At 65.6% G+C, this 221,898-nt stretch carries 213 protein-coding genes and 1 pseudogene (1 of these 214 only partly in view); 116 read left to right on the forward strand and 98 right to left on the reverse strand.

The window, feature by feature from the left end; all coding sequences use genetic code 11:
- Window positions 1-172, forward strand: a pseudogene (locus VCS63_RS12290) (methyl-accepting chemotaxis protein); the annotation flags it as partial.
- Between the two features lie 296 nt (window positions 173-468).
- The gene (locus VCS63_RS12295; protein WP_063640872.1) at window positions 469-2,064 is read left to right on the forward strand and encodes a PAS domain-containing methyl-accepting chemotaxis protein; all 1,596 of its coding nucleotides are present in this window, start codon (window positions 469-471) and stop codon (window positions 2,062-2,064) included.
- Window positions 2,065-2,136: 72 nt separating this feature from the next.
- Here the strand turns inward: VCS63_RS12295 and fliR are convergent, their stop codons facing one another.
- From fliR to fliF, 13 genes are all read right to left on the reverse strand, one after another.
- On the reverse strand, window positions 2,137-2,925 hold the full coding sequence (gene fliR / locus VCS63_RS12300; RefSeq protein WP_063959830.1) for a flagellar biosynthetic protein FliR: 789 nt from the start codon (window positions 2,923-2,925) through the stop codon (window positions 2,137-2,139).
- Window positions 2,926-2,959: 34 nt separating this feature from the next.
- Window positions 2,960-3,229, reverse strand: coding sequence for a flagellar biosynthesis protein FliQ (fliQ, locus tag VCS63_RS12305; protein ID WP_042793294.1), 270 nt, complete (start codon window positions 3,227-3,229; stop codon window positions 2,960-2,962).
- Between the two features lie 19 nt (window positions 3,230-3,248).
- Window positions 3,249-4,040 (reverse strand): flagellar type III secretion system pore protein FliP, encoded by a 792-nt coding sequence (gene fliP, locus VCS63_RS12310; protein ID WP_063640868.1) that lies wholly within the window; start codon window positions 4,038-4,040, stop codon window positions 3,249-3,251.
- A gap of 27 nt (window positions 4,041-4,067) precedes the next feature.
- Complete coding sequence (gene fliO, locus VCS63_RS12315; RefSeq protein WP_323879909.1) at window positions 4,068-4,391, reverse strand: flagellar biosynthetic protein FliO; 324 nt, start codon at window positions 4,389-4,391, stop codon at window positions 4,068-4,070.
- A gap of 10 nt (window positions 4,392-4,401) precedes the next feature.
- The gene (gene fliN / locus VCS63_RS12320) at window positions 4,402-4,947 is read right to left on the reverse strand and encodes a flagellar motor switch protein FliN (protein ID WP_323879911.1); all 546 of its coding nucleotides are present in this window, start codon (window positions 4,945-4,947) and stop codon (window positions 4,402-4,404) included.
- Window positions 4,940-5,947 carry a flagellar motor switch protein FliM gene (gene fliM, locus VCS63_RS12325; RefSeq protein WP_175198922.1) on the reverse strand — a complete coding sequence of 336 codons (1,008 nt, stop codon included), beginning with the start codon at window positions 5,945-5,947 and terminating at the stop codon, window positions 4,940-4,942. The genes fliN and fliM overlap by 8 nt, the downstream gene beginning before the upstream one ends.
- 2 nt (window positions 5,948-5,949) lie before the next feature.
- Complete coding sequence (gene fliL, locus VCS63_RS12330; protein ID WP_162726347.1) at window positions 5,950-6,582, reverse strand: flagellar basal body-associated protein FliL; 633 nt, start codon at window positions 6,580-6,582, stop codon at window positions 5,950-5,952.
- A 170-nt stretch (window positions 6,583-6,752) separates the two neighbouring features.
- Complete coding sequence (locus VCS63_RS12335; RefSeq protein ID WP_323879915.1) at window positions 6,753-8,126, reverse strand: flagellar hook-length control protein FliK; 1,374 nt, start codon at window positions 8,124-8,126, stop codon at window positions 6,753-6,755.
- Between the two features lie 24 nt (window positions 8,127-8,150).
- Window positions 8,151-8,600 (reverse strand): flagellar export protein FliJ, encoded by a 450-nt coding sequence (fliJ, locus tag VCS63_RS12340; RefSeq protein ID WP_063640930.1) that lies wholly within the window; start codon window positions 8,598-8,600, stop codon window positions 8,151-8,153.
- A complete protein-coding gene (fliI, locus tag VCS63_RS12345) occupies window positions 8,593-10,083 on the reverse strand; it encodes a flagellar protein export ATPase FliI (protein WP_323879917.1) in 1,491 nt (496 codons plus the stop codon). Before fliI ends, fliJ begins: the two co-directional genes overlap by 8 nt.
- Entirely contained in the window at window positions 10,080-10,823 is a 744-nt protein-coding gene (gene fliH, locus VCS63_RS12350; RefSeq protein WP_042793300.1) for a flagellar assembly protein FliH, read from the reverse strand. The genes fliI and fliH overlap by 4 nt, the downstream gene beginning before the upstream one ends.
- Window positions 10,816-11,826 (reverse strand): flagellar motor switch protein FliG, encoded by a 1,011-nt coding sequence (fliG, locus tag VCS63_RS12355; protein WP_042793301.1) that lies wholly within the window; start codon window positions 11,824-11,826, stop codon window positions 10,816-10,818. Before fliG ends, fliH begins: the two co-directional genes overlap by 8 nt.
- The gene (gene fliF, locus VCS63_RS12360) at window positions 11,816-13,477 is read right to left on the reverse strand and encodes a flagellar basal-body MS-ring/collar protein FliF (protein ID WP_063640855.1); all 1,662 of its coding nucleotides are present in this window, start codon (window positions 13,475-13,477) and stop codon (window positions 11,816-11,818) included. Before fliF ends, fliG begins: the two co-directional genes overlap by 11 nt.
- 330 nt (window positions 13,478-13,807) lie before the next feature.
- On the opposite strand from fliF, the gene fliE reads away from it, so the two are divergent.
- The gene (fliE, locus tag VCS63_RS12365) at window positions 13,808-14,140 is read left to right on the forward strand and encodes a flagellar hook-basal body complex protein FliE (RefSeq protein ID WP_063640853.1); all 333 of its coding nucleotides are present in this window, start codon (window positions 13,808-13,810) and stop codon (window positions 14,138-14,140) included.
- Window positions 14,141-14,232: 92 nt separating this feature from the next.
- Here fliE and VCS63_RS12370 read toward each other — a convergent pair whose 3' ends face one another.
- The 7 genes from VCS63_RS12370 to VCS63_RS12400 form a co-directional block, all read right to left on the reverse strand.
- A complete protein-coding gene (locus VCS63_RS12370) occupies window positions 14,233-15,036 on the reverse strand; it encodes a flagellar brake protein (RefSeq protein ID WP_063640851.1) in 804 nt (267 codons plus the stop codon).
- A gap of 27 nt (window positions 15,037-15,063) precedes the next feature.
- Entirely contained in the window at window positions 15,064-15,381 is a 318-nt protein-coding gene (locus VCS63_RS12375) for an EscU/YscU/HrcU family type III secretion system export apparatus switch protein (protein WP_063640849.1), read from the reverse strand.
- Entirely contained in the window at window positions 15,381-16,715 is a 1,335-nt protein-coding gene (locus VCS63_RS12380; RefSeq protein ID WP_063640848.1) for a flagellar hook-length control protein FliK, read from the reverse strand. Before VCS63_RS12380 ends, VCS63_RS12375 begins: the two co-directional genes overlap by 1 nt.
- Window positions 16,712-17,065 carry a flagellar protein FliT gene (locus tag VCS63_RS12385; RefSeq protein ID WP_063640847.1) on the reverse strand — a complete coding sequence of 118 codons (354 nt, stop codon included), beginning with the start codon at window positions 17,063-17,065 and terminating at the stop codon, window positions 16,712-16,714. The genes VCS63_RS12380 and VCS63_RS12385 overlap by 4 nt, the downstream gene beginning before the upstream one ends.
- A 46-nt stretch (window positions 17,066-17,111) precedes the next feature.
- The gene (fliS, locus tag VCS63_RS12390; RefSeq protein WP_063640846.1) at window positions 17,112-17,540 is read right to left on the reverse strand and encodes a flagellar export chaperone FliS; all 429 of its coding nucleotides are present in this window, start codon (window positions 17,538-17,540) and stop codon (window positions 17,112-17,114) included.
- Window positions 17,541-17,558: 18 nt separating this feature from the next.
- A complete protein-coding gene (fliD, locus tag VCS63_RS12395; protein WP_175201735.1) occupies window positions 17,559-18,944 on the reverse strand; it encodes a flagellar filament capping protein FliD in 1,386 nt (461 codons plus the stop codon).
- A gap of 142 nt (window positions 18,945-19,086) precedes the next feature.
- Complete coding sequence (locus VCS63_RS12400; RefSeq protein ID WP_308023991.1) at window positions 19,087-19,464, reverse strand: flagellar protein FlaG; 378 nt, start codon at window positions 19,462-19,464, stop codon at window positions 19,087-19,089.
- 142 nt (window positions 19,465-19,606) lie between these two features.
- On the opposite strand from VCS63_RS12400, the gene VCS63_RS12405 reads away from it, so the two are divergent.
- Window positions 19,607-20,344 (forward strand): IclR family transcriptional regulator, encoded by a 738-nt coding sequence (locus VCS63_RS12405; protein WP_063640929.1) that lies wholly within the window; start codon window positions 19,607-19,609, stop codon window positions 20,342-20,344.
- Window positions 20,345-20,381: 37 nt separating this feature from the next.
- Here VCS63_RS12405 and VCS63_RS12410 read toward each other — a convergent pair whose 3' ends face one another.
- From VCS63_RS12410 to VCS63_RS12425, 4 genes are all read right to left on the reverse strand, one after another.
- On the reverse strand, window positions 20,382-21,548 hold the full coding sequence (locus VCS63_RS12410; protein WP_042793311.1) for an acyl-CoA dehydrogenase family protein: 1,167 nt from the start codon (window positions 21,546-21,548) through the stop codon (window positions 20,382-20,384).
- Window positions 21,548-22,780, reverse strand: coding sequence for a CaiB/BaiF CoA transferase family protein (locus VCS63_RS12415; protein WP_175198925.1), 1,233 nt, complete (start codon window positions 22,778-22,780; stop codon window positions 21,548-21,550). The genes VCS63_RS12410 and VCS63_RS12415 overlap by 1 nt, the downstream gene beginning before the upstream one ends.
- On the reverse strand, window positions 22,777-23,748 hold the full coding sequence (locus VCS63_RS12420) for a tripartite tricarboxylate transporter substrate binding protein (RefSeq protein WP_308023989.1): 972 nt from the start codon (window positions 23,746-23,748) through the stop codon (window positions 22,777-22,779). The genes VCS63_RS12415 and VCS63_RS12420 overlap by 4 nt, the downstream gene beginning before the upstream one ends.
- Window positions 23,749-23,814: 66 nt before the next feature.
- Window positions 23,815-24,231 (reverse strand): cupin domain-containing protein, encoded by a 417-nt coding sequence (locus VCS63_RS12425; RefSeq protein ID WP_063640840.1) that lies wholly within the window; start codon window positions 24,229-24,231, stop codon window positions 23,815-23,817.
- Window positions 24,232-24,395: 164 nt separating this feature from the next.
- Between VCS63_RS12425 and folC the strand changes: the two genes are divergently transcribed.
- From folC to purF, 4 genes are all read left to right on the forward strand, one after another.
- Window positions 24,396-25,706, forward strand: coding sequence for a bifunctional tetrahydrofolate synthase/dihydrofolate synthase (gene folC, locus VCS63_RS12430; protein ID WP_253637257.1), 1,311 nt, complete (start codon window positions 24,396-24,398; stop codon window positions 25,704-25,706).
- Between the two features lie 63 nt (window positions 25,707-25,769).
- On the forward strand, window positions 25,770-26,588 hold the full coding sequence (locus VCS63_RS12435; RefSeq protein WP_063640838.1) for an SPOR domain-containing protein: 819 nt from the start codon (window positions 25,770-25,772) through the stop codon (window positions 26,586-26,588).
- Window positions 26,588-27,076 carry a CvpA family protein gene (locus VCS63_RS12440; protein ID WP_042793315.1) on the forward strand — a complete coding sequence of 163 codons (489 nt, stop codon included), beginning with the start codon at window positions 26,588-26,590 and terminating at the stop codon, window positions 27,074-27,076. The genes VCS63_RS12435 and VCS63_RS12440 overlap by 1 nt, the downstream gene beginning before the upstream one ends.
- A 30-nt stretch (window positions 27,077-27,106) precedes the next feature.
- Window positions 27,107-28,627: an amidophosphoribosyltransferase gene (gene purF / locus VCS63_RS12445; protein WP_042793316.1), complete on the forward strand. Its 1,521-nt coding sequence runs from the start codon at window positions 27,107-27,109 to the stop codon at window positions 28,625-28,627.
- Between the two features lie 76 nt (window positions 28,628-28,703).
- Here the strand turns inward: purF and VCS63_RS12450 are convergent, their stop codons facing one another.
- The 5 genes from VCS63_RS12450 to map form a co-directional block, all read right to left on the reverse strand.
- The gene (locus tag VCS63_RS12450; RefSeq protein ID WP_323879921.1) at window positions 28,704-29,225 is read right to left on the reverse strand and encodes a M48 family metallopeptidase; all 522 of its coding nucleotides are present in this window, start codon (window positions 29,223-29,225) and stop codon (window positions 28,704-28,706) included.
- Between the two features lie 121 nt (window positions 29,226-29,346).
- Complete coding sequence (locus VCS63_RS12455; RefSeq protein ID WP_063640836.1) at window positions 29,347-29,832, reverse strand: disulfide bond formation protein B; 486 nt, start codon at window positions 29,830-29,832, stop codon at window positions 29,347-29,349.
- Window positions 29,833-29,883: 51 nt separating this feature from the next.
- The gene (locus tag VCS63_RS12460; protein WP_059380355.1) at window positions 29,884-30,597 is read right to left on the reverse strand and encodes a MarC family protein; all 714 of its coding nucleotides are present in this window, start codon (window positions 30,595-30,597) and stop codon (window positions 29,884-29,886) included.
- A 75-nt stretch (window positions 30,598-30,672) separates the two neighbouring features.
- Window positions 30,673-33,279 (reverse strand): [protein-PII] uridylyltransferase, encoded by a 2,607-nt coding sequence (locus tag VCS63_RS12465; protein WP_323879923.1) that lies wholly within the window; start codon window positions 33,277-33,279, stop codon window positions 30,673-30,675.
- A gap of 18 nt (window positions 33,280-33,297) precedes the next feature.
- Entirely contained in the window at window positions 33,298-34,119 is an 822-nt protein-coding gene (gene map, locus VCS63_RS12470; protein WP_042793319.1) for a type I methionyl aminopeptidase, read from the reverse strand.
- 840 nt (window positions 34,120-34,959) lie between these two features.
- On the opposite strand from map, the gene rpsB reads away from it, so the two are divergent.
- The 17 genes from rpsB to VCS63_RS12555 all read left to right on the forward strand — a co-directional run bounded on the left by rpsB (window position 34,960) and on the right by VCS63_RS12555 (window position 51,147).
- Window positions 34,960-35,709, forward strand: a complete 750-nt coding sequence (gene rpsB, locus VCS63_RS12475; RefSeq protein ID WP_042793320.1) for a 30S ribosomal protein S2 — start codon at window positions 34,960-34,962, stop codon at window positions 35,707-35,709.
- A 179-nt stretch (window positions 35,710-35,888) separates the two neighbouring features.
- Entirely contained in the window at window positions 35,889-36,767 is an 879-nt protein-coding gene (gene tsf, locus VCS63_RS12480) for a translation elongation factor Ts (RefSeq protein WP_042793321.1), read from the forward strand.
- 98 nt (window positions 36,768-36,865) lie between these two features.
- Complete coding sequence (pyrH, locus tag VCS63_RS12485; protein ID WP_008167708.1) at window positions 36,866-37,582, forward strand: UMP kinase; 717 nt, start codon at window positions 36,866-36,868, stop codon at window positions 37,580-37,582.
- A 15-nt stretch (window positions 37,583-37,597) separates the two neighbouring features.
- Window positions 37,598-38,158: a ribosome recycling factor gene (frr, locus tag VCS63_RS12490; protein ID WP_063640834.1), complete on the forward strand. Its 561-nt coding sequence runs from the start codon at window positions 37,598-37,600 to the stop codon at window positions 38,156-38,158.
- A gap of 178 nt (window positions 38,159-38,336) precedes the next feature.
- Window positions 38,337-39,101: a polyprenyl diphosphate synthase gene (uppS, locus tag VCS63_RS12495; protein WP_063960969.1), complete on the forward strand. Its 765-nt coding sequence runs from the start codon at window positions 38,337-38,339 to the stop codon at window positions 39,099-39,101.
- Window positions 39,102-39,153: 52 nt separating this feature from the next.
- Complete coding sequence (locus VCS63_RS12500) at window positions 39,154-40,011, forward strand: phosphatidate cytidylyltransferase (RefSeq protein ID WP_323879925.1); 858 nt, start codon at window positions 39,154-39,156, stop codon at window positions 40,009-40,011.
- Complete coding sequence (locus tag VCS63_RS12505; RefSeq protein ID WP_042793322.1) at window positions 40,008-41,207, forward strand: 1-deoxy-D-xylulose-5-phosphate reductoisomerase; 1,200 nt, start codon at window positions 40,008-40,010, stop codon at window positions 41,205-41,207. Before VCS63_RS12500 ends, VCS63_RS12505 begins: the two co-directional genes overlap by 4 nt.
- Before the next feature lie 58 nt (window positions 41,208-41,265).
- Window positions 41,266-42,597: an RIP metalloprotease RseP gene (rseP, locus tag VCS63_RS12510; protein WP_076813094.1), complete on the forward strand. Its 1,332-nt coding sequence runs from the start codon at window positions 41,266-41,268 to the stop codon at window positions 42,595-42,597.
- A gap of 53 nt (window positions 42,598-42,650) precedes the next feature.
- Window positions 42,651-44,984, forward strand: coding sequence for an outer membrane protein assembly factor BamA (bamA, locus tag VCS63_RS12515; RefSeq protein WP_042793324.1), 2,334 nt, complete (start codon window positions 42,651-42,653; stop codon window positions 44,982-44,984).
- Between the two features lie 109 nt (window positions 44,985-45,093).
- Window positions 45,094-45,654 carry an OmpH family outer membrane protein gene (locus VCS63_RS12520; RefSeq protein WP_042793325.1) on the forward strand — a complete coding sequence of 187 codons (561 nt, stop codon included), beginning with the start codon at window positions 45,094-45,096 and terminating at the stop codon, window positions 45,652-45,654.
- Between the two features lie 17 nt (window positions 45,655-45,671).
- Window positions 45,672-46,769, forward strand: coding sequence for a UDP-3-O-(3-hydroxymyristoyl)glucosamine N-acyltransferase (gene lpxD, locus VCS63_RS12525; protein WP_042793326.1), 1,098 nt, complete (start codon window positions 45,672-45,674; stop codon window positions 46,767-46,769).
- A gap of 67 nt (window positions 46,770-46,836) precedes the next feature.
- Entirely contained in the window at window positions 46,837-47,292 is a 456-nt protein-coding gene (gene fabZ, locus VCS63_RS12530) for a 3-hydroxyacyl-ACP dehydratase FabZ (protein WP_008167730.1), read from the forward strand.
- A complete protein-coding gene (gene lpxA / locus VCS63_RS12535; protein WP_063960976.1) occupies window positions 47,293-48,087 on the forward strand; it encodes an acyl-ACP--UDP-N-acetylglucosamine O-acyltransferase in 795 nt (264 codons plus the stop codon).
- A complete protein-coding gene (gene lpxB, locus VCS63_RS12540; RefSeq protein WP_323879930.1) occupies window positions 48,084-49,280 on the forward strand; it encodes a lipid-A-disaccharide synthase in 1,197 nt (398 codons plus the stop codon). Before lpxA ends, lpxB begins: the two co-directional genes overlap by 4 nt.
- Entirely contained in the window at window positions 49,267-49,875 is a 609-nt protein-coding gene (gene rnhB / locus VCS63_RS12545) for a ribonuclease HII (RefSeq protein ID WP_042793327.1), read from the forward strand. Before lpxB ends, rnhB begins: the two co-directional genes overlap by 14 nt.
- The gene (locus tag VCS63_RS12550) at window positions 49,872-50,660 is read left to right on the forward strand and encodes a TrmH family RNA methyltransferase (RefSeq protein WP_175198931.1); all 789 of its coding nucleotides are present in this window, start codon (window positions 49,872-49,874) and stop codon (window positions 50,658-50,660) included. Before rnhB ends, VCS63_RS12550 begins: the two co-directional genes overlap by 4 nt.
- 82 nt (window positions 50,661-50,742) lie before the next feature.
- Window positions 50,743-51,147 (forward strand): hypothetical protein, encoded by a 405-nt coding sequence (locus tag VCS63_RS12555; RefSeq protein ID WP_254594468.1) that lies wholly within the window; start codon window positions 50,743-50,745, stop codon window positions 51,145-51,147.
- Window positions 51,148-51,163: 16 nt separating this feature from the next.
- Here the strand turns inward: VCS63_RS12555 and VCS63_RS12560 are convergent, their stop codons facing one another.
- Entirely contained in the window at window positions 51,164-51,991 is an 828-nt protein-coding gene (locus VCS63_RS12560; protein ID WP_042793329.1) for a pyruvate, water dikinase regulatory protein, read from the reverse strand.
- A gap of 192 nt (window positions 51,992-52,183) precedes the next feature.
- Between VCS63_RS12560 and ppsA the strand changes: the two genes are divergently transcribed.
- A complete protein-coding gene (gene ppsA, locus VCS63_RS12565; protein WP_042793330.1) occupies window positions 52,184-54,550 on the forward strand; it encodes a phosphoenolpyruvate synthase in 2,367 nt (788 codons plus the stop codon).
- A gap of 72 nt (window positions 54,551-54,622) precedes the next feature.
- On the opposite strand, the gene VCS63_RS12570 is transcribed toward ppsA, so the two are convergent.
- Both VCS63_RS12570 and VCS63_RS12575 read right to left on the reverse strand, forming a co-directional pair.
- Window positions 54,623-55,465, reverse strand: a complete 843-nt coding sequence (locus VCS63_RS12570) for a bifunctional transcriptional activator/DNA repair enzyme AdaA (protein WP_149064695.1) — start codon at window positions 55,463-55,465, stop codon at window positions 54,623-54,625.
- A gap of 110 nt (window positions 55,466-55,575) precedes the next feature.
- Window positions 55,576-56,313, reverse strand: a complete 738-nt coding sequence (locus tag VCS63_RS12575) for a glutamine amidotransferase (RefSeq protein WP_042793331.1) — start codon at window positions 56,311-56,313, stop codon at window positions 55,576-55,578.
- A gap of 170 nt (window positions 56,314-56,483) precedes the next feature.
- Here VCS63_RS12575 and VCS63_RS12580 point away from each other — a divergent pair, with 170 nt between their 5' ends.
- The 3 genes from VCS63_RS12580 to VCS63_RS12590 all read left to right on the forward strand — a co-directional run bounded on the left by VCS63_RS12580 (window position 56,484) and on the right by VCS63_RS12590 (window position 59,154).
- Window positions 56,484-56,918 carry an NfeD family protein gene (locus tag VCS63_RS12580; RefSeq protein WP_042793332.1) on the forward strand — a complete coding sequence of 145 codons (435 nt, stop codon included), beginning with the start codon at window positions 56,484-56,486 and terminating at the stop codon, window positions 56,916-56,918.
- Window positions 56,919-57,014: 96 nt separating this feature from the next.
- Window positions 57,015-57,941, forward strand: a complete 927-nt coding sequence (locus tag VCS63_RS12585) for an SPFH domain-containing protein (RefSeq protein WP_042796984.1) — start codon at window positions 57,015-57,017, stop codon at window positions 57,939-57,941.
- Window positions 57,942-57,966: 25 nt separating this feature from the next.
- Window positions 57,967-59,154 carry a GGDEF domain-containing protein gene (locus VCS63_RS12590; protein ID WP_323879933.1) on the forward strand — a complete coding sequence of 396 codons (1,188 nt, stop codon included), beginning with the start codon at window positions 57,967-57,969 and terminating at the stop codon, window positions 59,152-59,154.
- A 1-nt stretch (window position 59,155) separates the two neighbouring features.
- Here the strand turns inward: VCS63_RS12590 and smpB are convergent, their stop codons facing one another.
- Entirely contained in the window at window positions 59,156-59,629 is a 474-nt protein-coding gene (smpB, locus tag VCS63_RS12595; protein ID WP_042793334.1) for an SsrA-binding protein SmpB, read from the reverse strand.
- 128 nt (window positions 59,630-59,757) lie between these two features.
- On the opposite strand from smpB, the gene VCS63_RS12600 reads away from it, so the two are divergent.
- The 7 genes from VCS63_RS12600 (at window position 59,758) to VCS63_RS12630 (ending at window position 65,239) form a co-directional block, all read left to right on the forward strand.
- Window positions 59,758-60,192: a type II toxin-antitoxin system RatA family toxin gene (locus VCS63_RS12600; RefSeq protein WP_164794560.1), complete on the forward strand. Its 435-nt coding sequence runs from the start codon at window positions 59,758-59,760 to the stop codon at window positions 60,190-60,192.
- Window positions 60,182-60,529, forward strand: coding sequence for an RnfH family protein (locus VCS63_RS12605; protein ID WP_323879935.1), 348 nt, complete (start codon window positions 60,182-60,184; stop codon window positions 60,527-60,529). Before VCS63_RS12600 ends, VCS63_RS12605 begins: the two co-directional genes overlap by 11 nt.
- 193 nt (window positions 60,530-60,722) lie before the next feature.
- Window positions 60,723-61,877: an acyl-CoA dehydrogenase family protein gene (locus tag VCS63_RS12610; RefSeq protein ID WP_063960985.1), complete on the forward strand. Its 1,155-nt coding sequence runs from the start codon at window positions 60,723-60,725 to the stop codon at window positions 61,875-61,877.
- Window positions 61,874-63,049 carry an enoyl-CoA hydratase/isomerase family protein gene (locus VCS63_RS12615; protein ID WP_063640823.1) on the forward strand — a complete coding sequence of 392 codons (1,176 nt, stop codon included), beginning with the start codon at window positions 61,874-61,876 and terminating at the stop codon, window positions 63,047-63,049. The genes VCS63_RS12610 and VCS63_RS12615 overlap by 4 nt, the downstream gene beginning before the upstream one ends.
- A gap of 95 nt (window positions 63,050-63,144) precedes the next feature.
- Window positions 63,145-64,035 carry a 3-hydroxyisobutyrate dehydrogenase gene (gene mmsB, locus VCS63_RS12620; protein ID WP_042793338.1) on the forward strand — a complete coding sequence of 297 codons (891 nt, stop codon included), beginning with the start codon at window positions 63,145-63,147 and terminating at the stop codon, window positions 64,033-64,035.
- Window position 64,036: 1 nt separating this feature from the next.
- Complete coding sequence (locus VCS63_RS12625; protein ID WP_042793339.1) at window positions 64,037-64,474, forward strand: PaaI family thioesterase; 438 nt, start codon at window positions 64,037-64,039, stop codon at window positions 64,472-64,474.
- 75 nt (window positions 64,475-64,549) lie between these two features.
- Window positions 64,550-65,239: a VIT1/CCC1 transporter family protein gene (locus VCS63_RS12630; protein ID WP_063640822.1), complete on the forward strand. Its 690-nt coding sequence runs from the start codon at window positions 64,550-64,552 to the stop codon at window positions 65,237-65,239.
- A 74-nt stretch (window positions 65,240-65,313) separates the two neighbouring features.
- Here VCS63_RS12630 and VCS63_RS12635 read toward each other — a convergent pair whose 3' ends face one another.
- A complete protein-coding gene (locus VCS63_RS12635; protein WP_104653430.1) occupies window positions 65,314-66,315 on the reverse strand; it encodes a YgfZ/GcvT domain-containing protein in 1,002 nt (333 codons plus the stop codon).
- 152 nt (window positions 66,316-66,467) lie between these two features.
- On the opposite strand from VCS63_RS12635, the gene mltG reads away from it, so the two are divergent.
- The 5 genes from mltG (at window position 66,468) to VCS63_RS12660 (ending at window position 71,115) form a co-directional block, all read left to right on the forward strand.
- Window positions 66,468-67,625, forward strand: coding sequence for an endolytic transglycosylase MltG (gene mltG, locus VCS63_RS12640; protein WP_104653431.1), 1,158 nt, complete (start codon window positions 66,468-66,470; stop codon window positions 67,623-67,625).
- Window positions 67,622-68,245, forward strand: coding sequence for a dTMP kinase (tmk, locus tag VCS63_RS12645; RefSeq protein ID WP_042793340.1), 624 nt, complete (start codon window positions 67,622-67,624; stop codon window positions 68,243-68,245). Before mltG ends, tmk begins: the two co-directional genes overlap by 4 nt.
- Window positions 68,242-69,333 carry a DNA polymerase III subunit delta' gene (gene holB, locus VCS63_RS12650; protein WP_104653432.1) on the forward strand — a complete coding sequence of 364 codons (1,092 nt, stop codon included), beginning with the start codon at window positions 68,242-68,244 and terminating at the stop codon, window positions 69,331-69,333. The genes tmk and holB overlap by 4 nt, the downstream gene beginning before the upstream one ends.
- A 67-nt stretch (window positions 69,334-69,400) precedes the next feature.
- Window positions 69,401-70,171, forward strand: a complete 771-nt coding sequence (locus tag VCS63_RS12655; protein ID WP_042793341.1) for a TatD family hydrolase — start codon at window positions 69,401-69,403, stop codon at window positions 70,169-70,171.
- 38 nt (window positions 70,172-70,209) lie between these two features.
- Window positions 70,210-71,115: an ankyrin repeat domain-containing protein gene (locus VCS63_RS12660; RefSeq protein WP_068979617.1), complete on the forward strand. Its 906-nt coding sequence runs from the start codon at window positions 70,210-70,212 to the stop codon at window positions 71,113-71,115.
- A 43-nt stretch (window positions 71,116-71,158) separates the two neighbouring features.
- Here VCS63_RS12660 and VCS63_RS12665 read toward each other — a convergent pair whose 3' ends face one another.
- Window positions 71,159-71,857, reverse strand: a complete 699-nt coding sequence (locus tag VCS63_RS12665) for a GntR family transcriptional regulator (RefSeq protein ID WP_063640817.1) — start codon at window positions 71,855-71,857, stop codon at window positions 71,159-71,161.
- Between the two features lie 166 nt (window positions 71,858-72,023).
- On the opposite strand from VCS63_RS12665, the gene gabT reads away from it, so the two are divergent.
- The 17 genes from gabT to VCS63_RS12750 all read left to right on the forward strand — a co-directional run bounded on the left by gabT (window position 72,024) and on the right by VCS63_RS12750 (window position 89,733).
- Window positions 72,024-73,382, forward strand: coding sequence for a 4-aminobutyrate--2-oxoglutarate transaminase (gene gabT / locus VCS63_RS12670; protein WP_323879938.1), 1,359 nt, complete (start codon window positions 72,024-72,026; stop codon window positions 73,380-73,382).
- Between the two features lie 10 nt (window positions 73,383-73,392).
- The gene (locus VCS63_RS12675; RefSeq protein ID WP_076813116.1) at window positions 73,393-74,373 is read left to right on the forward strand and encodes an aminopeptidase; all 981 of its coding nucleotides are present in this window, start codon (window positions 73,393-73,395) and stop codon (window positions 74,371-74,373) included.
- Window positions 74,370-75,143: an enoyl-CoA hydratase/isomerase family protein gene (locus tag VCS63_RS12680; RefSeq protein WP_063640815.1), complete on the forward strand. Its 774-nt coding sequence runs from the start codon at window positions 74,370-74,372 to the stop codon at window positions 75,141-75,143. The genes VCS63_RS12675 and VCS63_RS12680 overlap by 4 nt, the downstream gene beginning before the upstream one ends.
- Window positions 75,144-75,171: 28 nt before the next feature.
- The gene (locus VCS63_RS12685; protein WP_042793345.1) at window positions 75,172-76,371 is read left to right on the forward strand and encodes a CaiB/BaiF CoA transferase family protein; all 1,200 of its coding nucleotides are present in this window, start codon (window positions 75,172-75,174) and stop codon (window positions 76,369-76,371) included.
- A gap of 119 nt (window positions 76,372-76,490) precedes the next feature.
- Window positions 76,491-77,726, forward strand: a complete 1,236-nt coding sequence (locus VCS63_RS12690) for an ABC transporter substrate-binding protein (protein WP_223306462.1) — start codon at window positions 76,491-76,493, stop codon at window positions 77,724-77,726.
- 27 nt (window positions 77,727-77,753) lie between these two features.
- A complete protein-coding gene (locus VCS63_RS12695; protein WP_042793347.1) occupies window positions 77,754-78,629 on the forward strand; it encodes a branched-chain amino acid ABC transporter permease in 876 nt (291 codons plus the stop codon).
- Window positions 78,630-78,633: 4 nt separating this feature from the next.
- Complete coding sequence (locus VCS63_RS12700; protein ID WP_063640813.1) at window positions 78,634-79,530, forward strand: branched-chain amino acid ABC transporter permease; 897 nt, start codon at window positions 78,634-78,636, stop codon at window positions 79,528-79,530.
- 3 nt (window positions 79,531-79,533) lie between these two features.
- Window positions 79,534-80,295, forward strand: coding sequence for an ABC transporter ATP-binding protein (locus VCS63_RS12705; RefSeq protein WP_323879940.1), 762 nt, complete (start codon window positions 79,534-79,536; stop codon window positions 80,293-80,295).
- Complete coding sequence (locus tag VCS63_RS12710) at window positions 80,292-81,035, forward strand: ABC transporter ATP-binding protein (protein ID WP_042793349.1); 744 nt, start codon at window positions 80,292-80,294, stop codon at window positions 81,033-81,035. The genes VCS63_RS12705 and VCS63_RS12710 overlap by 4 nt, the downstream gene beginning before the upstream one ends.
- 46 nt (window positions 81,036-81,081) lie before the next feature.
- Entirely contained in the window at window positions 81,082-82,434 is a 1,353-nt protein-coding gene (locus tag VCS63_RS12715; RefSeq protein WP_082900660.1) for an amidase, read from the forward strand.
- A gap of 200 nt (window positions 82,435-82,634) precedes the next feature.
- Window positions 82,635-83,381 (forward strand): IclR family transcriptional regulator, encoded by a 747-nt coding sequence (locus tag VCS63_RS12720; RefSeq protein WP_042793351.1) that lies wholly within the window; start codon window positions 82,635-82,637, stop codon window positions 83,379-83,381.
- A gap of 74 nt (window positions 83,382-83,455) precedes the next feature.
- Window positions 83,456-84,199 carry a transporter substrate-binding domain-containing protein gene (locus VCS63_RS12725; protein WP_042793352.1) on the forward strand — a complete coding sequence of 248 codons (744 nt, stop codon included), beginning with the start codon at window positions 83,456-83,458 and terminating at the stop codon, window positions 84,197-84,199.
- Window positions 84,196-84,864: an amino acid ABC transporter permease gene (locus VCS63_RS12730; protein WP_063640812.1), complete on the forward strand. Its 669-nt coding sequence runs from the start codon at window positions 84,196-84,198 to the stop codon at window positions 84,862-84,864. Before VCS63_RS12725 ends, VCS63_RS12730 begins: the two co-directional genes overlap by 4 nt.
- A 47-nt stretch (window positions 84,865-84,911) precedes the next feature.
- Window positions 84,912-85,670: an amino acid ABC transporter ATP-binding protein gene (locus VCS63_RS12735; RefSeq protein ID WP_165609294.1), complete on the forward strand. Its 759-nt coding sequence runs from the start codon at window positions 84,912-84,914 to the stop codon at window positions 85,668-85,670.
- Window positions 85,667-86,614, forward strand: coding sequence for a formimidoylglutamase (hutG, locus tag VCS63_RS12740; RefSeq protein WP_042793353.1), 948 nt, complete (start codon window positions 85,667-85,669; stop codon window positions 86,612-86,614). Before VCS63_RS12735 ends, hutG begins: the two co-directional genes overlap by 4 nt.
- A 312-nt stretch (window positions 86,615-86,926) precedes the next feature.
- The gene (locus VCS63_RS12745) at window positions 86,927-88,216 is read left to right on the forward strand and encodes a Glu/Leu/Phe/Val family dehydrogenase (protein ID WP_042793354.1); all 1,290 of its coding nucleotides are present in this window, start codon (window positions 86,927-86,929) and stop codon (window positions 88,214-88,216) included.
- Between the two features lie 407 nt (window positions 88,217-88,623).
- The gene (locus VCS63_RS12750; RefSeq protein ID WP_063640809.1) at window positions 88,624-89,733 is read left to right on the forward strand and encodes a porin; all 1,110 of its coding nucleotides are present in this window, start codon (window positions 88,624-88,626) and stop codon (window positions 89,731-89,733) included.
- Window positions 89,734-89,930: 197 nt separating this feature from the next.
- Here the strand turns inward: VCS63_RS12750 and VCS63_RS12755 are convergent, their stop codons facing one another.
- The 6 genes from VCS63_RS12755 to VCS63_RS12780 all read right to left on the reverse strand — a co-directional run bounded on the left by VCS63_RS12755 (window position 89,931) and on the right by VCS63_RS12780 (window position 94,089).
- Entirely contained in the window at window positions 89,931-90,749 is an 819-nt protein-coding gene (locus VCS63_RS12755) for an RsiV family protein (protein ID WP_063961805.1), read from the reverse strand.
- A gap of 34 nt (window positions 90,750-90,783) precedes the next feature.
- Entirely contained in the window at window positions 90,784-91,560 is a 777-nt protein-coding gene (locus VCS63_RS12760; protein ID WP_042793357.1) for a lipoate--protein ligase family protein, read from the reverse strand.
- A complete protein-coding gene (locus VCS63_RS12765; RefSeq protein ID WP_063640807.1) occupies window positions 91,557-91,832 on the reverse strand; it encodes a lipoate protein ligase C-terminal domain-containing protein in 276 nt (91 codons plus the stop codon). The genes VCS63_RS12760 and VCS63_RS12765 overlap by 4 nt, the downstream gene beginning before the upstream one ends.
- 30 nt (window positions 91,833-91,862) lie before the next feature.
- A complete protein-coding gene (locus VCS63_RS12770) occupies window positions 91,863-92,327 on the reverse strand; it encodes a GNAT family N-acetyltransferase (protein WP_042793359.1) in 465 nt (154 codons plus the stop codon).
- 10 nt (window positions 92,328-92,337) lie between these two features.
- Window positions 92,338-93,039, reverse strand: coding sequence for a glutathione S-transferase N-terminal domain-containing protein (locus VCS63_RS12775; RefSeq protein WP_112965438.1), 702 nt, complete (start codon window positions 93,037-93,039; stop codon window positions 92,338-92,340).
- 144 nt (window positions 93,040-93,183) lie between these two features.
- On the reverse strand, window positions 93,184-94,089 hold the full coding sequence (locus tag VCS63_RS12780; RefSeq protein ID WP_042793361.1) for a DMT family transporter: 906 nt from the start codon (window positions 94,087-94,089) through the stop codon (window positions 93,184-93,186).
- Between the two features lie 122 nt (window positions 94,090-94,211).
- Here VCS63_RS12780 and VCS63_RS12785 point away from each other — a divergent pair, with 122 nt between their 5' ends.
- A complete protein-coding gene (locus tag VCS63_RS12785) occupies window positions 94,212-94,679 on the forward strand; it encodes an Lrp/AsnC family transcriptional regulator (protein WP_042793362.1) in 468 nt (155 codons plus the stop codon).
- 19 nt (window positions 94,680-94,698) lie between these two features.
- On the opposite strand, the gene VCS63_RS12790 is transcribed toward VCS63_RS12785, so the two are convergent.
- From VCS63_RS12790 to VCS63_RS12805, 4 genes are all read right to left on the reverse strand, one after another.
- A complete protein-coding gene (locus VCS63_RS12790) occupies window positions 94,699-95,190 on the reverse strand; it encodes a glutathione peroxidase (RefSeq protein WP_042793363.1) in 492 nt (163 codons plus the stop codon).
- Between the two features lie 31 nt (window positions 95,191-95,221).
- Window positions 95,222-96,424 (reverse strand): MFS transporter, encoded by a 1,203-nt coding sequence (locus tag VCS63_RS12795; protein ID WP_042793364.1) that lies wholly within the window; start codon window positions 96,422-96,424, stop codon window positions 95,222-95,224.
- A gap of 147 nt (window positions 96,425-96,571) precedes the next feature.
- Complete coding sequence (locus tag VCS63_RS12800) at window positions 96,572-97,768, reverse strand: DUF1501 domain-containing protein (RefSeq protein ID WP_175198942.1); 1,197 nt, start codon at window positions 97,766-97,768, stop codon at window positions 96,572-96,574.
- A 35-nt stretch (window positions 97,769-97,803) separates the two neighbouring features.
- Window positions 97,804-99,336 (reverse strand): DUF1800 domain-containing protein, encoded by a 1,533-nt coding sequence (locus VCS63_RS12805; RefSeq protein WP_323879945.1) that lies wholly within the window; start codon window positions 99,334-99,336, stop codon window positions 97,804-97,806.
- Window positions 99,337-99,547: 211 nt separating this feature from the next.
- Between VCS63_RS12805 and VCS63_RS12810 the strand changes: the two genes are divergently transcribed.
- Window positions 99,548-99,880 carry a hypothetical protein gene (locus VCS63_RS12810; protein ID WP_082884609.1) on the forward strand — a complete coding sequence of 111 codons (333 nt, stop codon included), beginning with the start codon at window positions 99,548-99,550 and terminating at the stop codon, window positions 99,878-99,880.
- Here the strand turns inward: VCS63_RS12810 and VCS63_RS12815 are convergent.
- Window positions 99,843-100,802 (reverse strand): PAS domain-containing methyl-accepting chemotaxis protein, encoded by a 960-nt coding sequence (locus VCS63_RS12815; RefSeq protein WP_323879946.1) that lies wholly within the window; start codon window positions 100,800-100,802, stop codon window positions 99,843-99,845. The genes VCS63_RS12810 and VCS63_RS12815 overlap by 38 nt on opposite strands.
- Window positions 100,803-100,933: 131 nt before the next feature.
- Complete coding sequence (phrB, locus tag VCS63_RS12820) at window positions 100,934-102,352, reverse strand: deoxyribodipyrimidine photo-lyase (RefSeq protein WP_323879948.1); 1,419 nt, start codon at window positions 102,350-102,352, stop codon at window positions 100,934-100,936.
- Window positions 102,353-102,656: 304 nt separating this feature from the next.
- Here phrB and VCS63_RS12825 point away from each other — a divergent pair, with 304 nt between their 5' ends.
- Window positions 102,657-104,105, forward strand: a complete 1,449-nt coding sequence (locus tag VCS63_RS12825) for a CoA transferase (protein WP_063961798.1) — start codon at window positions 102,657-102,659, stop codon at window positions 104,103-104,105.
- Window positions 104,106-104,134: 29 nt separating this feature from the next.
- Here VCS63_RS12825 and VCS63_RS12830 read toward each other — a convergent pair whose 3' ends face one another.
- The 6 genes from VCS63_RS12830 to VCS63_RS12855 form a co-directional block, all read right to left on the reverse strand.
- Window positions 104,135-104,671 carry a peroxiredoxin gene (locus tag VCS63_RS12830; RefSeq protein WP_042793367.1) on the reverse strand — a complete coding sequence of 179 codons (537 nt, stop codon included), beginning with the start codon at window positions 104,669-104,671 and terminating at the stop codon, window positions 104,135-104,137.
- 98 nt (window positions 104,672-104,769) lie between these two features.
- Complete coding sequence (locus VCS63_RS12835; RefSeq protein WP_323879950.1) at window positions 104,770-106,128, reverse strand: adenylate cyclase; 1,359 nt, start codon at window positions 106,126-106,128, stop codon at window positions 104,770-104,772.
- 31 nt (window positions 106,129-106,159) lie between these two features.
- Entirely contained in the window at window positions 106,160-106,324 is a 165-nt protein-coding gene (locus VCS63_RS12840; RefSeq protein WP_164794580.1) for a hypothetical protein, read from the reverse strand.
- Between the two features lie 231 nt (window positions 106,325-106,555).
- A complete protein-coding gene (locus tag VCS63_RS12845; protein WP_042793369.1) occupies window positions 106,556-106,963 on the reverse strand; it encodes a DoxX family protein in 408 nt (135 codons plus the stop codon).
- 166 nt (window positions 106,964-107,129) lie between these two features.
- Window positions 107,130-108,518 carry an ATP-dependent RNA helicase DbpA gene (gene dbpA, locus VCS63_RS12850; protein ID WP_063640799.1) on the reverse strand — a complete coding sequence of 463 codons (1,389 nt, stop codon included), beginning with the start codon at window positions 108,516-108,518 and terminating at the stop codon, window positions 107,130-107,132.
- A gap of 150 nt (window positions 108,519-108,668) precedes the next feature.
- Window positions 108,669-109,427 carry an IclR family transcriptional regulator gene (locus tag VCS63_RS12855; protein ID WP_042793370.1) on the reverse strand — a complete coding sequence of 253 codons (759 nt, stop codon included), beginning with the start codon at window positions 109,425-109,427 and terminating at the stop codon, window positions 108,669-108,671.
- A 160-nt stretch (window positions 109,428-109,587) separates the two neighbouring features.
- Here VCS63_RS12855 and xsc point away from each other — a divergent pair, with 160 nt between their 5' ends.
- The 11 genes from xsc to VCS63_RS12910 all read left to right on the forward strand — a co-directional run bounded on the left by xsc (window position 109,588) and on the right by VCS63_RS12910 (window position 122,617).
- A complete protein-coding gene (gene xsc, locus VCS63_RS12860) occupies window positions 109,588-111,399 on the forward strand; it encodes a sulfoacetaldehyde acetyltransferase (RefSeq protein ID WP_042793371.1) in 1,812 nt (603 codons plus the stop codon).
- On the forward strand, window positions 111,336-112,403 hold the full coding sequence (locus VCS63_RS12865; protein WP_313378285.1) for a bifunctional enoyl-CoA hydratase/phosphate acetyltransferase: 1,068 nt from the start codon (window positions 111,336-111,338) through the stop codon (window positions 112,401-112,403). Before xsc ends, VCS63_RS12865 begins: the two co-directional genes overlap by 64 nt.
- 115 nt (window positions 112,404-112,518) lie before the next feature.
- A complete protein-coding gene (locus tag VCS63_RS12870) occupies window positions 112,519-114,096 on the forward strand; it encodes an ABC transporter substrate-binding protein (RefSeq protein WP_042793373.1) in 1,578 nt (525 codons plus the stop codon).
- 12 nt (window positions 114,097-114,108) lie between these two features.
- The gene (locus tag VCS63_RS12875) at window positions 114,109-115,077 is read left to right on the forward strand and encodes an ABC transporter permease (RefSeq protein WP_063640797.1); all 969 of its coding nucleotides are present in this window, start codon (window positions 114,109-114,111) and stop codon (window positions 115,075-115,077) included.
- Window positions 115,074-115,976, forward strand: coding sequence for an ABC transporter permease (locus tag VCS63_RS12880; RefSeq protein WP_063640796.1), 903 nt, complete (start codon window positions 115,074-115,076; stop codon window positions 115,974-115,976). Before VCS63_RS12875 ends, VCS63_RS12880 begins: the two co-directional genes overlap by 4 nt.
- Entirely contained in the window at window positions 115,973-116,974 is a 1,002-nt protein-coding gene (locus tag VCS63_RS12885; RefSeq protein WP_042793375.1) for an ABC transporter ATP-binding protein, read from the forward strand. The genes VCS63_RS12880 and VCS63_RS12885 overlap by 4 nt, the downstream gene beginning before the upstream one ends.
- Window positions 116,971-117,993, forward strand: a complete 1,023-nt coding sequence (locus VCS63_RS12890) for an ABC transporter ATP-binding protein (protein ID WP_042793376.1) — start codon at window positions 116,971-116,973, stop codon at window positions 117,991-117,993. Before VCS63_RS12885 ends, VCS63_RS12890 begins: the two co-directional genes overlap by 4 nt.
- Before the next feature lie 28 nt (window positions 117,994-118,021).
- On the forward strand, window positions 118,022-119,677 hold the full coding sequence (locus VCS63_RS12895) for an amidohydrolase (protein ID WP_323879952.1): 1,656 nt from the start codon (window positions 118,022-118,024) through the stop codon (window positions 119,675-119,677).
- Between the two features lies 1 nt (window position 119,678).
- Window positions 119,679-120,650: a CobW family GTP-binding protein gene (locus VCS63_RS12900; RefSeq protein WP_175198951.1), complete on the forward strand. Its 972-nt coding sequence runs from the start codon at window positions 119,679-119,681 to the stop codon at window positions 120,648-120,650.
- 124 nt (window positions 120,651-120,774) lie between these two features.
- Complete coding sequence (locus tag VCS63_RS12905) at window positions 120,775-121,167, forward strand: nuclear transport factor 2 family protein (RefSeq protein ID WP_301875414.1); 393 nt, start codon at window positions 120,775-120,777, stop codon at window positions 121,165-121,167.
- A 34-nt stretch (window positions 121,168-121,201) separates the two neighbouring features.
- Window positions 121,202-122,617, forward strand: a complete 1,416-nt coding sequence (locus VCS63_RS12910) for an NAD(P)/FAD-dependent oxidoreductase (RefSeq protein WP_416379189.1) — start codon at window positions 121,202-121,204, stop codon at window positions 122,615-122,617.
- Here the strand turns inward: VCS63_RS12910 and VCS63_RS12915 are convergent.
- From VCS63_RS12915 to VCS63_RS12945, 7 genes are all read right to left on the reverse strand, one after another.
- On the reverse strand, window positions 122,597-124,177 hold the full coding sequence (locus VCS63_RS12915) for a PLP-dependent aminotransferase family protein (protein ID WP_063959673.1): 1,581 nt from the start codon (window positions 124,175-124,177) through the stop codon (window positions 122,597-122,599). The two genes, VCS63_RS12910 and VCS63_RS12915, sit on opposite strands and share 21 nt — an antisense overlap.
- A 107-nt stretch (window positions 124,178-124,284) precedes the next feature.
- Window positions 124,285-125,112 (reverse strand): ABC transporter permease subunit, encoded by an 828-nt coding sequence (locus VCS63_RS12920; protein WP_063640789.1) that lies wholly within the window; start codon window positions 125,110-125,112, stop codon window positions 124,285-124,287.
- Window positions 125,105-125,938 carry a taurine ABC transporter ATP-binding protein gene (locus VCS63_RS12925; RefSeq protein WP_063640788.1) on the reverse strand — a complete coding sequence of 278 codons (834 nt, stop codon included), beginning with the start codon at window positions 125,936-125,938 and terminating at the stop codon, window positions 125,105-125,107. The genes VCS63_RS12920 and VCS63_RS12925 overlap by 8 nt, the downstream gene beginning before the upstream one ends.
- 90 nt (window positions 125,939-126,028) lie before the next feature.
- Window positions 126,029-127,057, reverse strand: a complete 1,029-nt coding sequence (gene tauA / locus VCS63_RS12930) for a taurine ABC transporter substrate-binding protein (protein WP_042793380.1) — start codon at window positions 127,055-127,057, stop codon at window positions 126,029-126,031.
- 334 nt (window positions 127,058-127,391) lie between these two features.
- Window positions 127,392-127,937 (reverse strand): GTP cyclohydrolase I FolE, encoded by a 546-nt coding sequence (folE, locus tag VCS63_RS12935; protein WP_042793382.1) that lies wholly within the window; start codon window positions 127,935-127,937, stop codon window positions 127,392-127,394.
- 106 nt (window positions 127,938-128,043) lie between these two features.
- On the reverse strand, window positions 128,044-128,700 hold the full coding sequence (locus tag VCS63_RS12940; RefSeq protein WP_063640787.1) for a response regulator: 657 nt from the start codon (window positions 128,698-128,700) through the stop codon (window positions 128,044-128,046).
- A complete protein-coding gene (locus tag VCS63_RS12945; RefSeq protein WP_323879955.1) occupies window positions 128,697-130,115 on the reverse strand; it encodes a cache domain-containing protein in 1,419 nt (472 codons plus the stop codon). The genes VCS63_RS12940 and VCS63_RS12945 overlap by 4 nt, the downstream gene beginning before the upstream one ends.
- A gap of 315 nt (window positions 130,116-130,430) precedes the next feature.
- Between VCS63_RS12945 and VCS63_RS12950 the strand changes: the two genes are divergently transcribed.
- Together VCS63_RS12950 and VCS63_RS12955 are read left to right on the forward strand one after the other, a co-directional pair.
- Complete coding sequence (locus VCS63_RS12950) at window positions 130,431-132,512, forward strand: carbon starvation CstA family protein (protein WP_042793385.1); 2,082 nt, start codon at window positions 130,431-130,433, stop codon at window positions 132,510-132,512.
- Window positions 132,513-132,531: 19 nt separating this feature from the next.
- A complete protein-coding gene (locus VCS63_RS12955) occupies window positions 132,532-132,744 on the forward strand; it encodes a YbdD/YjiX family protein (RefSeq protein WP_088155544.1) in 213 nt (70 codons plus the stop codon).
- Window positions 132,745-132,801: 57 nt separating this feature from the next.
- On the opposite strand, the gene VCS63_RS12960 is transcribed toward VCS63_RS12955, so the two are convergent.
- Complete coding sequence (locus VCS63_RS12960) at window positions 132,802-133,977, reverse strand: MFS transporter (protein ID WP_164795001.1); 1,176 nt, start codon at window positions 133,975-133,977, stop codon at window positions 132,802-132,804.
- 191 nt (window positions 133,978-134,168) lie between these two features.
- Between VCS63_RS12960 and VCS63_RS12965 the strand changes: the two genes are divergently transcribed.
- A complete protein-coding gene (locus tag VCS63_RS12965; protein WP_042793386.1) occupies window positions 134,169-134,720 on the forward strand; it encodes a Dps family protein in 552 nt (183 codons plus the stop codon).
- A gap of 75 nt (window positions 134,721-134,795) precedes the next feature.
- Here the strand turns inward: VCS63_RS12965 and VCS63_RS12970 are convergent, their stop codons facing one another.
- From VCS63_RS12970 to VCS63_RS12995, 6 genes are all read right to left on the reverse strand, one after another.
- On the reverse strand, window positions 134,796-135,296 hold the full coding sequence (locus VCS63_RS12970) for a hypothetical protein (protein WP_042793387.1): 501 nt from the start codon (window positions 135,294-135,296) through the stop codon (window positions 134,796-134,798).
- Window positions 135,297-135,459: 163 nt separating this feature from the next.
- Window positions 135,460-136,164, reverse strand: coding sequence for a peptide-methionine (S)-S-oxide reductase MsrA (gene msrA, locus VCS63_RS12975; RefSeq protein ID WP_323879957.1), 705 nt, complete (start codon window positions 136,162-136,164; stop codon window positions 135,460-135,462).
- 30 nt (window positions 136,165-136,194) lie between these two features.
- On the reverse strand, window positions 136,195-136,695 hold the full coding sequence (gene msrB, locus VCS63_RS12980; RefSeq protein ID WP_063959670.1) for a peptide-methionine (R)-S-oxide reductase MsrB: 501 nt from the start codon (window positions 136,693-136,695) through the stop codon (window positions 136,195-136,197).
- Between the two features lie 33 nt (window positions 136,696-136,728).
- Window positions 136,729-137,073, reverse strand: coding sequence for a pentapeptide MXKDX repeat protein (locus tag VCS63_RS12985; RefSeq protein ID WP_323879959.1), 345 nt, complete (start codon window positions 137,071-137,073; stop codon window positions 136,729-136,731).
- A 40-nt stretch (window positions 137,074-137,113) separates the two neighbouring features.
- Complete coding sequence (locus VCS63_RS12990) at window positions 137,114-137,905, reverse strand: molybdopterin-binding protein (RefSeq protein WP_063640781.1); 792 nt, start codon at window positions 137,903-137,905, stop codon at window positions 137,114-137,116.
- 10 nt (window positions 137,906-137,915) lie between these two features.
- Complete coding sequence (locus VCS63_RS12995; protein WP_042793400.1) at window positions 137,916-138,548, reverse strand: cytochrome b/b6 domain-containing protein; 633 nt, start codon at window positions 138,546-138,548, stop codon at window positions 137,916-137,918.
- A gap of 149 nt (window positions 138,549-138,697) precedes the next feature.
- Between VCS63_RS12995 and VCS63_RS13000 the strand changes: the two genes are divergently transcribed.
- Both VCS63_RS13000 and VCS63_RS13005 read left to right on the forward strand, forming a co-directional pair.
- Window positions 138,698-139,426 (forward strand): response regulator transcription factor, encoded by a 729-nt coding sequence (locus VCS63_RS13000; protein ID WP_042793401.1) that lies wholly within the window; start codon window positions 138,698-138,700, stop codon window positions 139,424-139,426.
- The gene (locus VCS63_RS13005) at window positions 139,423-140,895 is read left to right on the forward strand and encodes a HAMP domain-containing sensor histidine kinase (protein ID WP_323879960.1); all 1,473 of its coding nucleotides are present in this window, start codon (window positions 139,423-139,425) and stop codon (window positions 140,893-140,895) included. Before VCS63_RS13000 ends, VCS63_RS13005 begins: the two co-directional genes overlap by 4 nt.
- On the opposite strand, the gene VCS63_RS13010 is transcribed toward VCS63_RS13005, so the two are convergent.
- The 8 genes from VCS63_RS13010 to VCS63_RS13045 all read right to left on the reverse strand — a co-directional run bounded on the left by VCS63_RS13010 (window position 140,892) and on the right by VCS63_RS13045 (window position 150,539).
- Window positions 140,892-143,450, reverse strand: coding sequence for a PEP/pyruvate-binding domain-containing protein (locus VCS63_RS13010; RefSeq protein WP_323879962.1), 2,559 nt, complete (start codon window positions 143,448-143,450; stop codon window positions 140,892-140,894). The two genes, VCS63_RS13005 and VCS63_RS13010, sit on opposite strands and share 4 nt — an antisense overlap.
- Window positions 143,447-144,097, reverse strand: a complete 651-nt coding sequence (locus VCS63_RS13015; RefSeq protein WP_063959690.1) for a TetR/AcrR family transcriptional regulator — start codon at window positions 144,095-144,097, stop codon at window positions 143,447-143,449. Before VCS63_RS13015 ends, VCS63_RS13010 begins: the two co-directional genes overlap by 4 nt.
- A 90-nt stretch (window positions 144,098-144,187) precedes the next feature.
- Window positions 144,188-145,345, reverse strand: a complete 1,158-nt coding sequence (locus VCS63_RS13020) for an NAD(P)H-dependent flavin oxidoreductase (RefSeq protein ID WP_042793403.1) — start codon at window positions 145,343-145,345, stop codon at window positions 144,188-144,190.
- Window positions 145,346-145,448: 103 nt separating this feature from the next.
- Window positions 145,449-146,261, reverse strand: coding sequence for an anaerobic ribonucleoside-triphosphate reductase activating protein (locus VCS63_RS13025; protein ID WP_323879965.1), 813 nt, complete (start codon window positions 146,259-146,261; stop codon window positions 145,449-145,451).
- On the reverse strand, window positions 146,227-146,409 hold the full coding sequence (gene nrdD / locus VCS63_RS13030) for an anaerobic ribonucleoside-triphosphate reductase (protein WP_042793405.1): 183 nt from the start codon (window positions 146,407-146,409) through the stop codon (window positions 146,227-146,229). Before nrdD ends, VCS63_RS13025 begins: the two co-directional genes overlap by 35 nt.
- 69 nt (window positions 146,410-146,478) lie before the next feature.
- Window positions 146,479-148,473, reverse strand: a complete 1,995-nt coding sequence (locus VCS63_RS13035; RefSeq protein ID WP_164795009.1) for a ribonucleoside triphosphate reductase — start codon at window positions 148,471-148,473, stop codon at window positions 146,479-146,481.
- Between the two features lie 111 nt (window positions 148,474-148,584).
- Window positions 148,585-148,935 carry a DUF3325 domain-containing protein gene (locus VCS63_RS13040; protein ID WP_042793406.1) on the reverse strand — a complete coding sequence of 117 codons (351 nt, stop codon included), beginning with the start codon at window positions 148,933-148,935 and terminating at the stop codon, window positions 148,585-148,587.
- Window positions 148,932-150,539: a PepSY-associated TM helix domain-containing protein gene (locus tag VCS63_RS13045; RefSeq protein WP_323879967.1), complete on the reverse strand. Its 1,608-nt coding sequence runs from the start codon at window positions 150,537-150,539 to the stop codon at window positions 148,932-148,934. The genes VCS63_RS13040 and VCS63_RS13045 overlap by 4 nt, the downstream gene beginning before the upstream one ends.
- A 288-nt stretch (window positions 150,540-150,827) precedes the next feature.
- Here VCS63_RS13045 and VCS63_RS13050 point away from each other — a divergent pair, with 288 nt between their 5' ends.
- The 3 genes from VCS63_RS13050 to VCS63_RS13060 all read left to right on the forward strand — a co-directional run bounded on the left by VCS63_RS13050 (window position 150,828) and on the right by VCS63_RS13060 (window position 154,552).
- Window positions 150,828-151,442, forward strand: a complete 615-nt coding sequence (locus VCS63_RS13050; RefSeq protein ID WP_063640775.1) for a ferritin-like domain-containing protein — start codon at window positions 150,828-150,830, stop codon at window positions 151,440-151,442.
- A 9-nt stretch (window positions 151,443-151,451) separates the two neighbouring features.
- The gene (locus VCS63_RS13055) at window positions 151,452-153,845 is read left to right on the forward strand and encodes a catalase (RefSeq protein WP_323879969.1); all 2,394 of its coding nucleotides are present in this window, start codon (window positions 151,452-151,454) and stop codon (window positions 153,843-153,845) included.
- Window positions 153,846-154,033: 188 nt separating this feature from the next.
- Window positions 154,034-154,552: a YSC84-related protein gene (locus VCS63_RS13060; protein WP_275300893.1), complete on the forward strand. Its 519-nt coding sequence runs from the start codon at window positions 154,034-154,036 to the stop codon at window positions 154,550-154,552.
- Between the two features lie 23 nt (window positions 154,553-154,575).
- Here VCS63_RS13060 and VCS63_RS13065 read toward each other — a convergent pair whose 3' ends face one another.
- Window positions 154,576-155,556, reverse strand: coding sequence for a Bug family tripartite tricarboxylate transporter substrate binding protein (locus VCS63_RS13065; RefSeq protein WP_063640772.1), 981 nt, complete (start codon window positions 155,554-155,556; stop codon window positions 154,576-154,578).
- Window positions 155,553-156,992, reverse strand: a complete 1,440-nt coding sequence (locus VCS63_RS13070) for a M20 family metallopeptidase (RefSeq protein ID WP_323879970.1) — start codon at window positions 156,990-156,992, stop codon at window positions 155,553-155,555. Before VCS63_RS13070 ends, VCS63_RS13065 begins: the two co-directional genes overlap by 4 nt.
- Before the next feature lie 113 nt (window positions 156,993-157,105).
- On the opposite strand from VCS63_RS13070, the gene VCS63_RS13075 reads away from it, so the two are divergent.
- On the forward strand, window positions 157,106-158,023 hold the full coding sequence (locus tag VCS63_RS13075; RefSeq protein WP_076813202.1) for a LysR family transcriptional regulator: 918 nt from the start codon (window positions 157,106-157,108) through the stop codon (window positions 158,021-158,023).
- A 32-nt stretch (window positions 158,024-158,055) separates the two neighbouring features.
- Here VCS63_RS13075 and VCS63_RS13080 read toward each other — a convergent pair whose 3' ends face one another.
- The 6 genes from VCS63_RS13080 to VCS63_RS13105 form a co-directional block, all read right to left on the reverse strand.
- Window positions 158,056-159,030 (reverse strand): tripartite tricarboxylate transporter substrate binding protein, encoded by a 975-nt coding sequence (locus tag VCS63_RS13080; RefSeq protein WP_323879972.1) that lies wholly within the window; start codon window positions 159,028-159,030, stop codon window positions 158,056-158,058.
- Between the two features lie 119 nt (window positions 159,031-159,149).
- A complete protein-coding gene (locus VCS63_RS13085) occupies window positions 159,150-160,298 on the reverse strand; it encodes an FAD-dependent monooxygenase (RefSeq protein WP_063640769.1) in 1,149 nt (382 codons plus the stop codon).
- Entirely contained in the window at window positions 160,295-160,771 is a 477-nt protein-coding gene (locus VCS63_RS13090; protein ID WP_042793413.1) for an acyl-CoA thioesterase, read from the reverse strand. The genes VCS63_RS13085 and VCS63_RS13090 overlap by 4 nt, the downstream gene beginning before the upstream one ends.
- Window positions 160,768-162,447 (reverse strand): AMP-binding protein, encoded by a 1,680-nt coding sequence (locus VCS63_RS13095; protein WP_164795013.1) that lies wholly within the window; start codon window positions 162,445-162,447, stop codon window positions 160,768-160,770. The genes VCS63_RS13090 and VCS63_RS13095 overlap by 4 nt, the downstream gene beginning before the upstream one ends.
- Before the next feature lie 24 nt (window positions 162,448-162,471).
- Entirely contained in the window at window positions 162,472-163,371 is a 900-nt protein-coding gene (locus tag VCS63_RS13100; RefSeq protein WP_063640767.1) for a VOC family protein, read from the reverse strand.
- Window positions 163,372-163,394: 23 nt separating this feature from the next.
- Complete coding sequence (locus VCS63_RS13105; protein ID WP_164795014.1) at window positions 163,395-164,654, reverse strand: alpha/beta hydrolase; 1,260 nt, start codon at window positions 164,652-164,654, stop codon at window positions 163,395-163,397.
- Window positions 164,655-164,874: 220 nt separating this feature from the next.
- On the opposite strand from VCS63_RS13105, the gene VCS63_RS13110 reads away from it, so the two are divergent.
- Window positions 164,875-165,585: a TetR/AcrR family transcriptional regulator gene (locus tag VCS63_RS13110; protein WP_063959657.1), complete on the forward strand. Its 711-nt coding sequence runs from the start codon at window positions 164,875-164,877 to the stop codon at window positions 165,583-165,585.
- A gap of 479 nt (window positions 165,586-166,064) precedes the next feature.
- Here the strand turns inward: VCS63_RS13110 and VCS63_RS13115 are convergent, their stop codons facing one another.
- Window positions 166,065-166,793 (reverse strand): IclR family transcriptional regulator, encoded by a 729-nt coding sequence (locus VCS63_RS13115; RefSeq protein ID WP_076817647.1) that lies wholly within the window; start codon window positions 166,791-166,793, stop codon window positions 166,065-166,067.
- Between the two features lie 201 nt (window positions 166,794-166,994).
- Between VCS63_RS13115 and VCS63_RS13120 the strand changes: the two genes are divergently transcribed.
- From VCS63_RS13120 to VCS63_RS13130, 3 genes are all read left to right on the forward strand, one after another.
- On the forward strand, window positions 166,995-167,933 hold the full coding sequence (locus tag VCS63_RS13120) for a hydroxymethylglutaryl-CoA lyase (RefSeq protein WP_063640763.1): 939 nt from the start codon (window positions 166,995-166,997) through the stop codon (window positions 167,931-167,933).
- A 119-nt stretch (window positions 167,934-168,052) separates the two neighbouring features.
- Window positions 168,053-169,240, forward strand: a complete 1,188-nt coding sequence (locus VCS63_RS13125; RefSeq protein ID WP_149064662.1) for a CaiB/BaiF CoA transferase family protein — start codon at window positions 168,053-168,055, stop codon at window positions 169,238-169,240.
- A gap of 2 nt (window positions 169,241-169,242) precedes the next feature.
- Window positions 169,243-170,229 (forward strand): Bug family tripartite tricarboxylate transporter substrate binding protein, encoded by a 987-nt coding sequence (locus tag VCS63_RS13130; RefSeq protein WP_076813212.1) that lies wholly within the window; start codon window positions 169,243-169,245, stop codon window positions 170,227-170,229.
- 9 nt (window positions 170,230-170,238) lie between these two features.
- Here the strand turns inward: VCS63_RS13130 and VCS63_RS13135 are convergent, their stop codons facing one another.
- The 5 genes from VCS63_RS13135 to VCS63_RS13155 form a co-directional block, all read right to left on the reverse strand.
- The gene (locus VCS63_RS13135; RefSeq protein ID WP_323879975.1) at window positions 170,239-173,334 is read right to left on the reverse strand and encodes an efflux RND transporter permease subunit; all 3,096 of its coding nucleotides are present in this window, start codon (window positions 173,332-173,334) and stop codon (window positions 170,239-170,241) included.
- Window positions 173,331-176,408 (reverse strand): multidrug efflux RND transporter permease subunit, encoded by a 3,078-nt coding sequence (locus VCS63_RS13140; protein ID WP_323879977.1) that lies wholly within the window; start codon window positions 176,406-176,408, stop codon window positions 173,331-173,333. Before VCS63_RS13140 ends, VCS63_RS13135 begins: the two co-directional genes overlap by 4 nt.
- The gene (locus VCS63_RS13145) at window positions 176,405-177,577 is read right to left on the reverse strand and encodes an efflux RND transporter periplasmic adaptor subunit (RefSeq protein WP_063959651.1); all 1,173 of its coding nucleotides are present in this window, start codon (window positions 177,575-177,577) and stop codon (window positions 176,405-176,407) included. The genes VCS63_RS13140 and VCS63_RS13145 overlap by 4 nt, the downstream gene beginning before the upstream one ends.
- A 104-nt stretch (window positions 177,578-177,681) precedes the next feature.
- Window positions 177,682-178,359, reverse strand: a complete 678-nt coding sequence (locus VCS63_RS13150; protein WP_323879979.1) for an N-acetylmuramoyl-L-alanine amidase — start codon at window positions 178,357-178,359, stop codon at window positions 177,682-177,684.
- 197 nt (window positions 178,360-178,556) lie between these two features.
- Entirely contained in the window at window positions 178,557-179,120 is a 564-nt protein-coding gene (locus VCS63_RS13155) for a hypothetical protein (protein ID WP_042793423.1), read from the reverse strand.
- Window positions 179,121-179,491: 371 nt separating this feature from the next.
- Here VCS63_RS13155 and VCS63_RS13160 point away from each other — a divergent pair, with 371 nt between their 5' ends.
- Window positions 179,492-180,340 (forward strand): DUF4189 domain-containing protein, encoded by an 849-nt coding sequence (locus tag VCS63_RS13160; protein ID WP_323879980.1) that lies wholly within the window; start codon window positions 179,492-179,494, stop codon window positions 180,338-180,340.
- Between the two features lie 43 nt (window positions 180,341-180,383).
- Here VCS63_RS13160 and VCS63_RS13165 read toward each other — a convergent pair whose 3' ends face one another.
- Entirely contained in the window at window positions 180,384-180,749 is a 366-nt protein-coding gene (locus VCS63_RS13165) for a hypothetical protein (protein ID WP_323879982.1), read from the reverse strand.
- On the opposite strand from VCS63_RS13165, the gene VCS63_RS13170 reads away from it, so the two are divergent.
- Window positions 180,748-181,215: a YMGG-like glycine zipper-containing protein gene (locus VCS63_RS13170; RefSeq protein ID WP_164793602.1), complete on the forward strand. Its 468-nt coding sequence runs from the start codon at window positions 180,748-180,750 to the stop codon at window positions 181,213-181,215. The genes VCS63_RS13165 and VCS63_RS13170 overlap by 2 nt on opposite strands.
- 236 nt (window positions 181,216-181,451) lie before the next feature.
- Here VCS63_RS13170 and VCS63_RS13175 read toward each other — a convergent pair whose 3' ends face one another.
- Complete coding sequence (locus VCS63_RS13175; protein ID WP_323879985.1) at window positions 181,452-182,372, reverse strand: LysR family transcriptional regulator; 921 nt, start codon at window positions 182,370-182,372, stop codon at window positions 181,452-181,454.
- A 138-nt stretch (window positions 182,373-182,510) separates the two neighbouring features.
- Between VCS63_RS13175 and VCS63_RS13180 the strand changes: the two genes are divergently transcribed.
- On the forward strand, window positions 182,511-183,830 hold the full coding sequence (locus VCS63_RS13180) for an FAD-dependent monooxygenase (protein WP_323879987.1): 1,320 nt from the start codon (window positions 182,511-182,513) through the stop codon (window positions 183,828-183,830).
- On the opposite strand, the gene VCS63_RS13185 is transcribed toward VCS63_RS13180, so the two are convergent.
- Window positions 183,711-184,796, reverse strand: a complete 1,086-nt coding sequence (locus VCS63_RS13185; protein ID WP_042793429.1) for a calcium:proton antiporter — start codon at window positions 184,794-184,796, stop codon at window positions 183,711-183,713. The genes VCS63_RS13180 and VCS63_RS13185 overlap by 120 nt on opposite strands.
- Window positions 184,797-184,912: 116 nt before the next feature.
- Between VCS63_RS13185 and VCS63_RS13190 the strand changes: the two genes are divergently transcribed.
- The 5 genes from VCS63_RS13190 to VCS63_RS13210 all read left to right on the forward strand — a co-directional run bounded on the left by VCS63_RS13190 (window position 184,913) and on the right by VCS63_RS13210 (window position 188,052).
- Entirely contained in the window at window positions 184,913-185,386 is a 474-nt protein-coding gene (locus VCS63_RS13190; protein ID WP_308024192.1) for a low affinity iron permease family protein, read from the forward strand.
- Window positions 185,383-186,465: a flavodoxin family protein gene (locus tag VCS63_RS13195; protein WP_323879988.1), complete on the forward strand. Its 1,083-nt coding sequence runs from the start codon at window positions 185,383-185,385 to the stop codon at window positions 186,463-186,465. Before VCS63_RS13190 ends, VCS63_RS13195 begins: the two co-directional genes overlap by 4 nt.
- A 39-nt stretch (window positions 186,466-186,504) precedes the next feature.
- Window positions 186,505-186,771, forward strand: coding sequence for a hypothetical protein (locus VCS63_RS13200; protein WP_323879990.1), 267 nt, complete (start codon window positions 186,505-186,507; stop codon window positions 186,769-186,771).
- An 80-nt stretch (window positions 186,772-186,851) separates the two neighbouring features.
- A complete protein-coding gene (locus tag VCS63_RS13205; RefSeq protein WP_126389629.1) occupies window positions 186,852-187,058 on the forward strand; it encodes a hypothetical protein in 207 nt (68 codons plus the stop codon).
- Window positions 187,059-187,221: 163 nt separating this feature from the next.
- Window positions 187,222-188,052 carry a hypothetical protein gene (locus VCS63_RS13210; RefSeq protein ID WP_323879992.1) on the forward strand — a complete coding sequence of 277 codons (831 nt, stop codon included), beginning with the start codon at window positions 187,222-187,224 and terminating at the stop codon, window positions 188,050-188,052.
- 3 nt (window positions 188,053-188,055) lie between these two features.
- On the opposite strand, the gene VCS63_RS13215 is transcribed toward VCS63_RS13210, so the two are convergent.
- Complete coding sequence (locus VCS63_RS13215; protein WP_323879994.1) at window positions 188,056-189,306, reverse strand: NnrS family protein; 1,251 nt, start codon at window positions 189,304-189,306, stop codon at window positions 188,056-188,058.
- A 234-nt stretch (window positions 189,307-189,540) separates the two neighbouring features.
- On the opposite strand from VCS63_RS13215, the gene VCS63_RS13220 reads away from it, so the two are divergent.
- The 16 genes from VCS63_RS13220 to VCS63_RS13295 all read left to right on the forward strand — a co-directional run bounded on the left by VCS63_RS13220 (window position 189,541) and on the right by VCS63_RS13295 (window position 207,915).
- Complete coding sequence (locus VCS63_RS13220; RefSeq protein ID WP_042793436.1) at window positions 189,541-190,818, forward strand: MFS transporter; 1,278 nt, start codon at window positions 189,541-189,543, stop codon at window positions 190,816-190,818.
- 9 nt (window positions 190,819-190,827) lie between these two features.
- Window positions 190,828-192,213, forward strand: a complete 1,386-nt coding sequence (locus tag VCS63_RS13225; protein WP_323879996.1) for a NarK family nitrate/nitrite MFS transporter — start codon at window positions 190,828-190,830, stop codon at window positions 192,211-192,213.
- 154 nt (window positions 192,214-192,367) lie between these two features.
- On the forward strand, window positions 192,368-196,111 hold the full coding sequence (locus tag VCS63_RS13230) for a nitrate reductase subunit alpha (protein WP_323879998.1): 3,744 nt from the start codon (window positions 192,368-192,370) through the stop codon (window positions 196,109-196,111).
- On the forward strand, window positions 196,108-197,673 hold the full coding sequence (gene narH / locus VCS63_RS13235) for a nitrate reductase subunit beta (RefSeq protein ID WP_076813248.1): 1,566 nt from the start codon (window positions 196,108-196,110) through the stop codon (window positions 197,671-197,673). Before VCS63_RS13230 ends, narH begins: the two co-directional genes overlap by 4 nt.
- Before the next feature lie 15 nt (window positions 197,674-197,688).
- Window positions 197,689-198,336 carry a nitrate reductase molybdenum cofactor assembly chaperone gene (narJ, locus tag VCS63_RS13240; protein WP_323880000.1) on the forward strand — a complete coding sequence of 216 codons (648 nt, stop codon included), beginning with the start codon at window positions 197,689-197,691 and terminating at the stop codon, window positions 198,334-198,336.
- A gap of 18 nt (window positions 198,337-198,354) precedes the next feature.
- Window positions 198,355-199,038, forward strand: coding sequence for a respiratory nitrate reductase subunit gamma (gene narI, locus VCS63_RS13245; protein WP_323880002.1), 684 nt, complete (start codon window positions 198,355-198,357; stop codon window positions 199,036-199,038).
- A 21-nt stretch (window positions 199,039-199,059) separates the two neighbouring features.
- Window positions 199,060-199,821 carry a peptidylprolyl isomerase gene (locus VCS63_RS13250; protein ID WP_323880004.1) on the forward strand — a complete coding sequence of 254 codons (762 nt, stop codon included), beginning with the start codon at window positions 199,060-199,062 and terminating at the stop codon, window positions 199,819-199,821.
- Window positions 199,818-200,816 (forward strand): GTP 3',8-cyclase MoaA, encoded by a 999-nt coding sequence (gene moaA / locus VCS63_RS13255; protein ID WP_323880006.1) that lies wholly within the window; start codon window positions 199,818-199,820, stop codon window positions 200,814-200,816. Before VCS63_RS13250 ends, moaA begins: the two co-directional genes overlap by 4 nt.
- Window position 200,817: 1 nt before the next feature.
- On the forward strand, window positions 200,818-201,477 hold the full coding sequence (locus VCS63_RS13260) for a carbonic anhydrase (RefSeq protein WP_323880008.1): 660 nt from the start codon (window positions 200,818-200,820) through the stop codon (window positions 201,475-201,477).
- A complete protein-coding gene (gene mobB, locus VCS63_RS13265) occupies window positions 201,474-201,971 on the forward strand; it encodes a molybdopterin-guanine dinucleotide biosynthesis protein B (protein ID WP_323880009.1) in 498 nt (165 codons plus the stop codon). The genes VCS63_RS13260 and mobB overlap by 4 nt, the downstream gene beginning before the upstream one ends.
- 78 nt (window positions 201,972-202,049) lie before the next feature.
- On the forward strand, window positions 202,050-203,987 hold the full coding sequence (locus tag VCS63_RS13270; RefSeq protein ID WP_063640744.1) for a type IV pili methyl-accepting chemotaxis transducer N-terminal domain-containing protein: 1,938 nt from the start codon (window positions 202,050-202,052) through the stop codon (window positions 203,985-203,987).
- Between the two features lie 11 nt (window positions 203,988-203,998).
- Complete coding sequence (locus VCS63_RS13275) at window positions 203,999-204,670, forward strand: response regulator (RefSeq protein ID WP_063640918.1); 672 nt, start codon at window positions 203,999-204,001, stop codon at window positions 204,668-204,670.
- Between the two features lie 78 nt (window positions 204,671-204,748).
- On the forward strand, window positions 204,749-205,765 hold the full coding sequence (gene ubiU / locus VCS63_RS13280) for a ubiquinone anaerobic biosynthesis protein UbiU (RefSeq protein WP_042793446.1): 1,017 nt from the start codon (window positions 204,749-204,751) through the stop codon (window positions 205,763-205,765).
- Window positions 205,762-206,655 carry a U32 family peptidase gene (locus tag VCS63_RS13285; RefSeq protein ID WP_042797006.1) on the forward strand — a complete coding sequence of 298 codons (894 nt, stop codon included), beginning with the start codon at window positions 205,762-205,764 and terminating at the stop codon, window positions 206,653-206,655. Before ubiU ends, VCS63_RS13285 begins: the two co-directional genes overlap by 4 nt.
- Window positions 206,652-207,074: a ubiquinone anaerobic biosynthesis accessory factor UbiT gene (gene ubiT, locus VCS63_RS13290; protein ID WP_278486219.1), complete on the forward strand. Its 423-nt coding sequence runs from the start codon at window positions 206,652-206,654 to the stop codon at window positions 207,072-207,074. Before VCS63_RS13285 ends, ubiT begins: the two co-directional genes overlap by 4 nt.
- Before the next feature lie 124 nt (window positions 207,075-207,198).
- Entirely contained in the window at window positions 207,199-207,915 is a 717-nt protein-coding gene (locus VCS63_RS13295) for an SDR family NAD(P)-dependent oxidoreductase (protein ID WP_063640742.1), read from the forward strand.
- 55 nt (window positions 207,916-207,970) lie between these two features.
- Here VCS63_RS13295 and VCS63_RS13300 read toward each other — a convergent pair whose 3' ends face one another.
- A complete protein-coding gene (locus tag VCS63_RS13300; protein ID WP_323880011.1) occupies window positions 207,971-210,046 on the reverse strand; it encodes an ABC transporter permease subunit in 2,076 nt (691 codons plus the stop codon).
- Window positions 210,047-210,204: 158 nt separating this feature from the next.
- A complete protein-coding gene (locus VCS63_RS13305; protein WP_082884603.1) occupies window positions 210,205-211,227 on the reverse strand; it encodes an amino acid ABC transporter substrate-binding protein in 1,023 nt (340 codons plus the stop codon).
- Window positions 211,228-211,397: 170 nt separating this feature from the next.
- Between VCS63_RS13305 and VCS63_RS13310 the strand changes: the two genes are divergently transcribed.
- From VCS63_RS13310 to VCS63_RS13325, 4 genes are all read left to right on the forward strand, one after another.
- Window positions 211,398-212,537, forward strand: coding sequence for an aminotransferase class V-fold PLP-dependent enzyme (locus tag VCS63_RS13310; RefSeq protein WP_323880013.1), 1,140 nt, complete (start codon window positions 211,398-211,400; stop codon window positions 212,535-212,537).
- Window positions 212,538-212,574: 37 nt separating this feature from the next.
- Window positions 212,575-213,870, forward strand: a complete 1,296-nt coding sequence (locus VCS63_RS13315; protein WP_042793451.1) for an O-acetylhomoserine aminocarboxypropyltransferase/cysteine synthase family protein — start codon at window positions 212,575-212,577, stop codon at window positions 213,868-213,870.
- 5 nt (window positions 213,871-213,875) lie between these two features.
- Window positions 213,876-214,703, forward strand: a complete 828-nt coding sequence (locus VCS63_RS13320; protein ID WP_232033729.1) for an alpha/beta fold hydrolase — start codon at window positions 213,876-213,878, stop codon at window positions 214,701-214,703.
- Window positions 214,704-214,826: 123 nt separating this feature from the next.
- The gene (locus tag VCS63_RS13325; protein WP_323880016.1) at window positions 214,827-215,936 is read left to right on the forward strand and encodes an acyl-CoA dehydrogenase family protein; all 1,110 of its coding nucleotides are present in this window, start codon (window positions 214,827-214,829) and stop codon (window positions 215,934-215,936) included.
- Window positions 215,937-215,964: 28 nt separating this feature from the next.
- Here the strand turns inward: VCS63_RS13325 and VCS63_RS13330 are convergent, their stop codons facing one another.
- The gene (locus VCS63_RS13330; RefSeq protein WP_042793452.1) at window positions 215,965-216,519 is read right to left on the reverse strand and encodes a surface-adhesin E family protein; all 555 of its coding nucleotides are present in this window, start codon (window positions 216,517-216,519) and stop codon (window positions 215,965-215,967) included.
- A gap of 119 nt (window positions 216,520-216,638) precedes the next feature.
- Window positions 216,639-217,328, reverse strand: coding sequence for a GntR family transcriptional regulator (locus VCS63_RS13335; RefSeq protein WP_063640739.1), 690 nt, complete (start codon window positions 217,326-217,328; stop codon window positions 216,639-216,641).
- Between the two features lie 128 nt (window positions 217,329-217,456).
- Here VCS63_RS13335 and araD point away from each other — a divergent pair, with 128 nt between their 5' ends.
- From araD to VCS63_RS13350, 3 genes are read left to right on the forward strand one after another with little or no spacing between them, the layout of a single operon-like run.
- Window positions 217,457-219,187 carry an L-arabinonate dehydratase gene (gene araD, locus VCS63_RS13340; RefSeq protein ID WP_323880018.1) on the forward strand — a complete coding sequence of 577 codons (1,731 nt, stop codon included), beginning with the start codon at window positions 217,457-217,459 and terminating at the stop codon, window positions 219,185-219,187.
- A gap of 46 nt (window positions 219,188-219,233) precedes the next feature.
- On the forward strand, window positions 219,234-219,944 hold the full coding sequence (locus VCS63_RS13345; protein ID WP_063640738.1) for a ribonuclease activity regulator RraA: 711 nt from the start codon (window positions 219,234-219,236) through the stop codon (window positions 219,942-219,944).
- 58 nt (window positions 219,945-220,002) lie between these two features.
- Window positions 220,003-220,992, forward strand: a complete 990-nt coding sequence (locus tag VCS63_RS13350) for a Bug family tripartite tricarboxylate transporter substrate binding protein (protein ID WP_042793456.1) — start codon at window positions 220,003-220,005, stop codon at window positions 220,990-220,992.
- A gap of 49 nt (window positions 220,993-221,041) precedes the next feature.
- Here VCS63_RS13350 and VCS63_RS13355 read toward each other — a convergent pair whose 3' ends face one another.
- Window positions 221,042-221,898, reverse strand: the 3' portion of a protein-coding gene (locus VCS63_RS13355) for a Bug family tripartite tricarboxylate transporter substrate binding protein (RefSeq protein WP_149064636.1). Its footprint extends 109 nt past the window's final position; only the last 857 of its 966 coding nucleotides appear in the window; its start codon lies off the right edge, out of view; it ends in the stop codon at window positions 221,042-221,044.

Consider the following 221,898-nt stretch of genomic DNA (forward strand, 5'->3'; position numbering starts at 1 on the left):
GCAGAACGCGGCGCTGGTGGAAGAGGCGGCCGCGGCTGCTGGTTCCCTGCAGGAGCAGGCGCAGCGACTGGCCGAGGCGGTGGCGGTGTTCAAGATCAACGCGGGCGAAGTCATCGAAGTCCCCGCGCATCAGTTGTCCGGTTACGCCGCGCCCACGCTGACGCAGGCATAACGCCGCAAGCAGAGACCTGCCATGGGACCGCGGCCGCGCCTATGCACGGCCGCGGCCCTGCGCTTTGCGGCGCCGCGCGTGCCACGATCGTGCGCACGTTAAGTTTTCGAAAATGTGGTCGTTAAAAACAATAACGTCTGAAAAAGGGCGGTGAACAGTGTTCGAAGGCGGAAGAGGCCACGCGGCCTTCGGCGTCCGATGAACCTGGCGGGGGAACACGTCTAAGCGGGGCGTCAGATCCGGTTTGCTCGTCGATATTCGTTCGCTGCTCGAAATGCTGTAGCCGGAGGCAAGCTGTGCGCGTCAACCTACCCGTCCATAATGTAGAAACCAAGCTGCGCGAGGATCAGTACCTGATTTCGCGTACCGATACCAAGGGCCGGATCGTCTATGCGAATCCGGCTTTCGTCGAGGTCAGCGGCTTTTCCCGTGAAGAACTCATCGGCAAGCCGCATAATATCGTGCGCCATCCCGACATGCCGCCCGAGGCCTACGAAGACCTCTGGGAGACACTGCAGGCCGGCGAATCGTGGCTGGGGTTGGTAAAAAACCGGCGCAAGGACGGCGGATTTTATTGGGTGCTGGCCAATGCGACCCCGATCGTCGAGAACGGCGAGGTCGTAGCCTACTCTTCGGTGCGGGTGCGTCCCTCGGAAGAGCAGATCGAAATGGCGGAGGAGCTGTACGCGCGCATACGCGAGGGTAAGGCCCGGGGCGTGCGTATCCAACGCGGCCGTCCCGTGCGCGCCGGCTGGCGCCGCTGCCTTGATGCGCTGGCGTTTCCTTTCCGGCGCACCGTCCGCAGCCGTATGTTGCGGCAAGCACTGCTATCGTCCGCGATCATGGCAGGCGCGGGCGTTTATGGCCTGAGGGCAAATTGGGCAGACCTGAGCACCGTGGGCGCGAGCGTCGGCTGCGCGGCGATCGCACTGGGCATTCTCGCCATCTTCGGCTCGGGTTGGCGCCTGTCCCGTTCGTTGCTGGATCCCATGGTGGATGCCGCCAACATGGCGCGCCAGGTCGCTGCCGGGAACCTGACCACTCAGATCGTGGCGGATTCGGACGATGAAATCGGGAGCCTGAAGTTCTCGCTGGAAGTCATGCGCAAGAGCCTGATCGGCATCGCGCAGGACGTGTATCGGGGCATCGAAGGCACGACTCATGCCGCAGCGCATATTGCGCGTGGCAATCAGGAACTGGCGGGCCGCACAGAAGGCCAGGCGGCATCGCTGCAACAGACTGCGGCCAGTATGGAGCAGTTGACCTCTACGGTGCGGCAGAACGCGGACAATGCGCGTCAGGCCAACCAGTTGGCCGCCAGCAGCATGGACGTGGCCCGCCGGGGCGGTGTCGCTGTGGGTCAGGTGGTAAACACCATGCACGGCATTTCCGACAGTTCGCGCAAAATTGCCGACATCGTAAGCATCATCGAAGGCATCGCTTTCCAGACCAATATTCTCGCCCTCAATGCCGCGGTCGAGGCCGCCCGGGCCGGGGAATCCGGCAAGGGCTTTGCGGTGGTGGCGGGCGAGGTGCGCAGCCTGGCGCAGAAGAGCGCCCAGGCGGCCAAGGAGATCAAGGGCTTGATCGAGGACTCCGTGGAGCGTGTCACCGAAGGGTCCCAACAGGCCGAGCAAGCCGGCGCCACGATGCAGGATATCGTCGCCGCGGTACACCGCGTGACCGACATCATCGGCGAGATCTCCCAGGCGTCGCAGGAGCAGTCCAGCGGTATCGAGCAGGTGGATACGGCGGTGTCGCAGATGGACGTAATGACGGTGCAGAACACCGCACTGGTCCAGGATCTTGGTGGTGCCGTGATGCAGCTGGGCAATCAATCCAGCGCCTTGCGCGAGACTATCCGCGTTTTCCGCCTTACCGGACAGCAGTAACAACGGATTGATGCGCGGCGATGTCAGGCACCCTCGGGGTGCCTGCATTGCTTTGGGGCCGGTGCCCTGGACTTACTTTCCCGCCAGAGCGTCCGCGACGCGGCTCATGGCGGTAAGGCCTGACTCGAACAGCGATTCCAGGAAGGGGCCGGAATGAGGCAGCACGACGGCCAGAATCGTGACGCCCACGATGAGTGTCACCGGAAAGCCGATAGAGAACACGGAAAGCTGCTGTGCCGCACGGTTAAGGATGCCCATGGCCAGGTTGATCGTGAGCAGGGCGCATATCAGCGGCAGCGCCAGCAGCAAACCCGATACGAAGACGGTCTTACCCCATTCCACCACCACGCCCCAACCGTTCTGATGCAGTTGGATCATTGCAACGGGCAGCGTGTCGAACGAGCGGACCAGCGCGGCAAGCACCAGCAGATGGCCGTCCAATGCCAGAAAAGTCAGCATTGCGATGATATTGAACAGACGGGACAGCACCGCGGTATTGGCGCCCGAGCTGGGGTCGAAGAACGAGGCGAACGACAGGCCCATCTGCAGGCCCACGAATTCGCCGGCGGTCTGGACGGCGGCGAAGACCAAACGCATTGTGAAGCCCATTGCGATGCCGATGAGCACCTGCTGCATTACCATCCACAAGCCCGTAAACGAGCCGGGCGCGATCGGGGGGACCGGGTCCAGCGCGGGGCTGATGGCTACCGCCAGGACAAAGGAAAGGCCGACCTTGACCTTGACTGGAATCAGCGATTCGGAGAAGAGCGGCGCCGTGGCCACCAGCGCCAGGATGCGCACGAACGGCCAGAGAAACTGGCCGATCCAGCCGTTGAGCTGTTCGAGCGTAAAGGCGATCATGGGGGAGGGCCCAGCGTCCGGCGGCGGCCGCAGCTCAGGACACCAGCATGGGGATCTGGCCGATCAGCTGCCGGATGTAGTCGACCATGATGCCGATGAGCCAGGGGCCGAGCAGCACCAGCACGCCGCACATGGCCAGCAACTTCGGAATGAACGACAGCGTCATTTCGTTGATCTGCGTGGCGGCCTGAAAAATACTGATGACCAAGCCTACCACCAACGTGATGAGCAACAGCGGCCCGGCCATCGCCAGGACGATCTTCATCGCCTGGTAGGTCATGGTCATGACGGTTTCGGCGGTCATGGCGATTCTCCTCCAGGAATTATTGGTAGAAGCTCTGGGCCAGCGAGCCCATGAGCAGATTCCAGCCATCGGCCAGCACGAAAAGCATGAGCTTGAAGGGCAGGGCTACCGTAACCGGCGGAACCATCATCATGCCCAACGCCATCAGCACGCTGGCGACCACCAGGTCGATGATGAGGAAGGGGATGAAAATGGTGAAGCCGATCTGGAAAGCGGTTTTGAGTTCGCTGGTGATGAAGGCCGGCACCAGGATGCGCAGCGGCACCTGGGAGGGGTCTTCCAGAGCCGGCTGTTTGGCCAGGTTGGCGAACAGTGACAGATCGTTCTCGCGCGTCTGGTGCAGCATGAAAGTGCGCAGAGGCCCCGCGGCGCGTTCCACCGCGGTTTCGAACTGGATGGTGCCTTCGGACAGCGGCTTGTAGGCGTCGGCGTAGATCTTGTCGAACACCGGCGACATCGTATAGAAGGTCAGGAACAGCGCCAGGCCGATCAGCACGTGATTGGGCGGCGACATGGCCGTTCCCATGGCGTTGCGCAGCAGACCGAGCACGATGATGATGCGGGTGAAGCCGGTCATCATCAGCAACGCGGCGGGCAGGAACGACAGCGACGTCATCAGCAGCAGGGTCTGCATGCTGAGCGAATAGGTTTCGGAGCCGTTCGGACCGGGTGTCGCGGTCAGGGCTGGCAAGGTGGCCTGGGCGACGACACCTGCGGGGAACAAGGCCAGCCCCAGCAGGGCGGCGGCGCCGAGCAGGCGCAGCGCGCCGGACCGGGCGCGGACGGGTGTCGTGCTTGTGGGCAAACTCATGGGTGTCGCTTGGAGGGCGCTGCGCCGCTAGCGGCGCTTGAGCGCCTGGCCCAGCTTGGCCGCGAAGGCGGCGGCGGGCAAGGTCGAAGCCTCCGGCAGTTGGCCGGCGGGCAGGGTATGCAGAGTGTTGAGCTGGTTCGGGCTGACGCCCACCACCAGCCAGGTGTTTTCGACTTCCACCACGACGATGCTCTGGCGCGGGCCGATAGGCAGGCTGGCCACCTGCCGCAGCAGATGACCGCCGCCGCGTTGCGTCAGCCCCGCGCGGCGAGCCAGCCAGGCCGCGGCCAGAATGGCAGCCAGGACCAGGACCAGGCCAATGATGACGCGCAGGAGGGCGGACTCGTTCATGGCGCTTGCATCAGCGGCGGTTGTTCAAGCGGTTGATCCGCTCGGAAGGCGTGATGATGTCCGTCAGACGGATGCCATACTTGTCTTCCACGACCACGACCTCGCCCTGCGCGATCAGGTAGCCGTTGACGAAAATGTCCATCGGCTCACCCGCCAGACCGTCGAGTTCGACCACGGAACCTTGGCCCAGCTGGAGCAGGTTCTTGATGGTCAGGCGGGTGCGGCCCAGTTCAACCGTCAACTGGACGGGCACGTCCATGATCAGGTCGATGTCGGCGCCGGCTCCGCCTGCCGTGCCAGCCAGGGGCTTGAACACGGACTGGGCCGCAGGTTGGGCGGCGGGGGCGGCGGATGGGGCAGGCGCTGGCGCGGGAGCGGCGGGCTCGGCGGCGGGGGAGGCCGCGGCTGTCTGCTCAGCCATGGCGGCGGCCCAGTCATCCTTGGGTTTCAGGCCATCGGCCTGGGTGGGCGGATTGGCGCGGGATTGTTCGGCGAGCGCGTCGGCCCAGTCGTCGGCCGGGGACGAGCCGGTACCAGGCTCGTTCTTGTCAGTCATGGTCAGAGGCCTCGTTGGATTCTGTATCGTGGGTAAACATGTTCTGTACGCGCAGGGCGTACTGGCCGTTGAAGACGCCGTAGCCGCACTCCATCAGCGGCACGCCGTCCACACTGGCAATTATGGTTTCGGGTACGGTCACGGGCAGGACGTCGCCCACCTTCAGGCGCATCAGCTCGCGGATGGAAGAAGGAATGCGGGCAAACTCCGCCACCACGTCGATGTCGGCGCTGCGGACCTGGCGGGAGAGCTGCTGCGCCCAACGCTGGTCCACCTCTTCAAGCGTGGTCTCTTGCAGCGGACGCGTCAGCAGGTCGCGCACCGGCTCGATCATGGAGTAGGGCAGGCAGATATTCAGGTCGCCGCCGGTCGCGCCGAACTCGATGTGGAAGGAGGTGACGACCACCACTTCATTGTTGCCGGTGATACTGGCGAACTTGGTGTGCATCTCCGAGCGCACGTACTCGAATTCGATCGGATAGACGGGATCCCAGGATTTGCCGTAGCTTTCCAGGGTCAGATTCAGCAGGCGCCGGATGATGCGCTGCTCGGTCGTGGTGAAGTCGCGGCCCTCGACGCGCGTATGGTAACGGCCATCGCCACCGAACAGGCTGTCGATGACCAGGAACACCAGGTTCGGGTCATAGGTAAAGAGGGCCGTACCGCGCAAGGGCTTCATCTGAATCATGTTCAGATTGCTCGGCACCGGCAGGTTGCGTTCGAAGTCCGCGTACTTCTGGATCTTGATCGAGCCCACCGTGATGTCGGCGCTGCGGCGCATGAAATTCAAGAGCACGTTGCGCATGTGGCGCGCGAAGCGCTCGTTGATCAGCTCCAGCGTCTGCATGCGGCGCCGCACGACTCGGTCCGGAGAACTCAGGTCGTAGGCGCGGGCGCCGGCGTTCTGGTCCGCGCCTGCTGCTTTGCTGTCGCTTTCGCCGGTGACGCCCGCCAGCAGCGCATCAACCTCGTCCTGCGAAAGAAATGCCTCGTAGGCCATGCTTATTGCACCACGAACGCCGTGTACAGTACGTCGGTGACATACTGGCCGTCCGGCAGGGGCGAGAACGGGCGATTGACGGCCTGCTTGATGGCGGCGGCCATTTCGGTCTTGCCCTGCTGCGTCTGCACGCCGGTAGGCGACTGCGAAGACAGAACCATCAGGATCCGGCTGCGCACTTCAGGCATGTACTTTTCAAGACGCGTGCGGGTTTGCTCATCGCTGACGCGCAGCGTCAGGCCCACGTGCATGATCCGCTCGGTATCCGGGTTCTGCAAAGTGACAGTGAAGGGCTCGATCGGTACGAAGATGGGGGCAGGCACGGCTACCGGGCCAGCAGGAGGCGCGACGAACGTGGTGGGAGTTGCTTGAGGGCCTTGTCCCGCCTGGTCGGGTTGTCCAGGCACCCCAGGCTGGCCCGCTTGGCCGGGCGGTACTTGGCCGACACCGAGTTGCACGGGCGCGCCGCCTTGCTGCGGCTGCATGCGTTGGGTAATGAACCAGGTTGCGCCGGCGCTGGCCGCGGCAACGATGAGCAGGACCAGGATCGCCAGCAAGGGACGAAGAATGCGGCCCATGCCGGAGCGGTTGGAGGCTGCGCGCGCAGGCATGGGTGAAGGTTTGGAAGTCGCCATCTCGGTGTCGATGCGTGTTTTGCCGCTGATGAAAACGGGTTCTTAGTGGATGAAAGCATTCTGCCCCAAATGCCGCCCCCGCTTGGAGGCGAAAAACAGGGCGAAAGCCGCGTATCTCAAGCTATTGCTGCACCGCCCGCAGCCGTGGCCGCGGACAATGCGCATGTTTGTCAGGCGAAGGTGTCCACCAGTGCATTGGCGTTGCGCGCAACCGCCACGGTGGCGGGTGCTTCGGCGACGTTGTCGGCGCCTGCCTGACCTCCGCCGGCATGGCGCTGCGATCCGCCGCCATGCTGTTGTGCGAATTCCTGCTGGGCGGCCTGCTCGCCGACACTGGTCTGGCCCAGGGAAATGCCGGCCTGGGCCAGCGCCTGTTGCAGCTGCGGGATCGCGGTTTCAATCGCCTGGCGTACCGAGGCGTGGGCGGACACAAAGGAGGCGCTGGCCACGCCGTCCGACAGATTCAGGCTGACTCGCAACGGGCCCAGGTCTGGCGGGTCCAGGCGCAGTTCGGCGGTTTGCATGCCTTGACGCGCGCCGTGGCTCATCATTACGACCTGCTGACCGAGTTCGGTACCCCAATGCGTTCCGCCAACAGGGGTGGCGACCTGCAGAACCACCGGGACGACAGGCGCGGCGATGGCAGCCTGGTTTGCCGCGGGAACGGAGACCGCGCGCTGGCCGGCAGCGGCCAGTGCCTGGGCCAGATTGTCCTGGACGGAGCCGCCATGTTGCTGCGCCTGGAATTGTTGTTCGGCGTTGGTCAGGGCGTGGGCGGTCGCCTCGTCGGCATGCTCAGGCAAGGCGGGCTGGCCCGATTCTGCCCGCGCATCGTGTGCGGGGCGGGGAAGTGCGGCTTCGGCGGTGAGGCGCGGCGTTGCGGTCTTGGCAGGGGCAGCGGGGGCCTGAGCCGGCGCTTGTGCGGGCGCGGTGTTGCCAGGCTTGGCGGCCGCGGTAATGACCGGCACGGCAATTTCCGCGTCGCGGGCAGCAAGCGCAGCGGCTGCTTCGGCCTGTGGCGCGGTCACGGCGCCGGCTCCTGCTGTCTGCGCACCGGAGGCTGCGGGAGCAAGGTCCGCAGCGTTCAGTGCGGTGGTCAGGACAGCGGCTCCGCTGCTCATCGCGGCTGCGGCAGCCGCGGCGTTGCCACGCGCGATCTGAACCTGTTCGGCGGCCTGGGCGGCAATTTCCAGGGCTTGCTGCGGCAAGGCGGCATTGGGCTGCGCGGCTGCGACAGCCAGGGCGCCGGCTTCTGCTTGTGCGGCGCTTTTCACTGCCTCGTCGATGCCATTAGCCGCGGCACCCTCGGCGCGGGCGGCGGGCTCGCCGGCATTCTTGCCGCCGGCAGGCGTCTTGGCGCCGTTCTTGGCCGGCCTCGAGTCGGCGGCCTGGCCGGGGCGCTGCTGCGCAGGACGTTGTTGGGCCAGCACGTCGGAGAAGGCGGGGCCTTTCTTGCTCGCGGATGAGGACTTGGCGCCGAGCGCATCGGTGATCGACGACGGCGCCGCGGGCACGATCGAAGGCAAGGGCAGGGGAGCGTTCATCTGGGGCTTCCTGTGAGGTATCGCTTAATGCATGCCGGTCTGGCGCTGGACCAGGCGGGCGGAATATTCGTCGTTGGCGCGCTGTTCGCGACGGGACTCCACAACGGCCTGGGCGCGCAGTTCGCGCTGCGCCAGAGCGTCGTAGGAGTTGAGTTTGCGCTTTTCCTGTTGCCAGTAGAGGCGGCCTTTCGCGAGGTTGTCGTCCGCCTGGCGCAACACGCCTTGTTGCTGGCTGATGGCGTCGTCCAGCGTGCTGATGAAGCGCTGGTAGTTATGGCAGTCGCTGGCCGACATGCCGGTGGTCATCGCCTGCTGCAGCCGTTCCAGGTAGTCCTGGCGGTAGTCGTGCAGCATGGACAACTGGCGCTCGGCATTGGTGCGTTCGGCGCTGAGCCTGCCAAGCAGGCGCGCTGCCTCGTCGGTGCTCTCCTTGGCCAGGTTGATCAGCATGTCCAACGGCAATTGGCTAGGCATATGCATCCCTCAATTCAAAACTGGCGCGCAGCTGGCTGACGGCGGCTTCATAGCCGACGTTCTCGCCGATGTCCTGTTGCAGGAAGGCTTCCAGGCGCGGATAGCGCGCGATGGCATCGTCCAGCTGCGGGTCATTGCCCGCTGCGTAGGCGCCCACGGCGATCAGGTCACGGTTGCGCTGGTATCGCGACAGGCTTTGCTTGAAGCGGCGTACCACGGCAAACTGTTCCGGCGTGATCAGCGAGGTCATTGCCCGCGAGATCGATGCCTCGATGTCGATGGCGGGGTAATGGCCCGCTTCGGCCAAGTGGCGCGACAGAACGACGTGGCCGTCCAGGATGGCGCGCGCCGAGTCGGCGATGGGATCCTGCTGGTCATCGCCTTCGGCCAGCACGGTGTAGAACGCGGTGATGGAGCCCGCCTTGCCGGAAGGCCCGGGCGCGCCCATGCCGGCGCGCTCGACCAGGGTGGGCAGCTTGGCGAAGACCGATGGCGGATAGCCTTTGGTCGCGGGCGGCTCGCCGATCGCCAACGCGATTTCACGTTGCGCCATGGCGTAGCGGGTAAGCGAGTCCATGATGAGCAGCACGTCCAGGCCCTGGTCGCGGAAGTGCTCGGCGAGTCGCGTCGCGTAGGCGGCGCCTTGCAGGCGCAGCAGCGCGGAGACGTCGGCGGGCGCGGCTACCACGACCGAGCGCGCCAGACCCTCGGGGCCGAGGTTGTGCTCTATGAATTCCTTGACTTCCCGGCCGCGTTCGCCGATGAGGCCGACGACGATGACGTCGGCCTTGGTATAGCGGGCCATCATGCCCAGCAGCACGCTCTTGCCCACGCCGGAACCGGCGAACAGGCCCATGCGCTGGCCGCGGCCGACGGTCAACAGGCCGTTGATGGCGCGCACACCCGTGTCCAGCACCGTATCGATGGGCGCGCGAGACAGGGGATTGATCGGCTGGGCGGACAGGGGAGCGAGTTCGGCGCCCGTGAGCGGGCCCAATCCGTCCAGTGGGCGTCCGGCGCCATCCAGCACCCGGCCCAACAAGGCATTGCCCACCGGCAGGTGGCGGCCCAGCTGCGGTTTGGCGTTGCCGTTCAATTCGGCTTTGCGCGGCAGCGGAATCTGGCGTTGGACGGGCGGTTCGCCAGGTACGACGCGAGCGCCGGGCGGCAGGCCTGAGATATCGGCCTGGGGCATCAGATAGAGCGTATGGCCGTCGAAGCCCACGACTTCGGCATCCGCCCAATGATCATGGCCGCGTGCGATCTCGATGCGGGCCGCAGCGCCCACGGGCAGGCGCAGGCCGGTGGCATGCAGCACGAGGCCGGTTGCGCGGGTAATCTTGCCGCTGACCAACCAGGGATCGGTGGACGCTGCGCGGATCGAACCGATCTGCAACTGCGTCTGCCAACGGTCGATGACCGGAACGGCGGCAGCGTTTGCGGTTGCCTGGCCGGGCAGGGAGGAAGCCGGATTGGCGCTCACACCGGCTCCTCCCAGGAGACGTTGCGTCCCAGCGAAGCCGCTACCCGGCGCCAGCGTGTCTGCAAGGTGGCGTCGATGTCACCGAAAGGTGTTTCGGCGCGGCAGCCGCCACGTGCGATGGACTCGTCTGCCAGGACGCGCCAATGGCCTTCCTTGAGTTCGTCCGCCAGATGCAGGCGGATGAGTTCGATGTCCGCGGGGTTTGCCCACAGGCGCATCTGGCCGCCAGCGGTCGGATTGATGTGCAGGACTTCGCGCACGGCGCTGACTACCGTGTCAGGCTGTTCGGCGAGGGTGGTGCGCACGACTTGCTGGGCGATGTCCAGAGCTAGCGTGAGTAGGCCCTGACCCATTTTTTCCTCGAGCGACGCGAGCGACGTGGCGCAAGCCTCGACCAGCGCATGGAGGTGCTGTGCTTCCGCCGCGCCCTGTTCCCGGGCCTGGGCCAAACCTTCCGCATAGCCTTGCTCGCGGCCCGCGGCGAGGCCGGCTTCGTAGCCCGCCTGCTGGCCGGCTTCCAGGCCGGCGGCATGGCCCAGCGCGTGACCTTCCTCGCGGCCTTCGGCAAGCGCCTGGGCACGCAGTTGGGCCAAGACCACCTCGGGGTCCGGACCCGGGTCGGGTTCGGGCTCGGGTTCCACTTCGACGGGCGCGGGCTCGTCGAACGACAGCATCTGCCAGCGCCGCCAGGCGGCGCTGCGCGAGATGAGCGTCGTGGCCCCGCTGTCCATCTCAGACATACGTGTCGTCCCCCTGGTTGCCCAGGACGATCTGGCCGCTTTCCGCCAGACGGCGAGCGATCTGCAGGATCTTCTTCTGCTCGGTTTCGACCTTCGACATGCGGATGGGACCTTGCGCATCCAGGTCTTCGCGCAGCATTTCGGCGGCACGGCTGGACATGTTGCGCAGGAACTTGGCGCGCAGCTCTTCCGGAGCGCCCTTGAGCGCGACCATGAGCGTGTCGTTGTCGATTTCCTTGAGGATGAGCTGAATGGCGCGATCCTCGACGTCCAGCAGGTTGTCGAACACGAACATCTCGTCGATGATCTTCTGCGCCAGATCGTTGTCGCGTTCGCGCAGGCTGGCGACGACGGTCTCTTCCTGGGCGGAGTTCATCATGTTCAGGATCTCCGCCGCCGTGCGCACGCCGCCCATCTTGCTGCGCTTGGCGCCCTGGCCGGCCAAGACCGAATTCAGCACCTCGGTGAGTTCGGACAGCGCCGCAGGCTGCACGCCGCCGAAGGTGGCGATGCGCAGCATTACGTCGTTGCGCAGGCGATCCGTCAGGAGCGCCAGCACGCCGGCAGCGCGGTCCCGCTCCAGATGAACCAGGATGGTGGCGATGATCTGCGGATGTTCGTCGCCGATCAGTTCGGCCACGGTGTTCGGATCCAGCCAGTTCAGCGCGTCGATGCCGCTGCCGCCTTCGCCGGCTTCCAGGATGTCTTCGATCAGGCCTGCTGCGCGGTCGCTGCCCAGGGCCTTGGTCAGCACCGTGCGGATGTAGTCGTCCGAGCCCAGCGTGACGGCCATGAACTGGTCGGCTTCCTGGCGGAATTCTTCCAGTACCACGGCCACGTCGCTGCGCGTGACCTGTTTCAGGCTGGCCATGGCGGCGCCTACCTGCTGGACTTCACGCGCGCTGAGGTACTTGAAGACCTCGGCCGCGGCGTCCTCGCCCAGCGACATCATCAAGACGGCGCTGCGCGTCATGCCGTCCAGCGGAGTGGAATCATTTTTCATCTTTGCTCATCCAAGTGCGCAGAACCATGGCGACGGCGCGCGGATCCTTGCTGGCCATCGTGCGGGCGCGTTCCAGGTTGTCCTGGTAGCGATCCACTTCCTTGGCGCGGGCCGCGTCCTGGGCCTCGCGTGCCGCTTCCAGGCGTTCTGCTTCAGCCTGTTCGGGGTCAACCGGCGGGTAGAGGTAGTCGCCAACCGTGCGGCGCAGCATGCGATACAGCCACAGCGCCAGCACGCCACCGACCAGCCAGGCCAGGATCGTCTTGAACAGCGAGATCATTTCCGGATCGCGCCACATCGGCACCGGCGGCGGACCATCGTTGAACTGACTGTTGACCAGGTTCAGCGAATCGCCGCGGGTTTCGGAGTAACCCATGGCTTCACGGACCAGATTGGTCAGTTTGTTCAGCTCTTCAGGCGGCAGGGGTTGCAGTTCGCCGTCCTTGTCGCGGATGTAGTTCACGACCACGGCCACCGACAGGCGCTTGAGGTTACCCACCGGTTGCTTGATGTGGCTGATCGTGCGGTCCACCTCGTAGTTGGTGGTGGCGTCGCGGCGTTCATTCAGATTGGCGGTGACAGCCTGCGTACCCGTCTGCTGTTGGGTGTTGGCCGGCTGTTGCGGCTGGCCGGGACGGGGCGGTTGCGGTTGCGGCGGATTGGCGATGGGCGCCTGGGGATTGGCGGGCGCCTGGTTGGACAGCGCGCCGGGCACGCCTTGGGCGGGATTGACGCCGCGCTGGGTCGAATCGCTGGTCTGCTGGCTGCGCACCGCGGCCTGGCCAGGTTCCTGGTTCGGGCGGTAGACCTCGGACGTTTCTTCGCGGCGGGCGAAGTCGACGTCGGCGCTGGCCTGGGCGTGCACGTTGCCCGGGCCCACCAGCGGGTTGAGGATCGTAAGAATGCGTTCAACGGTGCGCTGTTCCATTTCGCGCACGAACCGCATCTGGTCGGCATCCATGCCTCGACCTTCACCCAGCGGCGCCGACAGCAGGCGGCCGTTCTGGTCGACGATGGAGACGTTCTCGGCGGTGAGTTCAGGGACGCTTGAGGCCACCAGCCACGAAATGGCCGAGACCTGCGCATCGCTCAGGCTGCGGCCCGGGTGCATGTTGAGCAGCACCGACGCGGTGGGCGCCTGGCGTTCGCGCACGAACAGCGACTGGCGCGGCATGGCCAAGTGCACGCGGGCATGCTGCACGGTATGCATGGCTTCGATCGAACGCGCCAGTTCACCTTCCAGGCCGCGCTGGTAATTGATCTGTTCCGTGAACTGGCTGGCGCCGAAGCGTGCGTTGTCCATCAGCTCGAAGCCGACGGAGCCGCCGCGCGGCAATCCCTGGGACGCCAGCTGCAGGCGGGCGTCGTAGACGCGGTCGGCCGGAACCAGCAAGGCAGTGCCGTTCTCGTTGTAGCGGTAGGGGACGTTCATCGTTCCCAGAGCCGCCACGATGGCGCCGCCGTCGCGATCGTCCAGATTGGAGAACAACACCTTGTACTTGGGTTCGCTGCTCCACATCGCCACGGCGACGATGACTGCGACGAGCGCCGCCGCCGCGCCCAGCAGGACGGGCTTGGGCAGCGCGCGTACCTTCTCCAGCACGGGGAATTTCGTCAGCAGCGACGAACTCAGGGTAGCCTGCTGGTTCATTGGCGGCCCCCGCTGGCCACGCGGAGCTGGAAATGGGACTTCATGTCTGGGTAGGGCAGATTACACATGCAACGTGCTTCTGGTCTGGGGAGAGCGTGGATTATTGCCCCTGAGACGTCCATCCCAATCGTTGAAAACAGCCGGTTTTTGGCGTTACTTATCTCCTATGTCCCCAACAAGGAGCGCGTGGCGTCCGCCCCCGCGGAAAGATGGGCCGCGCATTCAAGGAAATGTCGGGTTTTTTGGCGGTTCTTGTCGGCTATGGGCCGGCTGCATTGGAGTTACGCTGTGTCCAACATTGGCGTAATCCCATCAGTAAGGAATCAGGTAATGGCTGTATCAGGCTTGTCCGGCATCGAAAGCATGCTTCAGCAAATGCGCGCGGTAGTAAGCAAGGCGGAGACGGGTAACCTCGCCGCGGGGGAAATGGTCGGTCAACCCGACGGTTTTGCCGCGGAGCTGCAGCGTTCCATTCGCCGCGTGACCGCTGCCCAGAACGCCGCCACCGCGCAGGCCAAAGCCTTCGAGCTCGGCGCACCGGATATTTCCCTCAACGATGTCATGATCGATATGCAGAAGGCCAGTATCGGCTTCCAGACCGCGGTGCAGGTGCGCAACAAGCTGGTTGCGGCCTACAAGGAAATCTCCTCGATGGCCGTCTGACGCAGGTTTCATGGCTTGCGCCTTTCCCCATGAGCGGAAGCGCAAGCCAGTTCAGGCCGTGCGCGTTCGGCGCGCGGCCGCTTGATATCCTGTCAATTGCGCTGGGCGCCTTTTTCGAGGCGCCAGACAACCTGCTGCAGCCAGTTCTCCTGGCGCGCGTCCAGGTTCAAAAAGACGGCCCCCAGGTGGCTGACGGGTGGTTCGCCGGTGAGCGAAACATGTTTGGGGGCTGGTTCGTCCGGGTTGGAAGATTGCACCATCGGCTGCCCCGAGACCGGATACACATTGCGCACTTCCAGCTTGGCGCTGAGCTTGCCTTGGTCGCCGAAATCCAGTTGCACGTTTTCCATCACCGTACCGCGTTCTGGCAGGGCAGGCACCGCCAGTCCCGCGCGCAGGCCGACGCCGTCAACCGAGATGTCGCGTATCGTGAACGAGTAGGGTTTGTCTCCGGGAGTGGCCTGCCAGCTTGCGCGGCATACGTTGGCTGCGGCGATCAGGGAGGCGCGGAACATCTTGCGGCGCTGGATACGGGCAAGGCGTTCCGGGAAAGGCGATACCAGCGCGGCGCTGCCGTCGTCGAAATGAATGATCTGAGGCCGCTGCACGCGAAAGCGGATCTGGACGCCGCCATAGGCGGTGGCATGGAAGTGGAAGGTGGTGCCGCTAAGCAAACCCATTGAGTCGGACTGCTCGAAGTCCGCGCCGGCGTAATCGCGAGGCCTCCAGAAGAATTCGCCGGCCTGCTTGTCCACGCCGAGTACCAGGACTGCCATCTCGCGATCCGCGGCGTCGCGCACCAGGATGTGGCTGTCAGGGTGGGTCAGCTCGAACAGGGCCGATCGCATGTCTTCGGGCCGGGTCAGCAGGAACTCCGGGTCGCTGGCATCCAACACGTTGGTCTTCCTCAGGTAATAGGGTCATCAGGCGGGCGTAGCGGGTTCAGGGAACTCGCGCGATTCCAGGCGGTAGAGCCAGGCCAGCAATTCTGCCACCGCTACATAGAGTTGGGGAGGAATATGTGCGTCCAGGTCCACCTGCATCAGCAGGCCGACCAGCTCGCGCGACTCGTGAACGTAGAGGCCGTTTTCCTGGGCGGCGCGGACGATGGTATCCGCAAGCTGGCCGTAGCCCTTGGCAACGACGCGGGGGGCTCCGTCCTTGTCTTCATAGGAAATGGCAACCGCCGCGTTGCGATTGGCATTCGGATCCGATGCGGGGGGCAAAGCAGGGCGGTTCATCAGATGTCGCCGAGGATTTCGGGGCGCGGTTCCACCACGCTGACCGTCAGGTTGCTGAGTGTCAGGCCCGCCGCAAGCAAACGCGAACGCAACGTGTCCGAGGAGTCATTGATCTCGGCTGCGGCGTGAGGAGCAATGAGCTGCAGGACGATCTGATCTCCAGCCAGATTCAGTCGGGCGTCCACCAGACCCAGGCGCGGCAGGTCCAGCTTCAGGCGCGTCGCCCAGGTGGAAGCCGTCGAACTCGGATCGCCGCCATAGGGGTCGCGCTCGACCTCCCATTCCATGGGCGTGCCGGGCCAGGCTTCGCCTTGCCAGGTCAGTGCCTGGTTGGCCAGCACGTCCAGCTGCTGGCGCACGAGCACCGTCAGGTCCTGATGTATGCCGCTGATAGGCGCAGCGGAAGCGGATCCGCCCGACGCGCCATGGCTGGGGCCGGCGTCGGCGCCCGAACGGCCGCCGGCGGCCGCGTCGGCGCGCGGGCGCGTAGTCGCGGCGTCCTGGGCGGGGGCATTCTTGCCGAGCGCCGCCTGGGGTTCCTTGCGCAGCTGTTCCGGCGTCGCGCGGCCGAAGACCATGTCCGTCAGATGGGACTCATAGAACAGGCCGCTGCCTTGCAAGGCCTGGCGCAAAGCCTGTCCCAGCGCGCGGGCGGAGGGGCCGCCGGCGGCCAGGGTCGTTTGCGCTGCGGCGTCTGTTCCCTTTGCTGCATTGGCGCTGTCGCCGTGCCCGGCTGGCCGGTCCGGCCTCGTACTTGTCGTGGGCGCGTCGCCGTCGAGCGCTGCCGCGACCGAAGCCGCCAGGGCGGAAGCCGTTTGAGCCGGCGCCTGCGCGGGCGTCTGTCCGGCGGACGGCATCGGTGTCTGGGCGGCGGCTTGCGAGGGCAATGCGCCGGGGCTGGCGGCAGCCTGCCCGGCGGACGGGTTGGCTGCCCAGAGCGGGGCGCGGCCTTGGATCGCGGGCGCGGCTTCCGGGAACTGGGCCAGCAGCGCGAGTATGGTGCGCGCAGTCGAGCCTAGTGTCGTCGGGGCAGAGGCGGTAGTGTCGCTGCTGGTGACCAAGCCGCGGGCGGCCAAGGCCAGTGCTGCAGCTGTTTTGGGGTCGACGACAGTATTCTGGCGGTCGCCGCGGGCGCCGCCAGTCTGTATGCCTTGCCGTGGGTCGCGGGTAGATCCGTCCGAGGGGCCGGGCTTTTCCAGATTGCCTGGCTGGCTGACCGCGTCAGGCCGTGCGCCCGAAACCTGATTGGCGCTGGCGGCGGACATTGTCGTGCCTAGCACGGCGTCCAGCCGCTGCACCAGGACATTGCCGAGTGCGGCGGGACCTACGCTCATTCTTCAGGCGCCTGGTAGCCGTAGGCGGACAGCAGGGTTTGCTGGCGCTTCATGCGTCCCAGCAAGTCCCCAAGGCGGGCCAGTTGGGGAAGTGCCAAATCCCGAGTCAGTGCGTCGTTGTCAAGAATGCGCACGAGCAGGTCGTACTTCATGGCGCGGCCAGCTTCGTCCAGCGGCACGGACTGCTCGGTCTGGCGCAGGCGTTCTACCAGCTCACAATATTGTTGTCCGTGGACCATCGCTCCATCCCAGTCGCCGGCCTGGGCGGCTGCTAGCATTTCTCCCGTGATGAGAGCGATCTCCTGGTAGTGTTCCAGGATGGGGGAGGTGTACTGGGTCGTGGACGTCATGGAAATCTCGGGCGTTCGATTGCTGGACGGTGCGTATGCAGTGCCGTCAAGGCTGCACGCCCCCGGCAGGGCGATCAATGGATGTCTGCCAGGCCTCGGCCAGATCCGCCAACAGGCGATCCGCCGTTTCGAGCGCTTCCGGATCTGCTTTCAGGTTTGCCATCAGCAGCGTGCGGACAATGTAGTCGTACAGGCGGGCGAGGTTGGCGGCGATTTCGCCGCCCGCCTCCATGTTCAGGCCGGTTTTCAAGCCTTCGTCGACAATCTTGATGGCCTTCGAGATGGCTGCGCCCCGTTCCGTGATCCTGCCTTCCTGCAGGTGGAGGCGAGCCTGCCCGATTGCCGCCCGGGCGCCCATGTACAGCAGCGAAATCAGCCTTTCCGGGCTGGCCCCCAGGATTTGTGTTTCCAGGCCGATCTCGGCGTAGGAACGCACGGAATAAGATCCGGTCGGGCGGCGGGCGGCATAAGTCATCGATACATCTTCTGTAGGTTACTTGGACTTGCTCAGGGCTGCGAATTGTTGAGTCAGATAGTTGGCAGTGGCCGTTTGCTGAGACACGAACTTCTCCAACGCAACGAACTGGGCGCGCATGGTTGCCATGGAGGCGTCGCTGCTGGCTTTGGCTCGGGTGAGCTGATCCTTGACATCTTTGATGGATTCGGTCAGGCCTTCCTGACGAATCTTGATTGAGCCGTTGTCGCCCAACATGCTTTTCGCGGCTGCCGTGAACTGCGCAGTAAGGCCATTCGTCGAGGTCATAATGCGCTTGACGTCGGCGGGGTTTTCGACCAGCGCCTTGTCCAGTTGCTTCTGATCGACCTTCAACGTGCCGGTCTTCGGGTCAAGCGTGACACCCAGGTCAGCCAACGACCGCAGAGTTCCTTCCGACGTCACGACTCGCAGTGCGTTGGACATGGTGGACTGGATACTACGGGTTGTGGCGTCACCGGTAAGGGCCTGATTGGTTTCTGCGACAACGTCGAATGCGGTGTGCTTGGCAATCGTGTTTTGCAGCGAGTTATATGCGGTGACGAATTCCTGAACCGCCTTGCTGGCGACACTGGTGTCGCTTTCCAGCTTCAGGGTGACTGTCTTACCAGCTTCGGTCGTGGCCGTCAGGTTCAAGGTTACGCCATCGATAGCGGTGGAAATGCTGTTGCTACCACTCTTGATGGGGATGCCGTTGACTTCGATCTCAGCGTCCACGGGGACTGTCTGTTGCGCCATCTTCGGGTTGAGATCGGCCGGGTCCGTGTTGTAGTTCAGGATGTCCTTGAGTTTTTGATCGCCGGTGACCGTGATCGACTTCACCGATGCCTGTTCGCCTGTGTCCTTGGCGCTCAGCATCAGGTAGCTGTTGCCGCTGCCGTCATTGATGATGCTGGCCCGTACTCCGACCTTGTCATCGCTATTGATCGCACTGGCGATGCCGTTCAGCGAAGTGTCGTTTTTCAGGTCGATGGTGCGGGTTTCGCCATTGGTCAGTTCAATCGTGAATGAGCCGGTCGCACCATTGAACGCCTTTCGGTCCGCAACCAATCCGGATTGGAGGGTGTGTGCGGTGGCCAGCTTGTTCACCTTGATGGAGTACTCCCCCATGGTGGCGCCATCGGTGCCCACAGTCGCGGTCAAGCCGTTGCCCGAGACGTTGGCTTTTACCGCGTCCAGGACGGAATTCTTGCCCAGTGCTTCAGCGGCTTTCTGCACGGCTTCCACCGCGCTTTGAATTTGGCCAAAGGCGCTTACGCGGGCCTCGTAGCTTGCCTGGCGGGTCGTGTACAGGCTCAGCTTTTTGTCCTCTGCAGCTTGAAGCTTGGTGAGGATCTCCTCCAGAGGAAGTCCGGTGGTCGAGCCGAGGTTGGTGATGGAGGCCATGTGAAATTCCTTCCTAGCGATGCGATTCTGTCAAAAATACGAAGCCGGCGATTGGCCGGGTAAGGGCATAAGGCGGGCCTAATTCGGCGCTTCCAAAGCGTCGACCGCTCAGCGGTAGATCAAATCAAAATTTGGGGCCGTATTACGCCGAAGTCTTAATACCGTTGCCTTGCATGTTCACGATCATCTTGGCGATTTTCAGCAACGTTTCGCTGGGGATCGTGCGGATGACATCACCAGATTCTGCGTCTACCACAGAAACCACGACCTGGTGCACATTGGGGTCGATCTCAAATTTCAACTGCGTGGACCAAGACTTCATTTGGTCGTTGATTTCGTCCAGAGCCTTGTCCAAGGGAAGCTTCTGCGAATCGGATTGGTCCGACGTTGCGCTGTCCGAAGCTCCGCTGTTCGTTGCGGCGGCCGCGGGCACGACGCTCACGGCGGGGTCCGGCGCGACCGGTGCGGCTGCGACCGGGGCGGGTGCAAACGAGGCGGGGGCTAGCGGGGTTACGGCCATGATCACTCCAACGGCGATGTGGGCGTCTCGGAGGAACGCGCTGTTTTCAGGGAATTCTCAGCTACCATTACGGCAGGCCCGCAAGGAACTTTAGCCGCCGGCGAGCCAAATGTTTCACGTGATAAACAGTTCGGATCGGGCAATGAGTGTCAAGACGGCGCTGCGAGTTATCGAAATAATCGAAACCTATGCCCGCGAAAAGCGCGCGCTCCCTCTATCTGAACTGGCCCGCTTGCTGGATGTACCGGTATCGAGTTGCCTGGCGCTGATCCGAACCCTGACGGGGTTGGGCTATCTCTATGAAACCGGGCGGCGCCAGGGCTATTACCCGACGGGCAGGCTGCTTGCCATGGCCCAGCGCATCGCTCGCGCAGATCCTGTGTTGGACCGGGTCTATCCCAGTCTTGCAGAATTAAGGGACGCAACGAGGGAAACAATTGTTTTCGCCAAGCTGAGCCAGGATGGGCGAGTGGTCTATCTGGATGTGCTGGATTCGCCCCATACCATCAGATACGCGCCTGTTGCGGGCGAATTCAAGGACGTTCACGCAAATTCGCTGGGAAAGGCCTTGCTATCCCTGCTGGACGAACCCGCCCGCGACGCCATGCTCGCAAGCATGCCCATGACGCGCCACAACGAGCGCACCTTGGTTACCCGCGAGGCCTTGCTGGCTGACCTGGATCTGTCCCGCCAGCGCGGTTGGTTCATGAATAGCGGGGAATCGATAGCCGACGTGGGAGCGATTGCCTGGCCCGTTACCTTGTCCGGCGAACATTATGCGATTTCAGTAGGCGGACCGATCTATCGGATCGAGCCGCAGCAGGAGGCGTATGCGCGGATACTGCGGTCGGCCTGCACGGCGCTGGAGCAGCAGGCCTGACAGGCAGGCCTTGCGCCCCGGCGGGGATTTGCGGCTCTCAGTAGGACTTGGGCAGCCCCAGCACTTTTTCCGCTATGAAGCACATGATCAGTTGCGGGCTGACCGGCGCGATGCGGGGAATGAAGCTCTCGCGCAGCAGGCGCTCTACGTGGTATTCCTTGGCGTAGCCCATGCCGCCCAGAGTCATGACGGCGGTCTGGCAGGCGTTGTAGCCGGCTTCGGCCGCAAGATACTTGGCCGAGTTGGCGTAGGGACCGCAAGGCTTGCCCGCGTCATAGAGGCTGGCAGCCTTGAAAACCATCAGATCCGCCGCTTCCAGCTGCATCCAGGCCTGAGCCAACGGATGCTGGATCCCCTGGTTCTGGCCTATCGGGCGGCCGAACACCGTACGCTCGCCCGCGTATTTCACGGCGCGTTCCAGTGCTGCGCGGCCGATGCCCACCGCTTCCGCCGCGATGAGGATGCGCTCGGGATTCAGGCCGTGCAGGATGTACTCAAACCCTCGCCCTTCCTCGCCGATGCGGTCGGCCACGGGAATGCGCAGGCCATCGATGAAGAGCATGTTCGAGTCCACCGCCTTGCGGCCCATTTTCTCGATTTCACGCACTTCAATCTTGTCGCGGTTCAGGTCCGTATAAAACAGCGACAGTCCCTGCGTCGGTTTTTCGACATCGGATAGCGGGGTGGTGCGCGCCAACAGCAGCATTTTGTGGGCGACCTGGGCGGTCGATATCCAGATCTTGCGGCCATGCACGACGTATTCGTCGCCTTGGCGTTCGGCGCGGGTACGCAGCTTGGTGGTGTCCAGCCCGGCGTCCGGTTCGGTCACCGCGAAGCAGGCTTTCTCGCGGCCGGCGATCAAGGGTTCCAGCCAGCGGCGGCGCTGCTCGTCGCTGCCAAAGACCACGACCGGGTTCAGGCCGAAGATGTTCATATGGACGGCCGAGGCGCCGGTAAAGCCTGCGCCGGAAGCCGCAATGGTTTGCATCATCAGCGCCGCTTCGGTCATGCCCAGGCCCGCGCCGCCATATTCTTGGGGCATGGCGATGCCCAGCCAGCCGTCGCGAGCCAGATCGGCATGCAGGGGCTCCGGGAAGCCGCCTTCGCGGTCGCGCTCCAGCCAGTATTCATCCGGATAGCGTTCGCAGATTCGGGAGACGGCATCTCGCAGCGCCAGCTGTTCTGGGGTGAATTCAAAGTCCATCAGTCGTTTCCATCGTGAGTGATGCCGCGGGCCGCCAAGGCGTCGATGCAGGCATGGTCGTAGCCGGCCTCGGCCAGCACTTCGCGGCTGTGTTGGCCCAGCCTGGGGGCGGGGCGGCGTATGGAGGTGGGAGTGCTTTCGTATTTGCCGAGAGGAGCGGTTGTGCGGATGGGGCCTTCGCTGGGGTGGTCCATGGTCCGGATAAAGCCGGTCGCGGCCAGATGTTCATCCTGCAGCAGATCGTCCACGGTATAGAGCGGCGAGGCGGGGATGTCCGCCCGCGCCAGTCCTTCTAGCCAGTCCTGGCTGGGCCGGGTGGCGATGACGTCGGCGACAAAGGCGTAGACCTCGCTGATGTGGGCGGCGCGCGCGCCGTGCGAACTGAAACGCGGGTCTTGCGACAGCTCGGGCCGGCCGATCAGATCGAAGAAGTTGCGCCAATGCTTGTCGTTGTAGATAAGCAGGCAGATGTAGCCGTCAGCGGTGGCGTAGGGGCGCCGGTGCGGCGCCAGCAGGCGGGCATAGCCGGTAGGGCCCATCGGCGGATCGAAGGTCGCGCCGCCCAGATGGTCGCCCAGCACAAGGTGAGCCATGCCTTCGAACATGGGAAGTTCGACCTGTTGGCCCCGCCCTGTGCCGCGTGCATGCAGCACCGCGGACAACAGCGCGATGCCGACGTGCAAGCCCACCGCGCGGTCGGCCAGGGTGAGCGGTGCGTAACGCGGCACATCTGCGCTCTGTTGGGCGGAGAGGGCGGCAATGCCGGTCTGTCCCTGGATCAGGTCATCGTAGGCGGGCCGTCCGGCATAGGGACCGGCCTCGCCATAGCCATAGGCGCCCAGGTAAATGATGCGGGGATTGCGCGCTGCCACGGCTTCGTAGGACAAACCGAGCCGGGCCATCGCCTGGGGGCGGATGTTGTAGAGCAGGGCGTCGCAGTCTTCGGCCAGCTTCAGGCAGGCCGTAAGGCCTTCTGGCGTCTTCAGGTCCAGCACGATGGACCGCTTGTTGCGGTTCAGGTGCAAATAGATATGTCCCATCCCCGGATTGCGCATGGGGCCGACCGCGCGCATGTTGTCGCCCGCGGGCGGTTCGACCTTGATGACGTCGGCGCCCAGGTCGGCCAGGACCTGAGTGGCGTAGGGGCCCATGACGACCGTGCTCAAGTCCAGGATGCGCAGGCCCGCCAGGGGGCCGGCCGCAGGCGCTTCGGATTGTGGCTTGTCGCTCATTGCTGCTCGATTCCTGCGTCACGGATCAGCTTGCCCCACAGGTCCAGCTGCGCACTCACGAACTGGGCGAAGGCTTGCGGTGTGCTGGAGAACGCGTCGAACCCCAGGCCGGCCAGGCGTTTTTGCACGTCCGGCTTGGCGACCACCTGGTTGATCGCCGCATTCAGCTTGGCCACGATTTCCGGCGGCATGCCGGCCGGGCCGAAATAGCCATTCCAGGAGTTCAGGTCGAAGTCCTGCACGCCGGATTCGGCCATGGACGGCAGGTCGGGCACGATGGCGCTGCGTTCCGCGGTCGACACCGCCAGGGCACGCAATTGGCCCGACTGCACGAACGGCAAACCGGAAGCGAGGTCGGTGAACATGAAGTCGACCTGCCCGCCCACCACGTCGGTCAGCCCCTGTGGCGTGCCCTTATAGGGCACATGCAGGATGTCGATCTTGGCGCGGTTGGCCAGGGTGGCGCCCGCGACGATGCCGGTGCTGTTCCCGCTGGCATAGGTAATGCGGCCGGGGCGCTGGCGGGCGTCGGCCACCAATTCACCCACCGTTTTCCATGGGCGCTTCGGGTTGACGACCAGAATGAAGGGCAGGTTGCCGCCGCGGGCGATGGGGGTGAAATCCTTGACCGGGTCGTACGGCACGTTTTTCATCAGCCATGGCGCGGCCGAATGAGAGGTATTGGTGGTGACGAACAGCGTGTAGCCGTCGGGCTTGGCGCGCGCCACGTAGTTGGCCGCGATGGTGGCATTGGCTCCAGGTTTGTTCTCCACCACGACCTGCTGGCCCAGGATGGTAGCGAGCTCGGCGCCGAAGATGCGGCCCACCGCGTCGGTGCCCGACCCGGCGGGGAAGGGAACGATCAGGGTGATGGGTTTGGCTGGGTAATCGGCGGCGTGCGCGGCGGGCGCGGTGAACAGGGCCGCGCCGCTCATCAGGGCGGCGCCCAGCAGGGGCAGGACTTTCATTGGGTTGTCTCCAGGTTTGGAATCCAGGCGCGGTTTCTGCGTCCGCGGCCTGAGGCTGTGGCCGCTTCAGGCGGCTGCGGGGGGCGCCGGAAAGCCGCGGATCACGCGGTCGGGGGATTCTTCATAAGGCGGGGTGTAGATCACCAGCAGACGGGCAGGCTCATCGCTCGTGACCGTGAATACGTGCGGAACGTCCGGCGGGAAATAGCAGCAGTCTCCGGGACCCATGTCAGCCCATTCGTCCTGGACTTGGGCCCGCGCCGTGCCGGAAAGCAAGTAGCAGACCTGCTCGATGCCGGGATGGGCGTGCGGCAAGGCCCCTTTGCCTTTGTCGATGACGCCCAGCAGCACTTCCACCCCGCGGGCGCCCACGGTGTCGGGGCCGATCAGGCGGCGGTTCAGGGTGCCGGTGTGGTTGGCAGGGTGATAGCCGGGCACGGAGGCCTCGCGCACGAGCCAGGCCGGGGTCTTGCGTTGTGTCATGTTCAGTCCGAATAAATTTTCATACGTGAAATTATTTTTATGTATGGAAAAAATATCGGCAAGCGGTTTTTAGCGGTGGATACCTTGTCGCTCCCTGGGGGATTAGGGAAAACACGGTGCGTGGACTGCTAAAATCGAAGGCTTATTTCACTCTCGGCCCAGTCATGTCTTCTGCCCGCACGCCCGACGCCTCCGCCACCTTGCCCGATTGGCTGCAGTACCTGGAATCGATCCACGCCACTGCCATCGACATGGGGCTGGACCGGGTGCGGGAAGTGGCCGGCCGGATGGGGCTGGCGTTGTCCGGGGTGAAGTTCGTCGTCGGCGGCACCAATGGCAAGGGGTCCACCTGTGCCATGCTGGAAGCGATCCTGCTCGCGGCCGGCTATAAGGTCGGGCTCTACACTTCGCCTCACCTGATCGACTTCAACGAACGTGCCCGCATCAATGGCCAGATCGCCACGGACGAGGCGTTGATCGCCCAGTTCCAGGCGGTTGAAGCCGCCCGCGGCGAGGTCTCGCTGACCTATTTCGAATTCACCACCTTGGCCATCCTGCGCCTCTTTTCGCAGTCCAGGCTGGACGCCGTGGTGCTGGAGGTCGGCCTGGGCGGTCGCCTGGACGCCGTGAACATTGTCGATGCCGATTGCTCCATCGTCACCAGTGTCGACCTGGACCACACCGACTGGCTGGGCGACACGCGTGAAAAGATCGGCTTCGAGAAAGCCCACATCTACCGCAGCGGGCGGCCGGCCATCTGCAGCGATCCCATGCCTCCGCAATCGCTGCTGGACCATGTCCAGGAAATCGGCGCCGACCTCTGGCTCTTCGGCCGTGATTTCAACTATTCGGGCGATCGCCAGCAGTGGGCTTACGGTGGACGCGAACAGCGCCGCAATTCCCTGGCCTATCCGGCGCTGCGCGGCGCCAATCAGTTGCTGAATGCTTCGGCGGCGCTTGCGGCGCTGGAGTCGGTGCGCGACCGCCTGCCGATACCGCAACAGGCGGTGCGCCTGGGGCTGTTGCAGGCCTCGCTGCCGGGGCGCTTTCAGATCCTGCCGGGCCAGCCCGCGGTCATCCTGGACGTGGCGCATAACCCGCATGCGGCGGCGGTGCTGGCGCAGAACCTCGATAACATGGGTTTCCATCCCTATACCCACGCGGTATTCGGCATGCTGAACGACAAGGACCTGGCCGGTGTGATCGCCAAGCTCGGCACGCGCGTCGACAACTGGTACTGCGCGGGTCTGCCGGGGCCGCGCGGCACGACTGGGGAAGCGCTTGCGCAACAGGTGGCCGCGGCGTTGCCGCCCACACCCGCGGGGGGCGAAAAGCCGGGCATCTCCTCGTATGCGGATCCCGCGCAGGCCTTTGCGGCGGCGCGCGAACGGGCGGGGGAGAATGATAGAATCGTGGTGTTCGGCTCGTTTCTCACCGTAGCCTCGGTTTTGCAGGCTCTGGGTCGCAAGGCATAGGCAGCAGCGGGTCAATCGCGTCCAGGCGGCCCGCCGCCATATCGCCGCAAGGAATTCTCCTCCATGGGTTTTTTCAAACGCAAAGATCCTGCCGATCAGGCGCAGTCCTCCAAGCGGGCGGCAGTGCCCAGCGAGGTGCAGGCTGCGGAGCTGCGCGGCCGCGCGCGGCGCAGGCTGGCAGGCGCTGTCGCACTGGTACTCGCCGCCGTCATCATCCTGCCCATGGTGCTGGATTCGCAGCCCACGCCGGTCGACGACAACATTCCCATCAGGGTGCCGGACCGCAACACGCCGTTCCAGCCGCAAGTGACCGAGCCCCAAGTCGCCGCGCCGCAAACGCCCGCGCCGGGCAGCGCCGCGCCGACGGACCCTTCGGCCATCCCCACGCCGCCTCCGCTGACTTCCGAGCAGCCGCCAGCGACGGCCACGCCGAGCACGCCTCCTGCGGCGCAGCCCGCGACTCCGCCTGCGACCGCGGCCACCACCCCGCCCAAGCCCGAACCCAAGCCGGCCACGCCGCCCAAGCCCGAGCCCAAGCCCGCGACGCCGGCCAAGCCCGACAACCGTTCGGACGACGGCGCGCGCGCGCTGGCGCTGCTGGAAGGACGCCCCGCGCCCGCCACGCCCGCGCCCAAGCCGGCCGCCAAAGGAAACTTCGTATTGCAGATTGCTGCCTACACCACGTCCGAGGACGCCCAGTCGCGGCGCAGCAAGCTGCACCAGGCCGGCGTGACCAACGCATTCGTCGAACAGGCCACCATCAACGGCAAACAGCAGTACCGTCTGCGGGTGGGGCCGTTCCCCTCGCGCGAGGCGGCGCAGGCGGCCCAGGCGCGGTTGCGCACCCTGGGCTATGACAATGGTTTCATTGCCGCCCAATAGTGACCGGCTTCGACTTCGTCGTGCTGGCCATCCTGGCGGTTTCGGGTGTGCTGGGCCTGGTGCGCGGCCTGCTCAAAGAGGTGCTGTCGCTGGTCGCCTATCTGCTGGCTTTCGTGGCCGCGATATGGTGGGGCCCCACAGTCTATGTCTGGCTGGAGCCCTATATTGAAACGACGCTGCTGCGCATGGGAGTTTCGTACGCTGCGGTGTTCATCATCGTGCTGCTTGGCGTGGGGTTGGTCAACATGACGCTTGCCGCCCTGATCCGCAGTACCGGACTGGGTCCCGCCGACCACGGCTTGGGCGGGATGTTCGGGCTGGCTCGTGGCCTGTTGATCGTGCTGGCGCTGGTCGCCGCCGCAGGTTACACGCCGCTGCCGGAAGAGCCGTGGTGGAAGGACGCCATGTTTTCGCATTCGGCCATCGAGGCCATCAAACATATCAAGACGTGGCTGCCGCCGTCCCTGGCGACGTGGCTGCCGTATTGATTAGCTTTACATCAACCAGGAAATCTCACCATGTGTGGAATCGTAGGGGTCATCGGGCGCGGGCCGGTCAACCAGCTGCTCTATGACAGCTTGCTGCTGTTGCAGCATCGCGGGCAGGACGCCGCGGGCATCGCGACATCGCAGGGCAACCAATTCAATATGTACAAGGCGCACGGCCTGGTGCGCGACGTCTTCCGCACGCGCAACATGCGCGCGCTGCCGGGTACGTCGGGTGTGGGCCAGGTCCGCTATCCCACCGCCGGTTCCAGCGCCAGTGAGGAAGAGGCCCAGCCGTTCTACGTCAATGCGCCGTTCGGCATCATGTTCGCCCATAACGGCAACCTGACCAACTGGCGTGAACTGCGCGAATCGCTCTACCGGGTCGACCGCCGCCACATCAATACCAACTCCGATTCCGAAGTCCTGCTGAACGTGCTGGCTCACGAGCTGCAGTCGTCGGCCAATGGTGTGTCCCTGGACGACGACGCCATATTCCGCGCAGTGTCCGCCTTGCACAAGCGCGTGCGCGGCGCGTATGCCGTGGTGGCGCAGATCTCCGGCTATGGCTTGCTGGCTTTCCGCGATCCCAACGGTATCCGTCCGCTGTGCATCGGCCGCCAGGAAACCGAAGAGGGCGTCGAGTGGATGGTTGCTTCGGAATCCGTGGCGCTGGAAGGCAGCGGTTTTGCCTTCGTGCGTGACGTCGAGCCCGGCGAAGCGGTGTTCGTTGATCTGGACGGACGCTTCGTCAGCCGCCAATGCGCCGACAATCCGCAACTGGTGCCCTGCATTTTCGAGTACGTGTACTTCGCGCGTCCGGATTCATTGATTGATGGCGTGTCGGTGTACGACGCCCGTTTGCGCATGGGTGAGTACCTGGCGGACAAGGTGGCGCGCAACATGCGTCTGGGCGACATCGACGTCGTCATGCCGATTCCGGACTCCTCGCGTCCCGCCGCCATGCAGCTGGCCGCGCGCCTGAACCTGGATTACCGCGAAGGCCTGATCAAGAACCGCTACGTCGGCCGTACCTTCATCATGCCGGGCCAGGCCGTGCGCCGTAAATCGGTGCGCCAGAAGCTCAATGCCATCGGCATGGAGTTCAAGGGCAAGAACGTGCTGCTGGTGGATGACTCCATCGTGCGCGGCACCACCAGCCGCGAGATCGTGGACATGGCCCGCGCCGCCGGCGCCAACAAGGTGTATTTCGCTTCGGCCGCGCCTCCGGTCCGTTTCCCGAACGTTTATGGCATCGACATGCCCACGCAGAGCGAACTGATCGCCACCGGCCGCAGCGATGAGGAAATCGCCCGCGCGATCGGCGCCGATTCGTTGGTCTACCAAGACCTGAATGACATGCAACAGGCCGTCCGCGACATCAATCCCAAGCTGTCCCGCTTCGAAGCCTCGTGCTTTGACGGCCAGTACGTCACGGGAGACATCACCCCCGAGTACCTGGCCCGCCTGGGCCAGTCCCGCGCCGAACCGGGCGAGGAAGGGGGCGCCAGCGGCTTGCAGTTCAACATGGGCTACGCCGCTAACGACGCCTGAGATGCCAGGCAGCAAGAAAAATGCCGTCCTTCGGGACGGCATTTTTTTTGGCCGGGCGTCTGTGCGTCTGGAGATTTCAGGTTGAGCTCTTCCATAACGCGACGCGCGTGGCGTCCAGATGCGTCAGGTACAAGCGCAGGTCGAACTCGTACTGATGATATTGCGGCTCCATGCGCAGGCACAGGTTATAGAAGGCCTTGTTGTGGTCCTTCTCCTTCAGATGGGCTAGTTCGTGCACCGTGATCATCTTCAGGAATTCGGCCGGCACCGTCTTGAACAGCGTCGCCACCCGGATCTCATGTTTGGCCTTGAGCTTGCCACCCTGCACGCGCGAGATATAGGTGTGTTGCCCGAGGGCGTGCTGGATCACATGGATCTTGCTGTCGAAGGTCACCTTGTTGATCTGGTCCCCATTGCGCATGTAGGCGTTCTTCAGGTCTGTCACGTACTGGTACAGCGCCCGGTCGGTACGGATGCCGTGGGGGCCGGCGGGGTAGCGTGCCAGGAGCGCCGCGCCTAGCTTGCCCTGGTCGAGCAGTTGCCGGGCCTGGGCGAGCAAGGATTCGGGATATCCGGTCAGGTACTTCAAAGTGGACATGGTCAAGAAAAGCGTGCCGGCACCACCGTCAGGCGTGGCCAGGTCATCAGCGCAGCATGCCCCAGGACCAGCTGGCGCAGGGCGGCGGCATTCCGATCCTCTGGCTGCGCCCGCACGGTGCTTACTGCGAACTGCCGCGCCGGAAGGCGACGGGCAAAGCCATGAAGAAAATGATGACGAAGAGGGCCAGGCTCCACAAGGCGTACTCGATACCCAGCACTGGCACCTTGGCGTCCATGCAGGTGGCATAGATGCCGAACAGCCATGGCACGGCGCTTTCCAGGCCGATGCCGGTCATGAAGCGGTCGGCGAAGGTCTGGTCGCAAGACAGCATGTTGGCCGCCACGCTGTATTGGTACCAGGCGGCGGCGATGCCGCTGAGGGACAGCAGCGCGGTCAGCGCACCGCACAAGCGGGTCAAGACGCGTCCGCCGCCAAATCCGCCCACTAGAGCGATGACGCCGATCACCAGGTATATCAGGCGCTGCATGACGCACCAGGCGCAGGGCGGCATGTCGAAGACGTGCTGCGAAACAAGGGCGACGCCGACGGCGCCAAAGCAAAAGAGGGCGATCAGGCGGAGCAGGCGTTCTGAGCGAGAGGGCATTGTTGTGCTGTAGAGGTTGAAAAAGGGGCCGGACGCTGCATCCGGCCAGGCTTAGGCCTTGGGAATCGGAATTGGTTGCATCACTTGCTGCAATACACCCAGCAGCAGTTCGCGCGAACCTTCCCAGAAGATCTGCACGCCCAGGCAAAGCATGATGAAGGCCGATAGCCGCATGAACACGGCCGTGCCATTGTCCCCCAGCCTATGCAGCATCTGCGCCGCAAAGCGCAGGCAGATGTACAGCGTCACGGAGACAACGATGATACCGGGGATGGAGCCGCCCAGCCGCAGCAGGCTCAGTACGTGGTTCTGGTCCCGCAGCGACACCCCGACGGTGATGGCTGCTGCGATGGAACCGGGGCCGCAGCTGATGGGGAATGTCAGGGGATAGAAGGCGCGGGCCTTGGCCATTTCAGGCGTGAAGGATTCGGCCATGCGCGCCACGCGCTCGGTGTCGGCATCGGGCGAATTCACCAGTCGCCAGGCACTGGCGATGACGAGCATGCCGCCGCCGACCCGCACGATGGACAGCGAGATGCCGAAGAAGCTGAGCAGCACGTTGCCCGCGACCATGGCGACGATCAGCATCAGGCAGACGTTGATCGCCACGCGCTTGGCCAGCACCATGCGGGTGGATGACGAGGCGCCCTCGGTCAGTGACAGGAAGATCGGCGCGATCGCGGGCGGATTCAGGAAAGGCAATAGGGTGGCCAGCGCGAAAAAGAAGCTGGTACCGAAAACGCGCAGATAATCGTTTAGCTCCATGGGGACGGTATCGCCAGGCCGAAAACCGGGATTGTATGCGGTCCCGGCGGCGCTGGCGATGCCAGGCGCCGGTGCTCAGGCGGCGCGCTGCTGGGCTTCCTCGCCCGCCAGGGCATCCAGGATGTCGCGCTCGAACTGCATCTGGCTGCGCGGGCGGGCCAGTGCCGAGCCGTCCACGATGAACACGTCTTCGACGCGGTCGCCCAGCGTCATGATCTTGGCCATGAGCAGGTTTATTTCGTGGCGCGCGAAGACTCGCGCCAGGGCGTGCAGCAGGCCGGGACGGTCGGTTGCGGTTACCGACAAGCGCCACGAGGTGCTGCGTTCGTCAGGCTGGAGTTCGGCCTGCGGCATGACCGGAAACACCCGCGACACTCGCGATTGGCGGCCACGGCCGTAGTACCCGCTGCGGGCCGGCTGCTGCTGGGCGGCCGCGTGCGGATCCCTCAGACGCTCCGCTAATTCATGCTCGACCAGGGTGGCCTGGGCGCGCAGGTCGCTCGCGCCTTCCGGCAGCAGCACGATAAAGCTATCCAGCGCCCAGCCGTGACGCGTGGTGTGGATGCGGGCGTCCTGGATGGAGAGCGACTTGGCGTCGAAATAGCCGCAAATAGCCACGAAGAGGTCGGGCGCATCCCGGGTGTACACCATGATCTGCAGGCCTTCCCCATGTTCGGTGGGGCGGGCCTTCACCACCGCCTGCGCAGGTTCGACCTGGTGGTACAGGTGGCGCGTGTGCCAGGCGATGTCCGAGGCGTCGTGGCGCAGGAAGTAGGCCACGTCGAGCTGGTTCCAGAAGGCCTCCCGGGCGTCGTCGCGCAAGCCAGCCAGGCGGGTGAGGCGGGCGGCCTCTTCCTTGCGTTCGGTCAGCACGGTGTGCGCGTCGGCGTGCGCGCCGCCCAGCGCGGCCAGGGTCAGCTTGTACAGGTCTTCCAGCAGCTTGCCCTTCCACGCGTTCCAGACCTTGGGGCTGGTGCCGCGAATATCGGCCACCGTCAGCAGGTACAGGGCCGTCAGATGGCGTTCGTCCTTCACGGTGGCGGCAAAATCCTGCACCACGGCCGGATCCGACAGGTCGCGCTTTTGCGCCACGGCCGACATCAGCAGGTGCTGGCGGACCAGGAACTCGACCAGCTTGGTGTCCTCGGGCTCCATTCCGTGGTCCTGGGCGAACTTGCGCACTTCGCGTGCGCCCAGCTCGGAGTGGTCGCCGCCACGCCCCTTGGCAATGTCATGGAACAGCGCCGCCACGTACAACAGCCAGTGCCGGTCCAGGCTGGCGATCAATTGGCTGGCCAACGGATACTCCTGCGCATGTTCCGGCATGGTAAAGCGGCGCAGGTTGCGCACGACCGCCAGCGTGTGCTGGTCCACCGTATAGGCGTGGAACAGGTCATGCTGCATCTGCCCCACGATGCGGCGGAACACCGGCAAGTAGCGCGGCAGGATGTTCAGCATGGTCATGCGCCGCAGTTCGTGCACGATGCCGCGCGGCTGCTGCAGGATCTGCAAGAACAGCTTGCGGTTGACCGGGTTGCGGCGGAACTGGGCATCGATGCGGTGGCGCGAATGCCAAATGGCCCGCAGCGTCCGCGCGGACATGCCGGTCAGCTCCGGATGCAGCTGCATTACCAGGAAGGCGCGCAGCAGCAGGGTGGGATTGCGCTCGAACCCATCGTCGCGAATGATGTCCAGGCGGTCGCGCAGATTGCGGAAATCGTCGTCGATATCGCGCGCGTCGCTGTCGGGACGCGGAAATAGCCGTTCTTCGATGTTCTGCACCAGGATGCCGTTCAACTGCGTCACCAGGCGCGCCGCCCAGTAGTAGCGCTGCATCAGCAGTTCGCTGCCGCGGCGGGTGGCGGTGGCGTGGATGCCGTAGACCTCGGCCAGCGCGGGTTGCAGGTCGAACAGCACGCGGTCTTCACGGCGGTTCGCCAGCAGGTGCAGCTCGATGCGCAGGCGTTTGAAGGCCTGTTCCGCGCGGCGCAGGTCGCGCGCCTCGGATGAGGTCAGCAGGCCGGCCTGGGCCACGGACCGCCAACTATTGCCAAAGCCCGCCGCCCTTGCCATCCACAGAATCACCTGCAGGTCGCGCAGCCCCCCGGGCGACTCCTTGCAATTGGGTTCCAGCGCGTAGGGCGTGTCGTGGTAGCGGGCGTGGCGCTGCTGCATTTCGACGCGCTTGGCGCGAAAGAAGGCGCGCGGGTCCAGGCGGGACCGTGTGGCAGCCTCGAACGCCTTCATCAACGTGCGGCTGCCGGCCAGCCAGCGGGATTCCAGCAAGGCGGTTTCCACGGTGATGTCGGCATCGGCCTCGCGCTCGCAATCTTCGATGGTGCGCACGCTATGCCCGGGCTCCAGGCCCAGGTCCCACAGCGAGGCCACCAGCTTCTCGATAGCCGCTTCTTCGTCCGGGGTGGGGGCGTGCGGCAGCAGGATGAGCAGGTCTACGTCGGAATGAGGGTAGAGTTCGCCCCGGCCATAACCGCCCACGGCGGCCAGGGTGGCTCCAGCGGGCAGCGGGCAGTGCTTGACCAGGTCCCGCAGTGCGGCGTCAACGATGCGGCGCAGCTCGGACAGCAGAGTGTCCGGCCGCAGGTGGGTGCGGAACTGCGCCACCGCGGTCCGCCGGGCTTCCTGGATGCGTTCGCGCAGGGCGCTGAGGGTTGCGGCGGTCATGGTGGCTATGCAGATGCTTCAGACGGCGGGGATGATGAGGGGTTCGGTGATGAAGGCGGGCGGTTGGGGCATGCCAGGCGACAGGGTCAGAACCTCGTAGCCGGTATCCGTGACGCAGACAGCATGCTCCCATTGCGCGGACAGGCTGTGGTCTCGGGTCACGACCGTCCAGCCGTCGGACAGCTGGCGGATTTCGCGGCGTCCGGCGTTGATCATGGGCTCGATGGTGAACAGCATGCCGGTCGTCAGCTTCACGCCCGTGCCGGGTTTGCCATAGTGCAGCACCTGCGGATCTTCATGGAAACGTTGGCCGATGCCGTGACCGCAGAACTCGCGCACCACTGAAAAACCGTTGGATTCCGCGTGCTTCTGGATGGCGTTGCCGATATCGCCGAGCGTGGCCCCATTTTTTACCTGCTGGATCCCCTTCCACATGCACTCGAAGGTGATCTCGGTCAGGCGGCGCGACAAGATGGACTGTTCACCCACGGCGTACATGCGGCTGGTGTCGCCGAACCAGCCATCCTTGATGATGGTGACGTCGATGTTCAGCGAATCCCCGTTTTTGAGCACCTTGTCGCCCGGGATGCCGTGGCACACTTGGTGGTTGACCGAGGTGCAGATGGCGCCGGGAAAGGGGGGGTAGCCCGGGGGCGCATAGCCCACGGTGGCGGACTTCACGCCCAGTTCGTCGGTCAGGTATTCCAGGCAGAGGCGGTCCAGTTCCCCGGTCGTGACCCCGGGCTTGACGTGCGGGGTGATGAAATCGAGGACTTTGGCGGCGTCCTGGCAGGCGGCGCGCATCTTGGCCAGGTCGGCTTGATTGGTAATAGTGCCCATGAAGTAGCTTGGCGATGTCTCGCTTGAATGTCTGCTTGAAAGAATAGTAGAATTATAGGCTTCCCTAAAATTTTGGGGAGCAATCGGGTTACGGCAAAGGCTGAACCCGGCGGGTGCTGGCCTTTGGCATTGATGCGTACCAGGCAAGCCCGGCAGGTAATTTGGCAGCGGATCGATTCTGATCGGCGGCAGGTTCTGAAGTCACCGCAAGCGAAGGTTGTGGAGCGAATTCGGGGCCGGCCGTGGGTTATGGAACGGGAACTTGCTGAAAAACTGGCCGTGCGGGCGTGGCGGCAACAATCCGACGGACTTGCGGAAGCTGGGGCGCGGCGTGCTTGTAAGCCCGGTCATGTTTTAGAGCGGCGATGCAGGCTCAGGGTCTGGACTCGGTGCGGATGTCGGATTAAGTTCTTGAAAATGTTCGCATTTTCTTAAGAAATGCCCCGACGGTCTGATGCGCGGTCGAACTGAAGCCGGGGTTCAATCCCCACGCTTGAACGCGAAGAGCTGGATTTTCCAGAGCTGGATTTCGCTGCCAACAAAACAGGTCCGGGTGCGCTTTCGGGAAACCGCCGGAAACTTCCAGGAAATTCCTGGTGGGTCTGGATAAGCGCCTGCAGGCATGCGGTGTGAGGCTCTTGGTCGTGGCGGCCGTCTGGGTTTATCGCGGCAGCGTAGTAGAAGGCGCCAGAGGCGCTGTAGTTATTGCGGCAGTGATCGGTCGGCCCGGTTAAAATTTTGTCATCCCGCGTAGGCGGGAAATCGCGTGCAACACCACCCAGGGTGTCAGCCAGAGGCTGATGCAGGTGTGGCACAAGAAATCAACCCTTGGAGAAAGTTATGTCTTTGATGCGCGAAATGCTGGAAGCGGGTGTCCACTTCGGTCACCAGACCCGCTACTGGAACCCCAAGATGGCCCCCTATATCTTCGGCCATCGCAACAAGATTCACATCATCAACCTCGAAAAGACGGTTGATAAGTACCAGGAAGCCACCAAGTTCGTGAAGCAGCTGGCTGCTCGCGGTGGCAACATCCTGTTCGTCGGCACCAAGCGCGCTGCTCGCGAGCTGGTCGCTGCCGAAGCCGCGCGTTGCGGCATGCCTTTCGTCGACGCCCGCTGGCTCGGCGGTATGCTGACCAACTTCAAGACGGTCAAGACCTCGGTCAAGCGCCTGAAGGATATGGAAGCCGTGGTCGCCGAAGGCGGCGCCGAGCGCATGATCAAGAAGGAAGGCCTGCTGTTCCAACGCGAACTGGAAAAGCTGAACAAGTCGATCGGCGGCATCAAGGACATGAACGGTCTGCCCGACGCCATTTTCGTGATCGACGTCGGCTATCACAAGATTGCCATCGCCGAAGCCAAGACCCTGGGCATCCCCGTGGTCGCCGTGGTTGACACCAACCACTCGCCCGAAGGCATCGACTACGTGATCCCCGGCAACGACGACTCGGCCAAGGCCATCGCGCTGTACGCCAAGGGCATCGCCGACGCCGTGCTGGAAGGCCGCGAGCAGAACCTGAACGGTCTGGTCGAAGAGCTGGGCGAAGGCCAGGAAGAGTTCGTCGAAGTCCAGGACAACCAGGCCTAAGCCTATTGTCATGTCCGGCGGTTAGTGTCTGGGAGCGGTTCCGAATGCGGGTCCGCTCCCGCCTCGCCGGCAGTGCGAAGGTGGGCTCCCATCTTCCTGATCCGCGAATCGCGGATGTCCCATCGAATCAAACCACTGTCCCGGTGTGCCGGGGCATGTTCTAGCAAATTGGAGCAAACATGGCTGAAATTACCGCTGCCCTGGTCAAGGAACTGCGCGAAAAGACCGACGCCCCCATGATGGAGTGCAAGAAGGCCTTGACGGAAGCCGAGGGCGACCTGGCCCGCGCCGAGGAAATCCTGCGCGTCAAGCTGGGCAACAAGGCCAGCAAGGCTGCCGCCCGCGTCACCGCTGAAGGCCTGATCGGTCTGTTCATCTCCGCCGACGCCAAGAAAGGCGCCGTCATCGAAGTCAACTGCGAAACCGACTTCGTCGCCAAGAACGACGATTTCGTGGCTTTCGTGAACAAGCTGGCCGAACTGGTCGCTACGCAGAACCCGGCCGACGTGGCCGCTCTGTCGGCGCTGCCCTACGGCGACGGCACGGTCGAATCGACCCGTACCGCCCTGATCGGCAAGATCGGCGAAAACATGGCAATCCGCCGCTTCGAACGCATCGAGACCCCGAACGCGCTGGCCAGCTACGTGCACGGCGGCCGCATCGGCGTGCTGGTTGAGTACTCGGGCGCCGAGGAAGTGGGCAAGGACCTGGCGATGCACATCGCCGCCACCAAGCCCAAGGCCCTGAACGCTGACGGCGTGAACCCCGCTGACATCGCTGCCGAGCGCTCGGTTGCCGAGCAGAAGGCCGCTGAATCGGGCAAGCCTGCCGAAATCGTCGCCAAGATGGTCGAAGGCTCGGTGCAGAAGTTCCTGAAGGAAGTCACCCTGCTGTCGCAGCCGTTCGTCAAGGACGACAAGGCCACGGTCGAGCAGATGCTCAAGGCCAAGGGCGCTTCGATCAGCAAGTTCGTGCTGTTCGTTGTCGGCGAAGGTATCGAGAAGAAGACCAGCGATTTCGCCGCTGAGGTCGCCGCCGCCGCCGCTGGCCGCGCCTGACCCCAGGGTAGTGCTTAAAGGCCGGCGCTAGATTAAATTCTAGTCCGGCCTATTTCTTGTCTTACACTTTCGTCGGATTGTTCTTCGGGATATCACCTATGAGCAGCAGAGCATACAAACGGGTTCTTCTCAAACTTTCCGGCGAGGCGCTGATGGGCGACGATGCATTCGGCATCAATCGCTCCACCATCGTCCGCATGACCGATGAGATCGCCGAAGTCGCCGCCACTGGCGTAGAACTGGCCATCGTCATCGGCGGGGGCAATATTTTCCGTGGCGTCGCCCCGGGCGCGCAGGGCATGGACCGCGCGACCGCCGACTACATGGGCATGATGGCCACCATCATGAACGCGCTTGCACTGCAGGACGCGCTCAAGCACAAGGGTATCGACACCCGCGTGCAGTCGGCCTTGAACATCGATCAGGTCGTCGAACCCTACATCCGCCCGAAGGCCCTGCGTTACCTCGAAGAGGGCAAGGTCGTCATCTTCGCGGCGGGCACGGGCAATCCCTTCTTCACCACGGACACCGCTGCCGCGCTGCGCGGCGCCGAGATCGGTGCGGAAATCGTGCTGAAGGCCACCAAGGTCGACGGCATCTACAGCGCGGATCCCAACAAGGATCCCACCGCCACGCGTTACTCGCGCATCAGCTTCGACGAAGCGATTGTCCGCCGTCTGGAAGTCATGGACGCCACGGCCTTCGCGCTGTGCCGCGACCAGAAACTGCCGATCAAAGTGTTTTCGATCAATAAGTCCGGCGCCCTCAAGCGGGTGGTCAGCGGCGAAGACGAAGGCACTTTGGTACACGTCTAAAGAAAAGGAAATTCCATGAGCGTCGCAGAAATCCGCAAATCCGCCGAAGCCAGGATGGCCAAGTCGCTTGACACGCTCAAGACCAACCTGGCCAAGATCCGCACGGGCCGCGCCCATACCGGCATCCTGGACCACGTGCAGGTCGAGTATTACGGCTCGCCCGTGCCGATCAGCCAGGTCGGCAACGTGAACCTCGTCGACGCTCGCACCATCAGCGTGCAGCCCTACGAGAAGCACATGGCCTCCGTGATCGAAAAAGCCATCCGCGAATCGGACCTGGGCCTGAACCCCATGTCGATGGGCGACACCATCCGCGTGCCGATGCCCGCGCTGACCGAGGAGCGCCGTCGCGACCTGACCAAAGTGGTCCGCAGTGAAGGCGAGGACGCCAAGGTCGCCGTGCGCAACCTGCGCCGCGAAGCCAACGAAGCGCTGAAGAAGCTGGTCAAGGACAAGGAAATCTCCGAGGACGACGAACGCCGTTCTCAGGACGACGTCCAGAAGCTGACCGATCGCAACGTGGCCGACATCGACAAGATGGTCGCGCAGAAAGAAGCGGAAATCATGACCGTATAATTCCTGCATGCCTCAGGATGGTCGGCTGGCCGTATCATCCCGAGGACCAGGATTTCCTGCCTGAGCGCCGTCCTGTCCATTGTTCCGCAGCAACACTGCGTAGCCGTGGGCCGACGGCGCAGGCTTTTCTCCCTGTATTTTCCGTTTTCGCCGTTTCACCGCGCGCAGCTCCAGACCAATGGCAACCAGTTCGACCCAGGCGGTTCCCGCTACTCGCGACATTCCCGAGCACGTGGCCATCATCATGGATGGCAATGGCCGGTGGGCGACGAGACGGCTGCTGCCGCGTACTGCGGGGCACGCCAAGGGCGTGCAAGCGGTGCGGCGTGTCGTTGAGGCCTGCGGCCGCGCCGGCGTGCGTTATCTGACCCTGTTCGCCTTCAGTTCCGAGAACTGGCGCAGGCCAGCCGAGGAAGTATCGCTTTTGATGCGCTTGTTCGTGCAGGCGCTGGAGCGTGAGATCGGCAAGCTCGAAGAGCAGGGCGTGCGCCTGCACGTCATTGGCGACCTGTCCGCCTTCGAGCCCCGGCTGCAAGAGTTGATCTTCGCGGCGCAGGAACGCACCGCCCACAACGACCGCCTGCACCTGACGGTCGCCGCGAACTATGGTGGCCGCTGGGACATCTTGCAGGCCACTCGCGCCATGCTGGCCGCCGAGCCCGCGTTGGCCTCTCAGCCCCATCTAGTGGACGAGGAGCGCCTTTCCCGCCACCTGTCCATGTCATGGGCACCCGAACCGGACCTGTTCATCCGCACCGGCGGCGAACAGCGTATTTCCAATTTCCTGATCTGGCAGATGGCCTACGCGGAGTTCTACTTCACGGACCGCTATTGGCCGGACTTTGGCGCTGCCGAGCTCGCAGCCGCCTTTGACTGGTATCGCACGCGCGAGCGCCGTTTTGGCCGCACCAGCGCGCAACTCAGCGAAGACGGCGCGCAATAAACGGACGGCGACTAGCGCGTCTTTCCAGGGCTGTACACGAGGAGACCGTCATATGTTGGGCCAGCGTATCGTTACCGCAGTCATTCTGTTGGCCGTTCTGGCTGCAGCGATGATCAGCGCGAACCCCTGGTGGTTTGTCGCGTTGTTGGCCCTGGCGGCCGCCTGCGCCAATTGGGAGTGGCTGCGCTTGACGCTGCCGCAACCGCCTTCCCCCTTGATTGCCGTCGGCGTTGCCGTCCTGCTGTTCGCGGGCATGCTGGCGCTGGCATCAGCCTGGTTGGCGGGCGAAAAGGCCGGAATCGCTGATCCCGCCTGGGTTTTGCGTTACGTCGTGCCGGCAGTGGCTGCCGTCTGGCTGTTTGGTGGCGTGGCAGCCGTGGTCCGCGGCCGTTCCGACGCTCCGCCCGCCAGTCTGGGTTGGTCGGTTTTTTCGGTGCCCGCGGCCTTTGCCGCCTGGGCCGTGTTGGCGCAGATGTTCGTTGCGCGTGGGGCCGGGTTTGTGGTGTCGCTCCTGGCTCTGGTCTGGGTTGCCGATATCGCGGCATATTTTGCCGGCCGGGCATTCGGCAAGCGTAAACTGGCGCCGCGGGTCAGCCCCGGCAAGACGATCGCGGGCGCGGTCGCCGGCGTCCTGGGCGCGGTGCTCTGGATAGCCCTTTCCAGCCTGTGGGAAGGTACTTTCGGCCACGCGCTGGTTGAACGCTGGACCTTCTGGCTGGCCTTGCCCATTGCCGCGTTATTGGGCGTGCTGTCGATTGTGGGAGACCTGTTCGAATCGCTGCTCAAGCGGCGTACCGGCCGCAAGGACTCCAGCACGCTGCTGCCAGGCCATGGCGGGGTCTATGACCGCATCGACGCGATTCTCCCGGTCGCGCCGTTTGCGCTACTTTTGTCTGGAGTGTTGTTTTGACGGCTTTTCAACGCGTCGTCGTGCTGGGATCGACCGGTTCGATCGGTGAAAGCACGCTGGATGTGATTGCCCGCCACCCCGAGCGGCTGGCGGTTTATGCCTTGTCGGCCTACAGCCAGATGGCCCGCCTGGCGGAGCAGGCGCGGGCCAGCCGGGCGGCGGTAGTGGTGGTGCCCGACGCGGCGGCCCGCGAGAAATTCATTGCGGCCTGGGCGGGCTCCCAGCCCTTGCCGGAAATCCGCGTGGGCGCACAGGCATTGGCGGATACGGCGGCCGATGCTCAATGCGACTCGGTCATGGCGGCCATCGTCGGGGCTGCGGGCCTGCCCGCTGCGCTCGCCGCCGCCCGCAGTGGCAAGCGCGTGCTGCTGGCCAACAAGGAAGCGCTGGTGGCGGCGGGCTCGCTCTTCATGCAGGCAATACGCGACAACGGCGCCGAATTGCTGCCTATCGACAGCGAACATAACGCTATTTTCCAATGTCTTCCCCATGGCGGCCGAGCTGGCGCGCCGCAGCGCCCGGCGCCCGGTGTGCGTCGCCTCTTGTTGACCGCCTCCGGCGGGCCATTTCGCGGACGTGATCTCGAAGACCTGCACGAGGTGACCCCGGCCCAAGCCTGCGCTCACCCCAACTGGAGCATGGGCCGCAAGATTTCGGTGGATTCCGCCACCATGCTCAACAAGGGTCTGGAAGTAATCGAGGCGCATTGGTTGTTCGCCATGCCCCCCGATCGCATCGAGGTGGTCGTGCATCCCCAGAGCGTGGTGCACTCCATGGTGGAGTACGACGATGGCTCCGTGCTGGCCCAGCTGGGTCAGCCCGACATGCGCACGCCCATTGCCTACGGGCTGGGGTTTCCCGAGCGCCTGGACAGCGGCGTCGGCCCGCTGGACCTCACGCGTCTGGGACGGCTGGACTTCGAAAAGCCCGATCTGGCTCGTTTTCCATGTCTGGCCCTGTCCTTTGCGGCGCTGCGGGCGGGGCAGGGCGCCTGTGTGACCTTGAATGCCGCCAATGAGGTTGCCGTGGAGGCTTTCCTGGGTGGCCGGCTGCCATACACCTGGATTTCCCGCGTCATCGAGGCTTCCCTGGAGTGGCAGGCTCGGCAAGCATCTGTTACGCTCAACAGTCTTGACGACGTGCTTGCGCTCGATGCCGAGGCGCGCACCTTTGCGGGCAACCTGGGCCTGGCCTGATGCAGGCATCTTCGCCGTCGCCCGCTGGCCTCTGATTTCCTAGATTTCGCCGATCCCGATGCTTTTCACCCTGCTGGCCTTTGCGGTTGCGCTTGGCACCCTGATCATCTTCCATGAACTGGGGCACTATTGGGTGGCCCGCCTGTGCGGTGTGAAGGTCCTGCGCTTCTCGGTTGGGTTTGGCAAGGTCATTCTGCGCCGTACGGACCGTCACGGCACCGAATGGGCGGTTTCGGCCCTGCCGCTGGGCGGCTACGTCAAGATGCAAGACGATCCTCCCGCGGGCGCGAGCGCCGCCGAGGCGGCTGGGGCGTTCAACAGCAAGCCCGTCGGCCAGCGCATCGCCATTGTCGCGGCCGGCCCCATATTCAACCTCATCCTCGCGGTTTTCCTGTACGCCGGCCTGAACATGGCCGGCACCGAGGAGCCCGTGGCGGTCATCGCCCAGCCTGCCGCCGGCACGCCGGCCGCGCAGGCCGGCCTGATCTCGGGGGACCGGATCCTGGCCATCGATGGCGAAGAGGTGGCTTCGTGGTCCGACGCGCGCTGGCGCCTGATGGATGTCATGGCTACCGGCGGCAAGGCCCTGATCGAGGTAAAGACCCCGGCAGGCGCCGTCCAGCAACGCGAGCTCGTGCTGCCGTCCAACAGCATGGATCCGGCCGGTGGCGATCCGCTGGCGGCAGCCGGGGTCCGGCTGGCGCAGCCCAAGCCTGCCGTGCGGGTAGTCAATGACGGCGGCGAAGGGCAGGCCGCCGGCCTGCGCGCGGGTGACCTGATCCTTGCCGTGAATGGCGTGCCCACGCCGGATACCGGCGGGCTGGTCCGGCAAATCCAGGAAAGCGCCGGCAAGACCCTGGCGCTCACGCTGGCGCGCGACGGCGCCAATGTTTCCGTGAACGTCACGCCGCGCGCCGAGACCGTCAACGGCCAGGTGATCGGCCGCCTGGGAGTCCAGCTGGGCGGCGACGTCCCGATGGTGACCGTGCGTTACGGTGTGTTCGAGAGCTTGTGGAAAGGCGCGGTACGCACCTGGGACACCGCATGGTTCTCGCTGCGCATGATGGGGCGCATGGTCACGGGCGACGTTTCCTGGCGCAATGTCAGTGGTCCGGTGACCATCGCGGATTACGCCGGCCAGACCGCCAGAATCGGAATTGTTGCGTATATCGCTTATATCGCCTTGATCAGCATCAGTCTCGGCGTACTAAATTTGCTGCCTATTCCCATGCTGGACGGTGGACATCTGCTGTACTATCTCGTCGAAATTGTGCGGGGTAGCCCGCCGCCAGCAAGGTGGATCGATATCGGACAGCGCGCCGGCATAGGTTTATTGGCAAGCCTGATGGGGCTTGCGCTGTTCAATGATTTCACGCGTTTGTTCACTTGAACGCGATTTAGCATAAAATCCCCCGCCATTTGCACGACCGAGGATACTCAAGGATGTCTTTTCGCCGGATGTTTCATCACAAAAAGGGTGTACTGCCGGGTTTGATCGCCGCATTGCTGGTACCGGCCATCGCCCACGCCTTCGACCCTTTTGTCGTGCGGGATATCCGCGTAGAGGGTATTCAACGAACTGACGCCGGCACCGTCTTCGGCTATCTCCCCGTCAAGGTGGGTGAAAAGTTCACGGAAGAAGAGGCGACCGAGGCCATCCGCCGCTTGTACGGCACCGGTTTTTTCACCGATGTACAGATCCAGACGGACAACAACGTCGTAGTGGTGGTGGTGCAGGAGCGCCCGACGATCGCCTCGGTGAACTTCAACGGCATGCGTGAGTTCGATTCCAAGGCCATTACCACCTCGCTGGCGCAAGTGGGTTTTGCCGAAGGCCGCATTTTCGACCGCTCCATGCTCGAGCGCGCCGAATACGAACTGAAGCAGCAATACCTGTCCAAGGGCAAGTACGGCATCGAGGTGACGTCCACCGTGACGCCCCTGCCGCGCAACCGCGTGGGCGTGAGCTTCGACGTGTTCGAAGGCTCCGTTGCACGTATCCAGGAAATCCGCTTCGTTGGCAACAAGGCTTTCTCGGAAAGCGATCTGCTTGACGAGTTCAAGCTGACCACGCCCGGCTGGCTCACCTGGTACACCGATACGGACAAGTACTCGCGCGAAAAGCTCGAAGGCGACCTGGAGCGCCTGCGCTCGTTCTACCTGGACCGCGGCTATCTCGAATTCTCGGTCGAGCCCCCCCAGGTCACGATTTCGCCCGACCGCAAGGACATCCGCATCACGATTACCGTTCACGAAGGCGAACCCTACAAGGTGCGCAGCGTGAAACTGGCCGGCAATCTGCTGGGCCTGGACAAGGAAATCAACGCCCTGGTGGAGATCAAGCCGGAAGAGACCTTCTCGGCCGCCAAGGCCAACGGTTCGGCCAAGGCCATCACCGACTACCTGGGCGAACTGGGCTACGCGTTTGCCAACGTCAACCCGAACCCGCAGCTGGACCGTGCCAAGCACGAGGCCGACCTGACGTTCTACGTCGATCCCAGCCGCCGCGTTTACGTGCGCCGCATCCAGATCGGCGGCAACACCCGCACGCGCGACGAAGTCGTGCGCCGCGAAATGCGCCAGCAGGAAGCTGCCTGGTACGACGCCAAAGACATCAAGACCTCGCGCGACCGCGTCGACCGCCTGGGCTATTTCAGCGACGTCAACGTCAAGACCGACCCGGTCCCGGGCTCGCCCGACCAGGTCGACGTCAACGTGGACGTCAAGGAAAAGCCCACCGGCATGATCAACCTGGGCGTGGGCTACGGCTCGTCGGAAAAAGCCATTCTGTCGGCCGGTATCAGTGAAGACAACGTCTTCGGCAGCGGTACCAACCTGACGCTGCAACTGAACACCAGCAAGACCAACCGGGCCGTGGTTCTGTCGCATACCGACCCGTACTGGACCAAGGACGGCATCAGCCGCACCACGTCCGCGTACTATCGCGTGACCGAGCCGTGGAACAACAACGACGGCGACTACCGCGTCAAGGCCATGGGCCTGGGCATGAACTTCGGCGTGCCGATCTCGGAATACGACCGGATCATGCTGGGCGCGAACTTCGAACGTAACCAGATCGATCTGTTCAGCAATTCGCCGGCTGCCTACGACAAGTTCGTCGAGGACTACGGCGATTCGACCAACTCGGTGATCTTCACCACCGGCTGGACCAAGGACACGCGCGACAGCGCGCTGGCGCCGACCAAGGGCGGCTACACCCGCCTGAAGGCCGATCTGTCGACCATCGATCTGCAGTACACGATGTTGACGGCCCAGCAACAGTACTTCGTGCCGCTGGGCGGCTCCTATACGCTGGCCTTGAACGGCATGGTGGATTGGGGCCAGAGCTACGGCAGCAAGGATTATCCGGTTATCAAGAACGTCTATGCCGGCGGTATCGGCACGGTGCGCGGTTACGAAGGCTCGTCGCTGGGTCCGCGCGATACGAAGACGGGCGACTACCTGGGCGGCACGCGGCGCATTATCGCCAACGCGCAGCTGTACCTGCCGTTCCCGGGCGCGTCCAAGGATCGCACCCTGCGTTGGTTCATTTTCTCGGATGCGGGCCAGGTTTCGGCCGGCAGCGGCTTGAGCTGCACCAACGGCAAGCCCGGCAGCGAGGTCGAGGATCCTTGCGGCTGGAGGTTCTCGGCCGGTATCGGCCTGTCGTGGCAGTCGCCGATGGGACCGCTGCAACTGTCCTATGCCCGACCGCTGAATTCGAAGCCGGGCGACGACAAGCAAAGTTTCCAGTTTCAGATCGGAACGGGTTTCTAAGCGCGCCGTTACGCTTGAAAACAAGGGAGAAAGGCCCACAGCCGGCTCCCTTGCTGTTTAGTGGCACAATACACACTTTGGCTTTGCCTTACTGGAAGGTGAGATTTTCATGATGTCTGATTCCGCACTTAAAACTTCGAATTCGCTGCGCGCCAAGCGCCGCGGCAAGCTGGGCGGCTCCATTGCCCTGGTAGGTGCGCTCATTCTCGGTTCGGCTGCCGCGATTCCCGCGCAGGCGCAAGGCACGAAGATCGGTTTCGTCAATACCGAGCGGATCCTGCGCGAGTCGGGTCCGGCCAAGGCAGCGCAAAGCAAGATCGAAGCCGAATTCAAGAAGCGCGATGACGAGCTCCAGCGCCTGAACAACAGCCTGCGTTCGCAAGCCGAGAAGTTCGACAAGGACGCTCCCGTGCTGTCGGAGTCCGACCGCGTCAAGCGCCAGCGCGAGCTCTCCAACCTGGACACCGACCTGCAGCGCAAGCGCCGCGAGTTCCAGGAGGACTTCAACCGTCGCCGCAACGAAGAATTCTCCGGCATCGTGACGAAGGCCAATGACGCCATCAAGCGCATCGCCGAGCAGGAAAACTACGACCTGATCATTCAGGATGCCGTGACGGTCAACCCGCGCATCGACATCACCGACAAGGTGATCCAGAGCCTGGGCAAGTAAGCAGCACCTGTCACGTCATGCCGGTTTTACTGGATCTTGCCCGCGCTCCAACGCTGGAAGCACTGTTGAGCGCCGCCAACACCCAGGGAATGGACTGGCGTATCAGCGCAGTTCCCGGTGCGGACTCCATGCGAGTCTGTGGCATCGGAACCTTGTCATCGGCGGGTCGGCAGGAAATCGCTTTCCTCGCCAATCCCCGCTACCAGAGCCAGCTGGGCGCCACGCAGGCAGGGGCGGTCATCGTCTCGCCCGACGTGGCCCAGGCTCTGGAAGCCGAGGGCAACGCCCGGCCGCCGTTTGCGTTGGTTGTCTGTCAGCATCCCTATCTGCTTTACGCCCGAGTGGCGCAATGGTTCGACGCCGCGAGGCGGCCCGCGTTGCCTGCATCCACCCATCCTTCCGCGGTGGTCGCTGCTGACGCCACGATCGAAGAGGGCGTGCGTATCGGCCCGCACTGCGTTGTCGAATCTGGCGCGCGCATCGGTCGCGATGCCGTTCTCGGACCCGGCTGCGTGATCGGCGCAGGTTCGTCCGTAGGACCGGGCAGCCGGCTGTATGCCCACGTTACGCTGTATGACGGGGTCACGGTTGGCGCACGCGCGATCATCCATAGCGGCGCCGTGCTGGGTGCGGATGGTTTCGGTTTTGCTCCGGATCCCACCCTGGGCAAGGGCGCCTGGGGCAAGATTCCGCAGCTCGGCGGTGTAACCGTCGGCGACGATGTCGAAATCGGCGCCAACACCACCGTTGACCGTGGCGCGCTGGAGGACACCATCCTGGCCGATGGCGTCAAGCTGGACAACCAGATCATGGTTGCCCACAACTGCCGGATCGGCGCGCACACCGCCATTGCGGCTTGCGTGGGCGTGGCTGGCTCGACCACCATAGGCGAGCGCTGCACCATCGGCGGAGCGGCCATGCTGTCGGGTCACCTGACCCTGGGCGACGATGTGCACATTTCGGGCGGCACCGCGGTGACGTCCAGCATTTCGAAGCCTGGACGCTATACGGGCGTCTTCCCGTATGCGGAACATGGCGAATGGCAGCGCAACGCCGCCGTGATACAACAGTTGGCGCAATTGCGCCGGCGCGTGCGGACACTGGAAAAAGACTGAGGCGCGCCGCCGCCTTTGGCGCGTCCGCGCCGCACGATTACTTTACTTCGCAGGAAAGCATAGAAAAATGGAACTCGACATCAAGGGGATCATGGAGAGGCTGCCGCATCGTTACCCGATGCTGCTGATTGACCGCGTCGTCGAAATGGTGCCCGGCAAGTCCATCGTGGCCATCAAGAACGTCTCGATCAATGAACCGTTTTTCAACGGCCATTTCCCGCACCACCCGGTCATGCCGGGCGTGCTCATTGTGGAAGCGATGGCTCAGGCCTCGGCCCTGTTCTCGTTCACCGACGAGAACGGTGGCTTGAAGTGCGAAGGATCCAAGACCGCGTATTACCTGGTCGGCATCGACGGCGCGCGTTTCCGCCGTCCCGTCGTGCCGGGCGACCAATTGCGCATCGAGGTGGAAGCCGAACGTCTGAGCCGCAGCATCTGTAAGTACCAAGCGCGCGCGACGGTGGACGGGCAGGAAGTCGCTTCCGCCAAGCTGATGTGCGCGATCCGCAGCCTGGAAGAGTAAATGGCAGGAAACATTCACCCCACCGCCGTCGTTGATCCGGCGGCAAAGCTCGACCCGACCGTGGTCGTGGGTCCGTTTGCGACCATCGGTCCCGATGTGACCATTGGCGCGGGGACCGAGATTGGCCCGTACTGCATGGTGGACGGGGTGACGACCATTGGGCGTGACAACCGCTTCTACCGCTATTGCTCGGTTGGCGGCATGCCGCAGGACAAGAAGTACAAGGGCGAGCCCACCCGCCTTGTCGTCGGCGATCGCAACACCTTCCGCGAATACGTGACGCTCAACACCGGCACCGTGCAGGATGGCGGCGTCACGACGCTGGGCGACGACAACTGGATCATGGCGTATGTGCACGTGGCGCACGATTGCCATATCGGCAGCAACACCATCCTGGCCAATTCGGTGCAACTGGGTGGTCACGTCCACGTCGGCGACTGGGCCATCGTGGGTGGCTTGACCGGCGTGCATCAGTTCTCGCGCATTGGCGCGCACAGCATGACGGGCGGCAACAGCTCTCTCATGCAGGACACGCCGCCGTTCGTGCTGGCGGCGGGCAATCCGTGCCGCCCCGTGGGCATCAACGTGGAAGGGCTGAAGCGCCGCGGTTTCACGCCCGCCGACATTTCTGCGTTGCGGGACGCCTACAAGATCATTTATCGCCGGGGGCTGTCCCTGGATGCGGCGCGGGCCGAATTGCGGGCCCGCCAGCAGGCGGAACCCGAGGTCGCCCCGCAGCTCCAGATCCTGCTCGATTTCCTGGACGTCGCAAGCCGCGGCATCATCCGCCCATGAGCGCACGGATCGGCATGGTGGCCGGCGAGCCCTCGGGCGATTTGCTGGCCGGTCGCATCATTGCCGGTCTGCAAGCGCGCGATGGCGACGTCCGCTGCGAAGGCATAGGCGGGCCTCAGATGCAGGCCCATGGATTCGACGCATGGCATCCCATGCACGCCTTGACGGTGTTCGGCTACGTGGACGCGCTCAAGCGCCTGCCCAGCCTGCTCGGTACCTATCGGGACGTCAAGCGGCGCTGGCTGGCGGAGCCGCCCAAAGTCTTCGTCGGGATCGACGCGCCGGATTTCAACCTGCGCCTGGAGCATCAACTGCGCCAGGCCGGCACACCGACCGTCCATTTCGTGGGGCCGTCGATCTGGGCCTGGCGCTACGAGCGCATCCACAAGATCCGCGAGTCGGTATCGCATATGCTGGTGCTGTTCCCGTTCGAGGAAGAGATTTACCGCAAGGAAGGCATTCCGGTCACTTACGTGGGGCATCCGCTGGCAGGGGCCATCCCCATGGAGCCCGACCGTGCCGCCGCGCGCGAACGCCTGGGTATCGATCAGGACGCGCGGGTGCTGGCGATTTTGCCGGGTAGCCGTTCTTCCGAGATTCGTCTGCTGGCCCCGCGCTTCCTGCAGGCCGCGCAGATCCTGCAAAAGAAGGATCCGGCGCTGCAATGCGTGGTTCCCATGGTCAATGACCAGCGCCGCGCGGAGTTCCAAGCCATTTTGGCGCAGTATCCCGTGCCGGGACTGCGGTGCATCACCGCGAACGATCTGCACGGCGAGGGGGGAGAGCGCCAGGCGCCCGTGGCCTGGTCCGTCATGGAGGCCGCCACCGCAGTGCTGGTGGCCAGTGGCACCGCCACGCTGGAAACGGCGCTGTATAAGCGCCCCATGGTGATTTCCTACGTTTTGTCGCCATGGATGCGCCGCATCATGGCCTGGAAGTCCGGCCAGCAGCGCCCCTATCTACCCTGGGTTGGCCTGCCGAACGTGTTGCTGCGTGATTTCGCCGTGCCGGAGTTGCTGCAGGACGACGCCACGCCCGAAAAGCTCGCGGAAGCGACCTGGACTGCCTTGACCGATGACGCCGGCAGGGCGCGTATCGAGGCCCGTTTTACGGCCATGCACCAGGAGCTGCTGCGCGATACGCCCGCGCTGGCCGCCCAGGCGATCCTTGAGGTGGCCGGTGGAGCAGCCTGACCTGTTCGTGGCGCCGGAGCAGCCTGCCATGGTCACGGCGGGTGTGGACGAAGCCGGGCGCGGCCCGCTGGCCGGCGCGGTGTACGCGGCGGCCGTCATTTTGAACCCGGCGCGCCCGATAGCGGGCCTGGCGGACTCCAAGGTGCTCAAGGCCGCCACGCGAGAGGCGCTGGCGCTGGAGATCCAGGAGTGCGCGCTGGCATGGTGCATCGCCAGCGCCAGCGTGGCCGAGATCGACAGCTTGAACATCCTGCGTGCCACTATGCTGGCAATGCAGCGGGCGGTCCAGGGACTGGCTACCCTGCCGCAGTTGGCGCTGGTGGACGGCAATCAGGCGCCCAAGCTGGGCTGCACGGTGCAGACGGTCATCAAGGGCGATGCGCTGGTGCCCGCGATTTCGGCGGCGTCCATTCTTGCCAAGACGGCGCGCGACGCGGATCTGCTGCGCCTGCATGCGCTGTATCCCCAGTATGCCTTTGACCAGCACAAGGGATATGGCACCCCGTTGCATCTGCAGATGCTGCGCGAGCACGGCCCTTGTGCCGAACACCGCCGCAGTTTCGCTCCTATCAAGGCCTTCGGCCTGACTTCATGAAGCACATCAGTTCACGCGACAACCCCGCGGTCAAGGCGCTGGCCAAGCTGGCCGGCACGGCGGGCAAACGCGGCGCGCCGGTGCTGCTGGATGGCGTGCACCTGTGTCAGGCCTGGCTGCAGCATCATGGCGCGCCCGACCAGGCGGTTTTCGATGTGGAGCGGCTGTCGCAGCCCGATATCGCCGCGCTGGCGGCGGCCGTGCCTGAGCGCGACTGCCTGGCCCTCGATGCGCGCTTGATGCAGTCCCTGGCGGCCGTCGAGAGCGGGCAGGGCGTCGCCTTCCTGGTGACCCCGCCGGCGCCGGAGCTGCCCGACACCGTGGATGAGAATTGCGTGTTGTTCGATCGCATCCAGGATCCCGGCAATGTCGGCACCCTGTTGCGTACCTGCGCCGCAGCGGGCGTGAAACGAGTCTTCCTGGCGACGGGCACGGCGGCCGCCTGGTCGCCCAAGGTGCTGCGCAGCGGACAGGGAGCCCATTTTGCGCTGGCCATCCACGAGCAGGTCGATCTGCCCGCCTTGCTGCCCCGATTCAAGGTGCCGCTGGTCGCGACCGCGCTGGACGGTGCGCGCAACCTGTACGAGGGCGACTTGCCTGAACGATGTGCATGGGTATTCGGCCACGAAGGCCAGGGCGTGGCGGCGGAGCTGCTCGCGGCAGCCCGCCTCAAAGTCTGCATTCCGCATGATATGGCCGCCGTGGAATCGCTCAATGTAGGCGCCGCCGCCGCCATCTGCCTGTTCGAGCAACGGCGCCAGGTATTGCGCGGCGCCCGGCGCTGACGCTATTTTTGCGGCTGTGAGGGCATTTCCCGCCCCTAGTCATCCCGAAGGGAAAATGATGGCGTCGCTGCTGGCTTATGGATTGGGTCGAAGGTGCGCGCTTGCAGGGCGCGTGCTGCTGCTGGCCGGCGCGTGCGCGCTGGCCCTGAGCGCCTGCGGTTCCAGCGGCCCCCAGACGGTTGGCATGGTCAGGGCCGACGTTTCAGAGTCGGCTTACGTGATCCAGTTGTCCCGGGCGGTGTCGGGAGCCTTGCCGGACAAGACTGCTGTCAACCTGCCGGCGTCGTCCAGGTGGGTGCGGATGGGGGCACTGCCACAGGGCGACGTTTACCGAGCGGCCGACGGCCCGTTTTCGCTTCCGGGCCGTCGAGGCGAGGCAGGCTTCGTGGCCTCGTCCGGCAAAGTGCTTGGCGTGTATCTGCCGGGAGAGCGCCTGTACCTGCCTCTGTCGCGGCCGGTGGCGCTGCCCGTGTCGATGCGTCAATAATGCCCTGGGCGGGCTCTCAGCCCCGGTCCAGGCCCACTTCCTGCAGCACCGTTGTGGCGATCTCCTCGATCGATTTGGTGGTGCTGGACAGCCACGAAATCCCTTCGCGGCGCATCATGCGCTCGGCCTCGGCCACTTCGTAGCGGCATTGCTCCAATTGCGCGTAACGGCTGTTGGGGCGGCGTTCGTTGCGGACTTCGGCCAGGCGTTCGGGCTGGATCGACAGACCGAACAGCTTGCCGCGGTGCGGGGCGATGGTCGAGGGCAGGGTGCCACGTTCGAAATCGTCCGGCGTCAGGGGGAAATTGGCCGCCTTGATGGCGTACTGCATGGCCAGGTAAAGGCTGGTGGGCGTCTTGCCGCAACGGGACACGCCGACCAGGATTACGTCCGCCTGGTCCAGCTGGTTGACGAATTGGCCATCGTCATGCGCCAGGCTGAAGTTGATGGCGTCGATGCGGTTGCGGTACTTTTCCGAATTGGCCTGCATGTGGGAGCGGCCGATCGAATGGCTGGATTTGAGGCCCAGCGCCTGCTCGATGTGGCTGACGAAGGTGCCGAACAGATCAAGGAATACCCCGTTCGCCTGTCGAACACGCGCCAGGATGTCCGGGTTGACCAAGGTGCTGAATACGATCGGGGGCACCCCCGCTTCCTGGGCGCTGCGGTCAATGCGCATGGCCACTTCGGCCGCCTTTTCCAGCGTGTCCACGAAAGGCAGGCGGACAGGCTTGAAATTGACCTCTTCAAACTGAGAAAGCACTGACTGGCTGAAGGTTTCTGCGGTGATGCCGGTACTGTCGGAAACGATGTATACCGTGCGTACGATCGGGGTAGATGTCATGTGTAAAAAATTCCAACCAGGCAGATGGCCGGACGCACTCCACCGAGTACAATCAGGCCCCTATAAGTCACCCCAAGGGCGGTCCAAGGCCAGTTTGGTCAGCGCGTAAATTGGGGCTGTGATCCAGCTGTGATCCAGCTTCCTGATGCATTGACCAAACTCGCTTTCATTCCATTGTAAAAGGTGACTTCAATGTCGTACGTTGTTTTGTTCGAGCAGCTCCGCATGACGGACGTGGACTCGGTAGGAGGCAAGAACGCATCACTAGGCGAAATGATCAGCCAGCTGTCTGGCGCGGGTGTCCGCGTGCCGGGCGGCTTCGCCACGACCGCTGACGCCTTCCGCGACTTCCTCAAGGCTTCCGGCCTGGACAAGCGCATCGCCGAACGCCTGACCACGCTGAACCCCGAAGACGTGCGCGAACTGGCCAACGCCGGCGCGCAGATCCGTCAATGGATCATCGACGCCCCGTTCTCGCCTGAGTTCGAATCGCAGATCCGCGAAGCCTTTGCCAAGCTGGACGCTGACGGCAAGGGCTCGTTCGCCGTGCGCTCTTCCGCCACCGCCGAAGACCTGCCCGACGCCTCGTTCGCCGGCCAGCAGGAAACCTTCCTGAACGTCGTCGGCATCGACGACGTGCTGGACAAGATCCGCCACGTGTTCGCGTCGCTGTACAACGACCGCGCCATTTCCTATCGCGTGCACAAGGGCTACGCCCATGCCGACGTCGCCTTGTCGGCCGGCATCCAGCGCATGGTGCGTTCCGACAAGGGCAGCGCCGGCGTCATGTTCACCATCGACACGGAATCGGGCTTCCAGGACGTGGTGTTCATCACCTCTTCCTACGGCCTGGGCGAAACGGTGGTGCAGGGCGCGGTCAACCCCGACGAATTCTACGTTTTCAAGCCGACGCTGGCCCAGGGCCATTACCCGATCGTGGGCCGCCGCATCGGCTCCAAGCTGATCAAGATGGAGTTCGATCCGGAGCGCCCCGAAGGCCGCGCCGTGCGCACGGTCGACGTGCCGGTGTCCGAACGCAACCGCTACTCGCTGACCGACGACGAGGTCAACGAACTGGCCCGCTACGCCGTCATCATTGAGAAGCACTATGGCCGCCCGATGGACATCGAGTGGGGCCGCGACGGCATCGACGGCAAGATCTACATCCTGCAGGCGCGTCCGGAAACCGTGAAGTCGCAGCAGGGCGCGAACGACGTGCAGCAGCGTTACCGCCTGAAGGCTACCGGCCAGGTCCTGATCACCGGCCGCGCGATCGGTCAGAAGATCGGCGCGGGCCCGGTGCGCGTGGTTGGCGATATTTCCGACATGGACAAGGTCCAGCCGGGCGACGTGCTGGTCACCGACATGACGGATCCCAACTGGGAGCCCGTGATGAAGCGTGCGTCCGCCATTGTCACCAACCGCGGCGGCCGTACTTGCCACGCGGCGATCATCGCGCGCGAACTGGGTATTCCTGCGGTCGTGGGCTGCGGCAACGCGACCGACGTCCTGAAGGAAGGCCAGGCAGTGACCGTGTCTTGCGCCGAGGGCGACGAAGGCCGCATCTACGACGGCCTGATCGAGACCGAAGTGGAAGAAGTGCGTCGCGGCGACATGCCCCCGATCGATCTGAAGATCATGATGAACGTGGGCAATCCGCAACTGGCCTTCGATTTTGCCCAGATCCCCAACGGCGGCGTGGGCTTGGCCCGCCTGGAATTCATCATCAACAACAACATCGGTATCCACCCCAAGGCGGTGCTGGACTATCCGAACGTCGACGGCGAACTGAAGAAGGCCGTGGAATCGGCTGCCCGCGGCCATGCCAGCCCGCGCGCGTTCTTTGTCGAGAAGATGGCCGAAGGCGTGGCCACCATCGCTGCCGCGTTCTACCCCAAGCCCGTCATCGTGCGCATGTCGGACTTCAAGTCCAACGAGTACCGCAAGCTGGTCGGCGGTTCGCGCTACGAGCCCGAGGAAGAGAACCCCATGCTGGGCTTCCGCGGCGCGTCGCGCTACATCGCCGAGGACTTCGCCGAGTGCTTCCGCATGGAATGCGAAGCGCTCAAGAAGGTGCGCGATGAAATGGGTCTGACCAACGTCGAAATCATGGTTCCCTTCGTGCGTACCCTGGGCCAGGCGGCCAAGGTGGTGGACCTGCTGGCCAAGCACGGTCTGGCGCGCGGCGAGAACGGCCTGAAGCTCATCATGATGTGCGAAGTGCCGTCCAACGCCATTCTGGCTGATGAGTTCCTGCAGTATTTCGATGGCTTCTCGATCGGCTCGAACGACATGACCCAGTTGACGCTGGGCCTGGACCGCGATTCGGGCATGGAACTGCTGGCCGCCGACTTCGACGAACGCGACGATGCGGTGAAGTTCATGCTGCGCCGCGCGATCAAGGCTTGCCTGGCCGCGAACAAGTACGTGGGCATTTGCGGCCAAGGCCCCAGCGACCACCCGGACTTCGCGCAATGGCTGAAGGAAGAGGGCATCCTGTCGATGTCGCTCAATCCGGACACCGTTGTCGATACCTGGCAGCGCCTGGCCAAGAACTGATCGTTCTGCTGATGTGAAAACCCCGCGACTGCAAGGGCGCGGGGTTTTTTATTGCCCGGATTACGGCGCGGATTACGCTGCCAGCGCTTCTCGCGCGATCAACTCGCGCTTGCGGTCGATGCCCCAGCGGTAGCCGGCGAGGGAGCCGTCGGTACGGACCACGCGGTGGCAGGGGATGGCCAACGCGATGTTGTTGGTGGCGCAGGCGCGGGCCACGGCGCGCACGGCTCGCGGCGATCCTATGCGTTCGGCGATGTCGGTGTAGGTGGCGGTCTCGCCCACGGGGATCTCGCGCAGGGCTTGCCACACCCGGCGCTGGAAGGCTGTGCCTCTTACGTCCAGCGGCAGGTCCAGGCCGCGCGCCGGGTCCTCCACGAAGCCGACCACCGCCGCCACCCAGTCTTCGAACTGTGCGTCGGCGCCGATCAGGCGGGCGGCCTTGAAGCGGTCCTGAAGATTGCGCACCAGTTGTTCCGGATCTTCGTGCAGGGCGATCTCGCAGATACCCGTGTCGCTGGCCGCTACCAGCAGGGCGCCCAGGGAGCATTGCGCGACCGCGAAACGGATGTCCACGCCCTCGCCGTTTTTGCGGAAAGCGGTGGGCGTCATGCCCAGGATGGCGGGAGCGGCTTCGTAGAAGCGGCCGCTGGAATTGAAGCCGGCGTCATACATGGCGTCCGTGACGCTGGCGCTCTGCTTGAGCTGCTGGCGGGCGCGGCTGGCACGCAGGGCGTCGGCATAGGCCTTGGGCGTGATGCCGGTGGCCGCCTTGAACACGCGGTGGAAGTGGAAGCGGCTCATGCCGGCCTGTTCGGCCAGGGTGGACAGATCGGGCGGCTGCTCGGCTTCCAGTGCGCGGCAGGCGCGTTCGACAGCGGCGGCGTGCTGTTTGCTCAGGGCGGCGGCTTGGTTCATGAAAAAGCTCCTGTTGCGCGCGGATTCACGCGCTTGGACCCATCGTCTCAAAGGCCGGCCGCCGCCGCACTCCGGATGTTGCGCGGGGGCGCCGCGCGACCCATGGGACGCTATGCCGGCGCGTAGGCGTCGAGGAAGCGCCGCAACAGGCCGCCCGCCACCGGCGTGGCGCGCACGTTGGCCGACAAACCGGGAACGTCCAGGTTTTCAGCAGCATAGCGGCGGCCGAAACGTTCCAGGTGGGCGCGGATGAAGTCAGGACCGAATTCGGGGTGGAACTGAGTCGAGAACACGTTGAGCCCGATGCGGATCATCTGGTGCTCATCCAGATCCGAGCGCGCCAGCACGGCGGCGCCTGGGGGCGGCTGCAGCACGGTCTGCGCATGCAGCATCTGGGCGGGGAAGGTGGAGGGCAATCCGGCCAGCAGCTTGTCGCCGGCCGCCGGGGGCAGCAGTTCCACCGTCTGTGTGCCGACCTCGCGTCCGGCGGGGTTGTAGCCGACCTTGCCGCCCAACGCGTAGGCCAGCAATTGATGGCCGTAGCACACGCCGAACATGGGCAGGCCCGCGGCAGCGGCTTCGCGCAGCCAGGCGGCGGTGTCTTCGCTCCAGGGTTCCTTGTCGGTCACCATGGCGGGCGAGCCCGTGATCAGCGCGGCGCGGTAGCGGGACGGGGCCTGCGGGCGCTTGCCTTCGTGCACCGGCACGATTTCCATGGCCTCGGCCGTCAGGCCGGCGGCTTGCGCGAGTTGTTCGGCATAGCCGCCGAACTGGCTTTTGAGCGTATCGTCCGGATCGCCGGTGTGCAGGATCAGGACGGGGAGAACGGAAGGTATTGCAGCGGTCATTGGGGGGCTTGTGCCTAAAGGATACGGGCGCCGGGTTCCAGAGGGATTTCCACCGCCAGCGCACATCATAATCCAGTGCTCCGGTCCCTGAGGAAAGCGCCTTTACCGTTCCGTCCCGGAAATACGTACAATTCCGCTCAGATACTCATCCTTTCGGGCGAAGGAAAACTATGTGGATTTGGCTGGGACTGGCCGCGCTGGCCCTGATCGGGGAATTGGCGACCGGCACTTTCTACCTCCTGCTGGTGGCTCTCGGGCTGGCGGCGGGAGGGGTGGCCGCATGGTTCGGCGCCGCCCTGGAATGGCAGCTCGTGGCCTGCGGCATCGTGCTGCTGCTGGGCTTGCTGGTCCTGCGCAAGACCCGCGTGTTGAAAAAGCGCGAGGTCGATTCCGCCCGCAACGCGGACGTCAACCTGGACATCGGCCAAACGGTATCGGTCGAGGCGTGGTCCGACCAGGGCACTGCGCGGGTCTGGTACCGCGGCGCGCATTGGCAGGCGGAACTGGCCCAGGGCCAGGCGCCGGTGGCCGGCGAACAGACCATCACTGAAATGCGCGGCTCGATCCTGGTATTGACCCCCAAGGGCACGCCCGGCTCGGCCTGACCGCGCCGGCCCGCCGCAAGCGGGGCCGGCAGCGGGCATCCGCGCCGTTCGGGCGGTTCCCGCAAATGTATTCACTAGGAGAGGCTCCGAATCATGATGATCGACACATCCACCATCGTCCTGCTCGTCATCGTCGCACTGGCGATCCTGATAGTCATCAAGGCGATCGCCATCGTGCCGCAGCAGCACGCCTGGGTGGTCGAGCGCCTGGGCAAGTTCGACCGCGTCCTGTCGCCCGGCGCGGGCTTCGTCATTCCGTTCATCGAGCGCGTGTCGTACAAACACTCGCTCAAGGAAATTCCGCTGGACGTGCCCAGCCAGGTCTGCATCACGCGTGACAACACGCAGTTGCAGGTCGATGGCGTGCTGTATTTCCAGGTGACCGATCCCATGCGCGCGTCGTATGGCTCGTCGAACTATATTTCGGCCATCACGCAACTGGCGCAGACCACGCTGCGCTCGGTCATCGGCAAGATGGAACTGGACCGTACCTTCGAAGAGCGGGACTCCATCAACAGCAACATCGTGTCTTCGCTGGACGAGGCGGCGCTGAACTGGGGGGTGAAGGTCCTGCGCTACGAGATCAAGGATCTGACGCCGCCCAACGAAATCCTGCGCGCGATGCAGGCGCAGATCACCGCCGAACGTGAGAAGCGCGCCCTGATCGCGGCCTCCGAAGGTCGTCGCCAGGAACAGATCAATATCGCTACCGGCGAACGCGAAGCGGCGATCGCCCGTTCGGAAGGCGAGAAGCAGGCGCAGATCAACCAGGCGCAGGGCGAGGCCGCGGCTGTGCTGGCCATCGCCGAGGCCACGGCCAAGGCTATCACCCAGGTGGCCGATGCCGTGCGTCAGCCGGGCGGCATGGAGGCCGTGAACCTGAAGGTGGCGGAGCGCTACGTCGAGGCTTTCGGCAACGTCGCCAAGGAAGGCAATACGCTGATCCTGCCGGCAAACCTGTCGGACGTGGGCGGCATGATCGCCTCCGCCATGACCATTGTGAAGTCCACCCGCAACAGTTGATAACCGCGCCCGGCGGCGCCAGACGATGATCGCTCCCGTTAACTTGCTTTTGATAGCAGCATTGGCGGGATTGCTTGCGCTGTGCGTGCTCGGGTCGCTTGCCCGCAGCGGCATGGCGGGCATCAAAGAGGCGATACGCGCCAATCTCCTGACGCTGACGGCCTTCGGGCTTTACGCGTTTCAGGTGACCGATGCGCCGTTATGGGTGTCGGTGATCGCGGCCAATGCGGCGGTCGCGCTGGCGCTGTGCGCGTATTACACGGGTTTGCGCCGCCTGGTGGGCCTGCCCGTGCCCAGGCGCCTGATGACGCTGGCCTCCGGAGCGGCGTTACTGGCGCTGGCATTCCATACCTATATCGAACCCCAGGTCGGGCCGCGCCTGGTGGTCATGTCGTGGCTGATGTTCGGCTTCATGGTGGCGATAGCCATCACGGTGAAGCGGGGCATGCCGCTGAACCGGTCGCGCTACAGCTACCATTTCGTGCGCGTGGTTGCCCTGGTGTCCGCCGCGGTGTGCGGGTTGCGCGCCGTCGTCTACATGTTCGACATCGCGACGCCGCAGGCTTTGCTGCTGCCCACGGCGTGGAACATCGCGTTCATGACGCTGGGCGTGCTGACGATGCCGTGCCTGACCCTGGGCACCATCATGATCATCCACGATCGGATGCTGGCCGACCGCGAACAAGAAGCCAGCACGGATTTCCTGACAGGCCTGATGTCGCGCAAGGCATGGTGGCTGCAGGCGGAGCGCTATTGCGCCCAGGCCTTGCGCACGCGGCGGCCGCTGACGCTGCTGTTGCTGGATATCGACCATTTCAAGCGCATCAACGATACCCACGGCCATGCGGCCGGCGATGCGGTGCTGCGCCACTTCGGTTTGCTGGCCACCGCGACGCTGCGCACGGGCGATCACGTCGGGCGGGTGGGAGGCGAGGAGTTCGCGGTGCTGTTCCCGGACATGCGCAGCGACGCGGTCCTCGATGTGGCCGGCAGGCTGCTTGATTCGGTGCGGCGCACGCCCTGCGCGCATGGCGGCAGCACCATTTCCTATACGTTCAGCGCCGGCGTGGCGGACTGGATGCCCGGGGAAAGCCTGCAGGCTTTTTTCGAGCGGGCCGACCGCAAGCTGTATGCCTCCAAGACGGCGGGGCGCAACCGCATCACGGGCCCAGGGCAGGAGGCGGAACGCCAGTCGCTGCCCGAGGCCGCCTGAATCAGTCGTCCTTGCCGCGGCGCGGGGCGCGGGTGTCGTGCTTCATGATGCGTTCTTTCTCGCGCTGCCAGTCTTTTTCACGCGCGGTGTCGCGCTTGTCGAAGAGCTTCTTGCCGCGGCCCAGGGCGAAGTCCAGCTTGATACGCCCGTTCTTGTAATGCAGGTTGAGCGGCACCAGCGTGTACCCGCGCTGCTCGACCTTGCCGATGAGCTTGCTGATTTCCTCGGCCTTGAGCAGCAGCTTGCGCGTGCGCATGGCATCGGGATGGATATGCGTGGAGGCCGTGGGCAGGGGGCTGACGTGCATGCCCAAAAGGTAGAGCTCGCCGTCGCGCACGATGACGTAGCTTTCCTTGAGCTGCACGCGGCCATCGCGGATCGCCTTGACTTCCCAGCCTTGCAGCACCAGGCCGGCCTCGTAGCGGTCTTCGATGAAATAGTCGTGCGTGGCCTTGCGATTGTCGATAATGCTCATAAAGCCTTTGTGCCTGAGTGCCTGCTTCGGGTGCCTGGCTGAGTGCCGTGGCCTTGGCATGGCCGTTTTTGGCCCCAGGTCGTGTTGTGCCGGTAAAATCGTGCCATTCTAGCCATTTGCGATAGTCGATGCACAAAGTACAACGATCCGTCCTGGTGCCATACAGCGCCGCCCAGATGTTCGATCTGGTCGCCGACGTGGAGAAGTACCCCGAGTTCATGCCGTGGTGCGGCGGCGCCGAGGTGCAGACTCGCGATGAGCACGGCATGCAGGCCTCCATCCTTATCAGCTTCGCGGGCATGAAGCAGCGCTTCACTACCCGCAATACCCATGCCTATCCCGAGCGGATCGATCTGGAACTGGTCGACGGGCCGTTTTCCAGCCTGGTCGGTCACTGGGAATTCCAGCCGCTGGCCGAGGATGCCTGCAAGGTCCTGTTCACCATGGAATACGCGTTTTCCAACCGGGCGCTGGAAATGGTGGTGGGGCCGGTGTTCAACCGTATCGCCACCAGCTTCATTGATTCCTTCACCAAGCGCGCGCAGGCCAAGTATGGTGAATGAGCCGCCCGCAGCGCCGCACATCGGCGTCAGCGTCTGTTATGCCTTGCCTGGCCACGTCTGGCTGCGCGAACTGCGCCTGCCGGACGGCGCCACCGTTGCCGACGCATTGGCAGCCAGCGGTTTCGCCGAGGCATTTCCCGTGGTGCAGCCCTGGAGCAGGGGTGTGGGTATTTTCGGCCGGGTTACCGAACCGCAGGCCAGATTGGCGGACGGGGATCGGGTAGAGATCTATCGCGGCCTGAGTTTCGATCCCAAGGAATCCCGGCGTCGACGCGCCGAGCACCGGCGAGCCAAGACGGCGAAGAACGGCCGCGTCCGTCCGGCCGGGTTGCTGTAGGAATCATTCCGCGGGCGGCGAGCCGCCCCGCACAATGTCGCGAACAAGACAAATTTTGCCGGCGCTTCCGGCGTAACATAAGCATCGTCACGCATTTACGTTTACGTCAACGTCATGTCAAAATCGACGGGCTGGCGTTCACGAGACGGCAGCAACGCCAACAGACAATACTCAGTACAACAGGAGACAGGCTGTGGACTTGGAACTGACCGACGAGCAACGCGCGTTTGCGCAGGCGGCGCGAGACTACGCTGAAGGTGAACTGGCGCCCAACGCCGCGCGCTGGGATGCCGAAGGCATTTTTCCGCGCGAGGCCTTCGCCCGGGCGGGCGAAATGGGCTTTTGCGCCATCTATGCCAGCGAGGACATCGGCGGCCTGGGCCTGCCGCGCCTGGACGCCACCCTGGTGTTCGAGGAGATGGCGGCGGTGGACCCATCGACCACTGCCTTCCTGACCATACACAACATGGCAACCTGGATGGTCGGTAACTGGGGACAGCCTGCGTTGCGCGAGGCTTGGGGACCGTTGCTGGCCAGCGGCCAGAAACTGGCGTCCTACTGCCTGACCGAGCCGGGCGCGGGTTCGGATGCCGCGTCGTTGTCGACCCGGGCGCAGCGCCAGGGCGACGATTACATCATCAACGGCGCCAAGGCGTTCATTTCGGGCGGTGGCGACACGGACCTGCTGGTGGTCATGGCACGCACGGGCGGCGAAGGCGCGGGCGGCATCAGCGCATTCGCGATTCCGGCTGACAGCGAGGGCATCGGCTACGGTCGCAAAGAAGAGAAGATGGGATGGAACAGCCAGTCCACACGCCCCATCACCTTCGAGAACGTACGCGTGCCGGCGGCCAATATGCTGGGCCAGGAAGGCGAGGGCTTCAAGATCGCCATGAAGGGCCTGGACGGCGGGCGCATCAATATCGGCACTTGCTCGGTTGGCGCGGCGCAGGGCGCGCTGGACGCCGCCCGGCGGTACATGGATGAACGCCGCCAGTTCAACCGCCGGTTGGCGGAATTCCAGGCCCTGCAATTCAAGCTGGCCGACATGGCCACGCACCTGGTGGCGGCCCGCCAGATGGTGCGCCTGGCGGCCTGCAAACTGGATGCCGGGGCACCCGATGCGGCGACCTACTGCGCCATGGCCAAGCGCTTCGCGACCGACATGGGTTTCCAGATCTGCCTGGACGCCCAGCAAATCCACGGCGGCTACGGATACCTGAGAGACTATCCCTTGGAGCGTCTGGTGCGCGATACTCGCGTTCATCAGATTCTGGAGGGAACCAACGAGATCATGCGCGTGATCATCGCCCGCCAATTGTTGGAAAAAGGAGCCGACATAAGATGAACGCACCGGTGCTGTTCGAAGAGAAGACCGCTGCCAATGGAGTACGGTTCGGGATTGCGACGCTGAATTCGCCGCAAACCCTGAACGGCCTGTCACTGGAAATGGTGGACCTGCTGGCCGAGCGGCTGGATGCCTGGGCACGCGACCCGGGCGTGGCCCTGGTGGTCATGCAAGGCGCGGGCGAAAAGGCTTTCTGCGCGGGCGGAGACCTGCACGGGCTGTACCGCAGCATGACGGAGAATGCCGGCAAGCCGGGCTGGAACAACGCCTATGCGCGCCGTTTCTTCGAGCACGAATACCGGCTGGACTACCGGATCCACACCTATCCCAAGCCGGTGCTGTGCTGGGGCCATGGCATTGTCATGGGCGGCGGCATCGGCCTGATGATGGGCGCCAGCCACCGCGTCGTCAGCGAAAGTTCCCGCCTGGCGATGCCGGAGATCACGATAGGCCTGTTTCCGGACGTGGGCGGCAGCTGGCTGCTGAACCGCATGCCTGGCAGGATCGGCTTATTCCTGGCGCTGACGGGCGCACAACTGGGGACGTCCGACGCTTTCTATGCTGGCCTGGCGGACTTCCGCCTGGATCATGCGGATTGGCCCAAGCTGCTGGCCTCGCTCGAGGAACAGCCCTGGGCCGGTCAGGCGGCGGGCGGCGCGGAAGACGCCATCGCGCCACGCTCGATCAACGACGGCCTGCTGCGACGCGCGTTGACCGCACTGGAGCCCCAGACGCCATTGGCGCCGGGCAACCTGCGCCAGCATGCGTTCCTGATCAACAATCTGTGCAATGGCAACCGCCTGGACGAGATCTACGAAGATCTGGCGAGGCTGAAAGATCACGAAGACCCGTGGCTGGCACGGGCCGCGACGACGATGTTGGCCGGCTCGCCGGGATCCGCGCGGCTATCGTTCGCGCTGCAGCAGCGCTTGCGCCTGCGTTCGCTGGACGATGTGTTCCGCGCCGAGTACATCGCAGCGCTGGCGTGCACCAGCCACGGCGATTTCGCCGAAGGCATCCGTGCCTTGCTGATCGACAAGGACAAGAAGCCGCGCTGGAATCCGGCCGTCATCGACATGGCGACCGACGCCTGGGTGCAGAAATTCTTTGATGAGCCCTGGCCGGAGGGCGAGCCCCATCCGCTGGAGGACCTGGGCAAGGAAGGACGCTAGGACCTTGGGGCGGCGCAGCCGCCTCGGCCGGCCGGCGCCGCAATGCAGGGCACGAGTTCCACACCTATAGCAATAGCAACAGGAGACAAGACATCATGAGCAGTATCGCGTTTATCGGTTTGGGCAATATGGGCGCGCCCATGGCATTGAACCTGGTCAAGGCCGGCCATAGTCTGACGGTCTTTGACCTGGTGCCGGCGGCGGTGAAGAGCCTGACGGACGCCGGCGCCAAGGCGGCCGCTTCCGCATCGGACGCCGTCAAGGGCGCGGAAGTGGTCATTTCGATGCTGCCGGCCAGCAAGCACGTCGAAGGGCTGTACCTGGGCGAGGACCTGCTGGGCAAGATTCCCTCGAGCGCGCTGGTCATCGAGTGCAGCACCATCGCGCCGGATTCGGCGCGCAAGGTGGCCCAGGCCGCCGAGGTGCGCGGCATTGCCATGATCGACGCCCCGGTTTCCGGCGGCACCGGCGGCGCGGCGGCGGGCACGCTGACCTTCATCGTCGGCGGCCAGGGCGCGGCGCTGGAGCGCGCCCGTCCCGTCCTGGAAAAGATGGGCAAGAACATCTTCCACGCCGGTCCGGCAGGCGCCGGCCAGGTGGCCAAGATCTGCAACAACATGCTGTTGGGCATCCTGATGGCGGGCACTTCCGAGGCCCTGGCGCTGGGCGTGGCCAACGGGCTGGACCCGAAAGTCCTGTCGGACATCATCGCCAAGAGTTCCGGCCGCAACTGGGCGACGGAACTCTACAACCCTTGGCCCGGCGTGATGGAGCACGCTCCTGCCTCCAAGGGTTACGCGGGCGGGTTTGGCGTGGACCTGATGCTGAAGGACCTGGGGCTGGCAGCCGAGGCCGCCTTGTCGGCGCGGGCATCCATTCCGCTGGGCGAGCTGGCGCGCAACCTGTATTCGCTGCATAGCGCCGGCGGGTCGGGCAAGCTGGACTTCTCCAGCATCGTCAACCTGGTCAAGCGCGAGCAGGACTGACATGGCGCAATCGCAAGCATCGCCGGACCCGGCCGCGCGGGTCCAGGCGAGTTTCGCCCAGCAAAGCATCATGACTTTGCTGGGCGCGGGGTTGGACGTCGTGGAGCCGGGAAGGGTGGACATCGTGCTGCCCTACCGCGCCGACCTCTGCCAGCAGAACGGTTTTCTGCACGCGGGCATTTCCACCACCATTGCCGACAGCGCCGGAGGCTATGCAGCCTATACCTTGTTCGCCCCGGGCGAGGACGTGCTGACTTCCGAGTTCAAAATGAACTTCCTGGCGCCCGCCAAGGGTAGCCGCTTTGTCGCCAGCGGCCGCGTGGTCAAGCCTGGCAAACGCCTGTCGGTCTGCCAGGTGGAGGTGCATGCCTACGATGGTGAGCAGGCCACGCTTTGCGTGATAGGCTTGCTTACCGCGGTGCGCGTGACGCCGCGTTGAATCCTGCGCGCGGCGGTGTCGGCCTGATGGGTGGATCCGCTGCGCGCTTATCGCGTGGTGCACGGGTATCTGGCAATGCCTTCAAAAGAACATCATCGGATTTTCCGCAGCAATTGGCTGCGAGCCGCCGTGCTGGGCGCAAACGATGGCATCGTGTCCACGGCCAGCCTGATTACCGGCGTGGCGGCGGCACAGGCCACGCATGGGGCCATCCTGACCTCCGGCATGGCCGGATTGGTGGCTGGGGCGCTTTCGATGGCGGCGGGCGAGTATGTGTCGGTGCGGTCGCAGGCCGACACCGAGGCCGCGGACCTGCGCATGGAGCAGCGCTCCCTCAAGCGCAATTCCGGCGAAGAACTGGCCGAACTTATCGATATCTACGTGGAGCGCGGCCTCACGCGCGACCTGGCGACGCAGGTGGCGCGCCAGTTGACCAGCCACAACGCATTGGATGCGCACGCGCGCGACGAACTGGGCATATCCATCCATAACCGCGCCCGTCCGGTGCAGGCAGCCGTGGCGTCCGCCGCTTCGTTCGCCGGCGGCGCGGCACTGCCGCTGGCCGTGGCGGCGGCGGCACCCTTGCCGCAATTGATCGTCTGGGTCATTGGAGCTTCGGTAGCCTGCCTGGCCGCCCTGGGCGCCCTGGCCGCGGGAGCGGGCGGCGCGCCCAAGGGACCGGCCGCGCTGCGCGTGACGATCCTCGGTGGCCTGGCGATGGCGGTCACGGCGGGCGTGGGCGCGCTGTTCGGCGTGGCGGTATAGCGCCACGCCCGCTTCGGACAGGGCTGGCTGCGCGGGCTTGGGAGCGGGCCCGCGCGCGATGGCGGGCCGCGGGTTTACGGCGTAATGGAATAGGGCAGCGGGGCCGCCGAAATGCGCGGGCCGTCCGCGGCGCCCAGGCGCAGGTCGCCTTCAGGCAGGGCCGCGAGCGTGGTTTCGAACAGGACCGATACCACGCCTTGTTCACCTGCGGCGTCCACCACGCGGCCGGTGGGCTCACCAGGCTGGGTGGCGTCGTAGACGTCCACCCCGGCCAGTGCCGGAGCCTGGATGGCGGCGTCGGTAATGGTGCCGAAGGCCATGCGCCGCTTGACGGTGCCCCGGTAGTGGCTGCGCGCCACGACTTCCTGGCCCGGATAACAGCCCTTGGTGAAGCTGACGCCCTGGATCAGGTCCAGGTTCACCGTTTGCGGGATGAATACGTCTTGCGTCGCCGCCGTGATCCACGGTATGCCCGCGGCCAGGTCTGCGGCATGCCATTGCGCGGCGGGCGCCAGTCCCAGCGCGCCGGCCAGCGCGGCCGCCTGGTCCAGCTGTTCGTCCGATGCGATCCACCACCAGCGCAGGCGGGCGTCGGCCGACGGCGCGGCGATCCAGGTGCCGGATGGCAGATCGGCGCGTTGCCAGGCGGCGCGTGGCAGGGGGCCGGCTGCGGCTTCCAACGTAGCGGCTTCGGAGGCCGACGCCGATACGCCGGCCACGTGCAGCGGCGTGGCGGCAAGCTTGGCCTTGGCGCGCAGCACGAACATCGACAGGCGCTTGAGCAGTGCCTGCGCCAGGTCCTGGCGCACCATGCCGTAGAGTTGGGGCGCGTCGTCCGAGCCGTTCGCGGCGCCGCGCCACATCACCAGGGTTGCCAGCAGGCGACCCTTGGCCGTGCAGTAGCCGGCCAGGCGGGCGGCGTCCTGGGGCAGGCCGGTGACGTCCTGCGTGAGCTGGCCGTGCAGAAAGGCGAGGGCGTCCGCGCCAGACGCGGCGAAAACCAGGAAATCGTCCAGCGGCGCAATTTGTGCGCAACCTTCTGCGCGGGCGGGAATCGAAGAATGGAAAGCGTGCATGGAGGCGGAGTTATCGCGTCATCAAAGTGCTGATGATAGCCGTGTTCCCCTCCGGGTTGGGCCATGCCCCCGCCGCGCGCATGGATGCGCAGCGCGCTCCGCCCCTCTTTTGACGCGACAGGTCCGCGCGATCAATTAAACTTCCGACACTTATGAAGAAGCGACTCTTTTTTTACGTCCTGTGGTTTTTCCTGCTGATTGCGCTGGCCGCCGCCGCTGCCGTGGGAGGCGCTTGGTATTGGATGCACAAGCCCATGCAGCTGAAGGCCGACAGGATCGATTTCGTGGTGGATCCGGGCAGCAGCCCGCGCACGGTCGCGCGGGTGCTGAATGAGGCCGGCGTGCCGGTTTGGGAGCCCGGTTTCGTCTGGATGGCGCGCCTGTCCGAACTCGACAAGCAGATGAAGGCGGGCGGCTACCAGGCGATCAACGGCGATACGCCGTGGCGTCTGCTCGAACGTCTGGCGCGCGGCGACATGACGCAGCGGCAGATCACTTTCCTGGAAGGCTGGACCTACCGCCAGATCCGCCAGGCGCTGCGCGCCAATCCGGACGTCAAGCAGACGCTGGGCGAGACCAGCGACGAAGAATTGATGGAACGCCTGGGGTCGGATATCAAGCAGCCGGAAGGCCTATTCTTCCCGGATACCTACATTTTCACGCCGGGCAGCACCGACTACGACCTGCTGCGCCGCGCCTATCAGGAAGGCCAGCGCATCCTGCAGGACACCTGGGCCAAGCGTCAGCCGGATCTGCCCGTGACCACGCCCTACGAAGCCCTGGTGCTGGCGTCCATCATCGAAAAGGAAACCGGCCACGGGCCGGACCGCCGCCGCGTCGCGGGCGTGTTTACCAACCGGCTCAAGATCGGCATGCTGCTGCAGACCGACCCGACGGTGATCTACGGCATGGGCGACGCCTACCAGGGGCGGATCCGCAAGCGCGACCTGCAAACGGATACGCCCTGGAATACCTACACGCGTCCGGGCCTGCCGCCCACGCCGATCGCCGCGCCCGGCCGCGCGGCGTTGCTGGCGGCGGTCCAGCCAGAACAACACAAGTTCCTCTTTTTTGTTTCCCGCGGCAACGGCACCAGCGAGTTCTCGGTCAACCTGTCCGAGCACAACCGCAACGTTTCCCGCTATATCCTGGGCCAGGGCCAAAATGCGGCGCCAAGCCCGGCGTCCAGCCGCGGCGCGGCCGCCAGCAGCCCGACCAATGGCGTTGCCGCGCCCACGCCGGCGCCTGCCGCCGGGGGGGACGCAGCGCCCGAGCCGGACCAGGCACAAGTACAAGGACAAGACCAATGACCACGCGCGGACGCTTTATCACGCTGGAGGGCGTGGACGGCGCGGGCAAGAGCACGCATACCGTCTGGATCGCCGACTTCCTGCGCGCGCAGGGCCTGGACGTAGTATCCACCCGTGAACCCGGCGGCACGCCGCTGGGCGAGAAGCTTCGCGCCTTGCTGCTGACCGACGCCATGGGGCTGGATACCGAGACCCTCTTGATGTTTGCGGCACGCTGCGAACATCTGCATCAGGTCATTGAGCCGGCATTGGCGCGGGGCGCCTGGGTGGTCTGCGACCGTTACACCGATGCCACCTATGCCTACCAGGGCGGTGGCCGCGGCCTGGGCGCGGCGCGCGTGGCCACGCTGGAAAGCTGGATGCAGGCGGGCCAGCCCGACCGCACCTGGCTTTTCGATGTGCCGCTGGAGGTGGCGCGCGCCCGGCTGGCCGACGCGCGCGAACCCGACCGCTTCGAGCGCGAGGGCGCGGCCTTCTTCGAGCGTACCCGCGAGGCCTACCATGCGCGTGCCGCGGCTGATCCGTCGCGCATCCGCATCGTCGATTCGACTCAGTCCATCGCCCAGGTCCGGGCTGGGCTCGAGGCAGGGTTACGCGAACTCCTGGGGCAGTCGGCATGAACGCGACCCGCGCTGCCAAAGACGAGGACGAGCAGCCCTCCCAAGCGCCCCAGTTCCTGCCCTGGCAGGCCGAGACGGCACGGAACTGGCTGGGCAACCGCGAGCGTTTCGCGCACGCCTGGCTGATCCACGGATTGGCTGGCATCGGCAAACTGGACTTTGCCGTCGCAGCAGCGGCCAGCCTGCTTTGCGAAACCCCCGCCAACGGGCTGGCCTGCGGCCATTGCGCCGCCTGTGCTTGGTTTGCCAGCGGCAACCATCCCGATCTGCGCCGCATCCGGCCCGAGGCCGTGGCCGTGGAGGAGGGCGCTGATGCCGCCGAGCCGGCGGAGGACGCCGAGCCCGCCACGGGAACGGCCAAGCGCGCGCCGTCCAAGGAAATACGCATCGACCAGATCCGCTCGCTGGAATCCTGGTTCAACACCGCCACGCATCGCGGCGGCTGGCGCGTGGCGCTGCTGTACCCGGCCCATGCGCTGAACGTGGTGTCGTCCAACGCCTTGCTCAAGGTGCTGGAAGAGCCGCCGCCGCACACGGTGTTCCTGCTGGTCGCGGATGCGCCGGACCGTCTTTTGCCCACTCTGGTGTCGCGCTGCCGCCGCTTGCCGCTGCCTGCGCCCGATCCGGACACCGCGCTGCAATGGCTGCGCGACCAGAATGTGGAGCCGGCCCGCGAATGGTTGGCCGCGGCGGGCGGCGCGCCCCTGGCGGCGCTGAGGCTGGCGCAATCGAGCGAGGCCGCTTGCCCCCCTTGGCTGACGCAATTGGTCGGGCCGCTGTCCAAGGGCCAGACGCCCGACGTGGGGACATTGGCCGAGGCCTTGGAAAAAGTGGCGGCCAGTGAGTGGATCGATACCTTGCAGCGTTTGTACACGGACCTGATGCTGGCCGGTGCGGGGGCGCCCGCACGTTATTTTCCGGCCCTGGCCAGCGCCGTCGCTCAGGTCGCCGCGCGCATGAACCCGGCCAAGGTGGCCGAGGCCGCGCGCTGGCTCACGCGGCAGCGCGCGCTTGCCACCCATCCCCTGAACGCCAAACTTTTCGCCCACGCGACCTTACAGCGCGTGGTGCTATCCTGCCTGGCGTAAGCCTTAGATCCTGCGGCGCTGACCCGGCCATGGGCGCGGCGCCGCGGCATTTGTATCCAGACTCATCATGTACGTCGATTCCCACTGCCATTTGAACTTTCCGGAGCTGGCTGCCGACCTGCCGGCCATTCTCGACCGGATGGCCGCCAACCAGGTGACCCACGCGCTGGTCGTCAGCGTCAACATGCCGGAATGGCCTGGCCTCATGTCGCTGGTCGAACCGCATGCCAACCTGTGGGCCTCCGTGGGCGTGCATCCCGATTATGAAGACACCCCGGACCCCAGCCCTGAAGAGCTGGCGAGGCTGTCGGAACATCCGAAGGTGGTGGCCATAGGCGAGACCGGCTTGGACTATTACCGCCTGTCCGAGCCGCTGGATTGGCAGCGCGAGCGCTTTCGCAGCCATATTCGCGCGGCGCGCGACACGGGCCTGCCCCTGATCGTGCACACGCGCTCGTCCGCCGAGGACACCGTGCGCATGCTGCGCGAAGAACGTGCCGCCGAGGTCGGCGGCGTCATGCACTGTTTCACCGAAACCTGGGAAGTCGCCCAGGCTGCGCTGGATCAGAATTTCTATATTTCCCTGTCCGGCATCGTGACCTTCAAGAACGCGCAGATCGTGCACGAAGTTGCCGCCAAAGTGCCGCTGGACCGGCTGCTGATCGAGACCGATTCCCCCTATTTGGCGCCTGTGCCGTACCGGGGCAAGCTGAACGATCCTTCCAAGGTGATCCACGTCGCCGAGAAGATCGCGGATCTCCGCGGCATACCCGTGGCAGATGTGGCACGAGCTTCTACGGAAAATTTCTTTAATCTTTTCAATAAGATAAAGAAGTAATTTAAGCTGATTTATTTAAAGTAATTTATAGGATCGCCATGGCTTCCCGCAACGCCTCCGCTCAGAAGTTCGTCTTGTCGTGCTGCCGTGGGGCGCTGCTGGCGCTGGCGGTAGGGCTCGCCAGCCCGGCCGTCGCGCAAGCCGCTAATCCCGCCGACTGGTGGGTCTATGTCGCCAATGATTACCCGGACGACATCAAGGCGCTGCTGGCGCGCGGCGAGGACCCGAACGTGCGCTACAAGAATGGCCAGCCGGCGTTGATGCGCGCGGTGGTGGACGGCGCCTGGAAGGTGTTCGATGTGATCGCCGCGGATAAACGCACCGATGTGAATGCCGAGAATCCCGCGGGCGAGACGCCTTTGATGTACTTGGCCATTGCCGGCCAGACCGAGCGGGCCAAGAAACTAATCGCGCGTGGCGCCCAGGTCAACCGCCTGGGCTGGACGCCGCTGCACTACGCGGCGTCGAAGGGGCAACTGGAGATGGCGCGTTTGCTGTTGGCGCACCAGGCCATGGCCAATGCGCCGGCTCCCAATGGTGAAACGCCCTTGATGATGGCGGCGCTGTCGGGCCGTAAACCCATGGTCGATCTGCTGCTGAAGGCGGGGGCGGACGTGGGCACCCGTGATACCAAGGGCCAGACCGCGGCCGATTGGGCCCGCACGGGCAAATCCACGGCGCTGGCCGGCGAATTGGACAAGCTGATCGCGCAGCAGGAAGAGTCCCGTCGCAGGCTGCGGGCCACGCGGCCCGCCGAGGAAGGCGCCGAGGCTGGAGCAGTGGTGGGGGCGGAAGCGGGCGGCGGGGCGGCCGCTGCGCCACAGAGCGCGTCGGCGCCAACGCCGGCTCCGGCCGGGGAGCAAAAGGCCCCGGCGGCGTCTTCCAGCGTCCAGGGCGTATCCGGCGTGAAGCTCAACAATTACGACGAACCTGCGGCGCCCTGAGGCGCGGGCGTGCCGGCGGCCGGCCCGCAAGGGGCCGGCCGGATCAGATTACATAGTTCTTGTAGCGCTCGATGTAGTCGCGGGCGCTGCCATTCAGTTCGCGCACGCAGCGTTCAGCCTCGTCGGCGTCGCCGCGGACCATTGCGTCCAGCAGGGCGCGGTATTGCTTGATTCCCATTTCTGAGCGGCCGGGCAGCAGGGCTACCCGGCGCATCGACACGCGGGTGCGGTCGTAGATGCGTTCGATCATGTCGCTCAAGACGGGATTGCGTGCCAGTTCCTTGATGTGGTTGCGGAACTGCTCGATCGTGGCGACGTGGGCTTCGATGTCGCCGCTCTTCAGGCTTTGCTCGAAAGGTTCGCCCAGCAGGGCCTGCATGGCTTCCCAATCGGCGGGCGTGGCATTGGCCATGGCCAGCCGCACCGCCAGACCGTCGAGCGCTTCGCGCACCTGATACAGGCGGTACGTCGTTTCCATGTCGACCAGGGCCACCACGGCACCCTTGTTGGGTACGCGTTCGACCAGTGCGCGGTCTTCCAGCGTTGCCAGCACTTCACGCGCCTTGGCGCGCGGGATGTCGTAGGCCTGGGCCAGGTCTTCTTCCGGCACGCGGGTGCCAGGCAGCAAGGCCTGCGATGCAATGCGTTCCCGCATATCCAGTATGACTTCGTGGGTGGAAGCCGCTTTGCGTGTTTCGCGGGCGGCGGCGTCAGCAGAGGCAGTCGCGCGTTTATTGGGCATGTAGGCACCTGGGTTGAGTGGCGGAAAGCATATCATTTTTTTGAACGCAAGATTGTGCACAATCTAGAATGCGAGTTTGTAAATTAGCATTGACACAATAAAACGCACAAGAATATAGTGACTTCACTTCGTCGCCGTACCCCACTCATCCAAGGAGCCCAGGGCAATGAAAGACGCCGAGCAGTCCCCTCAACTTCCCGGTCCGCAGTGCCAGGCATACCTCGCCCGGCGCAACGTCGCCGTCGCCCTGGGCGTGGCCAACGGGCCTCCGGTGTTCGCGGCCAATGCCCGCGGCGCCACGCTGACCGATCTGGACGGGCATGACTATGTCGATTTCGCCGGCGGCATCGGCACCCTGAACGTGGGCCATGCGCACCCCGAGGTGGTGGCGGCGGTTCAGGCGCAGGCGGCGCGCTACCTGCACACCTGCTTCAACATCGTCATGTATCCCGAATACATCGAATTGGCCGAGGCGCTGGTTGAGCTCGTGCCTGGGTCCTGGCCGAAGAAAGCCATGCTGCAGACCACGGGAGCCGAAGCCGTGGAAAACGCGATCAAGGTGGCGCGCCGCGCGACCGGCAGGCAGGCGGTGGTGGCGTTCGAAAACGCCTTTCACGGCCGCACTTACATGGCGCTGTCCCTGACGGCCAAGGCGCCCGCGTACAAGACCGGCTTCGGGCCTTTCGCGTCCGAGGTCTACCGCGCGCCGTTTCCCGTGCGTTACCGGTCGGGGCTCAGCGAAGCCGATTGCGTCGAAGCCGCCTTCAATGAATTCCGCCGCCTGGTTGAAACCGAGATCACCCCGGAACAGGTGGCCGCGGCGATCATCGAGCCGGTGCAGGGCGAGGGCGGTTTCCATGACGCGCCGCCCGCCTTCCTGCGGGCGCTGCGGGCCTACTGCACCCGCCACGGCATCGTGCTGATCGCCGACGAGATCCAGTCGGGCTTTTGCCGCACCGGGCAATGGTTCGCCACGCAGCACGCCGGTATCGAGGCGGACCTGTACACCCTGGCCAAGTCGCTGGGCGGCGGCCTGCCGATAGCAGCGCTGGTGGGGAGGGCCGATCTGATGGACGCGCCTGCCGTGGGTGGCCTGGGCGGAACCTATGGCGGCAATCCGCTGGCTTGTGCCGCCGCGCTTGCCACCATCGGGGTCATGCGGCGCGAGGACTACGCGGCGCGGGCCCGAGACGTGGGCGGACGGGTGCGCGCGCGCTTTGATGATTGGGCCGGCCGGTTCGGCATCGTCGGCGATGTGCGCGGCCTGGGCGCCATGGTGGCGTTCGAGGTGGTCCGCGGCAATGGCGACGCCAGTCCCGCGGGCGATCTGGCGGCGCATATCGTGCAGGTCGCCTATCAGGGCGGACTGGTACTGGTGAAGGCGGGCTTTTACGGCAATGTGATCCGTTTCCTGGCGCCGCTTTCCATTACGGACGGGGAGCTGGCACGTGGCCTGGACATCCTCGAACGCGCGGTGGCGGATGCCCAGCGCGTCGCCGACGCCCGCGCCACGCAAGCAGCCTGAGGAGCGCACCATGCACACGCTGTTGAAACTGAAGAATGCGCGCAAGGTGGTCAGCCAGTTGGGCGCGGCCCGGCCCGGGATGGAAGTGCTGGTGCTGTATGACCTGCATACCCACCACAACGTCGAGCCCCTGGCCATCGCGGTGGACGAGGCGGGCGCCGGCCTGCACCTGTTGCAGATTGCCGGGTCGGCGCGCCACGGCCGGCAACTGTCGCCCGTGGTGGCCCAAGCCATGCAGGCAGCCGATCTGGTCATCGCTCTGACGCGCGCCAACGCCGCGCATACCGATGCGCGGCAGCAGGCCACGCGTGCCGGGGTTGGCGTGATCGTGCTGCCGGAATCGCATTTGCCCGACTTCTTTCTGGCGGAAGGCTGGGAGGCCGACTTCGACGCGCTGCGTCCGCAGATCCAGGGCCTGGCCGACGCACTGACCCGCGCCGATACGGCCCGCGTCACCAGCGAGCTCGGCACGGACGTGACCATGAGCATCGCCGGCCGCCGGGGGCGGGCCCTGCACGGCTTCGCCAACACCACGGACATTTCGGCGGGCTACTGCCTGGAGTCCAGCCTGGCGCCAGTGGAGGGCACGGCGGAAGGCGTGATCGTGGTCAACGCCAGCATACCGGGCGTATCGTTGATCCGCGACGAGCCTGTGCGCATCCATATGGAGAAGGGCATGGCGGTGGCCATCGAGGGCGGAGCCGTGGCGCGCCAGTTCCGCGACCTGTTGGCCAGCTTCAACGACCCCCAGGTCTACAACCTGGGCGAACTGGGCGTGGGCATGAACCCGCGCTGCCAGCTGGACGGCACCATGCTGTCGGATGAATCCGTCTACGGATCCATCCAGCTGGCGCTGGGCACCAGCGCCTATATCGGCGGCACCGTCAAGGCAGCGGCGCATTACGACACCATCGTGACCGAGGCCACACTCGAACTGGACGGCAAGGTCGTGCTGCAAGGCACGGACTTGCGCCTGGAGGAGGCGGCATGAGCATAGACCTGAGCCGCGATGCGGACGGCGTGGCCACCGTGCTGATGAACCGCCCGGAAAAGCGCAATGCGTTCACGCTGGACATGTACCGGGAATTCGGGCGCGTCATGCGGGAGCTGGACGCCGACGACGCGGTGCGTTGCGTGGTGCTGCGCGGCGCCGGCGGCGCTTTCTGCGCCGGCAGCGACATCGGTGGCTTCGAGGAAGACCGGGACGGAGCGGCGCAGGCGGCCGAGTATGCGCTCTTCACCTTGTCCATGACCGACACGCTCAAGCATTTGCGCCATCCCACGGTTGCCTGCATCGAAGGCGTGTGCGTCGGGGGCGGGCTGGAGCTGGCCGCCCTGTGCGATATCCGCATCGGCGGACGCAACAGCCGCTACGGCATTCCGGTGAACCGGATCGGATTGACCGTGGACCACCAGGAACTGGCCGACCTGATCAGCGTGGTCGGCGCCGCGCGTGTGCTGGAGATCCTGCTGGAAGGGAATATCTTTGGCGCCGACGAGGCCATGTCCAAGGGGCTGTTGAGCCGCGTCGTGGACGATGAGCGCGTGGCCGAGCAAGCCTATGCCACCGCCCGCCGTATCGCCTCGTCGGCGCCGCTGGTGAACCGTTGGCACAAACGCTTCGTGAGCCAGCTGCGCGAAGGGCGCGCGCTGAGCCCGCAAGAGCGTGGCGAAGCCTACGCCTGCTTCGGCACCGAGGACTACCGGCGCGGCCGCGAGGCCTTCGCCGCCAAGCGCATCCCCGAATTCATCGGCCGCTGAAGCGGCCCCGACCCGAGACGGACTGCATATGACGCAAGCTGCACCCCCCCTTGCCGGCATCAAGATCCTGGACCTGTCGCAGATCATGGCCGGGCCATACTGCACCATGGTGCTGGCCGACCTGGGCGCCGAGGTCATCAAGGTCGAGAAGACCGGCGCTGGCGACGATTCCCGCGAAATGGGGCCGTACGTCAATGGCGAATCCACCTGTTTTGCGCAGATCAATCGCAACAAGCAGGGCGTTGCGCTGAACCTGAAGGACCCCGAAGCCCGCGAGGTGTTGTACGACCTGGCCCGCTGGGCGGACGTCGTAGTGGAGAACTACCGCGTCGGCGTGACCAAGTCGCTTGGCGTGGACTACGAAACGCTCTCGCGGATCAACCCGCGCCTGGTGTATTGCTCGATTTCGGGCTACGGCCACTCCGGTCCCTATGCGGGCAAGGGAGGCTTCGACCTGGTGGCGCAGGGCATGAGCGGCATCATGAGCATGACCGGCGAGCCCGGCGGCCGGCCGCTGAAGTCGGGCATTGCCATCTATGACGTGGGCGCGGGGTTGACGGCGGTCTACGCGATCCTGGCCGCCTGCATCCACCAGATGAAGACGGGCGAAGGCCAGCACATCGACATCGCCTTGGCCGAATGCGGGCTGCCCTGGTTCGTGTGGGAAGCGGCGGCGTACTTCGCCGACGGCACCGTGCCGCAGGGCACTGGCAGCCGCCATCGCGTATCGGCGCCATACCAGGCTTTCGGCACGCGCCAAGGCTACATCATGATAGGCGCGGCCAATCAGCGCACCTGGGAACGTTTGTGCGCAGACGTGCTGGAACGTCCCGAGCTGATCACCGATCCGCGCTTTATTACCAACTCGGATCGGCTGGCCAACATCGCCGAGCTGGAACCGTTGCTGGAGGCGGAGTTCGCGCGCGCCGACGCGGCCGAATGGATCGAACGCTGCGAACGGGCGTCGGTGCCCTGCGGCCCGATCAACGATTTCGGCCAGGCGATGCAGGATCCGCACTACCTGGCGCGCGGCATGGTGCAGGAACTGGAGCACCCGGCGCTGGGCAGGATGAAGACCATCGGCATCCCGACCAAGTTTTCACGGACGCCGGGATCCTTGCGCTCGGCGGCGCCGCTGATGGGCCAGCACACTGACGAGGTGTTGCGGCGTTTCGGCGTGCCGGAGGACAGAATTGCAGGCATGCGCGCCCGAGGAGTGATCGCGTAGCAGGCAAATCGCAGCAGGCAGTACCGAAGTCGTATCCAAGCTCCAAGGGGACGCCGGCGTCGCGCACGCCGGCGGCTATTCGAAGTTGAACAAAGATGTTCACGCCGCAAGGAACCTTCATGACACAGCCCATCCATCTCTCCCGCCGCGGCTTCATCGCGGCCAGCGCCGCGCTGGCCGCCTGCGGCGCCGTTCCCTCCCTGGTCCGGGCGCAGTCGGCCCAGCCGTTCCGCCTGGGAGCGCTCAACTCTATCACCGGCGTCGGCGGCCCATATGGGCCGGCCATGCTGGAAGCCATCAAGATCGCCATCGACGAGGTCAATGCCGCCGGCGGCGCGGCCGGCCGGAAGATCCAGCTATACGCCGAAGATGACCAGACCAAGCCCGACGCCGCCGTGCTAGCGGTCAAGAAGCTGATCGAAATCAATAAGGTCGAGGCGGTGGTCGGAATCTGGCCATCGTCAGTCGGCCTGGCCGCCATGCCCATCACCAACGCCGCGGGCCTCATCACCATGAACACCTGCGGCGCGCCGGAAATGCTGACCGAGAACAAGCTCGGCCTGGCCTGGATGTACCAGGCGTCCAATGCCGTGTTCGGCCGCGCCTTTGCCGAAGTGGCGCGCCAGCGCGGCTTCAAGCGGCCGGCGGTCATGGCCTTCAATAACTCGACCTTCGTCGGCCAGGCCAACTACTTCCGGGATGCCTGGCAGGAGAAGGGCGGGCAGGTCAGCGCGTTCACCATCTACGAACCCAACCAGACCACCTACCGCACCGAACTGACCAAGGTGCTGGCCTCCAAACCCGACGTGATCTCGCTGAGCGCATATCGGCCCGACGCCACCATCATCCTTAAAGAGTGGTTCCAGACAGGCCAGGACTGCAAGTTCATCATGCCCGGCTGGACTGCCAACGAGGACCTGGTGAAGGCGCTGGGCAAGGAGGCCACCGAGGGCATCATCTCGATTTCCAACGTCGCCGCGCACGAGCATCAGGCCTACAAGCATTTCGCGGCCGAATTCCGCAAGCGCATGAAGCGCGAACCGGACATCTTTGCTTCGCAGTCCTACGACATGGTGATCACGCTGGCGCTTGCCATCGAGGCGGCGGGGCCGACCGCGGACGTGGCCGCCATCAACGGCAAGATCCGCGCCGTGACCGCGCAGGGCGGCGGGGAAAAGGTCAGCGGCTTCGCGCAGGGCCAGGCGCTGCTGCGCGCCGGCAAGCCGGTGGACTATGACGGCGCGTCCTCGCGTCTGGACTTCGGCAAACACGGCGAGACCGTGCCGGATTTCGGCGTTTTTGACATCCGCGACGGCAAGCTGGTGCTGAAAGAAGTCATCGCCGGCCAGGTCTGACGATAAAAACACTAGGGGAACACAAGAATGGATGCAATCACCGTCATCAACGCCGCGATCAACGGCGTTGTGATCGGGATGCTGCTGGCCTTGCCGGCACTGGCGATCACGCTGGTGTTCGGCATCGCCCGCTTTCCCAATGCCGCCAGCGGCGACTACATGACGTTGGGCGCCTACGCGGCCGTCTTCACTCAGGCGCTGGCTGGCGGTTCGATGTTGGCGGGCGGCCTGGCCGCCGTCGCCGCGACCACCCTGGTCAGCCTGTTTTTCTATGCCTGGGTGTTCCGGCCGCTGGAGTCTCGCTCGAACGTGTCGCGCCTGATCGCGTCCATCGGCGTGGCGTTCGCCCTGCGCAGCACGATTACGTTCTTTGCCGGGCAGGACCAGTACACCTTCGATCTGCCGCTTACGCGCGCCTGGAATTTCGGCGGCGTGCGCATCCTGCCCACCGACCTGTACATCGTCGGCACGGCGGTGGCGGCGCTGGCGCTGGTATTCGGCCTGATGCATCTGACGCCGACCGGGCGGCGCATGCGGGCGGTGGCTGACAACCCCGAACTCGCCGCGGCCAGCGGCATACGCGGGCGGCGCGTGATGGTCACCCTCTGGACCATCGCCGGAGCCTACTGCGGCTTGGGGGGCGTGCTGCTGGGCATCAAGGCGGTGGTGATTCCCGAGCTGGGCTGGGAACTGCTCATGCCGATGTTCGCGGCGGTCATCCTGGGCGGCATCGGCAATCCGGTGGGCGCCATCGTCGGGATTATGGTGTTCAGCATTGCGCAGGAAGTGGCCAGCCTGGTGGTCGGGCCCGCCTACAAGATCGTGTTCGCCTTCGCGGTGCTGCTGTGCGTGCTGCTGCTGCGTCCTCAGGGTATCTTCGGCCGTCCGATGGCGGCGAGGTGAAATCATGGAAGCCTATCTGATTGCTATCGCCATCGGGATCCTGATCTACATGCTGCTGGCCTTCGGGCTGTCGCTGCACTACGGGTTCACCGGACTGATCAATTTCGGCCACGTCGGCTTTTTCGCCATCGGCGCCTATACCTCGGCGCTGTTGTCGCTCAAGGGGGTGCCCATCCCCTTGTCGATGGCAGCGGCGGCCGCGTTCGCGGCGCTGGCGGCATGGCCGCTGGGCATGATCGCCTTGCGGCTGGGCAGCGACTACCTGGCCATCGTGACCCTGGGCTTTTCCGAATCGGTCCGCATGATGCTGCAGACCGAGGAATGGCTGACGCGGGGGATGCACGGCCTGCCGGGAATCCCGCGGCTGTTCGCCGGCTGGGCCTCGCCGCAGACGGTGGACCTGTGGATCATGCTGTTGCTGCTGGCGGTCAATGCCGGCGCCTTGTTCCTCATCCATGTCGTCATACGCAGCCCGTTCGGGCGAGTGATCGAAGCGGTACGCGACAACGAGGTGGCGGTGCGGGCGCTGGGCAAGGATCCCGCCCGCTTCAAAACCCGCTCACTGATGCTGGGCGCGGGGCTGGCCGGCCTGGCGGGCGCTTTCCAGGCGCATTACCTGACCTTCATCAGTCCCGAACAGTTCGTGCCGCTGATCACGTTCTACATCTGGATCGCCATCATCCTGGGCGGGGTGGGGCGGCTGAGCGGCGTGGTGGCCGGCACGGTGCTGCTGGTCGGATTCCTGGAGGGGTCGCGCTTCGTGCGTGATTTCGTCGGGGGCATTTCCGAAGTGCAGATGGCCAGCGTGCGCATCGGCGTCATCGGCCTGGCGCTCATCTGCGTGGTGCTCTACCGGCCGCAGGGGATTTTCGGCAATGCAACCACCACCCGCAGGAGATAAGGCATGACGCTGCTTTCCATAAAAGGGCTCAGCGCCAGCTTTGGCGGCTTCAAGGCGCTGGACGACGTGTCGCTGGAGGTGCGCAAGGGCGAGCTGGTCGGCGTGATCGGCACCAACGGCGCGGGCAAAAGCACGCTGTTCTCGGTGGTGACGGGTTATATCCCGCCCACTGCCGGCTCGGTGCGATTCGCGGACGAAGACATCACGGGCATTGCCGTGCACCAGCGTGTGCGCCGGGGCCTGGCGCGCACTTTCCAGGTGCCGCGCGAGTTCAGCCAGCTGACGGTTTTTGACAACATGATGGCCGCGGCGCCGGATCAGCGTGGTGAAAAACTGGCGGCGCTGGTGTTCGGGCGCCGCGAAGTGGCGCGGGAGGAAGCCCGCAACGCCGAGCGCGTGCATGAGCTGTTGGCCTTCCTGAATCTGGCGCGGGTGGCGGACGAGCCGGCCGGCAAGCTGTCGGGCGGGCAGAAAAAGCTGCTGGAGCTGGGGCGGCTGCTGATGCTGGAGCCGCGCTGCATCCTGTTGGACGAACCGTTCGCGGGCGTCAACCCGGTGCTGATCGAAGAGCTGTCTGCGCGCATCGTGGAACTGAACCAGCGCGGCCTGACCGTCGCCATCATCGAGCACAACCTGGAAGAACTGGCGCGCATCGTGCCGCGCATGTACGTCATGGACCGCGGGCGCGTCATCGCCGAAGGGACGCCGGACGCAGTCCTGGCCAACGAACAGGTGCGCGAAGCGTACATGGGGGGAGTGATATGAGCCAGCTCGTCATGCAGGGCCTGTCCGGCGGCTATGCCGAGGTTGATATCGTGTCCGGCATCGACATGACCGTGGCGCCGCGCGAGATCGTCACCATCGCTGGCACCAATGGCGCCGGCAAGTCCACGCTGGTCAAGGCGGTGATGGGGCTGTTGCCGCGCATTGCCGGGACCATGACCTTTGACGGCCGGGACCTGCTTGCGCTGCCGGTAGAGGAGCGCGTGCGCATCGGCATTTCGTACGTGCCGCAGGTGCGCAATGTGTTCGGCGCGCTGACCGTGCTTGAGAACCTGCAGGTGGTCGAGCACGTGCAGGCGCGCGAAAAGCGTATCCGCGACATGTTCGACCTGTTTCCCGCGCTGGCCGGCCGGCGCAAGACGCATGCCGAGAACCTGTCCGGCGGCGAGCGCCAACAGCTGGCCTTTGCGCGCGCGCTGATGTCTTCGCCGCGCCTGATGGTGCTGGACGAGCCTTCGGCCGCCTTGTCGCCGGCATTGACCGAGCAGGTGTTCGCCGAAGTGAGGCGCCTGCCGCAGATTGGCGTGGGCGTGTTGATGGTGGAGCAGCGCGCGCGCCAGGCGCTGGCGTTCAGCGACCGCGGCTACATCCTCGATTCCGGCCGCATCGTGCTGACCGATACGGGGCAGGCGCTGCTGGCCAACCAGCACATGAGCGATCTGTACATCGGCCGGGCCGGTCATCCAGCGGCAGATCGTCCGCAAGGCGGCTCCGCCGCCTGAGAGTCCGGGGCCCCTCAATTCCTAACGTTCTTCCAGGAGCTGCAACTTGCGTACTTCCGACACAATAGCTTCCGCGGCATCCGCCGTAAGCCGCCCGGCACCCAGCGCCATCGCTGCCTTGACCGCCGTCCAGGGGCTGGCTGCCCTGGAGCAGGGCAAACTGACCTGCGAGGCCTGGGCACGCGCCTGCCTGGACCGCATCGAGGAGCGCAATGGCGGCGTCAAGGCCTGGGTTCGGGTGGACGCCGAGGGCGCGCTGGCCCGCGCCCGCGAGTGGGACCGCCATGGCCGGCAGCGTCCGCTGGATGGCGTGCCGTTGGGCATCAAGGACACCATCGACACGGCATCCATGCCTACAGAGCTGGGCGACCCGGAAATCTTTCCCGGCCGCCAGCCACAGGCCGACGCGCCCGTGGTGACTCAGGCGCACGACCTGGGCTTTAATCTGCTGGGCAAGAATACCGTGTCGCGCCACGCCATCATGCTGCCGGGACCGGCACGCAACCCGCACGACCTGACCCGCACGCCGGCCGCGTCTTCCGCGGGTTCTGCGGCCGCCGTGGCCGACTTCATGACGCCATTGTCCATCGGCACGCAGACCGCGGGCTCGATCCTGCGCCCCTCGGCGTTCTGCGGTGCGGTGGGGTTCAAGCCCACACTGGACGCCATTCCCTACGTGGCGATCCGGCGCTATTCGCGGGTGCTGGACGTGATCGGACCGATCGCGCGGTCGGTGGACGACGCGGCCTTGTTCATGCGCGCCTTTACCGGGGACCCGCGTTACGACCCCGCCTCGGCGCTGCGCAGCGATTTCCGCGTGGGCGTATGGCGTCCGAAGGATTGGGCGGACACGGAACCTTGCATGCGCGATAGCTTCGAGGCCAACCTGCGCGGGCTGTCGGCCGCCGGCGTGAAGGTCACGGAGCTGGAAATGCCAGCGGCGTTCGACACCATGGGAGAGGCGCAGGACGTGATCATGGCCTACGACCTCGCGCGCGAGTACGCCGCGATCAAGCGTGACCACGCGGCGCGCTGCGATCCCGGGCTGATCGAGTACCTGACCATGGGCGAGGGGCTGTCCGCCGCCGACTACGCGGCGGCGCTGGATGCCGCCGACGCCTGCCGCCGGGCCTTCTACGACGCGGCGCGCGACGTGGACACGGTAGCCATGCCTTCCACGCTGGGAGAGGCGCCGCCGGCCAGCACCACGGGGAGTTCGGCCTTCATACGCATTTGGTCGCTACTGCATAACCCGTCCATCACCCTGCCGGTTGCACGCGGACCCAATGGCTTGCCGCTGGGTTTCCAGATGGTCGGCTTCGTGAAAGAGGACGCCCGGCTGCTGTACTGGGCACGCTGCGCGGAGCGCATCCTGGGTTCTACGGCCCATCAGGTCTGACCGAGCCGCACCGGTCGCTACGATGAATCATGGAATGATCCGACGCGTTCCGCCGGGGCGCGGCGGATTCTTCGGCGCCTTCGGGCGCCTTTTTTGTGTCCGCCTTTCGGGGTTTTCCCCAGTAATTCTCAGTATTCGGGAATAAAAAGCGATCAGAAAGCCATAAATTGATAATCTGCGCTCCGTTAGTTTGGAGCCAAATGTTGAAAGCGGATCAATCGGTGGGGGCGGGCGCGGACCGCGTGCTGTATGTGCTGGCTACCCTGGCCAGGCATGACGGCCCCCTCAGCATCGCTGCCCTGGCTGAGCAGACTGGCTTGGCGCAGAGCACCCTGTACCGCCAGGTCGCGCTGCTCAAGCGCTGGGGGTTCGTCGCCGAGCACGATGGCGAGTACGGCCCCGGCCCGCTGTGCGTGCAACTGGCTTGGGGGTTTGACCAGTCGTCGTTCCTGATCCATGAAGCCCAGCCCGACCTGGCTGCGCTGGCCGCCGCTTCCGGCGAAACCATAGGGCTGCTGGTGGCGGTCAAGGACCAGGCGGTGTGCCTGGACATGATCGAAAGCCAGCATCCGCTGCGCTGTTCCTTCACCAAGGGACGGGGCCTGCCGCTGGCGCGCGGAGCGTCCGCCAAATCGCTCCTGGCCTTTATGCCGTTGGCGCGCCTGCAGGCGGCGCTGGCGTACCTGGCGGCCGAGGCTGGCGTCGATGCCACCCGTCTCGGACACGAGCTTGAAACCATCCGCGCCCAGGGCTACGCCGTGACCGACAGCGAGGTCGACGCCGGAGTCTGGGGCGTCAGCGTGCCCATTTTTCAACGCGCCAACCAGGCCGTGGCTTCGATCACGCTGATGGCGCCGTCCACCCGGGCCGCCCAGCGGCCCGAGGCCTTGACCGAAATGACCGTGGCTGCGGCCCGGCGCATCTCGGCGAAGCTGCAAGCCCATTAAGACTGCCTTCTTCTTTTCCACGCCGTACCCCTAGACACCCGACCGCCGTATCCCAATTCCATAGAGGACCTACCATGACCACTCGTCGCACACTGCTGACCGCCGCCCTGACGCTGGGCTTCGCCTGGAGCGCCGGTCCGGCGTTCGCCCAGGAAACCATACGCGCCGTCACCGACGCGACCTTCCCGCCGATGGAGTTCGTCAAGGACGGCAAGCGCACCGGGTTCGACATCGAACTGGTGGAAGCCCTGGCCGGCGCCATGGGCAAGAAAGTCGAATGGATCGACATCGATTTCAAGGGCCTGATTCCCGCCCTGCAGGCCGGCCGCGCCGACATCGCCGTGTCCGCGATCTACATCACGCCGGAACGGGCCAAGGTCGTGGACTTTACCGATCCGTACTACGCGGGCGGCCTGGTCGTCATGACCAAGAAGGACGGCCCGGTCAAGACGTTGAAGGATCTGGATGGCCGCAAGGTGTCGGTGCAGGTGGGCACGAAGTCGGTCAACTACCTGAAGGAACACTATCCGTCGGTGCAGCGCGTGGAAGTCGAGAAGAACCAGGAGATGTTCAATCTGGTGCAGATCGGACGCGCGGAAGCGGCCGTGACGGGTAAGCCCGCCGCCAAGCTGTTCGCCCAGAGCACGCCGGACCTGACCGTGCTGGCCGAGCAGATCACCACCGAGGATTACGGCATCGCCGTGCCCAAGAGCAAGCCTGAGCTGACTCGTGACCTGAACGCCGCGCTGCAAAAGCTGAAGGCCGACGGCAGCTACCAGGCCATCGTGAACAAGTGGTTCGAGGCGCCCGCGAAATGAACCTGGATTTTTCTCCCGTCTTTGCCGACTTCGGCGCGCTGATCAATGGCGCCGTGGTCACCGTCGAGGTGACCGCGGGCGCCTTGCTGCTGGCCTGCGTCATCGGCCTGCTGGTCGGCGTGGGGCGCCTGAACCCCAGGCGCTACGTCATCTACAACCTGTGCAGCGTCTACCTGCTGCTGTTCCGCGGCACGCCGTTGCTGGTGCAGCTGTTCATCTGGTTCTTCGGCCTGCCGCATTTCGGCATCACCCTGCCGGCGTTCGCCTGCGGCGTGCTGGGCCTGGGCATGTACTCGGGCGCCTACGTGTCCGAAATCGTGCGCGGCGCGATCCAGTCGGTGGACCGCGGCCAGACCGAAGCGGCGCGCTCGCTGGGCATGTCCTCGGGCCAGGCCATGCGCATCATCGTGCTGCCGCAGGCTGTCGTGCGCATGATCCCGCCGCTGGGCAACGAATTCATCGCGCTGATCAAGAACTCGGCCCTGGTGTCGCTCTTGACGATCCACGACCTGATGCATGAAGGCCAGAAGATCATCAGCGTGTCCTATCGCTCGCTGGAGACCTATCTGGTGGTGGCGCTGATTTATCTGATCCTGACCACGGCCACCATGCTGGTGCTGCGCAAGGTTGAACACCGCCTGCGCGCGGGGGGGATGGTGCAATGACTTCCGCAATGAATTCCGCTACGACCCAGGCCGCGGACCTGCAAGAAATGATCCGCATCCGCGGACTGTGCAAGTCCTACGGCGACCACGACGTGTTGCGCGGCATCGACTTCGACGTGCTGCCATCCCAGGTGGTGGTGGTGATCGGACCCAGCGGTTCGGGCAAGAGCACCTTGCTGCGCTGCTGCAACGGCCTGGAAGTCGCGCAGGCCGGCACCATCGACATCTGCGGCCAGACTCTGCTGGACCACGGCACGCTGTTGCCTGAAGCGGAGCTCAACCAACTGCGCATGCAGGTGGGCATGGTGTTCCAGGGCTTCAATCTGTTCCCGCACCTGTCGGTGCTGGACAACGTGACGGTTGGACCTCGCAAGCTGCGGGGCATGGGCCGCGAAGAGGCCAACGCGCTGGCGGCGGACTTGCTGGACAAGGTCGGCCTGGGCCAGAAGATGTCGGCGATGCCTGCCAGCCTGTCCGGCGGGCAAAAGCAGCGAGTGGCCATCGCTCGCGCCCTGGCCATGCAGCCCAAGGTCATGCTGTTCGACGAGCCGACCTCGGCGCTCGATCCGGAACTGGTGGGTGAAGTGCTGCAGGTCATGAAGCTGCTGGCCAAGGAAGGCATGACGATGATGGTGGTCACGCACGAAATGGGCTTTGCCCGGGATGTGGCGGACGTAGTGGCGGTGATGGACGGCGGCGTGATCCTGGAATCCGGTTCGCCCGACGTGATCTTTACCCAGCCCCGCGAGCCGCGCACGCGCGAGTTCCTGCAGGCGGTGCTCAGTGCCGGGCAGGGGGCTGCATGACGGCGCCGCAATTCGACAAAAGCCTGTGGAAGGCCCGCGACGATAGCGCTGAGCAGGGCGACACGCGTCGCTTGGCGCACATTGTCGAGGCGGCTGCAGGTCAGGCGCGCAAGGGCGAGGCGGTGCTGCTGGGCTTTGCTTGCGATGCGGGCGTGGCCCGCAACCAGGGTCGCATCGGCGCGGCTGAGGGCCCGCCGGCCATCCGCAAATTCCTTGCCGGTTTGCCCGCCCACGGCCTGACCCGCCTGCTGGACGCCGGCGACGTGGCCTGCGAGGGCGATCGGCTGGAAGACGCCCAGGAGCAGTTGGGCCTGCGTGTGGCGGAATTGATGGAGCAGGGGGCTCGTCCGGTGGTGCTGGGCGGCGGTCACGAAATCGCCTGGGGTAGCTTCCAGGGCCTGGCGCGCTGGCTGGACGCCCGCGGCGACACGGAGCCTGTGCTGGTGTTGAACCTGGATGCGCACTTTGACCTGCGCACCGGACGCCCCGGGAGTTCCGGCACGCCGTTCGACCAGATCTCGCGTTATTGCGAGGAGCGCGGCCGGGCGCTGCAATACGCCTGCCTGGGCGTATCGCGGCTGGCCAACACGCCGGCGTTGTATGCGCGCGCGGCCGAGGTCGGGGCCATCTGGGTCGAGGACCGTGACATGCAGGAACGCCATCTGGCGGCGCGCCTGGCCAATGTCGACGCGTTGCTTGCCCGGGCGCGGCACGTGTACCTGACCATCGATCTGGACGTGTTGCCTGCGGCGGTCATGCCAGGCGTATCGGCGCCGGCTCCTTACGGGGTGCCGTTGACGGTGGTCGAGGAAATCGTCTTGCGGGTCAAGGCCAGCGGCAAGCTGCGCCTGGCCGACATGGCGGAGTTCAATCCGCGCTTCGACCAGGATGGGCACGGCGCGCGCGCGGCGGCCCGCCTGGCTTGGCAATTGCTGACGGATTGAGCGCGCGGCCGGCCTCATCCATTGGATGAGGCGAGACGGCTCATGGCAGGACCGGCGGGGCGGTTTTCATAACAGGAAACCGCCCCGTTTTTCATCCCCCGCATGACTGGCTGCAAGGCCTCCCGCTTATGACTGGCAGGCTGGACGCTGCCAGTTTCGCGGCTTAGGATGAGAGCAGCATCAGGCTCGGGTTTGTGACCCGTTCGGTGGCCACAACAGTAATATGTCCCTATTTAAAATATTTTCACTTTAAATGGGGACGTTATTACTTTCGTGGATAAAATGGCGCAACTTAGTCAGGAGAGCATGCTCATGTCTCAAACTCCCACCCACGCCTTGCCGTCTTATCTGAACGCCGAAGACCTCGGCCCCTGGGGCAACTACCTGCAACAAGTCGATCGGGTCACCCCGTATCTCGGTTCCCTGGCGCGGTGGGTTGAAACCCTGAAGCGTCCGAAGCGCTCGCTGATCGTCGACGTGCCTATCGAGCTCGATAACGGCAGCATTGCCCACTTCGAGGGCTACCGTGTCCAGCACAACACCTCGCGCGGCCCCGGTAAGGGCGGCGTGCGCTTTCACCAGGACGTCACGCTTTCCGAAGTGATGGCGCTCGCGGCCTGGATGTCGATCAAGAATGCCGCCGTGAACCTGCCCTATGGCGGCGCCAAGGGCGGCGTGCGGGTCGACCCGCGCAAGCTGTCGGCTTCCGAACTCGAGCGCATGACGCGCCGCTACACCTCGGAAATCGGCGTGATCATCGGACCGTCCAAGGACATCCCGGCTCCCGACGTGAACACCAACGCCCAGACCATGGCCTGGATGATGGACACGTACTCCATGAACGAAGGCGCGACCGCCACCGGCGTGGTCACCGGCAAGCCGATCGCGCTGGGCGGCAGCCTGGGCCGCGTCGAGGCCACCGGCCGCGGCGTGTTTGTGGTCGGCTGCGAAGCCGCCCGGGACCTGAACATCGACGTGTCCAAGGCCCGCGTGGTCGTGCAGGGCTTCGGCAACGTGGGCGGCACCGCCGCCCGCCTGTTCCATGAAGCCGGCGCCAAGGTCATCGCGGCGCAGGACCACACCGGCACCGTCCACAACGCCGAAGGGTTGGACGTGCACAAGTTGCTGTCCTATGTGTCGCAGCATGGCGGCGTGGGCGGCTTCTCCGGCGGCCAGGCCATGGACAAGGACGAGTTCTGGACGCTGGAAACCGAATTCCTGATCCCCGCCGCCCTGGAAAGCCAGATCACAGCGGCCAATGCTCCCAAAGTGCGCGCGAAGATTGTGGTGGAAGGCGCCAACGGCCCGACCACGCCGGAAGCCGACGACATCCTGGCCGAACATGGCGTCTACGTCGTGCCGGACGTGCTGGCCAATGCCGGCGGCGTGACGGTCAGCTACTTCGAATGGGTGCAGGATTTCTCCAGCTTCTTCTGGAGCGAGGACGAGATCAACCAGCGCCTGGAGCGCATCATGCGCGAAGCGTACGCAGCGGTGTCGCAAGTGGCCAAGGAACACAAGGTCACGTTGCGCACGGCGGCGTTCATCGTTGCTTGCACGCGCATTCTGCAAGCGCGCCAGGTGCGCGGCCTGTATCCCTGATACCCGATACGGCGGGGCGTCCGCGGACGTCGCGCCGAGGAGGGCAGGGAGACAAGAACCGCCACATGCCGTTGCCATAAGCAGGCTCTGCTTGTGGCAACGGCACGTCGGCAAAAACGGAAATCGCCCCGCAAGGGGCGATTTTCATTGCTGTGTCAGCCAGTCGGCGCCTCGCGTATGAATAGCACACCGCCATTGCGTGGGTTGCGGCCGCTGCCGATATGCGCGGCGATGTCGGCCATGCGCGACACCGAGCGTCCGATTTAAATGCCTAGGGATTTTCCCGGCTTGCGTAACAAGAACTGACACATTGCGTCCCTAGAATCCGTTCCTGCCATGCGCCGAGCGCGCCGCTCGCATTGCGTGCAAGCCTGTGCGCATGTCTGTTCAATCAATGGGAATTTGCAATGAAAAAGACTTTGTTCGTCACCGCCATGCTGGCCGCGTTCGGCGCCACGGCGCAAGCGGAAACCTCGGTGACGCTCTACGGCCTGATCGACACGGGCATCGGCTACCAGCGCATCAAGGGCGATGGCTACCACGAGTCCAAAGTGGGCATGGTCAACGGCGTGTCCAGCGGCTCGCGCTGGGGCCTGCGCGGCGCCGAAGACCTGGGCGACGGCCTGAGCGCCGTGTTCACGCTGGAAAGCGGCTTCAACTCGGCCAACGGCACGTCGGGCCAGAGCGGCCGCCTGTTCGGTCGCCAGGCCACCATCGGCCTGAAGAGCACGTCTTGGGGCCTGCTGGAACTGGGCCGTCAGACCAACATCGCATCGAAATACTTTGCCGCGATCGATCCGTTTGGCGGCAGCTACGGGCAGGCCAACGTCGGCGTGGCGTTCAGCGCCGCGAACACCGTCCGCTACGACAACATGGTGCAGTACTCGACGCCGTCGTTCAGCGGCCTGCAGTTCGGCATCGGCTACTCGTTCAATGCTTCCGACACGACGGCCGCGCAAACCGGTTTCAAGACCGCCGACAATACGCGCGCCATCACGACCGGCCTGCGCTATGTCAACGGCCCGGTGAATGTGGCATTGACCTATGACCAACTGAACCCGGCCAACCAGTTGAACACGGACGCCACGCCCAAGTCTTGGATGGTGGGCGGTTCGTACGACTTCGAAGTGCTGAAGCTGGCGCTGGCCTATGGCCAGACGCGCGACGGCTGGTTCACCGGGCAGGGCGTCAATGCTTTCGGCAGCGGCAGCCCCGAGGCCAAAGGCTTCGGCACCAATGTGGCCGTGTCGGGCTTCAAAGCCAATTCCTACCTGGTGGGCCTGAGCGTGCCGATTGGCGGCGCCAGCAACATCCTGGCTTCGTGGCAGCGCGCCGATACCGACAGCGACAAGCTGACGGGCGACGACGCCACCATGAACGTCTACAGCCTGGGGTACACCTACAACCTGTCCAAGCGCACCAATCTGTACGCCTTGGGGTCGTATGCCACCAACTTCGCGTTCGTCGATGGCGTGAAGAGCACCGTGGCGATGGTGGGCGTGCGTCACCGCTTCTAGGACGCGCGGCGTGCAGGGACGGCGCGCCGGCGTCGTCCCGCCACCGCGGTTGCACTGAGCGGACTGGGCGTCTTACCCGGCCACAGACGCGAAAAAAGCGGCCACCTCCCTAGCTCCATCCTCAGTCCGCTCAACCGAACCCCGGCTTGGTGCCGTGCAAAACGCCCGCGATGGCCGCGGGCGTTCAGGCATCCCGCCTACGAAGCAGGCAGCAGCTCCGGCTTCAGGATCCCCCGCAGTTCCGAATAGGGAATGCTCAGTTCGGGTTCGCCATGCGAGTAAGGCGCGATGGAATAGGCGTCGTACTTCACCACGACGCCGTCCCGCGTCAACGCATAGTTGTCGCTTTCCTGGAACGGCCACATCTTGTTGTAGGCGGCCGGGTCCCGGCGCGCATCGGGATTGCCCGCCAGCCATTTGGCATGCGCCTGCCGCAACGCTGCGACATATTGCGGATGGCGGCCCGGTATCAAGGCTTCTTCCAGGCTCATCACACGGCCGCGGCTGCGTTCCCAGTTCAGGTACTGGGTGGCGGGAATGCCGTGCGCCGCACCTGTCAGAAACTGTTCGGTATGCAGTTCCACGGCCACGATGTCGCCCACCGTGTCTTTCACGCTTGCCTTGAAATAGGTGGCGTCGCGGGCGCGCGCCACTGACCAGAAGTACTGCGTGTACTCGGACAGTGTGTCGTAGGGGCCGCGGCGGTTGGCGTCGGTGCCGGTCATGTAGGCCAGGACGTGGTCCACCAGAGCGGTGAGTTTGGGAATGCCGGGGAACGCGACGCTATCGATTTCGATGCGGGGGCAGTCGCCCTCGCAGCCCGGCTTGCTGGATGCCCACTTGATGCGCTCGGTGGACAGGTCGCCGACCTTTTCCGGCGTGGACGCGGAGGGCGGCGCCGGCGTGGCCAGGGTGATGTCGGCGGGCGGCGTGCTGCCGCAGCCCGCCAGGGCCAGGACGGCCGCGCCCAGGATGAGACCGCTTATCGCGCCTTGCGGCGTGAATGTGCGACGCATTGAAACTACCTCCAGAAAATCGGGGCGGGGCGGCTCAGGGCACCACGCCGGTCCACTCGGGCGTGGAGAACTTTTCGGCCGCCTGCGCTTGCGCGCGCGCCAGCGTCTCGCTGCCCACCTGCCCCGGGGTGAGACGATGCAGGCCGGCAAAAGTTTCCACCATGCGGTCGATGATGACTTCCCGCGCCAATCCGGTCTGGGTGCGCAAGGGGTCGACGCGCTTTTTGGCGCTGGTGGTGCCTTTGTCGGACAGCTTTTCGCGGCCGATGCGCAGGACCTCGACCATTTTATCCGCGTCGATGTCGTAGGACATCGTCACGTGGTGCAGCACGGCGCCACCGCGGCGCGCTTGCGCCGCGCCGCCGATCTTGCCGATGTCCGAGGCAATGTCGTTGAGCGGCTGGTACCAGGCCTTGATGCCCAGCCCCTGCAGGGCGGTGAGCACCCAGGCGTCCAGGAAGGCGTAGGACTCCTGGAAACTCATGCCATGCACCAGCGCCTGCGGAGCGCTGAGCGAATAGGTGATGGAGTTGCCGGGCTCGATGAACATGGCGCCGCCGCCGCTCACACGGCGCACGACCTGGATGCCGTGGCGGCGCGCGCCTTCGGGATCGACCTCGTTCTTGAGCGATTGGAAGCGGCCGATCACGACGGCGGGCGAGGACCATTCCCAGATGCGCAGGGTAGGCGGGCGCTGGCCCGCGCCGACCTCGTCGGTGATGACGGCGTCCAGCGCCATGTGCAGCGCGGGCTCTTGCGGTCCTTCATGGATCAGTTGCCAGTCGTAGTCGTTCCAGTCGGTGCGCGTCATGCCAGCGCCCTCCGCAGTACGACGGCGATGGCCTCGGCCGAAAAGCCGAACATTTCGGCATCCGCGGGCAGGGCGGATTGCACGGCCAGCGCCAGTTCCAGTTCGCCGGCGTCGGCCGGCAGACCGTTCAGGCCGCGGTTGATGGCGTCCAGGGCCTCGGGCGGCTCCAGGAAAAAGTCGCCGCTGATGCGTACGTCGGCCAGCCGGCCATCGCGCACTTCCAGATCCGCGACGACCAATTTACCGCCGGGGACTTTATATTCGCCATGCATGGGCGCTCCTTGCTGAATCAGTACCAAAAACTACAGGCTGAGCTTCATGCCGTCGTGGCTGGCCTTAAAGCCCAGGCTTTCATAGAACCTGCGCGCGTCCGGACGGGCGCGGTCCGTGGTCAACTGCACCAGGCCGCAACCCTGGATACGGCATTGCTCGATCGCCCATTCGAACATCTTGCGTCCCAGGCCGGCGCCGCGCGACGACGAAGCGATGCGCACGCTCTCGATCTGCCCGCGCCATTGGCCCAAGCGGGACAGGCCGGGTATGAACGATAACTGCAAACAGCCGACCAGGTTCGAGTCCTGCTCGACCACGGCCAGGAACTGATTGGAGTCCTGGCCGATCGCGGCAAAGGCCGCAGCATAGCGCGGGTCCAGCGGCAAGGCGGGATTCTCGCGCGTGGCGCCGAGTTCATCGTCGGCCAGCAGGGCGACGATGGCCGGCAGGTCCCCCAGGCGCGCGCGGCGGAAAACCAGTTGCGGGTCGGGCATGGCGGCTCCTTCAGCGGGTGACGTTCTGGGCGGTCTGACCGAACAGGATGCGGCGCGATTCCTCGTCGCTGATGGAAGGCGCCGTATTGATGGTGTCGGCCAGGGCATAGGCGCGCTGGGTCGCGGGGCGCGCCGCGATGGCGTCGAACCAGCGCTTCAGGTGCGGAAATTCGTTCAAGTCCTGGCCCTGTTTGGCGTGCGGCACGATCCAGGGATAGGCGGCCATGTCCGCGATGGAATAGTCGCCAGCGACGAATTCGCGGTCCGCCAGCCGCTTGTTCAGCACACCGTACAGGCGGTTGGTTTCCTTGACGTAGCGCTCGATGGCATAAGGAATGCGTTCTTGCGCATATCCGGAGAAATGGTGATTCTGGCCAGCCATGGGACCCAGGCCTCCCATCTGCCAGAACAGCCATTGCGAGACCTCCGCGCGGCCGCGCAGGTCGGCGGGCAGGAAGCGGCCGGTCTTCTCGGCAAGATACAGGAGGATGGCGCCCGACTCGAAGAGCGAAATCGGCGCGCCGCCACCGGCCGGGGCCTGGTCGACGATGGCGGGAATGCGGTTGTTCGGGGCGATGGCGAGGAACTCGGGCTTGAACTGGTCGCCCTTGCTGATGTTCACCGGATGGATCTTGTAGGGCAGGCCGGTTTCTTCGAGGAACAGCGTGATCTTGTGGCCGTTGGGGGTGGTCCAGTAATAGAGGTCGATCATGGGATGTCCTGTTCATCGCGCCGGCGGCGGCCGGCGCAGGGAAAAGCCATGATAGCGGGGCTTGGTTTGCGCCGGCCCCAATAACCGGGGGGCGGGTACGGGTTTGCCCCCACCCGGGCTGGCCGCGGGTTCGCCGGCAGGCGTTCAGGCCGTGCCCGTTCGCGGCCGCCCCGGCAGGCGCCAGGTCCAGTTCAGGCTGACGCCTGCAGCCGCCACGAAGATCATGGCCACGCCAGCGATCTGCGTGGCGTCCATGCGATGGCCATAGACGACGAAGTCCAGCAGGATGGCCACGGCCGGATAGATGAAGCTCAGGGCGGCAGTGGACGTGGTCGGCAGCTTCTGGATGGCCGAGTACATCAGGATGTACATCAGGCAGGTGTGGATCAGTCCCAGCGCAACCAGATACCCCCACTGCAGCGGAGCGGCGGGCAGGGCGTTGAAATCCGCCATGGGCAGCAGCATGACGGCCCCCAGCGTCACTTGCACCAGCGCCAGCACCTGCGGGGGAATGTGCTTGAGCCGCTTGACGATGATCGCGGTGACGCCATAGAGCGCCGCCGCGCCCAGTCCCAGCATCAGCCCCGACAGGTAGGCGCGGCCGTCCGCGCCACCGGCGTCCGACAGGCGCAGCACCAGCATGAGGCCGCTGAACGCCAGCACCGACCAGGCCAACTTGCCCCGCGTGGGCCGTTCGCCCAAAAACAGCACGCCCAGGCCGATCAGGAAGAAGGGCTGCACGTTGTAGACCGCGGTGGCCAGGGATATGGAGGCCAGCCGATAGGCGGAAAACAGCAATACCCAGTTCAGCACCAGCGCGGCTCCGGCGGCCAGGGCTAGGGCCAGCGTCCGGGGGGTAAACAGGCCGGGCTTGAGCAGGCCGCGCGCCCAGCAGTACAGGAACAGGGACAGCGCGCCGAAGAGGCAACGGAAGAAAACCACGTTCCAGGCGCTCTGGCCCGACTCCAGCACAAACACGCCCAGGGTGCCGGACAAGGTCATCGCGGTGGCCATCTGGGCCAGGCCTACGCGTTCCGATGAGGGATTCATGAGGGTTCTCCAAGGGCCACTGGCCCTGATGTTCGATGGAGAAATTATCCCAGGCGGATCAAGGTGGTTATATGATCATGATGTGGTGAATCGATCGTGAAACCTTTGTTTAGGTGGAATTTATGCAAAACGACCTAAAAAGTGAAAACCCGGTCCTGGACGGCATCGATCGTCGCCTGGTAGAGACGCTGACAGCCAATGCGCGCACCACCACCGCTGACCTGGCGCGCCAGGTCGGGATGTCGGCGCCCAGCGTGGCGGACCGTTTGCGCAGGCTGGAAGAGTCTGGCGTGATCAGGGCCTATACCCTCGACGTGGATCCCGTGGCGCTGGGCTACACGTTGGAGGCCATCGTGCGCATCCGCCCCTTGCCGGGGCAGTTGCGTCACGTGGAGGGGCTGATCCAGGAGATTCCGGAGTTCGTGGAATGCGACAAGGTGACGGGCGACGATTGCTTCATCGCCCGCGTGGTGCTGCGGTCGATCTCGCACCTGGATGGCATCCTGGAGCGCGTGACCGAGTTCGCGGAAACCAACACCGCCATCGTCAAGTCGCACACGGTGCGCCGCCGGCTGCCGCCGCTGCGTTGAGGCGTACGTGGGCGGGAGCTCAGACGGGCGCGGACAGCGCCTTTTCGATGTCGTCCTTCAGGCCGGCAGGGGTGTCGGTGGGCGCGTAGCGCTTGATGACGCGGCCGTCGCGTCCGACCAGGAACTTGGTGAAATTCCACTTGATGCCTTCGGTGCCGAAGACACCGGGCTTTTCGCCTTTGAGCCAGCGATACAGCGGGTGCGCGTCATCGCCATTGACGTTGATCTTGGCGTAGAGCGGAAAAGTGATGTCGTATTGCGTGCTGCAGAAATTGCGTATCTCGGCTTCGTCGCCGGGTTCCTGGTGGCCGAACTGGTCGCAGGGAAAGCCCAGCACGGTGAAGCCATCGTCATGGAGCGAGCGGTATAGCTCTTCCAGGCCCGCGTACTGCGGCGTGAATCCGCATTTGGACGCCACGTTCACTATCAGCAGCACGCGGCCGCGGTACGTGTCCAGGGATTGCTCCGTGCCGTCGATGGCGCGGGCGGAGAAATCGTAGATCGTGCTCATGCGGGCTCCTTCCTATGTGAACAGGCCCTGGTCAGGTCTCGGAACGCGAGGGCGTCAGCGCGCCAGCTTGTCCCGCGAGTGTAGCCCCCTCGCCGCGGCCGTAGTAGCGCGTGCCCCACAGGGTCAACAGCAGGACGGTGGCGGTGATGCCTGCGGACATCCAGGGCAGGTCCGTCAGCGGCAGGCCATGGCCCAGCGCCACGCTGCCCAGCCATGCGCCGCCCGCGTTGCCGAGGTTGAACGCGCCCTGGTTCAGGGTGGACGCCAGGTTGGGCGCGTCGGCCGCCTGGTCCACGATCAGGGTCTGCAGGAGCGGCACCACTGCAAAACCCAGCACGCCCCAAATAAAGGTCGTGACCAGCATGGGCGCCAGTGCGTGCACGGCCTGGCTCAGGGCCAGGAACACCAGCAGCAGGCCGATGAAGATTCGGCGCAGCGATACCTCCAGGTTGCGGTCGCCCAGCTTGCCGCCCAGGGTGCTGCCTACGGTGAGCGCCACGCCGAAAAGCAGCAGCACGCCGGTGACGCCGCGCTCGGACACGCCGGTCACTTCGCGCAAGAGCGGCGCAATATAGGTCAGCACGCAGAATAAGGCGGCGGAGGCCAGCACGCTGGCGGCCAGGGGCCAGACCACGCGCGCGTCCCGCAGCACCTTGAATTCGCGCAGGATATTTCCGGGCTGCATGGGGATGCGCGAGGGCAGCCAGGCAGCGAGCGCGGCCACGGCCACGAGGCCGATTCCGCTGACCACCCAGAACGTCGAGCGCCATCCTGCGACCTGGCCCAGTGCGGTGCCCAGGGGCACGCCCAGCACATTTGCCAGCGTCAGCCCGGTGAACATCAGCGCGATGGCGCTGGCGCGCTGGTTGCGCGGCACCAGATCGGCGGCGACCACGGCGCCCAGACCGAAAAAGGCTCCGTGGCAGAACGCCGTGAATACGCGGGCGGCCATCAGCAGCCCATAGTTCGGCGCCAGCGCGCACAGCAGGTTGCCGATCACGAAAGTACTGGCCAGGCCGATGAGAGTGGCTTTGCGCGGCAACCGGGCGGTAATGATTGCCATGATGGGCGCGCCGATCACGACGCCCATGGCGTAACCGGTGATCAGCAGGCCCGCGACGTCGATGCTGACCCGCAGGTCGTCGGCGACGTTGGGCAACAGGCCCATGATGACGAACTCGCTGGTGCCGATGCCGAAAGCGGCGGCGGCCAGCGCGATGAGGTGCAGGGGCATGGGGGAGGTGGGCGGGGACGAAAAGAAAAGTCCCGGCAACAAAGAATGGGCAAGGGCGGAATTCTAGGGCAGCGCGCCCCCGCCGGGCGGGGAAATCCCTGTTTACATTAAGGGTATACCCTTGGTTTTAGTGGGGTGCGATGCGGGCTAGACCAGCTTCAGGTCCACCGGCGAGATGCCGGGAAACACCTGCGCCAGACGCGCCTTGTCCAGGCCATACAGCCGCGAGAAGAGGCCGGCGAACAAGGCGCGGTACTCGTTCAGCACGGGATAGTCGCGGTCCTGGAATAGCGTTTCGCGCTTGACCGCCACTTGCCTGCCGGCAATGCGGCCGCCGCGCACATTGCCGCCCATGACCCAATAAACCGTGCCATGGCCGTGGTCCGTGCCCTTGTTGCCATTTTCCCGGAAGGTGCGGCCAAACTCGCTGATGACCACCACGGTAGTCTGTTTCCAGGCCGGGCCCATGGCGTCCGCGTAGGCTGCCAAGGCGCGGCCAAGCTGGCCCAGGCGGTTCGCCAGCGGGCCGTTCGCGGCGCCCTGGCCGACGTGCGTGTCCCAGCCGCCGACGTCGACGAATCCCAGGTTGTAGCGGTCGGTCATGAAGCGCGCGATGCGCCGCACTTCCTGCTCCAGTTTGTCCGGGGACACGGCGCTGCCGCTGGCTGCCTGCATTTCGGCCTCGATCTCCTCGCGGGCGGCGCCCATGACGCGTTGCCCTTCCGAGACAGAAGCGTGCAAGTCCGTGTCCCGGTACATGGATTCAATGATGCGGTTGTCATCCGCGCTCAGGCGCGATTTGCGAGCGGCGCCCATCAGGTCGACGTTGGGCACGCGCTCGTCGCCTCGGAAGATTTGCGGCACTTCACTGGTGAATGCGGCGGGCTGGACCCGGCCGGCATTCAGCGCAGCCACCAGCCGGTTAAGAAAACCGGAGCGGTAATTGCCGCCCTTGCCGGCGCCTTGGCCGAGTTCGATGCCGTTCTGGGTTTCGAAATGGCTGCGGCTGGCGTCCTCGGTGCCGGCGAATGGCACGAATGCAAGCTCGCGCCGTTCGTAGAACGGCAACAGGCTTTCGCCCAGCGCGGGGTGCAGGCCCCAGCCGTCGCTCAGCGGCAGGGCTGAGCCCGGCCCGCCGCCAGGACGGCCAATGGCGATATTGGGCCTGGATTCATAGTAGAAGTCGCTCGTGACCGGCACGAGCAGATTGGTGGCGTCGTATGCCCCACGCATGAACACGACCAGCAGGCGGTTGCCGGAAGCGGCGGGAGCGGCGTACAGGCGGTGGCCTCCCAGCACCAACGGGGCGGCGGCCATCAATTGCAGCAGGCGGCGGCGGTCCATGAAGGTCTCCTTGATCTTGGCGGCGCCCGCTGATCTCAGCGGCGCATGAATTCCGGCGAGGACAGCAAATACAGATTGGCGTCCCTGGGCGATTTGGCTTGCGTGATGGCTTCGCGCGTGGCGGGTGACAGGTTTGCGAAAAGGCCATTGCCTTCGTTGGCTTTAAAAAGATTCGAGATGCGTGGCGGATCGGCCAGCGGCTCATCTTCTTCCTGATAGAGAGCCTTGGGCGCGCCAATCAACGAGCCGGCGACTTCGAAGCGCACGGACATCTGTCCGGACCCGGACCAATCCGATTTGCCCATTGGGTATCCATCCGGAGTGAGGCGCTGATTCAAGGGCTGGCCGAGCAGCTTCAACATGCCGAGACCCACCTTGGGATTCAGGATGGGCGGCAAGTCGCCATAGGCGAGCCGCATGGAAGAATAGACATAGTGCACCGGATCCTTGAATACGCCGGTTTTCAGCGAGGCGGCGAACTCGGGCGACGCGAACAGCGCTTGCAGCGTGGCCGCGATATCGCCGTCCGTGGCAAGAAAAACCTTGCTCATCTTATTGACCAGCGACGCCGGCGGATTGTCCCCCACGAAGTAGGTGGCCAGCTTGCCGCTGACGTGCTTGGCGGTGGCCGGGCTGCGGGCAAGCAGGTCGGCGGCTTCGTCCACTTCCCGCATGCCCGCGGCGGCGATGCGATGACCCAGGAAAGTCTTGTCCCCCTGATCGTGGCGCGCCGGATTGAAGAGGAATAAGCCTTCCTGAACGAGCTGCGCCTGCCATTCGGGCCGGACTTTGGGAGGTTCCCGCGTGGCGGCGATGCCCATGCCGGTGAGAATGCGGGCCAGTTCCTGCACATCGGTTTGCGAGTAACCACCGCCGATCCCGAGCGTGTGCAGCTCCATCAGTTCGCGCGCGTAGTTTTCGTTGATCTTGCCCGCAACGTTCTGCGTGTTGTCCAGATAGATCAGCATGGCCGGCGAACGCATCGTGGCTTTCAGCAAGTCCCGAAACTTGCCCAAGGCGTGCGGACGAATCGCGCGGTCCTCGTACTGCGAAAGAAAAATGCCCGCGTCGTTCTTTTGCAGGTCGATATTGAAATGATTCATCCAGAACCAGGTCATCTGGTCCTGCAACTGGTTGCGCGAGTACAGCGCCCGCCAGACGGCGCGGTCGTTGACTTCCGCCGCCCGCCGCAGCGAGTACCGGCGGGCAGCTTGCAGCGCCTTGAGCTGTTCGGGTTGAGGCAGCTTTCTTGCTTCTTGCCGCAGCTGGAGTTGCTTGATGCGGGCGGCATCGTCGGAGTAGCGCGAGATCGTCAGGGCATCGATGCGTTGCTGGACCTCTGGCGGGAGCTTGCCTTCCGCGGCGGGATGCAGTTGTGCTTGCAGATAGCGCTCGGCGCCCATTTCCTGGATACGGGCCAGTTCGGCCGGCGTGGCGCCCCAGGTGATGCGATTGACCAGCGCGGCGTCGCGAACCTTGGCGTCGAGGTCCGGCTGCGCCATCACGCCGGCTGCCATGGGCAGGAGCAGCAAGGGTACGACGCGGAGAAAGCGGGAGCGCAAGAGCATGATGAAGCGGCACCTTCCGGAGACGAACTCGAGGTATGACAGGATAGCCGCCCGCGAATTCCGCAGGCTTGCGCCTTGAAACCAAGCGAAACGGATGTCTTCCAATTCCCGTTTTTCTCCAGCGCGTCGCGGGGCCTTTGCGTGGCCGGTGACGATGCCGTCCTATCATGTGGGCATTGGCAAATTGTCATGCGCCTGAAGGAGGCCGCTGATGGAAGGAATGATCGAACGTCTGGAAGCAATGCTGGCCAAGGGCACGGACAACATGCTGCTGCGTTTTTCCTTGGGCAAGGCCTATGCGGAGCAAGATTGCTTTCGCGAGGCCGAGGCGCACCTGCGCGCGGCGCTGGCGTTCGATCCTGCCTATTCGGTGGCCTGGAAGTGGCTGGGCAAGGCCTGTCTTGGCCAGGGCGACAAGAACGGCGCGCGGGCGGCCTGGGAATCGGGCCTGCAGGCGGCGCAGGCTCGCGGCGACCAGCAAGTGGTGAAAGAATTGCAGGTGTTCATCAAGCGCCTGGATAAGGACGCGGCGCCCCGCGCCTGATCCGGAAGACCTCGATCGCATGGCGCAGATCGCTGGAACCGGAAGAGGGCGCGCTGTTATTCGCCGCTGTGTCCGCGATGCCGCTGTGTACGTCGCGCGCCAGGCCGACCAGGTTCCTGCGCGTGGCTTCCAACGAAAACCGTAGTGCTCCGATCTCGTCGACCGGATTGCCCGGCGCCAGCGGCGTGCCCAGGTTGCCGGCCGCGATCTGCCGCGTGAACTCGGTGGCCGTGGCCAACAACCTTGATAGCGAGCGCGCATACGCCCAGCCCGACGCGAAGATTACGAACACTCCCGCGGCCAGGGCGGCGACCGCGACGGCCAGTTCCCCGGCATTCATTTCCGCTGCCATGCCGCGCAGCGCGATGCCGCCTGCGGCCAGGAACAGCGCGGACGCCAGGCCAGCCCAGGCCAGCATGCGCGCGCGTATGCCCGCCGACCGCCAATCACGCAGGCGGGCCAACAGGCCTGCCGGCCGAATTCGCCCCGCGCTGAGCCGCAATCCATGGGTGATGCCGGTGCGCAGGCGCCGGTAGGCCCGATCCGCGTCTTCGATCTGGGCACGCGTCGGCTTGACCCGCACGCAGGCATAGCAGACGGTCACGCCGCGTTCCACGACCGGCGTGATGCTGGCCAGCGACCAATAGTGGCCGCCATGTTTGCGCCGGTTCTTGATGACGCCCGTCCAGGACTGTCCCTGCTGTATGGTGCGCCACAGATCGTCATAGGCGGCCAGCGGCATGTCGGGATGGCGCATCGTGTCATGGCCGTTGCCGAGCAGGTCCTCACGGGTGTAGCCGCTGACCTCCAGGAACGCCGGATTGGCATAGATGATGCGTCCGCGCGCGTCGGTGCGGGTGATTAGGCACTGTTCGTCGTGCAGCGTGTATTCCTGGTCCGGGACCTGGGGATGGTCGCGCATGGTGGGTCGTCCCTGCGATCGGCGTTTGGTGGGATTTGCAGACCGATCATCGGCGACGCTGGCGCAGGCAGCGTTGACTTACGTCAAAGGCGGGCGATACCGGTGCTGCCACGCGCACAGGGAAGGAACGCTCAGGCGGCCGGCAGCCCGGAGAACGCTTCCAGCGCGCGCAGCCGGCTTTGCGCCAGGTCGACGATGGGCTGCGGGTAGCCGGCGGCCGCGCGCTCCATGGGACTGGGATCGTGGATGGCGCGGTTGTCCAGGTGTGCCAGTTCCGGCAGCCATTCCCGCAGGAACGCGCCGTCTGGATCGAATTTGCGCGACTGCGACAGCGGGTTGAAGATGCGGAAGTAGGGCACCGCGTCCGCGCCCGTGGACGCGCTCCATTGCCAGCCGCCGTTGTTGGCGGCGAGGTCGCCGTCCACCAGATGGGCCATGAACCAGGCTTCGCCCAGGCGCCAGTCGAGCAGCAGATTCTTGGACAGGAACATGGCCGTCACCATGCGCAGGCGATTGTGCATCCAGCCCAGCGCCAGCAATTGGCGCATGGCCGCGTCCACGATCGGGATACCCGTACGGCCTTGTTGCCACGCGTGCAAGTCGTCAGGCGCCTTTCGCCAGGGTACGGCGGCGGTCTCTGGCTTCATGGGCTGGTGCATGGACAGCGCCGGGTGGGCGGCCAGCAGATGCTGGTAGAACTCGCGCCAGAGGAGCTCATTGATCCACGTGGCCGCACCGCGTTTGCCGCCTTCCACCTCGCCGTGGTTCGCGGCCAGCGCGGCGCGCAGCGCCTGTCCGGGGGACAACACGCCTGCAGCCAGATAGGGCGAGAGGCAGCTGGTGGCGGGCAGAGAGGGAAAGTCGCGTTCTTCCTGGTAGGCATCGATGACGCCATCGGCAAACGCTTCCAGCCGTTCGCTGGCCGCATCTTCGCCGGCGGGCCACAGCGCGCGGATCGGCTCGGCTGGGGTGTCGAAACCCTCAAACCCCGCAGGCAGCGGGTCCGCCGGCCAAGGCGGCGGGTTTTGCGGGCGCGGGGCAGGCACGGCCCGTAGCGGTGCGGTGCGCAGCCGCTCGCGGCAGGCCCGGGCGTACGGCGTATAGACGCGATAGCAATCGCCCTTGCCGGTAAGCACCGTGCCGGGCCGCAGGAGCGAGGCGCCATGGTGCAGCGTCCAGTTCACTCCCTCGGCCTGCAGGCGGTCGGCGACGGCGCCGTCGCGACGGCGTTCGTTGACGGCCCATTCGGCGTTGGCATGCACATGGCCGATGGCGTGGTTCCGGCAGAAATCCGCCAGTGCGTCCGGCGCCTGGCTCCAGTCGCGCACGGTCAGCAGCCGCAATGGTATGCCCAGCTTGCCCAGGTCCCGCGCAAGCTCGCGCAGGTTGCGCAGCCAGAAGTCCACCTTGGCCGGGGAGTCTCCATGCAGGCGCCATTGGCCGGGCGCGGCCAGGAACAGGGCGGTTACGGTGCCGCCCTCGGCGGCTGCGGCCAGAGCCGGATTGTCATGCGCGCGCAAGTCGGTGCGCAGCCAGAGCAGCGTATTCATGGGCGATCCAGGGCGGGATGGGGCACGCGCCAGGCGCGGGCCGGTGAGGCAGGCATTCTATATTGGGCCCGCTGCGAGCGGCACGCCGGCAGGCCGGGCTTGGAAGATGATGTAAAAACTACGAGTAGATGTGTCCTTGTCGACAAGGGCTCGCCTGGCAGGCTCCACAGGGGAATCCGCGCGGCGCGGCCAGATCGCGGCGCTTTGCGGTCAAACCATGAAACACGCTGGCGCGCCGCGCATATTGACGCGGCCTGGGCCCCGCCATGTAATTCAAATAAACGACTAGAGCAAGATGAACGCTATGGGAAATCTGATGGACCTACGCCCGTCTTTTCTGAGGGGCCGCACACCTGCAGGCAAGTCGTCCCGCGACGTTTTGCAAAAGCTCTGGCGCTCGGTCGATTTGCCGGATGAATCGCTGGACCATGTGGTGTTGACTGGCGCCGATCCGGTACTCCCATCTTCCTTCGCCGTCGGCACGGCGGCGCAGGCCAGCATGGCTGCGGCCGCGCTGGCCGCGGCCGAAATCTGGCATTTGCGGGGCGGCGCCCGCCAACAGGTCGGCGTCGACATGTTGCATGCGGCCCAGGAATGCCGCAGCCACTACACCATCAACGGCGTCACGCCCAATCCCTGGGATCCCATTACCGGCTTGTACCGCTGCGGCGATGGCGGTTGGGTCCGTATACACGCCAACTTCGCCCATCATCGCGATGGGGCGTTGGCGCTGCTGGGCTGTCCCACCGGCGAAGGCACCACGCGCGCGGTGGTCGAACGCGCCTTGAGCCGCTGGAAGGCCTTGGACTTCGAGCAGGTGGCTGCCGATGCGGGCTTGCCGGTGGCCGCCATGCGCAGCTTCGATGAGTGGGACCGTCACCCGCAGGCCATGGCTGTGGCCGCGCAACCCTTGCTGACCATCGAGCGTATTGGCGAGGCGGACTCCCGGCCCTTGCCCAAGTACGGGCATGGGGCCAAGCCGCTCAAGGATATTCGGGTACTGGATCTGACCCGCATCATTGCCGGGCCGGTCTGCGGCCGGGCGCTGGCGGCATACGGCGCCGACGTCATGCTGGTCAACTCCCCGCATCTGCCCAATATCGACAACATCATCGACACCAGCCGCGGCAAGCTGTCGGTACTGGCTGATCTGGACACGGCTGACGGCCGGATCGCGCTGGGCAACCTGCTGCGCAGCGCGCATGTGTTCGTGCAAGGCTACCGTCCGGGCGGCCTGGCCGCGCTGGGTTTTGGTCCGCAGGACGCCGCGCGCATTCGCCCTGGCATTGTGTATGTGTCATTGTCGGCTTATGGTGAGCAAGGCCCATGGGCGGGCCGCCGAGGCTTCGACTCTTTGGTGCAGACCGCCACGGGCTTCAACCATGCCGAGGCGCAGGCCGCGGGCCAGGACGACCCCAAGCCTATGCCCATGCAGATCCTGGATCACGCGTCCGGCTACCTGATGGCTTTTGGCGCCCAGGCCGCGCTGGCGCGGCAGGCAACGGAAGGTGGCAGCTGGCACGTGCGCGTGTCGCTGGCTCAGACCGCGCATTGGCTGCGCAATCTGGGCCGGGTCGAGGGCGGGCTGGCTTGTCCGATGCCTGGTTTCGCGGGTTTGCTGGAGACCGAACCTTCGGGCTTTGGCGAATTGGTGGCCTTGCGCCACGCCGCGCAGTTCTCCGAAACACCGGCCCGTTGGACTCGTCCGTCCAGTCCGCCGGGCACGCACCCCCCGGTTTGGCCGTTCAACTAGTGTGCGGGGCAACCCGCCACTAGCTCCTCTTACTGCCTGGCCTTCCAGTCGCGCAGCGCGCGCATCGTGTTGGCGACGTGGGAATCCGGATTCATGTCGGTGTATTCGTACAGGATCTTGCCTTGCGGCGAGATCACATACGAGATTCGCTGCGCGTATTCGGGACGCTTGTCGTGTACGGCGTCATAGGACTTCATGATCTTGCCGTCGCCGTCGGCGGCAACCGCAAATTTGCCGCGACACTCGCTGACCGAGAACTTGTTGAGGGTGTCGATGTTGTCGGTCGATACGCCGATCACGGTGGCGCCCAGGGACTTGTACTCGTCCGTGGCCTCGGCAAAGTTGTGCGCTTCTATCGTGCAGCCCTGGGTAAATGCGGCGGGAAAGAAATACAGGACGACCGGGCCTTGCTTGAGCGCTTCGCTCAACGAGAAGGTATATACCTTGCCACCCAGTGATGCCTGAGTGCTGAAGTCAGGCGCCGGGGCGCCCACATCCAGCGCGGCCTGGGCCGAGGGGCCGGCCAGCAGGCCGCAGAGCAACAACCAAGGGGCAATGCGCTTCATCGGAATCTCCAGAAATCTCGGGGGCGTCGCGGGAACAGGCCTACTGTAGCCCCGCGGGCGGCGAGGGTCCAGCAAGCCGCCCGCGGACGATGTCGGTCCTAGTCTCGGCCTGGCCCACCTCGACCGTTTCCGTCGCCACGTGACTGATCTCGTCCACGGCCGTCGCCGCCGCCCTGTTGACGTGCTTGCTGGGCCTGCTGGTCGCGTTGCTGTTGCTGGCGGGCTTGCTGCTGGGCCTGCTGGTCGCGTTGCTGTTGCTGGCGGGCTTGCTGCTGGGCCTGCTGGTCGCGCTGCTGTTGCTGGCGTGCCTGTTGCTGGGCCTGCTGGTCGCGCTGCTGTTGCTGGCGTGCCTGCTGTTGGGCCTGCTGGTCGCGCTGCTGTTGCTGGCGCGCCTGTTGCTGGGCCTGCTGGTCGCGCTGCTGTTGCTGGCGGGCTTGCTGCTGGGCCTGCTGGTCGCGTTGCTGTTGCTGGCGGGCTTGCTGCTGGGCCTGCGGGTCACGTTGTTGATCGCGTGCCTGCTGGCCCTGCGCTTGAGGTGGGCGGCCTTGCTGTCCGGGCGGCGTATCGCGACCGCGTTGCGCGTCACCACGCTCGAAATTGTTCTGTTCGCCGCCGCGGTTGTCGCGCCCGTTGCCGCGAGGCGAATCACGGCCGTCGCTGCCGTCGCGTCCATCGCCTGGACGCTGCCCCTCCGCTGGCCTGCCATGGTCGACGAATGCCTGCGGCGGACGCCCCTTGTTATGGTCGTAGAACTGCGCCCGGTTGTTGCCGGCATCGCGGACGTATCCGCGCTGGACATCCGTCTGCGGGGAATGGCGTTCCTTGCGCGCGGCGAGTTCGCGGGGGTCGGCATCGCGCCGGATACCCGACGGGCCGCCGTGGTAACTGACGCGGCGGTTGTCCACTTTGTTCACCACCACGGTGTGGTTATAGACGTTGGTTACGCGGGTGACGTTCACGTTCGTCACGGACCGGTTGTAGTAGAAGCGGTCGCGTTTCCAGTAGCCGCCCACGTAGCCCAGGCCGTTGTAGCCGAAACCGTAATTGATTCCGCCATAGAAGCCCACGTGGGGGCCCCAATAGCCAGGATTCCAGAGGTAGATGCCGTTGTTGAACCCCCAATAGCCCGGCGTCCAGAGCGCGCCAGGGTAGGGCGCGAGCACCCAAGCGCCGGGCACCCAGAAAAAGCCGTAGCGGTTCAGGCCCCAGTAGCCGGGCACCCACATGTAGCCGTCTGCGGGCGCGGGTGGCTGGACATACACGGGCAGCGGTGGCGGCGGTTGGGGACTGCGCTCCACCAGAGCCAGATTGGCGTTGGCCGGGTCGCCGTCGTCATAGACGGGGGCCGCGGGCGCGGGCGGCGGCGCGTAGGTCTGGGCGGCGGCGCCTGCACAGGCCGCCAGCATGACTGCGGCGACCCAAGGGCGTGGGCGGAGGATCCGGGAGTAGGTGTTCATGGTCTTTTCCTTGGCGCAACCGGCGCGCGGATCAATAGCCACGATAGTAGTAATGAGGGGCTGGGTATGCCGGGTAGTAATAATGCGGGGTGTAGTACACGGGCGCGGGGCGGTAATAGGCCGGCCTTGCGGGCACGACCACGCATCCGGTCAAGGCGCTGGCCATGGCCAGCATCAGCAACAGACTCTTTTTCATTTGCGACTCCTGCCGAGCGCCTGGCGTGGCTCACGCCTTTGTTGCGCTCGTCAGGATTAGGCCACATGCAGGTCTCCAGGGTTCTGGACTGTAATCGTTCCGAAACAGCTTTCGGGTGACGGATGTTTGCGTCTGCGTGACCGTCGATGTCGTTCGTATCAATGTCCGCGCAAAAGCAAAGGGGGCCGCCTCGGCGACCCCCTTGTTCCGCGTATCGCCGTGTTACGGCTGTCAGTTCCAGCGGCCGCCGTTGCCGGCGAGGCTGAAGCGGCCGGCGCCCATGAAGGCGATGGCCAGGCCAGTGAACAGGAACATGCCTTGCAGTTCCAGCGCCCAGCCGCCGTTGTTGGTCAGGCTGCTGATCTGGCCCGAGTGAGCCAGCAGGATGGCCACGACCATGTTGATGGCGATCAGCAGGCCGCCCAGGCGGGTGTAGATGCCGACGATGATCAGGACAGGGGCGAGGATTTCGCCGACATAGGCGCCATAGGCGAGGAAGCCCGGCAGGCCATGCGAGGACAGCATGCCGGAGATGCCGCCGACGCCGCCGCCGGTCAGCTTGAACAGGCCATGCAGCAGAATCAGAATACCGAGGGTCAGGCGCAGGATCAGCTTGCCGGTGTCGTCGGATTTGATCATGGTGAGTTTCTCTTCTATTGGTTGAAAGGGGACCGCGGCCGTTGGAACAGGTTGCGAGCCTTTGGTTCCGCGCCCCGATGATCGCGGGCAAGACGGCCGCCAGGGCAGGCCGCGCCATTATTGCAAAACCCGAGCAAAATCATCAAGTTCTTGTCGCGGGCCGGGTTCAGAATTCCTCCAGGTAGCGCATGCGGAAGCGCCGGCCCTTGATGTTGCTGTTGGACAAGCGCGAGAAGGCCTGCTTGGCAATCTGGCGGTCCAGCGCGACGTAAGACGTGAATTCGGTAATGTTGATCTTGCCGACCTGTTCGAATGTCAGGCCGCCGTCGCCGGTCAGGGCGCCCAGCAGATCGCCGGGACGCAGCTTGTCTTTCTTGCCGCCCTGGATGCAGAGGGTAATCATGGGCGCGCGCAGGGGGCGGTCCGCCTTGGGCCGCAGCGCCTTGATGTCGCCCCACACCAGCGGCGCTCCCTGGTATTGCTCGATCAGGTTCGCCCAGCGCATTTCCTCTGGCGAGCACAGGCTGAGCGCCAGGCCTTTCTGTTCGCCGCGACCGCTGCGGCCGATGCGATGCACGTGGACCTCGGTGTCCTTGGTCACGTCCACATTGATGACTGCGCCCAGGTTCTGGATATCCAGGCCACGCGCGGCCACGTCGGTGGCTACCAGGACGGCACAGCTGCGGTTGGCGAACTGGATCAGGATTTCATCGCGCTCGCGCTGTTCCAGGTCGCCGTTGAGCGCCTGGGCGCTGATGCCTTCGGCTTGCAGGCGTTCGACCAGGTCGTGGCTGCGGATCTTGGTATTGCAGAAGGCCAGGGTGGATTCCGGGCGGAAATGCGCCAGCAGGCGGGCGACCGCGTCCAGGCGCTCGCGCTCGTCGATCTCGTAGAAGATCTGCTCGATGCGGCTTGCATCGTGCAGGGCTTCGACCTTGACCTCGGCCGGGTTGCGCAGGAAGCGGGCGCTGAGCTTGCGGATGTTGTCGGGATAGGTTGCCGAGAACAGCAAGGTCTGACGCTTGGTGGGGCAATGCGAGGCGATCGCCACGATGTCGTCATAAAAGCCCATGTCGACCATGCGGTCGGCCTCGTCCAGCACCAGCGTATTCAGGCCGGACAGGTCCAGGCTGCCGCGCGCCAGGTGATCCTGGATGCGCCCAGGGGTGCCCACCACCAGATGCGCGCCGCGCGCCAGCGATTCGGCCTGCGGACGGGCGGCAGCGCCGCCGCAAAGGGTCAGGATCTTGACGTTGGCAATCTGGCGCGCCAGCCGGCGCAGCTCTTGCGCGACCTGGTCCGCCAGTTCACGCGTGGGGCACAGCAGCAGCGCCTGCGGAGTCAAGCGCGTGGGATCGAGCTTTTGCAGCACGCCCAGGCCGAAGGCCGCGGTCTTGCCGCTGCCGGTCTTGGCCTGCGCGATGAGGTCGCGGCCTTCCAGGATGAGCGGTAGGCTCTGAGCCTGGATGGGCGTCATCTGCTCGAAACCCAGGCTCTTCAGATTATCGAGCAGGGCGGGGAGCAGGGGCAGGGAGGTAAAGGAAGTGTCGGTCACGGTAAGAGAGAGTCGCTTTCTGCCCGGCGTCGGCCTGGCGGCAAAAGAAAGGGGCGGTTGGGGAAACCGCATACGCCCAAGAGTGTAATGCCTGCAGTCCGCGCGGCCTGCAAAAGAATGGCGATGCCCGAGGAAACGGAGCCGGCCGGCCTAGGCCTGGGGTTCGTAGGTACCGGCCAGCGCCCTTGCGGCTTCCTGCATGCGAGGCAACCAGGCGCGCGCGCCTTCGATGGACAGCCGGGCTATCGGCGCGTGCAGGGCGACGGCGGCGATGGCGCGGGTGCCGTGCAGGATGGGTACCGCCATGCAGACGATGCCCAGCAGGAATTCCTCCCGGTCGAAGCTGGCGCCTTCTTTCTTGATAGTGCGCAATTCCTGCTCCAGCGCGGAGACGTCGCACAGCGTGTTCGGCGTGTAGCGCGGGAGGGGCGCGGCCGCCAGGAGGCGCTGGCGCGCTTCGCGCCGCATGTGGGCCAGGAAGAGTTTGCCGCTGGCCGAGCAATGCAGGGGCACGCGCGAACCCGATTGCAGGTTCACCCTCAGCGGCCAGGCGGTCTCGACGCGGTCCAGGTAGATGACTTCGTCGCCGTCCAGCATGGTGCAGTTACAGGTTTCGCCGATTTCATCGACCAGGCTGTCCAGGATGCGGTGCCGCTCGCCGCGCAGCGGTGAGTTCAGCAGCGTGTCGCGCGCCAACGCGCTCAGGCGCGGGCCGCTGACGTAGCTCTTGCCGGCGGGTTCGCGCAGCAGCATGCCGGCGTCTACGAGGCGCGACAGGATGCGCAGCACGGAAGGTTTGGGCAGGCCGGTGGCGTCCGTCAACGCGGCCAGCGATACCGGCTGCCCGGAGCGGGCGACCTGTTCCAGCAGGGTCAGCGCGCGCAGCGCTGCGGAGGATTCGTCTTTCATCTTTCAATAATTGAAGATTCAGCGGCTTGCTGCGCATCCTCGCACGGATTTTGCAGAAAATGAAACGCTGTGGGCTGGGAAGCGCAAGGTTTCTGCTGCAGTATCGGATCATGCCGGCCCAGATGCAATCCGACACCGCCGGCCCGCCAGGAGAGAGACCATGAGCAGCAAGCAACACATGACCCCCAGCGAGGCGTTTGTCGAAACGCTGGTCGCCCAGGGCGTCAAGGACGTTTTCGGCATTGTCGGCTCGGCCTTCATGGACGCGCTGGACCTGTTTCCGGCGGCGGGCATCCGCTTCGTGCCCACGGTGCACGAACAAGGCGCCGCGCATATGGCCGACGGCTATTCACGCGTGACCGGCCGTCATGGCGTCTGCATCGCGCAGAATGGCCCGGGCATCACTAATTTCGTGACCGGCGTGGCCGCGGCGTACTGGGCGCACAGCCCGGTCGTGGCGATCACGCCCGAGACCGGTACCTCGGGGATGGGGCTGGGCGGATTCCAGGAGACCGAGCAGTTGCCGATCTTCTCGCGCATCACCAAGTACCAGGCTCACGTGAACCGGCCGGACCGCATGGCTGAATTCACCGCCAAGGCGTTCGACAATGCGCTGGCCGAACGCGGTCCCACGCAACTGAACATCCCGCGCGATTATTTCTATGGCGAGATCGACGTGGCCATTCCCGAGCCGCGCCGGATTCGTCGCGGTCCGGGTTCCGAGGAGGACCTCGAAGCGGCGGCGCAGATGCTGGCGCAGGCCAAGTTTCCCGTCATCGTGGCGGGCGGGGGCGTGCTGTTTTCGGACGGCCAGGCTGAGTGCGTGGCCTTGGCCGAACTGCTGGGCGCGCCGGTCGTCACCAGCTACTTGCACAACGACGCCTTCCCGGCCAGCCACCCTCTGTGGTGCGGTCCCCTGGGTTACCAGGGCGCCAAAGCCGGCATGAAACTGTTGGCGCAGGCCGACGTCGTGCTGGCGTTGGGCACGCGCCTGGGGCCGTTCGGCACGCTGCCGCAGCACGGGCTGGACTACTGGCCTCAAGGCGCGCGCATCATCCAGGTGGACGCCGATCACCGCATGCTCGGGCTGGTGCGCCCGGTGTCGGTAGGCATCTGCGGCGACGCCAAGCCCGCCGCGGCGGCGCTGACGGCCAAGCTCAAGGGACGCGAAGTGGCGTGCGCGGGCACCAAGGGCGGGCGCGGCGAGCAGATCGCGGCGCAAAAGGCCGAGTGGGAAAAAGAGCTGGACAGCTGGTCGCACGAACGCGACGACTGGAGCCTGGACATTATCGAACATGGAGGCGGCCGCATGCATCCGCGGCGCATGCTGCGCGAACTGGAGCGCGCCATGCCCAAGCACGTGATGGTGTCCACGGACATCGGCAATATCTGCTCAGTGTCCAACAGCTACCTGCGCTTTGACGAGCCGAATTCCATGCTGGCCGCCATGAGCTTCGGCAACTGCGGCTATGCCTTGCCGGCGCTGATCGGCGCCAAGCTCGGACGGCCCGACCGGCCAGCCGTGGCCTATGTCGGCGACGGCGCCTGGTGCATGAGCTTCCAGGAACTGCTGACCTGCGTGCGGGAGAAGATTCCGGTGACGGCCGTGGTGTTCCACAACGGCCAATGGGGCGCCGAAAAGAAGAACCAGGTGGACTTCTATGGCCGCCGCTTCGTCGGCAGCAACCTGAAGAATCCGAACTTCTCCGAACTGGCGCGCGCCATGGGCGCGGAAGGCATACGGGTGGAACACGCCGACCAGGTCGGCGCCGCCCTGCAGGCCGCATGCAAGGCACAGTCCGAAGGCAAGACCACCGTGCTGGAAATGATGGTCAGCCAGGAACTGGGCGATCCGTTCCGCCGCGACGCCCTCAAGCAGCCGGTGCGTTTCCTGGATAAGTACAAGCAATACGTGAACCAGCCGTTCCATCCGGGCGAGGTACCGCTGTCGATCGATCCCGCCAAGCGCTGATCTCGACGCGTCCGGCGCGGCGGCGGCCGCGCCGGACTTCTCCCGCCAGGCGCCGCGCCCCTGCGCGGCAGGAGCAGACTGAAATGGAAAGCGATCGATTGTTCGAGCCGCTGCGCAATGCTGCGCTGTCGGCGGGGCGCTTGCGCACCGCGGTGGCGTACCCCTTGTGTCCGACCAGCCTGGGCGCGGCCGTGCAGGCGCGCGACGCGGGTTACATCGAGCCCGTGCTGGTCGGCCCCGCGGACAGGCTGCGCGCCTTGATGTCGGACCTGGGACTGGGCCCGAGCGAATTGGAGGTGATCGATACGCCCGACGACGAGGTCCTGGCGGCGCGCGCCTCGGCCGCGCTGGCGCGTGATGGCGCCGTGCGCATGCTGATGAAGGGCAGCCTGCATACCGATCATTTCATGTCGGCCGTGGTGGCGCGCGATGCGGGCCTGCGTACCGACAGGCGCGTCAGCCATGCTTTCGTCATGGCGGTGGCGGCCTATCCGAAACTCTTCATCCTGACCGATGCGGCCGTCAACATCGCGCCGACCCTGCAAGAAAAGGCCGACATCGCGCAGAACGCCATCGATCTGGCGCGCGCGCTCGGTGTGGAACGGCCCAAGATCGCGGTGCTGTGCGCCACCGAATCCGTTAATCCATCCATGCCGGCCACGCTGGATGCCGCGGCCCTGTCGAAGATGGCGGACCGCCGCCAGATCCGTGGTGGCGATATCGACGGCCCCTTGGCCTTCGACAACGCCATCTCGCGCGAGGCGGCGGACCAGAAAGGCATTGTGTCGAAGGTTGCGGGCGAGGCCGACATCCTGCTGGTTCCCGATATCGAGGCCGGCAACATGCTCTACAAAGAACTGACCTGGCTGGCTGGCGCAGGCACGGCCGGGCTGGTGCTCGGCACGCGCGTGCCCGTGCTGTTGACCAGCCGCTCCGATTCCATGCAGGCCCGCGTCAATAGCTGCGCGGTGGCCTCGCTGTATGCGCGGGCGCTGGCGGGTTGAGGCGCTCGTGCAGGCGCTGGCTCCAATAAGTCTGGCGGTTTGGTACTAAGCCAGGACCCGCGGGCTCGCTACGCTACCCCCAAAGGCCATCCGATAGAACATCAAGGGGTAGAACATGCGCAGCGCAAAGAAATGCCTGACCACGATACTGACCGCGTTGGCCTTGGCGAATGGAGCCATGGCCGCGGACGCGCCCAAGCCCGGCGGCACGCTGGTGATAGGTTCGACGCAAGTGCCACGGCACCTGAACGGCGCGGTCCAGTCGGGCACGGCAACCGCCTTGCCCAGCGCGCAACTGTTCGCCAGCCTGCTGCGTTATGACGACGATTGGAAGCCGCAGCCGTATCTGGCGCAGTCCTGGGAATTGGCGCCGGACGGCAAGTCGCTGACCCTGCACCTGCGCCAAGACGCCGTGTTCCACGACGGCAAGCCAGTGACCTCGGCCGACGTGGCGTTTTCCGTCATGGCGGTCAAGAAGAACCATCCATTCCAGACCATGCTCGCGCCAGTGGAGGCGGTGGACACGCCGGACCCCTACACGGTGGTGCTGCGCATGAGCAAACCGCATCCAGCCATTCTGCTGGCGTTGTCGCCCGCCCTGATGCCAGTGCTGCCCAAGCATATCTACGACGACGGCCAGGACCTGAAGAACCATCCGCGCAACTCGGCCGACGTGGTTGGATCGGGGCCGTTCAAGTTCAAGGAATTCAAGCCGGGACAGGAGATCGTGCTGGAGAAGTTCGACAAGTTCTTCCTGCCCGGCAAGCCCTATCTGGACCGCATCGTGGTGAAGATCAATCCCGATGCCACCAATCTGCTGATCGGCCTGGAGCGCGGGGATATCGCCGCCTTGCCCTTCATGACCGAGCCCACCATCCTGAGGCGCGCCAAGGATAATCCGGCCATCGCCATGACCAGCAAGGGCTACGAAGGCATAGGCGCCTTGAGCTGGCTGGCATTCAATACGGCGCGCAAGCCGCTCAACGATGTGAGGGTGCGGCAGGCCATCGCTTACGCCACCGACAAGGGCTTCATCACCAAGGCCTTGAATGCCGGTTTCGCCAAGCCCGCGGACGGCCCCATCATCGGCACCAGCCCGTTCGCCACGCCGGACGTGGTGAAGTATCCGCTGGACCTGAAGAAGTCCGAACAATTGCTCGAAGAGGCGGGTTTCAAAAAGGATGGCAAGGGCGAGCGCCTGTCGCTGACGGTGGACTACATGCCCGGTTCCGACGTACAGGGCAAGAACGTGGCGGAGTACCTGCGCAGCCAGCTGAAGAAGGTCGGCATCGCGGTGCAGGTGCGCGCGTCGCCGGACTTCCCGACCTGGGCCAAGCGCATCGCCAGCAAGGATTTCGACATGACCACCGACATCGTCTTCAACTGGGGCGATCCGGTCATAGGCGTGCACCGCACGTATCTGTCCAGCAATATCCGCGACATCATCTGGACCAACACGCAGTCCTATTCCAATCCCAAGGTGGATGAGCTGCTGGAGCAGGCCGGCACGGAAACCGACGTGGACAAGCGTCGCGCGCTGTACGCCGAGTTCCAGCGCCTGGTCACGACCGACGTGCCCATCGATTTCCTGACGGTGATTCCGTACCACACCTTGTCGTCGAAGAAGGTGCACGGCTTGCCGGATGGAATATGGGGCGTCATGTCGCCCATGGACGATACCTATCTGCAGTAGGGCGGAGTTGCCATGACGCGCTATCTCTTGCGTCGCCTTGCCTACGCGCTGGTGCTGCTGCTGGCGGTGGTGACGCTGAACTTCCTGCTGATCCATGTCTCGCCGGGCGATCCCGTCGAGACCATTGCGGGTTCGATGGGCGGCATCAGCGAAGAATTGCGGGCACAGTTGCGCGCGCAATACGGACTGGACAAGCCCTTCCTGACGCAGCTGGGCATCTACCTGATGCAGGTGCTGCGCGGCGACCTGGGCTATTCCTACTTTTTCAACGTCCCGGTGGCGCAATTGATCTGGGACCGCGTTCCCGCGACGCTGCTGCTGGTGGTGACCTCGGTGCTGAGCGCCTTCCTGGCCGGCACGCTGCTGGGCACGCTGGCCGCCCGCAAGCCCAACGGGCCGCTGTCGCAGGGCATCACGCTGCTGTCGGTGGTGGGCTATTCCGCGCCAGTATTCTGGACCGGCATCATCCTCATCATCCTGTTTGCCTCCGTGCTGCCGATATTTCCGGTGTCGGACATGCGGTCGGCAGGCGGTCCGCAGGACGGCTGGGCGGGAGTGCTGGACGTATTGCATCACCTGGTGCTGCCGGCTTTCACGCTGGCGTTCGTCTACCTGGCGCAGTACAGCCGGCTGGCTCGCGCCAGCGTCATGGAGGCGCTGTCGGCCGACTACATCCGCACGGCGCGCGCCAAGGGCCTGCCAGAACGGTCGGTGCTCTACAAGCACGCGCTGCGCAACGGCGTGCTGCCGGTCGTGACCATGCTGGGCCTGCAGTTTGGCAATGTGCTGGCGGGCGCGATCCTGGTCGAGACAGTCTTCAACTGGCCCGGGCTGGGCCGCCTGGCGTTCGACTCCGTGCTCAGGCGCGACTACCCGACGCTGCTGGGCATCCTGCTGTTTGCGTCGTTGCTGGTGGTCGTGATGAATCAGCTTACCGATCTGGCCTACCGCCTGATCGATCCCAGGATCAAGACCTCATGAGCCAGACTCCTCCCGCCATGCCGGTTGCCGCCTTGCCAGCCCAGGCGGCGCGCCCGCCGGCCCGTCCCTCATACGAGGCCTTGCGCGTCTTCGCGCGCAATCCCTCCGCGCTTGCCGGGGTGCTGCTGCTTGCCGTCATTCTGGCGGTGACGATCTTCGGGCCCATGATCATGGAGGCCGACCCCTTCGAGATCGCGGGCGCGCCGATGACCCCGCCGGGCGCGGACGCGGTGCTGGGCACCGACTATCTGGGCCGTGATGTGCTGACGGGCATGGTCTATGGGGGCCGCGCCACGCTGCTGGTCGGCGTGGTGGCGGCGGTGCTTTCCATGGCCATCGGCCTGACGGTGGGGGCGCTTGCAGGCTACTACGGCGGCTGGATCGACGAAACCCTGATGCGCATCACGGAGTTCTTCCAGGTGCTGCCAACCTTGCTGTTCGCCATGGTGCTGGTGACGTTGTTTTCGCCCTCGCTGGCGACGATATCGGTTGCGATCGGAGTGGTGAGCTGGCCCGGCACTGCCCGGCTGGCGCGGGGCGAATTCCTGCGTCTCAAGCGCCGCGAGTATGTGTTGGCGGAGCGGGTCATAGGCGCAGGGGACGCGCGCATCATCTGGAGGGTCATCCTGCCCAATGCACTCGCGCCCTTGATTGTGTCCGCGACGCTCGCGATCGGCATGGCGATCCTGTTCGAGGCGGGGCTGTCGTTTCTCGGGCTGGGCGACCCCAACATCATGAGCTGGGGTTTGATGATAGGCAGCAACCGGCCTTACATCCTGACGGCGTGGTGGGCCGTGACCCTGCCAGGCGCCGCCATTTTTCTGACCGTGCTGGCCGTCAGCCTGATCGGCGATGGGCTGAACGATGCGTTGAATCCCAATTCGCGGGGGCGAGCATGAATGAAGCGGTGCAATCCCCGGTGCTGGAGGTCGATAGCCTGAGCCTGGAATTCCAGGCGCGCGGCCGCGTGGCCGAGGTGCTTAGCGCGGTGAGCTTCGACCTGAATCCCGGCGAGACCTTATGCCTGGTGGGCGAATCCGGCTGCGGCAAAAGCATGACCGCGCTAGCCATCATGCGGCTGATCCCGGCCCCCGGACGTATCGGCGCCGGCAGCGTGCGCCTGCGCGGCGACGATCTGGCGGGCCATGACGAAGAGGCCATGCGCCGCGTGCGCGGCAACAAGATCTCCATGATCTTCCAGGAGCCCATGACGGCGTTGAATCCGGTGTACACGGTGGGCGACCAGATTGCGGAGCCCCTGAGGCTGCATCAGGGGCTGAGCAAGAGCCAGGCCCGCGAGCGCGCGGTCGAAATGCTGAAATCGGTGGGCATACCCCTGCCGCAACGACGCGTGGACGATTATCCGCACCAGATGTCGGGCGGCATGCGGCAGCGGGTGATGATCGCGATTGCGCTGGCCTGCGATCCGGACGTGTTGATTGCGGATGAGCCGACTACCGCGCTGGACGTCACGGTCCAGGCGCAGATCTTCGATCTGCTGCGCGAGCAACAGGCGCGGCGCGGCACCGCGGTGCTGCTGATTACGCACGACATGGGCGCCGTCTCGGAAATGGCCGACCGCGTGGTGGTGATGTATGGCGGACGGGTGGTCGAGCAGGGGGGCGTGCGCGAGATCCTGGCGCATCCCAGGCATCCCTATACGCAAGGATTGATCGCCTGCCTGCCCGAACTGGACCGGGAGCCCGACGACTTGCGGCCCGATCTGCCCGAAATCCCTGGCGTGGTGCCCTCGATCTGGGAGCGCGGCGCGGGCTGTCCATTCATGGAGCGTTGCGGGCAGGCCATGGCGCGCTGCCGCGACGAGTTTCCGCCACTGACCCGAGTGGGCGAGGGGCAGGAGGTTGCCTGTTGGCTTTATCCGGAGGCCGCGCGATGACGACACCGCAATCCCCCGCCTTGCTGTCCGTGCGCGATCTGGCTGTCCACTTTCCGATCGGCGGCCGTGGACGCGACGGCAAGCAGGCAGTCGTGAAGGCGGTCGATGGTGTTTCCTTCGATCTGCAGCGCGGGCGCACCCTGGCGATCGTGGGCGAGTCCGGGTCGGGCAAGACGACCACCGCCTTGTCGGTATTGCGCCTGGCCGATCCGACCGCGGGCTCAATCCACTTTGACGGCACCGATCTGACCGCGTTGAACGGCTCGGCCTTGCGCCGCATGCGGCGGCGGGTGCAACTGGTGTTCCAGGACCCGTACTCTTCGCTCAATCCGCGCCAGCGCGCGGGCGACATCGTGCGTTCGCCGCTGGATCTGATGGGCATCGATCCGCCCGGAGGGCGCGAGGCGCGGGTGGCCCGAATGTTCGAGCTGGTGGGCCTGCGCCCGGAACAGCGTCAACTGTTTCCACACCAGTTTTCCGGGGGGCAGCGACAGCGGCTGAACGTGGCCAGGGCGCTGGCCAGCGCGCCGGACCTGATCGTCTGCGACGAGCCGGTTTCGGCCCTGGACATTGCCATCCGCGCCCAGATCCTGAATCTGTTGCGACGGATCCAGCGAGAGCACGGGCAGTCGTTTCTGTTCATCTCGCACGACATGGCGGTGGTCGAACACATCTGCGACGACATTGCTGTGATGTACCTGGGCAAGATCATCGAGCAGGCCCCGCGCAATGCCTTCTTCACGCGTCCGCTGCACCCCTATAGCGTCGCCCTGATGTCGGCGGTGCCGACAGTGAAGGGCGGACGTGAACTTGCGGCGCGCCGCGTCCGGCTGGCGGGGGATCCGCCCAGCCCGGTCGATCCGCCGCCGGGCTGCCGCTTTGCCGGCCGTTGTCCAGCCGCGCAGCCTTTGTGCGCCACGCGCGAGCCGGCGTTGCATGAGATTGCCCCAGGCCACCGCGTGGCCTGCCATTTTGTCGAGTCCCGCAATGGCGTCGTGGTGGCGCCGCTGCAGGGATGAGCCCACTTCCTATCAGAAGGACAGCCAGATGAGCCACAGCAACGGCCGGACCACGATCTATGCGGCGCGCAGCATCCTGACCATGAATCCGATGCAGCCCCGCGCCACGCATGTGGCGGTGCGCGAGGGCCGCATCCTCGGCGTGGGCAGCCGGGAAGACCTGGCGGGCTGGGGCGCAGCCCACCTGGACGACCGCTACGCCGACAAAGTGCTGATGCCGGGCCTGGTGGAAGGGCATTGCCATCTGCCGGAAGGCGGCATGTGGAAGTTTGTCTACGTGGGTTACTACGACCGCCGCGGGCCCGATGGCCGGCTATGGGAGGGCTTGAAGAGTTTCGAGGCCGTCGCCGCCCGGCTGCGAGAGGCCGAGCGCGCCTTGCCGCAAGGCGAAACGCTGATAGGCTGGGGATTCGATCCGATCTTCTTCGACGGCACGCGCATGCGCGCGCAGGACCTGGACGCCGTGTCCGCCGAACGGCCGGTGGTGGTCATGCACGCGAGCATGCACTTGATGAACGTGAATACGACCATGCTGGCGCGCGCCGGCATAGATCGCGATACCGACATCGAGGGCGTTACGCGCATGGAGGACGGGCGGCCCAGCGGCGAGCTTTGCGAGTTCGCGGCGATGTTTCCGGTCATGCGCCTGATAGGCAGTCCGTTCCGCACGGTAGGCGTATCGGAAGAGGGCCTGCGCATGTTCGGCAAGGTGGCGCAATGGGCGGGTGTTACCACCGCCACGGATCTGGTCAATGAACTGGGCGACGAGGGACTGGCGACGTTGGCGCGCATCACCGCCGAGCCGGACTATCCCGTGCGCATCGTGCCGGCCGCATCCGCGCTGACATACGCGGGGGATCCGGCGCGGTGTCTGGCCAAGCTGGCGGATGCGCGGCGACTGAACAACGACAAGCTGCATCTGGGCATGGTCAAGCTGGTGGTGGACGGTTCAATCCAGGGCTTCACGGCCAGACTGCGCTGGCCGGGCTACTACAACGGCGCGCCCAATGGCATTTGGGTGATCGCGCCGTCTGAGCTGGACGCCCTGGTCCAGGCCTATCACGACGCCGGCGTGCAGCTGCACATCCACACCAATGGCGACGAAGCGACCGAGCTCGCGATCGACGCAGTGGACCGCGCACTGCGCCGCAGCCCGCGGCGAGACCACCGCCATACGCTGCAGCACTGTCAGATGGCGGATGCGGCGCAGTTCCGGCGCATGGCCAGCCTGGGCATGTGCGCCAACCTGTTCGCCAACCACATTTTCTATTGGGGCGATGCGCACCGCGCCTTGACGATGGGGCCGGATCGCGCCAACCGCATGGATGCCTGCGCCTCGGCCGCGCGCGCGGGCGTGCCGTTCTCGATCCATTCGGACGCGCCGATCACCCCGCTTGCACCCATGTTCACCGCCTGGTGCGCGGTGAACCGCCAGACGTCCTCGGGCCGCGTGCTCGGTGAGTCCGAGCGCATCGGCGTGGAAGCTGCCCTGCATGCCGTGACGCTGGGCGCCGCCTACACCTTGCACCTGGACCATCTGGTCGGTTCCATCGAGATCGGCAAGCATGCCGATTTCTGCGTGCTGCAGGACGATCCCCTGGAAGCGCCGCCCGAAGCGTTGAAGGACGTGCGGGTGCTGGGCACCGTGATAGGCGGCAGGCCGCTGGCGCTGCGGGAGGCCTGACATGGCGCCGCAGGGCGGGGAGCGCATTGCGTTGACGGTGGTGGGCGGATTTCTCGGCGCGGGCAAGACCAGCTTGCTTAACCATGTGCTGGCCAAGAGCCGGCGCCGCGCCGCGGTCCTGGTCAATGATTTTGGCCCGATGGATATCGACGCGGGGCTGGTCGCGCAGCGCACCGACCAGGTGATCCGGCTGGCCAACGGCTGCGTCTGCTGCTCGATGGCCGGCGGTCTGGACGACGCCCTGGCGCGCGTGCTGGCGCTGGATCCCTTGCCGGAATGGATCGTGATCGAGGCCAGCGGGGTGTCCGATCCGGGCCGCATCGCGCAGGTGGGCATGTCCGACCCCATGCTGCAGCTGGAGGGCGTGGTGGTGCTGGCCGATGCCGCGAACGTGCGCGCGCTGGCGGCGGATCCGTTGCTGGCCGATACGCTGGAACGCCAGCTCAAGGCAGCCGATCTGCTGGTGCTGAACAAGACCGATCTGGTCGCCGCCGAAGAGCTGTCCTCCGTGCGGCAGTGGCTGGCCGTGACGACGCAAGGGACCGCGATGGTCGACGCGCGGGAAGGCCGCGTGGATCTGCGGCAATTGTTTGGCGAGAGCGCCGGCCGCGTCGCGCCGCATGATTGCGTGGGAGGCGCTTGTCGCCATCCCGCGCATGTCCATGCGGCTGCGGGAGGAGACCCCGATCACCCGTTCCAGAGCTGGCTGTGGCGCGCGCCCGCCATCGTGGATGCCGACAAGCTGGCGAGCAGGCTGCGCGAACTGCCCAGGCAGCTGCTGCGCGCCAAGGGCTGGGTGCGCACCGACAGGCATGGCCTGGTGCTGGTCCAGTTTGCCGGGCGGCGGGTGCGTTACGACACGCAGGCCCGGCCTCCGGCCAATCTGGAGGCACCGTCGTTGGTGATGATCGGGATGCGCGGCGCCATCGATCCCGATGACGTTGACGCGTGGTTGGCGCCGGCCGCGGCTTGAGCCATGGGCGGGTGTCTGGTGCAAGCGATTTTCCATTTCTGGTTCTAGACCCTGCTGGGGGCCTCACTTACCTTGGATCCTGAATGCTGGCGCATGCCGCGCCGGTATCTACCGGAGGTACGCAATGCAGAAGACCGTCACCGCGGACATGTTGGCCGAATTCGCGGCGGCCTGGAACCGCCACGATATCGATGCCCTGATGTCCTTCATGAGCGACGACTGTGTGTTCGAGACCGTGGCCGGACCAGAGCGTTGGGGCGCGCGGCACACCGGGCGCGATGCCGTGCGAGCCGCTTTTGCGGCAGCCTGGGCTAGCTTTCCCGACGCCCAGTGGCGCAACGGACGGCATTGGGTCGCGGGCGACAGGGGCGTGTCTGAATCCACCTTCAGCGGCACTGCCGCCGATGGCACCCGGGTAGAGGCGGACATGGTCGACGTCTTTACCTTCCAGGACGGCAAGATCCGCGTGAAGAACGCCTACCGCAAGCAGCGCCCGGCCTTGCCGGCGCGCCCCTGAGGATGCCCTCCGCCCTTCGCAACCGGAACGCAGCATGGATACTCAAATGTCCTTCCAACCTGAAGGTCCGGCCGCTGTCGGCCGGTCGGCGATCAGCGCGTACAACCCGGCCTACGACCCATTGGTGTCTCCGCCGGGGCGAGGCCAGGACTACGCGCCCACCTATTGGGTCGCGACCGCGGGCGCGCCTCCCGAGGACGACGGTCCCGTCCATGGCGACATCGATGCCGATGTGGTGATCGTGGGCTCGGGCTTCACGGGCCTCTCGGCCGCCCTGACGCTGGCGCGCGATTTCGGCGTGAAGGCCGTGGTGCTGGAGGCGAATCGCGCGGTGTGGGGTTGCACCAGCCGCAACGGCGGGCAGGGACAGAACGCATCGGGGCGCTTGTACCGCTCGCAATGGATCGAGCGCTGGGGCCTTGCGACCGCAAAACGCCTGGACGCAGAGATCCGCGAAGGCTTCGAGTACTGGAAGAGTCTTGTGGCCCAGGTGGATTGCGACGCGCAGCCTGGCGGCCATCTGTACACCGCGCACCGGCAGAAGAAGATGGCGTTCCTGCAGAACGAGGCCCGTGTGATGCGCGAGGCGTTCGGGTACGACACCCGGATCCTCAGCCAGAGCGAGCTGCGCGAGCGCTACGTGAACGACCGCGAGGCGGTGGGCGCGATGCTGGAACCGGACGGTGTGGGCGTCCATCCGCTGAAGCTTGCCTACGGCTATATGCGCCAGGCTCGGGCGCTGGGCGTGCGCATACACCCGGGCAGCCCGGTGCTGGGCTGGCGCGCCGAGAACGGCGGCGTGCGGTTGCAGACCCCGGCCGGGTACGTGCGCGCACGGCGCGTGGCGTTCGCCACGGGAGGCTACACCGCGCAAGGCGTCAACCCCCTGCTGGACAACCGCATCATGCCCGTGCTGTCGAACTCGCTGGTGACCCGGGTGCTGACGCCGGCGGAACGCGATGCCGCCGGCTTGAAAAGCACCGTATTCATCACCGACACGCGGACCCTGCGCTTCTACTACCGGCTGCTGCCGGATGGCCGCATGCAAATAGGCAGCCGCAGCGCCTTGCGCGGCGCCGATGCGCAGCACCCGCGCCACCTGGCCTTGCTGCGCGAAGGGCTGGCGCGCAAATTTCCCACGCTGGCCGGAGTGGATGTCGACTATTCCTGGTGGGGCTGGGTGGACGTGAGCCATGACATGATGCCGCGCGTGACGCAGCCCGATTTGGCGCAGCCCGTCTACTACGCCTTTGGCTACGGCGGCAATGGCGTGGCATTTTCCGCGCATGCGGGCAAACGCCTGGCCCAGCGCATGATGGGCAAGGACGGCGTGGCCTGGGATCTGCCGATCTACGATTCACCTTTGCCGGGGCATATGTTCGCCCCGTTCCGCCGGCTGGGTCAGGGGTTGCTGTACCGTTGGTACTACCTACGAGACGAAGTGCTCTAGCGTGTGCAGATCCGGGCCTTGCGGGGCCTGTTTCGCGTCCGCCGCGCGGCGTTGGCGTTCGACGACCTTGGCCAGCCTGGCGATGCCCGGCTCGATGTGCTCGGGCCGGATGGACGTGAAGCCCACGCGCAGGAAGTTACGCGGAGCGTCGGCGCCGTTCATGAAGAACACGTCGCCCGGCTCGACGACCACGCCTTCAGCCAGGGCCGCTTCGGACAGATCCACGGCATTGAGCCAGGGCGGACCTTGCAGCCAGCATGACGAAGAACCCGTGATCGGGATGACCTTGAAGTCAGGCAGGTGCCGTGCCAGCGCGCGGGCCAGTTCGGTGCCGCGTTCCTGATAGGCCTGGGATTGGCGGCGCAGCAGCGAATGGTGATGGCCCAGCGAAATGAACAAGGAAAACGCCCGCTGGATGTAGGCCGATGGGTGGCGCAGCATCAGGCGGCGCAGGGCGCGCAGCTCGGCGGTGAGCTCGCGCGGGGCCACGATGTAGCCGATGCGCAACCCCGGCGCGAAGGACTTGGCGAGGCTGCCCACGTAGATCACGCGGCCGTCGCGGTCCAGGCTCTTCAGTGCGGGGATGGCCCCTTCGCCCCAGCGGCTTTCGCTTTCGAAGTCGTCCTCGATGATCAGGCTGTCGGCCTGGCGGGCCAGCGTCAGCAGGCTCTGGCGGCGTTCCATGGACAGCGTGACCGTGGTGGGGCATTGATGGCCAGGCGTGACGAAGAGGTAATCGCAGCCCAGCAGATGGGTGCCGGTGCACAGCCCTTGTTCGTCGACGGGCAAGGGCAGGAGGTTGCGCGTGTGACTGGCGAAGATGTTGCGCGCGTCGGGGTAGCCCGGGTCTTCCATGCCCACCACGGTGTCTTCGTTGACAAGCAGGTCGGCTAACAAGTAGAGCGCATGCTGGGCGCCCACCGTGATGACGATTTCCTCGGCATCCGCCCAGACGCCGCGGCGCGGCAGGACCTGGGTCCGGATCTGTTCAATGAGCGCGGGGTCGTCGTGGGTGATGAGGTCGGGCGCCCAGCTGCGGATGTCCAGCACCGATAGCGCCTTGATGCAGCATTCGCGCCATTCCGCGGTGGGAAACAGGTCTTGGTCGAACTGCGCGTAGACAAAGGGGTAAGGCTGCTTTTGCCAGTCGCGCGGCTTGGTGATGTTGCGCTGGCGGGTCGGGCGAAAGCGCATTCTTTCATCCCAGCGCACGCCGGCCGCGCCGTCGCCGCCGTCGGGCGCCGGGGCGTCCGGTGCGGGGCCGGAATGGCCGCGCATGACCGTGTCGCTGACGAAATGGCCGCTGCGTTCGCGCGACACCAGGTAGCCTTCGCTGACCAGCTGCTGGTAGGCGAACACAACGGTGTTGCGCGCAATGCGCAGCTGATCGGCCAGGTGCCGGCTGGACGGCACGGGCGTGCCGGGCGGCAGGTGGCCGCTGAGGATGGCGGACACCAGCATCTGGCGCACGCACCCTTGCAGGCTGAGGTTGGGCGCGCTTTCCCGCTCAAACAGACGCTCCCACAACACAGGCTTTAGCATCGAGGCCTGGCTGGACATGACGGCTCCTTGTGTAGGCCGCGCAGCCGGTAGCCGCTGCGCAGGCGCCGTTCTTGAGGATAGAGGAGCCGGATAGGGGAGGAAATGAGGGATTGCCCGGGCGGTGTTCAGACCCGTCCCTTCCAGGGAATGGCGAACTTCTCCAGGTAGCGGACCAGCAGGTCGAAGGCAAAGGCGAACACGCCGATCACGATAATGCCCATGATGACGGTGTCGCTGGCCAGGAATTGGGCGGCGTTCAGCACCATGAACCCCAGGCCGCGGTCCGCGGCCACCATCTCGGCCGCCACCAGCGTGGTCCAGCCCACGCCGATGCCGATGCGCATGCCCGTGAAGATTTCCGGCATGGCGGCCTTCAGAATCACGTGCCAGACGATCTGCGCGCGCGTGCCGCCCATCGCGTAGGCCGCATGGATCTGCTCGATGGACACCGAACGCACGCCGGCGCGGGCGGCGATCGCCATGGGTGCGAAGATCGCCAGGTAGATCAGCAGCACCTTCGGGAATTCGCCGATGCCGAACCAGATGATGATCAGCGGCAGATAGGCCAGCGGGGGCAGCGGACGGTAGAACTCGATGGGAGGATCGAAGATGCCGCGCGCATAACGATTCACGCCCATCAGGATGCCCACGGGAATGGCGGTCACGCAGGCCAGGAAGAAGGCGCCGAACACTCGCGACAAGCTGGCCAGCGCATGTTCCGTGAGCGTGGAATTGGCGACGCCATCGGTCATGGCCGAGACGAACTTGTCGTACACGGCAAAGGGCGAGGGCAGGAACAGCGGCCGCACCCAGCCGGCGCTGGTCACCAGGAACCAGAGTCCGATGAGCGCCAGGCTGGTGATCAGGCTGATGTGGCCGCTGTATCCCGCGCCAGGCGCGCCGTAGACTTTCCCCGGCTGGGCAGGTTTGTGTCCGGGGCGGCTGCTAGCCATGGAAGCCTTGGGGGGAGGAGGCTCGCTCGTCGCCATAGATGATGCCAAGGACTTGTTCGCGCATGGCGATGAAGTCGGGACTGGATTTGATGCTGCGGCCATCGCGGGTCTCCAGGTAGCGCCGGTTGAAGTCAGGCGTGAAGGTGTGCGTGATGCGGCCCGGGCGGGGCGACATGACGATCAGCCGCGAACCCAGAAACAGCGCTTCTTCCACGCTGTGCGTAATGAAGAAGAACATCTTGTTGGTCTGCCGCCAGATATCCAGCAGCAGCTCCTGGATGGTTTCGCGGGTCAGCGCGTCCAGCGCGGCCATGGGCTCGTCCATCAGCAACATGGCAGGGTTGCAGGTCAGCGCGCGCGCAATGCCCACGCGCTGCTGCATGCCGCCGGACAACTGGTAGATCATGTGGCGGTGGAAGTCCTGCAGGCCCACCAGCTCCAGGTTGCGGCGGGCGCGGGCGCGGCGCGTTTCCTTGTCGACTCCTTGCAGCTTCAGGCCGAACTCGGTGTTCTCCAGCACGTTCAGCCACGGCAGCAGGGCATGTTTCTGGAACACGACGCCGCGGTCGGCGCCCGGTCCCACGATGGGGGCGCCGCCCAGCGTGATCTCACCCTCGGTGGGCGACAGGAAGCCCGCCAGCAGACTGAGCAGGGTCGTCTTGCCGCAGCCCGAGGCGCCCAGCGCAACGACGAACTCGCCGGGCTGGATGGTCAGGTTGACGTTTTGCAGCGCAATGACCGGGCCGCTGTCATGCAGGCCAGGGTAGGTGACGCTGACTTTTTCCGCGCACAGGCTTTGCGTGGCGGACGTGGACTGCATGGTCATGCCGGCTCCCCTTGTGGTGGGACGGGCTATACGCTGCCCGGCGCGGCGCGGGGCAGGCGGCGCGGGACCGGCCGCCTGCCGAAGCGCCTGTTACTTCTCGGCGGCACGGGCATACTTGTCCGTGACGTGCGGGCTGTAGTCGGCCAGGGCGCGGTCGATCTGCTTCTGGTCCTTCAGGAACTTGGCGCTGGCGGCGAAGGCCCGCGCGGCGCCCGATTCCTTGCCGCCGCCCAGCCAGACGTTGGAAGCCTGTTCCTGCACGGTCGGGAAGACCAGCAGCTTGAGCGCCTCGACCATGTCCTCGGGTTTGCCGCCGATAAGCTTGACGATACCCTTGATTTGCGGGGAGTCTGCCGTCCATTTGGCGCTATTGGCGCGGTAGTCCGCGTAGGACTTGGCGAGCACGCTGGTGAAAGCGGCCATGAACTTGGGGTTCTTGGCGGCCCAGGCACGGTCGACCACGATGCCGTCGAAGGTCGGCACGCTGGCCGCGCCGATCTGTTCGGAGTCAGCGATGATCTTGCCCGTCTTGGCGATCTCGGTCAGCGCGGGCGGCCAGACGTAGGCGGCGTCGATGTCGCCGCGCTGCCATGCGGCCACGATTTGCGGCGGCTGCATGTTCAGGATGCGCACGTCGCGCGGACTGATTTTCCAGACCTGTTCCAGCCCTACCAGCAGGTGGAAGTGGGAGGTCGACACGAACGGGGTGGCGACCCGCTTGCCCTTCAGGTCGGCGGTGCTGTTGATGCCGGACCCGTTGCGTGCCACCAGCGCTTCGGACTTGCCGATGTTGTCCAGAATCCAGAACAATTCCATATCCACGCCGCGGGTGGCCGCGGCGGTGATGCCGGTGGAGCCCAGCACGCCGACCGGGACGTTGCCTGATGCCAGGGCCGTAGAGATGTCGCCGCCGGAAGTGAACTGGCGCCAGTCCACCTGGTAGCCGGCGTCCTTCAGGGCCTTGTCGAAACTGCCGTCGGCGATTGCCGACAGGAACGGCCCGACGATCAGCTGGTAGCCAACGACCAGCTTGGTCTGGGCATAGGCGGGAGCGGCCAGCAGCGCGGCGGCCAGGCCGGCCAGGGTGCAGCGGCGGATGAGGCGGAATATCGCGTTCATGGAGATCTCCGGGAAGGAACGGCCGCGCTCCGGCGCAACCGGCTGGAATCAGTTTGCCCGGATGGGGCCAGAACGCTAGGGCCAGATAACCGGATCAGTAGGAGCCAAGTGTGGGCCCCCACGCTGCGCGCGCTTCGCGCGCTTGCTGCCCCCCGAGGGGGCTGCGCCGCCTTGGGGCGGCCCGGCGGCGGCGCGGCTATTTTTGCGTAGGGGGTGCGCTGCGCGCGTTTGGGGCGCCTGGTGTCTATCGGGCTGCGCCGCTATTTTTTTGCGCAGGGGGTGCGCTGCGCGGGTCCGCCAGGCTATCTACATCGAAAAAGTCGCGGGCGTCGGGCTAGCGGATGAGGCTGAGGAACTCGGCTCGGGTCGAGGGGTTGTCGTGGAATTCGCCCAGCATGACCGAGGTGACCATGGATGAGTTCTGCTTTTCCACGCCGCGCATCATCATGCACATGTGTTGGGCTTCGATGACTACGGCGACGCCGGCGGCGCCGGTCACGGATTGCACGGCTTCGGCCACCTGGCGGCTGAGGTTTTCCTGGATCTGCAGGCGGCGAGCGTACATCTCGACGATGCGGGCGACCTTGGATAGGCCCAGCACCTTGCCGTTGGGCAGGTAGGCCACGTGGGCCTTGCCGATGAAAGGCAGCATGTGGTGTTCACAGAGCGAATAGAGCTCGATGTTCTTGACCAGCACGATCTCGCGGGTGTCGGAAGTAAACAGCGCGCCGTTGACGATTTCATCCAGGTTCTGGCCGTAGCCGCGGCACAGGTGGCGCATGGCTTTGGCCGCGCGAGCCGGCGTATCGGCCAATCCTTCGCGGGACGGATCTTCCCCGAGTTGTTCGAGAATGGCGGTGTAGTGCTTTTCCAATGACATCGGGGACTCCTGGGGGCGGCGCTGGTCGCGGCGCTTTACTGTGTGTAGCGTAGTGACGCAAGTCTACCGCAGCGCGGGGAACGGGTCAGACCGGGGGGGAAGCGAATCAGACTCCGCGGTTTTCCACCGCGTACTTGATCAGCTCCGCCTGGCCGTCTATGCCCAGCTTGCGTTTGATGTTGAGGCGGTGGGTTTCCACCGTGCGCACGGACAGGCCCAGCGCCTGGGCGATCTGTTTGTTGGCTTCGCCGCTGGCAATGTGGCGCAGCACGTCGCGTTCGCGCTGCGTCAGCAGCGTGGCTGGCGCGGTGGCTTGTGACAGGCGGACCGCCACGGCGGCGCTGAAATAGCTGCGGCCCGCCATCACGGCGTCGATGGCCGTCACGATTTCCTGCGCCGGTTCGTCCTTCAGCAGGTAGCCGCGCGCGCCCGCCTTGACGGCCTGCATCATGTATTCAGGGTTGTCATGCATGGACAGCACCAGCACGGCGATCTGGGGATAGCGCTCGTGCAGCAGCGCGGTCAGTTCCAGCCCGCCCACCCCGGGCATGTTCAGGTCCATCAGCACCAGGTGGGGCAGGGTGCCGCCCTGCGGGTCCTCGGCAAGACAACCTGCCAGGAAGGCCTGGGCGGCGGCGGCGTTGCCGGCCTCTCCCACGACCCGAAGCTGCGGCACGGTTTCCAGGCGCAGGCGCAGCCCATCGCGGACCAGGGGATGGTCGTCTATCAGCAGCAGCCGGACGGCGTCGGGTTTGTCGTTCATGCTTCGGAGCTCGCGGGTAGAGGGGCGGCGGGCAGCGGCAGCCAGGCTTGCAGGACGGTGCCGCGGGAGGTGGAGTGGAAGCTCAGCGTGCCGGACAGCGCGTTCATGCGTTCGCGCATATTGCGCAAGCCGATGCCGCGGCGCGGATCCTGCTGCACTTCCGCATAGTCGAAGCCGCGGCCGTCATCGGCGATGGTCAGCCGCAAGTCGCGCGGAGAGTAGGCCAGCGTCATGTCGGCGCGCGAGGCACCCGCATGGCGGATGACGTTGGTCAGCGCTTCCTGGGTCACGCGGAACAGGGCGGTGGCGTAGGCCTCGGGCAGCTTTACCGGCTGCCCGCTGGTATGCAGGCGGACGGCCAGCGGCGGGGCGCCATCCTGGCTGGGAATGGCGAATTCACGGCCCAGGTGTTCCAGGGCGGCCGGCAGGCCCAGGTCGTCCAGCAGCGTGGGCCGCAGATTGTGCGAAATGCGCCGGACTTCGCCCACGGCGGTGTTCAGGCGGTCCAGCGCGCCGCCCAGCGGCGTGTCGATATGGGCCAGCGCGCGCGGCTCGGCCGGCAGCGTTTGTCGCAGCCGTTCCCGCGCGGCTTCCAGCGATAGTTTGATCGATACCAGCACCTGGCTGATGCCGTCATGCAGTTCGCGGGACAGCCGGGCGCGCTCGTCCTCCTGGGAACGGACCAACTGGCGGGCCATCAGGCGCAGCTTGGCGTCGGACTGGCGGTGGTCGCTGATATTCAGGGCCAGGCCGCAGGCGGCCACGCCCAGGATGGATACGGCGGCGATGCCCGCCACCCAGGCGAACATGCTGCGGATATTGGCCTGCGCCGCGGCGTCGATGCGCTCCAGCGCCTGCTGCACGTCGTCCAGGTAGATCCCGGTGCCCAGCATCCAGCCCCAGCGGTCCAGCACGACTACATAGCCCAGCTTTTCCTCGGTCTGGTGGGTGGAGGGCTTTTCCCACAGGTAATGCACCGCCTCGCCATCCTGGCCGCCGCGCCGGGCGGCCGCCAGCAGGTTCTGGATGACCGGCTGGCCTTTGGTGTCGCGCAGTTCCCCAAGCTCCTGGCCGACCAGTTCCGGCTGGCGCGGGTGCATCAGGTTGCGGCCCTTCAGGTCGTACACGAAAAAGTAGCCGTCGTGGCCGAATTCCATCTGTGCCAGCAGGTCCAGCGCGCGCTGGCGGGTGGCGTCGTCGTCGGCCGCCGCCTGCAGCGGCGCGATGGCGCTGTAGGCCAGGTTGACGTAATGGCGCAGTTCGCCTTCCTTGCTGGCCAGCCAGGCGCTCTCCACCACCTGCTTCTCGCGCTGAGCGAGCTGCAGGCCCTGCACGTAGACAGCCACCGTGATGGCGGCGACGGCCACCAGCAGGGGCACTGCGGCGAGCAGCAGGATTTTGAGGCGCAGCTTCATGGAGGATTTGTATCAGCGCGAACGCGAATATTGCATTGCAGCAAATGAGCTGCCGTAGTCGGAACAGGGAAATTTCAGCGCCGATTTTACGATTTCCGGCAAATCATGCTGCAGCGCATTGCGTAGTAACACGTAGTGGACTTGCGTAGTTTCGCGCTTGTTGCTGCGTGGTCAAAACGAAATACTAGCGTCCGCGTCGACACGGCGCTGCGTGGACGCGCGCGCGTCTGCCACCCCACAACAATGAGTCTGCCTTCCGCGGGACGATAAAAGCGTTTCACGCCAAAAGCATGGCGGGAGGCTAGAGGAGCACTTATGCAAACCAGCAGTAAGGGACTGGGTCAACACCTGGTCTGGCTGGCGGTTGCGGTACTGGGCGCGTTCGCGCTGGGTACCGTGGCGCTGGCCAGAGGGGAGACCATCAATGCGCTATGGGTGGTTATCGCCGCCGTATGCGTGTACTTGATCGCATACCGTTATTACAGCCGCTTCATCGCCAAGAACGTCTTCCAGCTGGATCCGACGCGCATGACGCCGGCATGGAAGCACAATGACGGCCTGGACTACGTGCCCACCAACAAGCACGTGCTGTTCGGCCACCACTTCGCCGCCATTGCCGGCGCCGGCCCCCTGGTGGGCCCGGTGCTGGCCGCGCAGATGGGCTATCTGCCGGGCATGCTGTGGATCCTGGCCGGCGTGGTGTTTGCCGGCGCCGTGCAGGATTTCACCATCCTCTTCATCTCGACCCGCCGCGATGGCCGTTCGCTGGGTGATCTGGTCAAGTCCGAATTGGGCAAGATCCCTGGCGTGATCGCGCTGTTCGGCGCCTTCATGATCATGGTCATCATCTTGGCCGTGCTGGCGCTGATCGTCGTCAAGGCCCTGACGCATTCGCCCTGGGGCACGTTTACGGTTGCCGCGACCATTCCCATTGCATTGTTCATGGGCGTGTACTTGCGCTATATCCGTCCGGGCAAGATTGGCGAAGTGTCCATCATCGGCTTCGTCGGCCTGATGGCCGCCATCACGTTCGGCCAGGACGTGGCTGCGCACCCCGTGATCGGTCCCATGTTCGACTTCGACGGCAAGGGCCTGACCTGGATCCTGATCATCTACGGCTTCATTGCCTCGGTATTGCCGGTATGGCTGTTGCTGGCCCCGCGCGACTACCTGTCGACCTTCCTGAAGATCGGCACCATCGTCGGCCTGGCCATCGGTATCGTCGTGGTCGCGCCCGAGCTGAAGATGCCCGCGCTGACGCAGTTCGTCGACGGCTCCGGCCCGGTGTGGTCGGGCAATCTGTTCCCGTTCCTTTTCATCACCATTGCCTGCGGCGCGGTGTCGGGCTTCCATGCACTGATCTCCTCGGGCACGACGCCCAAGCTGATCGAGAACGAAACCCAGGCTCGCTATATCGGTTATGGCGGCATGCTGATGGAATCCTTCGTGGCCATCATGGCGCTGGTGGCGGCTTGCGTGATCGAGCCGGGCATCTACTACGCCATGAACAGCCCGGCTGCCGTGATCGGCACGACGCCCGACCAGGTTGCCCAGGTCGTATCCAGCTGGGGCTTTGTGGTGACGCCGGCCGATCTGGTCCAGACCGCCAAGGACGTGGGCGAAAGCACCATCATCTCCCGTGCGGGCGGGGCGCCCACGCTGGCCGTGGGCATGGCCCACATCCTGCACCAGGCCATCGGCGGCCCGGGCATGATGGCCTTCTGGTACCACTTCGCCATCCTGTTCGAAGCGCTCTTCATCCTGACCGCTGTCGACGCCGGCACCCGGGCGGGCCGCTTCATGCTGCAAGACCTGCTGGGCACCTTCGCCCCGTCGCTCAAGCGCACGGACTCCTTGCCCGCCAACCTGATCGCCACCGGCTTGTGCGTGGCGGCATGGGGCTACTTCCTGTACCAGGGCGTGGTGGATCCGCTTGGAGGCATCAACACGCTGTGGCCGCTGTTCGGCATCGCCAACCAGATGCTGGCTGCGATCGCGCTGACCCTGGGCACGGTAGTGCTGTTCAAGATGAAGCGCGACCGCTACGCCTGGGTGACGGTGCTGCCGACCCTGTGGCTGCTGGCTTGCACGCTGACGGCCGGCTGGCAGAAGCTTTTCCACGCCGATCCCCGTGTCAGCTTCCTGGCGCATGCCGACAAGTACAACGCGGCCATCGCCGAAGGCAAGGTCCTGGCTCCGGCCAAGTCCCTGGGCGAAATGTCGCGCGTGGTGTTCAACGACTACATCAACGCCGGTCTTTGCGCGATCTTCATCTTCGTGGTGGTGAGCATCGTGGTGTTCGGCCTGCGTTCGGTGCAACGCGCGCGCAACGAAAACAAGCCCACCGCGCGCGAAATGCCGTACGAGACGCTGCCGGCCGCTGCCGGCGCGGACTGACGGGAAAGGGAGACGACGCATGCTGTTTTCCAACATGAGTTCCGCGGCCGGCGCCGCCGGCCGCTATCTGGGGCAGACGCTCCGGCTGATGGTCGGCGTGCCGGACTACGAAACATATGTGGCGCACATGCGGCGCACGCACCCTGACCAGGAGCCGATGACTTACGAAGCATTCTTCCGCGAGCGCCAGGACGCGCGCTACGGCGGAAAGAAACGGATCGGCTGCTGCTGATGGAAAGGCCTCGCTTGCGAGGCCTTTTTTTCGTCAGGCGTGCTTAGGGCGCCGCGGTCAGCCGGCCCTTTTGCGCTGCTTCTCGGCGTAGACCAGCAGGGGAACCGCCCCGATGGCGCAAAGCGACATGGCCAGGAACCCGCCCGGCGCATAGCTGCGATACAGCGCGCCACCCAGCTGGATACTGGCAAACATGAAGACCCCGCCCGACAACAAGGCGTAAAGGGCGATGGCCGATGTCTTGATCGCGGCGGGCACGTGGCGCGTGATGTACCACATGATGGCGGCGTTGTTGCCGGCCAGGGTGAAGCACTGCAACAGCTGCAGGGCGGCGATCAGGGTCGGATCGGTGGTGGCGGACAAGCCCGCCCAGCGGATCGCGGTCATGACGGCCGACGTCAGGATCAGCCACTGGGCGCCCGTGCGGGCCAGGATGCGGGGCGCCAGGAAAAAGAACAGGACTTCGCTTGCGACGCCCACGACCCAAAGCAGGGAAATCAGCGCGGTGGACAAGCCGCTGGCGGTCCAGTACAGCGTGGAATAGGAATAGAGAAAGCCATTGCTGGCCTGCACCAGCGAGGCTGCGGTGATGCACAACAGCAGCGGACGGTCGCGCAGGACTTCCAACATGGGCAGGCGCACCGCCAGCGCCGCAGCTTCACCGGCTGCGGGGCGCGCAGCCCGGGGCAAGAGCCGCACGCAGGCCAGACATGCGACGATGAGGAGAATCGACAGCCACATCACCCAGTCGGCGTCGAACGTTTTGATCAGGTAGCCGCCGGCCACGGTCACCACGGCGAATCCCAGAGATCCGCAGGCGCGCATGACGGTATAGGAGCTGCCCTGGCCGCGCCCGCTGGCGATGGCCATGCGGTCCATCAGCGGCAGCACCGCCGGGAAGACGGCGTTGAGCAGCAGGGTAATGGCCAGCAGCCAGGCGGGCGCGGTGCTGAACGGGTAGCAAACGAACAGCGCGAGAGAGGCCGCCAGCGCGCCGGCGATCAGCGCATGCGCGCGGCCGGTCTGATCGGCCAGGTGCGCGACCACCGGCGTGGACAGGATCTTGGGCAGGAAGGACGTGGCGACGATCAGGCCGATCAGGGCGGGATCCAGACCGCGGCTGGCGAACCACAGGGGAAGAAAAGGAATGCTGACTCCCTGCAGGCCGTAGTACAGGAAGTAAAACCCGTGCAGGGCGAGGGCGCCTTGCCTGGGATCGGGATTGCCGCGCATAGCGATGAATGGATCCGGCTGAATGGACGCGGCGTAGCATACTCCTAGCCGGGCGGGATTTCAGGACTGGTGTGGTCTTGATCCAGGACATTGGCAAAAACGCACGGGCGGATTTACGCTAAGGCAGTCGCGGCGCTTGCTCCCTCGCGCCGCGCGTGCGTTTTCACCATCATTCCTAGGAGTTGCGACCCATGGCCAAGAAACTGGATGAGAAGACCACCAAATCCCTGAAAGAGCGGCGCAAGCGTCCGCTGGCTACGCCGACTGACCTGGCGGCAGCGGCCACGCGGGATATCTCTGCCGCCCTGAACCAGATACTGGCCGACGTGTTCGCGCTGTATCTCAAGACCAAGAACTTCCATTGGCACGTCAGCGGGCCCCATTTCCGCGACTATCACCTGCTATTGGACGAGCAGAGCGACCAGCTTTTCGCCATGACGGACCCCATCGCCGAACGCATCCGCAAGATCGGCGGCACCACCCTGCGGTCCATCGGACATATCGCGCGCTCGCAGCGCATCTCGGACAACGATGCGGATTACGTACAGCCGCTGGACATGCTGGCCGAGCTGCGCGAAGACAACAAGGTCCTGGCGGCAGCGCTGCGCGAGGCGCACAACGTTACGGACGAGCATCGCGACATCGCCAGCTCCAGCTTGATCGAGAACTGGATAGATGAGACCGAACGGCGTACCTGGTTCCTGTTCGAAGCCAGCCGGGAAGGGGACTCGACGGGCCATTGACGAGGCGCGCCCTCGCTCCCGGCAGCGCCTCCGGGGCGCATGGCCGGGAGGGGGGCTTTCCCGGTTGCGGCAGTTTCAGCCGTGCTTGCCGAAGCCGCCCTGTGCCCACTCCGAGGCACGCTGCACGTTCAGCTTGTAGTTCGGCGCAACCTGGGTTTGGGCCAGTAGTTCGCCGGATTCGTCGTACGCACTCAACACGGCATACGGTTCGTCTTCATCGGGAACGATATCCAGCTTGATGGTCAGGCGGCCGGCGGCGGCGTCGATTCTTACGCTTTTATGCAGCGTTGCGTGCAATTGCTGCTCGTGACGGCGCAGGACTTCCTTGGCCGTCTTGACGAGGGTGATGAAGGCGGGCGAGTCGAGCGGCTTGGGGTTTTTTTTGTCGCGCCCCATGGTCCAGGGGCCGACCAGGGCCGGCTCGGCCTCTCCGTCCATGGTCATTTCCACGGCCCAGCCGTCGTCTTCCTCGTTCTTGATGATCCGGGCGGTCCAGCCGTCATCGCGCCAAAGCGTGGGCCGCTGCTCTTTCTGGTCTTCGGCGGCTTCAAGATCCGGTGTGGGGGTGTCGTTCACTGCTGTACTACTCCTTCATGCGGGCAACGCCGGTCTGGGCAAGCATGATACCGCCTCGCCCGGCCTGGCCATGGCCGAGGTCGGCGGCTGTCTGCGGCCTGCCGGGCCCGCCACGGCGATGGCCCATCCGGCGCATAGTCATCGCCAGGCGCCGGATGCCGCATTACTTCGCAGCTTGCATCACCAGCACCGGCTTGTCCCGATACCGGTCGGGAAAGGTCTTGGCCAGGTTCTCGACCTTGGGCACATCGTTCACCATGATGTACATGCTGTACGGGTGACGCACCAGGTAATCCTGGTGGTAGTCCTCGGCGGGATAGAAGGCCTTCAGCGGTTCTATCGTCGTGGCCAGCGCCTTGGGATAGGCCCCGGCCTGATTGAGTTGCGCGATATAGGCTTCGGCCACCTGGCGCTGGCTGTCGTTCGCGGGGAAGACAGCGGACCGGTACTGCGGTCCGGTATCCGGACCCTGGCGATTGAGCTGGGTCGGATCGTGGGCCACCGAGAAATAGATCTGCAGCAACTGGCCGTAGCTGACCTGGGTGGGGTCGTAGGTGATTTCCACGGCTTCGGCGTGGCCGCTGCGTCCGCCGCTGACGGTGTCGTAATTGGCGGTGGATGCCTGGCCGCCGGCATAGCCGGACACGGCCGAGGTTACGCCCTTGACGTGCTGGAACACAGCCTGCACGCCCCAGAAGCAGCCGCCGGCGATGACAGCCTTCTGCGGCGCCGCGGCAGCGGGCTGATCCAGGGCCGGGGGCGGAATGATGAAGGCCGATTCGGCGGCGCCGGCGGAGGCGGCCGCCAGCAGGCCGCAGGCGGCGGCCAACGCGACGCAGAGTTTGAGGGGTAGGCGGAAGGCGGACATGATGGTTCCTGATAATAGGGCGGCCGATGTTCAGGCCTGGGGAGTGAACGCGAGGGCCACGCCATTCATGCAATAGCGTAGTCCGGTCGGCGGCGGGCCGTCATCGAAGACATGGCCCAGGTGGCCACCGCAGTTGGCGCAATGCACGGCGACGCGCGTCATGCCGAAACTGCGGTCCGTGGTTGTGCCCACGGCGCCATCGAGCGGCTTCCAGAAGCTGGGCCAGCCGGTGCCGCTATCGAACTTGGCGGAAGAAGAGAACAATGGGTGGGCGCAACCGGCGCAGGCATAGGCGCCTGTGCGGTGCTCTTTGTCCAACGGGCTGGAGTAGGGGCGCTCGGTGCCTTCGCGGCGCAGCACCTCGTATTGCTCGCGCGTCAGGCGCTCTCGCCATTGCGCGTCGCTCAATGCATAGGGAAAGGCCTGCGGCGCGGCCGGCGGGCCGCCGCGCGCGGCCAGGACCGGGGCCAGGCCGGCGGCGATGGCCGCCGCGCCGCCCAGGCCCAGGAAATGCCTGCGGTCTAATCTCATGACATGCTCCGGATCAGGGCTGTTTGGCCAGGGTCAATGTTTCATGTTGTCCTTGGACATTCCAGTCTTGGACATGCCGTCCTTCGACATGCTGTCCTTGGACATTCCGTCCTTGGACATTCCGTCCTTGGACATGGAGTCCTTCGACATGTTGTCCTTGGACATTCCGCTCTTGGACATGCCGTCCTTCGACATGTTGTCCTTGGACATTCCCTCCTTGGACATGGAGTCCTTCGACATCCCGCCCTTGGACATTCCGTCCTTGGCCATCGAGCCGCCGCCCATGGCGTCCTTGCTCATATTGTCGGCGGCTTGGACTGCCGTCGCGCCGAAAGCCAGGCACAGGGACAGCGCGGCGGTGGTAGCGATTTTCTTCATGATGCGTTCCTTTATGGAGTGGGGTAGGAAAAGAATCCACCTAGCTGCCGCCGAACCAGTTGTAGCCCTGGTCCTCCCAGTAACCGCCCGGGTAGGTGTTGGTGACGAAAATTGCCTGTATGTGCTTGGGATTCTTGTAGCCAAGCTTGGTAGGCATGCGCAGCTTCATGGGGAAGCCGTACTCTGGAGGCAGCGTCTGGCCGTCATAGGTCAGCGCCAGGATGGTCTGGGGATGCAGCGCGGTCGGCATGTCGATGCTGGTGTAGTAGTCGTCGGCACACTTGAAGCCCACGTATTTGGCGCTCAAGTCCGCGCCCACGCGTTTGAGAAAGTCTGAAAACGGCACGCCGCCCCATTTGCCGATGGCGCTCCAGCCTTCAACGCAAATGTGCCGCGTCACCTGGTCGACCTGCGCCATGGCGCGCAATTCTTCCAGCCGCCAGCGGCGTTTGTCGGCGACCAGGCCGCTTATCTCCAGCCGGAAGGATTCCTCGTCCACGTGCCTGACCTGGTCGATTCCGTAGTAAGCGTTGAAGGGGAAGGGCCGGGTGATCATGGATTCCGGATAGGTGGGCGCCAGCTTGTTCGGGTCGAAGATCCAGCCCTGCACGCGGTCGTTGAAACGCGAGACGGACGTCAGCGCCTTTTCCACGCTTTCATCGTCCGACAGCGAGCAGCCCGACAGCATGGCCAACCCGCCCAGAGTCAGGCTCGTGCGCAGGAAGGCGCGGCGCGAGGGTTGCTCTATCCGCTTTTCCAGAATCTTCCCGGCTTCCTTCAGGATGGCCGGGCCATCCAGGCCGGCAAGAGCAGGGTGCTTATGCTTGCTCATGAGTGGCTCCTTATTTGCCGCGGATCATGGCGATCAGGCTGCGTGGCACCAGGGCCACCATCACCAGATGGATCGCCACGAATGCCGTCAGCAAGGCCATGGCGATGAAATGCACGCGGCGCGCGGCCTCGTACCCGCCCATCAGTTCGCGCAGCAAGTCGAACTGCACCGACTTCCAGAGCACCAATCCCGACAGCACCAGGACCGCGATATCGGCCATGACGAAGAGATAGGCCAAGCGCTGCACGTGGTTGTAGCGGCGGGGGTCGGCGTGGGACAGCCGGCCGCGCAGCGCCGCGCCCAGGTCGGCAGCCATGCCGCGGGCGCTCAGCGGAAAGAACTTGCGCCACAGGCGGCCGGTGGCGAGGTTCATCGCCATATACAGGAGGCCGTTGAAAAACAGCAACCACATGCCGGCGAAATGCCATTGCAGGGCGCCTCCCAGCCAGCCCCCAAGCGTGATCTCTTTGGGAAATACGAAATCGAACAAGGGCGAAGCGTTATAGATGCGCCAGCCGCTCATGACCATGACCACCACGGCCAGGGCATTGAGCCAGTGCATGACGCGCAGCCAGCCCGGGTGGATGGGAGTGTCCGCCGGCAGGACGGGCGGCGCGTCAGGGCTTGCGGGGGTAGCCTGCATGGCGGGACTCCAGGGGCTTGTTGTCGTTGGGGCCATTCTTCCCTGGGGCCCATACCGAAGTCCTCACGCAAACTTAAATTAATTGTGATAACTCCGGGGCGCGGATTGGCGACAATAGGCGCATCGCCCCTCTATAGAGTTTCCCTCCCATGGACACGCCACGACGCGTACTCATCGTCGAAGACGACGCCCACATCGCGGAATTGCTGCGTTTGCACCTGCGGGACGAAGGCTATGCCGTCGAGCATGCCGCGGACGGCAACGAAGGCATGCGGCGGCTGGAGGAAGGCAGCTGGGACGCGCTGGTGCTGGACCTGATGCTGCCGGGCGTCGACGGCCTTGAGATCTGCAAGCGCGCACGCGCCATGGCGCGCTATACGCCCATCATCATCACCAGCGCGCGATCCAGCGAGGTGCACCGCATCCTGGGGCTGGAGCTGGGCGCGGACGACTACCTTGCCAAGCCGTTCTCCATGTTGGAGCTCGTGGCGCGGGTGCGGGCGCTTTTGCGCCGCAGCGAGGCGCTGGAACGCAATGCGCGGATCGACGCCGGCAGCCTGGCCCTGCACGGCGTGTCCATTGACCCGGTGGCCCGCACGGCCGAGGTCGACGGCCGCAGGTTGGACCTGACGCCGCGCGAGTTCGACCTGCTGCACTTCTTTGCCCGGCATCCGGACAAGGTTTTTTCGCGCATGGATCTGCTGAACCACGTATGGGGCTACCAGCACGAAGGCTATGAACACACGGTCAACACGCACATCAACCGCCTGCGCACCAAGATCGAGACGGACCCGTCCGATCCGCGGCGCATCCTGACAGTGTGGGGCAAAGGCTATAAATTCGCTGCAACGCCTGGCGCCCCAGGAGGCGCATCATGAAGCGGTTCACGCTTACCCAGCGGCTGTCGGCCGTGTTCGCCTTGCTGCTGCTGGCCTGCTGCGGCGCTTCGGCCTGGCTGCAGATCGCCGCCAATTCCCGCTACGAGCAGGAAGTGGTCCAGCGTCTGTCCAGCGGGCTGGCCCAGCATATCGCCGGCGCCAACGAACTGATGGACACCAAGGGCTGGAAGCCCGATGCGGTGCGTTCGCTGTTTGACATGCTGATGGCCGTGAACCCGGCGGTGGAGGTCTACCTGCTGTCGAACGACGGCCGCATCGTGGGCGACGCCGCGCCGCCTGGCCAGATCAAGCGGGATCGCGTCGACCTGGGGCCCGTCAAGCGTCTGCTGGCGGGCGAGATGCTGCCTATCGCGGGCGACGATCCGCGCAGCCTGGACGCGCAGAAGGTGTTCAGCGCGGCGCCGGTGCGCGTGGGCGGGCAGGAAAAGGGCTACGTTTACGTGGTTTTGCAAGGACAGGCGCATGACGCGCTGGCGATGGCGGTGTCGCGCAGTTCCGTCTTGCGCACGACCCTGTGGTCCATCGCGCTGGTAGCGCTGCTGGGGCTGGTGGCGGGGCTGGCGGCCTTTGCGCTGATCACGCGCCCGCTGCGCGGCCTGACGCGGGCCGTGCGTGCCTTCGACGGCGACGATGGGCAGGCCCTGGCCGCGTTGGAGCGCCCCGGCGACGCCTCGGACCGCAATGGAGACGAAATCGCGGTGCTGCGGCGCAGCTTCGTGCAGATGGGCAAGCGCATATCGGACCAGTGGCGCGAACTGACCCGGCAGGACCAGCAGCGGCGCGACCTGGTCGCCAACATCTCGCACGACCTGCGCACCCCGTTGACCTCCCTGCATGGCTATCTGGAAACCCTGAGGCTGAAGGATGAAACGCTGGACGCCGGGGAGCGCCGCCGCTACCTGGACATCGCGCTGGCGCAAAGCCGCAAGGTGGGCCGCCTGGCGCAGGAACTCTTCGAACTGGCGCGGCTGGAGTCCGGCCTGGTGCGGCTGGAGCCCGAAACCTTCTCGCTGCCGGAACTGGTCCAGGACGTGATCCAGAAGTTCGAACTGGCGGCCGAGGCGCGCCAGCAGCGCTTGACCACCGACATCCCGCAGGAACTGCCGCCCGTGCGCGCGGACCTGGGCCTGATCGAGCGCGTGCTGACCAACCTGCTGGATAACGCCATACGCCACAGTCCGCCCGGCGGCCTGATCGAACTGCGTTTGGGCACCGCGCAGAATCTCGTGCAGGTGCAGGTCAGCGATACCGGGGAGGGGATACCGCAGGCGCTGCGCGCCGGTTTGTTCACGCGGGCCAGCGCCTTGAAACGGGGGCCGGGCGATGGCGGGGGCCTGGGGCTGGTGATCGTGCAGCGCATTTTGCAGCTGCACCATAGCGAGATCAGGCTGGTGGATCGCGCCGGGTCGGGCGCCGTCTTTCAGTTCGACCTGACAGCGGCGCGCTAGGCGTCGGATGCGCGCGCTAGCCGCCGCACCAGGCCGCGGGACGCCTCCACGTCCAGGACATCGCCCGTCGCGATCTGCCGCATGACGCCCTGCACATTGACGACGGCCGGAATGCCGAATTCGCGCGCCACGATGGCGCCATGCGACAGGTAGCCGCCTGCCTCCATGACCAGGGCGCCGGCGCGCAGGAACAGCGGTGTCCAGGCCGGGTCGGTGGATGCGGTGACGAGGATGCCGCCCGCCGGCATGGCCAAGCCCTCGGACGGCGTGCGGGCAACAAAGGCGCTTGCCCGTGCATGGCCACCTGCTGCGGGCGTGCCGCGCCAGGTTTCGGCGGCGCCGGCGTGGGCAGAGACTGGGGACGCCGGCGCGGCTGCGCTGCTTTCGGCGTATTCGGCGATCACGTCCTGGTCCGGGGTTGCAGCCCAGGACTCCAGCTGCGCGCGGCGCAGGGTGGCGCGCCGGCCCGCAGCGGCGGGCGCCAGCTTGCCGTCGGCCAGCGCGAAGAGTTCTGCGGCAGTCAGATGGAAGATGTCGTCGGCGGCAGCCAACCCGTCCGGCCGTGTGTAGCGCCGGCCCAGGGCCAGGGCGCTCTTGCGCGCCGCGGCCAGGTAGGCCACCAGCACGCTGCGCGCGGCCTCGCGTTGCGTGCCTTCGAGGCGGGCAGCCGCGAGCAGCCGGGCGACCAGCGGGCGCTGCCAGAATGGCAATGCCTTGCGCAGGCGCCGCGCGGCCTGGCTGGCTGCGCTGTCCTGCCGGACGCGCAGCGCGGCAAGATCGGTGTCCGTCAACTGAAGCACGGTGTCCAGCAGATAGCCAGGATCCTCGCGCCAGCGTGCATTGCGCAGATAGGTTTCATAAACGGCGCGGTGACCATAGTGGCGCAGAAAGTCCGCAAAGGCTGGCTTGAACGGACTGTCTTGTGGCAAGGCGCTCTGCCAGGCGGCGCTGTCGCGTCCTGGATCGCGCAACCAGTCCAGTACCCGCGCGTCGGCGGCGGCAAGCCCGGCCAGCGCCATCAAAGCGTAGCTTTGCGCCGCGGTTACGCTGGGCGTGCCGCCAGCCATCAGCGCTGCCGTGAGCGCATGGCCTTCGCCCGGGCAGGCTTTCTCCACCAGCTCAAGCAGCTTATGCAACGCGCCGCCGCCCGAACCTTGCAGGAAGAACAGTTCGTCCGCTGCCAGCACCGTGTGGAACTGTTCCCGCAAACGGGCGCCCAGCTCGGCGTTGGATGCGGGCGGGGTTGCGTCCAGCCAAGCCTGGGCGCGAGCGAACAGCCGTGGCAGATCGCGCTCCGCCCGCTTGCGCAAGGGGGCCGCGCGCCGCAGGTAGCGCAGGATGCGCAAACCATGCCGCAGGCGTTGCGGAAACGTCTTGGGCGGCACCGCGATCTCGGGTTGGGGACCGCCCAGCAGGGCATTCATGGCGGATGGCGATACGCCCAGCGCGTCGTAGCCCACCCATTGGATGACGGAGGCATCCAGGTACACCCGGCCCTGGAACAAAGCCGCCAGTTGCACGCCGGGCAGGGTGGAGTAGCCGCTGAGTTCGAAGCCGGTGGTCAGCATGCGCTGCGCCATGACGCGGCCCGTGTCCCATTCCAGCGCCGACATGGCCTGGGGCAGGACTTCGCGGGTATTGCCGCGTGACCAGTAGGCTGGCTGGGTGCGCAGCGCGGGATAGGTGTAGCGCGCCGCCACGGTGACGGGCCGGGCCTGCACGATCCAGAAGCGCCGTCCGTCCCAGACCCATTCGACGTCATGGCCGCCGCCGGCATAGTCCAGCGCTCGCGCCGCGTCGCGCACGATGTCGCCCAGGGCTTCGGCCTGGGCGCCGGTCAATACGGGCTGGGCCGCCCGCGCGGCCGGCGTGGGGGCGAGCAGCGTGCCTGAATCGCCGGCAGGCTGACTGGCGTGGCGCTTGGCGCCGATGCGCTGCTCGACCAGCGGCCACGCCTGGCGCAGGTAGTCTTCGCGCAGGCGATACTCATCGCCTTGCGCTTCGCCGCCGACGAGCGATTCGCCCAGTCCCCAGTTGGCATGAATGACCATCTCGTCATGTCGTCCCGAGACGGGGTCGATGGTGAAGGCGATACCGGATGCGACCGCATCGAGCAGAGGCATGATGACTACCGCCATGCCAGCGGCTTCCAACCCCAGCTTTTCCCGGTAGGCGCAGGCCTGCGGCGTCCATTGAGAATCCCAGATCTGGCGGGCGGCGTCGATCGCGGCATCCGCGCCGCGCACGTTCAGGCAGGAAAGATGGATCCCCGCGAACGACGCGCCCGCGGAGTCTTCCTGGGGCGCGGATGAACGCAAGGCCAGCGGCCGTTCGAGCCAGCCGCGCGCGGCCAGTTCGTCGCGCAGGGCCTGGGCGGCGGCGGGCGGCAAGGGCTGGCCCGGTTCACGAGCGAGACTGAATTGGGCGGGCAGCACGAAGCCGTCGGGCACCGGCACGCCCAGCTGCGCCATGCGGCCCAGCTGCCAGCCCTTGCCGCCCGCGGCCTGGGGACCCGCCTGGGCTGCGGCGGCCCAGTCCAGCACGGCGGCGTTCATGCCGCGGCTCCAGGGTCCACGCCGTGCACGAAGAGGCTGACGGCAGCGTCGAATTCCGCCTTGAGACTGGCGCGTGGCAGATCCAGCCAGCGCAGCATCGCGCCCAAGTACAGGAACTGCAGCTGATGGGCCAGTTGATCGGCCGCCAGGTCCGTTCGCGCCTGGCCCGCGGCCTGCGCGTCCGCGATCAGGGCGGTGAACAGCGTTTGCATGCCGCTGCGCGGATAGCGGCCGTCGTCGTGCGCGCCGGGCTGCAGCGTGGTCAGCCGGTAGCGCAGATAGGGACCCAGATATGCGCGGTGAGATTCAGACCAATGGGCCGACGCATGCAGTATTCGCGTCAGGCGGCGCGCGAGTGTAGGCAGGCTTTGCAGCGCTGGCTGCAGATCGTGGATGCTGGCGGCCAGCTCGCCATGGAAGCGGTGGGCAAGCAGGGCTTCCTTGACGGGAAAGTGGTTGTAGAGCGTCCCCTTGGATACGTCCGCCTGCGCGGCGATCTGTTCCATGGTGACGACGTCATACCCCAGGGTTTCGAACAGGCGCCAGGCGGTTTGCGCCAGGTGATCCAGGGTCTGCTGGCGTTTGCGTTCGCGGCGTCCGGTTTCGGGCGTCGCGGACTCGGATTGGAGGGAGGGTGAAGAATCCATGGCGATCAAATAATTGAACGATGTCTAATAATAGACGTCGTTTAATTATTTGGAAAGACCCTCTCCAAGGGCTAGAACCGCCTGTCGTGCTCAGGCGGCGGCGGGCATCTTCCCGTGCAGCAGGTAGTCCATCAGTTCGCGCACCGAGCGCATGGCATTGCCAAAGGGCAGCTTCGAGGCGCCGCGGAAGAACAGGCCGCGGCTGACTTCACCGCGCATCGCGGCCGCAAGCTTCAGGTCGATGCAGAACTGTCCAAAGCGCGAGAGGCCATCGCGCAGACCGCATTGCGTCAGGCAGTCCATGCGTTGGCTGCAGCGCCGGGCGTCGCAGCGGGTGTTGGCTTGCAAGGTTTTTTCCTGGCGCAGATAGCGGGTCAGCCAAGGCGTCTGCACGGCACGGGCGGGCAGACCCGCCACGCTGGTGAATTCGGCCAGCTTGTCCGGATCTGCGTCGATCAGCACCCGCTTGAAGTTCTCATGGGCGTCGCCTTCGTTGGTGACCGCAAAGGCCGTGCCTACTTGCACGCCGTCGGCGCCATTGGCCAGCCAATGGCGCACTTGTTCGTGGCTGCCTACGCCGCCGGCCACGATCAGGCGCGGCGCGTCGGCGCCCAGCGCCAGTTCCTGGAAGAGGGTGTGGCAATCGGCCAGCACGCGCTGAAAGTCGAAGCGCTCGCTGTGGATGTCGTCCAGCCGCGCCGCACCAAGGTGGCCGCCGGCGTAGCCTGGATGTTCGATCACGACGGCGTCGGCCATGCGGCCCTTCTTCATCCACTTTTTCAGCACCACGGCCACGCCGCGCGCCTCGGACAGAATGGGCACCAGCGCCACCTTTGGGTAGTCGGCCGTCATCTCGGGCAGGTCCAGCGGCAGGCCCGCGCCCATGACGATGGCCTGGGCGCCGCTTTCGCAGGCCTGGCGTACCAGGGCGGGATGGTCGCGCACTGCTTTCATGACGTTCACGGCCACCAGGCCGCGGCCTTGCGCCGTTTCCAGCGCGGCGCGGACTTCGCGGTCGAGAGCGACCTGGTTGGCACTGTCGATCAGGTCGCGGTCATGGCAGCGTTCGGTTTTTTCCAGCAGATCGGGGTGGTGGTGGCGCAAATCCACACTGGCGATGGTGCCCATGGCGTTCTGGCTGGCGACCGCGCCGGCCAGGCGATGGGCGGATACGCCGACGCCCATGCCGCCCTGAACGATGGGCAGCAATTCGCGTCCGGCGAGGGTGAGTGATTTGAACCACGTCATGATGAGTCTTTCCTCTTTTCAAGTGGACAGAGGCTAGAGCAAGGGGGAGGGGGTTGCCTTGCGCAGGATCAAGCGAGACAGAACCTCGGAGACAGAACCTCGCTCAGCGGTAGGCGAACTCTTCGAACCATTGCATCAGCAGTGCCAGGGCAGGCGCGCCAAGCGCGCGTACAGGCGGCGCGTCGGGCGAACGGCGCGCGCCCTGCACGGCAAAGCGGCGCACGCCATGGCGGGCGAGTTCGCGCGCGAGCGCCAGCAGCCGCGTTTCGTCCAGCCAGTCGGGATGCCAGGTGATGCGGCACTCGAAGTCAATCCCGGCCGACAAGAGTTGCGCCAGGCAGGCATGCGCTGGGCGCTGGGAGTCGCGCCGGCCGGTGATGTCGTCATAGCCTTCGGCATCCGCCTTGATGTCCAGGCCGACCCAATCCAGATGGCGCAGCACGTCGGCCAGGCGTAGCGGATAAATGCCCGCGGTATGCAGACCGACCCGGTAACCCATGCGCCTGACGTCGCGGATCATTTGCGGCAGGCGCGGTTCGCTCAAGGGTTCGCCGCCCGAGAATACGATGGCATCGAGCAGGCCCTTGCGCGTTTCCAGGAAGGCGCGCGTTTCGCGCCAGTCGTAGCGGGCGGCGCGGGTCTGCAGTTCGACGTTGTGGCAGTAGTGGCAGCGCCAGGGGCAGCCCGCGATGAAAACCACCGCGGCCAGTTGGCCGGGCCAGTCCACCGTGGAAAAAGGCACCAGTCCGCCGACCGCGGGTGAATGCCGCGGCAGGGCTTGGGCCACCGGTTGCGGCGGGGCAGGATAAGCCGGCCGCGCCGTCAGCCGCCGCGTGCCCGGGCCGAGGCCCGTGGCGGACGCGGCGGCCGGCGTGCCGTCTTCAGGCGCGGCGTTCGACGAAGAAACGGCGTTCATTGAATTCGCCCTGTTTGCCGGTGTTGAAGGAAGCGACGGGGCGGTGGTAGCCCATGACGCGGGTCCAGATCTCGCAGCGCACGCGCTGGCTGTCGTCCAGCCGCGGGGCGGGAGCGGTCGTGACTTCGGGAGCGATCAAGGTTTGCATAGCGGTTCCTCGTTGTGGATGCCGGGCTGCTGCCCGGCGGTTCAGTCTGAGGCCTGTCGTTGACTGGCCTCAGGCCGGGGTGCAGCACGCCGATTGCCTGGCCAGCAGCTCGGCATCGCATTTCGGGCAGAACTCGTGGTGCCCCGCCAGATAGCCGTGGTTGGGGCAGATGGAGAACGTCGGCGTGACCGTGATGTAGGGCAGCCGGAAATTGGACAGAGCCCGGCGCACCAGTTGCTTGCACGCGCCGGCGGACGACACGGCTTCGTTCATGTACAGGTGCAGCACGGTGCCGCCGGTGTACTTGCCTTGCAGCGTCTCCTGCAGTTCCAGCGCATGGAAGGGATCGTCGGTATGGCCTACCGGAAGCTGGCTGGAGTTCGTGTAGTAGGGCTGCGCGTCGCTGCCAGCCTGAAGAATGGCGGGATAGCGCTTGCGGTCTTCGCGGGCGAAACGATAGGTGGTGCCTTCGGCGGGCGTGGCCTCCAGGTTGTACAGATGGCCCGTTTGCTCCTGGAATTCGGTCATGCGGACACGCACGCGGTCCAACAGGCGCACGGCCAGGGCATGGCCTGCCGCGGTGGTGATGTCCTCGGCATCGTCCGTGAAGTTGCGGATCATCTCGTTGATGCCGTTTACGCCCAGCGTGCTGAAATGATTGCGCAGGGTGCCGAGGTAGCGGCGGGTATAGGGATAGAGGCCCTGGTCAATGTAGCGCTGCACCACCTTGCGCTTGGTCTCCAGCACGTCGCGGCCCAGTTCCAGCAGATGGTCCAGCCGCCGCATCAGCTGCTCTTCGTCGCCGCGGCAGGTATAGCCCAGGCGCGCGCAGTTGACCGTGACCACGCCGACGGACCCCGTCTGCTCGGCCGACCCGAACAGGCCATTGCCGCGCTTGAGCAGTTCGCGCAGGTCCAGTTGCAAGCGGCAGCACATCGAACGCACCATGTGCGGTTCCAGGTCTGAATTCAGGAAGTTCTGGAAATAGGGCAGTCCATAGCGTGCCGTCATCTCGAACAGGCGCTCGGTGTTGGGGTGGTCCCAGTCGAAGTCGGGCGTGATGTTGTAGGTGGGGATGGGGAAGGTGAACACACGGCCCTTGGCGTCCCCGGCCATCATGACCTCGATGTAGGCGCGGTTGATCATGTCCATCTCGGTCTGCAGCTCGCCGTATGAAAACGGCATTTCCTCGCCGCCGATGTACGGAATCTGGTCCTTCAGGTCCGGCGGGCAGGTCCAGTCGAACGTAAGATTGGTGAAGGGTGTCTGCGTGCCCCAGCGGCTGGGCACGTTGAGGTTGTAGATGAGTTCCTGCATGGACTGCTTCACCTCCGCATACGTCATGGCGTCGCGGCGGATGAAGGGCGCCATGTAGGTGTCGAAGGAACTGAAGGCCTGCGCTCCTGCCCACTCGTTCTGCAGCGTGCCCAGGAAATTGACGATCTGGCCGATGGCCGCCGACATGTGGCGCGGCGGCGTGGCTTCCACCTTGCCGGGGATGCCGTTGAAGCCTTCGGTCAGCAACTGGCGCAGCGACCAGCCAGCGCAGTAACCGCTCAGCATGTCCAGGTCGTGGATGTGGATGTCGCCCTCGCGGTGGGCGCGGCCCGCCTCGGGCGCGAATACATTGGACAGCCAGTAGTTGGCGGTGACCTTGCCCGCCACGTTCAGGATCAGGCCGCCCAGACTGTAGCCCTGGTTGGCGTTGGCGTTGACGCGCCAGTCGCGCTGGTCCAGGTATTCCTCCATGGCGCTTTCCACGTCCACCAGCGTGTGGCGCAGCGAGCGCAGGCGGGCGTGTTGTTCGCGGTGCACGATATAGGCCCGCGCGGTGCGCCAATGGCCTGCCTGGACCAAGGCTTCCTCCACGCGGTTCTGGATGGTCTCGACACCGGGGCAGGGGTTTTCCGCCAGCGCGGCGATGACGCCGTCGGTCAGCGCCTGAGCACCCGCGAGATCCAGTTCCCCGGTGCTCTGGCCTGCTGCCGCCATGGCCTGGGCGATCTTCTCGCGGTCGAACGCCACGACGCGGCCGTCGCGCTTGAGAATGTGCTGGATATGCATGACTGACACCATATGTAGTAGGGTGTGAAAACTCTACCACCACATATGGTGCGGAATGTGCTCCCCACCGCAGGGATGTCAGCCTTGCTTGATGCGCGTCAAACGCGCCGTTCAGAAGCCGATGCCAACCCCGGCCAGGGATATCGCCACCGCCAGCGCGGCGGTTCTGGCTGCCGGGCGAGGCGCCCAGGACAGCATGCCGACCCAGAGCAGGGCGCCTGCCGAAAGCCAGCCCAGCCAGGCCACCACGCCCACCGTATTGCCCCACAGTCCCACGCAGGGCAGCAGGGCCAGCGCCAGCAACAGCACGCCAGCGCCGCGCAACACGCGGGTATGGCCGGCGGAGGGATCGCGTCCCCAGACCTGGTCGTAATGGCGCGGCATGGCCAGACTCAGGCAGGCCATGCCGGAATAGGTCAGCAGCAGCGCCATGGAAATCGCATACAGGTCGTTGGTGTTCATGCGGCTGCCTCTGCGTCGCTGCGGGGATTGCGCCGGATGGGCGCGGATGCGGGCCGTCGCCACAACAGCAGGGCCGCCCACCCCGATAGTACGCCGAATGCGACGGACGTCAGTTCGACGCCCGCGCTTTCCCAGTCGCCGCGCGCGATCTGCGCCACCGGATGATCGCCCAATGTGACGAGCGACAACACCGGCAGCAGCAGGCACAGCGCCGATAGCAAGGCAAGCTGCGAGATCCAGGCCTGGCGCGGCTTGCACAGCCAGGCGTGCGCCAACGCCAGCGCCCACACCAGGAAGAAGCAGCGCAGCTCCCACAGCGCGCGGTTTTCCAGGGCCACGGGCAGCAGACGGTTGGCCCAGAGATAGCTGATGCAGGCGATGGCCAGTCCCGCCAGCGCGGCCACATTCAAGCCTTCGATCAGCCGGTACATGCGCGCGGTCGCGCTGCCGAATTCGCCGCCATGCCTGGCGCGGCGCTTGACCATGAACAGCAGCGCGCCGGTGCCCATCATGGCTGCGCCGGCCATGCCGCAGATGAAGTAGAGCCAGCTGACGGCCAGCCCGCCGAACCTGGACATGTGCAGATCGCTCATGACCTGGAACGCGAGCGCGGGCGCGCCGCCATTCACGTCGCCCGCGGGGCGCAGGCGCAGCAATTCGCCGCTGGCCGAGAACTCGGCCATGCCCGTGGTGGCGCTGATGTTGCGGAAGGTGTCGGCGTCTTCGTTCCAACCGTAGACGCCGATGCGCATGGAACTGTCTTCGGGGTTGTTGATGACGATGGCGCGCGCCGTCTGTCCGATCAGCTGTTCGCCACGGGCCACGATGGGCTCCAGCGCCGGCATGGGAAGCGCCACGCCGGTGCGCGCGGGCTGTTCTTCGCCAGACAGTTCGGCCAGGTACTGGCGGGTGGCCTGCGGGCCGGCCCCGTAGGTCGCCGTGACAGGGGCAGGCATGAGCTGAGCGCTGGATATCACAATGCCGGTGTAGGCGATCATGAACTGGAAGGGCAGAGTCAGCACCGCCACCGCATTGTGCGCGTCCAGCCAGGAACGTTGGCCCTTCTTGGCGCGGAAGGTGAAAAAGTCCTTGAAGATGCGCTTGTGCGTGACCACGCCGGAAATCAGCGCGACCAGCATCGCCATGCTGGCGAAGGCCACGATCCACAGGCCCAGGCCGGCGTCGTGCAAGGTGTAGTGGAAGTCGACGAAATGACTGCCGCCATGCGTGGCGCGGCCTTCCGCCTCGTGATGCTCCGCCAGTTCGGCGCCCGTTTCCGGGTCGAGGTCGGCGTCGGCGTACTGGCCGTTCTTATCGAACCAATAGGCCGTCAACCCGTTGTCGTGGAACCGGTTGACCGGCCAGATTTCCCACATGCCCGCGCCCGCGTGATTGCGCGCCATGTAATCCACCGCCAGTTCGAGCCGGCGCGCCCGGTCCACCGGGAGGCCTTCCGTTTGCGCGGCCCGGGCCTCTGCCTCGTGGTGCTCGGGCGTCATCCAGTGCGTGATGGGTTCGGAGAAGACGGCCAGCGATCCCGTCAGGAAGACGGCGAACAGCAGCCAGGAAAACCATAGGCCGACCCAGGTATGGAGCCAGGCCATGGATAGGCGGAAACCGGATTTCAGGGGGAGCCTCTTTCTTGTTGGAGTCGCCGCGGACCGGGCGCTCTGATTTTATTGAGAATAGTTCCGATTCTAATCTAATCGGGGACAAGGTTGGCGATGCCGATGCCTTTGTACTTTTTGCGCCGGCGGGGCGGGGCGTGGCGCGGTCGTGCGCGCGGGTCACCCACGACGCGTTGCAGGCGGGCACGGCGATTGCTGACAGGCGATCCGTTCTGCATGCCCGCCGCCGGCATGCGGCGATGTCATCCCACAAAGGAGCGCCCAATGAAACGAAAAGCCGGAAACACCTCGCAAATCGAGGAACTGCTTTACCAGGCCCTGGAAACCGAGATCGGTGGCCTGGCCGTGTACGAAACCGCTGTTTCGTGTGCGGTGAACGCGGACCTGAAGAAGGAATGGCTCGAGTATCTGGAAGAAACGCGGACGCATCGCCGGGTGCTGCTGACCGTGTTCGAGCAACTGGGTTTGGACGCCCAGGCCCAGCCGCCCGGCCGCCAGGTGGTGCGCCACATCGGCGAGTCGCTGGTCAAGGCCATGAAGATGGCCATCAACGCCGGCGACCCGGACGCCGCGCAACTCGTAGCCACGGAATGCGTGGTGCTGGCCGAAACCAAGGACCACGCGAACTGGTCCCTGATCGGCATGATTGCCGAGCAGCACAGCGGCGATGAGGCAAAGGTGCTCAAGCAGGCCTACGACGCCGTGGCCAAGGACGAAGACCACCATCTTTATCACACGCAGGGCTGGTCACGCGAATTGTGGATCCAGTCGTTGGGATTTCCCGCGGTGCTGCCGCCGCCCGAGGAGGTCAAGCAGGTTGAGACAGCTATCGGTGCATCGCGCGCCGAGCAGGCGCGCGGCAAGATGCTGAGCCATTAGGAGATTTCGATGCCAGGCAAAAAACCAGCAGGCAAGAGCGGCGCGGGCGCGGCCGTGGACACTGCCTATATGAATACGGACAGCGGGCCGGCCTCCGGGCCCGCGGGCAAACCCAGCCATCCGGCGCTCAAGCGGGCCGCGGCGGTGGGCGCCACGGCCGCGGGATTTCCCCATAATGCGGGCAAGCCCGCGGAATACGGCGAAGACGGGGCGCGCTGCCCCTATGCCGGCGCCCATGCGGCGGCGGCCGATCCGTCCGCGACCGCGAGCTCTTTGTCGGAACGCGAAGTATCGGACAAGACTGGCGCGGCCGCCGAGGCGGGTGTCAACGCCGCCGACGGACGGCTGGAGCGTGTGCGGGCGGATTCGAGCGGGCAGATGCTGACCACCAACCAGGGGGTGCGCGTCAGCGATAACCAGCATTCGCTGAAGGCGGGCCTGCGCGGCCCGGCGCTGCTCAAGGATTTCATCCTGCGCGAGAAGATCACGCATTTTGACCATGAGCGGATTCCGGAGCGCATCGTGCACGCGCGCGGCTCGGCCGCCCATGGCTACTTCGAATGCTACAAACCCTTGACCGACCTGACCGCCGCCGCGCCCTTCGCGCAGGCGGGCAAGCGCACGCCGGTGTTCGTGCGCTTTTCCACAGTGGCGGGCGAACGCGGTTCCAAGGACACGGCGCGGGATGTGCGCGGCTTTGCCGTGAAGTTCTACACGGACGAGGGCAATTGGGATCTGGTAGGCAACAATATGCCGGTGTTTTTCATCCAGGATGCCATGAAGTTTCCGGACCTGGTCCACGCCGTCAAGCCCGAGCCGCACCACGGCATGCCGCAGGCCGCGTCCGCGCACGATACTTTCTGGGATTTCGTGTCATTGATGCCGGAATCCACCCACATGCTGATGTGGCTGATGTCCGACCGCGCCATTCCCCGCAGCTATCGGATGATGCAGGGCTTCGGCGTGCACACGTTCCGCTTCGTCAACGCCGCAGGCGAGTCGCGGCTGGTGAAGTTCCATTGGAATCCCGTGCTGGGCACGCACTCGCAGGTGTGGGATGAGGCCGTCAAGGTCTCGGGCGCGGATCCGGACTTCCATCGGCGCGATCTTTGGGAAGCCATCGACAGCGGCAATGGTCCGCAGTGGGAACTGGGCGTGCAGGTATTCACGGACGAGCAAGCTCAGGGCTTCAGCTTCGACGTGCTGGACGCGACCAAGATCGTGCCCGAGGAACTGGTGCCCGTGGTGCCGGTGGGGCGGATGGTGCTGGACCGCAATCCGGACAATTTCTTCGCGGAAACCGAGCAAGTTGCGTTCTGCGCCGCCCACATTGTGCCCGGTCTGGACTTCACGAACGATCCTTTGCTGGCCGGGCGCATCCATTCCTATGTGGACACGCAGATTTCAAGGCTGGGCGGCCCGAACTTTCACGAAATTCCGATCAACGCGCCGCTCGCGCCCGTGCACAACAATCAGCGCGACGGCATGCACCGCCAGGCCATACATCGCGGGCGGGTGGCGTACGAGCCCAATTCGTTGGCCGGTGGCTGTCCGTTTCAGGCGGGTATGGACGGCTTCGTGTCCTTTCCGGAGCCGGAGACGGGCGACGAACTGCGCGGACATCCCGAGAAATTCGCCGAGCACTACAACCAGGCGACGCTGTTCTATGACAGCCAGGCGGATTGGGAACAACGCCACATCGCCGCGGCCTTCGCCTTCGAGCTGAGCAAAGTGACGGTGCCCGCCATCCGCCAGCGCATGGTCGCGTCCTTGCGCAATGTTTCCGACGAACTGGCGCAGGCGGTAGCGGACCAACTGGGGATGGCCCTGCCGGACCCCTTGCCGCGCGCGACCGAGAATCCGCCCGCTCCCGAAATCGAAACCTCGCCCGCGTTGTCGCTCGAAGCTCGTCCCGGGGACGGCGGCATCGCGACGCGCAAGATCGCCATCCTGGTGGCCGAAGGGGCGGATGGCAAAGCCGTGTCCGCCGTGGCCGATGGGCTGATCGCGGCGGGCGCTGTCGTGCGGTTGGTGGGGCAGCGGATTGGGCCCGTCCAGGCCGAAGGGGGCGGCATGCTGGATGCCGACGCCTCGCTGGACAATCATCCGTCCGCGCTGTTCGATGGGGCGGTAGTGCCGGGAGGCGCAGCCGCCATGGAACGGCTGGCGTCGGACGGGCGCGCGCTGGAATTCCTGCGCGACGCGTTCCGTCATGGCAAGACCTTGATGGGCATCGGCGATGGCGAGGCAGTGTTTACTGCCGCGGGTCTGGCGCCCGAGCTGGTCGACGGCGGGTTGCTGCGGGTGGATGCCGCGGCTGCGGCCAAGAGCGTGCCCGACTTGGTCGAAGCCTTGGCCCGGCATCGCCATCCGGAAAGGGAGACCATGCCGCCCAGGGTCTGAAGACGCGACGATGGCAGGGGGCGTATGCATCTTGACAAGGTACTTGCGCCTGCCAATACTGATCCGGCAAGTCGGGGCGAGCGCGTCGGGCGCTTGCCGTCCTTTTCCTTTCGAGATCAGGGGGCTGTATGCGTCGCGCGTCCGTTTTGCCTAGGAATATCCGCGGCTGGCTTTGGGCCAGCCTTTTTTTGTGGGTAGCCTGTTTCCTCCTGGCGCCGCAGGCCAGGGCGGAGTCCGCGGCCGAGCTCAGGCGGCAAGCGCAGGGTGCGCTGGATCGCCTGTACCAGCAGGAGCCCAAGACGCGCGTAATCGGCAACAAGGCGGTGGGTGTGCTGGTGTTCCCCCGCATCCTGAAGGGGGGGCTGCTGGTCGGCGCGGAAACCGGCGACGGCGCGCTCATCCGAGGCGGCAAGGTCCAGGCCTACTACAACATATCGGCCGTATCCTTCGGTCTTCAGGCCGGCGCGCAGGAGTTCAGCTATGCGCTGTTCTTCATGAACGAGCCGGCGATGCGGTACCTCGACCAGAGCGACGGCTGGTCGCTCGGCGCCGGCCCCAGCCTGGTCGTGGTGGACGACAGCTATGCCGCCAGCATTACCACCACCACCCTGAGCCAGGACGTGTACGCCGTGCCATTCGGGGGGCAGGGGCTGATGGCGGGCATGGGCCTGGAAGGGTCCAAGATCACCCGTACCCAACCGGACTGAAGCCAGGCGCCAGCCCGCCGCGGCTAGTCCAGCGTGATGCCGGCGCGGGCGGCCACTTCGGAAAAGGTGCGCAGTTCCTTCGTGATCTGCGCCCTGAACGCCGGCCCGGGCAAATAGACGGGATCCAGCGCCAGGTCCGCCACCGCTTTGCGCACCTGCGTATCTTCCATGATTTCCGCGACGGCGCGGCTCAGGGTGTCCACTACCGGGGCCGGCGTGCGCGCTGGCGCTACCAGCGCGTACCAGCCCACGAAGGAAACGTCCGCCATGCCGGCTTCCGCGAAGGTTGGCACGTCGGGCAGTTGCGGCATGCGGCGTTCCCCCGTCACGGCCAGCGCCCGGATCTTGCCGGCGCGGACCTGTGGCGCGGCGGAAGACACCGTGTCCACGCCCAGGTCGACCTCGCCGCCTATCATGGCCGTGACCAACTGCGCGCTGCCCTTGTAGGGTACCGGCAACATCTTGGCGCCCGCGGCCTCGGCGTACATCTCGCCCGCCAGGTGCGGCGCGGATCCAGGGCCGAAGGTGCCGTACATCAGGCCGCCCTTGGCGCTTTGCTGCCGGGCCAGCGCGGCCGCTTCCTGCACGGTGCCGGCCGCAAGGCCGTTCTTGGCCAGCAACACCACGGGCGCCATGGCGACGATGGCGATGTGTTCATAGCTCTTTTGCGGGTCGTAGGGCAGGCCGGGCTTGAGCGCCGGAAGCACGGTGTAGGTCGTGCTGCCCGACAGCATCAAGGTGTAGCCGTCAGGTTGCGCGCGCGCCGCCGTTTCCGCGCCGATCACGGTGGATGCGCCAGGGCGGTTCTCCACGATGACTGGCTGGCCGAACTTGCCGGACAGCTTGTTGGCCAGCAGACGCGCCACGGCGTCGGTTGCGCCGCCAGGCGTGAAGGGGACGACGATCTTGATCGCTTGTTCGGGATAGGCGGCGTGGACGGCGCCCGAATGCGCGAGCGCGGCAAGGCTTGCGGCCGCCAGGGCGGCGCGGAATTTGACGGTCATGACGGAGATCCCGTTCGGGTGAAGTTGGAAGACGGGCTGGCGGCCGCCTGGCGCAGGGCGCCGCCCTGGTCGCCCAGGTCCCAGAACAGGCCGGCCATGATGGCCAGCCCCTCGCGTGCGACGCTGCCCAGCAGGTGTTCGTTCGGAGCGTGCTGCGCGCAGGCGGGATAGGAATGCGGCACCCACAGCGTGGGCAGGCCGAGCTGGTCGGCGAAGATGTCATTGGGCAGGGATCCGCCCAGATTCGGCAGCAACGCCGGGCGCTTGCCGGTACTGCGTTCCAGCGATGCGGCGGCCCAGCGCACCCAAGGATTGTCGGGCGAGAGGCGGGTGGCGCCGGCCTGCATGCCGATGCGTACCTGGATGTCCTCGAAGCCCGCGGCGCGCAGGTGTTCCCGCACGTGCGTCTGCAGCGCCTGCCAGTCCGTGCCGACCACGAAACGCAGCTGGCACCAGGCCACCGCCTCGGGCGGTATGGCGTTGACCGGCTTGGCCGGATCACCGGCGCCGAAGGTCAGGACGTCCAGGCTGTTCCAGCCGAACACTTTTTCCGGCGCGCTCAGGCCAGGCTCGCCCCACCAGGCGTTGATATCCGGATCGTCCTCGCCGCCGCCCACTTCCAGGTCGGCCAGCGCTGCGGCCACCGCGGCGGGGATGGGGGGCGGACGCAGGCCGGGCACGGTGATCCGGCCGCGCGCGTCGACCATCGAGGCGATCGCGTGTGCCAGCACGATGGCCGGGTTGGCGAGCAGGCCGCCCCAGTTGCCCGAGTGATAGCCTCGTTCGCGCGCCTTCAGTTTCAGTTCGAAGTTCACGGCGCCGCGCGAACCCATGAAAAGGGTCGGGCGCTGCGCGCTCAGGCGCGGACCGTCGCTGGCGATGAAGACGTCAGCCGCCAGCGCGTCGCGCTGCGCCTCGCAGAAGGCGGCCAGCCCGGGAGACCCGGCTTCCTCGCCTGTCTCGATCAGCCAGATCGTGTTGAAGCCCAGCGCGCCGCCGCGCGCGGCGATGACCTGGCGCAAGGCTTCCAGGTTGATGCTGTGCTGGCCCTTATTGTCCGCCGTGCCGCGCCCGTACCAGCGGTCGCCCTCGACCTGCAGGCGCCAGGGATCGCGGCCCGCTTCCCATTTGGAAGCGTTGCCGCGCACCACGTCGCCGTGCCCATACATCAGCACAGTTGGCAGGCCAGCCTGTTCGATGCGGCGCGCAACCAGGATCGGCAGGTCGGCGCCGGAAGGGTTGGAATGCACCTCACAGGCAAAGCCCAGCTCCTTGAGCCGGGGCGCCAGTTCTTCGTTCAAATAGGCATGCTGGGCCGGGGCCTGGTCCGGCACCTCGCTTTCCGTCGCGTAGGCGACGCGGCGGGCCAGCGCGGCGCGCAAGTCGCCATTGTCATAGGCTTGAACGGCTTGGAGTAGGGCTTGTTCGCGTGTCACGTCGGCGCCTGCGATGCTGAGGGAGGCACAAAGTTATTACGCTTCACCACATGCCACAATTAGATAATTAGCATTATTTCGTTGCTATAAAGGCATGGATCAAGGGGGCGGTCATGATTTCATTGGGCTTGAGATACTTCCTGGAAGTTGCGCGCTGCGGTTCCATTGCCGGCGCGGCCGCAGAGCAGCATGTGGCGGCATCGGCCATCAGCCGACAGATCGCCAAGCTAGAGGACGGACTGGGCATTGCGCTGTTCGAGCGTCAGGCGCGCGGCATGGAATTGAGCGAGGCAGGCCGCCAGTTGGCTGCCTACGCCAATGCGGCGGCGCTTGAGGCCGAGCGCGTCACGACGGAGATCCGCCAGCGCAGCCACCTGGGCGACGTCACCATACGGCTGGCCTGCACCGAGGGCTTTGCGCATCGCTTCCTGCCCATGTGCATGGCCGAATTCAAGCAGGTCCGGCCTGAAGCCCGCTTCCATTTGCACGTGGAGCGGCCCGAAGAGGTCAGCCGCCAGATCCTGGAAGGGCTGTCGCAGCTGGCGCTGCGCTACACCACCGCGCAGGACGACCGTCTCAAGACCGAACTGCTGGTGCGCGCCCCGGTGTACGCGGTCATGTGCCGGCATCATCCGCTGGCCGGCCGGCGCAGCCTCAGCATGCGCGACCTGACGAAAGTGCCGCTGTCCTTGGGCGACCACGGCACTACGGTGCGGCAGTTGTTCGACGCCGCTTGCGCCAATGCGGGACTGCATATCGAGCCCGCGTATGTGTCCAACCATTCCGCGGCCTTCCTGCCCATGCTGCCGGGCAGCGACATCGTGGCGCTGTCGGGCTACCTGACGCTATTGGGGCAGCGGGACGGAGAGGCCCTGGTCGCGGTGCCGTTCAGCAATCCGGAGATGCGGCAGCGCAGTATCCAGGTCCTGACCCTGCAGGGCCGGACCCTGCCAGCGCTGGCCAGGGAGTTCCTGGAGTTCATGGCGCGCCGGCTGACGGCCACGCCCAAGGCGCCGGAGGCAGAGGCCTAGGGGGCCGCGGCAGGCGGCCCCGGGGGCTGGCGTCAATCCAGCGAGATATTGGCCTGCTTGACCACAGCCGCAAAGCGCGCAGCGTCCGCGTCGCGGGCCTGCGCCAACGCGGCCGAGTCCTCCGGCCAGGCATCAAAGCCATAGGTGTCGAAGCGCTTGCGCACAGCAGGGGCGACCACGGCCTGGGAAATGGCGGCGTTGATGCGCTTGATCACGGGCTCCGGCGTGCCCTTGGGCGCGAACGCGGCGACCCAGGTCTTGAGCTCGAAATCCTTGGGGCCGCCGGCTTCGCTGACCGTCGGTACGTCCGAATACGAGCCCAGGCGCGATGGCGCGGCCAGCGCCAGCAGCTTGACCCGTTTGGCCTGGTACAGATTCTGGACCGTGGCGGCCGTGCCGAAGGCCCAGTCCACTTCGCCGTTCGCTACCGCGGTATAGAGCTGGGCCAGGTCCTTGAACGGGACATGCGTCATGCTGGTCTGCGTGGCGGTCTGGAACATGGACGTGCCCACGTGCGCCACGCTGCCCATGCCCCAGGTGCCGTAGGTCAGCTTGCCGGGTTGGGACTTGGCCGCTGCGATCAGATCGGTAACGCTGTTCCATGGGGAAGAGGCCGACACCACCATGAAGAAATGCGTGGTGTAGATCGGCGCCACGGGCACAAAGTCGGCTACGGGGTCGAAGGGAAGGTTGCGGTAGAGCTGCGGTTGCAGCGTCATGTGGGTGTTGTCCACGACGGCCAGCGAGTAGCCATCGGGCGTGGCGCGCTTGACCTCGCCGATTGCCAGCCAGCCATTGGCGCCGGGCTTGTTCTCCACAATGAGCGGCTGCTTCCATGCCGAGGTGAGCTGTTCGCCCAGCATGCGGGCGACCGCGTCGGGGCCGCTGCCGACCGAGTACGGCAGCACAATGCGCACCGGCCGTTCGGGGTATTTGTCGGATTGGGCCTGTGCCGCGGCGCAGGCCAGGGCGCCGGTCAGCGCCATGCTCCAGAGGGTTTTCTTCATGTCTCCTCCACTATCCATGGATGGTTGCGGCGCCTTGGGGCGTCGCTTATGTTTGGGCCGAAAGCGCGGGGAAATACGCGCCCGGGCCGGTCGTCACGGCAAGGTTTGTGCAAGTCGGGTCAGGTCAGGGCTGCGGCCTCCGGATGCAGTGCCTCGTAGGCCGCGGCGAAGCCCGGATCGCGCTGGCGCAGGTCTTCATGGCTGACCTGGCCGGTGCGGCGCATGTAGTCGTAGACGAAGGACACCGGATCCAGGTCCATCTTCGTCGCCACGTTCTCGTACCAGTCCAGGCTGCGCGCGGCAGCCGCCTGGAAGTTGGCGGAAGCAGGGCGGCGCTGCGTCTCGAAATGCGCGAAGGCGGCCTGCGCGTCGTCGGGATGCTGCGCAAGCCCTTGATGCAGCGCAATCGCATCTTGCATCGCCATGCGGGTGCCGGACCCGAGCGAAAAATGCACCGTGCGCAAGGCATCGCCCAGCAGCACGATATTGCGGTGCGACCAGCGTTCGTTGCGCACGATGTTCGCCTCGAACCATAGCGAACGGTTGCTGAGCAGTTCGTTTGCGCCCAGGTCGGCGCGGAACACGTCGGCGCAGTAGCGGCGGCTTTCGTCTTCGCTGGCGGTGTCCAGGCCTGCCCGTTGCCAGGTTTCGGGGTCGACTTCCACCAGGAAGGTGCTCAGATCCTTGCTGTACTGGTAGCTGTGCGCGATGAAGATGCCGTGGCCGGTATCGCGGAAGATCAGCGACACGGGATGGAAGCGCTGGCGCGTGCCGTACCAGGCGAACTTGTTGCGGCGGCGTTCGAAGCTGGGGCGGAAGTGTTCGGCGAATTGCTTGCGCACGGCGCTGTTGCTGCCGTCGGCGGCCACGACCATGTCCACTTCCGAGGCCAGCCGTTCCACGTCCTCGATCCGTTGTTCGTGCAGGATACGCACCCCGGCCTCCAGGCAGGCCTTTTCCAGGACTGCCAGCATGTCGATGCGGGCCGTGCGCGAGAAATGGTTGCCTTGCACCTGGACGCGGGCGCCCTGATGGATGATCTCCATGTAGTCACAGCGTTCATGGTGCGCGACGAAGGCCCGGAAGAAGTCCGGGTCGGCCTCGCGCAGGAAGGACAGGCCAATGTCCGAGAACACCACGCCCCAGCCGTAAGTGGCGCCGCGCGGGTTCTGTTCATACACGGTGATCTCGTGCTCCGGGGCATGCTTTTTTGCAAGCAGCGAAAAATACAGGCCCGCGGGGCCCGCTCCGATGACGGCGATCTTCATTTTTCCTGACTCCTGTTTGCTTCGGCCTGCAGGCAGGCTTCCTGATAGGACTGCAGCGCGCCGCGCAGGGCGGCGGGCACTTCGATGGCGCGGCGTTCGCCCCGCGCCACGCAGATCGGGGTCAGCCTGGCGTCGAAGGCGGGCTGGCCCCGCACGCTACCGGCGACGTGCAAGGTGTAGGTGCGGGTGCGGATCTCCTCGACCCTGACGCACATGTCGAATTCCTCGTCGGGCCAGAGCGAGGCCTGGAAGTCGAAAGACAGCGCGCGCGTAGGTGTGCCGAAGCCATGTTCGTCCTTGATGCGTTGCGGCGTGCCATTGAAAAGTTGACCGTAGAACAGCTCGGCGGCCGACAGCACGTATTCGCCGAAGGTCACGGTGTAGACGACGCCGGCAGGGTCGCAGTCTCCCCATTTGACGCGGCGGCGCACGATGAACGGCGTCTCGCTGACGACGTGCTCAGTGCTGGTCATTGCTGGTCTCCTCGGGCCCGGGCGGCCTCCTGGTTGAGCATTTCCGCAACCGTCTGGCGCAAGGCGGCCTTGTCGAGCTTGCCAACCTTGGTGACGGGGAAGGCGTCGATCTGTTCGATGCGTTCCGGGCATTTGTATTTGGCGAGTCCCTGGCTGGTGAGGAAATCCGCCAGTTCGGTCAGGCTGGGAGCGGCCTGGCCGGGCCTCACGATGATGAAGATGCAGCCTTTTTCGCCATAGAACGGGTCGGGCATGGCCACCAGGCGCGCCTCCGAAATTGCGGGATGGGCGCCCACCAGCGCCTCGACTTCCTCGCAGCCGATCTTCTCGCCGCCGCGGTTGATGTTGTCGCGCAGGCGGCCTTCGAAGGCGTAGCAGGTGGCGCCATCCACCACGCGCGCCGTCATCATGTCGCCAGTGCGGTAAAAGCCGTCGGAGGTATACGCCGCCGCGTTGGCTGCCGGCGCGTCGAAGAAACCCGGCAGGGTGGCGGGTCCGCGAAAGCACAACTCTCCCATCTGGCCGTCCCCGACGGGCTCTTCCGTGCCGGGCGCCAGCAGGCGGATCTCGTCCTCCGGGCAGCCCGAGCGGCCCTGGGTGTGGTGGCGCTCGTACTCGGACGCGTCGGCGGGGGATCCCAGGAGCAAGCCTTCCGTGATGCCGAACAGGTTGGAGCACGGCACGTTCAGGTGGGCTTCGAGCCGGTCCGCCGCGCTCATGGTGATGAACAGACGCAGGCTGGACAGGTCATAGCGCGCCAGGTCGGCGAAGGCCATGATCTGCGGGGCTATGGGCCCGATGGACATGGCGCGCGTGACGCGATGGCGTTCGATCAGCTCCAGCATGCGCGGCACGTCGACCCGGGGCATCAGCACCGCGGACACGCCCATGGCTATTACCGGGATCAGCACATAGACCTGGGCCGCGTTGTGCAGCAAGGGCAGCGCCCAGATGATGCGGTCGTCATCCTGCATCTTGTAGCGGCGGGCGCAGGCCAGCGAATGGCCCAGGTATTCGGCATGGAAGCGCGGGATGATCTTGGGCATGCCGGTCGTGCCGCCCGACAGCTGGAAGCTCAGCACGTCTTCGCAGCCCGGGCCCCGCTCCGCCAGGATGCGGCGGGCATCGGCCAGCGGCATGGCGTCCATAAGGTTGCGCAGGGATATGCCGTGCGGGGTGTCGCCGCGCGCCACGATCAGGTGTTCCAGCGTGTCGCTGGCGGCCAGCATGCCGGCGGCGAAGGCGGGCAGGTCGAACTTGCCGAAATCGGCTTGCACGAAGTATCCGCGAGCGCGGGTCTGGCGCGTGAGCTGGCCGATTTCCAGTTCGCGATGCTGCGGCAGCGAACAGACGGGGACGATCCCGGCCTTGTAGCAGGCAAGCAGCGCCAGCGCCGTTTCCAGCGTGGTTCCCATCTGGAATATCGCTCGGTCCGAGGGCGCCAGGCCCAGCCTGAGCAAGGCGGCCGCCAGCCTGTCGGTCTGTTCGTCCAATTCCCGGAAGCTGAGGCTGCCTTCGTCGAAGATCAGCGCGGTGCGCTCAGGGCACCGGCGGGCGGTGGCCTGCAGCGCCGCGCCCACGGTCGAGCGTTCCCAGGCGCCGCTGGCGAAGTACTGGCGGGCACGTTCGGGATGGTGATAGATCACGCCCTCTATGGGGTGGCGTATATCTCGCATGATTGTCTCCTCCAGGCCCGTGTCTCAGTGGCGCGCGGACGAGATCCGGACGCGGTCGCGGTCCAGGACGTCGATCGTGCCGCTTACGCCGCCGGTGAACAAGCCATACCAGACGGCCGGCTTGAGCCCCAGGGTCTTGCGCTGGAATTCCACCGTGCCGTCGGCGACGATGCAGTCGAAATGTTCGCCCGGCACGACGGTGCAGTTTTCGCGTGCCGAGGCGTCCTGCACCAATGAAGAGAATTCCTCGACGCGCGGCACGAAGATCCGCACGCGGGATCCGGCGGCGTCATCCGTCAGTTCCAGCCGTTCCTCCAACAACGCCGCCTTGCGCGACCAGATGTCGTCGATGTGCTGGATCCTGCCGCCGGCCGATTCCGCGTCGGCTTCTGCCTGCATGGCCGCGCGCAGCGTCAGGTCGGCGTCGATAGCGTCGACCTCGCCCAGCGGGCGCAATTTGCGCGTGAATTCGATGAAGTAGCCGTTGGGGTCGCGCACGTAGATGGATTCGATTACCTCATGGCGGGTCTCCACGGAGACTTCGAGCCCGGCATCCTGCAATTTCTGTTTCCAGGCCTTGAGCTCGTCCTCGCTTTCAACCAACCAGGCGGTATGCGTGGCGTCGAACACGTGGTCTTCCGGCAGTGGCCGCATGTTGCTGCGTCCGTGCAGCGCCTCGGGTTCGTCCGAACCGAGGTAATAGAAGAACGCAATCGTGCTGCCCTGGCCGCTGTCAAAAAAGAAGTGCAGGAAATCCGGATGTGTCGCGGGGCCCCAGCCGCGCGCCGAGATCACATGGACCAGCGGCAGGCCGAGTATGTCGCGATAGAACGCGACCGTTTCGCGCAGGCGCCAGGTGGGCCGCGCCGTATGGTCCACGCCGTGCAGGCGCAGCGGGGCGGGGGTATTGGGGGTTGCAGTCATGGCTTGCTCCGTCGGCATTCGGATTACAGGAAACGCGTGCGCAGCCAGGCGGCCAGCTCGCGGCCAGCGGCGTAGCGTCCCGGCTCTTCACTGTCAGCCAGGGCGCGGCCGTGATGGTCGCCCCGGATGCGCAGGTGGGTCTTGTCGGGCGCGGGGATGGCGTCGTGGATGGCACGCACGTCGGAAGGGAAACAGGCCTGGTCTCCGGTGTATTCGATGATCAGGGTGGGTTGATTGATACCGCTGGCGGTGCGCGCCATGCTGGCGTTGGAAGACAGGCCGGACCAGGTCGACAACCAGCTTTCGGGCGTGCAGAAACGGGCGAAGCCGACGGCGCCGTAGTTCGATGCGTAAGGGTCCTTGCCCCACAGAGAGCCCGGGTGGCGGTCGGAAGGATCCAGGCTCAGGTCCAGGCAACGCAGGTCGGCATCGGTGCGCCAGACCACCAGCACAGGCGTGTGCGCGGCCTGGCGCCGGCGCTCGGCGGACGCATCGGCGCCGCTCTTGACGTCGGCGCGGGCAGCCAGGCGGTCGGCGATGAGCTGCCGCGCGAGCGTATCCAGCCGGGCCACCCGGTCGCGCTGCGCCTGGCGGTAGCGCGTCACGAATGCCGGCGCGTAGCGCGCCTGGCCCTTGGGCCGGTAGCCGTTGTCCGGCGAGAGCGGATCGAGTTCCGGCATGATCGAGAGCGCATCGTTCTCGTCGGCGACGGACGGATCGATGCAGTTCAGCAGCAGCGAGCCTTGGCCGGGGTGGGGGCCAACTAGCACCAGGCCGTGTACCTCGGGCATGTCCAGTTCATCCAGGCCGCTGGACTTTCCGCCCGGCGTGCGGGCGACGCGTTCGGAGGCCGGCAGGCCGGCCTGCTGCGCATAGTAGGCATACAGGCCCGCGCCGCCGGAATTGCCCAGCAACACGATCTTCTTGAATCCCTGGTCGCGCAGGAAACGCAGGCCTGCGGCCACGTCCTGCAATGCCAGTTCATGTTCCAGCCTGAGGTCGTTGCCGACGGAACGGGCGCCTTGCGACCAGGCGGCAATACCGGCGCCGACGATGTCCGGAATCAGGTAATGGCAGGCCATGAATTCCCGCGGATGCATGACGCAGACCACGGTATCGGGGCGCGCGCCGGCCGGCTGGTACAGCGATCCAGAGGTGGCGGCGCCGTCCGCCGTGCGCAGCACGACGTTGCGGGTCGAGGCGCCGGCGGGCAGGTCGCGGGGGTTCCAGTCGGTGTTGAGAAAGCCGGCGGTGATCTGGCTGGAGGGGGCGGCGGTAGTCACATTCGTCTCCTGGGGCGATGGTCCGTGGACCTCGGTTTTGACGTATTAGACGAATATTTGACTTTAGTGTCAATTAAATTTAAAAAATTGACAGCGGCGTCAAAAATGAGGGACCCAAGAGCGGGAAAGTGTGGACGGGCGCGGCCTGGGACCGAATGGCCCCATGCCATAATTTCGGGACGGGACCGTCCCGGACGGTCTATTCGAGGAACATCGCAACGTGAACGACGCAAGCACCAAGGGAGCGCTGAAGGGCGAAGCGCTGCGCACCGCCATACTCGACGCCGCGGCCACGCTTTTCATCAAGCGCGGCACGGGCGGCACCAGCATCCAGGATATTGCCGAGTCCCTGGGCCTGAGCCGCACCGCCGTCTATTACTATTTCAAGAGCAAGGACGCGATCCTGCGTTCGCTGACCGAAGACGTGCTGAGCGCGGCCAAGAAAATGGCCGGCGAGACCGCAACGCGCGAGGACCTGGACCCTGTCGAGGCGCTGCGCGCCCTGGTCACGCAACACGCCGACCTGATCCTGTCGCGCACCGCCGAATTCCGCGTGGCCGACCGGACCGAGGCCGACATGACGCCCAAGCAGCGCGCGGCCGTGCAGGCCTCGCGCCGCAACGTTCTGGAGAATTTCAGCCGGGTCATCGAAAACGGCATACGCGACGGCCAGTTCCGCATGGTCGATCCACACGTTGCGGCATTCAGCCTCATCGGCATGTGCAACTGGTCGGCCTGGTGGTACAAGCCGGATGGCCGCCTGAGCCGAGCCGAAGTCGCGGCCATCATGGCCGACATGGCCGTGCAATCGTTGCTGCGCGACGCATCCCGGCGTCCTCGGTCGCCAGACGTGCGCGAGTCCTTGCGGCTGGTGCGGGAGGATCTGGACTACCTGGAAAAGCTGGTGCTGCCTGGCGGGCCGCAGCCTTGATTTCTAATGCGCTGGCTTCAGCCCCCCGTTCATGGGCAGATACCTTGAGCCGGTGGCCGGACGGAGGGATCCGAAGCGCAGCCCCACCGGGGCGAGCATCGGAATCCCGCAGTCCGGGCGCCGGCGACTCAAGAACCCTGTCTCACAAAACTGAATCGTTAGGGCTTCGAGCTTGCGGATGCCGGAGTTCATTAGCCGCTGAGGCTGCCCTGCGCCATTCCGATGCTCGCCCCGGTGGGGCTGCGCTTCGGATGGCTCCGGGGTCCTCGGCTGGCAGTCGCCTGATGCATTGGCTTTAGATCCCGTTCATGGGCAGATGCCGTAAGCCGGTGGCCGGACGGAGGGATCCGAAGCGCAGCCCCACCGGGGCGAGCATCGAAATCCCGCAGGCCGGACGCCGGCGACTCAAGAACCCTGTCTCACAAAACGGGTTCTCTTGTACTGCCTGGCCGCAGCAGCGCCCGCCGCGCCCGGGTCCGCTAGCCCACTTTCCCGGTCAGACGCCGCGCCGCTTCCTGCACCGCGGCCAGGTGCGCGGCGACGTAGCGGTGGACGGGCGCGGTTAGCGTCACCGCAGCGGCAATGTCGCCGTTGAGCAGGAAGACGGGAACGGATATACCCGCCACTTCCGCCAGGCGGTCGCCCATGGCGGCGAAGTAGCCATCGGCCCGGATGCGGGCATACAAGTCCTGTTCGGGCCCCGGTGCCCGGCCACGCACCGGGTCGTAGGCAGTCAGGACGCGTCCGCCGCTGCCGCGATCCAGCGGCAGCAGATCGCCGGCCCGGATATGGTCGCGCACGGGGTGCGGCGAATCCACGCGGTACAGGCACAGGCGCGCATCGCCCTGGCGGACGTGATAGGCCGCGCTTTCACCTGTGGCCGCGACCAGGTCACGCAACACCGGCACGACCACCTGCTCAAGTGAAAACGACGCTGCGTAAATGCCATGCAAGCGCGCGATTTCCCCGCCCAGGGCATAGCGCCCGTCGTCCAGGCGCTGAATCCAGCGGGCGTGCTCCAGCGAGGCCAGCAGCCGCAAGACCGTGCTTTTGTACAGGCGAGTGCGGTCGGCCAGCTCGCTTAGCGACAGGGCCTTGTCGCCGGGCGCAAACACTGACATCAAACTCAGCGCGCGGTCCACCGCGGCCACGCCGCCTTGCGCGGCGTCGGTGTCGGCGAGCGATTCCGTGGCGGCTTTACGCGGCATGCGCGCCTCCGGCAGGTCGATCCACAAGCAGGGCCATATTCCATCCTTTAGAACGAATCCGGGCATTGTAGGCGTTGCCCCGGCGGGGGGATCGTGGTTTTCCCTGGATGCTCGGCGCTTGACAGGCCTAAGTGCTGGATTTGATAATTCTATCTAAAGAAACGTCATTCTATAAGATAGAATTTATGGAGGCACCCAACCATGACGACGCACCCCGCCCAAGCGCCTGAGGTCTTGATCAGCGAAGTCGGCCCGCGCGACGGCCTGCAATCGGTCAAGACAACGATGCCGACGGCGGACAAGCTGCGCTGGATCGATGCACTGGTCGCGGCCGGCGTGCGCGAGATCGAAGTCGCTTCTTTCGTGCCGGCCCGCCTGCTGCCCCAGATGGCGGACGCCGCCGAAGTAGTGCGCCATGCGCTGCGCCACGAAGGGCTGACGGTCATGGCCCTGGTGCCCAATCTGCGCGGCGCGGAGGCGGCGCTGCGGGCTGGCGTGCACAAACTCACCATGCCGGTCTCGGCCAGCCGCGAGCATTCGCTGGCCAATGTGCGCAAGACGCCCGAGGCGATGGTGGATGAGGTGCGCGCGATCGCCCGGCTTCGTGACGAGCTGGCTCCCGGGGTGAAGCTTGAGGCTGGCATTTCGACGGCCTTCGGCTGCACGCTGCAGGGCAAGGTGCCGGAGGACGACGTCATCCGCCTGGCCGCGCTATGCGTTGCCGCGGGCGCAGACGAATCCGGGCTGTCGGACACCGTGGGCTATGCCAACCCCGCGCAGGTGCGCCGGTTGTTCCGCCGCTTGCGGATTGAACTGGGAGAAAAGGCCGGCGCGGCCCACATGCACAACACGCGCGGTCTGGGCCTGGCCAATTGCCTGGCGGCATGGGAGGAAGGCGTGCGCACGTTCGACAGCTCGCTGGGCGGACTGGGCGGCTGCCCCTATGCGCCGGGCGCTTCGGGCAACGTTGTGACTGAAGACCTCGTGTTCATGTTCGAGGCCATGGGCGTGCGTACCGGCATAGGCCTGGATGACATCGTGGCCGCGCGCGCGCCGCTGGCCGCTGGCCTGCCGGGCGAGCCGCTGTATGGCATGACCCCGGACGCCGGCTTGCCCAAAGGATTCGTTCCGCAGCCTTGACGGCTCGTCGGCCCGCAGGCCTGGAACCACGGGGCGTTCGCCAGGAGGGCGCCTTGCCCGAAACGCGCGGCTGTACCGGCTTTCCCGGGCCGGCCGTCACTTGCAGAAGAAGCACACTCATGTCCAAGCAACGCCTTCCCTACGAACACATCCGTGTCGTCGAATTCACCCACATGGTCATGGGCCCCACCTGCGGCATGTTGCTGGCCGACCTGGGCGCGGAAGTCATCAAGATCGAACCCGTGGGGGGCGACAGCACGCGCCGCTTGCTGGGGTCGGGAGCGGGCTTCTTCCCCATGTTCAACCGCAACAAGAAGAGCATCGCCCTGGACCTCAAGCAACCCGAAGGAATCGAAGCGGCGTTGCGCCTGATCGATTCCGCCGACATCGTCAGCGAGAACTTCAAGGCGGGCGTCATGGAGAAGCTGGGTCTGGACTATGCCACGCTCAAACAGCGCAATCCCCGCCTCATCTACGTGAGCCACAAGGGTTTCCTGCCCGGTCCTTACGAGCACCGGACGGCGCTGGACGAGGTCGTCCAGATGATGGGCGGCCTGGCCTACATGACGGGCCGGCCCGGCGATCCGTTGCGCGCGGGGGCCAGCGTCAACGACATCATGGGCGGCATGTTCGGGGCCATCGGCGCCATGGCAGCGCTGGCCCAGCGCGAGCAGACAGGCGTGGGCACGGAGGTGCAGGCCTCGCTGTTCGAGAACAACGTATTCCTGGTGGGTCAGCACATGATGCAGTACGCCGTCACCGGCCGCGCGGCCGCTCCCATGCCCAGCCGGATTTCAGCCTGGGCCATCTACGACGTGTTCACCGTCAAAGGCGGCGAGCAGATCTTCCTGGCAGTGGTGAGCGACAAGCAGTGGGGCATCTTCTGCCGCGCCTTCGGCCTGGCCGAGCTGCTGGCCGACCCCCGCCTGGCCAGCAACAACGACCGTGTGCAGGCGCGCGATTGGCTGATGCCGCAATTGCGTTCGCACCTCGCGGACCGCGGCGCGGACGAGCTCGCGGCGGTGTTCGAACGCGAAGGGCTGCCGTTCGCCCCGATCACGCGGCCCGAGCAGTTGTTCGAGGATCCGCATCTTGCGGCGACGGGCGGCCTGGCGCCCATCACCCTGGAAGACGGACGCCAATCCCGCGTGCCGCTCGCTCCTTTCACGCTGGGCGGCGTCCAGCCCGGAATACGCCTGCAGCCGCCTGCGGTGGGCGAACACACCGACGCGCTGCTGCGCGGCGTCGGCTATCGCGACGATGAAATCGCGGCCTTGAAAGCAAGGCAAATTACACAAGGAGACTAACCATGATCACGCTATCCCGCCGCGCCTTCCTGGGCGCCGCGCTTTGCGCCGCGGCCATGCCGCTGCGCGCCCAGACGGCGCGCGCCTATCCGGACGGCCGGCCCGTGCGCCTCATCGTTCCCTATACGCCTGGCGGCGGCACGGACTCGGTGGCGCGCGCCATTGCGGCCAAGGTCACGGCAATGGCCGGGTGGTCGGTCGTGGTGGAAAACCGACCGGGCGCGGGCGGCAACATCGGCATGGATTTCGTGGCCAAGGCCAAGCCTGACGGTTTCATGCTGGGTCTGGGGCAGACCGCCAACCTGGCCATCAATCCCGCCCTGATGCCGCAGATTCCCTTTGACGCCGAAAAGGACTTTGCCGCGGTGTCGTTGATCGCCTCGCTGCCGGTGGTGCTGGTGGTCAAGGCCGATGCGCGCTGGCAGACCCTGGCCGATCTGATCAAGGACGCGCGCGCCGAACCCGGCGCCATCAAGCAGGCCCTGGCGGGTTCCGGCACGGTGGGCCATCTGGCCGGCGAACTGCTCGCCTATCAAGGCAAGTTCCAGGTGCTGAACGTGCCTTATCGTGGCGCGGCGCCCGCGCTCAATGATCTTCTGGGCGGCAACACCGACTATATGTTCGCCACGCCGCAGGCCGCGCAGGAAATGCTCAAGGGCAAGGTCTTGCGGCCCTTGGCCGTCAGTTCCCGCGCGCGCCTGGCCATCCTTCCAGACGTGCCCACCGTGGCCGAATCGGGCTACGAGGGATTCGAGGCGCTGGACTGGAAGGCGCTGGTTGCGCCGGCAGGCACGCCGCCCGAGGTAGTCAAAGCCATCAATGCGGTCGTGGAAAAAGTGCTGGCCGATCCGGCCACCGTGGCCATGTTCACCGCCGAAGGCAGCACGGCCATGGGCGGATCGCCGGAGTCCGCGCAGCGCTACATCCTGGACGAGCAGAAAAAGTGGGCGCGCCTGATACGCGAAGCCGGGATCCAGACAGCGGCATGAGGCGGGCGCTCACGGCGGCGGATATCCTTCACGTCCGGGTTTCGCCGCCTTCCATTTCAGCCGCAGCCGTTCCAGCGCCAAATACACGATAGGCGTCGTGTACAGCGTCAGGAACTGGCTGATCATCAGGCCGCCGACAATAGCGACGCCCAGCGGCCGGCGCAGCTCCGAGCCTTCGCCCATGCCCAGCACCAAGGGCAGGGCGCCCAGCAGGCCGGCCAGATTGGTCATGACGATGGGCCGCAACCGCAGCATGGCGGCGCGGTGAATGGCCTGCTCGGGCGTCAACCCTTCGCGCCGTTCCAGGCTGAGCGCGAAGTCGATCATCAAGATGGCGTTTTTCATGACGATGCCCACCAGCAGGAACAAGCCCAGCAGCGCAATCAGCGTGAATTCGATCCCGGCCAGCCGCAGCGCCAGCAGCGCGCCGACGCCGGCGGACGGGAGGGTGGACAGGATCGTCAGCGGATGCAGCGGGCTTTCGTACAGAATGCCCAGCACCAGGTAGATCGCCACCAGCACCGCCAGGATCAGCCAGGGCTGGTCCTGCAGGCTCTGCTGGAAGTTGCGCGCGTCGCCGCCCAGGCGGGTCTGGATGTGCGATGGCACCATCAGCTTGGCCATGGCGGCGTCTATGGCGGCCAGGCCCTGTTCCAGCGATACGCCCTCGGCCAGGGAAAAGCCCACCCCCACGGCCGCAAACAGGCCGTCGTGGAACACGCGGTCGTTCACTAACCCATAGTCGTAAATGGCGAAGGCCGTCAGCGGCACGCGAGTGCCGTCCGCGGCCACTACCTGTACCTGCTCCAGCACTTCGGGATCCTCGGTGTAGCGCGGATCCAGTTCCAGGACCACGCGGTACTGGTTCATCGCGTCGTAAAGCGTGGCAACCTGGCGCTGGCTGAAGGAGTTGCTGAGCACACTGCTGATGGTGCCCATGTCCACGCCCAGGCGCTGCGCGGCGGCGCGGTCGATATCGATAACCACCTGCTGGGTCGCCCCATCGCCCTCCGCGTCCACGTCGCGCAGTTCCGGGATCTCCTGCATGGCCTTGGAGATCTTGCGGGACCATTGCCGCAGCGCTGGCACGTCGCTGGCCATGATGGCCAGTTCGTGGTCGCCGGAGTTGCCGAACCCGCCTGGCATGCGCAGATCCTGGTCCACATTCAGGAAGAACATGCCGCCGGGGACCGGGGGCGCGTTCGAGCGCAGCCAGTTGATGACTTGCGTCGATGATTCCTTGCGCTCGGCGGCGGGCTTCAGGCGGATGAGGAACAGCGAGTTGCTGATGCCCAGGCTGCCGCCGTTGTAGCCGATGACGTCCTGCACGGCGGGGTGCTTGAGCACCAGTTGGCGGTACATGTCGATCTTGGGCTGCATGACCTGGAACGAAAAGCCGTCGTCGCCACGCACGAATCCCATGAGCTGGCCGGTATCCTGCACCGGCAGGAATCCCTTGGGCGCCTGCGCGTACAGGTGGACCGTCAGCCCGACGACGCCCGCCAGCAGCAAGAGCGTCAACCGGGCATGGCCCAGCACGCGCCACAGCGTATCGCCGTACCAGGCATGGATGCGGCCGAAGACCGCCTGCGTGCGCGAGGGACGCCGATCTGGCTCGGAAGCCGCGGGGCCCGGGGGTTTCAGCCATCGGGCGCACAGACTGGGAATAATGGCGACCGACACCACGAGGGAAATGACGGTCGCGGCGACCAAGGTGATCGAGAACTCGCGAAACAGCCGTTCGACCAGGCCGCCCATAAACAGGATGGACACGAAGACCACGCTAAGCGCTACGGTCATGGCCACCAGCGTGAATCCGACTTCGCGCACGCCGCGCAGCGCGGCCTTGCGTGGCGACAGGCCGCGCTCGATGTGGCGGGAAATGTTCTCCAGCACCACGATGGCGTCATCGACCACCAGGCCGGCTGCAACAATCAGCGCCATCAAGGACAGGTTGTTCAGCGAAAAGCCCCACAGGTACATGACGGCGAAGGTGGCGATCAGGCACACCGGGATGGCCACGCTGGGTATGGCCGCCGCCCGCGCATTGCCCAGGAACGCCCACACCACCAGGATCACCAGCGCCGTGGCGAGGGCAAGCGTGATGTGCGCTTCGCGCAGCGTGGCGTTGATGCCGGGCGAGCGGTCCAGCGCCACCGTCAGGTCCACATCGGCCGGCATCAGCGCGCGCAGGCCGGGCAAGGCCTGGTTGATCGCGGCTATGGTCTCGATGATGTTCGAGCCGGGCTGGCGGCTGATGGTCAAGACCACAGCCGGGTTGCGATTGTGAAAGCCGCTGCTGTAGCGGTTTTCTACCGAGTCGCTCACCCGCGCCACCTGCGACAGCCTGATCACCGCGCCATCCTGGTGGCGCACGATCAGGCTTTCGTAGTCGCGCGCGGCGCGGGGTTGTTCGGGCGTGCCGACTTCCCAGCGCCGGCTGGCGGAATCCAGCTGGCCCTGCGGCGACATCGGCGCGGCGTCGGCGATGGCGCGGCGCACGTCGTCCAGTGCCACGCCGTAGTGCGCCAGGGCATTGGAGTTGACCTGCACACGCACGGCAGGCAGTGAACTGCCGCCCATGGTCACTTCGCCCACGCCATTGATCTGCGAAATCTTTTGCGCCAGCACGGTCGAACCCAGGTCGTAAAGTTCGCCCGCGGGCCGGGTAGCGGAGCTCAGCGCCAACGCCATGATGGGCGCCTGGGAGGGATTGACCTTGCGGTAGCCGGGATTGCCCGGCATGCCGGCAGGCAGTTCCGCGCGCGCGGCATTGATGGCCGCCTGCACGTCGCGGGCGGCCTCGTTGATGTCGCGGTCCAGATCGAATTGCAGCTGTACGCGGGTGGCGCCCTGGTTGCTGGACGAGGTCATCGAACTGACGCCTGCGATGCTGCCCAGCGCCCGCTCCAATGGCGCGGCCACGGTGCTGGCCATGCTTTCAGGACTGGCGCCTGGCAATTCTGCCCGCACTTCGATGGTGGGGAAGTCGACCTGGGGCAGCGGCGCCACGGGCAGCAGCCGCCATGCGACCGCGCCCAGCAGCGTCAGCGCAATCGCCAGGAAGATGCAGGCGGTGGGACGGTGCAGCAGGGCGCGGATCATGGCGCGGGGCCTTCAACCCCGGGCTTGGTGCAGGCTGGGCGCCGCTGGCCCAGGCGATGGAAGAACAGATATACGGCGGGCGTGGTGAAAAGCGTCAGCACCTGACTGACCAGCAACCCGCCCACCATGACCCAGCCTAGCGGCTGACGCAATTCCGCGCCCGAACCTGTGGCCAGCATCAGGGGCAGCGCGCCGAACAGCGCGGCGAGCGTAGTCATGAGTATGGGCCGCAGGCGCAGCAGGGCGGCTTCGCGAATAGCGGCCTGCGGCGCCAGGCCGCGCGAACGTTCGGCTTCCAGCGCAAAGTCCACCATCATGATGCCGTTCTTCTTCACCAGTCCGATCAGCAGGATGATGCCGATGACTGCAATCAGGTCCAGCGGCCGTCCCGTGAGCAGCAGCGCCAGCAGCGCGCCGACCGCGGCCGAGGGCAGGGTAGACAGGATGGTGACCGGGTGGATGGCGCTTTCATACAGCATGCCCAGCACCAGGTACATAGTGACCACGGCGGCCAGCATCAGCCACAGTGTGTTCGACAACGAGGCCTGGAAGGCCGCCGCGGCGCCTTGCAGCCGCAGCTCCACGCTGGCTGGCATGCCGATCTCCTGCCGTGCCGACTCGATGGCGGCGATGGCGGCGCCCAACGAACCGCCCGCAGGCAGGTTGAACGACAGGTTGACCGCCGGAAACTGCGACAGGTGGTTGACGGCCAGCGGCACCGCGCGTTCGCTGACGGTGGCCAGGGCCGACAGCGGGATCGCTTGCCCGTCTTCGGATTGCAGATGGATGCGTTCCAGAGCGTCGGGGTTCAGCGCCAGCTTGCGATCCACTTCCAGCACGACCCGGTACTGGTTGGACTGCGTGAACAGCGTGGCGACCTGGCGCTGGCCGAAGGCGTTGTAGAGCGTCTGCGCGATGTCGTCCATCGTTACGCCCAGCCGGGCCGCGGCGTCGCGCGAGACCTGCAGGTATGCCTGGCGTCCGTCGCCTTGCAGGTCCGTGGATATGCCGGCCAGTTCGGGCGCCTGGTCCAGCCGAGCGCTCAGTGCATTGCTCCAGCGGGTCAGCAGCTCGCTGTCTGGCGAGGTCAGCGTGAATTGATACTGGCCGCGGCTGACGCGGTCTTCGATGTTGAGCTCCTGCACCGGCTGCAGGAACAGCGAAATGCCCTGGACTTCGCGGGCGCGCGCATCCAGCCGCGCCATGATGTCCGCCAGCGGCGCGCTGCGCTCGGACCAGGGCTTCAGGTTGATCAGCAGCCGGCCCGTGTTCAGCGTGGTGTTCATGGCGTCAATCCCGATGAAGGACGACAGGCTCGCCACATCCGGGTCCGCCAGCAGTGTTTCGGCGATTGCCTGCTGGCGCCGCGACATGGCGTCGAACGAGGTGCTTTGGGAGGACTGCGTCACGCCTTGCAGCGTGCCGCCGTCCTGCGTCGGGAAAAAGCCTTTGGGTACGGCCACGTAAAGCAGGGCGGTCAGCGCCACGGTCGCCAGCATCACCGCCAGCGTGAGGCGCTGATGGCGCAAGGTCAGGTCCAGCCAGCCGGCATAGCGCGCCTGGACGCGGTCCAGCAGCCCGGGCCGCGACGGTTCGTGCGCGGGCAGCAGCCGGGCGCACATCATGGGCGTAAGCGTCAGCGACACCGCCAGCGATATCAGGATGGCGACCGCCAGCGTGACGGCGAATTCGCGGAACAGCCGGCCGACCACGTCCTCCATGAACAACAGCGGAATCAGCACCGCGATGAGCGACAGCGTCAGGGACACCAGGGTAAAGCCGATCTGGCCGGCGCCCTTGAGCGCCGCCGACATGGGACTGTGTCCCTGTTCGCGGTAGCGCGCGATGTTCTCCAGCATCACGATCGCATCGTCCACCACGAAGCCCGCGCCGATGGTCAGCGCCATCAGCGTCAGGTTGTTGGTGGAGAACCCCGCCAGATGCATGAAGCCGAAGGTGCCGATCAGCGACAGCGGCACGGCCAGGCTGGGAATCAGCGTGGCGGGCAGGTTGCGCAGGAACAGGAACGTCACCAGCACGACCAGGCCCACGGCGAACGCCAGTTCCCATTGCACGCCCCGGACCGAGGCGCGGATGCTCTCGGTGCGGTCGGTCAGCACCCGGACCTGCGCGGCCGCGGGCAGGCTGGCGGTCAGTTGGGGCAACAGGGCCTTGACCTGGTCGGCCACCGCGATGACGTTGGCGCCGGGCTGGCGCTGGATGTTGACCAGCACGGCCGGCTGCTTGTCCACCCATGCGGCTAGGTAACGGTCCTCGGCGCCGTCCTCGACCGTGGCGATCTGGCCCAGCCGCACCGGCGCGCCATTGCGCCATGCCACGATCAGTTCGCGGTACTCCTCGGCGCTTTGCAACTGGTCGTTCGCATCCATGATGACCGAGCGCACCGGGCCGTCAAAGCTGCCCTTGGGCTGGTTTGAGTTGGCCTTGCTGATGGCTTCCTGCACGTCTGCCAGTTGCAAGCCCCGCGCGGCCAGTGCCATCGGATTGACCTGCACCCGCACCGCCGGCCGCTGGCCGCCGGCCAGGCTGACCATGCCCACGCCGGATAACTGGGACAGGCGTTGCGTCATGCGCGTGTCGACCAGGTCATAGACCTGCGGCAGGGGCAGGGAATCGGAAGTGACCGCCAGCGTCAGGATGGGCACGTCCGCGGGGTTGACTTTGCGGTACACGGGCGGCGTCGGCAGATCGTTGGGCAGCAAGGCCCCGCTGGCGCTGATGGCGGCCTGGACCTCCTGCTCGGCCACGCCCAGCGAGACGTCCAGCGAGAACTGGAGGGTGATCACCGAGATGCCGCTGCCACTGGTGGACGACATCTGCTTGAGGCCCGGTATCTGCCCAAACCGACGTTCCAGCGGGGCGGTGACGGTGCGCGCCGTGACATTGGGACTGGCGCCGGGATATTGCGTCGTCACCTGGATGATGGGGTAGTCCACCTGCGGCAGCGCCGCCACGGGCAACATGCGCCATGCCAGAATTCCGGACAGCAGCAGGGCGATCATCAGGAAGGACGTGGCGACGGGGCGCAGGATGAAGGGGCGCGACAGGCTCATGGATTTTGCTGCTCGACAATTTGCACATCGCGGCCGTCATGCAGGCGGTCCACGCCTTCGACCACCACGCGTTCGCCTTCGGCCAAGCCCGCCTGCACCACGATGCGCCCGGCGTTGGCGGGGCCCAGGGTCAGGACGCGGCGGCTGGCGCGCAGGTCCTCGCCGATCACGAACACGAATGCGCCTTCGGATCCGTACTGCACCGCGGCCGTGGGGATGGAAATGACCCTGTCCTGTTGCACGACGGCCAGGCGGATATTCACGAATTGGTTCGGAAACAGCGATTCGTCGGCATTGGCGAAGCGCGCGCGCAGGCGCACGGTGCCGCTGGCCGCCTGGATACGGTTGTCCAGCGCTTCCAGCGTGCCCTCGGCCAGCAACTGGCGATCGTCCGCGTCCCAGGCTTGCACGCGCAGCGCGGCATTCTTGGCCTGGGCCTGGCGCAGGATGTCCAGGCGCGTCTCGGACAGGCTGAACAGGGCTGAAATCGGCCGGGTCTGGACCAGCGTGGTCAAACCGTTGGCGTCGTCCGCGCGCACGTGGTTGCCGGCGTCGACTCGGCGCAGGCCAATGCGGCCGGCGTGGGGCGCAACGATGCGCGTATGCTCCAGCAGACGCCGGGCGTCGGCCACCTGGGCCTGGTTGCGTTGCCGCTGCGCGGCATACGCGCGCACTTGAGCTTCGGCGGTATCCAGTTGCTGGCCCGCCACCGCTTCCTGGCGCGCCAGTTTGCGGTAGCGCTGCAGATCGGCCTCGGCGTTCTCCAAGAGCGCCTGGGTACGCGCGAGTTCGCCCTCGGCGGCGGCCAGCGCCGCAAGGTAGGGGCGCGCATCGATCTCCGCAAGCAATTGGCCGCGTGTGACGGCCTGGCCTTCGGTGAAATGCAGCTTGAGCAATTCGCCATCCACCTGGCTGCGCAGGATCACCTGCGCGAGCGGCGTGATGGTTCCGAGCGCATGCAGGTCGCGCTGTAGCGGACCAGCACTGGCCGCTGCGACCGCGACGGCTACCGGCATCTGCCCATACTCGGGCGGGCGCGCGGCGGGGGAACCCTTGGATCCGGCATACATGTACGCCAGAACGATCAAGGCCGTCGATGCGAGGACGACGGCGAGGACGATCAGGCGTTTGCGTGGAAAGTGAGGGCCCGTGGAAGGGGGCAGGGACATCGGGACTGCCAGGCGGTGGGGGTTGCGGACAGTCCGGATTCTATATGAATAATAACTATTCGCGTTTTTGCGTCAGCGAAATGTCAGGAAGGACAAGACCCCGATCAGGGGCCGCAGCAGTTCCCCGGGTATTCGACGCGCGGCGCTCCGGCATAGGCCGCGAACACCAGCGGATTCCGCTGGGCCACCGCGGTATGGGATAGCACCAGATCCTCCAGCTTGGGCCAGGGAAAGTTGCTGCCCGGGTCGGAACGGCGATTCGGGTCCAGCTTGGCGTGCGAAATGACATGCTTCAGGTTGGGGTACTTGCTCCAGGCATAGGTAATGATCTGGGCAGTCGCCTCGACTTGCCAATCCGAATAAGGGTCCGTGTAGTTCTGGACGTCCTGGGTGTTGACGATCTCGATGCCCAGGCTGCGGTTGTTGACGTTGGGACCCTGGCCCAGGTGCGGCCGGTAGTCGACGTCCCCGACGTGAAATGCCGCCTTGGCTTCGGCGACCACGGACCAGACGAAGTGGCCATGCTGAGGCTCGTCTTCATCCGGGACGATCCAATGGGCGCTCGCCTTTCTGGCCTTCCAATTATCGATGGCGTGCTGCGTGGCGTAACCCGCCGTGGCGTGAACCACGATTGTGTCGATCACGGCGAAGACGTCCGCCCCGCGCGATCGCGAGCGGTTCGCGGTCAGCCAGCCGAATTCAGGGTGCACCTCCTCGTTCAGCGGACTGAATGACGGGCGCTTTTCGGCCGGAAGGACGAAATGGAAATTCTTGGGGTTCATGGAACACCTCCTGAGTCCTCATGGGTACTGCGGGGAGGGCGCCTGCGGCAGCTTGATCGACAGCACGGTGGCCCCGGAACCGCTGCCAGTGACTTTTGCAGCACTGGCCAGGCCGGGCAATACTCCAAATCGAGTATCCGCCTGCGTGGGATTCGGGCTAGGGATTCCATGCCTGCCCGGCAAAGCGTTTCTTTGCCTTACTTGCTGCGGTAGTTATTGGCTTCGCGTTCACCCGCCCACTTGCGCAGCGCGGCGATGAACTCGGGGCATACGTTGCCGTCCACCTGGCTATCGATGATGACGCTGTTCTGCATGCGCATCACCACGGTGCATTCGTAAACCTGGGTGCGGTTGTTGTAATAGCCATGGTTGGTGTTTTGGAACACGGGGGTGGCGGCGCTGGTCGATGTGGCCGGAATCATGCCCACCACCTGTTGCGAAGTCCCGGTAGAGACCCATTCGGTATAGGGCGCCGTCTGGTAGTCGGACCAGATCAGCTCCATGGTGTTGCCGACCCCGCGCTTTTTCGACGGTTCGCCCAGCGCCGTGATGGCGTCGGCGACCGGCCGGCCCTTCATGTTCTTGGCCACGTTTACGCTGGGCGAGAACGACAGCCCGGACGAGAAGATATTGGTCAGCGAGGGCAGCGTGGAACTGCCGCCCGTGGGCATCGGCGCGCAGCCGGCCAAGGCGGCCGTGGCCAGCGACACCGGCAAGGCACGGGCCAGCAACCAGGTCGAACGGAGTCGCGATTTATTCATGCTGAGCCCAAGCTCCCTCAAAGATCCGGCGTGCCGCAACATAATTCAGCGGCCGCAAGATTTTGTCTTGTTTTAGTTTCTGCCAGTAACGATACGTATCGTCGAACCGGGTGGCTGCCGAAGACGGCGGACCACCACTCGCCAGCGCATTGTGCCGAGCCGAGAGGCGGCAATGGTACCGAAAAAATAGTGGCGCATCAGCTTTTGGCGCGTGCGGAATTGGTTACGTAATACCTCGAAACGCTGAAAATCGGAGTGTGGAAGACAAACTGTAACGTGTTACGATCCGCGCGTTCTGCGCCCCGGGGGCGTCCCGGCGACAAGCCTTCGCGGGGGCGCACCGCGCCATAACCACTGGATATTGCACACCCATGATGCTCGCGCGATTGTTCGTCCAATTCCGTTCCACCGCAGCCGCACTGGCTGGCGCCGCTGCGCTGGCGCTGGGCATTGCCGCGGCGCCGTCGGCGCACGCCGACACGCTATACGGCGCGGTGGCTACCGACGAAGCGCACGCCAAGCTGTATTGGGCCATGCCCGAAACTTCCACCAAGGAAGCGCAGGAGGCCGCGCTCGCCAAGTGCAACAAGGCCGGAGGCAGGGGCTGCAAGAGCGTCACCAATTTCTCGGACAGCTGCGTGGCGTTTTCGCGCAACTCGCGCAGCGACTTGTTCTGGGGCAACAGCGTGTCGTCCGAAGTCGCCGCCAAGAAGGCCATCCGCACCTGCACCAACGACAGCGCCGACGGCAAGTGCAAGCTTGCCGTCATGCCTTTGTGCGTAGGCCCCGGCTACAGCGAAGCTGACCTCAAGGCGCCCAACACCGCTACGCCGGCCCAGCTTGAAGCCTTGTCGGCCAAGCTGGACACGCGCGGCTATTGGGGGTCGGTGGCTGAGAAGGATTCCGGTCAGTTGACCTATGCCGATGGCTACCCGAGCGAGAAGGAGGCGGTCGACGCCTTGCTCAAGTGGGAAGATTGCGTGGGCTGCCGCACGGTCCTCACCTATACCGATACCTGCGTGGGCATGGCCTGGGGCAAGGGCAGCAAGGGCCGGGGCACCAGTTTTACAGCGAAGAATCCCGATCCGGTGGCGGCGCGCAATGAAGCGCGCGCTACGTGCGATGCCAAGAGCGGCGGGCTGAGCTGCGTGGCCTTCGTGCGCTGCTCCGGACGGGCTTACATCAGCGGGTACAAGGGCGAGGACGAGAAGGCAAATTGATCGAGGCTTCAGGCCACGATCAGCACGGCGGCCTCGGCCGGCGTCATGGCCGGAACCATCCAGCGCATGATGCAGAGAGGTTCTCGGACGGCGGCAGCGATGCCACGATGGAGCCTTCCAGCGCGCGCAGTTCCTCGTCGCTGTAGCAGGACCACAACACTTGGTTGTGCAGCGTTTCCTCTACGTGCTTATGGGCAAAGTTCTCGCCCACGAATAGCGCCAGTTGCCGGTACAGCCGAAGCGCGGCTTCTGCCTGCATTGCGCCCCGGCTGGCGGCCAGCAGGTCGGAAGCCGCGGCGCGCAAGCGGGAGATCGCGGCGAGGTATTCGATGCACTTCGCGGCGATGCGCTCCCTGGGCAGAGCTACACTGAAATGCCGAGGGCTTCCAACATCAATGGAGTTTTTCATGAAAAAGTCCATACGCCCCTGTACCGCGACGCTACTTTCGCTGTTCTGCCTGTGCGCGGCCGCCCAGACAGTAACGCCGCTCAAAGGCCAGTCGCCCCAAACCACCCAGCAGGACATCAGCGCATGCCAGGCTCTGGCAGGCAGCGGCGCCAGCGCCAGCACAAACGATCCTAAATCCGGCGGCCGGGTCCGTGGCGCCGCCGCGGGCGCGGCAGCGGGTGCGGCAGTAGCCGGCGCGCGCGGCAATCAGCACGAGGAGGTCTACGACCGGATGAGCGACGACGCCAAGCAGCAGTACCGGCAGAACCAGGCGAAAGACGCGGCGGCCGCAGGCATGGTCGTGGGCGGTTCGCGGCAACGCCAGGACCGCCGCCAGGATCGCGCCGAAGCGTCGCAGCAGAATGCGGCTGCGGCCTCCGCGTATAGCAACTGCATGCAGCAGCGGGGGTATCAAGTGACGCAGTGAATTCCTGTTTCCTCTGTGTACTCTCTTCGCCACTTTGGCGCGTGTTCGGGGCGAAGGCGGTCTTGGCCGGCGCGTACGCCGATCTGGGCGGCGCGGGATGAGCCGCAATCCCTCGCTGGCGTCAGGGGCGACGGCGGCGCCTGACGAGTAAAACGCCAATTCCACCACGATCGCAAAGGCCTGTGCGTGCTGGCGGTTGCCGCTCGTGCGCGGGCTGGCGTGGTTCAAGGGCAGTGTCAGCCGTGCCCAAGGCGCACAGCATTCAAACGACGTTGCATCAATTCCAGTAACGCCCGCACGCGCGCGGTCACCGAGTGCCTGTGGTTGTAAGCCGCCAGCAGTTGCAGTGGCGCCGGCCGCAGATCCAGCGGTACTTCCACCAGGCGTCCGGCGGCAAGCTCTTCCTGGCAGGAAAAGGCGGCCAATATCGCGAAGCCTATGCCTTGGCGCGCGCCCGCGCCTGCGAGTTCGCCGCTGTTTACGCGGTAGCGGCTGCGGACCGGGACTTTGACGATGTCGCCGGCGGCGTCGATGAATTGCCAGGGTTGGCCATTCAGCGCGCTCAGCGTGGTGATGCAGGGCAGTGATTTGAGTTCGCGCGTATGGCGCGGCGTGCCGGTCCGGGCAAGCAAGCTGGGCGCGGCGACCACGATACTGGGCAGCGTGGCCAGTTCGCGAGTGATGAAAGCGCTGTCGTCCTGTCGCCCGCGATGGAAAACGATGGAGAGGTCAACGTCTTCTTCCCGCAGCGCTTCCAGCCCGCTCATGCGCGTCTCGCATTCCAGTTCCACGCAGGGATGCAGGCTGCAGAATTCGGCCAGGATGGGCGCCAGCAATCGGGGCGCTTCGCCGGGCATGCACATTTTCAAGGGACCGCGCAGCTCGCGCTGGACGGCGCCGAGTTCTTCCTCGGTAGCGAGCAGCGCTTCCAGCAAGGGTTTGGCGCGTTCGTACAGGAGCCGGCCCGCCTCGGTCATGCGCAAGTGGCGGGTGCTGCGTTCCAGCAGCCGGACACCTAACCTGCGTTCCAACGAGGCGACGTGCCGGCTGACGTTGGACGCAGGCAGGTCCAGCGCGCGCGCCGCGCCTGCGAAGCTCTGTTCGTCGACGACGGCCGCATAGACGCGCACGGTATTCAGGTCCAGCGCAGCGCGCATGATTATCCCATTCAAGATATTAAAGATGTTCATTTTTACACGCTAGTTATCTCAAATGGCGGAATCTAAGATGCCGTTATCGTCCGGCCGTCGTTGTCGGCGGCGCGCCCGGGCGGCTTTTTACAGGAGAGGTACTAGGTGGAAATCGGAATACTGGGCGGCGGCATCGCGGGCCTGAGCGTGGCGCTGGCCTTGCGCGAACAGGGGCATATGCCCCGCGTGTACGAACGCCGCGCGGCGCCCGCGACCATGGGCGCCGGCGTAACCCTCTGGCCCAATGCGGGCTTCGTGCTGGACGAACTGGGGTTGTTGCGCGATATCGCGGCGGTGGGCGGACGGCCATCGGCAATGCGACGTCAAGACGCCGCGGGCAATCCTTTGGGAGGACTGGATATCGGGTTGTTGGACAGGATGATGGGGTATCCGACCCACACGATACTGCGCCGCGACCTGCAGACGGTCCTGTTGGACCATGCGGCGCGGGCCGGCATTCCGGTCGAATACGGCCATCGCGCGACGGCGATCGATCTGGATGGCGACGGCCGGGCCGTGGCGCGATTCCAGAATGGCGCGCGCATCCGCCCGGATCTGATCATTGGCGCCGACGGCCGCATGGATTCGGTGGCGCGGCGGTTCGTCGCGGGAGACAACGCGCCTGTCTATCAAGGCTTCGTGAACTGGATAGGCGTGGCCGAGGCAAGCGGGGCATTGGTTGACGACATTGCCATCCAGGATTTTTGGGGGGCGGGCGAGCGCTTTGGCGCCGTGGCGGTGCGGCCGGGGTTGGTCTATTGGGCGGCGGCACAGGCGCGGCCTCTGTCCGGGGCCGCGCCCGTAACAGATCTGCGCAAGGAGATCGAGGCGCGGTTCGGGGCATGGCCTGAGCCTGTCGGCCGCATCATCCGCGCGACGCCCGCGCACGCCATCCATCTGGTCGCCGTGCATGACCTGGAGCCATTGAGCACGTGGAGCCGGGCCAATGTGCTGTTGGTGGGCGACGCGGCGCATGCGCCTTTGCCCACGTCGGGGCAGGGGGCGTGCCAGGCCCTGGAAGACGCCTGGCATCTGGCTCGATGCCTGTGCGGCGCGGACCGGGAACTGGACACGGCCTTGTCGCGCTTTGCGGAAATACGCGGCCCCAAGACTGCGCAATTGATCGAACAGGCGCGGGTGTTTGCGCGAGGCTTGTTCGCGACCGATGCGCAAACCTGCCGTATCCGCGACCAGCGCGCGAAGGCTGGGGACCCCGTGCGTGACGCGCAGGCCTTGGCAGCAGGGTGGGCGCAAGGCCTGCCGATGTCCTTGGCCACGGACCTGGGCTCCGCTTCACGGGCGAGGCTACAGGCCCAGGCTCAGCAGCATCAGGAAGGCGCCAAACAAAATGAAGTGCGTCATGCCTTCGATGGCATTGGTCTGGCCGTCGTTGAGGTTGATTGCCGCCACCAGCAGGGTGGCTAGCATCATCAGCGTCTGGAGAGGCGTCATGGCCATGTCGATGCGTTGCCCGGAGAGCAAGGACATGGCCTCCATGGCTGGCACGGTCAGGATCACCGTGGATAGCGACGCGCCAAGCGCGATGTTGACGACCGACTGCATGCGGTCGGCCAGCGCGGCGCGCAGGGCAGTCAGCATTTCCGGCGCGGCGGAAATGCCAGCCACGACCAGGGCGACCAGGCCGTGGGGCACCTCGATACCGTCTAGGCTGCGATTCAAAGAGTGCGACATCAGCTCTGCCAGCGCGCCCACGGCGATGATGCCGATCGCCATGACAGCCACGGACTGGCGCCTGTTCGGATAGCCGGAGGCGGGCAAGGGCCGGCGGGTTTTCTTGTCCGGATAGCTGTAGCTGAAGAAGTAGCTGTGCGGACCGGTCTGCATGCGCAGGAATACACCGTACAGGAGCAGCATTGCCGCTATGGTGAAGCAGCTGTAGGCGCGCCAGCTGGGGTCGGGAACGAACTCCGGGAGAATCATGGATACGGTTACCGCGGTCAGGATCATCACGCTGTACGTGCGCGCGGAGTCGTCGTTGTAGGACTGCTCGCCGTGCTTGAAGCCGCCGATGAGGGCCGCCACGCCGAGGATGCCGTTGATGTCCAGCATGACGGCCGAATAAATGCTGTCGCGGACCAGTGTGGGCGAGCCAGCCCTGGCGGATACGATAGCCAGCACGATGACTTCGACCAGCACCGCCGACAGCGTCAGGATCATGCTGCCGTAGGGATCGCCCAGCTTTTGTGCGATGCGCTCGGCATGGCGGGCCACGCTGAGCGAGGCAGCCAGGATGGCAGCGATCAGGACGGCGGTCTCCAGCAGGCTGGCAAGCCGGCCGTGGACGCCGAGGCTGGCGTCGGCCAGATACCCGGCCGCGGCCAGCGCACAGACCAACAGCAAGAGTTTCTCGGACTGCAGAATGGCTTTCATCTGGACTCCGCCGGCCGGAAAGCTGTCACCCTAGCATGCGCCGTGCCGGTTTGCTCTGGCGGAGGCGGGCACGGAACTTGCTGAAGCCGATACCCTGTTGCAGCAAAGAGACCGCCATGTCCAGCACGCGTGTACCGAGGCGACGCCCGGCGCAGAAGCCATCTCCTGCGGCCGATGCTGCAGGCCACGCCAATGGGGTGTCCCGCTTCTTCGATCATTTTGCGGCGCATGTGACCAAGTGGGTGGGGTCGCCCATCGCGTTCGGCTTGGCGCTCATTACGGTGCTGATATGGGGCGCATCCGGCCCGGCTTTCGACTATTCCGAAGTCTGGCAGCTGGTGATCAATACCGGCACCACCATCGTGACGTTCCTGATGGTGTTTTTGATCCAGCAAAGCCAGAACAAGGATAGCGAAGCGCTGCACCTGAAGCTGGACGAACTGCTCATTGCCCTGGAAGGCGCGGACGAAGGGCTGGTCGACGCTGAACGCCTGGACGAAGACAAGCTGCTTGCCCTGGCCGCGGCGTGCACGGCGCGCGCCAGGCAGGAACGGCGCCGGCGGCGGGTGCGTAAACGGAGACCGGCATGACAGCAATCAAACCCACGGTGCGCAAAGGCCAGTACGCCGGGCCGCTCTCGCGCGAGGACTTCCGGCAGCGCTTCATGCGACGCTTTTACGACCCGGCCTTCCAGACGGAGCGCGAGGCGCTGGAGCGCCTTGAAGCCATCGCCTGGAACGCCTATGAAGAGGGCCGCAAGGCGCCCGTCACTGTCAAGGCCGGGCCGGGCTATGCCGATCCCGATTACGACTTGTCGGTGGAATGGACAGACGCGCGCGACCGCTTGGAACGTGCCGCGGCGACGCAGCGGGATCCGCACGCCCCGTCGCGCGTCCTGGTGATCGTTGGCGCTTCGCGCAATGATGGCACCTGTCCTGGCGAGGTCTCCAAGAGCTGGCGCCTGGCGGGCATCGTGCAGGACGAACTGCAGGCCGGCGCCATACAGACGGACATGCTGGACCTGAGCCGCCTTACCTCGGAGTACGAGTATCGGATCCATCCTTGCAAGGGTTGCGTGTCGACTGCGATGCCCTTGTGCCATTGGCCATGCAGTTGCTACCCGAACCATTCGCTGGGGCAGTCCAATGACGCCATGGCGGGGATCTATGAGCAATGGGTGGCGGCGCACGGCGTGATCCTGGTGGCCCCCACGTACTGGTACCAATCGCCCAGTCCCCTGAAGCTGATGATAGACAGGCTGGTTTGCGCCGATGGCGGCAATCCGGATCCCACGCTGACCGGCGGCAAGGATCCGCTGAAGGCCAAACAAGTCGAATTGGCCGGCTGGCCTTATCCCAAGCATCTGGCCGGCCGCGCCTACGGCTTGGTGGTGCATGGAGATGTGGCTGGCATCGAGGCGCAGCGGCGCGGGCTGGCCGATTGGCTGGACTGGATGGGGCTGGTGGACGCGGGCGCGGCGTCGCGGCTGGACCGTTACATCAGCTACTACCGTCCCTATGCCACCAGCCACGAAGACTTGGACCGGGACCACGCGGTACAGCAGGAAGTGCGCAACGTGGCGCGGGCCATGGTCCATTTCCTGCCTCGTCTGCGCAGCGGCGAGTTCGAGGGAATGGACCAGGGCATCCGCGATCCCAGGCCGAAGTAAACCGCAGTAGCATGAAGGCAGGAAACGACAGGAGGCCCTATGGAACACGCCAGATGGGATTTCCAGCTCGAGCGTCCGATCGAGGACCACGGCAGTTGGAGCATAGGATACGTGCTGGTGCCGCCCGCCGCGGGTGAGCCCGAACAACGGATCGCCGTCGACGAGCGCTTCGCCTCGGCCCAGGTTGCGATCGACGAGGCGACGCGGCTGGCGCAGATCCACGTCGCGGACCTGAACGGCGATACGGCGTCGTTCGAGAAGCCCACGAATACGGAAGTGCCCTTCGGCAAGAATCCGCGCTTCTGAAGCTGTACCGGTTTGCGGGCATGGCGCTTGCTGATGCCAGGCTGCGGCGGATGTCGCCGCGCTTTCTGACAGGTGCCGCGATGCCCCAGATCCAATTTGAGTTGGCCTTGCAACCGATAGCGATGGCGTCCGCGCCGCCGTTCGGGACTGCGGCCCATCGCCCGCCGCCGCAGAATCCGGACGACGCCAGCGACAGCGCCCAGGGCGACGAGGTGCCCGACGAGGACATCGAGCCTGCCGACACGACGTCCGAGGACAATGCGGCCGAGGGACCGGCCGACAGGTAGTCTCAATCGACACCCGGACCGTGCGTCTGCGGAGGGCCGGCGCGCAGGGGCGGACGCTTGCCCGGGTAAAGGAGTGTCGGGCGGCCGGCAGGCGCCGCCGCGTCTAAAATGGCGCTCCCATCGTTTCAAGGCGCCTGTTGCGCCGCCTGTCCAGGTTCCCTCCATGCAAGAAAACACGCCATCCGCGCAGCCGGCATCCGGTACCTCGCAACGCCAGAGATTCGAGTCGCTCGCGAGTACGCTCGCGGCGCAGCGCGCGCGCCTGAGCCGCTGGCAAGCCGTGCTGCCGGAGTATCAAAAGAAGTACGAGGACGTGCTGGCGCCGCTGGAGACCGTCGAGGTCGAGCTCAAGGCCAGGCTGGTGGCCTGCTTCGACCACGCCTGCAAGCAGAAGGAGCTGACCAAGGCGGAGCGCGCCCTGGCGTCCGAGATCGCAGCGCAATTGGCGCAAGAGACACTGGACGCCATCGTGCTGGACGGCACGCCGGCCGAGTGCGACACGGACAGGTTGAAGAGCCTGTATCTCAAGCATGCGGGCTCGGACTACGACGCCGGCGTGGAAGACGGACAGGACGAAGACGATACCGAAGCGCCGCAGGCCAAACCGGCGGATCCGGTATCCGCGCCGGTTGCCGAGGCGCTGGCGGAAATCGACGCCTTGGTGGCTGCCGGTCCGGACCGGTTGGCAGGCGTGGGCGAGGAACGCTACGCGCGATACAACCAGGCGCTGGAAGCGCAACTCGCCATGCTGGCCAGCGACATCGCGGCCGAGGAAGGCGGCTTCAAGGCCAAATACCACTTCGATCCCGCGCAATCCATCGACCCTTCCGAGCTGATGGAAGACCTGGACGCGGAGATTGCCGATGCGGAGGAATATATCGGCGAACTTGAATTCGAACTGTCGCAGTTCGTGGACATGCAGCAGGTCAAGGCCTGGCTCAAGGCCATGAAGCAGCAACTGGCAGCCACGGGCCGGCGCGAAGGGCGAGGCTGAGGCTCAGGCAGCCGGACGCCGTGCGACCGGCACGACCTTCATCACGGGCGCGGCGGCCTTGCCCGCATCGGCCCGCGGCCGGATCATCATGGGGAAGAAGCGCCACAGATAAAGTGCAAAGGCCAGCGCCCACGCGCTTGCCGAGGCATGCAGAAAGCCGAGGGTGGCCGAGGTCGGGAGCAGGGCGGCCAGGCGCAGCAGCGCGGCCAGGATGATCAGCGCATAGCTCAGCACCATGCTGCGGTCGGTCCGCAGCGGCCGGCCAAGGTGGCCCAGCGCGGTGCGCGTCACCATGCCCAGGATCAGCACCGAGAATCCGGCGACGCCGATCACGTGCGCGGGCCAGGCGGGCCGCAGCACATAGCCGGCCAGGTGCGCCGCGCCCGCCAGCAGGCCTATGCCCAGGCCGCCATACCCCGCATAAAGAATCCACAGCAGCGGTACTTTGCGCACTGCCCAGGGCTTCCAGGATGCCCATTGCGCCAGGGCGATCAGCCCGGTCGCGGTCAGGGCCAGCGCGGCCGCGCGAGGTTCGCCCGCCACCAGGCAGGCGATGGCGACGATGCCTGCGGCCAATTGCCAATGGCCGCTGCGGGTATGCGCGGGGATGTCCAGGCCGGCTACCGCCCGCTTGGCGAAGAACGGAATGACGCGACGCGCGATCAGCAGCGTCAGGACCGCCATGCATAGCAGGCCGGCGTTGAAATAGCGCATGAGCGCAACGTAGTCGCCCTGGACAGACGCCCAGAGGTAAAGCGCATTGGCGCCGGCCAGCCCCAACAGCAGGAAGGGGATGCCATAGTTGCGCTGATTGCGCGTGACGGCCACGGCGCGGCCCAGCGCGCAGGCGGCCCAGAGAAAGAACAGCAAGTCCGCGGCGGCGGCCACGACGAACGCCGGCCGCCCGGGCACCAGGTAGCCCGCCCGCGCCACGATCCACACCGCGCACAGGAGCGCGAGGGGAGTGCCCCGCAAGGGGTTCTTACCCGTCCAATTGGCGCCCGCCGTCAGCAAAAACCCGACCGCGATGGTGGCCACAAACCCCCACAGCATTTCGTGCGCATGCCAGGGCATGCCGTTCAACACGCCTGTCAGGCGCGCCGGCGCATGCACCCAGAGCAGCACGGACGCCAGTGCCCAGAAGCAGCCCGCCAGATACAGCGGCCGGAAGCCCATTTCCGTGAAGGCGCTCCATTGAGGCTTCGCGCGGCGAGGGGCCGCAGCCGGTTCTTCGATGCTAAGCAGCGTGCTCATGAGGGTCAGCGCGGCGCCGTTTCGGCTTCGCGTTTAAAGGTGTATTTGAAATGCATATTAATGCGTCCCGCGCTCCGGCGCCAGCGCGACGGCTTGATCCAGCGCAAGCCCGCCCGGCAAGAAAGGGGTGACTAGTCACATCGGCAACGCGCTTCTGGTCGGCTGGCGAATGGCCGCGCAGGCCCGCTATCCCTAGGCTAGCCACATGTCTTCGTGAGTAAAGCGAGAGTAACCATGGCAGCACGTCAACCTTCCGCCGGCGCGCCGATGCGGGTCCTGATTTCAAGCACGTTCGCCTTCACCATCTGTTTCGCCGTGTGGATGATATTCGCGGTGTTGGGCATCCCGATAAAACAGCAGTTGGGCCTGTCCGAAACCCAGTTCGGGCTGTTGGCCGCCATGCCGGTGCTGACGGGGTCGCTGGTGCGGGTGCCGTTGGGCATCTGGACCGACCGATACGGCGGTCGCCCGGTGTTCTTCATCCTGATGCTGCTGGCCGTGGTGCCGATCTGGCTGCTGTCCTATGCCACCGAGTACTGGCAGTTCCTGGTGCTGGCGCTGTTTGTCGGCCTGACGGGCGGTTCGTTCTCGGTAGGCACGCCCTATGTGGCGCGCTGGTTCCCGCGTAACAAGCAAGGCCTGGCGATGGGGGTGTTCGGCGCCGGCAACTCGGGCTCGGCCATCACCAAGTTTGTGGCGCCCGCGCTGATCGCGGCGGCAGGCGGCGCCTGGGTCATCGTGCCCCAGGTCTACGCCGTGGCGCTGTTGGTCACCGCCATCCTGTTCTGGCTGTTCTCGGCCTCCGACCCTTCGCACCGAGTCAAGAGCGGCGCCAGCCTGTCGGCGCAGATGGCCATGCTGAAGGATCCGCGCGTCTGGCGCTATTGCCAGTACTACTCGGTGGTGTTCGGCGGCTACGTGGCACTGGCGCTGTGGATGACCAAGTACTACATCGGCGAATACGGCTTTGACATGAAGCTGGCCGCACTGCTGGCGGCGTGCTTTTCCCTGCCCGGCGGCGTGCTGCGCGCCGTCGGCGGCTGGATCTCGGACCGCTACGGCGCCTACAAGACCACCTGGTGGGTGATGTGGGTGTGCTGGGTGGCGTTCTTCCTGCTGAGCTATCCGCAGACGGAGTTCACCATCGTGACGGCCAATGGTCCGCGCAGCTTCGGCATTGCGCTCGGCCCGGTCGCCTTCACCGTGCTGCTGTTCGTGGTCGGCATCGCCATGGCCATCGGCAAGGCCTCGGTCTTCAAGTTCATCTCGGACGAGTTCGGTGAAAACATCGGCGCCGTGTCCGGCATCGTCGGCCTGGCCGGCGGGCTGGGCGGGTTTGTGCTGCCGATCATGTTCGGAATCCTGCTGGACCTGACCGGCATCCGTTCCAGCGCCTTCATGCTTCTGTACGGCACCGTCTGCGTCTCCCTCATTTTTATGCACTTCAGTTTCCGGCCGGAAAGCGCGGCCATCGCCCGGCAACACGCCGCTACTCCGTCCATTACTTCCTGAGAGAATTCCATGTCCACTCAAGTCCTCGCGCGATGGGAGCCGGATAATCCCGGCTTCTGGAAGCAGACCGGCGCCCGCGTCGCCAATCGCAATCTCTGGATCTCCATTCCGGCGCTGATGCTGGCCTTCAGCATCTGGATGCTGTGGAGCGTGGTGGTGGTCAACCTGGACCGCGCCGGCTTCATGCTGTCCAAGAACCAGATGTTCTGGCTGACGGCGCTGCCCGCGCTGTCGGGCGCCACCCTGCGCATCTTCTATTCCTTCTTGGTGCCGGTGTTCGGCGGACGCAAGTGGACGGCCATTTCCACTGCATCGCTGTTGATTCCCGCATTGGGCATGGGCTTCGCCCTGCGCGATCCGAGCACTTCGTTTCCGACCTTGCTGATCCTGGCGCTGCTGTGCGGCCTGGGGGGCGGCAACTTCAGCTCCAGCATGGCCAACATCAGTTTCTTCTTCCCCAAGGAGAAAAAGGGCCTGGCCACGGGTTTGAACGCAGGCATCGGCAACCTGGGCGTGTCGCTCGTGCAGTTTGTGGTGCCCGTGGTGATTTCCATCGGCGTGTTCGGTGTGGCCGGCGGCGATCCCCAGGCCATTACCGTCAACGGCGCGCAGCAGAACCTGTGGCTGCAGAATGCCGGCTTCATCTGGGTAATCCCCATTGCACTGGCCTCGATCGCCGCGTGGTTCGGCATGAATGACATCGCCGACGCCCGCGCCTCGTTCGCGGACCAGGCCGTCATCTTCAAGCGCAAGCACAACTGGCTGATGTGCTGGCTGTACGTGGGCACCTTCGGTTCCTTCATCGGCTTCTCGGCGGGCTTCGCCATGCTGACCAAGACGCTGTTCCCGCAGGTCGATCCCATGGCCTATGCCTTCCTCGGCCCGCTGGTGGGGTCGTTGACGCGGCCTTTCGGCGGCTGGGTGTCGGACAAGCTGGGCGGAGCAAAGGTCACGCTGTTCACCTTCGCGGCCATGATTGCGGCAGTGCTGGGCGTGGTGATGTTCCTGCCCGAGGCCGGACAGGCGGGCAATTTCAATGGCTTCCTGGCCATGTTCATCGTGCTGTTTGCACTGACCGGCGTGGGCAACGGTTCGACCTTCCGCATGATCCCGGTGATCTTCCTGCGCGAACGCACGCAGGCCGCCGAAGGCCGTGGCGCCGCGGCGCAGAAGCAGGCCCTGGCGGACGCCGCCAAGGAGTCGGCCGCGGTGCTGGGCTTTTCGGGCGCGATCGGCGCATACGGCGGCTTTTTCATCCCGCGCAGCTTCGGCACCTCGCTGGAAATGACCGGCAGCGTGCAGGCAGCCCTGTATTGCTTCATCGGCTTTTACGCGACCTGCATGGTCATCACCTGGTGGTACTACGCCCGCCGCAATGCGCCGGTGCCTTGCTAGAGCGAAACGGACGCGGCCGGAGTGACTAGTCATTCTGCCGCGCCCGGCCTGTGCCACCGGCGAATGGTCCGGCAGGCGGGCCGCGCCCACAATGGATTCAACAGCATTGATCGCAGTACGCGCCGGCGGGACCGGCGCACTTGGAGAATAGAGAATGAGCCATTTTCTGGACCGCTTGAAGTTCATGTCGCGGGTGCAGTCCACCTTCGCGGACGGTCACGGCGAAACGGTCAACGAGGACCGCAAGTGGGAAAACGCCTACCGCGCCCGTTGGCAGCATGACAAGGTGGTGCGCTCGACCCACGGCGTGAACTGCACGGGCTCCTGCTCCTGGAAGGTCTACGTCAAGAACGGCCTGATCACCTGGGAAACCCAGCAGACCGACTACCCGCGCACGCGGCCCGATCTGCCCAACCATGAGCCCCGCGGCTGTCCGCGAGGCGCGTCGTACAGCTGGTACGTGTACTCGGCGCAGCGCGTGAAGTACCCGATGATCCGTGGCCGGCTGATGGAAATGTGGCGCGAAGCCCGCAAGACCATGGACCCGATCGCGGCCTGGGAATGGATCAGCCAGGATCCCGCGCGCGCCGAGCGATACAAGGCGGTGCGCGGCCTGGGCGGCTTCGTGCGTGCCGACTGGGATACGGCGACGGAGATCATTGCCGCCGCCAATGCGTACACCATCAAGAAATTCGGCCCCGACCGCCTCATCGGCTTTTCGCCGATTCCGGCCATGTCCATGGTCAGCTACGCCGCAGGCGCCCGCTACCTGAGCCTGCTGGGCGGCGCCTGCCTGAGCTTTTACGACTGGTACTGCGACCTGCCGCCCGCCAGCCCGCAGATCTGGGGCGAACAGACCGACGTGCCGGAATCGGCCGACTGGTACAACTCGACCTACCTGATGGTGTGGGGCTCCAACGTGCCGCAGACCCGCACGCCCGACGCGCACTTCTACACCGAGGTCCGCTACAAGGGCACCAAGACGGTGGCCGTGTCCAGTGACTTCGGCGAAATGGTCAAGTTCGGCGATATCTGGCTGGCGCCCAAGCAAGGCACCGACGCCGCCCTGGCCATGGCCATGGGCCACGTGATCCTGAAGGAATTCCACCTGTCCGGCGCCTCGGACTATTTCCGCGATTACGTGCGGCGCTACACCGACATGCCCATGCTGGTGCTGTTGAAGGAGCGCGACGGCTTCCACGCGCCGGACCACTTCCTGCGCGCCTCGCACTTGGACGGCGCCCTGGGCGAGCAGAACAACCCGGACTGGAAGACGCTGGTGCTGGACGCCAAGAGCGGCGACCTGGTTGCGCCCAACGGCAGCATCGGCTTTCGCTGGGGCGAGGGCGCGGTCAACGGCGGCGAGAAAGTCGGCCGTTGGAACCTGGAGTCCAAGGACGGCGGCAGCGGGCGCGAGATCGAACCCACGCTGAGCCTGCTGGACCAGTCGGATGCCGTGGTCGGCGTGGGCTTCCCGTATTTCGGCAGCGAGCATGGCGAGCTGCAGGTGCGCAATGTGCCGGCGCGCCGCATCCGGTTATCCGATGGCAGCGAGGCGCTTGTCGCCACGGTGTATGACCTGCAGATGGCCAACTACGGCCTGGACCGCGGCCTGGGCGGCGGCAATGTCGCCAGCTCCTACGACGACGACGTGCCTTACACGCCTGCCTGGCAGGAAAAGCACACCGGCGTGCCGCGTGCGCAAGTCATCCAGGTGGCGCGTGAGTTTGCGCAGAACGCCCACGACACCGAAGGCAAGTCCATGGTGATCGTCGGGGCCGGCCTGAACCACTGGTACCACATGGACATGATCTACCGCGGCATCATCAACATGCTGATGATGTGCGGCTGCGTGGGCAAAAGCGGCGGCGGCTGGGCGCACTACGTGGGCCAGGAAAAGCTGCGTCCGCAATTCGGTTGGGCCCCGCTGGCCTTTGCCGCGGACTGGGTCCGCCCGCCGCGCCAGATGAACGGCACCTCGTTCTTCTATGCGCACACCAGCCAGTGGCGCCATGAAAAGCTCAACGTCCAGGAGATCCTCGGCCCCACGGCGGACCGCGGCCGTTATGGCGACCTCAGCATGATCGACCTGAACGCCCGCGCCGAGCGCATGGGCTGGCTGCCGTCGGCGCCGCAATTGCGCACCAATCCGCTGGACGTGGTGGCGCAGGCCGAAAGCCAGGGTAAGGATCCAGTGGCCTACGTGGCCGAAAAGCTCAAGTCGGGCGACCTGCGCATGTCCTGCGAAAACCCGGATGACCCTGCCAACTTTCCGCGCAACATGTTCGTGTGGCGCTCCAACATCCTGGGCTCCAGCGGCAAGGGCCATGAGTATTTCCTGAAGTACCTGCTGGGCACGCAGAACGCGGTGTTCGGCGACGAAGCCGACGCGATCAAGCCCACCGAGGTGACCTACCAGGACGATGCGGCCGAAGGCAAGCTGGACCTGCTGACGGTGTTGGACTTCCGCATGAGCACTACCTGCCTGTATGGCGACATCGTGCTGCCCACGGCCACCTGGTACGAAAAGGACGATCTCAACACCTCGGACATGCACCCGTTCATCCATCCGTTGAGCGAGGCGGTGCAGCCGCTGTGGGAAAGCAAGACGGACTGGGAAATCTACAAACTCCTGGCCAGGAAGTTCAGCGATATCGGCGGCCCCTATCTGGGCAAGCGCCGTGACGTGGTGCTGACCCCGCTCATGCACGACACCCCGGGAGAACTGGGCCAGGCTTTCGAGCCCAAGGACTGGAAGCTGGGCGAATGCGACCTGGTGCCCGGCAAGACCGCGCCCAACATGACCGTGGTCGAGCGCGACTACAACGACATCTACCGCAAGTTCACGTCGGTGGGCCCGCTGCTGGACAAACTGGGCAACGGCGGCAAGGGCATCAACTGGAACACCGAGCACGAGGTGCACGAGCTGGCCGGCATCAACCAGGCCGTGACCGAGCCGGGCGTGAGCCAGGGGCGGCCGAAGCTCGACACCGCCATCGATGCGGCCGAGATGATCCTGACCTTCGCGCCTGAAACCAACGGCCACGTGTCGGTCAAGGCCTGGGAAGCATTGAGCAAGATCACCGGACGCGACCATGCGCACCTGGCCGTCGGCCGCGAACACGACAAGATCCGCTTCCGCGACATCCAGGCGCAGCCGCGCAAGATCATTTCCGCGCCCACCTGGTCGGGCCTGGAAAGCGAGGAGGTCAGCTACAACGCCGGCTATACCAACGTGCATGAGCTGATTCCATGGCGCACGCTGACCGGCCGCCAGCAGTTCTACCAGGACCACCGCTGGATGCTGGACTTCGGCGAAGGCTCCTGCGTGTACAAGCCGGCCATCGACACCAAGACGGTCGCGCCCATGCTGGGCCGCTACTCGAATGGTGAAAAGGAACTGGTGCTGAACTGGCTGACGCCGCACCAGAAGTGGGGCATCCACAGCACGTACTCGGACAACTTGCGCATGCTCACGCTGAGCCGCGGCGGTCCTCACGTGTGGATATCGGAAACCGAAGCCAGGCAGGCCGGGCTGGTCGATAACGACTGGGTTGAAGTCTTCAACGTGAACGGCACGCTGACGGCGCGGGTGGTGGTCAGCCAGCGCGTGCCCGTGGGCATGTGCCTGATGTACCACGCCCAGGAAAAGATCGTGAACGTGCCCGGCGCGGAAACCAGCGGCAAGCGCGGGGGGATCCACAACTCGGTCACGCGCACGGTGCTCAAGCCCACGCACATGATCGGCGGATACGCCCAGCAGGCCTACGGCTTCAACTACTACGGCACCGTGGGCGCCAACCGCGATGAGTTCGTGGTGCTGCGCAAGATGAAGAAGGTGGACTGGTTGGAAGGTCCGCTGGTCGAAGCAACGCAACAAGAAGAGAAGCAATCATGAGGATACGCGCCCAAATCGGCATGGTGCTGAACCTGGACAAGTGCATCGGCTGCCACACTTGCTCGGTCACCTGCAAGAACGTCTGGACCAGCCGCGACGGCGTCGAGTACGCCTGGTTCAACAACGTGGAAACCAAGCCCGGCATTGGCTATCCCAAGGAATGGGAGAACCAGGAAAAGTGGAAGGGCGGCTGGAAGCGTACCGCCGCCGGCAAGCTGGAGCCGCGCCAGGGCGGCAAGCTGCGCATCCTGGCCAACCTCTTCGCCAACCCGAACCTGCCGCAGATCGACGACTACTACGAACCGTTCACCTTCGACTACGAGCACCTGCAGAAGGCGCCGCTGTCGCAAACACCGCCCACCGCGCGCCCGGTGTCGGTGCTGACGGGCAAGAAGATGGAGAAGATCCATTGGGGCCCGAACTGGGAAGACGACCTGGGCGGCGAATTCAGCGCGCGCAGCCGCGACGCCTTGTTCGAGGGCGTGCAGAAGGAGATGTATTCGACCTTCGAGAACACCTTCATGATGTACCTGCCTCGCCTGTGCGAACACTGCCTGAACCCGGCCTGTGTCGCCAGCTGCCCGTCCGGTTCCATCTACAAGCGCGAAGACGACGGCATCGTGCTGGTCGACCAGGACAAGTGCCGCGGCTGGCGCATGTGCATCTCAGGCTGCCCGTACAAGAAGATCTACTACAACTGGAACAGCGGCAAGGCCGAGAAGTGCACCTTTTGCTACCCGCGTATCGAAGCCGGCCAGCCCACGGTGTGCTCGGAAACCTGCGTGGGCCGCATCCGCTACCTGGGCGTGATGCTGTATGACGCCGACCAGATCGAGCAGGCGGCGTCCACCGCCAGCGAGCAGGACCTGTACCAGTCGCAGCTCGACCTGTTCCTGGATCCGCATTCTCCCGAGGTGATCGCCGCCGCGCGCGAGCAGGGCATCCCGGAATCGTGGCTGGAAGCCGCGCGTAAATCGCCGGTCTACAAGATGGCGGTGGAGTGGCGCGTCGCCTTCCCGCTGCATCCCGAATACCGCACCTTGCCCATGGTCTGGTACATCCCGCCGCTGTCGCCCATACAGACGGCGGCCGAGTCCGGCCAGATGCCGCGGCGCACGGTGGGCAAGAGCGGCATGATCCCCGACGTGTCCAGCCTGCGCATTCCGGTGCGTTACCTGGCCAACTTGCTCACGGCGGGCAAGGAGGCGCCGGTGGTGCACGCGCTGGAGCGCATGCTGGCCATGCGAGCCTACAAGCGCTCCGAGACCGTGCACGGCGAACGCGACACGGCCTTGCTGGACCAGGTGGGCTTGACGGAAGCGACCGTGCAGGACATGTACAAGATCATGGCGATTGCGGACTACGAGGACCGCTTTGTCGTGCCCAGCAGCCACAAGGAAGTGGTCGAGGACAGCTTCAACGAGAAGGGCAGCTGCGGCTTTACCTTCGGCAACGGCTGCTCGGGCGGGGTGTCGGAAGGCACCTTGTTCGGACGCAAGCCCCAGGGCAGCGAGATCTTCATCGAGATGCCGAAATCCCGCAAGAAGGCCGCCTCGGTCTAGGAAAGGAGAAAAATCATGAGTCTGTACCGCCTGCTTTCCGCTTTGCTGTGCTACCCCGAACCCGAGCTGCTGGAGGCGCTGGGCGAAGTCGATACCGCTTTGGCCGATTATCCCGACGCAGAGGAAACCTTGCAGCCGCTGGTCGGCTACCTGGCCACTAACGACCTGATCGCGCTGCAGGAGAACTACGTCGCGACCTTCGATCGCAACCGCTCGCATTCGCTGCACCTGTTTGAGCACGTGCACGGCGAAAGCCGCGATCGGGGCCAGGCCATGGTGGACCTGCTGGACACCTACCGCGGGCACGGCTTTGAACCCGCGGTGTCGGAGCTTCCGGACCATGTGCCCCTGTTCCTGGAGTTCCTGGGCGTGATCGACCCGGCACAGGCGCAGGACCTGCTCGATGATGCCATCCACGTCCTGGCCGCCATCGGCGCGCGCCTGGCCAAGGGCGAAAGCCCCTACGCCGGCATCTTTGCGGTGCTGCGCTCTCAGTCCCGCGTGATTCCCCGCGAACAGACCGAGGCGCCCGTGCGCGACATGGACGAGGCGATGGAAACCTTCGGGGCCGGACCGGACGGCGTAGAACCGCTGCTGCGCCCGTTCTCGGGCGATGGCGCACAGGCCGTGCGCTTCTATCCCCGCGCGCCCGCGGCTCATTAACCTTCAGGACGACGCATCATGAACTCCCTGAATCAGTTCTTCTTCGGCATCTATCCCTACATCGCGCTCACCGTCTTCCTGCTGGGCAGCCTGGTGCGCTTCGAACGCGAGCAATACACCTGGAAGTCGGACAGCTCGCAGCTGCTGCATCGCGGGCAATTGCGCCTGGGCAATATCCTGTTCCATATCGGTATCCTCGGCCTGTTCTTCGGGCACCTGGCGGGGCTGCTGACGCCGGTCGTGGTGTGGGACACCCTGGGCGTATCGCACAGCCTGAAGCAGACCGTGGCCATGGTGGCCGGCGGCGTCATGGGCGGCCTGTGCCTGATCGGCCTGCTCATCCTGATCCATCGCCGCCTGAGCGACCCTCGCATCCGCGCGACCACGCGGCCCGGCGACAAGTTGCTGCTGTTGTGGATCCTCGTGACCCTGTTGCTGGGCCTGTCCACCATCGCGCTGTCGGCCGGCCACATGGATGGCGAGATGATGGTGCGACTGATGACCTGGGCTCAGAACATCGTGACTTTCCAGGGCGATGCGGCCAGCCATATCGCCGACGTGCCGGCGCTGTTCAAGGCGCATCTGTTCATGGGCCTGACGCTGTTCGTGATCTTCCCGTTCACGCGCCTCGTCCACGTATGGAGCGGCTTCGCCTCGGTCGCTTACCTGGGCCGGGCCTGGCAACTGGTGCGCCCGCGCTGATCCCCGTCCCAGGAGCCGACCATGCCTGTCATCGTCAATGGCGTCGAACTGAACGACGCGGATCTCGAACGTGAACTGCCGTTGCATGCCGACGCCGACAATCCCATGCGCGAGGCGATCACCGCCCTGGTGCTGCGCCGCGTGCTGCTGGACGAGGCCGGCCGGCTGGGCCTGGACGCCTCGGACGAGGAGGGCGCCATCGGCGCCTTGCTGGCCCGCGAGGCGCCGGCGCCCGAGGCCGACGAAGCTGCCTGCCGCCGCTTCTACCAGATGCACCCGCAGCGCTTCATGGCGGGCGAACTGGTCGAGGCGGACCACATCCTGTTTCAGGTTACGCCCGGCGTGAACCTGGACATGCTGCGGGCGCACGGCAACGCTGTGCTGGCTGAATTGATGGAGGATCCCTCACGCTTTGCCGAGGTGGCGCGGCAGCAATCGAACTGCCCGTCCGCGGCGGTCGGCGGCAGCCTGGGGCAGTTGGGACGGGGCGACACCGTCCCGGAATTCGAGCGCGCGGTGTTCGCGCTGCCCGCCGGCGGCCTGTTGCCGCAGCTTTTGGAGACCCGCCATGGCCTGCACATCGTGCGGGTGACGCGGCGCATCGAGGGCCGCATGCAGCCCTATGAGCACGTGGCGGGCCAGATCGCCGCGGCACTGTCCTCCATGAGCCGCGACACCGCGTGGCGTCAGTATGCCAGGCTGCTGGTCGAACGCGCCGATATCCAGGGCATAGACCTTCAGGGCGGCGAGCCCGAGCGCGTCTATGGCGGGAGCGCCGCATGATGGACGAGCCGGCTGCGGGACCTCTGGTCGACGGCCATGGCCGTCGCATCGACTATCTGCGGGTGTCGGTCACGGACCGCTGCGATCTGCGTTGCAGCTATTGCCTGCCCAAGGACTTCAAGGGGTTTGAAACCCCCTCCAACTGGTTGCGCCACGAGGAAATGGCGCGGCTGGTGCGGCTGTTCGTCGAGCTGGGCGTCAGCAAAGTCCGGCTTACTGGCGGCGAGCCGCTGCTGCGCCGCGGGCTGGCCGGATTGGCCGGGGCGATCGCCGCCATGCCCGGTTTGCGCGATCTGTCGGTGTCCACCAACGGCACGCAACTGGCGCGCCACGCGCGGGAACTGCGCGCCGCAGGGGTGGACCGCCTGAACATTAGCCTGGATACGCTGGACGCCGCGGCGTTCAGCCAGATCACCGGCCGGGACTGCCTGGATTCCGTGCTGGCGGGCCTGGCCGCGGCCCGGGACGCGGGGTTTGCGCCCATCAAGCTCAATAGCGTGGTCCACGCGCAAACGCCCGAAGCCGAGGTGCGCCGGCTGCTGGATTACGCGGTGGAGCAGGGTTTCGTGCTGCGCCTGATCGAGCCCATGCCCATGGGCAGTTGCGGCCGCGGCTATGCGCACACCGATTTGAATGCGATGGGCGCGCGGCTGGCAGCCGGCGCGGGCCTGGTGCCATCGGTGGGCGGAACGGGCGCGGGCCCCGCGCGCTACTGGACCACGGGTCGCGGCATGCCCGTGCTGGGGGTGATCACCCCGATGTCGCGCCATTTCTGCGCCGCCTGCAACCGCGTCAGGCTGGGCGTGGACGGTACTCTGTACCTGTGCCTGGGACAGGAAGACCAGGTGCCGCTCGGACGCATGTTGCGCGCGGGCGCCGACGACGCCGCGCTGATCCGGGCGATCCGGGCCGGCATCGCAGCCAAGCCTGAGCGCCACGATTTCGTGGCGCGTCCGGAACGTATCGTGCGCTTCATGGCACAGACGGGAGGCTGACATGCGCGATATCGAACGCCTGGTCGACGGCTTCCAGCGGTTTCAGCAGCAGTACTACGAGGATGCGCCGACGCTCTACCGCAATCTCCGGGAGGGCCAGCACCCCAGCACGCTGCTGGTCGGGTGCTGCGATTCCCGGGTGGACCCGGCTATGCTGCTGGGTTGCGACCCGGGCGACATCTTCACGGTGCGCAATGTGGCCAACCTGGTGCCGCCGGCCAGCACCGACCGGGGCCTGCAGGGCGTGCTGGCCGCGATACAGTTTGCCGTCAAGCAGTTGCAGGTCAGCCGAATCATCGTGCTGGGCCATGCGCAATGCGGCGGCATCCGCGCGCTGATGGACCGGCGTACCCGGGGCGATGGCGAGACCGATTATCTGGAACGCTGGATGGACATCGCCGAACCTGCCCGCAGGCAGGTGCTGCTGCAGATGCCCCAGGCGACGGCCGCCGAACGCCGGCGCGCTTGCGAGCAGGCGTCCATCCTGATTTCGCTGCGCAACCTTGAGGACCTGCCTTTCGTGCGGCGCGCGGTGGACGCGGGTAGCCTGACCCTGCACGGCTGGTATTTCGATCTGGTGGCGGGAGCTTTACTGGCATACTCGGCGCGGGCGGACGCATTCCTGCCCATCGTATGTCCTTCGTTAACGGAGCTTGCATGACCCCAGTTTTCGGCATTGCCGGCCGTTCCGGCAGCGGCAAGACCACTTTGATCGAGGCGATGCTGCCCTTGTTGGCCGCGCGCGGCCTGCGGGTCAGCGTCATCAAACACAGCCATCACGATTTCCAGATGGAGCCGCCCGGCAAGGACAGCGCGCGCTTCAGGCAGGCGGGCGCGCAGGAGGTGATGGTGGCATCGCCTTTCCGTTACGCCATCGTCCACGAATTGCGCGGCACGCCCGAACCCGCGCTGCAAGAGCAACTGGCGCGGCTGGCGCCGGCCGACCTGGTGCTGGTCGAAGGCTTCAAGCAGGCCGCGATTCCGCGCATCGAGGTGTATCGGCCGGCGTTGGGCAAGCCGCCGCTGCATGAGGACGACGGCAGCTTCCTCGCGGTGGCCACCGACACGCCGCTCCAGACTGCCTTGCCCTGCCTGCCGGTCAATGAGCCGGCGCGGGTCGCGGATTTCATTTGCCGCACCCTCGGATTGGCCTGACGGCCAGAGGCCGGGCAGGAGTCCCAGCGGCTACACTGGAGCCCGCAGTATTCCTCGAGCACGACCGCGTTGAAAGACATGAAGCCCATCGATACCGCCGCTGAAACCGATGGCCTGCCTTCGCCCTGGCATCGCCTGTCCACGCGTATCGTCATCAGCTCCCTGGTGGCGCTGGTTGTCGTGCTGTCCATGGTCAGCTGGACGCTGTGGCTGTCCTGGCAACTGGAAGGCGCGGGCGCGGCCATCAACGATACGGGCAGCCTGCGGATGCGGGCAAACCGCGTCGCGGTGGAGCTCATGCGTCCCCAGGCCGGTCGTGAGTTCCGCACCAACGAGCAGGTCCTGCTCATGGACGACACGATTGCCCGTTTGGCGCGTGGCAATCCGGCCCGCCCGCTGTTCATTCCCAATGACGAGGCCATCCGCAGGCAATGGCATGACGTGGCGGCCTATTGGTACGACGTCATGAAACCGGCGGCCACGCGCGCGCTGCAGCAACCGGACGCCGCCACCTATCTGGAAACCTTGCCGGAGTTTGTTGCCCGCGCGGATACCCTGGTGCGCATGATCGAACAGGACAACGCCGGCAAGACCACCTCGCTGCGCCTGTCCCAGGGCGTGCTGGCCGCCATTGCCAGCGCCGGCACGCTGGCAATGATCTACCTGCTGTATCTCTGGATCATTTCGCCGGTGCTGCGCCTGCGCGACGGCCTGCAGCGCATGGCCGCGCGGGAGTTCAGCACACGGTTGCCCGTTGAGAGCAAGGATGAGTTCGGCGTGCTGGCGCGCGGCTACAACCGCATGGCCGACGAACTGCAGGATCTGTACACGGGCCTGGAGCGGCGCGTCGAGGAAAAGACCGCGCAGCTGGCCGCGCAGAACCGGGACATCGGCGCGCTCTACGATATGGCCGCCTTCCTCAACCAGCCCAACGAGATCGAGGCGCTGTGCGACGGTTTTTTACGGCGCGTGATGCTGCAGTTCGATGCCGAGGGCGGCAGCATTCGCGCCCTCGATCCCAATAACGAGAAGCTCAACCTGATGGTGGCGGTGGGGCTGTCCGACGAATTGGTCGAATCCGAGCATTGCATGCAGGTCAACGATTGCTATTGCGGCGTCGCTACCCGGCAGGCGGGCGTCATCGTCATCCAGGACTTCCGCCAGTCGCCGCCCTCGATGGAACTGAATTGCCAGCGCGAGGGGTTCGCCAGCGTGGCGGTGTTTCGCATCGTCACGCGGGACGAGGTGCTGGGTTCGTATTCCTTGCATTTCCGCCAGCAGCGCCGTCTGGCGCCCGCGGAATCCCAATTGCTGGAAACGTTGGGGCAGCATCTGGGCGTGGCGCTGGACAACCGCCGCCTGAGCGCCCAGGCGCGCCAGCTCGCCGTGGAGCGCGAGCGCGGGCTGGTGGCGCAGGGGCTGCACGACAGCCTGGCCCAGGGCCTGAACTTTCTGAACCTGCAGCTGCAGATGCTGGACGCCGCGGTCAGGCGCGGCGATCAGGCTGAGATCGACGAGATCCTCCCGCTGTTGCGCACTGGGGTGGACGAAAGCTACCAGGACGTGCGCGAGCTGCTGACCAACTTCCGTACCAAGCTGTCGCAGGGCGACTTGCAGGCGGCCATCGAAGACACCGTGGCGCGTTTCCGCCGCCAGACCGGGATCGAAACCGAATTGCGGTTCGGACCGGGCGTCGGCGCGCCGCTGCCGCCCGATGAGCAACTACAGGTGCTGTTCATCCTGCAAGAGGCCTTGTCCAATGTGCGCAAGCATTCCGAAGCCAGCCATGTGCGCATCGATGTCGCCAATGATCGCGACTTTACGCTGGTCATCGCGGACGACGGCCAGGGCTACGACCCCGCCGAGGTCGCCGAACGCGGCGAGTCGCACGTCGGCCTGCACATTATGCGGGAGCGCGCCGCGCGCATGCGCGCCGTGATAAAACTTGAATCGCAACCCGGCGCCGGCACGCGCGTCGCGCTGACCTTGCCCGGCAGTGAACGCCAGGCTGCCTGATGATCCCGACCATGCCCATCCGTATTCTCCTTGTAGATGACCACACCCTGTTTCGCTCGGGCGTGCGCCTGTTGCTGCAACGCCAGCCCGATTTCGAGGTAGTGGCCGAAGCGGGCGACGGCGTCGAAGGTCTGAAGCGCGCCAAGGAACTCAAGCCCGACGTGGTTCTGCTGGATCTCAACCTGCCGGGCCTGTCGGGGCTGGAAACCTTGCAGCTCCTGACGCAGGAGTTGCCGTCCTGCGCCGTCATCATCCTGACCGTGTCCGAGGAAGCCGACGAACTGGGACAGGCGCTGCGCGACGGCGCACGTGGCTATCTGGTCAAGAACATCGACGCCGATGCGCTGACCGCGGCGATCCGCCGCGCGGCGGGCGGTGAGCCGGTCATCGCCGAGAGCATGACCGCCAAGCTGGTGGAACAGTTCCGCGGGCAGGCCAGCCTGGCCGCGCAGGCGCCGCAGTCCGCCGGCGGCGCCGAGCGCCATCGGCTGACCGCGCGCGAGACGCAGATCGTGCAGTGGCTTGCGCGGGGCGCGAGCAACAAGGTCATTGCGCGCGAACTGGACGTAAGCGAAAGCACGGTCAAGATCCACGTGCAGAACGTGCTCAAGAAACTGAACCTGACCAGCCGTGTGCAGGTCGCGGTGTATGCGGTGGAGCACGGGCTGTACACGGATGAATAGGGCGGCGCGCAGCGTTCGGCGTATGCCGTTTGATCTGCGACAAGGCCGGGGGCACGGCGGGCCCATAGACTGGCCGGCATGGAAACTCGAACCTCTCCCCTGGAGCTCGTGGCCCCCGCCGGCAGCCTGGCCGCGCTGAAAGCCGCAATCGATGCCGGCGCGGACACCGTCTACCTCGGGCTCAAGAACGCCACCAACGCCCGCAATTTTGCGGGGCTCAACTTCACCGAAAGCGATATCCGCGCGGGCGTCGACCTGGCGCACAGCCGCGGACGACAGGTGCTGTTCGCCATCAATACCTTCGTGCAGGCGGGCAGGGCGCCGGAGTGGCGCGCTGCCGTGGATGCCGCCTACGGCTTGGGCGCGGATGCTGTCATCATGGCCGACGCGGGGCTCCTTGCTTATGCCAGCGACCGCTATCCCGGGCTGCGCCTGCACCTTTCCGTGCAAGGCTCCGCCACCCACGCCGACGCCATTGAACTCATGAAGGAACAGTTCGGCATCCGCCGCGTGGTATTGCCGCGGGTACTGACGCTGGCGGAGATCGCGCGCATTTGCGCCAATGTCAGCGTTGAGGTGGAAGTCTTCGGTTTCGGCAGCCTGTGCGTCATGGCCGAAGGCCGCTGCCTGCTGTCGTCCTACGCGACAGGCGATTCTCCCAACAACAAGGGCGTCTGTTCGCCCGCGCACGCGGTGCGCTGGTCCGAAGAGAACGGCCGCATGGACGCGCGCCTGAATGGCATTCTGATCGACCGCTACGAGCCGGGCGAGCCGGCCGCCTATCCCACCCTGTGCAAGGGCCGCTTCGAAGTGGACGGGCAGGCCGACCATGCGCTGGAGGAACCCACCAGCCTGAACGCCATCGGTCTTTTGCCCCGCCTGGCGGAGATGGGCGTATCGGCCATCAAGATCGAAGGACGGCAACGCAGCCCGGCCTATGTCACGCAGGTGGTGTCGACTTTGCGCGCCGCATTGGACAGCGCGCACGCGGATGCCGCCCGCTTTTCTCCCCGCCCCGAATGGAATGCCATGCTGGCGCGCCATTCCGAAGGTTCCCAAGTCACGCAAGGCGCATTCGAACGGCCATGGAAATGAAAACCAGCGCATATCAGATATCGGTCGGGCCGCTGCAATACTATTGGCCGCGCCAGCACACGCTGGATTTCTACGCGGCGTTGGCGGACAGCGCCGCCGACATCATCTACCTGGGCGAAACCGTCTGCAGCCGTAGGCATGAGCTGCGCGCCGACGACTGGCTGGAGCTGGCGCGCGACCTGCGCGACGCGGGCAAGGCGGTGGTGCTGTCGGGTCGCACCTTGATCGAGACCGGCGCCGAGGCCAGCGCGCTGAAGAAGCTCTGCGGACAGGACGACTTCATGGTCGAAGCTGGCGAACTGGGCGCGGTGCGGCATCTGAACGGCCGCGCCTTCGTGGCTGGGCCTCACATCAATGCCTATCACGGTGGCACCCTGGAATGGCTGGCCGAGCGCGGCGCCACGCGCTTTGTCGCGCCGCTGGAAATGGACGGCAGGACATTGGCCGTCTTGATGGCCGAGAGGCCCGCTCGCCTGGAGGCGGAAGTCATGGTCTGGGGCCGCATGGCGCTGGCGTTTTCCGCGCGCTGCTTCACGGCGCGGCATTTCCGGCTGAAGAAGGACGACTGTGGCTTTCGCTGCATTGAACATCCGGATGGGCTGGACATGCGTACGCAGGAATCGAGCGAGTTCCTCGCGATCAACGGCATCCAGGTGCAGTCGGCAGCCTGCCTGGACTTGTTGTCGCAGGCGCCGGCTTTGGCGGCAATGGGCGTGGAGGTGCTGCGAGTCAGTCCGCAATCGGCGGGCACCCTGGAAGCGATCGCCGCGCTGGATGCGATGCGCCGCGGTCTCGCGCCTAGGGACGCGCATCCGCCGGCGGGCATGGTCCGATGCAATGGCTATTTCCACGGCAAGCCCGGAATCGACCTGTTGGAGGCAGCGGCATGAGCCCGGCAATCCAGGTGCCCGGCGTCGTCGCCAAACTGGGCCGGCGTCTGCCCGCAACTTTCGTGTCGCTGCATTTCGCGGCCGGGCTGGAACTGGCGCGTCGGCTGAAATGGCTGACGCCGCCGTCGGAGCTGGAAGGGCGCAGCTTTGCCATCACAGTCGAGGACTTGGGCCTGCGCAGCAGTTTCGTCCTGCGGCAAGGCACGTTTCGGCCGGTATGGAGCGGCGCGGCCGCCGACCTGGAACTGGGTGCGAAGCTGGCGGATTTGCTGGCCTTGATGCGTTCGGAAACAGACGCCGATACCTTGTTCTTCCAGCGTCGGCTGCGTATCTCGGGCGACACGGAACTGGGGCTGATCGTCAAGAACTGGCTGGACGCTGCGCCGCGGCCGGCCTGGCTGCAGGGCGCGGTGCGTTGACGGCGCGCAATGTCCGTCGGCGCTTGTGGGCATTGCGGGCTTGCTTCACGCGCCGTGCTATACCGGGCGACTTTGCAGCGGGAATCCTTGCCGCTTTCCCGGGATTGATCGGACGGAGGTAACAATGCGGGTCATGGTGGTGGGCGCCAGCAAGGGGCTGGGCAGGGCGTTCGTGGAGGGGCTGGGCCAGGATGCCTCGCTCATCGTGGGCGTGGCGCGCCGCGCGCCGCCGGACATCACAGTCCCTCCTGGCTGCGAATTGCGCTGGATCGCAGCCGACCTGTCGCGGCCCGAGGCTGCCGTCCAGCAGATCGCCGCGCAGGCGCCGGATGCGCTCGATGCCATTCTCTACAACCTGGGGGTGTGGGAAGAACACGCATTCAGCGAGGACTACGATTTCCTGACGGACTCGCCCGCGGAGATCGCGCGCATAGTGGACATCAACGTCACCGCTACCATCCTGTTGCTCCAGCGCTTGATCCCGCGCGTGCTGGGCGCGCGCAAGCCGCAAGTCATCCTGACTGGCTCTACCTCCGCGTTGGCCGGCAGCGGTCGCCCCGAGGTGACGTTCGGCGCTTCCAAGCATGCGCTGCGAGGCATCGCGGACGCCCTGCGCGAGAGCTTCAGGGAGCGTCGCCTGGCGGTGACTTGCCTGCAATTAGGCTACCTGAACACGCAAGATGGCCTGGACGTGCCGCGCGACGCGGCCAGCCTGCGGGGAGCGGGCGGCCTGATACCGGTGCATGACGTGGTGGCGATGACGCGCGCGCTACTGACTCTGTCCGACGCGTCGTTCGTGCGGGAAATCGTGATGCCGGCGCTGATGGATGAGCGCTTCTGAAGGTGGCCAGGCGCCTGGCGCCAGCAGCGGGTCGCGGCGTCTCCCAATGCCGGCCTCAAACGCGGCCGGTCTTGCCTTCCATGGCGCGGGCGACGCGCGACAGGGCCAGGCTGGCCACAAAATACAAGGCGGCCACGGCCAGGTAGATCTCGACGTGGTAGGGCCGCCAATCCGTGCCGGCGACCACGGCCTTCGCCGCGCCGAGCACGTCGAAAACGCCGATGATGCTGACCAAAGACGTGTCCTTGACGGCGCCCACGAACACGCCCAGGGCGGCAGGTGCTGCGATGCGGCGGGCTTGCGGCCAGATCACCGAACCATAGGCCATGGCGGCAGGCATGCCCAGCGCGCGCGCCGCCATCATCTGGCCGGGCGGTATGGCCTGCAGCGCGCCGCGCAGCACCTCCGCCAGGAGGCAGGCGGTGTGCAGCGTCAGCGCGGCCAACGCCATGGCGAATTTCGATACGCCACCGCCCAGCAGCATGGGCAGCACGAAGGACGCGAACAATAGCTGCGTCACCAGCGGCACCCCACGCACGGTTTCGATCAGGCCGGCCGCAACCCGCGAGGTGGCATAGGTGCCGTTGCGGCGCAACAGCGCAAGCACGAAAGCCAGCGGCACGGCGGCCAGCAGGGCGGCGATGGCCAGGATCAATGTGACGAGCAGCCCGCCCCAGCGCTGCGGACCTATGGCGGCCCCGCCCCAAGGCCAGCCGGACAGCGCGCTGACGGCAACGCCCAGCAGAATGGCGAGCAGCGCCGCGCGAGCCGTGGCGCGTATGCCGGCCGTGGTCAGCGTCAGCGCTACTCCGGCCAACAGGGCTGCGCAGGCGGCCAGCGCGGGGGCTCGGTCGGCCTGGGCCATGGTGCCGAAGAGCAACAAGGGCAGGTTTTCGCCCACCGCGGCCCAGCACGCGCCAGCCGAGGCTGAGCATGCCACCGGATCGCCACGCCACACCGCGCCGAGCAGCGCCCATTCCAGCAGGCGCCACAGGATCCAGCCCAGGGTGACTGCCAAGGCGGCCGATAACAGCCACCCGCGCCAGCCACGGCGTTCGTCCACGGCATTCCACGACGGCCGCTCGCCCAGGCGCGCGCCGTGCGTGTCGCCGGGACCGTGACGCGTGTTGCGCGCGTTCCATGCGGATAATCCGCCACCCAGCGCCAGCGCCAGGCCAAGATAGACCATGACGGCCAGCGCGATGCCTTCGAGCGCCAGGCCCGTCTGCGTGATTGCCGTGTTGATCACCGCCATCAGTTCCTGATAGCCGATCGCGATCGCCAGGGTGCTGTTCTTCACCAGCGCCAGGCACTGGTTGGCATAAGGGGGTAGCGCCACGCGCGCGGCATAAGGGGCGATGACCAGCCGCAACACCTGCCTGGGCTTCAGGCCCAGGGCCTGGCCCGCTTCCACCAGCCCCACCGGAACGGCGCTTACCGCAGCGCGAGCGACGTCAGCGATATAAGCCGCGTGGAAAACGACGAGTCCTATCGTCAGCGCCGCGAATTCGATGCTCGGTTGCCAGCCGCCCTGCAAACCCAGTCCGCGCCTGATCGGTATGTCGATCTGGACGGCGGGCAACAGAGTCCACGCCAGCAGCGCAGCGGCCAACACCGCATATCGCGCAGGCTTGTCCCAGCGACGGCCAGCGTACCAGCCTGACGCGAGCGCTGCCGCAGCCACGGCCGCATACGGCAGCCAGCCATGCAGGGCAGGCAGGGCCAAGCCGCGATTGGACAGCAGCACGTGCGGCAGCGGCGACCATGCCTGGCGCATATCGGGCAGGCGCAACAGCAACCCGTACCAGACGAACAGCTGCAGCAGCACGGGCGTATTGCGCAGAGGCGCGATGATGGCGGCGGCGCAACGCGCCGCCAGCGGATTGCGCGACATGCGCAGCAGGCCCAGGCCAAGCCCCAGGGCCGTGGCCAGCGGAATCGCCAACGCCGCGACAGTCAGAGTGTTAACCAGGCCCGCGGCGATCGACATCCAGTAGGGATCTTCCGGCGTGACGTCGAGCAGGCTTTCGGAGATCCGGAAGCCGGCAGGCTGGAACAGGAAGCCGAAGCCGCCCTGGATGCCACGTGCGGCCTGCACCGATTCGATGTGCCAAAGCAGAACGGCCGCCATGCCGCCAAGCGCCAGTGTCCAGGCCAACGTGGATAGCCACCGCGGCCAAGGGCCGGTAGAGGGAAAGGAAAGAGAGTTCGCGGCCATGGTCAGCGGGAATGTGCGCAAAAGAAAAACAGGCGGGCCTGCGCCCGCCCTTGGCATTCAGGCGGCCAGGATCATTGGAACGGCGGCGAGTACAGCAGTCCGCCCTGGTTCCATTGCGCGTTCAATCCCCGGTCCAGCTTCAGCGGCGTCGCGGCGCCCAGATTGCGATTCCAGACTTCGCCGTAGTTGCCGACGGCCTTGATGGCATTCTTGGCCCAGCTTTCGTCCAGGCCGAAACTCTTGCCTATGCCAGGGTCCACGCCCAGCAGGCGGCGCACTTGCGCGTCAGCGCTTTGCGTCTGGCTGTCGGCGTTTTGCGCGGTGATGCCGAGTTCCTCGGCCGCCACCAGCGCATTGATGGTCCAGCGCACAATGGCCGTCCAGTTGGCATCGTCCTGCCGCACGAAGGGGCCCAGCGGCGATTTGTTGATGCGTTCTGGCAGGATGACGAAGTCGTCGGGCCGGCCGGCGCGGGCGGCCCGGCTGGCTGCCAGGGTCGATGCATCCGACAGGTAAACGTCGCAGCGTCCCGCGTAAAAGGCCTGCTCCAGTTCCACCAGGTTCTCGATAACGACCGGGCGATAGCTCAGTTTGTGCTTCTTGAAGTAGTCGACCAGGTTCTGCTCGTTGACGGTGCCGGGCTGCACGCAGACCTGCGCGCCATCGAGTTCCGTGGCGCTTTTCACGCCAAGCTTGCGCGGCACCAGAAAGCCCTGGCCGTCATAAAAAACGATGCCTGCGGAGACGATGCCCAGGCCGGCATCGCGGCTCGAAGTGATGGTGGTGTTGCGGTTCAACACGTCGATTTCACCTGACTGGAGCGCGGGGAAGCGTTGCTGCGAACTCAGCGGGACGAAACGCGTCTTCTCCGGGTCGCCTAGCACGGCCGCTGCGAGCGCGCGGCACAGGTCCGCGTCCAGGCCGGTCCAGCGGCCTTGCTTGTCGGCGATGGACAGGCCCGCCGATCCTTGGCTCACGCCGCAGACAAGTTCGCCCCGCTTCTTGATGGTATCGACCGTGCCGGCGTGAGCCGCGCCGGCCAGCGCCAGCGCCGCGGCCACGCCCGCAGCCTTGATTAGTTGAGTCATACGCATGCCATTCCCTTATTCTATGCACTCCGGAAAGGCAGGAATTCTATGGTTGTGCAGGCGTTCAGCGAGCGACTATATGGTCATATGGATATAAAAACTAAGCCTTACTCAAATGCGCGTCATATACCTAGAATCCCCTTCATACCAAGTTGAAATCACGGAGCGGGTGGCGCATGAGCTGGCAGGACGAATTCAGGCAGTTGTTTCCCATCACGCAAGACAAGGCCTACGCCAACATCGCCTACACCAGTCCGTTGTCGCCCAAGGTGGCCGACGCGGTCGGCGCCTTTTTCGATGACATCACCCATGCGCGCAGCGACAAACCTCAGTGGTTGCGCGATGCAGACGTGCTGCGTCAGCGGCTGGCCCGCCTGATCGGGGGCGAAGCCAAGCGCCTGGCCTTCACCAAGAACACGACCGAAGGACTGAACATCGTCGCCCAGGGCCTGGCCTGGCAGGACGGCGACAACCTGGTCGTGGATGATCAAGAGCATCCCACCAATGCCTTGCCCTGGCTGAACCTGCGCCGTCGCGGCGTGCAGGTGCGCGTCGCGCAGGCGAGCGCGCATCGCTATACCGTGGATGACCTTTGGCAGCATGTGGATGCGCGCACACGTCTGATCGCCGTGTCCTGGGTGCAATATGGCACCGGCCTGCGCACGGACATCGCTGAACTGGGCCGACGTTGCGCGGAGCGTGGCATCTGGCTGGTCGTCGACGGCATTCAGGGCGCAGGACTGTTGCGTGTCGAAGTCGATGCATGGGGCGTGGATGCTTTTGCCTGCGGCGCGCACAAAGGCATGCTCGGACCGTTGGGCGTGGGCTTGCTGCACGTGTCGCCCCGGCTGCTGGAGGCTCTGGATCCGCTGTATATCGGGCCGTCCGGCGTCAACACGCTGGACAAGTCCGGATTGCAATGGCAGGTGGGCCTCGCCGATGCGGCCGATGCTCGCAGGCTTGAATCCGGCAACCTGAACTATCCCGGCATCGCGGGCTGGGCGGGCGCGCTGGACCTGATCGAAAGCGCCCGGCCCGAGCGTATCGAGCCGTGGGTGCTGGAACTGTCGGAAGCGCTGGCCAAAGGCCTGCGCGGCTCGGGGCTGCAGGTGGTGTCGCCGGCCGAGCCCGAGTTTCGCAGCACGACGACAGCGCTGCGCGTGCCGGACCCTGCCGCCGCGCTGGCGCATCTGACACAATCCGGGGTCGTGGCCAGCGTAGTGGAGTATGGTTACGTGCGCTTGTCTGTCGGCGCCTATAACAATCATGCGGACGTGGAACGCATCCTGCGCGCGGCGCGAACGCTTCCCGTCTGAAAAGAATCATTGATAAGCAACCCTCTAGGAGATACTGATGACCGAAGCGAAGAAGCCCCAGTGGCGGCTTGAAACCGTGGCCGTGCATGGCGGCTATCGCCCCGATCCGACCACGCGCGCCGTGGCCGTGCCCATCTACCAGACCGTGGCCTATGCGTTCGACGACACGCAGCACGGCGCCGACCTGTTCGACCTGAAGGTGCCGGGCAACATCTATACCCGCATCATGAACCCGACCACGGACGTACTGGAGCAACGCGTCGCGGCCCTGGAAGGCGGCATTGCGGCGCTGGCGCTGGCCTCGGGCCAGGCGGCGGTCACCTACGCCATCCTGACCATCGCCGAAGCGGGCGACAATATCGTGTCGTCCAGCACGCTGTACGGCGGCACCTACAACCTGTTCGCGCACACGCTGCCGCAATACGGCATCAGCACGCGTTTCGCCAATCCGTCCGACCTGGCGGCTTTCGAAGCGCAGATCGATGACCGCACCAAGGCCATTTTTGCCGAGTCCGTCGGTAATCCGCTGGGCAACATCACCGACATCGCGGCGCTGGCCGAACTTGCGCACCGTCACGGTCTGCCGCTGATCGTCGACAACACCGTGCCGTCGCCTTACCTGCTGCGCCCCATCGAACATGGCGCGGACATCGTGGTGCAGTCGCTGACCAAGTACCTGGGCGGACACGGTACCAGCCTGGGCGGCGCCATCATCGATTCGGGCAAGTTCCCCTGGGCAGAGCACAAGGCACGCTTCAAGCGCCTGAACGAACCGGACGTCAGCTATCACGGCGTGGTCTACACCGAAGCCTTCGGTCCGGCCGCCTACATCGGCCGCGCCCGCGTGGTGCCGCTGCGCAACACCGGCGCGGCGATCTCGCCCTTCAACTCCTTCCAGATCCTGCAAGGCATCGAGACCCTGGCGCTGCGCGTGGACCGCATTGTCGAAAACACCGTGAAGATCGCCAACTACCTGCGCGAGCATCCCAAGGTCGAATGGGTCAACTATGCCGGCTTGCCGGACCATCCGGATCACGCGCTGGCGCAGAAGTACCTGGGAGGCAAGGCGCCGGGCCTGTTCACCTTCGGCGTGAAGGGCGGCCGTGAAGCCGGCGCGCGCTTCCAGGACGCGCTGCAGCTGTTCACGCGCCTGGTCAATATCGGCGACTCCAAGTCCCTGGCCACGCACCCCGCATCCACCACGCACCGCCAGCTCAATCCGGAAGAGCTGCAAAAGGCCGGCGTGCGCGAGGAAACCGTGCGCCTGTCCATCGGTATCGAGCATATCGACGATCTGCTGGCCGATCTGGACCAGGCGCTGGCGCAGGTGTAATCGCCATGACGATGCTTCCGCGCAGAACCTTGTTGAAGCTTGCCGCGGGCCTGCCCGCGCTTGCCGCCGCGGGAGCGGCCGGGGCGGCGGCTCCGGCTGCTCCGGCCGCAAAAGCCAGGAACTATGTCCTGGCCCACGGCTCCTGGCATGGCGGCTGGTGCTGGCGTCCGGTTGCGGACCGCCTGCTGGCGGCCGGCCACCGGGTGTATGCGCCCAGCTACACCGGCATGGGCGACCGCGCCCACTTGCTCAGCAAGAACATCACCATCGATACCTTTGTCGAGGACCTGGTCCAGGTCATCGAGACCGAGGAACTCAGGGACGTGATCCTGGTGGGCCACAGCTTCGGCGGCATCCCCATTACAGGCGTGGCGGACCGAATTCCGGAGCGCCTGGGGCACCTGGTGTACTTCGATGCCATCGTGCTGCAAAGCGGCCAGAACGCGTTTTCGGTCTATCCCAAGGCGGATGCCGACGCGCGGATCGCGGCAGCATCCAAGGCCACCGACGGGTTGGCTGTGCCGATTCCCGATCCGCTGCCCGCCGCCTGGGGCTTCGCTGCCGGCAGTGCGGACTACGATTGGGTCAAGCGCCGCTTGACTGCGCATCCACTGGCTAGCTACACCACGCCGCTGAACCTGAGGCACCCCATCGGCAACGGGGTTGCACGCACCTACATCCATTGCACGCAGCCCGAGCTGGCGGTGCTGGATGACTCGCGCAAGCTGGTGCAGTCCCAGTCGGGCTGGAACTGGGTCGACATTGCCGCGCCCCACGAAGCCCACATCACGCATCCGGCCTTGCTGGCCGATCTGCTCCTGGGCCTGGGCTGAAGCCTGGGGACGCAGGCCCGGGGCTGATATGGTCGACCGGGCATCGCAGTTTGCGGGCATCATGCGGGATTGCATCGGCCGGTCAGCGCCGGTGCGCCCCTTGATGATCCGTAGGAGACCGCCATGGCCCATTTGTCTGCCCACGCCGAGTTGCCGGCTGATCTGAATGCCTGGCTGCAGCAGCATGCCGAAGCCCTGGACGACGGCAGCCTGGACGCGGCTACGGTGCTGCCGAGGCTGGCTGCCGCCGATATGTTGCGCCATGGCGTGCCGGCTGCGCGTGGCGGCCTGCCCGGCACCGACATCGGCGATGCCATCGAGGCGGTCGCGCGGCTGGCGGAATTATCCGTTGCCGCCGCCTTCGTGGCCTGGAGCCAGCGCGTCTTTATCGAATACCTGTTGCGCAGTCCGAATACGGATCTGGCCGATGCATGGTTGACGCCGTTGCTGAACGGCGAACAGGCCGGCGCGACCGCGCTGTCGAATGCGATGAAATTCCTGAGCGGCATCGAGTCGCTACAGATCGCTGCGCGCGCCGCGGGTGACGAATGGGTGCTGGACGGCCATATGCCCTGGGTCACGAATCTGCGGCCGCAGGGCTTTCTCGTCGCCGCCGCGGTTTCCGCGCCCGATGGCACGCCGGCGGTGGTGGCGCTGCCAGATAGCATTGCGGGACTGACGCGCAGTCCGGACCTGCCCTTGCTGGGCCTGCAGTCGAGCAATACCGCGGCGCTCGACGTACGCGGTGTGCGCATCGGCCGGGAGTGGCTGATCCACGCCGATGCGCGGCAGTACCTGCCCCAAGCCAGGCCGGCTTTCGCAGGCATGCAGTGCGGCTTGTCGATCGGCCTGGCGCGAGGCGCCTTGCGCGCTGCGGATCAAGCTGGCCAGGGCCAGCCGGCGCGCGGCATCCTGGGCCAGCCGCTGGAGGCGCTGCGCGCGCAGTTGGACGCGTTGACCGCCGGCTTGATCGAAGGCGTGCGCAACGAGAGCTTTGTGGCTGAACCCTGGCGTCTCTTCGAGATCCGCATCGCACTGGCTGAAGCCGCCCAGCAGGCGGTGCAGCTGGAACTGCAGGCCAGCGGAGGCGCGGCCTATCTGCTGCCTGCGGGCGCGGGCTTTGGCCGGCGCTGGCGCGAAGCGGCTTTCCTGCCTATCGTCACGCCCAGCCTGGTGCAGTTGAAGACCGAACTGGCCAAGCGTCAGGCTAGGCTGGCGGTCCAGGCGGGCTAAGTCCGGGTGGGCGGCCGGGCTGGATGCCTTACTTTCGCGGGGTCTTGCCGTGGGCCGGGCAAACGACCTCACGCAGCTTGAGCTGCACCGGGTCCTGTGCGATGGGCGCATTGCGGATGCCGGGCGGGGGCAGGGAGTCGACGATGGGGCCGGTGGCATTCTCGCCTGCGTGGTGCAGGACCTCGCTTACGCTGTAGGTGCCGGCGGCGCAGTTCATGGTGACCGGCTGGGTCACGGAACGGTAGAGTTGCCCGTTGGCGGCGGAGATCCTGGGTTGGGCATAGAACCAGGCCACGTTCACGCTCATGACGGCCGGGCGTTCCGAGACTACCTTGATCGAGGCGCTGTCGTAGAACACGCCAGGCATGGCTTGCGGGTCCACGGGCAGCCAGTCAGGCGCGCCGGGCAACATGCCCCCGGGTCCGGGATCGCGCGGCACGACGGTCACCGCGCAGGCATTGACGGGGACCGGATCGCCTTCGCGGACCGTGATGGTTTCACACGAGCCGGGCGGCGCGGCCTGCGCGGGGTGGGTCCAGGCCGCTGCGGCCAGGGCGATCAAGGATGCGTGCCTTGCGGTCATTGGTGTTTTCCGGTGGTGGCGCGGCGCGCCGTCGCCCGGCGTGTGGCCGAGGTGTGTCCCTGATCATACCGGGCAGGGCGCGCGCCTGCGGCGCGAATATGCCCTAGGGGCAATAGACCCTAAGCCGTCAACACATAATCCGGATAGCGCTTGCAGATCTCGGCCACCTGGCTGAGGGTGCCGGACAGGTGTTCGCGCAGCACCTGCTGGGCGCGCTGCGGGTCCTGGGCGACGATGGCGTCCAGCAGGCGCTGGTGATCGTCGAGTATGCGTTCGGCCTTGCCGGCTTCAGGCAGATGCAGGCGGCGCAGGCGGTCCAAGTGACCGCTGTAGCGTTGCTCCAGTTCCCATAGCCGAGTCACGCCGGCGGCTTCGTGCATGTCGCGGTGGAAGGCCTGGTCGGCATCGATGAAGCGCTGATACTGGCCGTTGGCGTGGCTGACGCGCTGCAGGTCGATGCTGGCCTGCAGGCGTTGGAACAACGGCGGATCAAGGCGCTGCGCCAGCAGCTGCACGATCTCGAGCTCCAGGGAGCGGCGCAGGAAATGCGCCTCGCGGGCGGCGGCGATGTCGATGCGGCTGACCACCGTGGTGTGCTGCGGATAGATTTCGACCAGCGCCTCTTCGGCCAGCCGCATCAGGGCGTCGCGGATCGGCGTCTGGCTGAGTCCGTAGGCCTCTGCCAGTGTCACGCGCGACAACGGCGCGCCGGGCGCGAGTTCCAGGGACACGATTTGTTCGCGTAGATGTTCGAAGACCTGGGGCGCTGCATGGCGCGAACGGTCCAGTCTGAGCTTTGTGCTGTGCATCGAGGCGAGTGGAGGCTGGGCGCGAGAATCGCGAAAAGCGCAGTGTAGCGGGTTTTTACCTAGCTGACGCACTAATGTATTAGTGTTTAAATGGCCCGGTCGACGTCACGGAACACTGTCTCTTTCCTATGAAACGCTCTTACGAAAGCCTGCGCAGCGCCGCCTGGATGGCCAAGGACGATCTGCGCTCCTTCGGCCACCGTTCCCGCATGATGCAGATGGGCTACGGCCCGGACGATTGGCAGGGCCGCCCGATCATCGCCATCATCAACACCTGGTCGGACCTGAACCCCTGCCATAGCCATTTCAAGCAACGCGTCGAAGACGTGAAGCGAGGCGTGTTCCAGGCAGGCGGCTTTCCGGTGGAGTTGCCCGCGATTTCGGTGTCGGAATCCTTCGTCAAGCCGACCACCATGCTGTACCGCAATTTCCTGGCCATGGAGACCGAGGAATTGCTGCGCAGCCATCCGGTCGACGGCGCCGTGCTCATGGGCGGATGCGACAAGACCACGCCGGGCCTGCTCATGGGCGCGGTCAGCGCCGGACTGCCCTGTGTCTACGTGCCGGCCGGCCCGATGCTGCGGGGTAACTGGAAGGGCAAGATCCTGGGCTCCGGCTCCGATGCCTGGAAGCTCTGGGACGAGCGCCGTGCCGGCAAGATCACGCAGGAGCAATGGACCGAGGTCGAGGGCGGCATTGCGCGCAGCTACGGCACTTGCATGACCATGGGTACGGCCAGCACCATGACCGCCATCGCGGAAGCCATCGGCATGACGCTGCCCGGGGCATCCTCGATCCCGGCGGCGGACGTGAACCATATGCGTATGTCGGCCGAATGCGGCCGGCGCGTGGTGGAGATGGTCTGGGAAGACTTGTCTCCACAGCGCATCCTGAGCCTGGCGTCCTTCAAGAACGCCATCAACGTGGCCATGGCCATGGGCTGCTCGACCAACGCCATCGTGCACCTGGTTGCGATGTCGCGCCGCGCCGGGTGCGCCGTGAGCCTGGACGACTTCGACGACGCCAGCCGCAAGGTGCCCGTGATCGCCAACATCCGGCCCAGCGGCGACACCTATCTGATGGAAGATTTCTTCTATGCGGGCGGCCTGCCGGCACTGATGTCTCGGCTGCGGGATCATCTGGATATGTCCGCCATGACGGTCACCGGCAGGACGCTGGGCGAGAACATCGCCGGCGCCGAGGTCTACAACGACGACGTGATCCGCCCGCTGGACCGGGCCATATACGACGAAGGCGCGCTGGCTGTGTTGCGCGGCAACATAGCTCCCGACGGCTGCGTCATCAAGCCCAGCGCCTGCGCGCCGCAGTACCTGCGCCACACCGGGCCGGCCCTGGTGTTCGACGACTATCCCAGCATGAAGGCGGCCGTGGATGACGAGAACCTGGACGTCACCCCCGACCACATCATGATCCTGCGCAATGCCGGCCCGCAAGGCGGACCCGGCATGCCCGAATGGGGCATGCTGCCTATCCCGACCAAGCTGGTAAAGCAGGGCGTGCGCGACATGCTGCGCCTGTCGGATGCCCGCATGAGCGGCACCAGCTACGGCGCCTGCATCCTGCACGTGGCGCCGGAAAGCTACATCGGCGGCCCGCTGGCCCTGGTGCGGACGGGCGATCTGATTACGGTGGACGTGCCCGCGCGCAGCATCCATCTGAACGTCAGCGACGAAGAGCTGGCTGCGCGCCGCGCGGCCTGGACGCCGCCGCCCAAGCGCTACGAACGCGGCTATGGCTGGATGTATTCCAGGCACATTTTGCAGGCCAACGACGGCTGCGATTTCGATTTCCTGGAAACCAGCTTCGGCGCGCCCGTGCCTGAACCCGAGATCTTCTAGGGCCCATGCCCACAGTCTTCCTATCCCCGGAGCCATCGTGTCCACAATGAATCCCGAAACCCGCGCGCGCCTGGCCGGCGTCAGCACCGCCACCCTGTGCACCGCCTTGTTCAAGCGCGGCCTGCGCAACCAATTCATCCAGGACGTGCGTCCGCTGAACGCCACGCTGCCCAATATGGTCGGCCCCGCCTACACCCTGCGCTATATCCCCGCGCGCGAAGACCTGAACACCATCAAAGTGTTCGAAGACCGCGCGCATCCGCAGCGCGTCGCGGTGGAAACCTGCCCGGAAGGCGCAGTGCTGGTCATGGACAGCCGCAAGGACGCGCGCGCCGCGTCGGCAGGTTCCATCCTGGTCACGCGGCTGATGAAGCGCGGCGTGGCCGGCGTGGTGACGGATGGGGGCTTTCGCGATTCACCCGAAATCGCCGAACTGGGCTACGCCGCCTATCACAAGCGTCCCTCGGCACCGACCAACCTGACCCTGCACCAGGCCCTGGACATCAATGCGCCCATCGGCTGCGGCGACGTGGCCGTGTGGCCGGGCGACATCGTGGTGGGCGACCGCGAGGGCGTGGTGGTGATACCCGCCAACATCGCCGACGAGATCGCCGTCGAGGCCGTGGAAATGACCGCCTTCGAGGATTTCGTAACCAGCGAAGTGCAGCAGGGCGCATCCATACTTGGCCTGTATCCGCCCACCGACCCGGCAACCAAGGACAAATTCGCGGCCTGGCGCAAGCAACAGGGCCGTTAAGCCTTGCCGCCGGCTGGACCGGCACCCCCATAAGCCAAAAAACAGGCAGGAGACAATCATGAATATGCAACGACGCGGTGCGCTGGCCGCGCTGCTGGCGGCCGCCGCGCTGGGCTCGCTGGCATCGCCCGTGCTGGCCGCCGACTGGCCGGCCCAGAAGCCGATTTCCTACGTGGTGCCGTTCACCGTTGGCGGTTCGACCGACGTGGTGGGACGGGTGCTCGCGCAGAAGCTGGGTGACCGCCTGCACCAGAACGTCATCGTCGAGAACAAGCCTGGCGCGGCGGGCGGAATCGGCGCGACCTACGTCGCCAAAGCGCCGCCCGATGGCTACACCCTGTTCGGTGGCACCATCAGCACCCACGCCATCAACGCCAGCCTGTACAAGAACCTGAAGTACGACCCCGTCAAGGATTTCGAGCCGGTCTCGCTGATTGCCTATCTGCCCAACGTGCTGCTGGTGGATCCCAATCTGGGCGTGAATTCCGTGGCCGACCTGATCGCGTTGTTGAAGCGCGACCCCACCAAGCGCACCTTTGCGTCCTCGGGTGCGGGAACTTCCACGCACCTGGCCGGGGAACTCTTCGCCAGCATGATAGGCGTGCCGCTGACGCACGTGCCCTACAAGGGCACGCCGCCCGCCATGGTGGACGTATCCTCCGGCGCGGTGACCTTCATGTTCGATCAGATGACTGCGGCCTTGCCCTTGCTGCAGACCGGCAAACTCAAGCTTCTGGCCGTGACTACCAAGGACCGCATCGCATTGGCGCCCGAGGTGCCGACCATGCAGGAGGCCGGCGTGCCGGGCTTCCAGATGGCATCCTGGCAGGCCGTGTACGCGCCCAAGGGCACGCCCAAGCCCATCCTGGACAAGCTGGCGCAGGAGATTGCGGTGATCGTCAAAGAGCCGGACGTGCAGGAAAAACTGGGCAAGACCATGGGGATGGAACTGGTCGGCAGTACGCCCGAGCAACTGCGCGACCTGATGGCGGCTGAAATTCCGCGTTGGGCTGAAGTCGTGAAGACGTCGGGCGCGACGGTCGAGTAGCCCGCGGGCGATCTCGGGCGCGGCGTTTCGGCGCCGCGCCTGTTGCCGTTCAGGGCTTCAGATTCAGCTTGGGTACCAGCGCCTTGAACGCTTCTTCCTGGCGCGCAACGTCGGCCGCGAACTGCGGCAGGTCCGCATAGGAGGGGGTCAGGTTCTGCTTGCGCATCAACGCCTGGAAATCCTGGGATTGCGCCACCTGGCGGGCTGCCGCCCGCCATTTTTCCACCGCGTCCGCGGGTGTTGCCTTGGGCAGTCCGATGCCGCGCCAGACGCTGAATTGCAGGTCCGCGCCTTTTTCCTTCATGGTGGGTACGGCAGGCAGATTGTCCAGCCGTTTCGGCGCCATGACGGCCAGGGTGCGCAGCTTGCCGGTTTCGACATGCTGCTGCAGTTCGGCATAGGCTACCGTGGTTGCCTGCACGTCGCCCGCCAGCAAGCCCATGATGGCCGGGGCCGACCCCTGATACGGAACGTGCACGAACTTCACGCCGGCTTGCTCACCCAGCGCCGCGGCCGCCATGTGCGGCACGGTGCCGATGCCTGCGTTGGAGACCGCGATGCGCTCGGGATTCTTCCTGGCGTCGGCGAGGAACTCCTCCACCGTTTTCCAGGGTGCGTCGGCCCGCACCGTGACCGACGACGGATCGTCGGTGAAACGGGCGATGGGCTGGAAGTCGCCGACCGTGGTCTTGCCTATGCCCATGAGGGGCACCACCAGCATTTCGGGAGTCATCAACACGAGCCGGTAGCCGTCGGGCTGTGCATTGGCGACATAGGCCCAGCCAATCGAACCGCTCGCGCCGGGCTTGTTGATCACCACGGTGGGTTGCGCCAGCAGCGGAGGGCGCACCGCTTCGGCGATGGCGCGGGCGGTGTTGTCGCTGCCGCCGCCGGGCTGGTAGGCGA

It is taken from the genome of Achromobacter sp. D10, from assembly GCF_035282245.1.
GTDB classification, from domain to species: Bacteria; Pseudomonadota; Gammaproteobacteria; order Burkholderiales; family Burkholderiaceae_B; genus Achromobacter; species Achromobacter insolitus.

What these genes read in the sequence shown, in the direction of transcription:
- VCS63_RS12880 (WP_063640796.1), top strand. Translation starts at nt 115,074, where the DNA reads ATGAGCCAGACTCCTCCCGCCATGCCGGTTGCCGCCTTGCCAGCCCAG.
- msrB (WP_063959670.1), bottom strand. Translation starts at nt 136,695, where the DNA reads ATGAGATTAGACCGCAGGCATTTCCTGGGCCTGGGCGGCGCGGCGGCC.
- hutG (WP_042793353.1), top strand. Translation starts at nt 85,667, where the DNA reads ATGACGGCGCCGCAATTCGACAAAAGCCTGTGGAAGGCCCGCGACGAT.
- VCS63_RS13270 (WP_063640744.1), top strand. Translation starts at nt 202,050, where the DNA reads ATGAAGCCCATCGATACCGCCGCTGAAACCGATGGCCTGCCTTCGCCC.
- fliP (WP_063640868.1), bottom strand. Translation starts at nt 4,040, where the DNA reads ATGAGTTTGCCCACAAGCACGACACCCGTCCGCGCCCGGTCCGGCGCG.
- lpxA (WP_063960976.1), top strand. Translation starts at nt 47,293, where the DNA reads ATGGCAGGAAACATTCACCCCACCGCCGTCGTTGATCCGGCGGCAAAG.
- VCS63_RS13150 (WP_323879979.1), bottom strand. Translation starts at nt 178,359, where the DNA reads ATGAACCCCAAGAATTTCCATTTCGTCCTTCCGGCCGAAAAGCGCCCG.
- VCS63_RS12875 (WP_063640797.1), top strand. Translation starts at nt 114,109, where the DNA reads ATGACGCGCTATCTCTTGCGTCGCCTTGCCTACGCGCTGGTGCTGCTG.
- VCS63_RS13225 (WP_323879996.1), top strand. Translation starts at nt 190,828, where the DNA reads ATGTCCACTCAAGTCCTCGCGCGATGGGAGCCGGATAATCCCGGCTTC.
- VCS63_RS12690 (WP_223306462.1), top strand. Translation starts at nt 76,491, where the DNA reads ATGACACAGCCCATCCATCTCTCCCGCCGCGGCTTCATCGCGGCCAGC.
- VCS63_RS13125 (WP_149064662.1), top strand. Translation starts at nt 168,053, where the DNA reads ATGTCCAAGCAACGCCTTCCCTACGAACACATCCGTGTCGTCGAATTC.
- VCS63_RS12720 (WP_042793351.1), top strand. Translation starts at nt 82,635, where the DNA reads ATGTTGAAAGCGGATCAATCGGTGGGGGCGGGCGCGGACCGCGTGCTG.
- VCS63_RS12655 (WP_042793341.1), top strand. Translation starts at nt 69,401, where the DNA reads ATGTACGTCGATTCCCACTGCCATTTGAACTTTCCGGAGCTGGCTGCC.
- VCS63_RS12775 (WP_112965438.1), bottom strand. Translation starts at nt 93,039, where the DNA reads ATGATCGACCTCTATTACTGGACCACCCCCAACGGCCACAAGATCACG.
- VCS63_RS13100 (WP_063640767.1), bottom strand. Translation starts at nt 163,371, where the DNA reads ATGACTGCAACCCCCAATACCCCCGCCCCGCTGCGCCTGCACGGCGTG.
- VCS63_RS13345 (WP_063640738.1), top strand. Translation starts at nt 219,234, where the DNA reads ATGAATCCCGAAACCCGCGCGCGCCTGGCCGGCGTCAGCACCGCCACC.
- ubiU (WP_042793446.1), top strand. Translation starts at nt 204,749, where the DNA reads ATGGAAACTCGAACCTCTCCCCTGGAGCTCGTGGCCCCCGCCGGCAGC.
- VCS63_RS12945 (WP_323879955.1), bottom strand. Translation starts at nt 130,115, where the DNA reads ATGAAGCTGCGCCTCAAAATCCTGCTGCTCGCCGCAGTGCCCCTGCTG.
- VCS63_RS12790 (WP_042793363.1), bottom strand. Translation starts at nt 95,190, where the DNA reads ATGAGCACGATCTACGATTTCTCCGCCCGCGCCATCGACGGCACGGAG.
- uppS (WP_063960969.1), top strand. Translation starts at nt 38,337, where the DNA reads ATGGCAACCAGTTCGACCCAGGCGGTTCCCGCTACTCGCGACATTCCC.
- VCS63_RS13220 (WP_042793436.1), top strand. Translation starts at nt 189,541, where the DNA reads ATGGCAGCACGTCAACCTTCCGCCGGCGCGCCGATGCGGGTCCTGATT.
- VCS63_RS12915 (WP_063959673.1), bottom strand. Translation starts at nt 124,177, where the DNA reads ATGTCCAGCCAGGCCTCGATGCTAAAGCCTGTGTTGTGGGAGCGTCTG.
- VCS63_RS12795 (WP_042793364.1), bottom strand. Translation starts at nt 96,424, where the DNA reads ATGCCCCTGCACCTCATCGCGCTGGCCGCCGCCGCTTTCGGCATCGGC.
- VCS63_RS12995 (WP_042793400.1), bottom strand. Translation starts at nt 138,548, where the DNA reads ATGCAGGCTACCCCCGCAAGCCCTGACGCGCCGCCCGTCCTGCCGGCG.
- VCS63_RS12605 (WP_323879935.1), top strand. Translation starts at nt 60,182, where the DNA reads ATGGTGAATGAGCCGCCCGCAGCGCCGCACATCGGCGTCAGCGTCTGT.
- VCS63_RS12990 (WP_063640781.1), bottom strand. Translation starts at nt 137,905, where the DNA reads ATGAGCAAGCATAAGCACCCTGCTCTTGCCGGCCTGGATGGCCCGGCC.
- purF (WP_042793316.1), top strand. Translation starts at nt 27,107, where the DNA reads ATGTGTGGAATCGTAGGGGTCATCGGGCGCGGGCCGGTCAACCAGCTG.
- VCS63_RS12845 (WP_042793369.1), bottom strand. Translation starts at nt 106,963, where the DNA reads ATGATCAAATCCGACGACACCGGCAAGCTGATCCTGCGCCTGACCCTC.
- VCS63_RS12580 (WP_042793332.1), top strand. Translation starts at nt 56,484, where the DNA reads ATGTGGATTTGGCTGGGACTGGCCGCGCTGGCCCTGATCGGGGAATTG.
- VCS63_RS12965 (WP_042793386.1), top strand. Translation starts at nt 134,169, where the DNA reads ATGGCCAAGAAACTGGATGAGAAGACCACCAAATCCCTGAAAGAGCGG.
- VCS63_RS13055 (WP_323879969.1), top strand. Translation starts at nt 151,452, where the DNA reads ATGCCAGGCAAAAAACCAGCAGGCAAGAGCGGCGCGGGCGCGGCCGTG.
- VCS63_RS12745 (WP_042793354.1), top strand. Translation starts at nt 86,927, where the DNA reads ATGTCTCAAACTCCCACCCACGCCTTGCCGTCTTATCTGAACGCCGAA.
- VCS63_RS13200 (WP_323879990.1), top strand. Translation starts at nt 186,505, where the DNA reads ATGGAACACGCCAGATGGGATTTCCAGCTCGAGCGTCCGATCGAGGAC.
- VCS63_RS13000 (WP_042793401.1), top strand. Translation starts at nt 138,698, where the DNA reads ATGGACACGCCACGACGCGTACTCATCGTCGAAGACGACGCCCACATC.
- VCS63_RS12960 (WP_164795001.1), bottom strand. Translation starts at nt 133,977, where the DNA reads ATGCGCGGCAATCCCGATCCCAGGCAAGGCGCCCTCGCCCTGCACGGG.
- narJ (WP_323880000.1), top strand. Translation starts at nt 197,689, where the DNA reads ATGAGTCTGTACCGCCTGCTTTCCGCTTTGCTGTGCTACCCCGAACCC.
- VCS63_RS12725 (WP_042793352.1), top strand. Translation starts at nt 83,456, where the DNA reads ATGACCACTCGTCGCACACTGCTGACCGCCGCCCTGACGCTGGGCTTC.
- fliG (WP_042793301.1), bottom strand. Translation starts at nt 11,826, where the DNA reads ATGAAAAATGATTCCACTCCGCTGGACGGCATGACGCGCAGCGCCGTC.
- VCS63_RS12590 (WP_323879933.1), top strand. Translation starts at nt 57,967, where the DNA reads ATGATCGCTCCCGTTAACTTGCTTTTGATAGCAGCATTGGCGGGATTG.
- mmsB (WP_042793338.1), top strand. Translation starts at nt 63,145, where the DNA reads ATGAGCAGTATCGCGTTTATCGGTTTGGGCAATATGGGCGCGCCCATG.
- VCS63_RS12410 (WP_042793311.1), bottom strand. Translation starts at nt 21,548, where the DNA reads ATGGACTTTGAATTCACCCCAGAACAGCTGGCGCTGCGAGATGCCGTC.
- fliH (WP_042793300.1), bottom strand. Translation starts at nt 10,823, where the DNA reads ATGTCTGAGATGGACAGCGGGGCCACGACGCTCATCTCGCGCAGCGCC.
- fliE (WP_063640853.1), top strand. Translation starts at nt 13,808, where the DNA reads ATGGCTGTATCAGGCTTGTCCGGCATCGAAAGCATGCTTCAGCAAATG.
- VCS63_RS12760 (WP_042793357.1), bottom strand. Translation starts at nt 91,560, where the DNA reads ATGACGCGCACCGACTGGAACGACTACGACTGGCAACTGATCCATGAA.
- smpB (WP_042793334.1), bottom strand. Translation starts at nt 59,629, where the DNA reads ATGAGCATTATCGACAATCGCAAGGCCACGCACGACTATTTCATCGAA.
- VCS63_RS13155 (WP_042793423.1), bottom strand. Translation starts at nt 179,120, where the DNA reads ATGAATAAATCGCGACTCCGTTCGACCTGGTTGCTGGCCCGTGCCTTG.
- mltG (WP_104653431.1), top strand. Translation starts at nt 66,468, where the DNA reads ATGAAGAAGCGACTCTTTTTTTACGTCCTGTGGTTTTTCCTGCTGATT.
- VCS63_RS12675 (WP_076813116.1), top strand. Translation starts at nt 73,393, where the DNA reads ATGCACACGCTGTTGAAACTGAAGAATGCGCGCAAGGTGGTCAGCCAG.
- VCS63_RS12550 (WP_175198931.1), top strand. Translation starts at nt 49,872, where the DNA reads ATGAAGCACATCAGTTCACGCGACAACCCCGCGGTCAAGGCGCTGGCC.
- fliQ (WP_042793294.1), bottom strand. Translation starts at nt 3,229, where the DNA reads ATGACCGCCGAAACCGTCATGACCATGACCTACCAGGCGATGAAGATC.
- VCS63_RS13325 (WP_323880016.1), top strand. Translation starts at nt 214,827, where the DNA reads ATGGCCCATTTGTCTGCCCACGCCGAGTTGCCGGCTGATCTGAATGCC.
- VCS63_RS12895 (WP_323879952.1), top strand. Translation starts at nt 118,022, where the DNA reads ATGAGCCACAGCAACGGCCGGACCACGATCTATGCGGCGCGCAGCATC.
- VCS63_RS13305 (WP_082884603.1), bottom strand. Translation starts at nt 211,227, where the DNA reads ATGCGTATGACTCAACTAATCAAGGCTGCGGGCGTGGCCGCGGCGCTG.
- VCS63_RS12825 (WP_063961798.1), top strand. Translation starts at nt 102,657, where the DNA reads ATGGGAAATCTGATGGACCTACGCCCGTCTTTTCTGAGGGGCCGCACA.
- VCS63_RS12835 (WP_323879950.1), bottom strand. Translation starts at nt 106,128, where the DNA reads ATGAACACCTACTCCCGGATCCTCCGCCCACGCCCTTGGGTCGCCGCA.
- VCS63_RS13005 (WP_323879960.1), top strand. Translation starts at nt 139,423, where the DNA reads ATGAAGCGGTTCACGCTTACCCAGCGGCTGTCGGCCGTGTTCGCCTTG.
- VCS63_RS12905 (WP_301875414.1), top strand. Translation starts at nt 120,775, where the DNA reads ATGCAGAAGACCGTCACCGCGGACATGTTGGCCGAATTCGCGGCGGCC.
- VCS63_RS13120 (WP_063640763.1), top strand. Translation starts at nt 166,995, where the DNA reads ATGACGACGCACCCCGCCCAAGCGCCTGAGGTCTTGATCAGCGAAGTC.
- VCS63_RS12405 (WP_063640929.1), top strand. Translation starts at nt 19,607, where the DNA reads ATGAGTGTCAAGACGGCGCTGCGAGTTATCGAAATAATCGAAACCTAT.
- VCS63_RS12800 (WP_175198942.1), bottom strand. Translation starts at nt 97,768, where the DNA reads ATGGACCGCCGCCGCCTGCTGCAATTGATGGCCGCCGCCCCGTTGGTG.
- VCS63_RS12615 (WP_063640823.1), top strand. Translation starts at nt 61,874, where the DNA reads ATGAACGCACCGGTGCTGTTCGAAGAGAAGACCGCTGCCAATGGAGTA.
- fabZ (WP_008167730.1), top strand. Translation starts at nt 46,837, where the DNA reads ATGGAACTCGACATCAAGGGGATCATGGAGAGGCTGCCGCATCGTTAC.
- VCS63_RS12685 (WP_042793345.1), top strand. Translation starts at nt 75,172, where the DNA reads ATGACGCAAGCTGCACCCCCCCTTGCCGGCATCAAGATCCTGGACCTG.
- VCS63_RS12900 (WP_175198951.1), top strand. Translation starts at nt 119,679, where the DNA reads ATGGCGCCGCAGGGCGGGGAGCGCATTGCGTTGACGGTGGTGGGCGGA.
- VCS63_RS13080 (WP_323879972.1), bottom strand. Translation starts at nt 159,030, where the DNA reads ATGAAGAAAACCCTCTGGAGCATGGCGCTGACCGGCGCCCTGGCCTGC.
- msrA (WP_323879957.1), bottom strand. Translation starts at nt 136,164, where the DNA reads ATGTCCGCCTTCCGCCTACCCCTCAAACTCTGCGTCGCGTTGGCCGCC.
- VCS63_RS13165 (WP_323879982.1), bottom strand. Translation starts at nt 180,749, where the DNA reads ATGAAAAACTCCATTGATGTTGGAAGCCCTCGGCATTTCAGTGTAGCT.
- VCS63_RS13285 (WP_042797006.1), top strand. Translation starts at nt 205,762, where the DNA reads ATGAAAACCAGCGCATATCAGATATCGGTCGGGCCGCTGCAATACTAT.
- VCS63_RS13210 (WP_323879992.1), top strand. Translation starts at nt 187,222, where the DNA reads ATGCAAGAAAACACGCCATCCGCGCAGCCGGCATCCGGTACCTCGCAA.
- VCS63_RS12755 (WP_063961805.1), bottom strand. Translation starts at nt 90,749, where the DNA reads ATGCGTCGCACATTCACGCCGCAAGGCGCGATAAGCGGTCTCATCCTG.
- VCS63_RS12455 (WP_063640836.1), bottom strand. Translation starts at nt 29,832, where the DNA reads ATGCCCTCTCGCTCAGAACGCCTGCTCCGCCTGATCGCCCTCTTTTGC.
- gabT (WP_323879938.1), top strand. Translation starts at nt 72,024, where the DNA reads ATGAAAGACGCCGAGCAGTCCCCTCAACTTCCCGGTCCGCAGTGCCAG.
- VCS63_RS12955 (WP_088155544.1), top strand. Translation starts at nt 132,532, where the DNA reads ATGCTGTTTTCCAACATGAGTTCCGCGGCCGGCGCCGCCGGCCGCTAT.
- VCS63_RS13085 (WP_063640769.1), bottom strand. Translation starts at nt 160,298, where the DNA reads ATGAAGATCGCCGTCATCGGAGCGGGCCCCGCGGGCCTGTATTTTTCG.
- VCS63_RS12735 (WP_165609294.1), top strand. Translation starts at nt 84,912, where the DNA reads ATGATCCGCATCCGCGGACTGTGCAAGTCCTACGGCGACCACGACGTG.
- VCS63_RS13350 (WP_042793456.1), top strand. Translation starts at nt 220,003, where the DNA reads ATGAATATGCAACGACGCGGTGCGCTGGCCGCGCTGCTGGCGGCCGCC.
- VCS63_RS12560 (WP_042793329.1), bottom strand. Translation starts at nt 51,991, where the DNA reads ATGACATCTACCCCGATCGTACGCACGGTATACATCGTTTCCGACAGT.
- phrB (WP_323879948.1), bottom strand. Translation starts at nt 102,352, where the DNA reads ATGAATACGCTGCTCTGGCTGCGCACCGACTTGCGCGCGCATGACAAT.
- ubiT (WP_278486219.1), top strand. Translation starts at nt 206,652, where the DNA reads ATGAGCCCGGCAATCCAGGTGCCCGGCGTCGTCGCCAAACTGGGCCGG.
- VCS63_RS12870 (WP_042793373.1), top strand. Translation starts at nt 112,519, where the DNA reads ATGCGCAGCGCAAAGAAATGCCTGACCACGATACTGACCGCGTTGGCC.
- VCS63_RS13215 (WP_323879994.1), bottom strand. Translation starts at nt 189,306, where the DNA reads ATGAGCACGCTGCTTAGCATCGAAGAACCGGCTGCGGCCCCTCGCCGC.
- VCS63_RS12950 (WP_042793385.1), top strand. Translation starts at nt 130,431, where the DNA reads ATGCAAACCAGCAGTAAGGGACTGGGTCAACACCTGGTCTGGCTGGCG.
- VCS63_RS13145 (WP_063959651.1), bottom strand. Translation starts at nt 177,577, where the DNA reads ATGTCCCTGCCCCCTTCCACGGGCCCTCACTTTCCACGCAAACGCCTG.
- VCS63_RS12465 (WP_323879923.1), bottom strand. Translation starts at nt 33,279, where the DNA reads ATGACCGCCGCAACCCTCAGCGCCCTGCGCGAACGCATCCAGGAAGCC.
- VCS63_RS13035 (WP_164795009.1), bottom strand. Translation starts at nt 148,473, where the DNA reads ATGCATATCCAGCACATTCTCAAGCGCGACGGCCGCGTCGTGGCGTTC.
- VCS63_RS12600 (WP_164794560.1), top strand. Translation starts at nt 59,758, where the DNA reads ATGCACAAAGTACAACGATCCGTCCTGGTGCCATACAGCGCCGCCCAG.
- rpsB (WP_042793320.1), top strand. Translation starts at nt 34,960, where the DNA reads ATGTCTTTGATGCGCGAAATGCTGGAAGCGGGTGTCCACTTCGGTCAC.
- mobB (WP_323880009.1), top strand. Translation starts at nt 201,474, where the DNA reads ATGACCCCAGTTTTCGGCATTGCCGGCCGTTCCGGCAGCGGCAAGACC.
- VCS63_RS12710 (WP_042793349.1), top strand. Translation starts at nt 80,292, where the DNA reads ATGAGCCAGCTCGTCATGCAGGGCCTGTCCGGCGGCTATGCCGAGGTT.
- VCS63_RS13205 (WP_126389629.1), top strand. Translation starts at nt 186,852, where the DNA reads ATGCCCCAGATCCAATTTGAGTTGGCCTTGCAACCGATAGCGATGGCG.
- VCS63_RS12730 (WP_063640812.1), top strand. Translation starts at nt 84,196, where the DNA reads ATGAACCTGGATTTTTCTCCCGTCTTTGCCGACTTCGGCGCGCTGATC.
- VCS63_RS12940 (WP_063640787.1), bottom strand. Translation starts at nt 128,700, where the DNA reads ATGAACGACAAACCCGACGCCGTCCGGCTGCTGCTGATAGACGACCAT.
- folE (WP_042793382.1), bottom strand. Translation starts at nt 127,937, where the DNA reads ATGTCATTGGAAAAGCACTACACCGCCATTCTCGAACAACTCGGGGAA.
- fliD (WP_175201735.1), bottom strand. Translation starts at nt 18,944, where the DNA reads ATGGCCTCCATCACCAACCTCGGCTCGACCACCGGACTTCCTCTGGAG.
- VCS63_RS13320 (WP_232033729.1), top strand. Translation starts at nt 213,876, where the DNA reads ATGACGATGCTTCCGCGCAGAACCTTGTTGAAGCTTGCCGCGGGCCTG.
- VCS63_RS12570 (WP_149064695.1), bottom strand. Translation starts at nt 55,465, where the DNA reads ATGAACCAAGCCGCCGCCCTGAGCAAACAGCACGCCGCCGCTGTCGAA.
- VCS63_RS12425 (WP_063640840.1), bottom strand. Translation starts at nt 24,231, where the DNA reads ATGACACAACGCAAGACCCCGGCCTGGCTCGTGCGCGAGGCCTCCGTG.
- VCS63_RS12585 (WP_042796984.1), top strand. Translation starts at nt 57,015, where the DNA reads ATGATCGACACATCCACCATCGTCCTGCTCGTCATCGTCGCACTGGCG.
- VCS63_RS13250 (WP_323880004.1), top strand. Translation starts at nt 199,060, where the DNA reads ATGCCTGTCATCGTCAATGGCGTCGAACTGAACGACGCGGATCTCGAA.
- VCS63_RS13115 (WP_076817647.1), bottom strand. Translation starts at nt 166,793, where the DNA reads ATGCCGCGTAAAGCCGCCACGGAATCGCTCGCCGACACCGACGCCGCG.
- VCS63_RS13195 (WP_323879988.1), top strand. Translation starts at nt 185,383, where the DNA reads ATGACAGCAATCAAACCCACGGTGCGCAAAGGCCAGTACGCCGGGCCG.
- VCS63_RS13135 (WP_323879975.1), bottom strand. Translation starts at nt 173,334, where the DNA reads ATGATCCGCGCCCTGCTGCACCGTCCCACCGCCTGCATCTTCCTGGCG.
- VCS63_RS12695 (WP_042793347.1), top strand. Translation starts at nt 77,754, where the DNA reads ATGGATGCAATCACCGTCATCAACGCCGCGATCAACGGCGTTGTGATC.
- nrdD (WP_042793405.1), bottom strand. Translation starts at nt 146,409, where the DNA reads ATGCAAACCTTGATCGCTCCCGAAGTCACGACCGCTCCCGCCCCGCGG.
- VCS63_RS13090 (WP_042793413.1), bottom strand. Translation starts at nt 160,771, where the DNA reads ATGACCAGCACTGAGCACGTCGTCAGCGAGACGCCGTTCATCGTGCGC.
- VCS63_RS13015 (WP_063959690.1), bottom strand. Translation starts at nt 144,097, where the DNA reads ATGGATTCTTCACCCTCCCTCCAATCCGAGTCCGCGACGCCCGAAACC.
- VCS63_RS12765 (WP_063640807.1), bottom strand. Translation starts at nt 91,832, where the DNA reads ATGCATGGCGAATATAAAGTCCCCGGCGGTAAATTGGTCGTCGCGGAT.
- VCS63_RS12665 (WP_063640817.1), bottom strand. Translation starts at nt 71,857, where the DNA reads ATGCCCAATAAACGCGCGACTGCCTCTGCTGACGCCGCCGCCCGCGAA.
- fliJ (WP_063640930.1), bottom strand. Translation starts at nt 8,600, where the DNA reads ATGCCTAGCCAATTGCCGTTGGACATGCTGATCAACCTGGCCAAGGAG.
- VCS63_RS13335 (WP_063640739.1), bottom strand. Translation starts at nt 217,328, where the DNA reads ATGCACAGCACAAAGCTCAGACTGGACCGTTCGCGCCATGCAGCGCCC.
- VCS63_RS12750 (WP_063640809.1), top strand. Translation starts at nt 88,624, where the DNA reads ATGAAAAAGACTTTGTTCGTCACCGCCATGCTGGCCGCGTTCGGCGCC.
- rseP (WP_076813094.1), top strand. Translation starts at nt 41,266, where the DNA reads ATGCTTTTCACCCTGCTGGCCTTTGCGGTTGCGCTTGGCACCCTGATC.
- VCS63_RS12985 (WP_323879959.1), bottom strand. Translation starts at nt 137,073, where the DNA reads ATGAAGAAAATCGCTACCACCGCCGCGCTGTCCCTGTGCCTGGCTTTC.
- VCS63_RS12635 (WP_104653430.1), bottom strand. Translation starts at nt 66,315, where the DNA reads ATGCACGCTTTCCATTCTTCGATTCCCGCCCGCGCAGAAGGTTGCGCA.
- araD (WP_323880018.1), top strand. Translation starts at nt 217,457, where the DNA reads ATGAAACGCTCTTACGAAAGCCTGCGCAGCGCCGCCTGGATGGCCAAG.
- fliN (WP_323879911.1), bottom strand. Translation starts at nt 4,947, where the DNA reads ATGACTGACAAGAACGAGCCTGGTACCGGCTCGTCCCCGGCCGACGAC.
- VCS63_RS12700 (WP_063640813.1), top strand. Translation starts at nt 78,634, where the DNA reads ATGGAAGCCTATCTGATTGCTATCGCCATCGGGATCCTGATCTACATG.
- VCS63_RS12630 (WP_063640822.1), top strand. Translation starts at nt 64,550, where the DNA reads ATGCCTTCAAAAGAACATCATCGGATTTTCCGCAGCAATTGGCTGCGA.
- VCS63_RS13050 (WP_063640775.1), top strand. Translation starts at nt 150,828, where the DNA reads ATGAAACGAAAAGCCGGAAACACCTCGCAAATCGAGGAACTGCTTTAC.
- fliM (WP_175198922.1), bottom strand. Translation starts at nt 5,947, where the DNA reads ATGGCCTACGAGGCATTTCTTTCGCAGGACGAGGTTGATGCGCTGCTG.
- VCS63_RS13045 (WP_323879967.1), bottom strand. Translation starts at nt 150,539, where the DNA reads ATGGCCTGGCTCCATACCTGGGTCGGCCTATGGTTTTCCTGGCTGCTG.
- VCS63_RS13160 (WP_323879980.1), top strand. Translation starts at nt 179,492, where the DNA reads ATGATGCTCGCGCGATTGTTCGTCCAATTCCGTTCCACCGCAGCCGCA.
- VCS63_RS13185 (WP_042793429.1), bottom strand. Translation starts at nt 184,796, where the DNA reads ATGAAAGCCATTCTGCAGTCCGAGAAACTCTTGCTGTTGGTCTGTGCG.
- VCS63_RS12400 (WP_308023991.1), bottom strand. Translation starts at nt 19,464, where the DNA reads ATGGCCGTAACCCCGCTAGCCCCCGCCTCGTTTGCACCCGCCCCGGTC.
- VCS63_RS13275 (WP_063640918.1), top strand. Translation starts at nt 203,999, where the DNA reads ATGCCCATCCGTATTCTCCTTGTAGATGACCACACCCTGTTTCGCTCG.
- VCS63_RS12380 (WP_063640848.1), bottom strand. Translation starts at nt 16,715, where the DNA reads ATGAGCGTAGGTCCCGCCGCACTCGGCAATGTCCTGGTGCAGCGGCTG.
- VCS63_RS12805 (WP_323879945.1), bottom strand. Translation starts at nt 99,336, where the DNA reads ATGCTCTTGCGCTCCCGCTTTCTCCGCGTCGTACCCTTGCTGCTCCTG.
- VCS63_RS12780 (WP_042793361.1), bottom strand. Translation starts at nt 94,089, where the DNA reads ATGAATCCCTCATCGGAACGCGTAGGCCTGGCCCAGATGGCCACCGCG.
- VCS63_RS12660 (WP_068979617.1), top strand. Translation starts at nt 70,210, where the DNA reads ATGGCTTCCCGCAACGCCTCCGCTCAGAAGTTCGTCTTGTCGTGCTGC.
- VCS63_RS13020 (WP_042793403.1), bottom strand. Translation starts at nt 145,345, where the DNA reads ATGACGTGGTTCAAATCACTCACCCTCGCCGGACGCGAATTGCTGCCC.
- VCS63_RS13190 (WP_308024192.1), top strand. Translation starts at nt 184,913, where the DNA reads ATGTCCAGCACGCGTGTACCGAGGCGACGCCCGGCGCAGAAGCCATCT.
- VCS63_RS12335 (WP_323879915.1), bottom strand. Translation starts at nt 8,126, where the DNA reads ATGAACGCTCCCCTGCCCTTGCCTTCGATCGTGCCCGCGGCGCCGTCG.
- VCS63_RS12830 (WP_042793367.1), bottom strand. Translation starts at nt 104,671, where the DNA reads ATGAAGCGCATTGCCCCTTGGTTGTTGCTCTGCGGCCTGCTGGCCGGC.
- VCS63_RS12855 (WP_042793370.1), bottom strand. Translation starts at nt 109,427, where the DNA reads ATGAAAGACGAATCCTCCGCAGCGCTGCGCGCGCTGACCCTGCTGGAA.
- lpxB (WP_323879930.1), top strand. Translation starts at nt 48,084, where the DNA reads ATGAGCGCACGGATCGGCATGGTGGCCGGCGAGCCCTCGGGCGATTTG.
- VCS63_RS13260 (WP_323880008.1), top strand. Translation starts at nt 200,818, where the DNA reads ATGCGCGATATCGAACGCCTGGTCGACGGCTTCCAGCGGTTTCAGCAG.
- VCS63_RS12450 (WP_323879921.1), bottom strand. Translation starts at nt 29,225, where the DNA reads ATGTCCACTTTGAAGTACCTGACCGGATATCCCGAATCCTTGCTCGCC.
- VCS63_RS12810 (WP_082884609.1), top strand. Translation starts at nt 99,548, where the DNA reads ATGGAAGGAATGATCGAACGTCTGGAAGCAATGCTGGCCAAGGGCACG.
- VCS63_RS13230 (WP_323879998.1), top strand. Translation starts at nt 192,368, where the DNA reads ATGAGCCATTTTCTGGACCGCTTGAAGTTCATGTCGCGGGTGCAGTCC.
- VCS63_RS12815 (WP_323879946.1), bottom strand. Translation starts at nt 100,802, where the DNA reads ATGCGCGACCATCCCCAGGTCCCGGACCAGGAATACACGCTGCACGAC.
- narH (WP_076813248.1), top strand. Translation starts at nt 196,108, where the DNA reads ATGAGGATACGCGCCCAAATCGGCATGGTGCTGAACCTGGACAAGTGC.
- VCS63_RS12385 (WP_063640847.1), bottom strand. Translation starts at nt 17,065, where the DNA reads ATGACGTCCACGACCCAGTACACCTCCCCCATCCTGGAACACTACCAG.
- VCS63_RS12500 (WP_323879925.1), top strand. Translation starts at nt 39,154, where the DNA reads ATGTTGGGCCAGCGTATCGTTACCGCAGTCATTCTGTTGGCCGTTCTG.
- VCS63_RS12925 (WP_063640788.1), bottom strand. Translation starts at nt 125,938, where the DNA reads ATGACCATGCAGTCCACGTCCGCCACGCAAAGCCTGTGCGCGGAAAAA.
- frr (WP_063640834.1), top strand. Translation starts at nt 37,598, where the DNA reads ATGAGCGTCGCAGAAATCCGCAAATCCGCCGAAGCCAGGATGGCCAAG.
- fliS (WP_063640846.1), bottom strand. Translation starts at nt 17,540, where the DNA reads ATGACTTATGCCGCCCGCCGCCCGACCGGATCTTATTCCGTGCGTTCC.
- tauA (WP_042793380.1), bottom strand. Translation starts at nt 127,057, where the DNA reads ATGAACGCGATATTCCGCCTCATCCGCCGCTGCACCCTGGCCGGCCTG.
- VCS63_RS12920 (WP_063640789.1), bottom strand. Translation starts at nt 125,112, where the DNA reads ATGGCTAGCAGCCGCCCCGGACACAAACCTGCCCAGCCGGGGAAAGTC.
- VCS63_RS13075 (WP_076813202.1), top strand. Translation starts at nt 157,106, where the DNA reads ATGATTTCATTGGGCTTGAGATACTTCCTGGAAGTTGCGCGCTGCGGT.
- VCS63_RS13095 (WP_164795013.1), bottom strand. Translation starts at nt 162,447, where the DNA reads ATGCGAGATATACGCCACCCCATAGAGGGCGTGATCTATCACCATCCC.
- VCS63_RS12375 (WP_063640849.1), bottom strand. Translation starts at nt 15,381, where the DNA reads ATGAACCGCCCTGCTTTGCCCCCCGCATCGGATCCGAATGCCAATCGC.
- VCS63_RS12705 (WP_323879940.1), top strand. Translation starts at nt 79,534, where the DNA reads ATGACGCTGCTTTCCATAAAAGGGCTCAGCGCCAGCTTTGGCGGCTTC.
- bamA (WP_042793324.1), top strand. Translation starts at nt 42,651, where the DNA reads ATGTCTTTTCGCCGGATGTTTCATCACAAAAAGGGTGTACTGCCGGGT.
- folC (WP_253637257.1), top strand. Translation starts at nt 24,396, where the DNA reads ATGTCTTCTGCCCGCACGCCCGACGCCTCCGCCACCTTGCCCGATTGG.
- VCS63_RS12890 (WP_042793376.1), top strand. Translation starts at nt 116,971, where the DNA reads ATGACGACACCGCAATCCCCCGCCTTGCTGTCCGTGCGCGATCTGGCT.
- lpxD (WP_042793326.1), top strand. Translation starts at nt 45,672, where the DNA reads ATGCCGGTTTTACTGGATCTTGCCCGCGCTCCAACGCTGGAAGCACTG.
- fliF (WP_063640855.1), bottom strand. Translation starts at nt 13,477, where the DNA reads ATGAACCAGCAGGCTACCCTGAGTTCGTCGCTGCTGACGAAATTCCCC.
- fliL (WP_162726347.1), bottom strand. Translation starts at nt 6,582, where the DNA reads ATGGCGACTTCCAAACCTTCACCCATGCCTGCGCGCGCAGCCTCCAAC.
- VCS63_RS12415 (WP_175198925.1), bottom strand. Translation starts at nt 22,780, where the DNA reads ATGAGCGACAAGCCACAATCCGAAGCGCCTGCGGCCGGCCCCCTGGCG.
- VCS63_RS13140 (WP_323879977.1), bottom strand. Translation starts at nt 176,408, where the DNA reads ATGAGCCTGTCGCGCCCCTTCATCCTGCGCCCCGTCGCCACGTCCTTC.
- VCS63_RS12460 (WP_059380355.1), bottom strand. Translation starts at nt 30,597, where the DNA reads ATGGAGCTAAACGATTATCTGCGCGTTTTCGGTACCAGCTTCTTTTTC.
- VCS63_RS12770 (WP_042793359.1), bottom strand. Translation starts at nt 92,327, where the DNA reads ATGCCCGACCCGCAACTGGTTTTCCGCCGCGCGCGCCTGGGGGACCTG.
- xsc (WP_042793371.1), top strand. Translation starts at nt 109,588, where the DNA reads ATGAGCAGCAAGCAACACATGACCCCCAGCGAGGCGTTTGTCGAAACG.
- fliR (WP_063959830.1), bottom strand. Translation starts at nt 2,925, where the DNA reads ATGATCGCCTTTACGCTCGAACAGCTCAACGGCTGGATCGGCCAGTTT.
- holB (WP_104653432.1), top strand. Translation starts at nt 68,242, where the DNA reads ATGAACGCGACCCGCGCTGCCAAAGACGAGGACGAGCAGCCCTCCCAA.
- VCS63_RS13065 (WP_063640772.1), bottom strand. Translation starts at nt 155,556, where the DNA reads ATGACCGTCAAATTCCGCGCCGCCCTGGCGGCCGCAAGCCTTGCCGCG.
- moaA (WP_323880006.1), top strand. Translation starts at nt 199,818, where the DNA reads ATGATGGACGAGCCGGCTGCGGGACCTCTGGTCGACGGCCATGGCCGT.
- VCS63_RS12575 (WP_042793331.1), bottom strand. Translation starts at nt 56,313, where the DNA reads ATGACCGCTGCAATACCTTCCGTTCTCCCCGTCCTGATCCTGCACACC.
- VCS63_RS13315 (WP_042793451.1), top strand. Translation starts at nt 212,575, where the DNA reads ATGACCGAAGCGAAGAAGCCCCAGTGGCGGCTTGAAACCGTGGCCGTG.
- VCS63_RS12785 (WP_042793362.1), top strand. Translation starts at nt 94,212, where the DNA reads ATGCAAAACGACCTAAAAAGTGAAAACCCGGTCCTGGACGGCATCGAT.
- VCS63_RS13170 (WP_164793602.1), top strand. Translation starts at nt 180,748, where the DNA reads ATGAAAAAGTCCATACGCCCCTGTACCGCGACGCTACTTTCGCTGTTC.
- VCS63_RS13025 (WP_323879965.1), bottom strand. Translation starts at nt 146,261, where the DNA reads ATGAACGCCGTTTCTTCGTCGAACGCCGCGCCTGAAGACGGCACGCCG.
- VCS63_RS12885 (WP_042793375.1), top strand. Translation starts at nt 115,973, where the DNA reads ATGAATGAAGCGGTGCAATCCCCGGTGCTGGAGGTCGATAGCCTGAGC.
- tsf (WP_042793321.1), top strand. Translation starts at nt 35,889, where the DNA reads ATGGCTGAAATTACCGCTGCCCTGGTCAAGGAACTGCGCGAAAAGACC.
- VCS63_RS12625 (WP_042793339.1), top strand. Translation starts at nt 64,037, where the DNA reads ATGGCGCAATCGCAAGCATCGCCGGACCCGGCCGCGCGGGTCCAGGCG.
- VCS63_RS12840 (WP_164794580.1), bottom strand. Translation starts at nt 106,324, where the DNA reads ATGAAAAAGAGTCTGTTGCTGATGCTGGCCATGGCCAGCGCCTTGACC.
- narI (WP_323880002.1), top strand. Translation starts at nt 198,355, where the DNA reads ATGAACTCCCTGAATCAGTTCTTCTTCGGCATCTATCCCTACATCGCG.
- VCS63_RS12435 (WP_063640838.1), top strand. Translation starts at nt 25,770, where the DNA reads ATGGGTTTTTTCAAACGCAAAGATCCTGCCGATCAGGCGCAGTCCTCC.
- VCS63_RS13295 (WP_063640742.1), top strand. Translation starts at nt 207,199, where the DNA reads ATGCGGGTCATGGTGGTGGGCGCCAGCAAGGGGCTGGGCAGGGCGTTC.
- VCS63_RS12520 (WP_042793325.1), top strand. Translation starts at nt 45,094, where the DNA reads ATGATGTCTGATTCCGCACTTAAAACTTCGAATTCGCTGCGCGCCAAG.
- map (WP_042793319.1), bottom strand. Translation starts at nt 34,119, where the DNA reads ATGGGCACTATTACCAATCAAGCCGACCTGGCCAAGATGCGCGCCGCC.
- VCS63_RS13175 (WP_323879985.1), bottom strand. Translation starts at nt 182,372, where the DNA reads ATGCGCGCTGCGCTGGACCTGAATACCGTGCGCGTCTATGCGGCCGTC.
- VCS63_RS12420 (WP_308023989.1), bottom strand. Translation starts at nt 23,748, where the DNA reads ATGAAAGTCCTGCCCCTGCTGGGCGCCGCCCTGATGAGCGGCGCGGCC.
- pyrH (WP_008167708.1), top strand. Translation starts at nt 36,866, where the DNA reads ATGAGCAGCAGAGCATACAAACGGGTTCTTCTCAAACTTTCCGGCGAG.
- VCS63_RS13040 (WP_042793406.1), bottom strand. Translation starts at nt 148,935, where the DNA reads ATGAACACCAACGACCTGTATGCGATTTCCATGGCGCTGCTGCTGACC.
- VCS63_RS12680 (WP_063640815.1), top strand. Translation starts at nt 74,370, where the DNA reads ATGAGCATAGACCTGAGCCGCGATGCGGACGGCGTGGCCACCGTGCTG.
- VCS63_RS13300 (WP_323880011.1), bottom strand. Translation starts at nt 210,046, where the DNA reads ATGGCGGCCGTTCTGCTTTGGCACATCGAATCGGTGCAGGCCGCACGT.
- ppsA (WP_042793330.1), top strand. Translation starts at nt 52,184, where the DNA reads ATGTCGTACGTTGTTTTGTTCGAGCAGCTCCGCATGACGGACGTGGAC.
- tmk (WP_042793340.1), top strand. Translation starts at nt 67,622, where the DNA reads ATGACCACGCGCGGACGCTTTATCACGCTGGAGGGCGTGGACGGCGCG.
- fliO (WP_323879909.1), bottom strand. Translation starts at nt 4,391, where the DNA reads ATGAACGAGTCCGCCCTCCTGCGCGTCATCATTGGCCTGGTCCTGGTC.
- VCS63_RS12910 (WP_416379189.1), top strand. Translation starts at nt 121,202, where the DNA reads ATGGATACTCAAATGTCCTTCCAACCTGAAGGTCCGGCCGCTGTCGGC.
- VCS63_RS13010 (WP_323879962.1), bottom strand. Translation starts at nt 143,450, where the DNA reads ATGAACGCCGCCGTGCTGGACTGGGCCGCCGCAGCCCAGGCGGGTCCC.
- VCS63_RS13130 (WP_076813212.1), top strand. Translation starts at nt 169,243, where the DNA reads ATGATCACGCTATCCCGCCGCGCCTTCCTGGGCGCCGCGCTTTGCGCC.
- VCS63_RS13310 (WP_323880013.1), top strand. Translation starts at nt 211,398, where the DNA reads ATGAGCTGGCAGGACGAATTCAGGCAGTTGTTTCCCATCACGCAAGAC.
- VCS63_RS13330 (WP_042793452.1), bottom strand. Translation starts at nt 216,519, where the DNA reads ATGACCGCAAGGCACGCATCCTTGATCGCCCTGGCCGCAGCGGCCTGG.